This window comes from Streptomyces sp. NPDC014727, assembly GCF_043083485.1.
Taxonomy (GTDB): domain Bacteria; phylum Actinomycetota; class Actinomycetes; order Streptomycetales; family Streptomycetaceae; genus Streptomyces.
This window is the reverse complement of the sequence record NZ_JBIBYR010000001.1, coordinates 336,805-566,573: the sequence shown is the minus strand read 5'-3', so window position 1 is coordinate 566,573 and position 229,769 is coordinate 336,805. Positions and strand designations below refer to the sequence as shown.

Sequence of the window (229,769 nt, the reverse complement as noted above, 5' to 3'; positions counted from 1 at the left end):
TCAAGGGCGAAGCGATCGACATCTTCGGCGCCCACATCCAACGCGGTGACCTCTTCGTCCTCATCACCGCACCCCTCTGCATGATCGCCCTCGGCCTCTTCGTCTCCAAGACCCGCACCGGCCGCGGCATGCAGGCCACCAGCCAGGACCCCGACACCGCCAAGCTCATGGGCATCAACACCGACCGCATCATCGTCATGGCCTTCGCTATCGGTGCCGCGTTCGCCGCCGTCGCCGCCGTCGCCTACGGGCTCAAGAACGGCCAGATCGGCTTCAAAATGGGCTTCCTCATGGGCCTCAAAGCCTTCACCGCAGCCGTCCTCGGCGGCATCGGCAACATCTACGGCGCCATGCTCGGCGGAGTCGTCCTCGGCGTCGCCGAATCCCTCGCCATCGGCTACATGAGCGACGTCCCCGGCATGGAACTCTTCGGCGGCGGCGCCTGGAAGGACGTATGGGCCTTCGTCCTCCTCATCGTCGTCCTGCTGATCCGGCCCCAGGGCCTGCTCGGCGAACGCGTCGCGGATCGGGCGTGATACGGATGACCACCAACCAGACCACCGCGCCCGGACCCGCCGCCTTCCTCCCGGTCCCCGCAGCCGCGGCCCGCATCGGCACCCTCGCAGGCGCCGCACTCGCGCTCGCCGGCACCTTCCTCGCCTGGACCTGGACCAGCGAATTCCCCGGCGACCTCACCGTCACCGGCTACCCCGGCGGCCTCCAAGTCCTCACCCTCATCAGCGCCGCACTCACCCTGCTCCTCGCGCTCTCCGGGTACGGCATCCGAGGCCTGCGCTGGCTCACCCCCGGCGGCACCAACAGCCCCGTCCGCCTCCTCGCACTCGGCACCCTCGGCACCACCGGCTACACCATCGGCGCCATCGCCTACGACCTCGGTGGCGTCGTCAACCTCGAACCCGGCGCCTGGATCAGCGGCACCGGCGCACTCATCGCCGCCGTCGCCGCACTCGGACTCCCCGACGACCAACCCCACCCCACCACCCCAACGAGCTCCACCGCCTGGCAACGCTTCCGCAACAGCCTCGGCGCCCCCGCGGCCGGCCGCGCCGAACCTCTCCCCGCCTGGGCCGAGATCCTCATCATCGCCCTCGCCTTCGGCGCACTGCTGTACGTCTTCAGCTACGGCGTCGACACCAGATACGCCGAACTCTTCATCGGCTTCCTCATCACCGTCGGCTTCGCGTTCACCGCACTCCACCGCGCCGGACTCGTCTCCCGCATCACCGCGCTGACCACGAAGCACCGCAACGTCACCCTCGCCGCCGCCCTCGTCGCAGCCGTCTGCTTCCCGTTCACCCAGCAGAAGGAGGAGTACGCGCTCATCGGCGCCAACATCCTCATCTTCGCGACCGTGGCACTCGGCCTCAACGTCGTCGTCGGCCTCGCCGGACTCCTCGACCTCGGATACGTCGCCTTCCTCGGCGTCGGCGCCTACGCCGCCGCCCTGGTCTCCGGCTCCACCATGTCCGCCATCGGCGTCGAATTCCCCTTCTGGGCCGCCGTACTCACCGGCGCCGCCGCCTCGCTCGTCTTCGGCGTCCTCATCGGCGCCCCCACACTCCGACTGCGCGGCGACTACCTGGCCATCGTCACCCTCGGCTTCGGTGAAATCTTCCGCCTCACCGTGAACAACCTCAACGGCAACAGCGGACCCGACCTCACCAACGGCTCCCAAGGCATCCCCAGCATCCCCGACCTCAAATTCTTCGGATTCGACTTCGGACTCAAACACGACATCCTCGGCTTCACCCTCGGCAGGTCCGCCAACTACTACCTGCTGATGCTCGTCTTCACCGCCGTCGTCGTCCTCGTCTTCCGCCGCTCCGGAGAATCCCGCATCGGCCGCGCCTGGGTCGCCATCCGCGAAGACGAGACCGCCGCCACCGCCATGGGCATCAACGCCTTCCGGCTCAAGCTGCTCGCCTTCGCCCTCGGCGCCACCCTCGCCGGACTCGCCGGAACCGTCCAGGCACACGTCAACTACACGGTGACACCCGAGCAGTACCAGTTCGCCGGCTCCGTACCGCCGAACTCCGCGTTCCTGCTCGCCGCGGTCATCCTCGGCGGCATGGGAACCCTCAGCGGCCCCCTCGTCGGCGCCGCACTCCTCTACCTCATCCCGGCCAAGCTGCAGTTCATGCAGGACTACCAGCTCTTCCTCTTCGGCGTCGCACTCATCCTCCTGATGCGCCTGCGCCCCGAAGGACTGGTCGCCGACCGCAGGAAGCAACTCGAATTCCACGAGTCCGACCAGCCCGACGTACCGGAACCACGGCAGTCCGAAGAGACCGGCGCCGGCATCGCCAAGGCGGGGGCGTGACCACCATGACCACCACCACGAAAACCGCCACCACCGTGCTCGATGCCGGCGGAGTCACCATGCGCTTCGGCGGTCTCACCGCCGTACGCAACGTCGACCTCACCGTCAACGCGGGCGAGATCGTCGGCCTGATCGGCCCCAACGGCGCCGGCAAGACCACCTTCTTCAACTGCCTCACCGGCCTGTACGTCCCCACCGAGGGCCAGGTCAGCTACAAGGGCACCGTCCTGCCGCCCAAGCCACACCTCGTCACCCAAGCAGGCATCGCCCGCACCTTCCAGAACATCCGGCTCTTCGCCAACATGACCGTCCTGGAGAACGTCCTCGTCGGACGCCACACCAGGACCAAGGAAGGCCTCTGGTCCGCCCTCCTGCGGCTGCCCGGATTCACCCGGGCCGAGCACGCCAGCCGCGAACGCGCCATGGAACTCCTGGAGTTCATCGGCCTTCAGGACAAGGCCGACCACCTCGCGCGCAACCTTCCCTACGGAGACCAGCGCAAGCTGGAAATCGCCCGCGCACTGGCCAGCGACCCCGGACTCCTCCTCCTGGACGAGCCCACCGCCGGCATGAACCCCCAGGAAACCCGCGTCACCGAAGAACTCATCTTCGCCATCCGCGACCAGGGCATCGCCGTCCTCGTCATCGAGCACGACATGCGCTTCATCTTCAACCTCTGCGACCGCGTCGCCGTCCTCGTCCAGGGCGAGAAGCTCGTCGAGGGCACCTCCGACGTCGTCCAGAGCGACGAACGCGTCGTCGCCGCCTACCTCGGCACCCCCTTCGAAGGCGCCCCCGGCGCCGAAGAAGTCGCCGAGGTCGAAGCCGCCGAAGCGGGCGCCACGAAGACGGCCGACAACACCGACACCGACAGCACCACCGGCACCACCGGCACCGAAGAGGAGGACGCCCGATGACCGCACTGCTTGAGGTCGAGGACCTCCGCGTCGCCTACGGCAAGATCGAAGCCGTCAAGGGCATCTCCTTCACCGTCGAAGCCGGCCAGGTCGTCACCCTCATCGGCACCAACGGAGCGGGCAAGACCACCACCCTGCGCACCCTCTCCGGCCTCCTCAAGCCCGTCGGCGGCCGCATCGTCTTCGACGGCAAACCCCTCAACAACATCCCCGCCCACAAGATCGTCTCCCTGGGCCTCGCCCACTCCCCCGAGGGACGCCACATCTTCCCCCGGCTGACGATCACCGAGAACCTCCAACTCGGCGCCTACCTCCGCGACGACAAGGCAGGCATCGAGAAGGACATCCAGCGCGCCTACGACCTCTTCCCCATCCTCGGGGAACGCCGGAAGCAGGCCGCCGGAACCCTCTCGGGCGGCGAACAGCAGATGCTCGCCATGGGCAGGGCCCTCATGTGCCAGCCCAAGCTCCTGATGCTCGACGAGCCCTCCATGGGCCTCTCCCCGATCATGATGCAGAAGATCATGGAGACCATCGTCGAACTCAAGGCCCAGGGCACCACCATCCTGCTCGTCGAGCAGAACGCCCAGGCCGCGCTCTCGCTCGCGGACCACGGCCACGTCATGGAGGTCGGCAAGATCGTCCTCTCCGGCACCGGCCCGGACCTCCTCCACGACGAGTCCGTCCGCAAGGCCTACCTCGGCGAGGACTGAACCCCACCCGGCCATCCGAGAGAGGCCCGTACCCCGATCAATCCGGGGTGCGGGCCTCTCTCAGATGCGCGCGCCTACTGGTCGCCGTCCTTCGCCGCCCTCTTCTTCTCCTCGGCATCCTCGATCAACGCCTGGGCAAGCTGCTGCATCGACAGCCGACGATCCATCGACGTCTTCTGGATCCACCGGAACGCGGCAGGCTCCGACAGCCCGTAATCCGTCTGCAGAATGCTCTTCGCCCGGTCCACCAGCTTCCGCGTCTCCAGCCGCTGCGCAAGGTCGGCGACTTCCGACTCCAGCGCCTTCAGCTCCGCGAACCGCGACACCGCCATCTCGATGGCCGGCACCACGTCGCTCTTGCTGAACGGCTTCACGAGGTACGCCATCGCCCCGGCGTCGCGCGCCCGCTCGACGAGATCGCGCTGCGAGAACGCGGTGAGCATCAGAACGGGCGCGATGGACTCCTCGGCGATCTTCTCCGCCGCGGAGATCCCGTCCAGGATCGGCATCTTCACGTCGAGGATGACCAGGTCCGGCCGGTGCTCCCGGGCGAGCTCAACGGCCCGCTGCCCGTCGCCCGCCTCGCCGACGACCGCGTAGCCCTCTTCCTCCAGCATCTCTTTGAGATCGAGACGGATCAGCGCCTCGTCCTCGGCGATGACGACGCGGGTCGTCAGCGGCGGAACGTGCGACTTGTCGTCGTCGGCGGCGGGCTGGGGCGGCTCGGGGGCGGTCACGGGGGGCTCCTTGTTCAAGACAGGGGTACTGCTGCCAAGAGCCTACCTAGTTACGGTATGTTTGAGGCACGGAGGTCCTTCGGGTTCCTTCGTTTCGAAGGGGCCCCGGTAGCCCAGCGGTAGAGGCCATGGATTCAAAACCCATACAGCGTCGGTTCGAATCCGACTCGGGGCACTTCTCCTTCGATTCCAAGGTTAAGGCGTCTGTTTGCGATCTTCACCCTTGCCGGTGAACGCGCCTTCGATTCTGGCGCACGCCAGCGAAGGTCGCACAAGACTCCACTGTATGGAACAGCACAATCCATCGATACGTGACGAAGCACTCGCCCTCTTGCGAAGTGGCTCCACCAATCGAGCGGTTGCAGAACTCCTCAACGTCCCTCGTGGAACAATCGGCTGGTGGCTGCACCAGGACCGCAAGCACCGCGGCGTGCAATATGAGCAGCCCACCGACTGCCCCGCGTGTACGGGTCGGGGCATCGATCGTGTTGCGTATGCGTATCTACTGGGGCTCTACCTCGGCGACGGCCACATCATCTCCAAGCCCAAACAGCATCACCTGTCCATCTTCTGCGGCGACACATGGCCCGGCCTGATCGAAGAAGCAGAGTCGGCAATGCGCAGGGTGATGCCCATGCCACGCACCGGACGGCGCAACAGAAACGGCTGCGTCGAGGTCAAGTCCTACACGAAGCACTGGACATGCGTCTTCCCGCAGCACGGACCCGGCAAGAAGCACGAACGCCCCATCATCCTCGAACCCTGGCAGCAGGAGATCGTCGACGCCCACCCCTGGGACTTCGTCCGCGGACTCATCCACTCCGACGGCTGCCGGAACATGAACTGGACGACTCGGATGGTCGGTGGCGTGCGAAAGCGGTACGAGTATCCGCGGTACTGGTTCACCAACGTCTCGGACGACATCCGGCAGCTCTACACCGACACCCTGGACAAGCTCGGCATCGAGTGGACGCACTGCACACGCGCGGGCAGGAAGTACAACATCTCCGTCGCCCGACGGGCGTCCGTCGCGCTCATGGACGCCCACGTCGGGCCGAAGTACTGAGGTACTGAGGGCCGGTCTACTTGTGGCTGTCGTCCTCGCCGATGCGGTGCACCCGGACCAGGTTCGTCGAGCCCGGGACCCCCGGCGGGGAGCCGGCCGTGATGATCACGACGTCGCCCTTCTCGCAGCGGCCGATCTTCAGCAGTTCCTCGTCGACCTGGGCCACCATCGCGTCCGTCGATTCCACGTGCGGGCCGAGGAAGGTCTCGACGCCCCAGGTGAGGTTCAACTGGGAACGGGTGGCCGGGGCCGGGGTGAAGGCCAGGAGCGGGATGGGTGAGCGGTAGCGGGAGAGGCGCCTGACCGTGTCGCCGCTCTGAGTGAAGGCGACCAGGAACTTGGCGCCCAGGAAGTCGCCCATCTCGGCCGCCGCGCGGGCCACCGCGCCGCCCTGGGTGCGGGGCTTGTTGCGGTCGTTCAGCGGCGGGAGGCCCTTGGCGAGGATGTCCTCCTCGGCGGCCTCGACGATGCGGGACATCGTGCGGACCGTCTCGACGGGGTACTTGCCCACGCTGGTCTCGCCGGAGAGCATCACCGCGTCCGTGCCGTCGATGACCGCGTTGGCGACGTCGGAGGCCTCGGCGCGGGTGGGGCGGGAGTTGTCGATCATCGAGTCGAGCATCTGGGTGGCGACGATGACCGGCTTGGCGTTGCGTTTGGCGAGTTTGATCGCGCGCTTCTGGACGATCGGCACTTGTTCCAGGGGCATTTCGACGCCGAGGTCGCCGCGGGCGACCATGATGCCGTCGAAGGCGGCGACGATGCCGTCGATGTTCTCGACTGCCTGGGGTTTCTCGACTTTGGCGATGACGGGGAGGCGGCGTCCCTCCTCGTCCATGATGCGGTGGACGTCCTCGATGTCGCGGCCGCTGCGTACGAAGGACAGGGCGATGACGTCGGCGCCGGTGCGCAGGGCCCAGCGGAGGTCTTCGATGTCCTTCTCGGAGAGGGCGGGGACGGAGACGGCGACGCCGGGGAGGTTGAGGCCCTTGTGGTCGGAGACCATGCCGCCTTCGATGACGGTGGTGTGGACCCGGGGGCCGTTCACTTCGGTGACTTCGAGGGTGACGCGGCCGTCGTCGACGAGGATGCGTTCGCCGGTGGTGACGTCGGTGGCGAGGCCGTCGTAGGTGGTGCCGCAGGTGTGGCGGTCGCCTTCCATGGGTTCGACGGTGATGGTGAAGGTGTCGCCGCGTTCAAGGAGTACGGGGCCTTCGCGGAAGCGTCCGAGGCGGATCTTCGGGCCTTGAAGGTCGGCGAGGATGCCGACGCTGCGTCCGGTTTCGTCGGAGGCTTTGCGTACGTGGCGGTACCGCTCTTCGTGTTCGGCGTAGGTGCCGTGGCTGAGGTTGAGGCGGGCGATGTCCATTCCCGCTTCGACCAGTGCCTTGATCTGCTCGTATGTGTCGGTGGCGGGTCCCAGGGTGCAAACGATTTTTGCTCGGCGCATGGTTCGACCCTAGACCTTACCTACGGGTAGTGATTTGGCCGCGTATGACTACCCAACGACCTTTGGGTGAAGGGTTATTGACAAGTGTTGAATTGTGCGCCGGGATGCTCGGATGAGCATTCGTCTCATAGTTGTGGGGGTGACATGGTGAAGCGGGCGTTCACCTGGGCGTGGACGGTTTGGCGTTGTGGTTCGAGGTCGAGGGCGGTCGGTTCGGTTGTCGCTCCTCCGTAGGCGGCGCGTCCGCGGATGCCGCCGGGTGCGGCGGGCATGGGGGCTGCCGGGGCGGTGTTCTCGGCGCCGAGGTCGGCGAGTTCGACCAGGGCGGTGAGCCGGGCGCCGAGGGCGTCGGCGTATTCGCGGGCGCGTTGGACGGCTTCGTGCACGGCTTGGCGGCGGGCGTTCGCGTGGGCGGGTGAGTCGGGGCGCAGGTTCCACCAGGGGCCGTTGACACGGGTCATGTCGAGGTCGGCGACACGGGTGGTGAATTCGCCCAGTGCGGTGAAGTCGTTGAGGACGGCGGTGACGTGGACGTGTCCGTGGTAGGCGCGGATTTTTTCGTCGCGGCCGTGTTTGGTGGGTTCGGGGGTGAGGGAGAGTGCGCCGGTTTCGAGTTTTTCGATGGCGGGTCCGTAGGACCGGGCGAGTTCGAGGACGTGGCTGTTGCGGCGGGTGAGGTCTTCGAGGGCGGCGCGGCGGTCCTTTCCGCGGGCGGTGACGGTGATGCTGATGTGGGCGGTCTCGGGGTCGACTTCGATTCGGGCTTCTCCGCGGACGGCGATGCGGGGGTGTTGGGGGGTGCCGTAGGGCGGCGGGGTGTCGGTCATGCGTCCACTGTCGCATCCGGGTAGGACAGCGGGTGGTCATCAGATCGCAACCCGCAGGGGGTGTTGCCGGGTGTGGCTCCTGGGTCATTATCTACGCGCGTTGTGTACCGCGAGAACTGAGATGTGGGAGTAGAAATGCCGCTGAATCGTAGGACGTTCCTGGGCACATCGGCGGTCGCCGGTGCCGGTGTGGCGATTGCCGGAGGCTCCGCCGTGCCTGCCGCGGCCCTCGATCGTGATTCGGGTCATGGGCATGGGCGTCCGTCGAAGCGGTATTCGTTCACGGTGATGGGCACGACCGATTTGCATGGAAATGTCTTCAACTGGGACTACTTCACCGACCAGGAGTTCGACGACAAGGCGCACAATGACGTCGGCCTGGCGAAGATCTCCACTCTGGTGGACCAGGTGCGCCGTGAGAAGGGCCGCCACAACACCCTGATGATCGATGCGGGTGACACGATCCAGGGCACCCAGTTGTCGTACTACTACGCCAAGATCGACCCGATCACGGCCAAGCGCGGTCCGGTGCATCCGATGGCGCAGGCGATGAACGCGATCGGTTATGACGCCGCGGCGCTCGGCAATCACGAGTTCAACTACGGCATCCCGGTGCTGCGGAAGTTCGAGGAGCAGTGCGACTTCCCGTTGCTGGGTGCGAACGCGCTGGACGCGAAGACGCTGCGGCCGGCGTTCGCCCCTTATGTGATCAAGAAGATGCGTACTCCGCACGGTCCGGATGTGAAGGTCGCGATTCTGGGTCTGACCAACCCGGGCATCGCCATCTGGGACAAGGCGAACGTCAGCGGGAAGATGGTGTTTCCCGGTCTGGAGGAGCAGGCGGCGAAGTTCGTGCCGCGGCTGCGTTCCATGGGTGCGGATGTCGTGATCGTCTCGGCGCACTCGGGCACCAGCGGTACGTCGTCGTACGGTGATCAGGTCCCGTACATCGAGAACGCGGCCGGTCTGGTGGCGGAGCAGGTGCCGGGTATCGACGCGATTCTGGTCGGGCACGCGCATCTGGAGATCCCCGAGTACTTCGTGGAGAACAAGCAGACCGGCAAGAAGGTGGTGCTCTCCGAGCCGTTGAAGTGGGGGCAGCGGCTGACGCTGTTCGACTTCGATCTGGTGTGGGAGAAGGGTCGTTGGGTGGTGGAGAAGGCAGGTTCGCAGGTGCTGAACTCCAACACCGTGGCAGAGGACCCGAAGATCACGAAGCTGCTCATGGACGAGCACAGGAAGGTCGTGGCGTACGTCAATCAGGTCATCGGTACGTCCACGGCGGCGATGACGACGGCGGAGGCGGCCTGGAAGGACGAGCCGATCATCGATCTGATCAACGTCGTCCAGGCGGAGACGGTGAAGGCTGCGCTGACCGGCGGTGCGTATGCGGCGCTTCCCGTTCTCTCGCAGGCGTCCTGTTTCTCGCGTACGGCGCAGATCCCGGCCGGGAATGTGACGATCAAGGACGCGGCGGGGCTGTATCCGTTCGAGAACACCCTTGAGGCGCGGCTGCTGACCGGGGCGCAGATCAGGGACTATCTGGAGTTCTCGGCCCGGTACTACGTGCAGACGGCGGCCGGTGCTCCGGTGGACACGTCGAAGCTGACGAATGCGGACAGCACTCCGGACTACAACTACGACGCGGTGTCGGGGCTGACGTATGACATCGACATCGCGAAGCCGAACGGTTCTCGGATCGTGAATCTGTCGTTCGAGGGGAAGCCGATCGATCCGGCGGCTCAGTTCGTGCTGGCGGTGAACAACTACCGGGCGAGTGGTGGTGGCAACTTCCCGCACGTGGCGGGTGCCAAGCAGCTGTGGGCGAATTCGGAGGAGATCCGTAACACGATCATCGCCTGGGTGCAGGCGAGGGGGTCGGTGGACGTGGCGCAGTTCGCTTCGGTGGACTGGCGGCTGACGCGGGAGGGTAAGCCGGTGTTCTAGGGACCGGGCCTCCGTGCCGTATCTCCAGCGCGGGCTGCGCGAGGCCGAAGAGCGGGATCAGCCGTAGGTGTAGCCGTTGGTGGCGGTGCTGGAGCCGCCCGCCGTGGTGACGGAGACATTGACCGCGCCGGGCACGCCCCCCGGGGGCGTATAGAGCGTGAGCGTCTGGGTGTCGCCGACGGCGAAGGGCACGGAGGTGCTGCCGAAGAGGACCTGCAACGTGGTCGTGGCGTCTCCGGTGGTCGTGATCGTCACGTGGGTGCCGCCGGTGAGCAGTCCGGTGTTCGGAGTGATCGTCAGCGTGCCGGGGCCGGCGACGTAGGTGTACGACAGGCCGTCGAAGGTGCCCGCGGCGGTCGTGACGCTGACGTCGACCGGTCCGGCCGCGCCCGCCGGGGCGGTGACCGTGAGCCGACCGTCGGTCTTGGAGAACACGGTCGCGGCGCTGCCGCCGAACGACACGGCGCTGGTGGTGTCCAGGCCTGAGCCGGTGATGGTGACTCCGGTGCCGCTGGCCAGCGGCCCGGCCGTGGGGCTCAGCGTCGATTCCACGGGCGCCGGGATGTAGTAGAAGGGCACACCGTTGCTGACCTGGCTGTTGGCGAGGACCACTGTCACCTCCACCACGCCTGCTCCGGCGGGTGAGTTGCAGGTGACGTGGTCGGCCCCCGCGTCGTAGGAGGCGTTGGTGGCCGGGACGTCGCCGAACAGCACTTGGCTGACGGTGCTCAGGGCGTTGGCCGTGGTGCTGGTTATCGTCACGGACGTGCCGCCCCCCGTGGAGCCCTGGTTCGGGAACAGTGGCATCGGACTCTCCAACGGACAGGCACCGCAGTGGTGCGTACTGGTTCGGATACAGTCAGTAGCCCAAAAGGATGCCTTTCGCCGCAACGATGCTGACGCCAGTTCAGCCAGATGGCCGAGCGCGTGTGCAACCGCTGTTCCGGGACGCGGGCGTGGATCAGCTGGGGAGTCTGCGTGGGTGTGGCCGGTTTCAGTTGCCGTGGACGAGGGGGATGAGGTCGGGGTTGTGGGGGGTGGGGATGTGTGAGGCCCGGGGTGTGAGCCCGAAGGTGGTGAAGGCGGTGCGTTCGGGGAGGGGGTAGGCGTTGGTGCCGGTGAGGTTGTTGAGGATGGTGGCGCTGCGCCAGGCGGCGAGTCCGAGGTCGGGGGCTCCGACGCCGTGGGTGTGGCGTTCGGCGTTCTGTACGTAGACGTTGCCGGTGACGGTGGGGTCGAGGACGAGGCGGAAGCTGTCGTCGATGCGGGGGCGTGCGGAGGCGTCGCGGCGCATGTAGGGGTCGAGGCCGCTGAGGATGCGGTCGAGTGGGCGTTCGCGGTAGCCGGTGGCGAGGACGACGGCGTCGGTGGTGAGGCGGGAGCGGGTGTTCTGCTGGGTGTGTTCGAGGTGGAGTTCGACGCGGGTGTTGGCGACGCGTCCTGCGGTGCGTACGGAGACTCCGGGGGTGAGGGTGGCGTCGGGCCAGCCGCCGTGGAGGGTGCGGCGGTAGAGCTCGTCGTGGATGGCGGCGATGGTGTCGGCGTCGATGCCTTTGTGGAGCTGCCATTGGTGGGGGACGAGTTCGTCGCGTACGGATTCGGGCAGCGCGTGGAAGTAGCGGCTGTAGTCGGGGGTGAAGTGTTCCAGGCCGAGTTTGGAGTACTCCATGGGGGCGAAGGCCTGGGTGCGGGCGAGCCAGTGGAGCTTTTCGTGCCCTGTGGGGCGGGCGCGCAGGAGGTCGAGGAAGATCTCGGCGCCGGACTGTCCTGATCCGATGACGGTGATGTGTTCGGCGTCGAGGAGTCTTTCCCGGTGCCGGAGGTAGTCGGCGGAGTGGATGACGGGGACGGATTCGGCTTCGGTGAGGGGTCTGAGGGGTTCGGGGACGTGGGGCTCGGTGCCGATTCCGAGCGCGATGTGGCGGGTGTGGGCGCGGCCGAGTGCTTCGGCTTCGCCGTCGTTGTCGAGTTGGGTGAAGTCGATTTCGAAGAGGCCGCGTTCGTTGTTCCAGCGGACGGCGTCGACCTGGTGGCTGAAGTGGAGGCCGGGGAGCTGGTCGGTGACCCAGCGGCAGTAGGCGTCGTATTCGGCGCGTTGGATGTGGAAGCGCTCGGCGAAGTAGAAGGGGAAGAGCCGGTCGCGGCTGCGCAGGTAGTTGAGGAAGGTCCAGGGGCTCGCGGGGTCGGCGAGGGTGACGAGGTCGGCGAGGAAGGGGACTTGGAGGCTGGCTCCGTCGATGAGGAGGCCGGGGTGCCAGTGGAAGGCGGGGCGTTGTTCGTAGAAGGCGGTGGTGAGGGGGTGGGGGGTGCCGGGGATGCCGTGGGCGAGGGCGGCGAGGGAGAGGTTGAAGGGGCCGATGCCGATGCCGACGAGGTCGTGGGGGCGGCCGTTCTCGGGGGTGGGCAGGTCGGTCATCGGGGGGTGTTGCCTTCCGCGAGGTCGTGGGTGAGTCGGTCGACGAGGTCGAGGAGTGTGCGGAGGTCGTCGGGGGTGGTGTGAGGGTTGAGGAGGGTGGCTTTGAGCCAGAGGCGGTCGTCGGTGCGGGCGCGGCCGAGGACGGCGTGGCCTCGGGTGAGGAGGGTGCGGCGGATGGTGGCGACGGTGTTGTCGTCGGCGTCGGTGGGGCGGAAGAGGACGGTGCTGATGGTGGGGGTGTCGTAGAGGTCGAGGGTGGGGGTTTGGACGATGAGGTCGGCGAGGTGGTGGGCGGCGGTGATGGTGCGGTCGATGAGGTCGGCGAGTCCGGTGCGGCCGAGGGCTTGGAGAGTGACGGCGATCTTCAGGGCGTCGGGGCGGCGGGTGGTGCGCAGGGAGCGGCCGAGGAGGTCGGGGAGGCCGGCTTCGGTGTCGTCGTCGGCGTTGAGGTAGGGGGCGTGGTGGTGGAGTGTGTCGAGGTGGGTGCGGTCGGGGACGGCGAGGATGCCTGCGGGTGCGGGTTGCCAGCCGAGTTTGTGCAGGTCGAGGGTGACGCTGTGGGCGCGGTCGAGGCCGTGGACCTTGCTGCGGTGTGTGGGGCTGAAGAGGAGGGGTCCGCCGTACGCGGCGTCGATGTGGAGTTCGGCGCCGTGAGTGGTGCAGAGGTCGGCGATGTCGGCGAGGGGGTCGATCCGGCCGGTGTCGGTGGTGCCCGCGGTGGCGGTGACGAGCAGGGGGTGGTGGTGTTCGGTGAGGGCTTCGTCGAGTGCGGCGAGGTCCATGACGCCGGCGGAGGCGGGGATGACGACGGGTTCGGGGAGTCCGAGGAGCCAGGCGGCGCGGGTGATGCTGTGGTGGGCGTTGGCGGCGCAGATGGTCTGTACGGGGCCGTTGCGTTCGCGGGCGAGGAGGAGGGCGAGTTGGTTGGCTTCGGTGCCGCCGGTGGTGATGAGTGCGTCGGGTGAGGGGTGGTGGGGGTAGATCTCGGTGGCGAGTGCGGCGGTGATGTCGGCTTCGAGGGCGGAGGCGGCGGGGGCCTGGTCCCAGGAGTCCATGGAGGGGTTGAGGGCGGAGGCTGCGAGGTCCGCGGCGGCGGCGAGGGCGAGCGGCGGGGTGTGGAGGTGGGCTGCGCAGAGGGGGTGTGCGGGGTCTGCGGCGCCTTCGGCGAGGGCGCCGACGAGGGTGCGCAGGGCTTCGTGGGCGCCGGTGCCGTGGCCGGGGATGGCGGGGTGGGTGGCGGTGCGCATCCTGGGGGTGACGGCGTCGGGTCCGCCTGCGGGGAGGGGGCCGTCGCGTCGGTGGGCGCCGTCGTGGAGTGCGGTGAGGACGGTGTCGATGAGGGGGCGCAGGGCGGCGGGTCCGGTGGTGGAGCCGGCGAGAGGTGGGGTGGGCATGGCGGCGGGGCCCTTCGGATGCGCATGGGTGGACGTGCCAGCTTGTCCGGGTTTTCGGGTGCGCGGCCGCGGAGCTCGGTGATCTGAACTCGAAAGGGGGATGTGGATGGAGCGGGGGGCTGTTGTCGGGGGTTGCGGTGGTATGGGTGTGGCGCCTGATACGAGTGTGCCCGGCGCCTCCTGTGTGGTGGAGGCGCCGGGCACGGGTGGTGTGGCCCTGGGGTCGGTGTGGTGCGGGCCCTGGGGTCGGGGGTGGTGCGGATCTGTGGGAGGGGGTCAGTGGGCGTCGCGTACGGCGAGGGCGCGGCGCAGGTCGTCGATCTGGTCGATGAGCTTGCGGCGCAGTGCCGGGATGAGGGTCTTGTCGTTCAGTGCCTGTTCGCCGAGGTGGAGGCTGTCGGCGTCGACGGCGTACGCGGGGAAGGCGTAGCGGCCCGCGGCATCGGCGATGGCGGGGCCGCGGCGGGCGGCGAGCCGGGTGGCCTCGGGGTAGTAGCGGGGCACGTAGTCCTGTACGAGGTCGGCCTGTTCGGGCTGCCAGAAGCCCTGGGCGGTGGCGGTGAAGAGGTAGTTGGAGAGGGTGTCGTCGTTGAACAGGGCGTCCCAGGCGGCGGCCTTGGCCTCGAGGGTGGGGAGGGCGGCCCGGCAGCGGGCGGCGCCTTCCTGTCCGGTGGCGCTGGGGTCCTGTTCGAGTTCCGCGGCGATGGCGGTTTCGTCGGTGGCGCCGAGGACGGCGAGGCGGGTGAGGATGCGCCAGCGCAGTTCGGGGTCGAGTTCGGGTCCGCCGGGTACGGTGCCGTTGCCGAGCCAGTCCTGGAGGGTGTCGGGCTGGGTGGCGGCGTCGATGAGGTGGCGTACGGCGATGAGGCGCAGCCCGGGGTTGTGGCCGTCCTCGGTGCGGCGGATGAGGTCGCGGCACAGGGCGGTGAGGGTGGCGAGGGCGGCGGGGCGCTTTTCGGGGCTGAGGTAGCGGTCGGCGATGTGGGCGCCGGCGAAGGCGAGTACGCCCTGGGCGAGGGCGAGGTCGGTCTCGTGCGGGAGGTGTGCACGGGCGGCGTCGAGATAGGCGGTGGGGGCGAGTTCGCCGTCGCGGACCATGTCGCGTGCGGCGTTCCAGACGACGGCGCGGGTCAGCGCGTCGGGGATGCCGGACAGGTCGCGTACGGCGGTGTCCCAGGACGCGGCGTCGAGGCGGACCTTGGCGTAGCTGAGGTCGCCGTCGTTGAGGACGACGAGGGCGGGGCGGCGGCCGGGCAGTTCCTTGGCCGTGCCGTTCTGTGGGACGTCGGTCTCGAACCGGTCGCGCAGGACGAGGCGGTCGGGGCCGGAGTGGGCGTCGGGGGCGTGGTCGTACGCGCCGACGGCGATGCGGTGGGGGCGGCTGCCGGCGTGGTCGATGGTGAGGGACCAGGTGCCGGCGGACTCCTCGACCTGGGGGGTGAGGGTGTCGACTCCGGTGGTGCGCAGCCAGGCGTCGGCCCAGGCGTGGACGTCGCGGTCGGTCGCCGATGCGAGGTTGTCGATGAAGTCGGCGAGGGTGGCGTTGGCGAACTTGTGGCGGGCGAAGTGGGTGTTGATGCCGGCCAGGAAGTCCTTCTCCCCGAGCCAGGCCACGAGTTGGCGCAGTGCGGAGGCGCCCTTGGCGTAGGAGATGCCGTCGAAGTTGAGCATCGCGGACGCGGTGTCGGGGACGGCGGCCGGGTCGGGGGCGACGGGGTGGGTGGAGGGGCGCTGGTCGGCGTCGTAGCCCCAGCCCTTGCGGGCGACGCCGAAGTCGACCCAGGTGTCGGTGTAGCGGGTGGCTTCGGCGAGGGTCTGGTAGCCCATGTACTCGGCGAAGGACTCGTTGAGCCAGATGTCGTCCCACCAGGCGAGGGTGACGAGGTCGCCGAACCACATGTGGGCCATTTCGTGGGCGATGACCATGCCGCGGGTCTGGCGCTCGGTGTCGGTGACGGCGGAGCGGTAGACGAACTCGTCGCGGAAGGTGACGAGTCCGGGGTTCTCCATGGCGCCCGCGTTGAATTCGGGGACGAAGGCCTGGTCGTAGGAGTCGAAGGGGTAGGGCTCGTCGAACTTCTCGTGGAACCGGTCGAAGCAGGCGCGGGTGATGTCGAGGATCTCGTCGGCGTCCGCGTCGAGGTACGGGGCGAGTGAGCGGCGGCAGTGGATGCCGAAGGGCAGTCCGGCGTGTTCGGTGGTCACGGAGTGCCAGGGGCCCGCGGCGACGGCGACGAGATAGGTGGAGATCGGTGGGGTGGCGGCCAGGGTCCAGCGGCCGTCGCCCCGGTGCTCGGAGATGCCGTTGCCGAGGACGGTCCAGCCTTCGGGTGCGGTGACGGTGAGTGCGAAGACGGACTTGAGGTCGGGCTGGTCGAACGCGGCGAAGACGCGCTGGACGTCCTCCATGAACAGCTGGGTGTAGACGTACGTTTCGCTGTCGGTGGGGTCGGTGAAGCGGTGCATGCCTTCGCCGGTGCGGGAGTAGCGCATGGCGGCGTCGATGCGCAGCTCGTGCGCACCGGCGGTGAGTGCGGTGAGCGGGAAGCGGTTCTCGACCAGGCCTGCGGGGTCGAGGGGCTGTCCGTCGAGGCTGATCGAGCGCAGGGTGGCCGGCTTGAGTTCTACGAACGTGTCCCCGGCCGCGGTCGCGGTGAACTGGATCACGGTGCGGGAGTCGAAGGTCTCCTCCCCACAGGTCAGATCGAGGTCGATCGTGTACCGGTGTACGTCGAGGAACTGGGCTCGGGTCTGCGCTTCGTCGCGCGTCAGTACGGACATGCGTCCATGCTGCCGTACGGGGTGGGCCGGGCGCAGGCGGGTTCTCGCAAGTCGGATCGGAGACGGCCGGGGCCCTGCGGAGTCCGCTCGGGGCTCCGGGCGGTACCGCGGAGCCGGTTGACACTGACGGCTAATGTCATTAGCTTGAGGGCTACATCGATTAGCCCGGAGAGTGGACATGACCGACTTCTTGACGATCGACGGCGGACAGCTGGCGTACGACGTGACCGGCGAGGGCCCGCTGCTCGTGCTCGCCCACGGCATGGGCGACAACAGAGCGGCCTACCGGGACACGGCCGCCCGGTTCGTGGCGGCCGGCTGGCGGGTCGCCTGTGTGGACCAGCGCGGTCACGGTGAGTCCAGCGTCGGCTGGGCGTCCTACACCCGCACCGACGCGGCGGCCGACCTCCTCGCGGTGATCCGGCACCTGGGCGGCCCCGCCGTGATCGTGGGCCACTCCTTCGCCGGCGGCGCCGCCACCATCGCGGCGGCCCAGGAGCCCGAACTGGTCAGCGCCGTCGTGGAGATCAGCCCGTTCACCCGCGCGCAGAAGATCAGCCCGCGCGCCCTGCTCTCCCACGCCCGCTACCGCAAAGGCATGAGCCTGCTGATGGGCACCGGCCTGCTGCGCAGCGTCGGGCTGTGGAAGCGCTACCTCGACCACGCCTACCCCGGCGTCAAGCCCACCGGCTACGCCGACCATGTCGCCGCTCTGGAGACCGACCTGCGCAGGCCGGGCCGGATGGCCGTCGTCAGCAGGATGGGCATGTCCGCGCCCACGGACGCCGGTGCGTGTCTCGGCGCCGTCCGGTGCCCCGTTCTGGTCATCGAGGGCACGCTCGACCCCGACTGGGCCGACCCCGCGGCCGAGGGTGAGGGCATCGTGGCCGAGATGCCCCCGGGGCTCGGCCGGCTCGTGATGATCGAGGGAGCCGGTCACTACGCGCACGTCCAGTTCCCGGACGAGGTCGTCGCGGCCGTCCTGGCCTTCCTCGAGGTGGGCGCGCGTGGCTAGGGCAGCGCTCACCACGGATGCCGTCGTCGATGTCGCGCTGCTGGCCATCGACGAGAAGGGCCCCGCCGCGCTGACCCTGTCGGCGGTGGCCGACCGGGCGGGCGTCGCCACCCCGTCCCTCTACAAGCACGTGCGCAACCTGGCCGAGCTGCGTGACCTCATGTCGGCGCGCATCATGAACGAGATCGCGGACCAGGTCGGCGAGGCCGTGCTGGGGCGCTCAGCCGACGAGGCGATCCGCGCGCTCATGGTGGCCTGGCGGCACTACGCGCTGCACCACCCGCACCGCTACTCGGCACTCGTCCAGACACCCGAGCCGCACACGGCCGAGGCCGGGGCGCGACTGATCAACATCATGCTCGCCACCTTCCGTGCCTATGGAATGGCCGACTCCGCGGCGATCCACGCGGCCCGCTGTCTGCGAGCGGCCGTCCACGGCTTCGCGGTTCTGGAGACCGAGGGCGCCTTCGGACTGCCGGAGAAACTGGACGAGAGCTACGACCTGTTGATCCACATGATGATCACGGGCCTTCGCTCACCTCGCTGATCGGCCGGTGATGAGGGACCGCCGGCCGAGCACCTCGCGGCGCCGCGCCGTCCGCGGCGACCGAGGCCGGCGGGGGATTCTCCGGAGCCGCACCACGGCGCTCACGACGTCTCCCCGTTCGTCGCCGACTCCTCCGCGATCCGCTCGTGATGGCGGATGACCTCCGCCACGATGAAGTTCAGCAGCTTCTCCGCGAAGGCCGGATCCAGATGCGCGCTCTCCGCCAGCTGCCTCAGCCGGGCGATCTGCCGGCTCTCGCGGGCCGGATCGGCCGGGGGCAGCTGATGGGCGGCCTTGAGGTGGCCGACCTGCTGGGTGCACTTGAAGCGCTCGGCGAGCATGTGGACGACAGCGGCGTCAATGTTGTCGATGCTCTCGCGCAGCCGGTTCAGTTCCGCGCGCACGGACTCGTCGATGTCCCTCGTGGTCATGGTCAGCGAGCTTACGGCCTCCCCCACGACGAGGAGCGGGCTCCCGGTCGCGCGGGGGCCGTGAGCCCGGCCGGACTCAGGCGGCCGGGCCCCCCGCGGGGGCGATCGTCGGTGGGTGCTCCGGGTCCGGGACCTGGTCGCTCCAGCCGCCCGGGACACTGCGGCCCTGCTGTTCGCGGAAACGGACCGGGGCGGCGCCGACCCGGCGGGCGAACAGGCGGGAGAAGTACGCCGGATCGTCGTACCCCACGCGTCGGGCGACCGCGGCGACCGGCAGGTCCGTGGCGGCGAGGAGTTCCTTGGCGCGGCCGAGCCGGATGCCCAGGAGGTAGTCCTTGGGGCTGCAGCCCGCGCTCCTGCGCACCGCCGTGCGCAGCTCGGCGGGGGTCATGCCGTGCCGGGCCGCGTGCTCGGCGACCGACAGCGGCTGGAACGCGTCGCGGGCGAGGGCCTGCAGGACCGGGTCGCCGTCGTGGCTGACATCGGCGCGGGCCCGGCGCAGGGCGACGAGGAGTTCATGGACGGCGGCGCCGGTCTCGACCTCCAGCAGCGGATTGCCGCGCCGCGCCGCCCGCACCATCCGCCCCACCGCGGCACGCGGGCCCGCCGTGTCGGCGAGCGGGACGAGCGGCCGGTCGGGCTCGATGTAGCCGAGTTCGGTGTACGTGGCGGTGGCGGGGCCGGTGAAGTCCACGAAACTCTCGTCCCAGCCGGTGCCGGGGTCGGCTCCGTAGTGGTGCGGGGTGCCGGGGGTCAGCCAGATCAGGCTGGGCGCGACGACGGGCACCCGGCGGCCGTCGGAGCCGCTGAACCAGCCGCTGCCGGAGTTGATGACGACGGCCACATGGTGGTCCAGGGTGCGCGGGCCGACCGTCGGCAGGGCGCCGTGCTGCAGTCCCACGCCCAGACAGACGAGGCCCAGCCGGTGGTGGAGCGGGCTGGGAGTGAAGAAGCGCATCCAGGTGTGGTACATCGGCCTTCCTTCCTCCCCCTTTTTTTCTCTGTCGTTGGTCCGAACAGTTCGCGTCCGAACAATTGTGTCCAAACAGCAGTGATCTTTGTCCATGGACCGGCCGCACGCCAGGGGGCAAAGGTTGGTAGCAACATTCCTCCCGGGTTCGCCCGCTCCGTGGTGCGTGCCGTCGTGCGACCCCTGGGCGGCGCGGCCCCGGGGGACCGCACGCACAGGAGAGTACGAGCACGATGGCTGACTTCACCGTGGGGGACGACCACTTCCGGCTCGACGGGAAGCCCGTACGGCTGCTGTCGGGGGCCCTGCACTATTTCCGGGTCCACGAGGCGCACTGGGACCACCGGCTGTCGATGCTGCGCGCCATGGGACTCAACTGTGTCGAGACATATGTGCCGTGGAATCTCCATGAGCCGCAGCCCGGCCGCTTCCAGGACGTGGCGGCGCTGGGCCGGTTCCTGGACGCGGCGCAGCGGGCCGGGCTGTGGGCGATCGTGCGCCCGGGACCGTACATCTGTGCCGAGTGGGAGAACGGCGGTCTGCCGGCCTGGGTGACGGGGCGCTTCGGCCGACGGGTGCGGACCCGTGACGAGGCGTATCTGGGTGCCGTGGAGCGGTGGTTCACCGCGCTGCTGCCGCAGGTGGTGCAGCGGCAGATCGGGCGCGGCGGCCCGGTGATCATGGTCCAGGCGGAGAACGAGTACGGGAGTTACGGCACCGACCGGGTCTACCTGCAGCGGGTGGCCGGGATGCTGCGGGAGCGCGGGGTGACCGTGCCGCTGTTCACCTCCGACGGTCCGGAGGACCACATGCTCACCGGCGGCTCCGTGCCGGGGCTGCTCGCCACGGTGAACTTCGGGTCGGGTGCGCGGGAGGCCTTCGAGGTGCTGCGCCGCCATCAGCCGAAGGGGCCGCTGATGTGCATGGAGTTCTGGTGCGGCTGGTTCGAGCACTGGGGTGCTGCACCGGCGGTACGGGATCCGGCAGAGGCCGCGGAAGCCCTGCGGGAGATTCTGGAGTGCGGGGCGTCGGTGAATGTCTACATGGCGCACGGGGGGACGAATTTTGCGGGCTGGGCGGGGGCGAACCGCTCGGGTCCGCTGCAGGACCAGGACCTTCAGCCGACGGTGACGTCGTACGACTACGATGCGCCGATCGACGAGTACGGGCGGCCGACGGAGAAGTTCTGGCTGTTCCGCAAGGTCCTGGCGGAGTTTGCGGACGGTCCGCTTCCGGAGCTGCCGCCGGAGCCGGTCGGGCCCCCGGCGCCGGTGAGGGCGGAGCTGACCGAGTGGGCGCCCCTGTCGGTGGCCCTAGAGGTGCTGGGCGACCCGGAACGGGCGGAGTCCGGTGTTCCGCCGACGTTCGAGGAGTTGGGCGTGGACCGGGGTCTGGTGCGGTACGAGGTCACCGTTCCGGGTTTGCGACGTCCGTACACGCTGAGTGTGACCGGGCTCCGGGACCGTGCCGTGGTGTATGTGAACGGCGTCCGGCAAGGAGTGCTGAGTGGCGAGAGCGCCACCCTCGACGAGCCGGTGGCCGAGCCCGCGGAGGTCGAGCTGTGGGTGGAGTCGCTGGGCCGGGTCAATTACGGGCCACGGCTGGGGGAGCCGAAGGGCATCACGGGCGGTGTCCGGCACGAGCGGCAGTATCTGCACGGGGTACGGGCGCGGGGGCTGCGGCTGGCCGCTTTCGAGGAGCCGGGTGCGGTGGACGCGGTGCCTTTCGGAGGGATCGCCGAGAGGGGCCGTGCCGGGCTGTACCGGGGTTCGTTCGAGTCGGCGGAGTCGGGACTCGTGGGTCTTCCGGATCACGTGGGGCTCGAACTGCCGGGCTGGACGCGCGGGTTCGTGTGGGTGAACGGCTTCTGTCTGGGCCGGTACTGGTCGACGGGCCCGCAACGGACGCTGTATGTGCCGGGTCCGGTGCTGCGGGAGGGCGTCAACGAGGTGTGGGTGCTGGAGGTGGAGGGCGCCGGGGAACCGTGGGTGGAGCTGGGTCCGGGTGCGCCCGTCCGGACGGGCACACCCGGGGGTGCTCAGAGCTGATGCGGTGGGGCCGACCGGGGCGTCAGAGCGTGGCCGCCGCGGAGGCGATGTTGGCGGCGAACGTCGAGACCTCGCTGTACACGCCCGGGTAGCCGGGCTCCGCGCAGCCCTGGCCCCAGCTGACGATGCCCACCTGGATCCAGGCTCCGGCGTTGTCCTTGCGGAACATGGGGCCGCCGGAGTCGCCCTGGCAGGTGTCCACGCCGCCCGTGTCGATCAGGCCGGCGCAGATCTCCTCACCGGGGATGAGATCACTGCCGTACGCGGCCTGGCACTGGGCGTCGGAGACGAACGGCACGGTGGCCTTGAGGAGATAGCGCTGCTGGGCGCCGCCCTCGGAGGCCGCGCCCCAGCCCGCGATGGTGAAGGTGCCGTTGTTGTACGTGGTGTTGGTGGCGATCTTCAGGGTGGGCAGGTCGATGGGCTTGGCGAGCTTGATCAGCGCCCAGTCCTTGCCCGCACCGTTGTAGCCGGGGGCCTGGAGGACCTTGGTGGACTTGACCTTGATGGCGCTGGACGACTGCAGGTCGACGACCCCGGCGGTGGCGGTGATGGACGTGTTGTTGCCCGAGCCGTCCACGCAGTGCGCGGCGGTGAGGACGATGTCCTTGGCGTAGAGAGCGCCGCCGCAGCCCATCGAGAGCCGGACCATGAACGGGAACTCACCCTGGGCGGCACGGGTTCCGCCGACGACCGGGGCGGGGGCCGCGGAGGCTCCGGCGGGCTGGAGACTGACGGCTGCGAGGACCACGGCGGCGATGACGGAGCATCTCTTCACGGCACGCAGAAGCTGCTTCAACGGACTGCCTTCTTTCGTGGGGGGTTCTTGTGGGGGGTGCATATGTCCTCGCACGGCGCCCGGCCACGGACGGAACATCCGCTGGTCATGCTCCCGACAAAGACACGATTCGGATTATCGGGAAATGATCACGGCTCCCACAAGGTTCACTTTTCAGCCAAGATCAGCTATTCCACAGCACTAGAGTGGGGACCGGCCGAGCGTCACGGACGGGGGTGGGAGCGTGACGGACAACAGCCGGGACCGCGGCCGGGGCGGCGCGAGTCCGGTGGTCCACGGATTCCCGCATCTCGACACCGTCCGGTCGGCGATCACGGCCCTGTACCGGAGGTTGTCGTACGACGGCGTACGCGGTTACGCCACGAGCCTCGCCCCTGCCGATGTCGCCTTCTCCGACCAGGACGATCTGTACCTCGGCGCCCAGCGGGTGGCGCGGTCCGTGGTCCGGCATCTGCATCTGCCGGACGCCCGGATGATCGTCAGCTTCCGCACGATGGAGCACGCCGCCGGCATCGAACTCGCCGCGGGGCCCGAGTACTTCATCGAGCTCAACGACCGCTTCCGCACCCATCGCAGGGACATCGGCGCCGCACTCTCGCACGAGGTCACGCACGTGCTGCTGCACCGCCTCGGCCTGGAGTTCCCCACAACGCCCGCCAACGAGATCCTCACCGACACCGTGACGACCTACCTGGGCGCGGGCTGGCTGCTGCTGGACGCCTTCCGCGAGGACGCGGTCTCCAGCCAGAAGCTCGGCTATCTCACCCCGGAGGAGTTCGGATACGTCCTCGCCAAGCGGGCGTTCGCCTTCGACGAGGACCCCTCCCCGTGGTTCACGAGCCCGCAGGCGTACACCGCCTACACGGAGGGCCGCGCCCAGGCCCTCCGTGACATCCGGCGGCCGCCCCTCACCGCCGCCGGCTGGGCGGGCCGTCACCGTTACGCCAAGGACCGGCGGTACGCCCGGGACCATCCGGGCGCGGAGCCGGCCCGGGGCTCCGGCACCCCGTACGCCTTCGAGCACGGCCCGCAGGGACTGCGGGTCTCGTTCGGCTGCCCGACCTGCCACCAGCGCATCCGCGTTCCGGTACGCGGCCGGGTGCGGGCCCGGTGCGGGTTGTGCCGAACGGTCCTGGACTGCGACACCTGAACCACCACCGCGCGGGCGGCGGAGCCGGTGCGGCACGAGGCGGACGCGGCGCTCAGGAGGCGTCGGGAAGAGACCGTCCGCCGTCCCCCGTCAGGGGTGGCACGGACGGTCCGGCAAGGGGCCCGACGGGTCCGGTCACCACGTCACCACACGTCGCCCCTGCCGCTACGCGGCCCTGCGGCCACGCCCCGCCGCTCCACCGCGCCCGGCACCGCTGCCACGGCCGCCACCGGCGGCCGCACCTCGCGCCGAACCACCCGAAGCGCCCGCACCGGCGCCTCGCACGGAACCGCCCCTGCCCGCACCGGCACCCGCGCCCCGCGCGGAACCACCCGCCGCGCGGCCCTCGCCACCGCCCTGTCCGGCACCGCCGCGGCGACCACGGCCGCGGCTGCCCGAGCGGAGGCCGGGGCCACCCGCCGCGGACCCGCCCGGCCTCGTGCGCTGCTTCGGCGGAGTCGGCTGCGGGACCTCGATGACGACCGCGACGCCGGAGGGCTCACGGGCCCCCGTGATCCGGGTGAGTTCCTCGTCGCTGGACGTGATCCGGGTGGTCCGCGGGGCGATGCCGGCGTCGGCCATCAGCCGGGTCATCTCCCGCTTCTCCTCGGGCAGCACCAGAGTGACGACGCTGCCGGACTCCCCGGCACGCGCCGTGCGCCCGCCGCGGTGCAGGTAGTCCTTGTGGTCGGTCGGCGGGTCCACGTTCACGACCAGGTCGAGGTCGTCCACATGGATGCCGCGCGCCGCCACGTTCGTCGCGACGAGCGCGGTGACCTGGCCGGTCTTGAACTGGTCCAGCGTCCGGTTGCGCTGCGGCTGCGAGCGCCCGCCGTGCAGGGCCGCGGCCCGTACACCGCTGGCCAGCAGCCGCTTGGCGAAGCGGTCGGCGGCACGCTTGGTGTCCACGAACATGATGACCCGGCCGTCACGGGCGGCGATCCGGGTGGCGACGGCCTTCTTGTCGGTCTCGTCGGCCACGTGCAGCACATGGTGCTCCATGGTGGTGACGGCGCCCGCGGACGGGTCGACCGAATGCACGACGGGGTCGGTCAGGAACATCTTGACCAGCCGGTCGATGTTCTTGTCGAGCGTCGCGGAGAACAGCATCCGCTGGCCGTCCGGCTCGACCTGCTTGAGCAGGGCGACGACCTGCGGCATGAAGCCCATGTCCGCCATCTGGTCGGCCTCGTCGAGGACGGTGACGGCGACCTGGTCGAGTCGGCAGTCACCGCGCTCGATGAGGTCCTTCAGCCGGCCCGGCGTGGCGACGAGCACCTCGGCGCCCCGGCGCAGCGTGCCGGACTGCTTGCTGATCGACATGCCGCCGACGACGGTGGCCAGGCGCAGGTTCACCGCCGTCGCGTACGGCGTCAGCGCGTCGGTGACCTGCTGGGCGAGCTCGCGGGTCGGGACGAGGACCAGCGCGAGCGGGGCGCGCGGCTCGGCGCGCCGTCCGCCGGTTCGGGCCAGCAGCGCGAGGCCGAAGGCGAGGGTCTTGCCGGAGCCGGTACGGCCGCGGCCGAGGATGTCCCGGCCGGCGAGCGAGTTCGGCAGGGTGGCGCCCTGGATCGGGAACGGGTCGGTGACGCCCTGCGCGGCAAGGGTCTTCAGCAGGGCTGCGGGCATGTCCAGCTCGGCGAACGCCTCGACGGCGGGCAGTGCGGGGGTCATGGTTTCCGGCAGGGCGAATTCGCCCTGCGGCGGCGTGGCCCTGCGACGGGGCGACGCCTTGCCGGATCCCTTGCCGGAACCCTTGGCGTTTGCCTTTGCCGGGGCCGTGCCGCGCCCCCTCGACGGGCGGTTGCGGGCGGGTCGGTCCTGGCGTTCGGAGCGGGTCATACGGAATTGCCCTCCTGGGGGATTCCTGAGGAGTCCTGGGGATTCCTGGGAACTGCTTGGGACTGCTTGGGACTGCTTGGGGACCTCTGCGGGACGGCGCTCTTCTCCGCCATGTCCCGGGGACAGACAGCACAAGCCGGGACCCGCACCTTCACGGTGCGGGCCCCGGCTGCGAGGTACGCGTCCTGGCGATTAGGCCGGGACGATGTTCTCCGCCTGCGGGCCCTTCTGGCCCTGCGTGACGTCGAAGGAGACCTTCTGGCCCTCCTGGAGCTCACGGAAGCCCGAGGTGGCAATGTTGGAGTAGTGGGCGAAGACGTCGGCGCCGCCGCCGTCCTGCTCGATGAAGCCGAAGCCCTTTTCCGAGTTGAACCACTTCACGGTTCCAGTAGCCATGTCATTCTCCTAAAAGAGGTGCAGTGCCGGAAATCCGCACTTTACGAATTTCAAGTCGCCGCATTGAGCCCCATCCGGAGAAAGCCGGAAAACAATAATGCGCCTGAGGAAGCATTCCCGTCAGGCGCACATAAAGTTCATGGGTACCAAAACTGCAACACGGCAACCGTAGCACGTCCTGCTGGCCCTCGGTGGGAACACGCCGCGCGCCGGTCGGCGGATTCCCGGCCGGGCCCTTGGGGTAACTGGCCCGGGGCGCCCTCAAAACGCCGTCGAAGTCGTTCTGCGAGCCGTGTCGTGGCCGCTCGTCGCCCGTACCGGGCGCGTCGCGGCCGAGCAGGAGTTCAGAGCCGTTCGATGATCGTCACGTTCGCCTGACCGCCGCCCTCGCACATGGTCTGCAGGCCGTAGCGGCCTCCGGTGCGCTCAAGTTCGTGCAGCAATGTCGTCATCAATTTCGTACCGGTTGCGCCGAGCGGGTGACCCAGGGCGATGGCGCCGCCGTTGACATTGACCTTGTCCGGGTCGGCTCCGGTTTCTTTCAACCAGGCCAGGACGACCGGCGCGAATGCCTCGTTGATTTCGACCAGATCGATGTCGTCGATGGTCATTCCGGTCTTTTTGAGCGCGTACGCGGTGGCCGGGATCGGCGCCGACAGCATGCGGATCGGGTCCTCGGCGCGCACCGAGAGGTGATGGATCCGGGCGCGCGGGGTGAGGCCGTGCTCGGCCACGGCGCGCTCGGAGGCGATGAGCATGGCGGCGGCCCCGTCGGAGACCTGCGAGGAACAGGCGGCGGTGATCGTGCCGCCCTCCAGGACCGGCTTCAGCCCCGCCATCTTCTCCAGGGTGGTGTCGCGGCGCGGCCCCTCGTCGGTGGTGACGTCACCGTAGGCGACGGTCTCGCGCGCGAAGCGGCCCTCGTCGATGGCGCGGATGGCGCGCCGATGGGAGCGCAGGGCGAACTCCTCCATGTCCCGACGGCTGATGCCCCATTTCTCGGCGATCAGCTGGGCGCCGTGGAACTGGTTGACCGGCGCGTCGCCGTACCGGGCGCGCCAGCCCTCGCTGCCGGCGTACGGTCCGTCCGTCAGACCGAGGGGTTCGGCGGCCTGACGGGAGGCGAAGGCGATCGGGATCTGCGTCATGTTCTGGGTCCCGCCGGCGACGACCAGGTCCTGGGTGCCGGAGAGGACGCCCTGGGCGGCGAAGTGCACGGCCTGCTGGGAGGAGCCGCACTGGCGGTCGACGGTGACGCCGGGGACCTCCTCGGGCAGTCCGGCCGCCAGCCAGCAGGTGCGGGCGATGTCACCGGCCTGCGGTCCGACGGTGTCGAGGCAGCCGAAGACCACGTCCTCGACGGCCGCCGGGTCGATCCCCGTCCGTTCTACGAGGGTCTTGATGACGTGGGCGCCGAGGTCGGCGGGGTGGACCGCGCCGAGTCCCCCTCTGCGCCGGCCGACCGGGGTGCGTACCGCTTCGACTATGTATGCCTCGGCCATGACTGCTGCTCCTTGAGTGGGTTCAGGTGTCCAGGGCGATGCCGTCCAGGACCATCGAGAGGTACTGGCGGGCGATCTCCTCGGGGCTGTGCTGTCCGCCGGGCCGGTACCAGGACGCCGCGACCCAGACGGTGTCGCGGACGAAGCGGTAGGTGAGGCGGATGTCGAGGTCGGCGCGGAAGGTCTTGTCGGTGACGCCGCGTTCCAGCGTGCCGAGCCAGGCCTCCTCGAACTTCTGCTGGGAGTCGACGAGGTACTGGAAGCGCGGCTGGGTGGCCAGGTGCTTGGACTCCTTCTGGTAGATGGCGACGGCGGCGCGGTGCCGGTCGATCTCCCGGAAGGACTCGGTGACGAGGGCCTCGATGGTCTCCCGGGGTCCGAGTCCGGCGGCGAGCACCGCGTCGTACCCCTCCCAGAGTTCGGTGAGGAAGGTCGAGAGGATCTCGTCGACCATCGACTCCTTGGAATCGAAGTGGTAGTAGAGACTGCCCGCGAGCATCCCTGCCGCGTCCGCGATCCTGCGGACGGTGGTGGCGTTGTATCCCTGCGCGGCGAACACTTCGGCGGCGGTGTCGAGCAGTTCGCGGCGGCGCTCGGGCGAGGGGGTCACCTGGGGCTTCTTCTTGGTAGGCACCCGACCATTCTCCGCCCGCCGGACGGCCCCGCGGACGCCGCGGGAGGCGTCCGTTCAGGCATGCCGGCTGCTGACGGAGACGACTTCGCCCGTCATGTACGAGGAGTAGCCGCTGGCGAGGAAGACGATGACGTTGGCGATCTCCCACGGCTCGGCGTAGCGGCCGAAGGCCTCCTTCGCGGTCAGTTCGTCGAGGAGTTCCGCGGAGGTGACCTTCACCAGGTGCGGGTGCATGGCGAGGCTGGGGGCGACGGCGTTGACGCGCACCCCGTACTCGGCGGCCTCGACGGCGGCGCACCGGGTGAGGGCCATGACGCCCGCCTTGGCGGCGGCGTAATGGGCCTGGCCGCTCTGGGCGCGCCAGCCGACGACGGAGGCGTTGTTGACGACGATGCCGCCGCGGCCGGCCGCCTTGAGCGAGCGCAGGGCCGCCCGGGTGCAGCGGAAGGTGCCGTTCAGGGTGACGTCGAGGACCTTGGTCCACTGCTCGTCGGTCATCTCGGTCAGCTCGGCGGTGCCACCCAGGCCCGCGTTGTTGACGACGATGTCGAGGCCGCCGTGGGTTTCTTCGGCGAGCGCGAAGAGCGCCTGGACCTGGGTCTCGTCGGTGACGTCACAGGGCAGCGCGGCGACGCGGTCGGCGCCGAACTCCTCGGCGAACGCCTGCTCGGTCTCCTTCAGCCGCCGGGCGTGCGCGTCGCCGATGACGACGCGGGCGCCCTCCTCGAGGAACTTGCGGGCGGTGGCGCCGCCGATCCCGGCGCCCGCGGCCGCGGTGACGACGGCGCCTCGGCCGGCCAGCAGCCCGTGCCCCGGTACGTACTGCGGTGCGCTCATCCCTGTGCCTCCTCGGTCCCGGCCCATGGATCCTCGACGGTGGTCGTGCCGGTACGTTAATCTACCAAACACTTGTTAGGGAAGGATGGAGCCGATGCCCACTGCCCACGACACATCCGCCGACCGGTCCCAGGAAGATCCTGTGCTGTACGAGCGCCGGGGTCCGGTCGCGTACCTCACGCTGAACCGCCCGCGCTACCGCAACGCGCAGAACTCGGCGATGACCTACGCCCTGGACTCCGCGTTCTACCGGGCCGCCGAGGACTCCGAGGTCAAGGTGGTCGTGCTGGCCGGCGCCGGGGAGCACTTCTCGGCGGGCCACGACATCGGCACGCCCGGCCGCGACGCGCATCTGCCCTTCGAACGCAGGGCCGGTCTGTGGTGGGACCACTCCGACAAGACCGGAGCGGAGAGCCGTTTCGCCCGTGAGTCGGAGGTCTATCTCGGTATGTGCAGGCGCTGGCGCGAGCTGCCGAAGCCGGTCGTCGCCTCGGTGCAGGGGGCGTGTGTGGCCGGCGGGCTGATGCTCGCCTGGATCTGCGACCTGATCGTGGCGAGCGAGGACGCCTTCTTCGCCGATCCGGTGGTCCGGATGGGCATCCCCGGTGTCGAGTACTTCGCACACCCCTGGGTGATGCCGCCCCGGATAGCGAAGGAGTTCCTGTACACCGGCGATCGGATGAGCGCCCGCAGGGCGTACGAGGTCGGCATGGTGAACAAGGTGGTGGAGCGCGGCGAACTCGCCGACCGCACCCATGAACTGGCGCTGCGGATGGCGCAGATGCCACGGCTGGGACTGGCCCTGACCAAGCGCGCGGTCAACCAGGCCGAGGACCTTCAGGGGCTGCACGCCGGCCTGGACTCGGTCTTCGGACTGCACCACCTCGCCCACGCGCACAACGCGGAGACGGCGGCGGACCCGCTGGGCGGCATGGACATCGCCTCGATGAAGAAGGCGGACACGTGATGGACCTGTCGTACACGGCCGAGGAGGAGGAGTTCCGGGCCGAGGCGCGTCAGTGGCTGCGGGCCAACGTCCCCGTGGAGCCGCTGCCGTCCCTGGAGACCGCCGAGGGCTTCGCCGCGCACCGGGAGTGGGAGGCACGGCTCCACGCGGACCGCTGGTCGGTCGTCTCCTGGCCGCCCGAGTACGGCGGGCGGGGTGCCGACATCTTCCGGTGGCTGATCTTCGAGGAGGAGTACTACGCGGCGGGCGGCCCGGGCCGGGTCTCGCAGAACGGCATCAACCTCCTCGCTCCGACGCTCTTCGACCATGCCACGGACGAGCAGCGGGCCCGGGTCCTGCCGTCGATGGCGAGCGGGGAGGTGATCTGGGCCCAGGCCTGGTCCGAGCCCGAGTCGGGCTCGGACCTGGCGTCGCTGCGCTCACGGGCGGTGCGCACGGAGGGCGGCTGGCTCCTCTCGGGGCAGAAGACCTGGTCCTCGCGGGCCGCGTTCGCGGACCGGGCGTTCGGCATCTTCCGTACGGATCCACAGGCCGCGAAGCCGCATCACGGGCTGACCTATCTGATGTTCGACCTGTCGGCGCCGGGGGTGTCCGTCCGGCCGATCGGGCGGCTCGACGGCAAGCCCGCCTTCGCCGAGCTGTTCCTGGACGAGGTGTTCGTACCGGACGGGGACGTCATCGGGGAACCCGGGCAGGGCTGGCGCATCGCCATGTCGACAACGGGCAACGAGCGCGGGCTGACGCTCCGCTCCCCCGGCCGCTTCCTGGCCTCGGCCGACCGGCTGGCCGAGTTGTGGCGCAGCCACGGCGACCCGTCGGACACGGCGCTGCGGAACCGGGTGGCGGACGCGGTGATCGGGGCACGCGCGTATCAGCTCTTCACCGGCGCGAACGCGTCACGCTTCGCGGCCGGTGCGACCATCGGCGCGGAGTCCAGCCTGAACAAGGTGTTCTGGTCCGAGTACGACGTCGCGCTGCACGAGACCGCGCTCGACCTGCTGGGCGCGGACGGCGAACTCGCCGACGGGGAGTGGGCCGAGGGGTACGTCTTCTCCCTCGCCGGCCCCCTCTACGCCGGTACGAACGAGATCCAGCGCGACATCATCGCCGAGCGGCTGCTCGGCCTGCCGAAGGGACGGCGCTGATGCGTTTCCTCCTCGACGACGAGCAGCGGGAGTTCGCCCGTTCGCTGGACACGATGCTGACCGCCTCGGACACCCCCGCGGCGGTACGTGCCTGGGCCACCGGGGAGCACGGGCCGGGCCGGGCCCTGTGGGAGCGGCTGGCGCAGGCGGGGGTGTTCGCCCTGGCGGTTCCGGAGGCGCACGAGGGGGTCGGGCCGTTGCCGGTCGAACTCGCCGTCGCCTTCACCGAGTTGGGACGGCATGCGGTACCGGGGCCGGTCGTGGAGACCGTCGCGGCCGGGGTGCTGCTGGAAGGAGTGGGCGGCGCGGTGGCCAAGGAGTGGCTGCCGCGGCTGGCGTCCGGTGCCGCATCGGCGACGCTACGGATGGACGGCTACGGGCCGTACGCGCTGGACGCGGATGCCGTGGACGCCGTGTTCACGGTGACCGGCGACGAACTGCGGCTCGCGCCCGGGTCCGGGGCGCTCGGCGTGTCGTTCGACCCGGCCCGTCGGCTGTGGCGTCCCGAGCCGGGTGGGGAGTTGCTGGCATCCGGCCCCCGGGTGGCGAAGGCGGCGGCGAGGGCCGCCCGATGGGCGGCGTTCGCGACGGCCGCCCAGGCGCTCGGCACCGGCGAGGCGCTGTTGCGGGCCACCGTCGGATACGTGAAGCAGCGCACCCAGTTCGGCACGGCCATCGGATCCTTCCAGGCGGTCAAGCACCGGCTCGCCGACACACTGATCGGGCTGGAGTTCGCCCGTCCGCTGCTGTACGGGGCGGCGCTCGCGCTCGCCGAGGGGGCGCCGAACGCCGGTGCGGAGGTGGCGGCGGCCAAGGTGACGGCGGGCGAGGCGGGATACGCGGCGGCGCGGACGGCGCTGCAGTTGCACGGCGCGGTGGGGTACACCCAGGAGCTGGATCTGTCGCTGTGGCTGCGCAAGGCACGACCGCTGCGGGACGCGTGGGGGACGCCGGGGGCCTGCCGGGCGCGGGTGCTCGCCGACGAGCCGGCCGCACCCGCCGCCCGGCGCCCCGGGTCAGGTGGTTTCGCTCAGTGAGGCGTCGTCGTTGCCCCTGCGGAAGGCGCGCAGCGGGTGACCGGGGCGCCACACCTGGATGAGCAGGGTGTCGCCGCCTTCGAGCCCGGTGCGTACCACCTCGGTCGGCTCGACCCGGAAGAGGTGGAAGGGTTCCGGCGGCTTCACCTCCTCGATGAAGCGGGCCAGCACGGCGGGGTCGGTCACCTCCACGGCGCGGCCGGAGATCCGGACGTCGCCGTCGGTCATCTCGGCGTCCGGGCCGGGGTTGGCCTGCACCGCGAACCGTGGATCGCGGAGCAGGTCCAGCGCCTTGCGCGAGTTCGGCATCATGCCGAGGAACGGCTCGCCCAGCCGGAAATCCACTTCGAGGCCGGTCACGCGCGGCGATCCGTCCTTGCGCAGGGTCGCCAGGACGTGGTGCTTGTACTGCCCGAAACGGGCCCGGACGGTGTCGGCGAAGGCCGGTTCCGCCGCTTGGAACGCTTGCCAGGAACTCGATGTCATGCGGCCATGAAACCGTGGAAACCCGACATCCTCTGTCCTGATTTCCCGGCCCGCACCGGCGCATCCCCCCGTCGGCTCATCCGCTCGACAGGGTGACCACCACCGCCCACCCCTGCGTCCGCAGCACGCCCGGCGATTCGCCCTGCACCAACAACGCGTCGTAGCGGTCGAGTTCGATGTCCTGGCCGTCGACCACCGCACCGTCCTCCAGCGCGACGGCCAGAACCGCCCCGCCCTCGGGCACCGACAGCCGGACGGTGCCGCGTACCACCGCGACCTCCGCGCTCGTACGCTCCCTGCGGTACATCACATTGAAGTTCACCACCGGGCCGCCGAGCAGCCGACCCTCCGTCTCCAGGTCACCGGGGAAGTCGTGCGGCCAGTACGGCTCGTCGACGATGTGGTGCTCGCCGCCCACCATGAGGTCCATCCCCGCGCCCTCGACCACGGTCAGCGTGCGGTCGACGCCGGGGAAGGCGGAGAACGGTCCGTCCCTGGACACGTCGGCGAGACTGACCCGCCAGTCGAAGGCGTCCAGCGGCGCGCCCTCGGGGGACGCCGCGATCTCCCGGGTGACTCCCCCGCCGTTCTTCCAGGGCGTGGCCGTACGGTCGGCCGCCCGCAGTACCCGGACCGTCATCCGACGATCCCCTGGGCACGGGCCGCGGCCAGCCACTGCGGGAATTCGGCGACCAGCCGGTCGTACAGCTCGGCGTCCGGGACCCGGCGCGGGTCGGAGCCGGCGTGGAAGAAGCCGGCGTTGTCGACGGGGCGCTTGGCGGGCACGGCCAGATCGTCGAGCTTGCGCAGGAAGTCGAACTGCGTACTCCGCTTGTTGCCGAAGCCGATGAACTGCCAGAACAGCGGCAGCTCGGCCGCCTTGCAGAGGTAACGCTCCGCCGCGTGCTTGCTGATCGGGCCGCCGTCGGTCTGGAAGACGACGAGCGCGGGGGCGGTCGAGCCGCTGTCGAGGTAGTGGTCGATGACGGCGTCCATGGCCAGGTGGTAGCTGGTCCTTCCCATGTGTCCGAGACCCGCCACGATCGCGTCGATCCGGCCGTGGTGGTTGTCCAGGGCCACGTCGGTGACGGCGTCGATGTCCGTGGAGAAGACGACGACGGGTACGCGGCCGTCGTCGTCCAGATGGGCCGAGAGGCCCAGCACCCGGTCCGCCAGGGCCTGGACGCTGCCGTCCTTGTAGTACTCCCTCATGGAGCCGGAGTGGTCGAGCACCAGGTAGACCGCGGCCCGCTCGCCGCTCATGCCGTTCTTCGTCAGCGACACCGACGCGCTCTTGTAGAGGTCGACCAGCGCGGGAGCGGTCTCCTCGATCTTGCGGAGGCTGATGGCCGGACCTGTTGCGGCGGACGAGCCGGCCATGCGGATGCTCCGTTCCTCGACGTCTCGGGACCCCGAGCGTAAGGCACCCGGATATGCCCGGGACCCAGGTGTTCGCTATCTTGATCGCCGCCGTCCCCACCGGCCGCTCGTGTCCGCCCACCGTGAAGGAGCCTGTCGTGGAGGCCGCGGTCACCACCTGTTATCGCCATCCGTCGTACGAGACGTATGTGAGCTGCACCCGCTGCGAACGCTTCATCTGCCCCGACTGCATGCGGGAGGCTGCCGTCGGCCACCACTGCGTGGAGTGCGTGAAGGAGGGGCGGCGTTCGGTCCGGCAGGCACGCACGGTGTTCGGCGGCACGGTGCCGGGGACCGCGGTACCGCTCGTCACATACGTGTTGATGGGTCTCAACATCCTGGCGTATCTGGGCGAGCTGGTCCGGCCCGGCATCGTCGACCGGTTCGCGATGCTCGGCGCGGGACTGAACGGCCCGGACGGAGGCCGGTACGTCTACGAGGCCGGGGACTTCCCCGTCTTCGACGTGACGGGTGTGGTGGACGGCGAGTGGTACCGGCTGCTGACGGGGGCCTTCCTGCATCTTCCGCCGGACGGATCGTCCTTCGGCTCGCTGCCGTTCGGGGTGCTGCACATCCTCTTCAACATGTACGCGCTGTGGAATCTGGGCCGCGTCGTCGAGGAGCAACTGGGCCGGGCCCGATACCTCACGCTGTATCTGTTGTCCGCGCTGGGCGGTTCGGTCCTGGTGTATCTGATCGCCCCGTTCGACGTCACCGTGGGCGCCTCGGGTGCGATCTTCGGTCTCGGTGCGGCGTTCTACGTCATCAACCGGCGCCTGGGCCGCGACATGCAGGCGGTGAACCGGTTCATGGCCGGCTTCCTGATCTGGATGCTGATCTCGGCCGGATTCACGTCGTGGCAGGGCCACTTGGGCGGACTCCTGACGGGTGGCATCGTCACGCTCGCGTACGCGTACGCCCCGGCGAAGCGACGGACGACGATTCAGGTGGCCGCGGGTGTGGTGCTCCTCGCCGTGCTGGTGCTGCTGGTGGTGCTGAAGACGTCCGCGCTGACGGGCTGAGCGTCCGCCCGTCCCGGCACGCACCACGGCGCCTGCCGAGATCGTCCGGTCGGGGACGGGCAGGCGCCGCGTTCAGTTCCGTACGCCTTTGTACGGGACGTCTTTGTGTGCCGTGATTCAGACCGTCAGGGCACGGTCCGTCGGGCGGATCGGGGCCGGCAGGGTGCTGGCTCCGGTCAGGAAGCGGTCCACGCCGCGTGCCGCGGAGCGGCCCTCGGCGATGGCCCACACGATGAGGGACTGGCCGCGGCCGGCGTCACCGGCGACGAACACGCCGCCGACATTGGTGGCGTAGTCCGCGTCGCGCGCGACATTGCCGCGCTCGTCGAGCTCCAGGCCGAACTGCTGGACCAGGCCGTTGGACTGGTCGGTGCCGGTGAAGCCCATGGCCAGGGTGACCAGCTGGGCGGGGATCTGCCGCTCGGTGCCGGGCTTCTGTTCCAGCCTGCCGTCCTTGAACTCCACCTCGACCAGGTGCAGCGCCTGGACGTTGCCGTCCTCGTCGCCCTCGAAGTGGGTGGTGGAGACGGAGTACACGCGCTCGCCGCCCTCCTCGTGCGCGGAGGTGACCTTGTAGAGCATCGGGAAGGTCGGCCAGGGCTGGTTGGCGTTACGGTCCTCGCCCGGCCGGGGCATGATCTCCAGCTGGGTGACGGAGAGCGCGCCCTGGCGGTGGGCGGTGCCGACGCAGTCGGCGCCGGTGTCGCCGCCGCCGATGACGACGACGTGCTTGCCCTCGGCGGTGATCGGGGAGACCGTCAGGTCGCCCTCCTGCACCTTGTTGGCGAGCGGCAGGTACTCCATGGCGAAGTGCACGCCGTTCAGCTCACGGCCCGGGACGGGCAGGTCGCGGGAGACGGTGGCACCGGCGGCGATGACGACCGCGTCGTACCGGCGGCGGAGCTTGGCGGCGTCGATGTCCCTGCCGATCTCCGTCTCCGTGCGGAACTTGGTGCCTTCCGCGCGCATCTGCTCGATACGGCGGTTGATGTGCGACTTCTCCATCTTGAACTCGGGGATGCCGTACCGGAGAAGGCCTCCGATGCGGTCCGCGCGCTCGTAGACGGCGACCGTGTGGCCGGCCCGGGTGAGCTGCTGGGCGGCGGCGAGGCCCGCCGGGCCCGAGCCGATGACGGCGACGGTCTTGCCGGAGAGCCGCTCGGGCGGCTGCGGGGTGACGTCGCCGCTGTCCCACGCCTTGTCGATGATGGAGACTTCGACGTTCTTGATGGTGACGGCCGGCTGGTTGATGCCGAGCACACACGCCGACTCGCACGGGGCCGGACAGAGCCGCCCGGTGAACTCCGGGAAGTTGTTCGTGGCGTGCAGGCGCTCGGACGCGGCCGTCCAGTCCTCGCGGTAGGCGTAGTCGTTCCACTCGGGGATGAGGTTTCCGAGCGGACAGCCGTTGTGGCAGAACGGGATGCCGCAGTCCATGCAGCGGCCGGCCTGCTTGCTGATGATCGGGAGCAGCGAGCCCGGAACGTAGACCTCGTTCCAGTCCTTGACCCGCGCGCCCACGGGGCGGGTCTCGGCGACCGCGCGCCCGGTGGTCAAAAAGCCCTTGGGGTCAGCCATTGGTCGCCGCCTCCATCATCTTCTCGGTGGTCTCCTGTTCGGAGAGACCGGCGAGCTCAGCGGCGTCCTTGGCGGCGAGCACTGCCTTGTACGTGGACGGGATGATCTTGCTGAAGCGGGAGGCGCCGCCGTCGGCGCTGTCCCACTCGGCGAGCAGCTTCTCCGCGACCGTGGACCCGGTCTCCTCCTGGTGGCGGCGCACCACGTCGTGCAGCCACTGCTCGTCGGTGTCGGAGAGGGCCTCGATCGCGCCGAGGTTGCCGGAGTTGACGTTGTCGCGGTCCAGGTCGATGACGTACGCGACGCCGCCCGACATGCCCGCGGCGAAGTTGCGTCCGGTCTCCCCGAGCACGACGGCGTGGCCGCCGGTCATGTACTCGCAGCCGTGGTCGCCCACGCCTTCCGAGACGACCGTCGCGCCGGAGTTGCGGACGCAGAAGCGCTCACCGGTCCGGCCGCGCAGGAACAGCTCGCCGCCGGTGGCGCCGTAGGCGATCGTGTTGCCCGCGATGGTGGAGTACTCGGCGAGGTGGTCGGCGCCGCGGTCCGGGCGGACGACGACGCGGCCACCGGAGAGGCCCTTGCCGACGTAGTCGTTGGCGTCGCCCTCCAGGCGCAGGGTCACTCCGCTCGGCACGAACGCGCCGAAGGACTGGCCGGCGGAGCCCGTGAACGTGAGGTCGATGGTGTTCTGCGGCAGACCGGCGCCGCCGAACTTCTTCGTCACCTCGTGGCCGAGCATGGTGCCGACGGTCCGGTTGATGTTCCGGATCGCGATCTGGGCCCGGACCGGCTGGGCGGCCTCGGCGTTCTCCGCGTTCAGGGCGTCGGCGGCGAGCCTGATCAGCTCGTTGTCGAGTGCCTTGGCGAGACCGTGGTCCTGCTCGATCCGCTGGTGACGGACCGCGCCCTCGGGCAGCTCCGGGACGTGGAACAGGGGCTCCAGGTCCAGGCCCTGCGCCTTCCAGTGGGTGATCGCACGGTCGGTGTCGATCAGCTCGGCGTGGCCGACGGCCTCTTCGATGGTGCGGAAGCCCAGCTCGGCGAGGAGCTCACGGACCTCCTGGGCGATGAACTCGAAGAAGTTGACGACGTGCTCGGCCTTGCCGGAGAACCGCTCGCGCAGGACCGGGTTCTGGGTGGCGATGCCGACCGGGCAGGTGTCCAGGTGACAGACGCGCATCATGACGCAGCCGGAGACGACGAGCGGCGCGGTCGCGAAACCGAACTCCTCGGCGCCCAGCAGCGCGGCGATCACGACGTCGCGGCCGGTCTTGAGCTGGCCGTCGGTCTGCACGACGATGCGGTCGCGCAGGCCGTTGAGCAGCAAAGTCTGCTGGGTCTCGGCGAGGCCCAGCTCCCAGGGACCGCCCGCGTGCTTCAGCGAGGTGAGCGGGGAGGCCCCCGTTCCGCCGTCGTGACCGGAGATCAGGACGACATCCGCGTGCGCCTTGGAGACACCCGCGGCGACCGTGCCGACGCCGACCTCGGAGACCAGCTTCACGTGGATGCGGGCCGCCGGGTTCGCGTTCTTGAGGTCGTGGATCAGCTGGGCAAGGTCCTCGATGGAGTAGATGTCGTGGTGCGGCGGCGGCGAGATCAGGCCGACGCCCGGGGTGGAGTGCCGGGTCCTGGCGACCCAGGGGTAGACCTTGTGGCCGGGCAGCTGGCCGCCCTCGCCGGGCTTGGCGCCCTGCGCCATCTTGATCTGGATGTCGTCGGCGTTGACCAGGTACTCGCTGGTCACACCGAAGCGGCCGGAAGCGACCTGCTTGATGGACGAGCGGCGTGCCGGGTCGTGGAGCCGGTCCGCGTCCTCGCCGCCCTCACCGGTGTTGGACTTGCCACCCAGCTGGTTCATGGCGATGGCGAGGGTCTCGTGCGCCTCGCGGGAGATCGAGCCGTACGACATGGCGCCGGTGGAGAAGCGCTTGACGATGTCGGAGACGGACTCGACCTCGTCGATGGAGATCGGCTCGCGGTCGCTCCTGCCGTTCTCATGTGTCTTCAGGGCGAACAGGCCGCGGAGCGTCATCAGACGCTCGGACTGCTCGTTCACCCGGTCCGTGTACTTCTTGAAGATGTCGTAGCGCTTGGTGCGCGTGGCGTGCTGGAGGCGGAAGACCGTCTCCGGGTCGAACAGGTGCGGCTCGCCCTCGCGGCGCCACTGGTACTCGCCGCCGATCTCCAGCGCGCGGTGCGAGGCGGAGATGCCGGAGGCCGGGTACGCCTTGGCGTGGCGGGCGGCGACCTCCCGGGCGACGACGTCGAGACCGGCGCCGCCGATCTTGCTGGCGGTGCCGTTGAAGTACTTCGCGACGAAGTCCTCGTTCAGGCCGACGGCCTCGAAGACCTGGGCGCCGCGGTAGGAGGCGACCGTCGAGATGCCCATCTTGGACATGACCTTCAGGACGCCCTTGCCGAGCGCGTGGATCAGGTTCCGGATGGCCTTCTCGGGCTCGATGCCCTCGATGAACGTACCGGCGCGGACCAGGTCCTCGACGGACTCCATCGCCAGGTACGGGTTGACCGCGGCGGCACCGTAACCGATGAGCAGCGCGACGTGGTGGACCTCGCGGACGTCCCCGGCCTCGACGAGCAGACCGACCTGGGTGCGCTGCTTGGTGCGGATGAGGTGGTGGTGGACGGCGGAGGTGAGCAGCAGCGAGGGGATCGGCGCGTGCTCGGCGTCGGAGTGCCGGTCGGACAGGACGATCAGGCGGGCGCCGTCCTCTATGGCGGCGTCGACCTCGGCGCAGATCTGCTCGATCCGCGCGGCGAGGGCCTCGCCACCGCCGCCGACCCGGTAGAGACCGGAGAGCGTGGCGGCCTTCATCCCCGGCATGTCGCCGTCGGCGTTGATGTGTATCAGCTTGGCCAGCTCGTCGTTGTCGATCACCGGGAACGGCAGCGTGACGCTGCGGCAGGACGCGGCGATCGGCTCCAGCAGGTTGCCCTGCGGGCCGAGCGTGGAGCGCAGCGAGGTGACGAGCTCCTCGCGGATGGCGTCCAGCGGGGGGTTGGTGACCTGGGCGAACAGCTGGGTGAAGTAGTCGAAGAGCAGCCTGGGGCGCTCGGACAGGGCGGCGATCGGCGAGTCCGTACCCATGGAGCCGAGCGGTTCGCCGGCGGTGCGGGCCATCGGCGCGAGGATGACGCGCAGCTCTTCCTCGGTGTAGCCGAAGGTCTGCTGGCGGCGAGTGACGGAGGCGTGCGTGTGCACGATGTGCTCCCGCTCGGGGAGGTCCTCCAGCTCGATCTCGCCGGCCTCCAGCCAGTCCTGGTACGGCTGCTCGGCGGCGAGGGCCGCCTTGATCTCGTCGTCCTCGATGATGCGGCCCTCGGCCGTGTCCACGAGGAACATCCTGCCGGGCTGGAGGCGTCCCTTGCGGACCACCTTCGCGGGGTCGATGTCCAGGACGCCGACCTCGGAGGAGAGCACGACGAGGCCGTCGTCGGTGACCCAGTAGCGGCCGGGGCGCAGCCCGTTGCGGTCCAGCACCGCACCGACCTGGGTACCGTCCGTGAAGGTGACGCAGGCCGGGCCGTCCCAGGGCTCCATCATCGTGGAGTGGTACTGGTAGAAGGCGCGGCGGGCCGGATCCATGGCCTTCTGGGATTCGGGGCTCTCCCACGCCTCGGGGACCATCATCAGCACCGAGTGCGGCAGCGACCGGCCGCCGAGGTGGAGCAGCTCCAGGACCTCGTCGAAGGAGGCGGAGTCGGAGGCGTCCGGGGTGCAGACGGGGAAGATCCGGTCCAGCTGCGCAGCCCCGAAGAGGCTGGTGGCGAGCTGGGACTCGCGGGCCTTCATCCAGTTGCGGTTGCCCTTGACCGTGTTGATCTCGCCGTTGTGCGCGACGAAGCGGTACGGGTGGGCGAGCGGCCAGCTCGGGAAGGTGTTCGTGGAGAACCGCGAGTGCACCAGCGCCACGGCGGTGGCGAAGCGGCGGTCGGAGAGGTCCGGGAAGAACGGTTCCAGCTGCCCCGTGGTGAGCATGCCCTTGTAGACGATCGTGCGGGCGGAGAGCGAGGGGAAGTACACCCCGGCCTCCCGCTCGGCGCGCTTGCGCAGCACGAAGGCCTTGCGGTCGAGCGCGATGCCGGTGCTCTCGCCGTCCGTGACGAAGAGCTGACGGAATTCCGGCATGGTGGCGCGGGCGCCCTTGCCGAGGATGTCCGGGGTGACCGGGACCTGACGCCACCCGAGGACCCTGAGGCCCTCCTCGGCGGAGATCTTCTCCAGCTTCCGGACGGCCTCGGTGGAGTCGTCCGCGGGCAGGAAGGCGATTCCGACGCCGTAGGCACCGGCCTCGGGGAGGTCGAAGGCGACCTCGTCGCGGAGGAAGGTGTCCGGCACCTGGAGGAGGATTCCGGCTCCGTCGCCGGAGTCGGGCTCGGATCCGGTGGCACCGCGGTGTTCGAGGTTGCGCAGTACGGTCAGCGCCTGCTCGACCAGCTCATGGCTGGCCACACCGGTCAGGGTGGCCACGAACCCGACACCACAGGCGTCGTGCTCGTTACGGGGGTCGTACAGCCCCTGCTGGGCGGGGCGACCGTCCATGGGCGACCAGGCGTCGGTACGCATGGGCTCTCCCGTCGTCGTCGTGGCATGTGCAGTGCCGAGGGACGACGTTGGCCCTCTGCGAAATTTCGTGCAGGTTCACATGATGGGGCGCTTCTCAAGAAGCGGATAGTCCGTTCCAACATCCGGACACCGCCTGAGGCGGTGGGGGTGGGTCGCAGTCGGAGGATCGGCGCCCGGGGGGACCGCAGAGAGCAGGCGTCGTTGCCCGCGGTGTCTACGGCTCATGCCCGGCGGCAAAGGAAATGAAACCGCCGGGTAACGGCTGCTTATGTGCAGCGCTGCATAGAGACTCATTTTACGTCGGGCGGAACCGGTCCGCCCAGAGGCGGACCCCAAGACGTACGTCACACCGATGGCGGACACGTCACGGAACGAAGCCCGCCCGGCACGCGAGGACGACGCCTCCGGCCGGACGGGCTCCATGTCATGCCCGCGTCTATGCGGTCAGCCTCCGACGGCCACACCGAACAGCGTGCCCAGACCGTAGGTGATCGCCGCGGCGGCCCCGCCGAGCGCAAGCTGCCGCAGCCCGCTGTACAGCCAGCTGCGCGCCGTCACCCTGGCCACCACCGCACCGCAGGCGAACAGTCCGACCAGGGCCAGCAGCACGGCCGGCCACAACGCGCTCGCGCCGAGCAGGTACGGCAGCACGGGCAACAGGGCCCCCAGCGCGAACGCGCCGAACGACGACACCGCGGCGACGAGCGGCGAGGGCAGATCGCCCGGATCGATGCCGAGCTCCTCGCGGGCGTGGATCTCCAGGGCCTGCTCCGGATCGCGCGACAGCTGGCGCGCGACCTCGCGGGCGAGACGGGGCTCGACGCCGCGGGACTCGTAGAGCGCGGCGAGCTCCCGCTCCTCGTCCTTGGGATGCTTGCGCAACTCGCGCCGCTCGACGTCGAGTTCGGCCTCGACGAGCTCACGTTGCGAGGCGACGGAGGTGTATTCGCCGGCCGCCATGGAGAAGGCGCCGGCGGCCAGGCCCGCCAGACCGGTGATCACGATCGTCTGCTGGGAGACGGCGCCACCCGCGACGCCGGTCATCAGCGCGAGGTTGGAGACGAGCCCGTCCATGGCACCGAACACCGCCGGGCGCAGCCAGCCGCCGTTGACATCACGGTGGGTGTGGTTGTCGCGGTGCGCCTCGTGCAGTACGGCGTCGGTCTCGATGATGGACACAGCTCTCCCCTTCTCCGGCAGCGGGTTTCACGCGCTCCGCCCCCGCTCAGCACCATCGAAAGTACGCACGAAAATGAGCCTCCGCCAGCAAGGCAGGCCGTACTTACCTGCCCTCTGACCAGGTAAGTACGGCCTGCCTTGCCACTTCCGGGCCATCATCCGACTGGCCCTTTTGTCGCGATTTCGGCCTCTGCCGAGGCTCCGCGTGGCACATATCGAGGAGGCACGAGAACGGGCCCGGTGCGAGCGAAGGGTCGACGCGATGGAGTCGTTTGCAGGAAATCCGGCGGAACCTCGGACGCATGGCGCCCGGGCGGCGGTACGGGGCGGCGCGCCCCGTGAGGACCTGGGCGACCGGGCCCGGGGCGCATTGCTCGGTCTCGCGGTCGGTGATGCGCTGGGCGCACCGGCGGAGAACCTGCGACCGTCCGAGATCCGCCGTCGCTGGGGCCGGATCGAGGGCTTCGTGAGCGACGACCCCGCGGGCACGGACGACACGGAGTACGCGATCTTCTCCGGGCTGCTCCTCGCGCGGCACGGTTCGGCGCTGACGGTCACCCATGTGGAGCGGGCGTGGCACCTGTGGATCGCCGACCTGGACGAAGGGCCCTTCCGCGGTGCCGGGTTCAGCGAGCGGGGCACGCTGGAGAATCTGCGCCGGGGCCTGGCCGCCCCGATCTCCGCCCAGCACCGGCACGCCTGGAGCGACGGCCTGGCGATGCGGGCGGCGCCGTTCGGTGTCTTCGCGGCGGGCCGGCCGGACGAGGCGGCGCGCCTGGTCGCGGTCGACGGGCGGGTCAGCCATGACGGGGAGGGCATCTACGGCGGCCAGGCGGTGGCGGCCGGGGTGGCCGCCGCGATGGCGGGCGCCGGGGTCGCGTCGGTGATCGCCGCCGCGCTGTCCGTCGTCCCCATGGACTCCTGGACGGCGCGTTCGCTGCGGCGCGCCGTGGCCGCCGCGCAGCGCACGTACCCCGACCGGCTCACCGGGGAGCGCGCGGTGCGCTCCGCGGTGGTCGTCGGCGGCTATCCGTGGACGGACCTGGCCCCCGAGGCGGTCGGCCTGGCCTTCGGAGCGTTCGCGGCGGCGCGCGGTGACTTCCGCACGGCGGTGCTGACCGCGGTCAACATGGGCCGCGACGCGGACACGACGGCCGCGGTGGCGGGGGCCCTGGCCGGCGCCCTGCACGGGGCGTCGGCGATTCCGCGGCACTGGGGGGAGGCGATCGGCCCGGTCCGGGGCAGCTGCCTGCCGTCGATGCGGGGCCATCACGTCCTGGACATCGCGGAGTTGCTCACCCCGGACGACACGGACGAGGCGTACGGGGACGGGCGGGGTGAAGCCCGTACGCCTGAGGGCGGACGGGCGCACGCCGCCGGGCACACCGCGTCCGCCATCGGCCAGGAGGGTCCGGCACGGGACCACCCGCGTGCGGACGCGGGCGGCACACCTCACGCGTCCGCGGCCGGACCGGCGCACAACGCCCCCGTCGCACCCGCCACCGCGGACGATGCGGACCCGGACGCCCCGCACGACATCCACCGCGACGCCCCCCGCACCCCTGCTTCCGCGCCCACCCGGTTCCGCACCCACCCCTCCCCCGGCCATCGGGCCCGGGTCGAGGGGCTGTTGCTCGGGCTCGCCGCCGGGGACGCCGCCGGGTGGCCCGCCGCGCGGCACCGGGCCGCCCGGATGCCCGAATGGACCCGGCGCCTCACCCGGGAGCTCGACACCTTCGCCGAGCAGAACGCCACGACCACGCTGCCCGTCCCCATCGCCCTCAACCAGCCGCCCGAACCCCTGCGGCTCGGGCCGTCCGACGACGCCGAATGGGCGGCGTTCGCCGCCGGGACCGTGCTCGCCTCGACAGCCGGTCCGCTGCACGGCCTGTCCCCCGAACACCGGATGCGGGCCGCCGTCGACGTCGCCTGGAACGCGCTGGCGGCCGAGGTCGCCGCGGCTGCCGCCCGCGCCCCCGAGGTCGAGTCGGCGGTGCTCCCGCTGCGCGCCCGGATCTCGGTACGGGCCGGACTCGGCAATCTCGCCGCCGGGTTGCGCCCGCCCGCCACCGGTCACGACAACCCGCACTACTTCGACGACGCGGCCTGCGTGCGGGCCGCGGTGCTCGCCGTCGTCCACCCCGCCGACCCGGCGGCCGCCGCCGACCTCGCCGAGTTCGACGCCCGCTACACCCAGGACGGCGACGGGGTGCACGGCGCCCGCGCGATGGCAGCGGCGATCGCCGAGGCACTGGGCGGCGCGGATGTGGACACGGCGGTGAACGCCGCGCTCGCGCAGCTCCCCGACGGCACGGAGATCGCCCGCAACGCCGCCCATGCCGTCCGGATCGCCCGTGACTTCGTCGGCGAGGCGGCGGGCGCGTTCGCCCTGGTACCGGTGCTGGAGCATCAGATCGTCGACCACGTCTACAGCTACGGGATCGCCGCCGCCGAGACCGTCCCGGTCGCGCTCGCCCTGGCCACCGCGGCCCGCGGCCGGATCGCCCAGGCCGTGCCCGCGGCGGCGTGCCTGTCGCGGGTGGCCGACTCCGCGCCCGCGCTGGCCGGCGCGCTGACCGGCGCGCTCTGCGGCATCGACGCCGTCCCGGACGGCTGGCGCGACGCCTGCCGCACCTTGGCGGGGTGTGCGCTACCGCGTCTCGCGGGGACCGATCTGATCGAACTCGCCGGGCTGCTGGCAGCCACGGAACCGAAGCCCATGGGTGGACAATTCGGGCATGACATCCATGACGCCCGTTCGGTCCGGGGCGAGAACCACGGTACTCACACTCGATGAACGGATCACGGGAGCGCTCGTCGGCGCCGCGGTCGGCGACGCGCTCGGCGGTCCGGTCGAGGGCCGGCCCCCCGAGCAGATCGTGGCCCGCCACGGCGGGCGGATCAGCGGCATCGTCGGCCCGTGGGACGGCGACGACTGGCGTACGGCCCGCCCCATCGCCCCGTATCACAAGGGCGACGGACACGTCACCGACGACACCTTGATGACCCATGCGCTGGTACGGGTGTACGACGCCGTGCGCGACCACCTCGACGCGTACGCGGTCGCCGACCACCTCGTGCCGGAGCTGATCTCCACCCCCCGCTGGATTCCGGAGCTGGAGGCCGATGTACTGCCGCTCCAGCGGATCTTCCTCGCCGAGAAGTGGATCGTCGCGCGGCTGCACTACGGCCATGTCGATCCGCGCGAGGCGGGTTCCGGAAACATCGTCAACTGCGGTGCGGCGATGTACATGGCACCGGTCGGCCTGGTCAACGCCGCCCACCCGGAGGCCGCGTACGCCGAGGCGCTGGATGTCGCCGGCGCCCATCAGTCCTCCTACGGCAGGGAAGCGGCCGGAGTCTTCGCCGCGGCCGTCGCGGCCGCGTGCGCCCCGGACGCGACGCCCGCCGGCGTCGTCGAGACCTGTCTGTCGCTCGCCAAGGACGGCACCCGGTCCGCCATCGAGGCGGTGTGCGAAGTGGCCGTCCGTCACCGCGACTTCGAGACCGCGCTCGCTCCGCTGCGCGCCGCCGTCGCGCCCTTCGACACCGTGGGCCCCGACTACCGCGCCCCCTCCCTCGGCGCCCGTCGGCCGTCCCGGCTGCACGCCGTCGAGGAACTCCCCATCGCGCTCGGCATGCTGCTCGTCGCGGACGGCGACTACCGGCACGCGGTCCTCGGCTCGGTGAACTACGGCCGGGACTGCGACTCGATCGCCACCATGAGCGGTGCCGTCGCGGGCGCGCTCCACGGCGAACCGGCGATCCCCGCCGACTGGGTGAGAACGGTCGCCGAGGCCAGCCGGCTCGATCTGCACGCCCCCGCGCGGGCCCTGGCGGGTGTCGCCCGCGAGGTGTTCGTACGGGACACGGCCCGGCGCCGCGCCCACGAGTCGGCGTTCGCCGCGCTGGCGGGTACGCCATGATCCTCCGGGTGACGTGGGTGCAGCCCGAGGACCTGGTCGGGCACGAGCTGCGCCAGGCCGCCGAGGACGGGCGGGACGCAAGGGCCGTCGCCCGCCGGTGGTACGAGGCGGGCGGCGCCCCCGCGCCGGAACGGGCCGGCGCGTCGACCCCTCCGGCACCGGAGCTGCGCGCGCTCGCCGAGCGGCTGCTCGACGAACTCGCCCTGCTGGAATCGCCGTTGGAGGCGGACGAACCGACAGACCTGGCCGCGATCCGGGCCGCCTGTCCGGACTGGCCGGCCCCCCGCACGGACCCTGCGCCGGTGAGCCACGAGCGGCTGCACGCCGCCTGGCTGGGCCGGGCCGCCGGCTGTCTGCTCGGCAAACCCGTCGAGAAACTGCCGCTCGCCGGTATCCGCGCACTGGCCCGCGCCACCGGCAACTGGCCGCTGACCACGTGGTTCACCGCCAAGGGTCTGCCCGCCGAGCTGGCCGCCACCTACCCCTGGAACCGTCGCTCCGCGTCCACCTCCCTGGCCGAGAACATCGACGGCATGCCGGAGGACGACGACCTCGACCACCCTCTGCTCACCCTGCTGCTGCTCCAGCGGTACGGTCCGTCCTTCACCACCTGCGATCTCGCCCGGCTCTGGCTCGACGAACTCCCGGCCGGCCGCACGTTCACCGCCGAGCGGGTCGCGTACCGCAATCTGCTGGACGGGATCGAGCCCCCGCGCACCGCCCGGTACCGCAATCCGTTCCGGGAGTGGATCGGTGCGCAGATCCGTGCCGATGTGCACGGCTGGACGCATCCGGGCGACCCGTCGGCCGCGGCGGTGCAGGCCCACCGGGACGCGGTCCTCACCCACACCGCCAACGGGGTGTACGGGGCGATGTTCGCCGCCGCCGCACTCTCCGAAGCGGCCGGCGGCGCGCACGATGTGCACGGCTGTCTGGCCGCCGGGCTGCGCGTCGTGCCGCCGCGTTCGCGGTTCGCGCACGCGGTGCGTTTCGGCATCGCGGCGGCCCGCGGCGAGAGCGGCTTCGACGCGGTGGCCGACCGGCTGCACGCCGAGTACGGCGCGTACCACTGGGTCCATGTGCTGCCCAACGCCGCTCTGCTGGCCGCGGCCCTCACCCACGCCGACGGCGACTACTCCGACTCCATCTGCCGTGCGGTGTCGGGCGGCTGGGACACCGACTCCAACGGCGCGACCGCCGGTTCACTCGCCGGACTGCTGGCCGGGAGCCCCGGCGCGCTGCCCGAACGCTGGACCGCCCCGCTGAAGAACCGTCTCGCCACGTCGGTCGCCGGATTCGACTCCATCGGCTTCGACGCCCTCGCCGAACAGACCCACCGGCTCACCCTCAAGGAGGCACTCCGCCCATGACCGGCATCGCGGTGCTCGGCAGCACCAATATGGATCTCGTCGCGTACGTCGCACGGGCTCCGGAGCGAGGAGAGACCGTCACCGGACGGGAGTTCCGTACCGTTCCCGGCGGCAAGGGCGCCAACCAGGCCGTCGCCGCCGCCCGCGCGGGCGGCGACGTGACGATGATCGGCGCGGTCGGCGACGACGAGTACGGCGCCGCGCTGCGCTCCAACCTGGAGCACGCGGGCGTCGGCACCGATCTGCTGCACACCGCCGAGGGCCCCAGCGGCACCGCGCACATCGTCGTCGACGACCTGGGTTCCAACTCCATCGTGGTGATCCCCGGCGCCAACGGCACCGTCACCGCTCTCGGCCCCGGCGAGATGGCCGCCGTCGCCGGGGCCGATCTGCTGCTGCTCCAGCTGGAGCTGCCGCTGTCCGCCGTGCTGGAGGGTGCGCGCGTGGCCCACGCGCAGGGCGTACGGATCATCCTCACCCCGTCCCCCGTACAGCCCCTGCCCGCCGAACTCCTCGACTGTGTCGACCTGCTGATCCCCAACGAGCACGAGGCGGCCGCGCTCACCGGCGCCACGGACCCCCATGCGGCGGCGCAGCTGCTGCTCGGCCAGGTCCCCGCGGTCGTGGTCACACTCGGCTCGAAGGGCTGCCTGTACGCGGCCCGGGGCGGCGAGCCCGTCCTCTTCCCCGCCCCCGAGGTCACCGCGGTCGACTCCACCGGGGCCGGGGACACCTTCGTCGGGACGCTCGCCGTGGCGCTCGGCGAGCGACGGCCCGTACCCGAGTCGCTGGCCTGGGCGTCGTCCGCCGCCGCGCTGTGCGTACAGCGGCCGGGCGCCTCGACCTCCATGCCGTACCGCAGTGAGATCGACGCCGCATGAACACGACCGCGCAGGCGCCGCTGACCGGGCTGCGGGTCATCGACCTCGCCACGCTCTTCGCGGGCCCTCTCTCCGCCACCATGCTCGGTGACTTCGGCGCCGAGGTGATCAAGGTCGAGCATCCGCGCAAGCCCGATCCGTCGCGCGGGCACGGGCCCGCGAAGGACGGCGTCGGCCTGTGGTGGAAACTCCTCGGCCGCAACAAGCGCAATCTGACCCTCGACCTGTCCAGCCCCGGTGGGCGCGACATCCTGCTCCGGCTGGCCGCCGGGACCGATGTGATCATCGAGAACTTCCGGCCCGGCACCCTGGAGCGCTGGGGTCTCGGCTGGGCGGAGCTGCACGCCGTCAATCCGCGGCTGGTGCTGGCCAGGGTCACCGGCTTCGGCCAGTTCGGTCCGTACGCGCACCGTCCCGGCTTCGGCACCCTGGCCGAGGCGATGAGCGGGTTCGCCGCGATCACCGGGGAACCGGACGGACCGCCCACGCTGCCGCCGTTCGGGCTCGCCGACTCGATCGCGGCGCTGGCCACCGCGTACGCCGTGATGGCCGCGCTCGCCGGACGCGACAGGACCGGGGAGGGCCAGGTCGTCGACATGGCGATCATCGAGCCGATCCTGACCGTGCTCGGCCCGCAGCCGGTCTGGTACGACCAGCTCGGTTACGTACAGCCGCGCACCGGCAACCGCTCCCGGAACAATGCCCCGCGCAACACCTACCGCACCTCGGACGGGCACTGGGTCGCCGTCTCCACCTCCGCGCAGTCGATCGCCGAACGGGTCATGCGTCTGGTCGGCCGGTCCGAACTGATCGACGAGCCCTGGTTCGGCTCCGGCACCACGCGCGCCGAGCACTCCGACGAGCTCGACGAGGCGGTCGGCGACTGGGTCGCCCGGCACACCCGCGAGGAGGCCGTCTGCGCGTTCGAGAAGGCGGAGGCTGCCATCGCACCCGTCCACGGCATCCAGGACGTGATGGAGGACCCGCAGTACCGGGCCCTGGACTCCGTCACCGAGGTGGACGACCCGGAGCTGGGGCCGCTACGGATGCAGAACGTCCTGTTCCGCCTCTCGGCGACACCGGGCGCGATCCGCTGGGCGGGCCGGCCGCACGGTGCGGACACCGACGAGATCCTCACCGGTCTGGGTCTGTCGGGCCAGGAGATCGCGGCGCTGCGGGCGGAGCGCGTCCTGTGACGGCGATGGTCCCCCTCACCTTCCTGTACGTTCCCGGCGACCGGCCGGAGGTGGTGCGCAAGGCACGCGACGCGGGCGCGGACGTGGTGATCATCGATCTGGAGGACGCGGTCGCGCCGGACCGCAAGGAGTACGCGCGGTCGGCCACCGCCGAGCTCCTGTCCGAGCCCGCCGAGGACACGGCCGTGCCGGTCCACGTCCGGGTCCACACCGAGGCGGACATCCGCGCCCTGGCCGGACTGCCGGGTCTCGCCGAATTCCGGCTGCCGAAGATCACGCACGCGGCCACCGTCCACCACATCGCGGCCGTGGCGCCGGGGGTCGCGCTCTGTCCGCTGCTGGAATCGGCGCTCGGCATCGAGCACGCCTACACGGTCGCCGCCGCCCATCCCCGGGTGCGCTCCATCGCCCTGGGCGAGGCGGACCTCCGGGCCGATCTGGGGGTACGGGACGATGCCGGGCTCGACTGGTCGCGCAGCCGGGTCGTGGTCGCCGCCCGCGCGGCCGGACTCGTGCCACCCGCCCAGTCGGTGTTCCCGGACGTGCGGGACCTGGACGGCCTGTGGGCGTCCTGCGCGCGCGGCCGGGCGCTGGGCTTTCTGGGCCGGGCGGCGATCCATCCCCGCCAGCTCCCGGTCATCGAGCAGGCGTTCCGCCCGACGGCGCGGGAGGTCGAGGCGGCGGCCGAGATCGTGGAGGCGGCCGTGGCGGACGAGGGCGCGCTGGCCCTGCCGGACGGCCGGTTCGTCGACGCGGCGGTGGTGGCCTCGGCCCGCCGCACGCTGGCGCTGGCCGTGCGGCCGGGGTGACGGCCGGAGATCCGCTGCGGCCCGCCCGTCCGGCGACGACGACACGTGTGGGGCCCCGAACCAGGCGGTTCGGGGCCCCACACGTGACGAACGTACGGCTCAGCCGTTCTTCGCCGCCTCCGCGGCGCCGTTCTTCTCCGGCGTCTTCGCGGCGCTGTCAGCACGCTCGGCAGTGTTTGTCCCAGAACCTGTGTCCGCCTTGGACGCGACGGTTCCGTCCACGTCACCCGGGGCGTCGCCGTCCTTCGTGGCTTCGCCGTCCTCGGCGTCCACCGCGCCCGGCTCCACGACCTCCTCGCGCCCCGGACGCATCTTCGCCGAGATCACCATGTACACCACCGCCAGCAGGAACACGATCCCCGCGGTCCAGACATTGAGGCGTACGCCCAGGATGTGGTGGGCCTCGTCGACCCGCATGTACTCGATCCAGCCGCGTCCCGCGCAGTACGCGGCGACGTACAGCGCGAATGCCCGGCCGTGACCGAGCTTGAAGCGGCGGTCCGCCCAGACCACCAGCAGGGCGACCCCGATGCACCACAGCGACTCGTACAGGAACGTCGGGTGGTACGTACCCGCGACCCTGTTGGGGCCCTCGCTGATCTTCAGCGCCCACGGCACATCGGTCGGCTTGCCGTACAGCTCCTGGTTGAACCAGTTGCCCCAGCGACCGCAGGCCTGGGCCAGGGCGATACCGGGGGCGAGCGCGTCGGCCCAGGCCGGCAGCGGGATCCCGCGGCGGCGGCAGCCGATCCAGGCACCGACGGCGCCGAGCGCGATCGCGCCCCAGATACCGAGGCCGCCCTGCCAGATCTTGAAGGCGTCGACCCAGTTCGCACCGTCGCTGAAGTACAGCTGGTAGTCGGTGATGACGTGGTACAGCCGCCCGCCGACGAGGCCGAAGGGCACCGCCCAGACGGCGATGTCGGCGACGGTGCCGGCTCTGCCGCCCCGGGCGATCCAGCGCTTGTTGCCGAACCAGACGGCGACGAAGACGCCGATGATGATGCAGAACGCGTAGCCGCGGAGCGGGATCGGGCCGAGATCGATCACGCCGGTCGACGGACTGGGAATGTAGGCAAGGTCCATGGCAGGGTCGACGCTACCTTGCCGGGTGGGGCCCACGGCAACCCACCCGACAACGTATGGGTAACAGGCCGGTCATGGATTCCCCCTGCCGGACCAACGCTCAGGAGTGCGACGGCGCCGGTGTGACCGCGCCCGGCTTCTTGCCCTTGTTGGCCTCGGCGACCCACTTCTTCAGGTTCGCCGCGGTGAGCGGTTCGTTCCCCTTCTTCGGGAAGATCGATTCACCGTTGAGCAGCGCGGTCGGCGTGCCCTGGAATCCGCCGTTCTGGAACGCCGTGTTGGATTTCCGGACCCAGCCGTCGTGCTTGCCGTCGTCCACGCAGCTGCGGAAGGCGGGGGTGTCGAGTCCCGGCACCTTCCCGGAGAGCTCGATCAGCTTGGCGTTGTCGCCGAAGGCGTCGTCGGTCTCCTGCGGCTGGTTGCGGTAGAGGACGTCGTGGTAGGCGGAGAACTTGCCTGCGCCCTGCGCGCAGGCTGCCGCGTTGGCCGCCCGCAGCGAGCCGCTGCCGCCGAGATTGCCGTCGATGAGCGTGGCGAGGTGGTACTCGACCTTGATCTGTCCGGTGCTCTCCAGCTGATGGATGGTGTCCCGGAACACGTTCTCGAACTGGGCGCAGACCGGGCAGCGGAAGTCCTCCCAGATGGTGAGCGTGGACGGGGCGCTGTCCGAGCCGACCTGGATGGCCAGGCCGTCCTTGCCGGTCGCACCGGACGGTGCGACGACGGGGCCCGCCGTGCTCTTTTTGCCGCCCGTGTTCGCGGCGATCACGCCGACGACGGCGGCCAGCGCCAGCACACCCACCACGGCGCCGCCGACGATCAGCGTGCGCCTGCGGCGCTCATGCGCCTTCTCGCGCTCACGCTGCTGGACGAGCCGGTCTCGCGCGGCCCTTTTTCCCTGTTCGTTCTTCTCGCTCACACCCGCAGCAACGAACCGGGGAGGCACGCGCGTGCCTCCCCGGTCCAGGTCCACCCGTTTGGATTACACCCGATTCAGCGCTTTCGAACGCCTTCGGCGAGTTCGCCCGCCAGGGAGCGGACCGCGGCCAGGCCGCTCTCCTCGTCGGGAGCGTCCAGCATGCTCTTGACGAAGGCGGAGCCGACGATCACTCCGTCGGCGAAACCGGCGACCTCGGCGGCCTGCCGGGCGTTGGAGACGCCGAGGCCGACGCAGACCGGGAGGGACGTGGTGGCCCGGGTGCGCCCGACCAGCTCCTGGGCCTGCTCGCCGACCGACTCACGGGTGCCGGTGACCCCCATCAGCGAGGCCGCGTAGACGAAGCCGGAGCCGGCTGCGGTGATGGTGGCGAGGCGCTCGTCCCTGCTGCTCGGCGCGACGACGAAGACGGTCGCGAGACCGTGCTTGTCGGCGTGCTCGCGCCACAGCTCGGACTCCTGGACCGGCAGGTCGGGCAGGATGCACCCGGCGCCACCCGCCTCGGCGAGTTCGGCGGTGAAGCGCTCGACGCCGTACCGGTCGATCGGGTTCCAGTACGTCATGACGAGGATCGGGACGCCCGTCGCCTCGTACGCCTCGCGGACCGTGCGCATCACGTCGGCGATCTTCACGCCGCCCCGCAGGGCGATGTCGTCGGCGGTCTGGATGACCGGTCCGTCGAGCACCGGGTCGCTGTGCGGCAGCCCCACCTCGACGACGTCCGCGCCGCCCGCCACGACCGCCTTCACGGCGGCGATCGCGCCGTCGACGGTCGGGAAGCCGGCCGGCAGGTACGCGATGAGCGCGGCCCTGTTCTCCGCCTTGGCCCGCGCGAGGGAGGAACTCAACAGCTCCACATTGCCGCTCACTTGGTGACCTCCTCTTCCCCGTCGGCCACATCGGCCTCGACGACCCCGTCGACCTCGTCGTACAGCCCGAAGTAGCGGGCCGCCGTGTCCATGTCCTTGTCGCCGCGGCCGGACAGGTTGACCACGAGCAGTCCGTCCTTGCCGAGCTCCTTCCCGACCTCCAGGGCCCCGGCCAGCGCGTGGGCGCTCTCGATGGCCGGGATGATCCCCTCGGTACGGGAGAGGAGGCGCAGCGACTGCATGGCGGCGTCGTCGGTGACGGCACGGTACTCGCCGCGGCCGATGTCCTTGAGGTACGCGTGCTCCGGGCCGATGCCCGGGTAGTCGAGACCGGCCGAGATGGAGTACGGCTCGGTGATCTGGCCCTCGTCGTCCTGCAGGACGTAGCTGCGCGAGCCGTGCAGGATGCCGGGCTCGCCCGCCGTCAGGGTGGCCGCGTGCTCGCCGGTCTCCACCCCGTGCCCGGCGGGCTCGCAGCCGATCAGCCGGACATGGGCGTCCGGGATGAAGGCGTGGAAGAGTCCGATGGCGTTGGAGCCCCCGCCGACACAGGCGATGGCGGCGTCCGGCAGCCGGCCGGTCCGCTCCAGGATCTGGCGGCGGGCCTCGACGCCGATGACGCGGTGGAAGTCGCGGACCATGGCGGGGAAGGGGTGCGGTCCCGCGACCGTGCCGAAGAGGTAGTGCGTGTGGTCCACATTGGCGACCCAGTCGCGGAACGCCTCGTTGATGGCGTCCTTCAGCGTCCTGGAGCCGGACTTCACGGCGATGACCTCGGCACCCAGCATCCGCATGCGCGCCACGTTCAGCGCCTGCCGCTCGGTGTCGATCTCACCCATGTAGATGGTGCATTCGAGGCCGAAGAGCGCACAGGCGGTCGCGGTGGCGACACCGTGCTGTCCGGCACCGGTCTCGGCGATGACCCGGGTCTTGCCCATGCGCCTGGTGAGCAGCGCCTGGCCCAGCACGTTGTTGATCTTGTGCGAGCCGGTGTGGTTCAGGTCCTCGCGCTTGAGGAAGATCCGGGCACCGCCCGCGTGCTCGGCGAAGCGCGGGACCTCGGTCAGCGCGCTGGGGCGGCCGGTGTAGTTGATCATGAGCTCGTTGAGCTCGGCGGCGAAGGCCGGATCGTGCTTCGCCTTGTCGTACTCGACGGCGACCTCGTCCACGGCGGCGACGAGCGCCTCCGGGATGAACTTGCCGCCGAACGCACCGAAGTAGCCTTCGGCGCTGGGGATCAGACCCTCCGGGTCCGGGATGAAGAAGTCAGATGACATCCGACGTGCTCCTCGACATCGCAATGGGTGGGTTCACCGTATGCGCCGTGAGCGGAGCGCCACCGCGACCGGAAACGGTCGGGCGGTGCGGTCGTACGTACGACGGAAGTGGTGCGGGTACGTCGGCCGGGGCTCGCTACAGCGCGGACCCCGTGCGCCATCGCATGCCGTTGACCTGGCCGGGCTCGTCGCCGATCACGTACCGCACGCGCCGGCCGTGCACCCGGCGCGCGGGGGCGCGACAGCCGCGGGGGCGGCAGCCGCGCGCCAGCGGCGCGTGCGGGTCCCGGGCAGCCGTCACCACGGCCAGGCGCGGGCGCGGCCGGGTGCGGAGCACGGGACGATCGGCGGACATGGTGCGGGTCAGCCCCGTCCGTGGCGGAGCGCCGGGTGGGCGCCCGCGGCGACCAGGTCGGCGACGGCGGCCCTCGGGTCGCGGCCGGTGACCAGGGACTCGCCCACGAGCACCGCGTCGGCGCCCGCGTTGGCGTACGCGATCAGGTCGTGCGGACCGCGGACGCCGGACTCGGCGACCTTGACGATGTGGTCGGGGATCTCGGGGGCGACGCGCTCGAAGGTGGAGCGGTCGACCTTGAGGTCCTTCAGATTGCGGGCGTTGACACCGATGACCTTCGCCCGGGCGTCCACGGCGCGCTCCGCCTCCTCCTCGTCGTGCACCTCGACCAGCGGCGTCAGACCGATGGACTCGGCGCGCTCGATCAGGGAGACCAGGGCCTCCTGGTCGAGGGCGGCGACGATCAGCAGGGCGAGGTCGGCACCGTGGGCGCGGGCCTCCCAGAGCTGGTAGGAGGTGACGATGAAGTCCTTGCGCAGGACCGGGATGTCGACCTTGGCGCGGACGGCCTCCAGGTCGGCGAGCGAACCGCCGAAGCGGCGCTCCTCCGTGAGGACCGAGATGACGGACGCGCCGCCCGCCTCGTAGTCCGCGGCGAGCGCGGCCGGGTCGGCGATGGCGGCCAGAGCCCCCTTGGAGGGGCTGGAGCGCTTGACCTCGCAGATGACGGTCACGCCCTCGCCACGCAGGGCAGCGGCTCCGTCCTTGGCCGCGGGAGCGCGGGCCGCGCGCTCCTTCAGCTCGTCGAGGCTGACACGCGCCTGCCGCTCTGCGAGGTCGGCGCGTACGCCGTCGATGATCTCGTCGAGCACACTCACGCGAGCGGCCCCCTTCCGGGACGGTGATGAGGGAACAGGATCAGCCATGTCAATGCTATCCGCAGGAGGGCGAAGGGCCCGAATCCAGTCGGCGAATGTCCCACTACCTGGGCATTCAAGGCGCCAGTGCCGATCCGAACGGAAGATTCCGGACGACCGAGAAGATCAGCAGCACGGCCCCGATCCCCCACCAGACGACGGGTTTCGCGGCGATGCTCATGGGCCTTCCCCGGGCGGCGCGGGCCGTCCAGACCACCCAGAGGACGGCGAAGACCCCGTAGCCGGCGACGGCGAGCGCGTTGGAGCCGAGGGCGGCGGCGATGTCGCCGTGAGCGATGGCGTGGGCACTGCGCAGCCCACCGCACCCCGGGCAGTACAGGCCGGTGAACCGCAGCAGCGGGCAGACCGGGTAGTGGCCCGGCTGATTGGGGTCGACGGCGCCGACGTACCCGAAGGCGCCGACGACAGCGGCCATGACACCCGCCGGGACGGCGAGCCGCCGGATCCGTGAGGCGGGCACCGGGGCCGGAGGGAAGACGGGCGGGGACGGCCGGCCGGACCCCGGCGGCTGTCCGGACATCGGCGGGGGGCCGGAGGCGGGCCCGGGGCCCGGCGTCGGCGGCGCTGCGGCTGGGGTAGGCGATGCGTCCACTCGGTGATTGTCCCCGCTGACGCGGAAAGGCGCAGCCCGGCCGGGCTGCGCCTCGCACACGCAGGGGGTGTCGCGTTGCCGCGTGCGTCAGGAGATCTGGGCCTGCGCGGCACGCGCCCTGGCACGGGCCATCTCCTCGGACTCCTTCGGCATACCGAGGCCCGCGGCCTTCATCGCGAGGCCGACGACCCCGCCGAGGAGGATGACGGCCATGCTTGCCCAGAAGCCGATCGGGTTGGCCGCGACCACGAAGACGCCCGCGGCGCAGAAGCCGAAGAAGGAGATGATGACACCGGTCCAGGCGGCCGGGGTGTGTCCGTGGCTGCTGCCCGCCATGAGTTGCTCCTTGTTGGTGATGCGCTGTTGGTATCGCTGTACGCAAAGCTGGTGCCGCTGTTGGTGCCGCTGTGCAGAAAGCTCGGCTTCATTGTCCCGTACGCGCCGGTACGACGTGAGCTGGGGGGTCATGCCTCACGCGTCGGGTCCTCACCGCGGTCCAGGGCCTTCCACAGGTCCTCGGGCCGGTCCGGGTCCGGGGCGGTGCGGGCGGCCTTGCGGGGGCGGGGAGTGCCGTCCCGCTCGTACCGTCCCGACATGGTGGGCCAGAGCTTCCCGTACCGCAGGGCGAGCAGTCCGGCGAGGAGGATCAGCAGACCGCCGGCCGCGGTGACGTAGGGCCACGCGGTGTAGCTGAGGGCACCGATGGTCGCCGCGGTGTCGCCGGTGGTCTGCGCGGCCTTCTCGTCGAGCGCCGAGCTGTCGGAGGCGCCGAGACAGGCGCTCAGTGCGGCACCGAGGCCGCTGAGGGCGAGGAGCCCGGCGACGATCAGCCGCCCGCTGCTGCGGACGGCGAAGACGGCGACGAGGGCGGCCAGGCCGACGATGGCCAGGGCCGCCGGGAGACCGGTGACGTCCTGACCGTCGGCGGCCAGCGGCAGGGAGCCGCCGCCGACGGCCGCCCGGCCCTCGGCCCAGGTCTGGCCGGAGGCGAGCAGGACGACGGTGGCACCGGCCGCGCCGAGGAGCAGCCCGGCGGCCAGGCTGCGGCGGCTTCCCGTGGCGTCGGCGGCGGCCGCTCGGGCACGGGGCTGGGGTACGGGAACAGCACTCACATACCCCACTATCCCCTACCGCCTCGTCAGCCGTGGAGCCGGTTGGCCGTATGCACCGCGCGGAGCACCGCGGCGGCCTTGTTGCGGCACTCGGTGTCCTCGGCGACCGGGTCGGAGTCGGCGACGACCCCCGCTCCGGCCTGGACGTACGCCGTGCCGTCACGGAGCAGGGCGGTCCGGATCGCGATGGCGGTGTCGGAGTCCCCGGCGAAGTCGAGGTAGCCGACGCAGCCTCCGTACAGTCCGCGGCGGGTCGGTTCGAGCTCCTCGATGATCTGCATCGCACGGGGCTTGGGGGCGCCGGAGAGGGTGCCCGCGGGGAAACAGGCGGTGAGGACGTCGAAGGCGGTGCGGCCCTCGGCGACCCGGCCGGTGACGGTGGAGACGATGTGCATCACGTGCGAGTACCGCTCGATCGACATGAAGTCGACCACCTCGACGGTGCCGGGTTCGCAGACCCGCCCGAGGTCGTTGCGGCCGAGGTCGACGAGCATCAGGTGCTCGGCGCGCTCCTTCGGGTCGGCGAGGAGTTCGTCGGCGAGGGCCTGGTCCTCCTGCGGGGTGGCGCCGCGGTGCCTGGTTCCGGCGATCGGGTGGACCATCGCACGTCCGTCCTCGACCTTGACGAGGGCTTCCGGGCTGGAACCCGCGACGTCGAAGCCGTCGAAGCGGAAGAGGTACATGTACGGCGACGGGTTGGTGGCGCGCAGCACCCGGTAGACGTCCAACGCACTTGCCGTGCAGGGGGTTTCGAAGCGCTGGGAGGGAACGACCTGGAAGGCCTCGCCGGCCCTGATGCGCTCCTTCACGTCCTCGACGGCGTCCTGGTACGCCGTGCCGCCCCACAGCGCGGTGTACGGGGGGAGCTCGGACGGCGGCAGGGCGGCGGGGCTGTTCTCGACCGGGCGCGAGAGGTCCCGCTCCATGGCGTCGAGACGGGCGACGGCGTCCGCGTACGCCTCGTCGACGCCGGTCGCGAGGTCGTTGTGGTTGATCGCGTTGGCGATCAGGAGGACGCTGCCGTCCCAGTGGTCGAGCACGGCCAGGTCCGAGGTGAGGAGCATCGTCAGCTCGGGAAGGTGCAGGTCGTCCTCCGCGCTGTCGCCGATCTTCTCCAGGCGGCGCACGATGTCGTAGCCCAGATAGCCGACCATGCCGCCGGTGAACGGGGGCAACCCGTCGGGGTCCCCGTCGACGACCAGGTCGTGCGGGGTGTGCAGGGTCTCGATGGTGGCGCGCAGGGCCTGCAGCGGGTCACCGTCGACGGGGACCCCGACGGGCGGGGTGCCCAGCCAGTGGGCCTGCCCGTCGCGCGCGGTGAGGGTCGCGGCGCTGCGTACCCCGATGAAGGAGTAGCGCGACCAGCTGCGGCCGTTCTCCGCGGATTCCAGGAGGAAGGTGCCGGTGCGCTCGCCCGCGAGTTTGCGGTAGAGGCCGACGGGGGTGTCGCCGTCCGCGAGGAGCCGGCGGCTGACAGGGATGACGCGCCGTTCGACGGCCAGCTTGCGGAAGGTATCGAGATCCATGGCGGGCGACCCTACTGGGCGAGCGGGAGGACGTCGGCGTCGAAGCAGGTGCGGTCGCCGGTGTGGCAGGCGGCACCCGTCTGGTCGACCCTGACGAGGACGGTGTCGGCGTCGCAGTCGAGGGCGACGGACTTGACCTGCTGGACGTGGCCCGAGGTGTCGCCCTTGACCCAGTACTCCTGACGGCTGCGGGACCAGTAGGTGCAGCGGCCGGTGGTGAGGGTGCGGTGCAGCGCCTCGTCATCCATCCAGCCGAGCATCAGCACCTCGCCGGTGTCGTACTGCTGGGCGATGGCCGGAACGAGCCCGTCGGCGCCGCGCTTGAGGCGGGCGGCGATGGCCGGGTCGAGGTTGCCGGACGGCGGCGGGGTGCTGGGCGTGGGCGCGCTGGTCATGCGCCCATTGTGCCGTGGTCGCGGGAGCGGTTCCGTGCGGCGTCCACTGGGCGGACCGCGTGCGACGGTCGTACGCTGGCGAGCATGTCGACCCATGCGAAGCGCGAACGACTTCTGCTCGCCGACCTGTTGGAGGCGGCGGGACCGGAAGCCCCGACTCTGTGCCGGGGCTGGACGACCAGGGACCTCGCCGCCCATGTGGTGGTCCGTGAACGCCGGCCGGACGCGGCGGGAGGCACGCTGCTGGGCGTGCTGAAGAACCGCCTCGAACGAGTGCAGGCGGAGTACACGGCGAAGCCGTACGAGGAGCTGATCCAGCTGATCCGTACCGGTCCGCCGCGGATGTCCCCGTTCGGTCTGAAGCCGATCGACGAGGCCGCCAACACCGTCGAGTTCTACGTCCACGCGGAGGATGTGCGCCGGGCACAGCCGGACTGGTCGCGGCGGGAGCTGGACCCGGTCTTCGCCGATGTGCTGTGGTCCCGCGCGGAGCGGACGGCCCGGCTGCTGGGCCGCAAGTCCCCGGTGGGGCTGGTGCTGCGCCGCCCGGACGGCCAGACGGCGGTCGCGCACAAGGGCACCCCGGTCGTGACGGTCACCGGCGAGCCGGGCGAGCTGCTGCTCTTCGTGTTCGGCCGGCAGGACGCGGCGACGGTGGGGCTGGAGGGCGACGCGGAGGCGCTGGCCCGGCTGCACACGGCCGAGCTGGGCATGTAGCGCGTACGGGGGCGGGTCAGCCCGGGAGTTCCGCTCGGCGCAACCGGGTGAAGGTCAGAGCGGCCACCGCCCCCGCCGCGCACACCGCGGCACTGGCGACGAAAACCGGGCCCGTCCCCCAGGCCGCGACGGTGGCTCCCGTGACCGGGTAGCTGAGCGGTGCGATCGCGTGGGTGAAGAGCGTCGACACCGAGGTGACCCGGCCCAGATAGGCGGGTTCGGTGACCGTCTGGATCAGGGCGCCGCACAGGGAGCCCCCGAGGCCCGCGAAGAGCCCGATGCAGATGGCGACGGCGACGGCGGGGCCCAGCGAGGGCGTGTAGGCCAGGGCCGCTATGGCGACCGCGCCGATCAGCACCATCAGGCACATCACGAGCCCGGCCCGCGGTACCCGGCCGCGCACGGCGAGCACCAGGGCCGATACACCGGCGCCGATCCCGAACGCGGCGACGATCCAGCCCATGCCGGAGGCGCCCCAGCCGCGCTCGCGGGCGAGCAGGATCAGCCCGAGGTTGAGCGGTCCCGCGAAGCCCAGTTCGCTGAGGGCGACGGCGAGCATCAGCGGTCCGAGCACCGGGTGACGGCGGATGTGACGCAGCCCGTCCACCAGTTCGTGCCAGGCGGTGCCGGACGGCTCGGCGGTCTCCCGGGCGGGCAGTGGACCGACCCGCAGGGACAGGAGCAGCGGCAGGGACAGCGCGAAGAGCACCCCGGCCGCGGCGAACGCGAGGGTCGGGCCGCCGCCGGCCACCGCGACGCCGCCGAGCGGGGCCCCGACGACGTTGGCGGCACGGGAGGCGAGTCCGCGCAGCCCCTGGACGCGGGCGAGCTGTCCGGCGGCGGTGATCCGGGGTGGCAGGGCGCCGACGGCGGGCAGGAAGAGGGCGTCGACCACACCGAAGACGAGCGCGACGGCGATCAGCATCCACACGGCGGGCGACGTGACCAGCAGCGCACCCGCCAGGCCCAGCACGACCAGGCAGCGGGCGGCGTCGCTGCCGATGACGACGCGGCGCGGTCCGATCCGGTCGGCGAGCACTCCCCCGCCGAGCATCAGCAGGGCCCTGGGTATGGAGCCGACGGCGAGGACGAGCCCGGCCTGGGTGGCGCTGCCGCTGCGGGCGGCGGCCCAGGCGAGTGCCATGTAGTAGACGCTGTCGCCGATCATGGAAGCGGTGTATGCGCCGAGCCAGCGCAGGACGTTGCCGTCGCGGTGGGCGGGGCGTTCGGGGCGTTCGGGAGCTTGCGTGGTCGTGCCGGTGACGGTCATGAGGGTCGTCCTCCCGGGACGGCGAGTCAGGTGCGGAACGGGAATGCGTACACGTGCACGGCGACGTTCTCGCGGCCTTCGGAGTCTCCGGCCTCCTCGCGGGCACGGCCGAGCTCTTCGTACCGGTCGATCAGTTCGTGCACCTCGCGGCTGAGCGCGGTGAGCTCCTCGGCGGTGAGCCGGGCCAGGTACTCGGAGCCGGAGGCGGCGCCGCGCCACTCCTGCGGCCAGCTCTGGGCCGAGTCGAGGTAGCGGCGGTACAGCTCGCTGCGCTGGTCGAAGGAGAGCCGGCCGACCGCGGCGTGCGTGGCGGCCTTCTCGGGTGCGTCGCTGAAGTCCTCCTCGTGGAAGGACAGTCCTTTGGAAGCGGGCTGCCACCAGCGCTCCCGGCCGTCCCTGCCCTGCTGCTCGGCCTCCTCGATCAGGCCGTGGTCGGCGAGTTTGCGCAGGTGGTAGCTGACCAGCGAGACGGCCTCGTCGACCTGCTCGGCGAGCTGGGAGGCGGTGGCCGTGCGGGAGATGTAGAGCAGCCGGTACAGCTTCATCCGCAGGGGGTGCCCGAACGCCTTCAGGGTCTCCAGATCCGAGATCCGGCGCGATTCATTGCTTGCCATGCCCCTCACGGTAGATACGAAAGAAAACTTGCGCAATCTTTATTGCGCAATGAAAGTTGCGGAATCCCGGATACCGGTCTGCTGCCGTGAGGGACGGCCCGTAAAACGCCGATCGCCGGACGGGCCACAACGGCTCGTCCGGCGATCGATGGAGTACTGCGGTCAGCGGACCGGGTGTCCGGCCTCCCTGAGAGCGCCCTTGACCTCGGAGATCCGCAGATCGCCGAAGTGGAAGACGGACGCGGCGAGTACCGCGTCGGCCCCCGCCGCGATGGCCGGCGCGAAGTCCGCCAGCCGGCCCGCGCCGCCGGAGGCGATGACGGGGACGGTCACGTGCTCCCGGACCGCCGCGATCATCTCGGTGTCGTAGCCGTCCTTGGTGCCGTCGGCGTCCATCGAGTTGAGCAGGATCTCGCCCGCGCCCAGCTCGGCGGCCCGGTGCGCCCACTCGACGGCGTCGATGCCGGTGCCCCTGCGGCCGCCGTGCGTGGTGACCTCGAAGGTGCCCGTCGGCGTGCGCCGGGCGTCCACGGAGAGCACCAGGACCTGGCGGCCGAAGCGCTCGGCGATCTCCCGGATCAGGTCCGGGCGGGCGATGGCCGCGGTGTTGACGCCGACCTTGTCCGCACCGGCCCGCAGCAACTTGTCGACGTCGTCGGCGGTCCGGACGCCGCCGCCGACCGTGAGCGGGATGAAGACCTGCTCGGCGGTGCGGCGCACCACGTCGTAGGTGGTCTCCCGGTCGCCGCTGGACGCGGTGATGTCGAGGAAGGTCAGCTCGTCGGCGCCCTCGGCGTCGTACAGCTTCGCCATCTCGACGGGATCGCCCGCGTCGCGCAGGTTCTGGAAGTTGACGCCCTTGACGACCCGGCCGTTGTCGACGTCCAGGCACGGAATGACGCGCACCGCGAGGCTCACCGCGCACCTCCCCGGTACGCCTCGACCTCGACCTCGACGACCAGGCTCGGGTCCACCAGGCCGGACACGATGATCATCGACGCGGCGGGGCGGACGTCGTCGAAGAGCTCCTTGTGGGCACGGCCGACCTCGTCCACGTCCCGGGCGTGCGTGACGTACATCCGGGTGCGGACGACGTCCTCACGGCCCAGACCGAGCTGCTTCAGCGCGTCGAAGGCGACCTTGAAGGAGGTGACGGTCTGCTCGTACGGGCCGCCCGCGGAGATCTGCCCGTTCTCCACCGACGTGCAGCCGGCGACCAGGACGAGGCCGTTCGGCAGCTCGACCGCGCGGGAGTAGCCGAACCTCTCCTCCCAGGGGGCGCCGGAGGAGATGCGGTTGACGGAGTCGCTCATCCGGAGACCACCTGCAGCGCTTCGTCGAGGGTGAACGCCTTGGCGTACAGCGCCTTGCCGACGATCGCGCCCTCGACGCCGTCCGGGACGAGCGAGGAGATGGCCCGCAGGTCGTCCAGCGAGGAGACGCCGCCGGAGGCGACGACGGGCTTGTCGGTGGCGGCGCAGACGTTCTTCAGGAGTTCCAGGTTGGGCCCCTGGAGCGTGCCGTCCTTGGCGATGTCGGTGACGACGTAGCGTGCGCAGCCCTCGGAGTCGAGGCGGGCGAGCGTCTCGTAGAGGTCGCCGCCATCGCGGGTCCAGCCGCGGCCGCGCAGCGTCGTGCCGCGGACGTCGAGGCCGACGGCGATCTTGTCACCGTGCTCGGCGATGACCTTGGCGACCCACTGAGGGGCCTCCAGGGCGGCGGTGCCGAGGTTGACCCGGCGGCAGCCGGTGGCGAGGGCGGCGGCGAGCGAGGCGTCGTCGCGGATGCCGCCGGAGAGCTCGACCTTGATGTCCATGGCCCCGGCCACCTCGGCGATCAGCGCACGGTTGTCCCCGGTGCCGAACGCGGCGTCCAGGTCGACGAGGTGCAGCCACTCGGCCCCGGCACGCTGCCAGGCGAGGGCGGCCTCCAGCGGGGAACCGTAGGAGGTCTCGGAGCCGGACTCGCCGTGGACGAGGCGGACGGCCTGGCCGTCGCGGACGTCGACGGCGGGGAGCAGTTCAAGCTTCGGCATTACAGCGTCTCGATCCAGTTGGTCAGCAGCTGGGCGCCGGCATCGCCGGACTTCTCGGGGTGGAACTGGGTGGCCCACAGGGCGCCGTTCTCCACGGCGGCGACGAACGGCTCGCCGTGGGTGGCCCAGGTGACCCGGGGCGCGCGGATCTTCGCGTTGGTGACCTCCAGGCTCCAGTCGTGCACGGCGTAGGAGTGCACGAAGTAGAACCGGGCCTCGGGGTCGAGACCCGCGAAGAGCTGGGAGTCCTCGGGGGACCGCACGGTGTTCCAGCCCATGTGCGGGACGATCGGGGCCTTCAGCGGGGCGACGGTGCCGGGCCATTCGTCCAGCCCCGCCGTCTCGACGCCGTGCTCGATGCCGCGCTCGAAGAGGATCTGCATACCGACACAGATGCCCATGACGGGGCGGCCGCCGGAGAGCCTGCGGCCGATGATCCATTCGCCGCGCGCCTTCTTCAGCCCGTCCATGCAGGCGGAGAACGCGCCGACGCCGGGTACCAGCAGCCCGTCGGCGTTCATCGCCTTCTCGTAGTCGCGGGTGATCTCGACATCCGCGCCGACGCGGGCGAGAGCCCGCTCGGCGGAGCGGACGTTGCCGAAGCCGTAGTCGAAGACGACGACCTTCTTGTTGTCGCTCACAGCTCGTTCCTCAGTCCCAGAGTCCCTGGATCCGCAGAATGCCTGCCACCAGGCACATCACGGAGGCGATGGAGAGCAGGACGACGACGCCCTTGGGCATGCCCTGCTTCGCGAAGGAGTAGACGCCGCCGGCCAGGAAGAGGCCGAAGACGATCAGGATGGTGTTGAGGCCGGTCACAGCGCGCCCTTCGTGGAGGGGAGTATCCCGGCGGCGCGCGGATCGTGCTCGCTGGCGTAGCGCAGGGCGCGGGCGAGCGCCTTGAACTGGCACTCCACGATGTGGTGGGCGTTGCGCCCGTACGGCACGTGGACGTGCAGGGCGATCTGGGCCTGGGCGACGAAGGACTCCAGGATGTGCCGGGTCATCGTCGTGTCGTACGCGCCGATCATGGGCGCCATGTTCTCGGGCTCGGTGTGCACCAGGTACGGGCGGCCGGAGAGGTCGACGGTGACCTGGGCGAGCGACTCGTCCAGGGGGACGGTGCAGTTGCCGAAGCGGTAGATGCCGACCTTGTCGCCGAGGGCCTGCTTGAACGCGGCTCCGAGCGCGAGGGCGGTGTCCTCGATGGTGTGGTGCGAGTCGATGTGCAGGTCGCCGTCGGTCTTGACCGTGAGGTCGAAGAGCCCGTGCCGGCCGAGCTGGTCGAGCATGTGGTCGTAGAAACCGACCCCGGTCGACACATCCACCTTGCCGGTGCCGTCGAGGTTCATCTCGACGAGCACCGAGGTTTCCTTGGTGGTGCGTTCGACTCTTCCTACGCGGGCCGCGCGAGTCATGCGTCGTGCTCCTTCTTGGCGATCTCATTTACAAGCGTGCGTGCCGCATCGAGGAACGCGTCGTTCTCTGCCGGGGTGCCGGCGGAGACCCGCAGCCATCCCGGTACGCCGTTGTCCCGGACCAGGACGCCCTGGTCGAGGATCCGCTGCCAGGCGGCGTGGCTGTCGGCGAAGCGGCCGAACTGGACGAAGTTGGCGTCCGAATCGGTGACGTCGTAGCCGAGCGCGCGCAGCTCCGTGACGATCCGGTCGCGCTCGCTCTTCAGCTGGGCGACGTATCCGAGCAGCGTATCGGTGTGCTCCAGGGCGGCGAGCGCGGTGGCCTGGGTGACCGAGGACAGGTGGTACGGCAGCCGCACCAGCTGGACCGCGTCGACGACGGCCGGGTCGGCGGCGAGGTAGCCGAGGCGCAGTCCGGCGGCGCCGAACGCCTTCGACATGGTCCGCGAGAGCACCAGGGTCGGCCGGCCCTCGATCAGCGGGAGCAGCGAGGCGTGGTGGCTGAACTCGCCGTACGCCTCGTCGACGACGACCATCGACGGCCCGGCCGCCTGGGCCGCGTCGTACAGCGCGAGAACGGTCTCGGCGTCGACGGCGGTGCCGGTGGGGTTGTTGGGTGAGGTGATGAAGACGACATCGGGCCGGTGCTCGGCGATGACCTTGCGGGCCGCGTCGACGTCGATGGTGAAGTCCTCGTTGCGCGGTCCGGAGATCCAGCCGGTGCCGGTGCCCCGGGCGATGAGGGCGTGCATGGAGTACGAGGGCTCGAAGCCGATCGCGGTGCGGCCGGGGCCGCCGAAGGTCTGCAGCAACTGCTGGAGTACCTCGTTGGAGCCGTTGGCCGCCCAGACGTTGGCGAGAGCGACCTCGTACCCGGCGGTGCGGCTGAGGTAGCGGGCCAGTTCCGTGCGGAGCTCGACGGCGTCCCGGTCGGGGTAGCGGTTGAGGTCGCGGGCGGCCTCGCGGACGCGCTCGGCGATCCGCTCGACGAGCGCATCGGGCAGCGGGTACGGGTTCTCGTTGGTGTTCAGTCGCACGGGTACGTCGAGCTGCGGCGCCCCGTACGGGGACTTGCCGCGCAGCTCGTCGCGGATCGGGAGATCGTCGATGCGCGTGGTCGTGCGAGGGATGTGGCTGTGCGTCACTGCTGCGGAACCTCTCCGCCGAACCTGGCCTTGAGCGCGGCGCCGTGGGCGGGGAGGTCCTCCGCCTCGGCGAGGGTCACGACATGGTGGGTGACCTCGGCGAGCGCGTCACGCGTGTAGTCGACGATGTGGATGCCGCGCAGGAAGGACTGCACCGACAGGCCCGAGGAGTGGCAGGCGCAGCCGCCGGTGGGCAGGACGTGGTTGGAGCCGGCGCAGTAGTCGCCGAGCGAGACGGGGGCCCACGGACCGACGAAGACCGCCCCGGCGTTGCGCACCCGGTCGGCGAGCGCGGCGGCGTCGGCGGTCTGGATCTCCAGGTGCTCGGCGGCGTACGCGTCGACGACCTTGAGGCCGTCCTCCAGGTCGTGGACCAGGACGATCGCGGACTGGCGGCCGGCCAGTGCGGGCTCGACCCGGTCGGTGACGTGCTTGGTCGCGGCGACCTGGGGCTTCAGCTCGGCCTCGGTGGCGGCGGCCAGTTCCTCGGAGTCGGTGACCAGGACGGCGGCGGCCATCGGGTCGTGCTCGGCCTGGCTGATCAGGTCGGCGGCGACGTGCACCGGGTCGGCGGTGGAGTCGGCGAGGATCGCGATCTCGGTGGGGCCCGCCTCGGCGTCGATGCCGATCCGGCCCTTGAGGAGGCGCTTGGCGGCGGCGACGTAGATGTTGCCGGGGCCGGTGACGAGGTTCACCGCAAGACATTCGGCCGTTCCGTACGCGAACATCGCGACGGCCTGGGCGCCGCCGGCCGCGTACACCTCGTCGACGCCGAGCAGGGCGCAGGCGGCGAGGATGGTGGGGTGCGGCAGACCGCCGAAGTCCTTCTGCGGCGGCGAGGCCACGGCGATGCCCTCGACGCCCGCCTCCTGCGCCGGAACGACGTTCATGACGACGGACGACGGGTAGACGGAGCGCCCGCCCGGCACGTACAGCCCGACGCGCTCGACCGGCACCCACTTCTCGGTGACGGTGCCGCCGGGGACGACCTGGGTGGTGTGCGTGGTGCGGCGCTGCTCGCCGTGGACGAGGCGGGCTCGGCGGATCGACTCCTCCAGCGCGGCCCGTACGGCGGGATCGAGCCGCTCCAGCGCCTCGGTGAGCGCGTCGGCCGGAACGCGGACCGATCCGATCCGTACGCCGTCGAGCTTCTCCCCCCACTCGATCACTGCCGCCGAGCCACGATGGCGTACGTCCTCGCAGATGGGCCGCACCGTCTCCAGGGCGGCTTCCACGTCGAACTCGGCACGGGGCAGCAGGTCGCGCAGGGCTCCACCCTCGGGGAGGGCGTTGCCGCGCAGATCGATTCGAGAGATCACACCGCAATTCTCGCAGACCGGCTACGGCGTCCGGTCGCCCGTATCACTGGCTGATACATGCCCCGGGCTTCACTCCTGACCAATAGCGTTCACTTCGTCACCCAGAGGGAACACCAGAGGGAAGAACGGCTCCGAGCGGAAGGGGCACCTGTGACCGAACCGTACGACGGCGATTTTCCGGACGGTCTCAGCGCGGCCGAGCTGGGCATGTGGCAGGCCTTCAGGAACGGCAGCACCTACGATCTGCGCGCACGTGACCCGGCGCAGGACGATCCGTTCGCCCCGCGTGTCTGGGGACCGGAACGCAGTGTGGACGGGCGCGTCGTCGCCCGGCTGCTGCTGTCCGGTCCCCCGCCGCGGCCCGGCCGGGTCGCGGCGCTGAAGCTCCGGGGCGTGCGGATCACGGGAACACTGGATCTGGCGGGCGGGCGCGTCGCGCCGTACGTCGAGCTGACCGGCTGCCGCTTCGAGAGCGAGGTGGTGCTGCCCGAATGCCACTTCACGACGTTGCGGATCGTCGGCTGCGCGATGCCGCGGCTGGAGGCGGCGCGGCTGCGCACCGAGGGCGATCTCCATCTGCCGCGCTGCCGCGTCGCACACGGCATCCGGCTCACCGACGCCCAGATCGGCACCGATCTGCTGATCAACCAGATCGAGATCGGCCCCGACCGGGGCGGGCGCGCCCTGGCCGCCGACGGGCTGGCGGTCGCCCAGGACCTGCAGGCGGAGCTGGTCGAGGCGCGCGGCGAGCTGAGTCTGCGCGGGGCGAAGGTCGGCGGTTCGCTGAGTCTGCGCGGCAGCCGGCTGCGCGGCAGGGAGGGGCGGCGCGCGCTGAACGCCCCGCAGCTGACGGTGGAGCGCACGCTGTACATGAGCGAGGCGTGGGTGAGCATCGACACCGGGAACCAGGGCACCACTCCCCCGTACGGGATCGTCATGGCCCCGACCCCGGCGCGCGGTACGCGTTCGCAGTTCTTCGAGTGCCGCGGCGGGGTGCGTCTGGACGACGGCCGGTTCGGCGATGCGGTCGACCTGCACAAGGCGCGGTTCGTACTGGCCCGGCACGAGGAGCTGTCGCTGCGCCGGATCGTCACCCCGGAGCTGCGCTTCAACGCGGAGCGGCCGGAGGAGGGCCGGGTCGTCCTGAACGGCGCGAGGATCGTCACGCTCATCGACGTGTCGACGAGCTGGCCGGGGCCCGGCGGGCTGGCGATGGGCGGTTTCGTGTACGAGAGCCTCGTCCCGTACGGGCACTTCCCGCTCTCCCGGCGCCTGGAGTGGGTGGCGGCGGCGACCCCGGAGTACGTACCGGAGCCGTACGAACGCCTCGCGACGGTGCTGCGCAACTGCGGGGAGGACGCGGACGCCCGCGAGGTGCTGCTGGCCAAGCAGCGGCGGCGGCGCGAGACGCTGCCGCCCGCCGCGAAGCTCTGGGGCTTCCTGCAGGACTGGACGGTGGCGTACGGCTACCGGCCGGGGCGGGCCGCGGTGTGGATGGCGGTGCTGTGGGCGGCGGGCACGCTGGCCTTCTCCCACCACGTCCCGGCGGCGATCAAACAGGATGAGCATCCGGAGTGGAACCCGGCGCTGTACGCCCTCGATCTGCTGGTGCCGGTGATCAACCTCGGCCAGGACGGTTACTGGCGGATGGAGGGCGGCTGGCAGTGGGTGGCGGCGGTGCTCGTCGTGCTGGGCTGGATACTGGCCACGACGGTCGCGGCCGGCGCTTCACGGCTGCTGCGCCGCGGCTGAGAGCCTGTCCGGTGGCCTTCGGCCGCCCGATCAGAGGCCACCCGACAGGCTCTGGGCGGAATCCGGCCACGACGGCGCGGACCGACGTGCACAGGGCGACCGTCCGAGCGGCCGTCGCCCTTGTGCGGGCCCGTCACGACGGCCGGGTGCCCAGGGCCTCTCCTTCGGATCAGGCCGGGCCCGTGTGCGGGCAGCCCACGCCGGGGCGTCAAGAACAAGCCAGATTCCACACTTTCCTTTACTTTTTATTGACCAAGCCCGGTACAACCCATTCACTCGGCACCAACCCTTCACAGTGCCCCCCTGGCGCCGTCCCGACGGGCGCTTTTCAATGGTCTGCACCATGCCTTTCCTTCGCGTTCTGCTCCGTACCGCGCGCACGATCCGGCGCTCCCCCCAGGGGTTCGCCGGGCTGCCACCGGACGACGCGGTGCTGCTCGACGCCCCCGACGAGCGGCTCTCCCCTGCGCTCGTCGCCGCCGCCCTCGGCGAGTACGAACCGGCCGCGAAACTCCTCGCCACCACCCGGGACGGCGCCGAGTGGGAGAACCGGGACCGCTACCTCGGCCGGCTCGTCACCTTCGCCCGCAACCGCGACGGCTGGCTGACCGACTGGCTCGCCGCCGCGCCGCACGACCCGGACGCGCTGCTCGTCAAGGCCGAACTGGCGGTCCGCCGGGCCTGGGAGTCACCGGTGCGGGCCGAGCAGCTGCGCGAGCTGGGACCGCGGATCACCGCGGCGGCCGACGCCGATCCGCGCGACCCGGTGCCCTGGCGGCTCGCGCTCGACCACGCGCGCGGCACCCACGCCACGCACACCACCTTCGAGGCGCTGTGGGAACAGGCGATCCAGCGCTCCTCGCACCACTACGGCTGCCATGTCGCGGCCCTGCGCTACCTCTCCGCCGCCTGGTACGGCTCGCACCGCGAGTGCTTCGACTTCGCCGAGCGGGCCGCCGAGGACTCGCTGCCCGGCTCGCTGGTCCAGGCGCTGCCGCTGCGGGCCGCATTCGCCGTGCTGGTCGAGGGACCGGCCGTACGGACCAGCTCGGTGCAGGAGGAACGGATCGACGCCGCGGCGGACCTGGCGATCACCCTGTCCGCCTCGTTCGCACCGGGCGATCCCTGGCCGGCCGAGACCCGCAATCTGCTGGCGTTCGTGCTGGTCGCCCGGGGCCGCTGGGAAGAGGCGCTGGAACAGTTCCGGCAGATCGGCCCGCATGCGGCCTCGTTCCCGTGGTCGTCGGTCTCCGACGACCCGCTCGGCCGGTTCCTCGACACGAGGGACGACGCGCGGCGCCGGGCGGCCTGTGTGACGCCCTCGCCGGGCCGGGCCGACCACAGCGGGCCACACGGCCATTACGCTTGACCGTTGTGACCACCGCTCGCCTGCCTCTGTTCCCGCTGAACGCGGTGCTGTTCCCTGGCCTCGTGCTGCCGCTGAACGTCTTCGAGGAGCGTTATCGCGCCATGATGCGCGAGCTGCTGAAGACCGCCGACGACGAGCCCCGCCGCTTCGCCGTGGTCGCGATCCGCGACGGCCGTGAGATCGCCCCGACGGACACCGGAATGCCGGCCGCGACGCACACCCGCGCCGAGCGCGGTCCCGCCGACGGCTTCGGCCCGGATCCGGTGCAGACCTTCCACCGGGTCGGCTGCATCGCCGACGCGGCGAAGATCCGGGAACGACCGGACGGCAGCTTCGAGGTCCTCGCGACCGGCACCACCCGGGTCAAGCTGCTCTCCGTCGAGGCGAGCGGCCCGTATCTGACGGCCGAGCTCGAAGAGCTGGACGAGGAGCCCGGCGAGGAGGCCGGAGCGCTCGCGGAGGGTGTCCTGCGGGCCTTCCGCGCCTACCAGAAGCGGCTGGCCGGGGCGAGCGAACGGTCGCTGACGACGGGAGCGGACCTTCCCGACGACCCCTCCGTCGTCTCCTACCTGGTCGCGGCGGCGGCCGTGCTCGACATTCCGTCGAAGCAGCGGCTGCTCCAGGCACCCGACACCGCGACCCGGCTGCGCGAGGAGCTGACGCTGCTGCGCTCCGAGACCGCCGTCATCCGGCATCTGCCGTCCCTGCCGGCGGTGGACCTGACCCGTGCCCCGACCCACCCCAACTGAGTGACGACCGACCCGAGGACCCTTCCCCGTGGCGAAGAAGCCGAAGAAGCAGCAACAGTCCGGCGGCACCCCGGCGACAGTCGCACTGACCGCGGCCGGCACGGCGTTCACCGTCCACGCCTACGAGCACGATCCGGCCTCGGTCTCCTACGGCGAGGAGGCCGCCGAGGCACTGGGCGTCTCCCCCGACCGGGTCTTCAAGACCCTGGTCGCGGATGTCGACGGCACCCTCACCGTCGCGGTCGTCCCCGTGGCCGGTTCCCTGGATCTCAAGGCACTGGCCTCGGCGGTCGGCGGCAAGCGGGCCGCGATGGCCGACCCGGCAGCGGCGGAACGCACCACCGGCTACGTACGGGGCGGCATCTCCCCCCTGGGTCAGCGCAAGCGGCTGCGTACGGTGCTGGACGCCTCGGCGCGGTCCCACCCGACCATCTGCGTCTCGGCGGGCCGCCGCGGCCTGGAGGTCGAGCTGGCCCCCAGGGATCTGGCCGCGCTCACGGGAGCGTTGTTCGCGGAGATCGGACGGGAGTAGGGGGCGGGTGGGGACGGCCCCTGCGGCAGCCCACCCCCGTACCGGCTAGGACCCGTCCGGCGGCACGCCCGCACCCGGAGCGGCGGGCCCCGCAGTGGGCCCCGCGCCCGGCACGGGCCCACCCGCGGACCACCCCGCGGACGCGCCCCACTCCGGTTCCGGATCCCGCGGCCCGAACAGCGCCGTCAACCCGAGATGAACCGCCATCGCCCCCAGCGACCACACGAGCAACGCGGCCCCCTTCGCCCGCAGCCGAAGCGGTGCGTCGAAGACCACGCCCTTGCCGACCGCCCGCGCGTGCGCGACCACGTCCTGGTTCGGCCCGAGCCATACGCCCAGCCGCCAGGCGACCAGCGAACCGAGCAGCCCGCCCAGCGCCAGCCCCACCACCAGGGCGATCCCGCCACGCCGTTGGAACCAGAAGACCAGCGCCGCGGAGACCGCACCGCATGCCAGCGCGAGGAGCACGAACGTGCCGTCGGCACCGATCGCCTCCTCGCCCTCGCTGTCACTCAGGAAGACGGCCGTGCCGTCGGAGATCAGCGGGACCCGCGGAGCCAGCCACGCCCACAGGAGTCCGAGCACGACACCCGAGACGGTCACGAGCAGGGTGACGACAGCGGCCCGCCGCAGATCCGACCGGCGGTCGTTCTCCCCCTCGGACTCCGCCAGGACGCCGGGGCCGGGGCCACCGGGACCACCGGACCCGCCCCGTTTCGGCGGGGTCTGCCAGGGGTCGTTGGACGAGGGCTGGTGGGGCGGTGTCAGAGGTGCGGTCACCGTGCCATCGTGCCAGGCGTATCTGTGCCGCGCCTCACCGGACCGCTGCCCTGCGGTACGCCCAGGTGGCCGCGGCCAGCGACAGGACACCGACGGCGGCGCAGACCGCGAGGTCCAGTGCGACGACCGCCCAGTCCGGGTGGACGTCGAAGGACCGGGAGAGCGCCTCCACACCGTAGGTCGAGGGCAGCAGATCACGCGCCCAGCCGATCGGCGCGGGCAGCCGGTCGGCCGGCAGGACACCGAGCAGCAGCGCCGCCGACATGCCCAGCTGCCCGAGCAGCGTGGCCAGCTCCTGCCGGGGCGCGAGCAGCCCCAACGCCGCGCCGAGCCCGGAGAGCGCCGCCCCGGAGAGCGGGATGACGGCGACGAGCACCCACAGATGCGTCAGCGGCAGTCCGAACAGCACGCTCCCCGCCACGGCTGTGACGATCGTGCCGGGCACGGTGAAGGAGGCGTACGCCCCGGCCGCACCGAGCACCACCGCGGCGGGCGGCACGGGCAGCGTGGCGTAGTGGTCGAGCCCACCGCCCGCCCGGAGCTGCCCGAAGTACTGGGCGAGCAGGTTGAGCGCGACGAAGGCCACCACGAGGACGCTGGATCCGGCGACGACGGCCCGAGCCTCGGAGCCGCCGTCGACGACCCCGCGCATCAGCACCATGATCCCCACGGACTGGAAGGTCGCGACGAAGAGCAGCGGGATACGGGCGACCCTGGCCCTGGACAGCTGGGCGCGGTAGACGGCCGCGAGCGACGGGAACAGCCGGGCCCGCGGCGCGAGCGGCGCGGGGGCCGCCCCGTCGTGTCCGGGACCGTCGCCGACGCCACGGCCGTCCTCGGCGGTCCGGACGGGTCCGGTCACCGCCTGCGCGGGAACGATGCTCGTCACCTGGCGCTGCTCCTCTTCGCTCCCTGCCCGGCCACGCACCCGCACCCGGCCGCCCCTCCCGTCCCGGCCACGCATCCGCATCCCGCCGCCCCGCGCCTCCCAGGCGTCCAGGTCACCCCGCGCGTCCCGCTCATGACTTCACCAGCCCCATGGTCGCGTCCCCGCCGAGCGCGAGATAGACGTCCTCCAGACTGGGTGTCGCCAGCGTGAAGTCGTCGAGTGCGGCGAAGGCCGCGCCGCCGGTCACCGCGGCGACCGCCGCCCGTGCCTCGTCGGGGCCGAGCCGCAACACCCAGCGCCGCCCGGACTCCTGGGCCGAGCCACGCAGCGCGGCCACCTCGGGCACCTCCAGGGGCGCGCGTTCGCGCCACACCAGCTCGACCCGGACGTCGCCGGCGACCCGTTCCTTGAGTCCAGTCGGCGTGTCGCAGGCGACGACCCTGCCGCGCTCGATCACGGCGACCCGGTCGAGGACCGTCTCGGCCTCGATGACGTTGTGGGTGACGAGCAGCACCGTGGTGCCGCGCTCGGCCCGGCGGCGGTCCACGGCGGCCCAGACCGCGCGCCGCGCGACGGGGTCCATCCCGGTCGTCGGCTCGTCCAGCACCAGCACCGACCGCTCGCCGACCAGCACGGCGGCGAAGCAGGCCAGCCGCCGCTGCCCGCCGGAGAGCTTCTTCAGGGGACGCCCCGCGATCTCGGCGAGGCCGAGTTCGTCGAGTACGGCGTCGCGTTCGGCGCGGGCCTCCCGTACCGCGAGGCCGCGCAGGCGTCCGGTGGTCTCGGCGGCGAGCGACACGGTCAGTTCATCGAGGGCGGTGGACTCCTGCCCGAGGTACCCGATCAGCCGGGAGGCCCGTTCGGGGTGGCGGACGAGATCGTGGCCCAGCACGTCGACGCTGCCGGAGTCGGGCCGCATCAGCCCGGTGAGCTGTCGTACCAGGGTGGACTTCCCCGCGCCGTTGGGTCCGAGAAGTCCGAAGATCTCGCCGCGCCGCACTTCCAGGCTGATCCCGTCGGTGGCGCGCACCTCGGGTGTGGCGGGTGCCCCGCGGCGGCTGCGGGCGGCGGGATAGGTCTTGACCAGATCCCGCACCACGCACACGGTCCCCGTCGCCGTCTGCGCCTGTGCTGTGCCCGTACTCACGAGGTACGAGAGTACGGGGTCGGATGCCCCGGATCGCGCTCGGGGCCGTGCCGGTCGGGCATCGACGCCGCATTCGCCGGACGGGGACGCCCGCGACCGGCGGGCCCGCTGCCCCGTCAGTCGCCGGACAGACTCGTCCGCTCCGCCGGCGGGGCGTGTACCGCCGCGGCCCGTACATCGATCTCCCGCCAGAACCCCGCGCGGATCGCATAGCGGTCGTGCTCGTCGATCTGGTCGTCCTTGTGGGCGAGCAGGCCGAACCGTGCCGCGTACCGCAGCAGTTCGCCGTCGATGCGGTGCGGGATGCGCGGATACATGGTCGACAGCTTCTGCAGATGGGTGTGGTCCGGCAGCCGCTCCATCCAGCGGCGGGCGAAGACCTGACCCACCTCGAAGGGGTCGCCGCCCACGGTGGTGATGTCCTCCTCACGGTCCGCCCAGCGCTGCTCGGCGCTGGTGAGCTGAGCCAGCGTCGGGAGGGACGCGGTTTCGGCGGGTTCGCCCAGCGGTCCGCCGCGCTCCACCCAGCCCTTGTCGGAGGACCAGCGCAGGGTCGCGTTGGCGGGCGAGGGCTGTGGGGACTGCTGGGCCGGCTGGATCCCGGGGCCGCGCAGGGTGCCTGCCAGGTCCTTGGGGGTGGGGACACCCCTTCCGCCGGGGCCCGGCCGGTCGGCGGCGGGGCTCTCCTCGGGCGGTGGGGCGGCGCTGTCGGTGGCGTCCGTCGCCCGGGCCTCCGAGGCCCGCTCGGCGGAGGCGGCGAGGGCCGCCTCGGGCAAGGGTGCGGAGAGGATCGCGGCGATCTCCGGGCGGGGCGCGGGCGGCGGGGCGCAGACGCCGCCGTTGTCCTTGGCCTGTACGGCCTGGGTGATCCAGGCCCGGTCGAGCACCCTGCGTTCATCGGCCTCGGCGACCAGGTCCTCGGACTGGTTGTAGTCGCCGTCGGCGGCCTGGACGGCCCACAGATGGACCGCGACGCCGTGTTCCTTGGCGGACATCAGGCCGGGCAGCAGATCACCGTCGCCGGTCACCAGCACCACGTCGGAGCAGGCCCGGTTCCTGGCCAGTTCGGTGAGTTCGGCGTGCATCGCGGCGTCGACGCCCTTCTGCGCCCAGCGCCCGTCGCTGCGGGTGAGAGCGCCGAGCCGGACGGTCACCCGGGGCATCACACGCAGCCTGCGATGCTCGGGCTGCGGTACCCGGTCGGGGGCGCCGTCGAACCAGTAGATCCGCAGCAGCGGCTGCTGCGTGTCGGCCTCGGCCAGCTCGCGCAGGCCCCGGATGAGGGCTGCGTGGTCGACGGTGATGCGGGAACGGGCGGGCTCTCCGGCCAGCAGGCTCGCGGCCGCGCCCAGCAAGTAGCCGGCGTCCACCAGGACGACGCAACGGTCCACGCGTTCCACCCTCTTCCAGAAGTTCGGGTGTGGTCTTTGCCAGGGGTTTCCTTCGAGTCTGCCCGACCACGCAGAGGTTGACGGCCGGAACTCGATCATCGGCGTGGCGGATCCGGAAAACGGCGCATCATACCCGATCACTACGCACGGTAATGATCCAACATGCATGCTTTACACCCTTATGTGAATCTGAACGCGGTCCTGGCCCCGAGAGTCCCCACAGGAGGAACACCATGGCCAAGAACAAGAACCGCAAGCAGGGCAGCCGGCAGAACCGTGCGACCAATCCGGAGCGCGGTGCGGAAGAGAACAAGTCGAACGCGTACGAGTCGCAGATACAACCTCAGTCGCAGGCCCAGGGCAGCCCTGCTGATGTTGCCCGTAAGCACCAGCGGCGCTTCGGCCACAACTGACCGGGCCAGTCGCCGGCCCCGTCCGGACAGCGGCCGGGTGACCGAGAGGGGCGCTCCCGCTTTCGCGGGGCGCCCCTCTTGTACGTCGGCGGTGAACCGGCTCAGCCGGCCAGGCAGGACGGACCGAGCAGCACCTTCAGGTCACCGAAGAGCGCCGGATCGGGCTTCACCCGGTGCCGGTCGAGCCGGAGCACCGTGGTCTTGCGAGGGCCCTGGAGCCTGATCCGCACCTCGGTGTCTCCCCGGTGGTTGCTGAGCACCTCGCCGAGGCGGCTGACCATGGGTGGGGTGATCTTGACCGTGGGGATGGTCAGGACCACGGGGGCGTTGGTGCCGGCCGACGAGATGTCGGGGACCTGCATCTCCATGGCGACGAGGCGGGGCACGTCCTCGCGCTTGTCGAGGCGTCCCTTGACGAAGACGACGGTGTCCTCGACGAGCTGGGTGGAGACCAGTTGGTACGTGGCGGGGAAGAACATGCACTCGATGGAACCGGCCAGGTCCTCGACCGTGGCGATGGCCCAGGCATTGCCCTGCTTGGTCATCTTCCGCTGGAGACCCGAGATGATGCCGCCCACGGTGACGATCGCACCGTCGGCGTGCTCCCCGCCGGTCAGCTGGGAGATCGAGGAGTCGGCCTTGTCGGACAGCACGTGCTCCAGGCCGAAGAGCGGATGGTCGGAGACATACAGGCCGAGCATCTCGCGCTCCTGCGCCAGCAGGTAGGACTTCTCCCACTCGATGTCGGAGAACTCCACGTCGAGCCCGAAGCCCGGCTCGTCGCTCTCTTCCTCGCCCATCCCACCGAAGAGGTCGAACTGCCCCTCGGCCTCCTTGCGCTTGACCTGCACCACGTTGTCGATCATCGGCTCGTGGTGGGCGACCAGCCCCTTGCGGGTGTGACCCATCTCGTCGAAGGCACCGGCCTTGATCAGCGATTCGACGGTGCGCTTGTTGCAGACGACCGCCTCGACCTTGTCCAGGAAGTCGGGGAAGCTGCTGTACTTCCCCTTCGCCTTGCGGCACCGGATGATCGAGTCGACGACGTTCTGGCCCACGTTGCGGACGGCCGTGAGGCCGAAGAGGATCACGTCGTCGCCCTGTGCGGCGAAGTTCGACAGGGACTCGTTGACATTGGGCGGCAGCACCTTGATGCCCATGCGACGGCACTCGTTGAGATAGACCGCCGACTTGTCCTTGTCGTCCTTGACCGAGGTCAGCAGAGCCGCCATGTACTCGGCCGGGTAGTTCGCCTTCAGGTACGCGGTCCAGTACGTGACCAGGCCGTACGCGGAGGAGTGGGCCTTGTTGAACGCGTATCCGGCGAACGGCACCAGGACGTCCCAGAGCGCCTGGATCGCCGCGTCCGAGTAGCCGTTCTTCTTGGCGCCCTCCTGGAAGAGGACGAAGTTCTTCGCCAGTTCCTCGGGCTTCTTCTTGCCCATCACACGGCGCAGGATGTCGGCCTCGCCGAGCGAGTAGCCCGCGATGATCTGGGCGGCCTTCTGCACCTGCTCCTGGTAGACGATCAGGCCGTAGGTCAGGCCGAGCGTCTCCTTGAGCGGCTCCTCCAGCTCCGGGTGGATCGGCGTGATCTCCTGCCGGGCGTTCTTGCGCTCGGCGTAGTTCGTGTGCGAGTTCATGCCCATCGGGCCCGGCCGGTACAGGGCCGAGACGGCGGAGATGTCCTCGAAGTTGTCGGGCTGCATCTGGCGCAGCAGCGAGCGCATCGGGCCGCCGTCGAACTGGAACACGCCGAGCGTGTCGCCGCGGCAGAGCAGTTCGTACGTCTTCGGGTCGTCCAGCGGGAGGCTGAGCAGGTCCAGCTTGACACCCTTGTTGGACTCCACCATCTTGACGGCGTCGTCCATGATGGTGAGGTTGCGCAGGCCGAGGAAGTCCATCTTCAGCAGGCCGAGCGACTCGCACTGCGGGTAGTCCCACTGCGTGATGGTGACGCCGTCGGTGTGCCGAACCCAGACCGGGGCATGGTCGACGATCGGCTCGCTGGACATGATCACGCCCGCGGCGTGCACACCCATCTGCCTCACCAGGCCCTCGACACCCTTCGCCGTGTCGATGACCTTCTTCACGTCCGGCTCGTTCTCGTACATCCCCCGGATCTCGCCCGCCTCGCTGTAGCGCGGGTGCTTGGGGTCGGTGATGCCGTTGAGGTCGATGCCCTTGCCGAGGACGTCGGCGGGCATGGCCTTGGTGAGCCGGTCCCCCATCGCATACGGGTAACCGAGGACGCGGGCGGAGTCCTTGATGGCGTTCTTCGCCTTGATCTTGCCGTACGTGCCGATCATGGCGACCTTGTCGGCGCCGTACTTCTCCGTCACGTACCGGATCACTTCGACGCGCCGACGCTCGTCGAAGTCGATGTCGACATCGGGCATGGAGACGCGCTCGGGGTTGAGGAACCGCTCGAAGATCAGCCCGTGCTCGATGGGGTCGAGGTCGGTGATCCCCATCGCGTACGCGACGATCGAACCGGCCGCCGAGCCTCGGCCGGGGCCGACCGCGATGCCGTTGTTCTTCGCCCACATGATGAAGTCCGCGACCACCAGGAAGTAGCCCGGGAACCCCATCTGGATGATGACGTCCATCTCGTACTCGGCCTGCTTCTGCCGGTCCTCGGGGACTCCGCCCGGGAAGCGCCGGTTCATGCCGACCCGGACCTCCTCCTGGAACCAGGTGATCTCCGTGTAGCCGTCCGGGATGTCGAACTTCGGCATCAGGTCGCGCTTCTCGAACATCCCGGCGGTGTCGATCTGCTGCGCGACCAGCAGCGTGTTGGCGCAGCCCTCCTGCCAGGCGTCGGAGGAGTCGACGGCGTACATCTCGTCGGTGGTCTTGAGGTAGTAGCCGGTGCCGTCGAAGCGGAAGCGGTCCGGGTCGGAGAGGTTCTTGCCGGTCTGGATGCAGAGCAGCGCGTCGTGCGCGGCCGCCTCGTGGGCGTAGGTGTAGTGCGAGTCGTTGGTCACCAGCGGCGGAATGTTCAGCTTCTTGCCGATTTCGAGGAGCCCGTCACGGACCCGTCGCTCGATCTCGATGCCGTGGTCCATCAGCTCCAGGAAGTACTTGCCCTCACCGAAGATGTCCTTGTAGTCCGAGGCCGCCTGGACCGCCTCGTCGAACTGACCGAGCCGCAACCGTGTCTGCACCTCGCCCGAGGGACAGCCGGTCGAGGCGATCAGCCCCTCGGACCACTGGGCGATGGTCTCCTTGTCCATACGCGGCCACTTCTGCAGCCAGCCCTCCGCGTACGCGTCCGACGACAGCCGGAAGAGGTTGTGCAGCCCCGTCGAGTTCGCCGCCCAGATCGTCTTGTGGGTGTAACCGCCCGAACCCGAGACGTCGTCGCGCTTCTGGTGCGGCTGCCCCCACTGGATCTTCCGCTTGTGCTTGCGCGACTCCGGCGCGACATACGCCTCGATCCCGATGATCGGCGTCACCCCCGCCTTCTGCGCCGAGTGGAAGAAGTCGTACGCACCGTGCAGGTTGCCGTGGTCCGTCATCGCGATATGCGACATGCCCATTTCATTGCACGCGTTGAACATGTCCTTGAGCCGCGCGGCACCGTCCAGCAGCGAGTACTGGGTGTGGACGTGAAGGTGCGTGAAGGGCGGCTTGGTCACGGCGTCGGGCCTCCGATGGGCAAGTGCGGCGCGAAGCGCCTCGTCGAGGGGTGGCGGTCGGGCGACGGATGGGGCGATGACCGACTGGGGGGGACAGCGTGGAAGTCTACGTCTCCGAGCCGGACGGATGCCGGGGCTCGCCGACTACGGTCGCGTGCCGCCGTCGTGACGGACGTCACCACGACAAAACGCCACACCCCACTTAATTCACCTCCGGGATATGGAGATTTTTCTGAATGTCGATTTCCGCGCGCGTCCATTAACCCATCGCCTCGCCTTCCGGCAGGGATCAGCATCCCCCGTTCCGAAAAAGTGAAGGAAATCGGTGGGGGATATGAACTTCAAGAAAGCTCTGGTTTCGATTGCCGCCAGGACCGCGGTACTGGGGGGCTTCACCGGGAACGGCCCGCCTGAATTCCGGCGGGCCTTTTCCGCTGTTCCGCTCGCGATACGCGTCGACGTCGATTCGCGCATCCCGCACAGCGACGCCACCCCATGGGGACCAGCAGGCACAGCCCATCTTCACGCTCACCAAACATGGGTAATTTCAGCGATTTTGACCATGATCCGGACAGCTGAATCCGGGCCGACGGGCCACCTCTCACCCGGGAACCGGCATGGCAGAATTACCACGATGAACACGCAGGCGATCGGCCTCCGAGCGACACGGGCAGCGCTCTTCACCGCGCTGTGCCTGACGCTGTCCTCGGGCGCCCACGCACTGCTCTCCTCACTACCGCTCCCGCTGCCGCTGCTCGCGCTGATCGGTACGGTCGTCTTTCTGCTCGCCTTCGCCCTGGCGGGCGCGCGCGAGCGGGGGTTCTGGCCCATCGCCGCGCTGCTCGTACCGCTCGAACTCGCGGCGGACACCGTGTTCACCAGCGGACAGCACGCCTGCTACGGCCCGGCGGGCGGCCCCGTGGCGGGGTCGTTGCGGTCCATGGGCTGGGACCTGATCTGCCGCGGCGATTCCTTCGGCGCCCCCCTGGCGCACGTCGCACCGCCCGGCGCCGACTCCGCGTCGATGACCCCCTGGCTGCTGCTCGCCGCACATGTCTCGGTGGGGCTCGTCGCGGCGGCATGGCTGTGGCGCGGCGAGGTCGCGCTGGCCCGGCTGCTGCGTGCGGTGGCCGCCTTCACGCCCCGGCCGCTGCTCGTCGCCTGCGCCGTGGACATGGTCCGCGGGGAGCCGACGCGCCCCCGCCCGCGCCCCGCGCTGCGCACGCCGGTCATGCGCACCCGTCTTCTGACGCACTCCGTAGGACTGCGCGGACCACCGTGCGGGGCCCACTGACCCCGGTACGGCAGTCCCCATCCCTTACCCAGATCTACGGAGAGTCGATCCATCATGAGCAAGCGCAACAGCCAGCAGGCGAAGACCGCGGCCCGCGAGCGGCTGCGCATCGAGCGCGAACGCCAGGCCAAGCGGGACAAGGTACGGCGACAGATCAAGGTCGCCGGTTCGGTCGTCGCCGCCCTGGCGATAGCCGGCGGCATCGGCTACTTCGTGATGCAGGGCAACAAGCCCTCCCAGTGGGAGGCCGCGAAGGACAAGCCACTGGTCGCGCCCAAGAACACCACCGGCAAGAACAACACGACGGTCACCCTCGGCCAGGACTCCGCCAAGAAGACGATCATCGCCTTCGAGGACCCTCGCTGCCCCATCTGTGCCACGTTCGAGCAGACGGTCGGCCCGACGGTCGAGAAGGACCTGAAGGACGGCAAGTACAAGCTCCAGTACGTGGGCGCCACCTTCCTCGACACCAATCTCCCCGGTGAGGGCTCCAAGAACGCGCTCAGCGCGCTCGGCGCCGCCCTCAACGTGTCCAAGGACGCCTTCGCCTCCTACAAGGAAGCGCTCTACTCGGCGAAGTACCACCCGGAAGAGACGGACGACAAGTTCAAGGACGACGCGTACCTCATCGAGATCGCGGACACCGTCTCCGAGCTGAAGAACAACAAGACCTTCCAGAAGGACGTCAAGGACGGCACCTTCGATCGCTGGGCGATCGAGATGTCAAAGAACTTCGACAACAACAAGTACGACGTCGAAGGCTCCCCGTCCTTCGTCACCGACGGCAAGAAGATCACCGGCCCGGACGGCAAGAACGCGCCGATGACCGTCGACGACTGGAACACTGCCGTCGACAAGGCCCTCAAGGGCTGAGGCAGCACACCCTCACAGGCTGTCGCCGCACGGAGGAGGGAGTGGGCTCTTCACAGAAGAGCGGGTGAACTCTTCGGATTCACCCGCTCTTTGACCGTACCGACCGGTAGTTTGATCGTCTGTGACCAGTCGCATACCTTCAGATGCCCGGCCGGACCGCCCCGGCCCTCACGCCCCGCGCCGCCGCACGGTCGTCAAGGCCGCCGCCGTCGGTGCCGTGCTCGCCGCCCCGCTCGTCTCGGCGGCCCCCGCCCATGCCGCCGACGAGCCCGTCTTCCTGCACGGCGTCGCGTCCGGCGACCCGCTGCCCGACGGCATCCTGCTGTGGACCCGGGTGACGCCGAACGCCGGGGCGACCCCCGGCTCGGACAAGGGCCCCGTCGTGCGGGTGAGTTGGGAGATCGCGCAGGACAAGGAGTTCCGTACGGTGGTGGGCCGCGGGACGGCCACCGCGAGCGCGGCCACCGACCACACCGTGAAGGCGGACGTGCGAGGCCTCGCCCCGGCGAGCACGTACTACTACCGCTTCGCCGTGGGCGACACCCACTCCCCCGTCGGCCGCACCCGCACGGCCCCCGCGGCCGGCGCCGCCACGCCCGGGGTGCGGTTCGGCGTGGTGTCCTGCGCCAACTGGGAGGCCGGGTTCTTCTCCCCGTACCGGCATCTCGCCGCCCGCGCCGATCTCGACGCGGTGCTGCACCTCGGCGACTACATCTACGAGTACGCCTCGGGCAGTTACCCGGCCGCGAAGTACGTCGTACGTCCGCACGAGCCGAGGCACGAGATCCTCACCCTCGCCGACTACCGCACCCGGCACGGCAACTACAAGACGGACAGCGACCTCCAGGCGCTGCACGCCGCCCACCCGGTGATCGCGATCTGGGACGACCACGAGTTCGCCAACGACGCCTGGTCGGGCGGGGCCGAGAACCACACGCCGGGCACGGAGGGCGCCTGGGCCGACCGGGTCGCGGGCGCCAAGCAGGCGTACTTCGAGTGGATGCCGGTCCGCGCCTCCACCGAGGGCACCGTCTACCGGCGGCTGCGCTTCGGCAACCTGGCCGATCTCCACCTCCTCGATCTGCGTAGCTTCCGCTCCCAGCAGTCGACGATCGGCAACGGCTCGGTCGACGATCCGGATCGCACGATCACCGGCCGGGACCAACTGGACTGGCTGAAGTCGGGCCTGGCCGGCTCGGACGCCACCTGGAAGCTGGTCGGCACATCGGTGATGATCTCGCCGGTCACGTTCGGTTCCGTACCCGCGCATCTGCTGGGGCCGCTGGCCGGGTTGCTGGGGCTGCCCAAGGAGGGGCTCGCCGTCAACGTCGACCAGTGGGACGGCTACACGGACGACCGCAAGGAACTGATCACGCATCTGCGGGACCGGTCGATCACCAACACGGTCTTCCTGACCGGCGACATCCACATGGCGTGGGCCAATGACGTACCGGTGAAGGCGGCGACGTATCCGCTCTCGGCCTCGGCCGCCACCGAGTTCGTGGTGACATCGGTGACCTCGGACAACCTGGACGACATCCTGCATGTCGCACCGGGGACCGTCTCGGTGGTCGCGAGCGCGGCGGTCAAGGCGGCCAACCGCCATGTGAAGTGGGTGGACATGGACTCGCACGGCTACGGCGTCCTCGACGTCACCCCCGAGCGCTCGCAGATGGACTACTACGTGGTCTCCGACAGGACGAAGCGGGACGCGACCGCCGCCTGGACACGTTCCTACCGGACGCTCAGCGGAACCCAGAAGGTCGAGCGGGTGAACCAGCCGGTGCGCTGAGGATTCATTTTCAGCCACTCCACGCCATGTTGACGGCGTATTACGTCACTACGGCGGGTGGCGTGTCTCCCGACCTCAATGGGGACACACCGCCCGCCGGGGTGACGCGGGACGTTACGGCGGCGTCTCAAACTCTGGAACGCCCAGAATTATTTCTCCCTGTTTTCCCGCTTTGCCCCATGGCTGATTGGGCTTGATCGATTCTCTTCAAGATCTGACATGCGCACGTAATCTCCCGGCGGCGGGTGAGGAAATCCCTCCCCCCACACGTCCGCGAGGAGTCCCCGTGCGCACTCTTGCCCGTATATCGCCGCGTATGCGTAACCGTGCGATCGGCACCGCCGTCCTGGCCGGAACCCTGGCCATAGCACCGCTCTCCGCCACCGTCGGCACCGCCGCCGCAAAGACGTCGACCTCCGCCGCGTCCGCCACGTCCGCCGAGAAGTGCGCGAGCGGGACGAGTGCCGGCGCCACCGCACGCGCGGCCCGTCCCTCGGGCACCAAGCACGTCGCGGACCCCAATGAACTGACCGCGGCCCAGGCCAAGGCCATCGACACGCAGCTCAAGGAGAGACTCGCGGACCGCCGGGTGAGCGGCCCCGCGCTCGCCACCGGAGCGACCGTCCCGGTCTACTTCCACGTCATCCACTCCGGCACCACCGGCAAGCTCACCGCGAGCGAGATCAGCGGCCAGATGAACGTGCTGAACGCGGCCTACAGCGGCCAGGGCACCGGCAACACCAACTCCGGCTTCCAGTTCTCGCTGGCCGGCACCGACTACACGGACAACGCCTCCTGGTACAACCTCTCGTCGGGCTCCGCCGCCGAGAAGTCGATGAAGTCGACGCTGCGCAAGGGCGGCAAGAACGCGCTCAACATCTACACCGCCAACCTCGGCGGCGGACTGCTGGGCTGGGCCACCTTCCCCAGCTCGTACACGTCCAGCCCGAGCATGGACGGCGTCGTCATCCTGGACGCCTCGCTGCCCGGCGGGTCGGCCACCAACTACAACGAGGGCGACACCGCCACCCACGAGGTCGGCCACTGGATGGGGCTGTACCACACCTTCCAGGGCGGCTGTAACGGCAACGGCGACTACGTCGCCGACACCCCGGCCGAGGCGAGCGCGGCGTACGCCTGCCCGACCGGACGCGACACCTGCACCAGCAAGGCCGGTGTCGACCCGATCCACAACTTCATGGACTACACGTACGACTCGTGCATGTACCAGTTCACACCGGGCCAGGTGCAGCGGATGAGCGACAGCTGGACCGCCTACCGGGGCTGATCCACCGTCCGCACGAAGGGCCTCGCGGCGTGCGGGGCCCTTCGCGCGGTCACAACGTGGCGAGGAAACCGAGCGCGACCTTCCAGGCCAGCTCGGCCGACGGCCGGTCGAAGTCGGGCAGTTCGGGATCCGTGAAGAGATGCCCGGCCCCCGGGTAGCGGTAGATCTCGACATCGGCACCGGTCCGCTGCATCTGCAGATACCAGGAGTTCAGCCAGTCGTGCGTCTCGAACGGGTCGGGGTCCGCGACATGCAGTTGTACGGGCAGCTCGTCCACCGAGGCGTTCTCGGCGATGTCCGAGGTGCCGTGGAACAGCAGCAGACCGCGCGCCTTCTCGTCGCCGAGCGCCAGGGTCTGCGCGGTGGACGCGCCGAAGGAGAACCCGGCGTATACCAGGCCCCGGTCGGAGTAGGGCGCGGCGGCCAGCACGGCCCGCCTGAGCAATTCGTCCTTGCCCACCTCTTCCTTGAAGGCCAGGCCCTCCTCGACGGTTTCGAAGGTGTGCCCCTCGAAGAGATCGGGCACCTGCACCTCGTGCCCGGCGGCGCGCAGCCGGTCGGCGGCAGCGTGCACCGCGGGGCGCAGACCGTACGTCGAGTGGAAAAGCATGATGTTCATGAGGCCCATGGTGCCAGCTACGGTCGAGAGCATGGAGAACGACGGGATGGAGAGCGTGCTGCGTCCGCTGATCGTGGTCGGTGGCGCGGTCGTGATCACGCTGCTGGTCGGCTGGCTGGTCGATCTGCTGCTCAGACGGGCCGACGACCGCCACCGGGAGACACCGCTGTGGGGTCTGCTGCGGCGCTGCCGGATACCGCTCCAGCTGACCCTGTGCACGGCGCTGCTGAGAGGCACGTACACCCAGACCCGGCTCGAACCGGTCGACGACCACCGGGCGGGGATCGGCCAGGTGCTGACGCTGGTGCTGATCGGTGCTTCGGCCTGGCTGGTGGTGCGGATCGCGGTGGCCGTGGTCGATTCCGTCTACGCCCGGTACGCGGCGAGCACCCGCGACCCGGCGCGGGTGCGGCGGGTCCGTACACAGGTGACGCTGATCCAGCGGGTGGTCACGGCGATCGTGGCGACCGTCGCGGTCGGCGCGATGCTGCTGACGTTCCCGGCGATGCGGACGTTCGGCACCTCGATGCTGGCCTCTGCCGGTCTCCTCGGCATCGTCGCGGGCATTGCGGCCCAGTCGACGCTCGGCAACCTCTTCGCGGGGCTGCAGATCGCGTTCGGCGACATGGTGCGCATCGGTGACACGGTGGTGGTGGACGGCGAGTGGGGCACGATCGAGGAGATCACGCTGACCTTTCTCGCGGTACGGACCTGGGACGAGCGACGGATCACGATGCCGGTCTCGTACTTCACCAGCAAACCGTTCGAGAACTGGTCGCGCGGCGGTGCCCAGATGACCGGCTCGGTCTTCTTCCACCTCGATCACTCGGCCCCGGTCGCCGCGATGCGCGAGCAGCTGCGGGACATCCTGGGCGAGTGCGCCGCCTGGGACGGACGCAGCTGGTCCCTGGCGGTCACGGACACCACACCGTCGACGATCCAGGTCCGCGCGGTGGTCACGGCAAAGGACGCGGACGACATCTGGACGGTGCGCTGCGCCGTCCGGGAGCAGCTCATCGGCTGGCTGCGCGACCACCATCCGTACGCGCTGCCACGGATCGCGACGGCTCCCGCCACCCTTCCGCCCGGTGACGCGTGGCCGCACCCGTCCCACACGATGGACGAGAAACCGGCCGACCGCGACAAGTCGCCCCGCACGGGACGCGGCTGATCCGGCCCGGGTTCCCGCGGGCACCCGGCCCGCCGCCTCACCGCAGGCTGCGTACGTCCAGCTGTCGCAGCACCCGGTCGACGACCTCCGGATCCGTACCCGCCTCGTTGCGGGCCGACAGCACCGCGTGGCGGGCGGCCGACATCATTTCGCGCTGGACGCGGTTGACCGCCTTGAAGCGCTCGGCGCGCTTCGCGTACGCCTCGCGGCGCTCCTCGTCGACCATGTCGGGGCTGATCCGCGCCCCCACGTCGTACGCCAACCGCGCCAGCCGCTCCGCGACTTCTTCCGGGAAATCCTCGACCTCCTGGATCTCCTTGAGCCGTTGCTTCGCGGCCTTCGCGGCGCGGATCGCGAGGTCCTTCTCCAGCGTCTCCTCGGCGTCCGTGTCGGCCCGGACCCGGAGCTTGCGCACCAGCCACGGCAGGCTGAGTCCCTGGACGACGAGCGTGGCCATGATCACGGCGAAGGCGATGAAGACGATCTCGTCGCGTCCCGGGAACGGCTTCCCGTCGTCCGTCTGCAGCGGGATCGCGAGCGCCAGCGCGACCGAGGCGACGCCGCGCATCCCGGACCACCACATGACGACGGTCTCCCGCCAACTGGTGGGGATCTCCTCGCTGACGTCGCGCCGGGTGTGCAGCCGCTTGGCGAGCCAGGTCGCCGGCAACAGATACAGCAGCCGTACGCCGACGACGACCGCGACGACGGCCAGACCCCAGCCGAGCATCTGGAGCTCGCGGCCGTCGGCCGTCCCGAAGACGTTGTGCAGTTCGAGGCCGATCAGTCCGAAGGCGACTCCGGTGACGAGGGTGTCGACGATCTCCCAGAAGCTGCGGCCGGTGAGCCGCCCGAGAACGTCGTCGGCGTCAGCGGTGTGCTCGGCGAGGAAGAGCGCGGTGGTGAGGACGGCGAGGACACCCGATCCCCTCAGCTCCTCCGCGAGCACGTAGCTCACGAACGGCACCAGCAGGGTGAGGCCGACCTGGAGCGTGGCGTCGCCGAGCAGGCCCATGAGCTTGATGGTGATCCAGCCGAGCGCGAGGCCCACGACCACGGCGACGACCGCGGAGAGTATGAGCAGCCCGAAGGCCTCCGGCAGCGAGAACGTGCCGCTCACCGCGGCGGCGATCGCCACGTGGTAGAGCACGATCGCGGTCACGTCGTTGAACAGCCCCTCGCCCTCCAGGATGGAGACGAGCCTGCGCGGCAGCCCGACCGAGCCCGCGACGGCCGTCGCCGCGACGGGGTCGGGCGGGGCGACGAGCGCTCCGAGCGCCACTGCGGCGGCGATGGGCAGCCCCGGGACGATCGCGTTGGCCACCGCGGCGACGGCGGCCGTCGTGATGAAGACCAGCGCCACGGCCAGCAGAAAGATCGGTCGTTTATTGGCGGCGAACTGCCGCCAGGACGTGCGCTGCACGGAGGCGTAGAGCAGCGGCGGCAGCAGCGCGGGAAGAATGATCTCGGGCGGGATGTCCACATTGGGTACGAAGCTGAGGAACGCCATGCCGACTCCGGCGAGCGTCATCAGCACCGGCGCGGGCAGCCCCAGACGCTCCCCCAGCGGCACCGTGACCACAGCTCCGAGCAACAGCATGAGGAGCAGTGCCATTTGGTCCACGAGGTGCCTTCCGGAGCGCGGTGAGCCGACCACCGTGATCGGCCGACATGGACCTCAAGCCTGCCACGCAAGGCCAGCAATCCGGACAACACCCCCTTCACGGCCCCCATCGACCAACCATTCCTCCGATGTTTATACAGTCACCCCCTTCCGCTCCCTCTTCAGGGCGGGCAGTATGCGGCATGCGTGATTCAGGGACAAGAACCCTCACCACATACATGACTGGCAGGAGAAACCACGTGACCGCGTTCTCCCGAAGGCATTTCGTCGGCGCCGCCGCTGCCGGAACATCCGCGCTCTGGCTCGCCGGCTCACCTACCGCATGGGCCGCGTCCGCTCCCGCCCCGGCGGGCCGCCCGGGGGCGGACGTCCACGAACGGACCGTCCGCGACGCCGCCATGACCTGGCGCACCCTCCCCACCGGCTGGCAGCAGGCCCCCTTCCTCGCCAACGGCTACCTCGGCGCCCAGCTGTACGCGGGAAAGACCGCCGACACGCTGAAGCTGATGCTCAGTCACAGCCAGGTGCAGGACCAGCGCGGCCAGTGGCGCGGCGGCATAGGCTTCTCCCGCCTCCCCATCGGGTACTTCACCCTGACCCTCGCCGGGGAGATCACCGGCGTCGACTGGACCCTGGATCCGTACGACGCCGAGCTGCGCGGCACGGTCACCACCAGCCGCGGCTCGCTGGCCTTCTCCGCCCTCGTCCAGAACGACACCGGCGCCCTGCTGATCTCCACCCGGCCCTCCCCCGGCGAGGAGTCCGCCGCCTGGTCCTTCCACTGGCTGCAGGCCGCCACCACCCGCAACAGCGGCAAGCCGGAGGACTACACGCCCAACCCCGACCCGCGCGTCGGCGACGGCTTCGTCGAGCAACCGCTGCTCGCGGGCGGCGGCTGGACCACCGCCTGGCGCGAACGCCGCGAGGGCACCGGCCGGCTGCTCGCCGCACACCTCGTGTACCGCTTTCCCGGCCACGTGTCGGAGGCGACGACCGCCGCGCTCCGGGCCGTGGACCGCACCCTCGCCACCGACCTCGACCGGCTGGTGGAGCGACACCGCGGCTGGTGGCACGCGTACTACCGGCGCAGCTTCCTCTCCGTGCCGGACAAGCGGCTGCAGAGCTTCTACCTCATCCAGCTCTACAAGCTCGCCGCGTCGACCAGGGCCGAGGGCCCGACGATCTCCGAATGGGGCCCGTGGTTCCCCGAAGTCGGCAACAACTGGACCGCGGTCTGGTGGAACCTCAACGTCCAGATCGGCATGGCACCCGTCCACGGCTCCAACCACCCCGAACTCGACTCCGTGACGGGCGCCTTCCGCCGCTTCGAGCACAACCTCCCGGCCTCCGTCCCCGTCGACTACCGCGACGGCGAGAGCTATGCGCTGGGCCACCCCTCCGACTGGCAGCTGCGCGCGGGGGAGACGTACGACGTCGGCGCCCCGGGCTCGGACCACGTCTCCGACAACTTCGGCAACCTCACCTGGGCCCTGCACAACGTCTGGCAGTCCTACCGGCACTCGATGGACCTGTCCGTCCTGCGCGACGTGGTGTACCCGATCCTGACGAAGGCCATCAACTTCTACGCGCACTTCCTGCACGAGGGCCCCGACGGCAGGCTGCATCTGCTGGAGACCCGCTCCCCCGAGTACGCCAACGCCACGGACTGCACCTATGACCTCTCGCTCGTCCGCTGGGGCGTGCGCACCCTCATCGCCTCCGCGAAGCTGCTGCGCAACGACGACCCCCGGATGAAGCGCTGGCAGGACATCGACCGCAGGCTCACCCCGTACGCCGAGGACCCGGTGGCCGGTGTCATGATCGGCAAGGACGTCCCGCTCGCCGACTCGCACCGCCACCACTCGCATCTGCTCTGGCTCCACCCGCTGCGCGAGCGGAACTGGGACCGGGCCGGGGACCGCGATGTGATGCGGCGCTCCATGGACCACTGGGTCTCTATGCAGCAGCTGTGGCACGGTTACAGCTACGCCACCGCCTCGTCCATGTACTCGGTGATGGACGAGCCGGAGAAGGCTCTCGACTTCCTGACCTTCTTCACCGATCTGAAGGTGGTCGCGGACTGTCAGATGACGGTCAACACCATGTACAGGGAAGGCAAGAACCTCGCCCTGGAGAGTCCGCTGTCCGCAGCCCAGTCGATGCTCGACATGGTGGTGCAGGGCCACGAGGGAGTCGTGAAGGTCTTCCCCTCCGTCTCGGACCGCTGGGCGGACGCGTCGATCGCCTCACTGCGCACCCAGGGCGCGTTCCTCGTGGACGCGGACCGCTCCAAAGGTGCCACGCGCTGGGTACGGGTGCACAGCGAAGCGGGCGCCCCGCTGACCCTGGACCACTCGATCACGGGCCGGATAGACGTACGCGACGCACACGGGCGACCGCTGCGCTGGCGGGAGACCGGACCGGGACGGATCGCCCTGAGCCTGCCGCGCGGAGGCACGGCGGTGGTGACTCCGCACGGCGCGCGTCCGTCCCGGACGGAACCGCGCGACGTGCCGTCGAGCGGGACGTGGACGCGCTGGGGCCTGCCGGAGCGCCCCTGACGACCGCCGGGGTGCCGCCGCGTCCGTAGCGGCACCCCGCGCCGGGGTCCGGCGCTGAGGTCTTTCCTTCGGATCGAGCCCGGCGTGCTCGGGACAGCCCTTACGCCGTGCACCAGGCCGTCAGTCCTGCAGAGAGCGTCGCATCGCCCGGTGCGGGATCCCCGCGTCCGGGAATTCGGGACCGTACGCCGCGTACCCGAGCCGCTCGTAGAAGCCGAGCGCATGGGTCTGGGCGTGCAGGTCGACGGCGGCCAGACCCAGCTCACGGGCCGCGTCCTCGATGGCCCTCACCAGCGCCACGCCGACGCCGAGGCCGCGCGCCCGCTTGATCACCGCCAGTCGGCCGAGCGAGCCGACGGCGAGGTCCGTGCCGGCCCTGGCCGCCGCGGCCGGGCCGTGCAGAAGCCGCGCGGTACCGAGCGCCGAACCGTCCGCCGCGACGGCGATCACATGCACCGCGTCCGCGTCGTAGGCGTCGTACTCGATCTCCTCGGGCACGTTCTGCTCGCCGACGAAGACGTCCTTGCGGACCTGGAAACAGGCGGCGCGGTCCCGCTCGTCGATGACCGTACGGGTGACGTACGGGGCAGGCGTGCCGCTCACTCGCTCTCCGCGGTGATCTTGTCCAGGGCATGCTGGAGGTCGTCGGGGTAGTTACTGGAGAACTCCACCCAGCTGCCGTCGGCGGGGTGCTCGAAGCCCAGCCGGACGGCGTGCAGCCACTGCCTCGTCAGGCCGAGGCGCTTGGCCATCGTCGGGTCGGCGCCGTAGGTCAGGTCGCCGACGCAGGGGTGGCGGTGGGCGGACATGTGCACCCGGATCTGATGGGTGCGGCCCGTCTCCAGCTTGATGTCCAGAAGGCTGGCGGCGCGGTAGGCCTCGATGAGGTCGTAGTGCGTCACGGAGGGCTTGCCGTCGGCGGTGACGGCCCACTTGTAGTCGAGGTTCGGGTGGCGCCCGATGGGGGCGTCGATGGTGCCGCTCATCGGGTCCGGGTGACCCTGCACCAGCGCGTGGTACTTCTTCTCGACGACCCGGTCGCGGAACTGCGCCTTCAGCAGGGTGTAGGCGCGCTCGGACTTGGCCACGACCATCAGGCCGGAGGTGCCCACGTCGAGACGGTGGACGATGCCCTGGCGCTCGGCCGCTCCGGACGTGGAGATCCGGTACCCGGCCGCGGCGAGACCACCGATGACGGTCGTGCCGGTCCAGCCGGGGCTCGGGTGGGCGGCGACCCCGACCGGCTTCACGATCACGACGATGTCGTCGTCGTCGTGCACGATCTCCATGCCCTCGACGGGCTCGGCGACGATCTGCACCGGAGCGGGTGCCTGCGGCATCTCCACTTCCAGCCAGGCACCGCCCCGCACCCGCTCGGACTTCCCGACCACCGAACCGTCCACCTGCACCTTCCCGGCAGCGGCCAGCTCGGCGGCCTTGGTGCGGGAGAAACCGAACATCCGGGAAATGGCGGCGTCGATGCGCTCGCCCTCCAGACCGTCGGGTACGGGCAGGGTGCGGACCTCGGGATACGTACTCACCTGATCGAGTATGCCTTGCGCCCGCTAGTCCTTGTGCACGGTCCCGTCGGGGTCCAGGCCCTTGAAGGAGAGGAGCACGATCAGGATGCCGCCGCAGACGATCGCGGAGTCCGCGAGGTTGAAGACGGCGAAGTGTTCGACGGAGATGAAGTCCACCACCGCGCCCTCGAAGATGCCCGGAGCGCGGAAGAGGCGGTCGGTGAGGTTGCCGAGCGCTCCGCCGAGCAGCAGACCGAGCGCTATGGCCCACGGCAGGCTGTAGAGCTTGCGGGCGATCCTGGCGATCACGACGATCACGGTGGCAGCGATGACGGTGAAGATGACCGTGAACGCCTCGCCGAAACTGAACGCGGCGCCCGAGTTGCGGATCACCTCGAACCTCAGCCAGTTGCCGAGGACCTCGACCGGAGGGTGATGCTCCAGCTTCGCGACCACGACCATCTTGCTGATCAGGTCGAGCAGGAAGGCGAAGGCGGCCATGACGAAGAGCACCGCGATCTTCCGCTTGCCCCTGCTCGGGGCAATCTCCTCGACCCGGCCCCCGGCCTCGTCCCCTTCAGTCCCCTCGGCATCGGGGATGTCCGGCGTACCGATGATGCGCTCCGCCTCTGCCACGTGAGTCCCTCAACCCTAGGTTCCTGACTGAGCACGAGGGTACGACACACCACCACGGATCAACCGCGTCGCTCCTGTTTCTGTTTGTCCTCGACACAGAGCGTGGCGCGGGGGAACGCCTGCATCCGTGCCTTGCCGATCGGATTGCCGCAGACCTCGCACAGCCCGTACGTCCCGGCGTCGAGCCGGGCCAGCGCCCGCTCGGTCTGGTCCAGCATCTCCTGGGCGTTGGCGGCGAGCGACATCTCGTGCTCGCGGGTGATGTTCTTGGTGCCGGTGTCCGCCTCGTCGTCACCCGCCCCGTCGCCGGAGTCGCGCATCAGCCCGGCGAGCGCCGCGCTCGCCGCCTCCAGCTCACTGCGCAGGCGATCGATCTCGCTGCTCAGCACGGACCGCGCCTCTTCGACCTCTTCCGGCGTCCAGGGGTCCTCACCCGGCCGGACCGCCAGCTCGCCGGGGTCTGCCGTGGCGATTCCACGGGCCGGGGGCAGGGGCGCGGAGCCCTTGCCGGGCGCGCGGGTCCGGGCCGCACTCTTCTTCGCTACCACCGTGTGGGCTCCCGTCTGCTCGGCGGCCTCGGCCGCCACCGTGGCCGCCGCAGCGGCCTTCTTCGAAGCCTTCTTGGCCCCGCTCTTCTTCGCAGGCGCCTTCTCGGCCGAGGCCGCGTGCCGGGCATCGGCGTGCCGGGCGGGCGCCGTCCTCTTCCGGGCCGCGGTCTTCTTCGCGGCGGTCTTCTTGTCCGCGGCCTTCTTCACCGCGGTCTTCTCGGCAGCCTCTCCGCTCGTCCTCCCGGCCGTCGCACCTGTGGATCTCGCTGACGCCGGCTTCTTCGCGGCGCTCTTCTTCGCCACCATGGCCGCGGCCCCTTCACATATTGTGATCTTGCACGCGAATCGTGCTGGGACGATAAATCGACCCCAGCCCTGCGGCAACGGGGCACGCCGCCGAATCGCCCCTCCCCGTGCCCGGATACCGACGCGTCTGAATCCGTTGTGCCCAGCTCCCCGCCGGGTAATCCGCCTCCCGGGCCCCCGCCGGGACTCCATGAGCCGGTGTCTGCCCATTCGGGTCACGCCCCGACCCACGGGTTGAACCGGTCGGCCGTCGCCCGGACGGGCCCGTACACTGGCCTCAGCGAGAGGCGTGGATGGGACGAGTAGCGTCGTACGCAGCCAGGAGCGACCCGGGGACGGTGGGAGCCCGGGGGCGAGCGCGTCGTGAAGATCACCCGGAGCCGTCGGAAGAACGCCGCAAGGCAAGTAGAACCGACATCGCGACCCCAATGAGGGGGCCACGGGCGCACGCCCGGGGCCAAGGAGGGTGGTACCGCGGGAGCCGATGAGGCCCTCGTCCCTCCGACGGAAGTGGAAAACGTCCGCCGGAGGAAGTCCGCCCATGACATCGCCGCAGTACCGCCAGGTGCCCGCCCAGGTCGACCTGCCCGCGCTGGAGCACGCCGTGCTCGATTTCTGGCGCGAGAGCAAGGTCTTCGCCAAGAGCCTCGAACAGTCCGAGGGCCGCCCCGAGTGGGTCTTCTACGAGGGCCCGCCGACCGCCAACGGCATGCCCGGCGCCCATCACATCGAGGCCCGCGTCTTCAAGGACGTCTTCCCCCGCTTCCGCACCATGCAGGGCTACCACGTCGGCCGCAAGGCCGGCTGGGACTGCCACGGACTGCCGGTCGAGCTCGCGGTCGAGAAGGAGCTGGGCTTCAACGGCAAGAAGGACATCGAGGCGTACGGCATCGCCGAGTTCAACGCCAAGTGCCGCGAGTCCGTGACCCGCCACACCGACGCGTTCACCGAGCTCACGACCCGGATGGGCTACTGGGTCGACCTCGACGACGCCTACCGCACGATGGACCCCGAGTACGTCGAGTCGGTGTGGTGGTCGCTGAAGGAGATCTTCAACAAGGGCCTGCTGGTCCAGGACCACCGCGTCGCCCCCTGGTGCCCCCGCTGCGGCACGGGCCTCTCGGACCACGAGCTGGCCCAGGGGTACGAGACGGTCGTCGACCCTTCGGTCTTCGTACGCTTCCCCCTCACCTCCGGCCCCCTGGCCGGCGACGCCTCCCTCCTCGTCTGGACGACCACTCCCTGGACCCTGGTCTCCAACACCGCCGTCGCCGCGCACCCCGATGTCACCTATGTCGTCGCGACCGACGGCGAGGAGAAGCTCGTCGTCGCGCAGCCGCTCGTCGAGAAGGCGCTGGGCGAGGGCTGGGAGACCACCGGCCAGACCTTCACCGGCCGCGAGATGGAGCGCTGGACGTACGAGCGCCCGTTCACCCTGGTCGACTTCCCCGCCGAGGCCCACTACATCGTCAACGCCGAGTACGTGACGACCGAGGACGGCACGGGTCTGGTCCACCAGTCCCCCGCGTTCGGCGCCGACGACCTCGTCGTCTGCAAGGCGTACGGCCTCCCGGTCGTGAACCCGGTCCGTCCCGACGGCACCTTCGAAGAGGAGCTGCCGCTGGTCGGCGGCATCTTCTTCAAGAAGGCCGACGAGGCGCTCACCGAGGACCTGGAGGCCCGCGGCAAGCTCTTCCGGCACGTCCCTTACGAGCACAGCTACCCGCACTGCTGGCGCTGCCACACCGCGCTGCTCTACTACGCGCAGCCGTCCTGGTACATCCGTACGACCGCCATCAAGGACCGGCTGCTCGAAGAGAACGAGAAGACCAACTGGTTCCCGGACTCGGTCAAGCACGGCCGCTTCGGCGACTGGCTGAACAACAACGTCGACTGGGCGCTGTCCCGCAACCGCTACTGGGGCACCCCGCTGCCGATCTGGCGCTGCGAGGACAGCCACCTCACCTGCGTCGGCTCACGCGCCGAGCTGAGCAAGCTGGCCGGCACCGACCTCTCCGGCCTCGACCCGCACCGCCCGTTCATCGACGAGATCACATTCACCTGCTCGCACGAGAACTGCCAGCTGGAGGCGTACCGCGTCCCCGAGGTCATCGACGCCTGGTACGACTCGGGCTCGATGCCCTTCGCGCAGTGGGGCTACCCGTACAAGAACAAGGAGATCTTCGAGAGCCGCTACCCGGCACAGTTCATCTCGGAGGCCATCGACCAGACCCGCGGCTGGTTCTACACGCTGATGGCGGTCGGCACGCTGGTCTTCGACAAGTCGTCCTACGAGAACGTGGTCTGTCTGGGCCACATCCTCGCCGAGGACGGCCGCAAGATGTCCAAGCACCTCGGGAACATCCTTCAGCCGATCCCCCTCATGGATCAGCACGGCGCGGACGCGGTGCGCTGGTTCATGGCGGCGGGCGGCTCCCCGTGGGCGGCGCGCCGCGTCGGCCACAACACGATCCAGGAAGTCGTCCGCAAGACCCTCCTGACGTACTGGAACACGGTCGCCTTCCAGGCCCTGTACGCCCGTACGTCGGGCTGGGCGCCCTCCGCCGCCGACCCGGCCCCGGCGGACCGCACGGTCCTGGACCGCTGGCTGCTGAGCGAGCTGAACGCACTGGTGGACCAGGTCACGCAGGCTCTGGACGGTTACGACACCCAGCGCGCCGGCAAGCTCCTGTCCGCGTTCGTCGACGACCTGTCCAACTGGTACGTACGCCGCTCGCGCCGCCGCTTCTGGCAGGGCGACAAGGCGGCGCTGCGCACGCTGCACGAGGTCGTCGAGACGGTGACCCGGCTGATGGCCCCGCTCACCCCGTTCATCACCGAGCGGGTCTGGCAGGACCTGGTCGTTCCGGTCACCCCGGATGCCCCCGAGTCGGTCCATCTCTCCGCCTGGCCCAAGGCGGACTTCGCGGCCATCGACCCGGCCCTCTCCACCCAGATGGCGCTGGTGCGCCGCCTGGTCGAGCTGGGCCGGGCCACCCGTGCCGAGTCGGGCGTCAAGACCCGTCAGCCACTGTCCCGGGCCCTGGTCGCGGCCTCGGGCTTCGAGTCCCTCTCCCCCGAACTGCACACGCAGATCACGGAGGAGCTGAACGTCTCCTCGCTGGCCTCGCTCTCCGAGGTCGGAGGCTCGCTGGTCGACACGACCGCGAAGGCCAACTTCCGCGCGCTCGGAAAGCGGTTCGGCAAGGGCGTCCAGGCGGTGGCCAAGGCGGTCGCGAACGCCGACGCGGCGGACCTGTCGCTGGCCCTGCGCGAGGGCACGGCATCGGTCGAGGTGGACGGCGAGACGGTGAGCCTCGCTCCCGACGAGGTGATCATCACCGAGACCCCGCGCGAGGGCTGGTCGGTGGCGTCCGACTCGGGCGCGACGGTCGCCCTGGACCTGGAGATCACCCCGGAGCTGCGCCGCGCGGGCCTGGCCCGTGACGCGATCCGCCTCATCCAGGAGGCCCGCAAGAACAGCGGTCTGGATGTCGCGGACCGCATCGCCGTCCGCTGGACGTCGACCTCCCCCGCCACCGTGGAGGCCCTGACCGAGCACGCGGCCCTGATCGCGGACGAGGTCCTGGCCCTGGACTACGCACAGGGTGAGGCGGACCCGGAGTACGGCCGGCCGTTCGAGGACGAGGGCCTGTCCCTGACGTTCCGTCTCCGCAAGACGGAGCAGTAGCCCGGACGCATCGAGGGCCCGCCCGGAACAGGTGTTCCGGGCGGGCCCTTCCGCGTGCTCCTTCCCGCAGCCCGGGGCCGGGTTGCGGGAAGGAGCACTGAGGGAACGGGGCTCACCGCGCACCGCCCACGCCCCCGTCCACGGGAAAAGGGCCGGGCCCCGGGGAAACCCCGGGGCCCGGCCCTCAGCCTGCCGACGGCTACGCGCTCATCGCGCGCACCGGGCTCAGTTGTCGTCCTCGTCGATCAGGAACCCACGCATCGGCGACGGGGCCTGCTGCATCGGCTGCGGCGCCTGCGGCCGCACCGGCGCCATCGGCTGGGTCATCGCCGGCGACATCTGCTGCTGGCCGCCGTACGAGGGTCCACCACCCATGGACGGGTTGCCGCCCATCGGCGGGTTGCCGTGACCGCCGTGGTTGCCGCCCATGGTGTGGCCCATGGCACCCGCACCGGCCGGAGCCAGCGAGGGCGACGGCGGCAGCGAAGCGGTCGCCGGGGTCCGCGGCGGGGCCAGCGAGTCGTCGGCCTGGGTCTCCAGCTGACGCAGCTGGCTCTCCAGGTAGGACTTCAGCCGGGTCCGGTACTCGCGCTCGAAGCCACGCAGGTCCTCGACCTTGCGCTCCAGCGTCGCGCGGGCCGACTCCAGCGAGCCCATCGCCACGCGGTGCTTCTCCTGCGCGTCCCGCTCCAGCGCGTCCGCCTTGGCGCGCGCGTCCCGCTCCAGTCCCTCGGCGCGGCTGCGCGCCTCGCCGACGATCTTGTTGGCCTCGGAACGGGCCTCCGCGATCGCCTGGTCGGCGGTCTGCTGCGCGAGCGACAGGACACGGGCGGCGCTGTCGCCGCCGGGGCCCTGACCGGGCTGCTGCATCTGCGGCGGCTGCTGCATCTGCTGCATCTGCTGCTGGGGGGCGTGACCGCCCATGGGGCCACCCATCGGGCCACCCATGGGACCGCCCTGCATCGGACCGGGGCCGTGCGGGCCCTGCGGGCCGGGGCCGTGCGGGCCCTGGGGACCAGGACCGTGACCGCTGGGACCGGCGGGCAGCTGCGGAGCACCACCGGGCAGTTGGGGGGGACCCATCTGCGGGGGCTGCTGCTGGACCGGCGGACCCGATATGGCGGCGGGCACAGGTGCCCCGGGCCGGTCCTGCGGCTCCGGCTTGCGCATTCCCTGCTGCTGGTTCTGCGCGGCGGCACGCGTGGCGGCGGCCAGCTTCGCGCGCAGGTCCTCGTTCTCACGGAGCAGGCGCGTCAGCTCGGACTCGACCTCGTCGAGGAAGGCATCGACCTCGTCCTCGTCATAGCCTTCTCGGAGGCGGACGGTCGTGAACTGCTTGTTCCGCACGTCCTCGGGGGTCAGCGGCATCTCTTCTTCACCTCTACGTAGTCGTCGGCAGTCGGCAAGACCGTATCGCTCACAGCCTGATCACGATGTTGATCAGGATGTAGACGATGATCATCAGAACGAAGAAGGACAGGTCGAGTGCCACGCCCCCGAGACGCAGCGGCGGGATGAACCGCCGCAGAAGCTTGAGCGGTGGATCCGTGACAGTGTAGGTGGCCTCAAGTATGACCACCATCGGCTTGCCGGGCTGCCATGAACGTGCGAACTGGAAGACGTAGTCCATGACCAGCCGGAAGATCAGCACGATGAGGAAACACATCAACGCGATATAGACAACCTGCACTGCGACGCCCATTTCGCGCTTCCCTCTCCCCTGGCTCTCGTAGCTCCGGCCTCACGGCCGGGTCGTTCCTGGTGTCGTGTTCTCAGCTCTGGTTGAAGAATCCGCCCTCAGCAATGCGGGCCTTGTCCTCCGCCGTGACATCGACGTTAGCAGGCGACAACAGGAACACCTTCTGCGTCACGCGCTCAATGCTGCCATGGAGACCGAAGACGAGTCCTGCGGCAAAGTCGACAAGTCGCTTCGCGTCCGTATCGTCCATCTCCGTGAGATTCATGATCACCGGAGTGCCCTCACGGAAGTGTTCCCCGATGGTACGGGCCTCGTTGTAGGTCCGGGGGTGCAGCGTGGTGATGCGGTAGGGCTCCCGCTCGGACACAACCTTGGGCATGATCACCGGTGCGTTCTTCTCCATGTTCGGGCGTTCAGGTGTGATGGATGCCACGGGTGCGATTCGGGCGGGTCGCTCCCTTTCCGCCGGGATCTGAACCGGCTCCCGTTGCGCGGGAGGCTGCACCACTCGTACCGGTTCGTCCCGTTCCCGGTCCCGCTCCACCTGATGCGCGGGCTGGTGCCGCCGCCGATCCCGCTCAGGCTCCGGCTCGGGTTCGAATTCGTCGTCGGGGTCGAACCCCGGACCGTCGTACCCATCGTCCTCCACGAGGCCGAGGTAGACCGCCATCTTGCGCATCGCGCCGGCCATGCTCCGAGTCCTCCGCTCTGTGGTGGATCGGCATCTGTCACCAAGTGCCCCGCGATCCACTGAGGCCTGCCCGCCATAGGCGGGAATGACCATATTTTCTGCTGTGGTCCGACCTGCTTGGCGACGTTACCCGAGCCTCGGTCGGACTCCGAGTACCGCCGTACCGACGCGCACATGTGTCGCCCCGGCCGCGACCGCGTCCTCGAGGTCCGCGCTCATCCCCGCAGAGACCATGTTCGCAGCCGGATGGTTCCCGCGCAGGCGGGATGAGAATTCCATCAGCCGGTCGAAGGCGGCGCGTTGCCGTCCCGCGTACGGGCCGGCGAGCGGCGCGACGGTCATCAGACCGTCGAGCCGCAGCCCGGGGGCGGAGTCGACCGCAGCGGCCAACTCCTCGATCCCGTCCGGCGCGACACCGCCGCGGTCACCCCGTTCACCGCTCTCCGCGTCGAGCGCGACCTGGATGAGGCAGCCGAGTTCGCGTTCCTCGCGCACGGCCGCCGCGGACAGCGCCGTGACCAACTTGGCCCGATCCACTGACTGCACGACATCGGCATAACTGGCCACAGAACGAACCTTATTCGTCTGCAATTGACCAACAAAGTGCCAGATGAGCGACAGATCCGCACATTCGGCTGCCTTGGGCGCCGCGTCCTGGTCACGATTCTCCGCGACATGGCGCACACCGAGTTCATGCAGAATCCGCACATCGCTCGCGGGGTAGGTCTTGGTGACCACGATGAGGGTCACTTCTTCCCGCTTGCGGCCCGCGGCGATACAGGCGGAAGCAATGCGTTCCTCCACCCGCGCCAGATTTTCGGCGAGTTGAGTCCTACGGTCCGTCATGACCTATCAGTCCAACCAGACATATCCGGCGAGCCGCCCGGTGGTGCGGTCGCGGCGGTACGAGAAGTGATCGCCCGATTCGAGGGTGCAGACCGGCGACGCCTGCCGGTCCTCGACCCCGAGGGCTTCGAGCTGGGCCAGGACCCCGGCGGTGACATCCACGGCGGGGGTGCCCCAACTGGTCTCGGACCAGGCGGCCGGGACGCTCTCGGCGACCTCGGCACGCATCCCCGACGGGACCTCGTAGCACCGTCCGCAGACTGCCGGTCCGGTGCGGGCGATGATCCGGTGGGTCTCGGCACCGAGTCCGACCATGGCCTCGACCACGGCGGGGACCACGCCCGCGACCAGACCGGGGCGGCCCGCGTGCGCCGCCGCCGCGATCCCGGCGACCGGATCGGCCAGCAGTACGGGGGTGCAGTCGGCGGTGAGCACGGCGAGCGGCAGCCCGCGCCGCGCGGTCACCACCGCGTCCACCCCGGGGATCTCCGCGGCGTCTCCCCACGGACCGTCGACCACCGCGACATCCCGACCGTGCACCTGGTTCATCCAGACGACCTGCGCCGGGTCCAGGCCGAGGGCCCGCGCGGCGCGTTGCCGATTGGCCAGAACGGCGGCGGGGTCGTCTCCGACCGCGCCGCCGAGGTTGAGCTCCTCGTACGGAGCGGCGCTCACCCCGCCCCACCTGTCGGTGAAGGCGAAGTGCGCGCGATCCGCTGAGGACACTGAAGGTGCTGCGGGACCTGCGTGATGCGGACCTATCACTTCAAGAAGTCCGGAACATCCAGCTCTTCGGCCTGGGAGTCCTGGTAGGGACGGGCCGGCGGGATGTGCGGCGAAGTGACCGGCGGCAAGTGGCTCTCGCCGACCACCGGTACGGGCTCGGCCTGGACCGGAGGCTCTTCGCGCGGCTGCACGGAACCCAGTCCGCCGGTCTGGCGCACGGGCTCGGCGGTCCGGACCGGCGCGGCCGGCTCTTCGCGCTTGGCGGTGTTCGCGCCCAGGACGTTCTCGCGCCGGGCCGGCGGCTGCCCGCCGTCGAAGCCCGCCGCGATCACGGTGACGCGGACCTCGTCGCCCAGCGCGTCGTCGATGACCGCACCGAAGATGATGTTCGCCTCGGGGTGCGCCGCCTCGCTCACCAGCTGGGCGGCCTCGTTGATCTCGAAGAGACCGAGATCGCTGCCGCCGGAGATGGAGAGCAGGACACCGCGGGCGCCATCGATGGACGCCTCCAGGAGCGGCGAGGAGATCGCCATCTCCGCAGCGGCCACCGCGCGGTCGTCGCCGCGGGCCGAGCCGATGCCCATGAGTGCCGAACCGGCCTCGGACATGACCGACTTGACGTCGGCGAAGTCGAGGTTGATCAGGCCCGGCGTCGTGATCAGGTCGGTGATGCCCTGGACACCCGAGAGCAGCACCTGGTCGGCCGACTTGAACGCGTCGAGCACGCTGACCTGGCGGTCCGAGATGGACAGCAGCCGGTCGTTGGGAATGACGATGAGAGTGTCGACCTCTTCGCGGAGCTCGGCGATGCCGTCCTCCGCCTGGTTCGCGCGTCGTCGGCCCTCGAAGGTGAACGGGCGGGTGACCACGCCGATCGTCAGGGCGCCGAGCGAGCGCGCGATGTTGGCGACGACGGGTGCGCCGCCGGTGCCGGTGCCGCCGCCCTCTCCGGCGGTGACGAAGACCATGTCGGCCCCCTTCAGGACCTCCTCGATCTCCTCACGGTGGTCCTCTGCCGCCTTGCGACCGACGGCCGGGTTGGCCCCGGCGCCGAGGCCGCGGGTGAGTTCGCGGCCGACGTCGAGCTTGACGTCGGCGTCGCTCATCAACAGGGCTTGCGCATCAGTGTTGATCGCGATGAACTCGACGCCCTTGAGACCGACCTCGATCATTCGGTTGATGGCATTGACACCACCGCCGCCGACACCGATGACCTTGATGACTGCGAGGTAGTTCTGCGGTGCTGCCACGTCGAAGGCCTCTCGCCTCGAGTTACGTGTCGTCGCTTCGCGGTAGTCCCGCCGCGACGACGGATGCCGATTGGGGCGGTCCGAAACGCCGACCCAAACCCTAACGTTGAAGTTTAGGGTTACCAGTGTGTCTGTTTCATGGACTCTTCCGAACAGGACACTAAGTCGACAAGTGGCGCGCGTTCAACGAACACGCCGAACCTCCCGTTTTTCTTTTCACCCTATGTGATCACCCGTAGCGCTGACCAACCAGGGTGCTGGCCAGGCCGAATGTGCGTCAACTACCCGACACTGCCGGGGCGGTGGGTGCACTCACGTCGAAGTGTCCCGCTTTGGGGGCGGCTTTCATCAGAGCGGTGAGGACTCTCGCCTTCACCGACCCGTCCTCACCGCTGCCCCAGAACACCGTCCGACCCCGGGTGAGCTCCAGGGAGATCGAATCGTACGAGGTGACCCGTACGACCTCGGTATCCCTGGCGACGCCGCCCGGAAGAGCGCCCGCGACCCTGACCGCCTCCCGCACCAACCGGGCGCTGCCGAAGCGACGCAGGCTCGCGGACCGGTCAGGCGTCAATTCCAGCAGCGGTACATGGCCGGGCGATTTGTCCACTGTTGCGAAACGAACACCTTTCGCATCCACTTCAATGAACTTTGCGCCCTTTTTCATCAAAAGGACCGGCTGCCGTTCGGTCACCTTAAGCCGGATTCCGTGCGGCCATGACCGCACGACATCCACCGAGTCGATACGAGGCAACTTCTGGCGCAACCGGTCGGCGACGGCATCGGTGTCCACGGAGATCAGCGGAGCGCCGATCGGCACCGCCGCGGCAGCCTCCACCTCGGCCGGAGTCAACACGTCGACCCCGCTGATCGCGACCTGTTCGGCACGGAGCCAGGAGGAGCCGTAGAGCGCCCAGACGGCGCCGGAGCCGAGCAGCAGCAGCACCAGCACGCCGATCACGATCAACTGTCTGCGGCCGGGCCCTCTGCGCCCCTTCGGGCGCGGGCGCGACGGGCGGGCCGGGGGGTCCTCCTGCTGCGCTGCACCGCGCTGGGCGGTTGTCGGTCCGGCCACGCTCGCTCCTTGTGCCGGGTCCGGGGGCGCCGCCCCCGGACCCGTCCGCCGCCTCACGCGCCTCGGCGTGCGGCAATCGCCTCGTACACCATGCCGACGAGCAGGTCGTCGGCGTCCCGGCGGCCGAACTCGGCGGCCGCTCGGGACATCTCGTACAGCCGGTGCGGATCCGCAAGCACGGGAAGGACGTTCCCCTGCACCCACTCGGGGGTGAGCGCCGCGTCGTCCACCAGCAGACCGCCGCCGGCGTTGACCACCGGCTGGGCGTTGAGCCGCTGTTCACCGTTGCCGATGGGCAGCGGGACGTAGGCGGCGGGGAGCCCGACGGCGGAGAGTTCGGCGACGGTCATCGCGCCCGCACGGCAGAGCATCATGTCGGCCGCCGCGTACGCGAGATCCATCCGGTCCACGTACGGTACCGGGATGTAGGGCGGCATCCCGGGCATGTTGTCGACACGCGGCAATTCGTTCTTCGGACCGACCACGTGCAGGATCTGGATCCCGGAGCGCTGCAGCAGCGGGGCGACCCGCTGGACCACCTCATTGAGATGGCGGGCGCCCTGCGAGCCGCCGGAGACCAGCAGCGTCGGCAGATTGGGGTCGAGCCCGAAGGCGGCACGCGCCTCGGGGCGGACCCGGGCCCGGTCCAGGGTGGCGATGGTCCGGCGCAGCGGGATGCCGATGTAGCGGGCACCGCGCAGCTTGCTGTCGGGGGTGGAAACGGCGACCCCGTGGGCGTACCGGGAGCCGATCTTGTTGGCCAGGCCGGGCCGGGCATTGGCCTCGTGGACGACGATCGGCACACCGACCCGCTTGGCGGCGAGGTAGCCGGGCAGGGCGACATAGCCGCCGAAGCCCACGACGCAGTCCGCCTTGGTGCGTTCCAGGACCTGCTCGGCCGCCTTGATGGTGCCGCGCAGCCGTCCCGGGACGGTGATCAGTTCCGGGGTGGGCTTGCGCGGCAGCGGTACGGCCGGGATCAGGGCGAGTTCGTACCCCCGCTCGGGTACGAGCCTGGTCTCGAGTCCGCGCTCCGTGCCGAGGGCAGTGATTCCCACGGTCGGGTCCTGCCTGCGCAGGGCGTCCGCGAGGGCAAGCGCGGGCTCGATGTGGCCGGCGGTCCCCCCACCGGCGAGTACGACATGCACCGAAATTCACCGCTCTCCGGACGGACGCTTCTTGACGCGCCGTCTCATCGTCTTCCATCTCACCCCGGGCCTCCGCATGGCCAGGGCCGCCTTCGCGGCGGGATCCTCTCGCGCGAACGCGATCAGCAGCCCGACAGCGAACATGGTCGGCAGCAGGGCCGACCCTCCGTAGGAGAACAGCGGGAGCGGGACACCGGCGATCGGCAGCAGGCCGAGCACCGCACCGATGTTGATCACGGCCTGCGCCGTGATCCAGGTGGTCACACCTCCCGCGGCATACCTCACGAAGGGGTCCTCCGTGCGTCCGGCCACGCGGATACCCGCATAGCCTAGAGCCGCGAAGAGTGCGAGCACCGACAGCGTCCCCGCCAACCCCAGTTCCTCGCCGGTGATGGCGAAGATGAAGTCTGTGTGCGGTTCAGGTAGTTGACCCCATTTTTCCACACTCGCACCGAGCCCGGAACCGAACAGTCCGCCGGACGCCAGAGCATAGATCCCGTGCACGGCCTGCCAGCAGGAATCCCCCGGACCGGGTTCGCTGGCGCCGATGCAGGCGAGCCTGGACATTCGGTTGGGACTGGTCTTGATCAGCACGAATGCGATCATTCCGGCGAACGCCAGCACTCCGGCGAAGAGCCTGGTGGGTGCCCCGGCCAGCCAGAGCAGCCCGAACAGGATCGCAGTGAGAATGATCGCAGTGCCCATGTCACCGCCGAGCATGATCAGCCCGAGGAGCATGAAGGCGACGGGAACGAGCGGAACGAGCATGTGCTTCCACTGCGTCAGCAGCCGTTTGTCCTGTTTACGGGCGAGCAGGTCCGCGCCCCACAGGACCAGGGCGAGCTTGCCGAACTCACTGGGCTGGAGCTGGAACGGCCCGCCCAGATAGAGCCAGTTCCGGTTGCCGTTGATCGACATCCCTATCCCCGGCACCTGGACCAGCGCCATCAGGAAGACGGATCCCATGAGCAGCGGATAGGCGAAGGCCCGGTGCAGTTTGGCCGGCATCCGGGCAGCGAGCGCCATCAGTCCGGCCCCGATGACGGCGGCGAGGAACTGCTTGCGGAAGAAGTAGGTGCCCGGCTTGTGCAGCTCCAGGGCCTTGATCATCGAGGCGGAGTAGACCATCACCAGGCCGAGCACGGTGATCAGCAGGCCGGCGCCCAGGATCAGGTAGTACGCGGTCAGAGGGCGGTCCCAGGCCCGGCGTGCCTGCTCGTAGATCCGCCGCACCCCACTGCCGCGCGGGGCACGGGGGGTGCCGGTGGAGCGCCCCTTGGGACGGGCCACCGAGGGGCGCCGGGAGCCGGCGACCGATCTGACCCGCAGGGCGTGAGCGAGCGGTGCGCCGGGGCCCGCGCCCGCGAGGAGGGGCGGGATGAGCGCCCGGCTGGTCGCCGCGCCCCGTGAGCAGGCCCTACGGGGCGCGGCGGAGCTCTCTTCGGCCGGCATTGTCGCTGTCCCCTCCACTGCTCGTGCCCGGGGGCCGCCGCCGAGGGCCGGGGCCCGTGGCGCGGCCGCCCGCGCCCGGTCGTCCGGGTCAGTACGGCGCTCCGGCCGGGCCCGTCAGGCGCTCTCGGCGGCGAGTGCGCGGACCGCGTCCGCGAACGCCTCGCCCCGCTTGTTGTAATTGACGAACATGTCCATCGAGGCGCAGGCCGGGGCCATCAGTACGGTGTCCCCCGGCCGGGCGAGCCGTGCCGCCTCGCGGACCGCCTCGGACATCGCCCCAGTGTCGGTCCGGTCGAGGTCGACCACCGGGACCTCGGGGGCGTGTCGCGCGAGGGCTTCGCGGATCAGTCCGCGGTCGCGGCCGATCAGTACGACGCCCCGAAGTCGCCCGGCCGCCCCCGTCACCAGTTCGTCGAAGACGGCACCCTTGGCGAGGCCGCCGGCGATCCAGACGATCGGGTCGTAGGCGGCGAGGGAGGCCACGGCGGCGTGGGTGTTGGTGGCCTTGGAGTCGTCGATGTACGCGACCTCGTCGACATCCGCGACGTGCTCGATGCGGTGCGGGTCGGGGCGAAAGGCCCGCAGTCCGTCCCGTACGGCCGCGGGCTCGACGCCGAAGGCGCGGGCCAGGGCCGCGGCCGCCAGGGCGTTGGCGATGTTGTGCGGGGCCGGCGGGTGGACGTCGGAGACCTCGGCGAGCTCCTGGGCCTGCTTCTGTCGGTTCACCACGAAGGCGCGGTCGACGAGGATGCCGTCGACAACGCCCAGTTGCGACGGGCCGGGTGTGGCCAGAGTGAAACCGATGGCACGGCAACCCTCCTCGACATCGGCCTCGCGCACCAGGTCCTCGGTCGCCTTCTCGGCCGCGTTGTAGACGCAGGCGATGCGGTTGCCCTCGTAGATCCGGCCCTTGTCCGCGACGTACGCCTCCATGGAGCCGTGCCAGTCGAGATGGTCGGGTGCCAGGTTGAGGACCACCGCCGAGTGGGCGCGCAGCGAGGGCGCCCAGTGCAGCTGGAAGCTGGACAGCTCGACGGCGAGTACGTCGTACTTCTCGTCGCCGAGGACGGCGTCGAGGAGAGAGACGCCGATGTTGCCGACGGCGGCGGTGCGCAGCCCTGCCGCCTCCAGGATCGAGGCGAGCATCCGTACGGTCGTGGTCTTGCCGTTGGTGCCGGTGACCGCGAGCCAGGGTGCCGGTTCCCTGCCGTCCACACCGCGCAGCCGCCAGGCGAGTTCGACGTCGCCCCAGACCGGGACGCCCGCCTCGGCGGCTGCTGCGAAGAGCGGCTTGTCGGGCTTCCAGCCGGGGGTGGTGACGATGAGCTCGGTGGACTCGGGCAGGGTCGCTCCGTCGCCGAGGCGCACGGTGATGCCCTGCGCCTCCAGCTCCGCGGCCTGCGTACGGGACCGTTCGTCGTCCCCGTCGTCGACCACTGTGACGACGGCCCCGAGGCCGTGCAGCACCTTGGCCGCCGGGATTCCGGACACCCCGAGTCCCGCGACGGTGACGTGCTTGCCCTGCCAGTCCTGGTTGCTCACTTCTCGGCTGCCCATCCCGCGTAGAAGAGACCGAGTCCGACGATCACGCACATGCCCTGGATGATCCAGAAGCGGACCACGACAAGGACTTCGGACCACCCCTTGAGTTCGAAGTGATGTTGGAGCGGCGCCATTCGGAAGACCCGCTTACCGGTCATCTTGAAGGAACCGACCTGGATGACCACGGACATGGTGATCATCACGAAGAGGCCGCCGAGGATGGCCATCAGGAACTCGGTACGGGAGCAGATCGCCAGACCGGCGAGGGCGCCGCCGAGGGCGAGCGAACCGGTGTCACCCATGAAGATCTTGGCGGGTGAGGTGTTCCACCACAGGAAGCCGAAGCAGGCGCCCATCAGCGCCGAGGCGACGACCGCGAGGTCGAGTGGGTCGCGTACCTGGAAACAGGCGTTGGGATTGGTCAGGGTGTCCGCGTTGGCGCAGGACTCCTGGAACTGCCACAGCCCGATGAAGGTGTACGCGCCGAAGACCATCACCGACGCACCGGTGGCCAGGCCGTCCAGACCGTCCGTCAGGTTCACACCGTTGGACATCGCGAGAATCATGAACAGCGCCCAGACGACGAACAGCACGGGGCCGATCGACCAACCGAAGTCCGCGACGAACGACAGCCTGTCGGAGGCCGGAGTGTTGCCGCGGGAGTCGGCGAACTGCAGCGAGAGCACCGCGAAGGCGATACCGACGATCAGCTGGCCCGCCATCTTCGCCTTGGCCCGCAGACCCAGCGAACGCTGCTTGACGATCTTGATGTAGTCGTCGAGGAAGCCGACGAGACCCATGCCGGTCATCAGGAAGAGCACCAGCACACCGGAGAAGCGCATCTCCTCCCCGGTGATCAGCTTCGCCGCGAGGTACGCGATGAGCGTCGCCAGGATGAAGGCGATGCCGCCCATGGTGGGCGTGCCCTTCTTGGACCCGTGGGTCCGCGGGCCGTCGTCCCGGATGAACTGTCCGTATCCCTTGCGGGCCAGCAGCTTGATCAGCAGCGGAGTTCCGACCAGGGTCAGGAAGAGCCCGATGGCCCCCGCGAAGAGGATCTGCCTCATCGGCCGGCGACCTCGCCCTCGGACGTGTTCTCCAGCAGCGTCATGACGACCTGCTCCAGGCCGACCGACCGGGACGCCTTCACCAGCACGACGTCTCCCGGGCGCAGTTCACTGCGCAGCAGGTCGACGGCAGCCTGTGCGTCGGACACGTGCACCGACTCCTCACCCCACGAACCCTCGTTGTATGCGCCCAGTTGCAGCCAGGAGGCCTCTCTGCCCCCGACCGCGACGAGCTTGCTGACGTTGAGCCGGACGGCGAGCCGTCCGACCGCGTCGTGCTCGGCGAGCGAGGCGTCGCCGAGCTCGGCCATGGGGCCGAGCACCGCCCACGTACGCCGGCCCTTCCCCATGGCGACCAGCGCGCGCAGCGCTGCTCTCATGGATTCGGGGTTCGCGTTGTAGGCGTCATTGACGAACGTCACGCCGTCCGGACGCTCGGTGACCTCCATGCGCCAGCGGGAGAGGGTGCCCGCCTCGGAGAGCCCTTCGGCGATCTCGTCTGCGGACAGGCCCAACTCATGGGCGACGGCGGCCGCGGCGAGCGCGTTCGACACGTGGTGCTCACCGTACAGGCGCATGGTCACGTCGCTGCACCCGGTGGGTGTGTGGAGCTTGAAAGCGGGGCGGCCGTCGTCGGTGAGACGGACGTTCTCGCCCCGTACGTCCGCATCCGCGGCTTCACCGAAGAACAGCACCGGGGCTTTCGTACGGGAGGACATGGCACGCACGAGCGGATCGTCGGCGTTGAGCACGGCGCGGCCGTCCTCGGGCAGCGACTCGACCATCTCGCCCTTGGCCTGGGCGATCTGTTCCCGGCCGCCGAACTCGCCGATGTGGGCGGTGCCGACGTTGAGGACGAGACCGACACGGGGTGGGACGAGACCGGTGAGATAGCGGATGTCGCCGATGTAGCGTGCGCCCATTTCGAGGACGAGGTGGCGGGTGTCCTCCGTGGCACGCAGCGCGGTGAGCGGCAGGCCGATCTCGTTGTTGAGGTTGCCCGCCGGGTAGACGGTGGGCCCCTTGCGTTCGAGGAGTTGGGCGATGAGGTCCTTGGTGGAGGTCTTGCCGGCGGAACCGGTGAGGGCGACGACGGTGGTACCGAGGCGGCCCACGACGGCGCGGGCGAGCGCGCCGAGTGCGGTCACGACGTCGTCGACGACGATCGCCGGAACACCGACGGGGCGGGCGGCCAGCACAGCTGCCGCGCCCGCCTCGACGGCGCGCTGCGCGTAGTCGTGGCCGTCGACCCGCTCGCCGACGAAGGCGACGAACAGGCTGCCTTGCTTCACCTCTCGGGAGTCGATGACGACGGGCCCGCTGACGGTTGCTGCCGGATCGGGTATGTCGTGCGACTGCCCGCCGACGATTTCGGCGATCTCGGCGAGGGAAAGGGCGATCACTTGGTCATCCCTGACTGTTGTTCTCGTGGGTGTGGGCGCGGTGGGCGGCGCTCTCGGTGCCGCCGTGCCCCAGGGAACGCTCGATGGCCGCGCGCAGGACCACGCGGTCGTCGAAGGGGCGGACCACGCCGTGGACGTCCTGGCCCTGCTCGTGGCCCTTGCCGGCGATCAGCACCGTGTCACCGGGCTCGGCACGGGCGACCACGGCGGCGATGGCGGCGGCCCGGTCGGCGTCGACCAGGACGTCGCCCCGCTCGTGCACGGGCACCTCGGCGGCGCCCGCGAGCATTGCGGCGAGGATTGCGAGGGGGTCCTCGGAACGGGGGTTGTCGGAGGTCAGTACGGCGGTGTCGGCGAGGCGGGCCGCGGCGGCGCCCATCGGGCCGCGTTTGGTGACGTCGCGGTCGCCGCCGCAGCCGAGGACGATGTGCAGCCTGCCCTCGGTGACCTTGCGCAAGGAGCGCAGGACGGACTGGACGGCGTCGGTCTTGTGCGCGTAGTCGACGACCGCGAGGTACGGCTGTCCGGCGTCGACGCGTTCCAGCCGGCCGGGGACGCCCGGCACGGCGGCGACACCGTCGGCAGCGGTCTGCGGGTCCAGGCCCGCGACGGCGAGCGTGACGATCGCGGCGAGGGTGTTGGCGACGTTGAACGGGCCGGGCAGCGGCGCCCTGGCCGCGATCCGGTCGCCCTCGGGGCCGACGACGGTGAAGGTGGAGCCCAGCGGCCCCACTTCGACGTCCTCGGCGCGCCAGTCGGCGTCCGGGTGGCCCTCGGCGGAGAAGGTGACGACCGGGACGGACGCCTCGGTGATCAGCCTGCGGCCGTACTCGTCGTCGAAGTTGACGACGCCCTGCCGGCTGCGCCGCGGGGTGAAGAGCTGCGCCTTGGCCTGGAAGTAGTCCTCCATCCCGGAGTGGAACTCCATGTGCTCCGGGCTGAGGTTGTTGAAGACCGCGACGTCGAAGACGCAGCCGTCGACCCGGCCGAGCACCAGGGCGTGGCTGGAGACCTCCATCGTCACCGAGTCGACCCCCCGTTCGCGCATGACGGCGAACAGGGCCTGCAGATCGGTGGCTTCGGGGGTGGTGCGCTCGGACTTGATGCGCTCGTCGCCGATCCGCGTCTCCACGGTGCCGATCAGACCCGTGGCACGCCCGGCGCCACGGAAGCCGCCCTCGACGAGGTACGCGGTGGTGGTCTTTCCGGAGGTTCCGGTGATGCCGATCTGGAGGAGGTCGCCGCCGGGTCGTCCGTAGATCTCGGCGGCGAGTTCGCCCATCCGGCCGCGCGGGTCCTCGGTGACCAGCACCGGCAGTCCGGTGGCGGCGGCGCGCTCGGCGCCGGCCGGGTCGGTGAGGACCGCCGCCGCTCCGAGGCCGGCCGCCTGGGCGGCGAAGTCGGCGCCGTGGAACCGGGCGCCCGGCAGGGCCGCGTACACATCACCTGGGCGGACCGCCCGCGAGTCGTGGGTGATGCCGGTGACCTCGCCGGTTCCCGGCGGTTCGACTCCCAGCCGGGCCGCCAGCTCGCCGAGGGGTGTCGGCCTGAGCCGATCCGGGCGGGGCGCTCCCGGGTAGGTCACAGGGGCGTCCTTCTGGGTGGTTTGGAACTGATCAGCGTGGGGCACGGCGGTGAGCGTACCGGGCGCACCCGGCCTCTCGCGAAGTGAGGGGGCGAGGTTCCGGTGGTTCCCGTTCCGGTTCCCGGGATCTGGGGTGATGGTTGTCACTGGTCGGTTTCCCCGTGTTCACTCGCCGGGCTTGAAGGACACCGGCAGTCGTGCTGACTCGCTGCCGGACGGTGGGGTCTGGAGGGTCTTCAGAGCGAACTCCATGACCTGTTTGTAGATCGGTCCACAGATCTGACCGCCGAAGTAGCTTCCCTTGGTCGGGTTCTGGATCGCGCAGTAGACCGTGATCTGGGGGTTGTCCGCGGGTGCGAAGCCCGCGAAGGACGCGGTGTACCCGTGGTAGCCGCCGCGGACCGGGTCGACCCGGTTGGCCGTACCGGTCTTGCCCGCCACGCGGTAGCCGGGGATCTTGGCCTTCGTTCCGGTGCCCTCCTCGTCACCGACCACCGATTCCAGCATGGCGGCGAGCGACTTGGCGGTCTTCTCACTGACCACCCGGGTTTTTTCGGGAGCCGGGGCGGCCTTGAAGTGGCCGTCGGGGCCCTTGGTGCCGCGTACCAGCGTGGGCGCGATACGGACCCCGCCGTTGGCGATCGTCGAATAGATGGAGGCCGCCTGCATGGCGTTGAGGGAGAGTCCCTGGCCGAACGGGATCGTGTACTGCTGCGAGGTCGACCAGTCCTCGGGCTTGGCGAGGATGCCGGGGGTCTCGCCCGGGTAGTCGAGGCCGGTCGGCGAGCCGATGCCGAATTTGCGCAGGTAGGAGTAGAGGACCCGGTTGGCCTCGGCCTGGCTCCTGCCGAGTTCTCCGGTGGCCAGGATGGTGCCGATGTTGCTGGACTTGGCGAGCACGCCGTTGAGCGTCAGGTACCAGACGGGGTGGTCGATGTCGTCCTTGAAGAGGCGGTCACCGCGGTGCAGCCGGTTGGGGACGGTGACATGGGTGCCGGGGGTCGCGGCCCCCTCCTCCAGCACGGCGGCCATGGACATGACCTTGCTGGTGGAGCCGGGCTCGTACACGTCCTGGAGCGCCGCGTTGCCCAGCGAGGCCGCGTCGGCCTGTGAGAGGTCGTTGGGGTCGAAGCCCGGCGCGTTGGCCATGGCGAGGACCTCGCCGGTCCTGGTGTTCTGCACGACCACGTAGCCGCGGTCCGCCTTGGACTTCTTCACCTGGTCGGTGATGGCCTGCTGGGCGGCCCACTGGATGTCGCGGTCGATGGTCAGCTCGATGTCGGACCCGGCGACGGCCGGGACCTCCTGGGTACCCGCGGTGGGCACCCGCCGACCGCCGGACTGGGCGTACTTGATCTTGCCGTCCTCGCCCGCGAGCTCCTTGTCCAGCTGCGATTCGAGGCCACCCGCACCCTTGCCGTCCGCGTTGACGTAACCCAGTATCCCGGCGGCGAGCCCGCCGTTGGGGTAGACCCGCTTGGTGGTCGCCTCCTGGAAGATCCCGGCCAGCACATTGGCTCCGGGGCCGCCGGCCGCCTTGTCCTTCGCAGCCTTCTCGGCGAAGACGGACTTGAGGTCCTTGATCTGATTCCAGACCTGCGGGGTCCGGCGGCGGGCCAGCACGGTGTAGCGGCCCTTCTTGGACAGCTTGGCGGTCAGTTCCGCGGCATCGGCGCCGAGAATCGGGGCGAGGAGGGCCGCCGCCTGCTGGGGTGCGTCGGGGGCCTTGCTGAACTCGGGCGTGAACATCGACGGGTCGGCGGTGATGTCGTACGCGTCGACGCTGGTGGCCAGCGCGATACCGCTGCGGTCGGTGATCTGACCGCGCTCGGCGGAGATCGTGTAGCTGAGGTAGCGGTTCACCTTGGCCTTGGCCGCGTACGCGTTGGCGTCGACGGCCTGGACCTGGAGGAGCCGGACGACGAACGTCAGCATGACGAGCGTCAGGGCGAGGCTGACCAGACGGAGCCGGGGGCGCGGGCTGCCGAGACGGAGCGGGGACGCGGGGCGGTTGCGGGACGTCCGGGCGCGGGGGGCCGGGGACGACGGGCGGCGGCCGGCCTGCCGGGGGCGTCCCTGGCCGCCGGCGGCGCCGCGGGGACGCGCGGGACCGGGGACCCGGCGGCGCGGTGGTTCCTTGGGAGGCACTGCGTCACCTGCCTGGGCTCGTCGAGGGCTGGTCTGCCGGGGTGCGCGACCCGGCGGGCGGGGCCGCGGAGGGGCCGGGCGTCACGGCAGTACCGGAAGGGGTGGCCGATGCCGAGGGGGAGGGCGAGCCGGGGGACTGCGTGGCCGCGGGGGGCGCCTGGGGCGTACGGGACCCCCGCGGCGGTGCCGCGGGGGTCGGCTCGGCACTGGTCTCGGCGGGTACGCCTCGGACCTTGCCGTCCGGGTCGAGGAAGGCGGGGCTGCCGCCGGGCACCATGCCCAGTCGGCGGGCGCGGCGCTCCAGGGCGTCCGGCTCGGAGTAGTTGTCGACGTCGTTCTGGAGGGCCTGCTGCTCGTCGGTGAGCTGAGTGGTCTTCCTCTTCAGCTCACTCAGCCTGAACGATCCTTCGTTGAGGGCCGAGTTGAGCACCAGGAGCGTGATGAGCCCGCCGCCGAGAAGCAGGACGACCAGCAGGACGAAGGGGGTACGGGCCGCGGTACTGGGCCCGGACGGCATCAGCCGGGCGAGCCGCGCCGCCCGCCCTCTCAACTGCCCGGCCGGTTTGCTCACCGCGCCGCCCCGGGCGTCACCGGTGTCCGGGTCCCCGGTCGCCGGGCACTCATCGTTCCTCCTCGCGGATCCGCTGGGCGCCTCGCAGCCGGGCGGGGGCGGCACGCCGGTTCTCGGCGACCTCCTCCTCCGTGGGCAGCTCCGCGCCACGGGTCAGCAGCTTCAGCCGGGGCTGGTAGCGCTCGGGCACGACCGGCAGTCCGGGCGGCGCCGTGGTGGCGGCACCCGCCGCGAAGACCTGCTTGACCAGCCGGTCCTCCAGCGAGTGGTAGGAGAGAACGGCGATGCGCCCGCCGACCGCGAGACTCTGCACGGCGGCCGGAATGGCCCGCTCCAGCACGGTGAGCTCGCCGTTGACCTCGATGCGCAGCGCCTGGAAGGTGCGCTTGGCGGGGTTGCCTCCCGTGCGCTTGGCTGCCTGGGGCAACGCGTCACGGATCAGCTCGACGAGCCGGGCGCTGTTGCTGAACGGCTCCTTCTCGCGCTCGCGCACGATCGCGGAGACGATCCGCTTGGCCTGCTTCTCCTCGCCGTACGCCCGCAGGATCCGTACCAGTTCACCGGCCGGATAGGTGTTGAGCACCTCGGCGGCGCCGATGCCCGTCGTCTGGTCCATGCGCATGTCCAGCGGGGCGTCCTGGGCGTACGCGAATCCGCGGTCGGCCTCGTCCAGCTGCATGGAGGAGACGCCGAGGTCGAACAGGACGCCCTGGACCTTCGGGATGCCGAGCCTGGCGAGCACCTCCGGCAGCTCGTCGTAGACCGCATGCACCAGGGTGGCCCGGTCACCGTACGGGGCGAGCCGCTCGCCGGAGAGCCGCAGCGCCTCCTTGTCCCGGTCCAGCGCGATCAGCCGCGCGGAGGGGAAGGCCGAGAGCAGTGCCTCGCTGTGTCCGCCGAGCCCGAGGGTGCAGTCGACGACCACGGGCTGCTGCGGGCCCGGCACCTCCAGAGCAGGGGCCAACAGGTCCAGGCACCGCTGGAGCATCACCGGGACGTGTCGGGTCTGGCTCATGTGCCCTCTCAGGCTCAGGTCCCGTGTGGCTCCACGTACGGCCTGGTCCCCGCCCGCTCAGAAGGGGAGGTCGGCCGGCGCCGGGGAAGGGGCGTCGGTCGACCGGCGAGCGGGAGAGGGCCGGACCGTACGTACGCCGCGCACACGGGGGAAATCTTCGGAATGTGCAGGGTGTCGGTAACTTCCCGTCACTTTAGTCCACCCTGCCATTCGATCGATTCCCGATCAATCAGCCCGGCAGCGCGTCGCCCCGGCCCCCGTTCACCCGGTCGAACCACGACGGCGAGACTTGTGGGTTACCTCACAACAAGCTGCGTTGACGTTCTTTGTCCCTTCCCACAGCACGACGGGGCCACTGGTGAGGGCTAACGTCATAGCCATGCCGACTTCCGCACAGTCCCCCGCCGAGCCTTCCGCACCCGCTGCCGACCGGGCCCGTTCCGGAGTAACGGTCACCGACCGCCTCGTCGAGGCGAACACCCGGTACGCCGCCGCGTTCGAGGACCCGGGCATGGACGCCAAGCCGGTGCTGCGCGTCGCCGTGGTCGCCTGCATGGACGCCCGGCTCGACCTGCACGGCGCCCTCGGTCTGTCGCTCGGCGACTGCCACACCATCCGCAACGCGGGCGGCGTGGTCACCGATGACGTCATCCGTTCGCTGACCATCAGCCAGCGGGCCCTGGGCACCCGCAGCGTCATACTGATCCACCACACGAACTGCGGCCTGGAATCGATCACCGAGGAATTCCGCCAGGATCTGGAGAAGGAGGTCGGCCAGCGTCCGGTCTGGGCGGTCGAGGCGTACAAGGACGCCGACCAGGACGTACGGCAGTCGATGCAGCGCGTGCGCACCTCGCCGTTCCTGCTGCACACCGACGACGTCCGCGGCTTCGTCTTCGATGTGACCAGCGGCCTGCTGCGCGAGATCCTTCCCACCCCCTGACCGCCCGGACGGTGCTCGTCCGATCTCCCGGGACGGCACCGCCGGAACCGATAACCCCACCGAACCCGACATACCGCCCCCACTTGTCCACAGGCGAGTGACACGAAGCGGTAACGGCAACAAGAATGCGCATGTGACATCTCGCCGGACGTTTCCGGAGGGGTGTCCGTGTTTCGGGGTGGGCCGGGTCGCCGCACGCGCGCCGGTCCGTGAATGGGGTATCCCCTGCTCCTGGTGAGCGTGGGGCAGGGCCGAGGAGGGCCGGGTGACGACCTATGACGATCGAGCGAGCCTCACAGATCTGACCACGACCGCGGAGCGGGTGCGCAGGTCGATGGAGAGTGTGATCGAGGGCAAGCCCGAGGTCGTACGGCTTTCGCTGACCGTGCTGCTGGCGGAGGGACATCTCCTCATCGAGGACGTCCCCGGCGTCGGCAAGACGATGCTGGCCAAGGCGCTGGCGCGGTCCATCGACTGCTCGGTGCGACGCATTCAGTTCACGCCGGACCTGCTGCCCTCGGACATCACCGGTGTGTCCATCTTCGACCAGCAGAGGCGCGACTTCGAGTTCAAGCCGGGCGCGATCTTCGCCCAGATCGTGATCGGCGACGAGATCAACCGGGCCTCGCCGAAGACCCAGTCGGCGCTGCTGGAGTCGATGGAGGAGCGCCAGGTCACCATCGACGGGCACACGTACGAGCTGCCCGATCCGTTCATGGTGGTCGCCACCCAGAACCCGGTCGAGATGGAGGGCACGTATCCGCTGCCCGAGGCCCAGCGCGACCGGTTCATGGCACGGGTGTCGATCGGCTATCCGAGTGCGGAGGCCGAGCTGCAGATGCTCGATGTGCACGGCGGGCTCTCGCCGCTCGACGATCTGCAGCCGGTGGCCCACGCCCATGACGTGGTGAAGCTGATCGACGCGGTGCGGACGGTCCATGTGGCCGACGCCGTGCGGCGGTACGCGGTGGAGCTCGTCGGGGCCACCCGCGGCCATCCCGACCTCAGGCTCGGTGCCTCGCCGCGAGCCACCCTGCATCTGCTGCGCGCGGCGAAGGCCTCCGCGGCGCTGAGCGGCCGGGACTACTGCCTGCCGGACGATGTGCAGGCCCTTGCGGTCGCGGTGCTCGCGCACCGGCTGCTGCCGACGGCGCAGGCCCAGCTGAACCGCCGCACCGCCGAGCAGGTCGTGCTGGAGATCCTCCAGCAGACACCGGTACCGACCGCCAGTGGCGGCGTCGCGCAGGTCCGGCCGCAGCACCGGCCGGACCGTCCGGCCTACGGCCGGCAGCAGCCCGGCGCACGGCGGGCGTGATGACGGCCGGGGGGCCGGCCGCCATGGACGACGGCGATGACAGGGGCGGTCTGCGGGCCGCGCTGAGCGGGCTGACCACGCGTGGGCGGTCCTTCCTCGCGGCCGGTGTCGCCGCGGCGGTGTGCGCCTATGTACTGGGCCAGGCGGATCTGCTGCGGGTCGGGCTGCTGCTCGCCGCGCTGCCGCTGGTCTGTGTGGTGGTGCTCGTCCGCACTCGCTACCGGGTGGCGGGCACCCGGCGGCTCTCGCCGTCGCGGGTGCCCGCGGGCACCGAGGCTCGGGTCCATCTGCGGATGGAGAACGTGTCGCGGCTGCCGACCGGGCTGCTGATGCTGCAGGACCGGGTGCCCTATGTGCTCGGGCCGCGTCCCCGGTTCGTGCTGGACCGGGTCGAGGCGGGCGGCCGTCGCGAGGTGTCCTACCGGGTGCGGTCGGATCTGCGCGGGCGCTACCCGCTGGGCCCGTTGCAGCTGCGGCTGAGCGATCCGTTCGGGATGTGCGAGCTGACCCGCTCGTTCAGTGCGTACGACACCCTCGTCGTCATTCCGCGGACCGAGCCGCTGCCGCCGGTACGGCTGGCGGGCGAGGCCGCGGGATATGGCGAGGGACGGCAGCGTTCGCTGGCGCTGGCCGGTGACGACGACGTGATTCCGCGCGGCTACCGGCACGGCGACGATCTGCGCCGGGTCCACTGGCGCTCCACCGCGCGCTACGGCGAGCTGATGGTGCGCCGCGAGGAGCAGCCGCAGCGGGCCAGGTGCACGGTGCTGCTGGACACCCGGCGGATCGCCTACCGGGGAACGGGGCCCGACTCCGCCTTCGAGTGGGCGGTCTCCGGGGCGGCGTCCGCGCTGGTGCACATGCTGGAGCGCGGCTTCGCGGTCCGGCTGCTGACCGACGACGGGAACGCGGTTCCGGGCGAGGGCATGGAGGGCTTCGCCGGATCGACGCAGGAATCCGGCGACTCCGCGGGGCTGATGATGGACACCCTGGCGGTGGTCGATCATTCCGACGGGGGCGGTCTGTCGCGCGCGTACGACGTGCTGCGCGGCGGCAACGAAGGGCTACTGATCGCTTTCTTCGGTGATCTGGACGAGGAGCAGGCGGCCGTGGCGGCCCGGATGCGGCAGCGCAGTGGTGGCGCCGTCGCGTTCGTACTGGACAGCGCGGCCTGGACACAGGGCGCCGCCCCGGCCACGGAGTTCGACACGGAGTTCGAGCGGCGGCTGCGGCTGCTGCGCGAATCCGGCTGGACAGCGGTGGCGGTGGCGCCCGGGACCGGTCTCGCCCGGTACTGGCAGCAGGCAGCGGGGCAGCCGGGCGTGACCGCGCAGTCAACCGCCGTCGGCGGCGGCACAGGTGGCACGACAGGTTTCTCCGGGGGACGGTCATGAGCGGTCGTGGTCGGCTGACGCTGTGCGCCTTCGCGGCGACGCTGATGACGGCGGGTTCGATGCTGCCGCTGGTCGAGCCTGCCGGGTGGATTCTTCAGGCCGCGCTCCTGCTGGCGGTCCAGAGCGGGGCGGGGGTGCTCGCCCGCCGGGTGCCCATGCCCCGGATGCTGATCGTCGCGGCGCAGACACTGATCACCCTGGTTCTGCTGACGGTGGTGTTCGCCAGGGGGCAGGCGCTCGTCGGTGTCCTGCCGGGTCCGGAGGCCGTCCAGCGGCTCGCGGACCTGCTGACGTCGGGCGCCGAGGACGTCGGACGGTACGCCGCTCCGGCGCCCGTGACGGACGGCATCCGACTGATACTGATCGGCGGTGTGCTGCTGGTCGGCCTGGTCGTGGACGCCCTCGCGGTGACGTTCCGCAGCGCCGCCCCGGCGGGTCTGCCGCTCCTCGCGCTGTACTCGGTCGCGGCGGGACTGTCCGAGGGAGGAGCGGACTGGCTCTGGTTCCTGCTCGCGGCCGGTGGCTATCTGCTGCTTCTGCTGGCCGAGGGCCGGGACCGGCTCTCCCAGTGGGGACGGGTCTTCAGCGGCGCGTCCGGATCCCCGCGAGGTTCGGCGGTCCGTGCGGCGATCTCGGACGGCCGCCCGACGGCCCCGGTCCGCACCGGCCGCCGCATCGGTGCGTTGGCGCTGGGGGTCTCGCTGGTCGTGCCGGCGGCGCTGCCCGCGCTGGACGGCGGGCTGCTGACCGGTACGGGGGGCGGGAACGGCAAGGGCGGAGGCGGCGGCACCATCTCCGCGGTGAACCCGTTGGTCTCGCTGCAGAACAATCTGAACCAGCCGGAGAACCGGCAGGTGATGTCCTACCGCACCGACTCCGGTGACCCGCAGGGCTTCTATCTGCGGATCCTGGCCCTGGACCAGTTCAACGGGAACGAGTGGCGGCCCTCCACGCGCCGTCTGGAGGACGTGCCCAAGCGGCTGCCGACCCCGGAGGGCCTGGGCCCGGACGTCCTGGTCACGGAGATCAACTCGACCATCTCCGCGTCCCGCTCCTACCAGCAGACCTATCTGCCGCTCCCCTACCCCGCGTCCGAGGTCCGAGTCGGCGGACGCTGGCGGTACGAGCCGAGGGGGCGGACGCTTGTCGGTGACGGCGGGGAGACGACCCGCGGCGCGCAGTACCGGGTCTCCAGTCTGGTGGTCCGGCCGACCGCCGATCAGCTCGCCGCGGCGGACGCCCCGCCGGTCGCTCTGCGACGCGACTACACCCGTGTTCCCGACACCCTGCCGAAGGTGGTCAGGGAAACCGCGGACAAGGTGACGAAGGGTGCCGCCAACGACTACGAGCGGGCGGTGAAGCTGCAGGACTACTTCGCTTCGGAGGGCGGTTTCAGCTACGACACCTCGGTGACCTCGGGCACCGGGAGCGCGGCGATAGGACGGTTCCTGAAGGAGAAGCGGGGCTTTTGCGTCCATTTCTCGTTCACGATGGCCGCGATGGCGCGGACGCTGGGCATTCCGGCCCGGGTCGCGGTGGGCTTCACTCCCGGCACCGCGCAGCCGGACGGCTCGGTCTCGGTCGGACTGCGCGATGCGCATGCCTGGCCGGAGCTGTATTTCGAGGGCGTCGGGTGGACCCGTTTCGAGCCGACCCCGACGCGGGGCACCGTCCCGGCCTACACCCAGGCGGATGCCCCGGCCGGTGGCGCCGCGGACCCGGTTCGGCCCGAGAGGGGCGCCTCGGCCGCTCCGACGGCCGCCCCGTCCGTCTCGGACAGCTGCCCGGCCCAGCTGCGCAAGCAGGGCGAGTGCGGCGGCCCGGCGGCGCCGGGGGTGGTGACGCCGGCTGATTCCGGAACGCCCCTGGGCACCGTTCTCGGTCTGTCCCTGGTCGCCCTGGTGATCGTGGTGCTGCCGTTGCTGCCGCTGCTCTGGCGGCTTCGGGTGCGCAGGCGTCGGCTGGGCTTCTCTGCCGGGCGTACGCGGGCGGATGCGACGGCCAAAACGCTGGCGGCCTGGCGGGAGATCATCGACACGGCGTGGGACCACGGCATCGAGCCGGACGACTCCCGGACGCCCCGTAGAACGGCGGCCCGGGTGGTGCGCCTGGGCCGGCTCGAACCGGATGAGGCCGCCGCGGTGCACCGGGTGGCGGGGGCGGTGGAGCAGGTGCTCTACGCCCGGGAGCCCCGGTCGGGCACGGGGCTCGCCGCGGATGTGGAGGCGGTACGGGCCGGTCTGCGTACGTCGGCCGGCCGGCTCGCCCGAATCCGCGCCGTCGCGGCACCGCGCTCGGCCATTCGAGTGATCTGGGCGGCGTCGGAACGCTGGGCGGCGTTCACCGGCAAGGGGGCGGCGCGGTTGCGCCGTGGCCCGTGGACGGACCGGCTGCGGCGACCGTCCCGCCAACAGGGATGACGGGGGGCGTGGACTGCGGTCCGCGCCCCCCGGCCTCGGTCGGCGTACGGCCGGGTGAGCAGGTGTCCCCGGGCTCGTCCGGTTCCTTTCGTCACGTTCCTCTCGTCGCCCCGCTCGGTGATCCGGGCCGGTCCCGACGAGAGGCCCGGTCCCGTGTCCCTGAGCGGTCGGCCGGCTCGAAGCCTTCTCGGCCCGGTCCGGACGAGGGCGCGCCGACGATCGCCGGGCCGGGCCGGCTCCGGCAGGGGCCGAAGACTGGCCGGAGGCTGCGGTCGACACATGTGAGGGGCGGCCGCGCAGACGCGGCCGCCCCTCATCCAAGAGTGTCCGAGGCTCTACTGCCCCTGTTCGTCACGGCGACGCTGCCACCGCTGCTCGATCCGATTCATGACGGTCCGGCGTTGCCTGGGCTGGCGGCGTCCGCCGCTGCCTCCGGCTGCCTGCTGCTCGCCCGGCTTCGGGGCTTTGCGCCAACCGGTGACCGCAAGGACCGCACAGCCGAGCATGACGAGGAACCCCACCACGCTGATCCAGATCTGCTGGGCGACCATTCCGGCCATGAGGAGCGCGATACCCACCAGAAAGCCTGCGACCGCCTGGTAGACCCGTCGCCGGGTGTACGTACGCAGCCCGCTTCCCTCGAGCGCTGTCGCGAACTTGGGATCTTCGGCGTACAGCGCTCGCTCCATTTGCTCGAGCATTCGCTGCTCGTGCTCCGAGAGCGGCACGGAGTCCTCCTCGTCGTCGGCCGCGGGGGGCGGCCGGTATGCGGCCCTTCCAGGATAGGCAGGGATTCGCCCCCGTGAAACCCGCCCTCTTTGCCAATCAGCCAGTCCGGGCCGCCACGACGGCTCAGCTGCTGAGGCGTTGATTCCCCAACCTCCGATCCGTCATGCCGGATGGTGTTCCCCGATCATACGTGGCGAAGCCCCCGATCGGGGGCCCCGAGACGTACTCCATCTGCGGTTGCGTCCCTGATCAGCCACGCTGAGGTGAGCCACCACCGGTCGGCGGGCTCGCGCTCAGGCGCGCTTCGTGCCCAGAACGTGCAGCTGCGTCGCGACCGAGTGGAAGGCGGGCAGTTCGGCGGCGGCCGCCTCCAGCTTGAGCAGGGCCTCCATGGCACCGGGCTCGGTGTCCACCAGGACGCCCGGGACGAGGTCGGCGAAGACCCGTACGCCGTGGACCGCGCCGACCTCGACATCCGCGGCGGAGACCAGCTCGGTCAGCTGCTCCGCGGTGTAGCGCCGGGGCACCGGGTCCCCGTCGCCCCAGCGGCCCGCCGGGTCGCTGAGCGCACGCCTGGCCTCGGTGAAGTGCCCCGCGAGCGCCCGTGCCAGGACGGCGCCGCCGAGCCCGGCGGCGAGCAGGCTGAGCGCACCGGACGGACGGAGCGCCTCGACGGCGTTGCGTACGCCCTCGGCGGGGTCGTCCACGTACTCCAGGACTCCGTGGCACAGCACCGCGTCGTAGCCACCGCGCTCCACCACGTCGAACAGGCCGTGGATGTCGCCCTGGACACCGCGGACCCGGTCGGCGACCCCGGCCTCGGCGGCGCGGCGCTCCAGGGCGAAGAGCGCGTTGGGGCTGGGGTCGACGACGGTGACCCGGTGGCCGAGACGAGCGACCGGCACCGCGAAGTTGCCGGTGCCGCCGCCGGTGTCCAGAACATCCAGGGCGTCCCTGCCGGTCGCCTTGACCTGGTGGTCGAGGGCGTCCTTCAGGACCTCCCAGACCACGGCGGTACGGAGGGAGGCGCGGGGGCGCAGCTGGTCCGACACGGCAGATGACTCCTCGGCACGGTGCCGCCGCTGACGGCGGAGCGTGAACAGTGCAGGTGGTACAGGTACTGTCCACCCTATTGCCTCGCACCGCCGTCACCGTCATCGCGCGTCGGGCCGCTCCTTCCGGGCCTGCGGGAGCACCGGCTGAAGGACCAGCAACCGCTCGACCAGGCGCAGGAACATCGCCACGTCCCGCAGCAGGTCGTCGGCGTCCCGCCGACTGGCCGCGCCCGGTATCCCGGCTTCCGCTCGGGCCCTGCGGCGGGCCCCGGAGGCGAACAGTGCGCTCCATTCGGTCAGTTCCGGGGCTATTTCCGGGAGGACTTCCCAGGCGCTGCGGATCCGCTCCCGGCGCCGCCGGGAGGTTTCGGGACGGCCCCGCGCGGCGAGCACGGCCGCGGCGATGCGCAGCGCGGCGAGGTGGGCGGTGGCATACCGCTCGTTCGGCACATCGAGAACGGCGGCCTCGTCGAGACCGGTGCGGGCCTGGGCGAGCAGATCGAGGGCGGCCGGCGGCGCCGCGGTGCGGCGCGGAACGGGATGGACGTCGTGTGCCGGACCGGTCAGTGAGGGGGCAGGGCCGGCCGCGCGGCGCCGGGGTGCCGCTGCTGCGGAGGAATGGGCCATGACGAAACCTCCTGTCTCGTGTAACGGCTTCGTGGCCGTATGTATCCATCGTGAGGGGCACCACTGACAATCGACCTCGACCGACCCCTGACCTGCCCTTTTGCTTCGACAGCGAGTTCGGGCTATCTTTTTGTACTGACCGGTCAGTGCAAAACGAGGGGGAGTCTGTGGACAGCCCGCACGGGGCAGCCGTCACCGCAGAGGATTTCGGGCTCAAGGGGCCGCGCGGCTGGGCCTTCCGGGGCGTGGACATCGAGGCCGGCCCCGGCTCACTGGTGGCGATCGAAGGCCCGTCCGGCTCCGGCCGCACCTGCCTGCTGCTCGCTCTCACCGGCCGGATGCGCCCCACCGAGGGCCACGCGGAGATCGGCGGGCTGCGCCTGCCCCGCAACATGGCGGCCGTACGCCGTCTCGGCGCGCTGGGCCAGGTGCCCGGGGTCAACGAGCTCGACCCGGCCTTCACCGTCGCCGAGCACCTGCGCGAGCGGGCCCTGCTGCAACACCGCTTCGACGGTTCGCTGCGCGCTCTGCTGCGCCCGCGCGCCGAGCGCGTCGCCGCCGCGCGGGGACGGATCGACGCGGCCCTGGCCGCTGCCGGACTCGACACCGCCACCCTGCCCAAGGCCGAACGGACCTCCGTCCGGGATCTGGAACGGCTGGAGGCACTGCGGTTGTCCATCGCCCTCGCACTGATCGGCGGACCCAGGCTGGTCGCGGTCGACGACACCGACCTCAAGCTGTCCGACGCCGAACGCGCGGAGGCCTGGGAGCTGTTGCGGTCCATCGCCGACAGCGGGACCACCGTGCTCGCGGTGTGCAGCCAGGCGCCCGAGGGCGCCGTCACCGTACGTACCGACACCACGGCCGCACCGGCGGACACCCAGGACGCCCCGGCCGAGGACACCACGACCGAGAAGGGACCGGCCGATGCGTTCGCCGAGACTGGCCGCGCTTGAGCTGAAGCGTTTCGGCAGGGGGAAGCTGCCGGTCGCCGCGCTGATCGCGCTCCTGCTGCTGCCGCTGCTCTACGGCGCCCTGTACCTGTGCTCCTTCTGGGACCCGTACGGCCGCCTCGACAGGATCCCGGTCGCGCTGGTCAACAACGACAAGGGCGTCACCACGGACGGGAAGCACGTCGCGGCCGGCGACGAGATCACCGGAAAGCTCCTCGATTCCAAGACCTTCGAGTGGCACGAGGTGAGTTCCGCCGAGGCGCACAAGGGCGTCGAGAACGGCACGTACTACCTCTCGCTCACCATGCCGTCGGACTTCAGCAAGCGGATCGCGTCGAGTTCGGGCGACTCCCCCGAGACCGGCGCACTCCAGGTGCGGACCAACGACGCCAACAACTACATCGTCGGGCAGATCTCCCGGTCGGTGTTCTCCGAGGTGCGCACCGCCGCTTCGACCAACGCCTCGCGCGGCTTCCTCGACCGGATCTTCATCAACTTCTCCGACCTCCACGACGCGACGGCGAAGGCCGCCAAGGGGGCCGAGGACCTCAAGGGCGGTATCGGCAAGGCGAAGAAGGGCTCGGAAGATCTCGCCGACGGGCTGAAGAACGCCAAGGACGGCAGCAGCAACCTGGCCGGTGGCATCGTCAGGCTGAACAAGGGCGCGGGCGACCTGGAGACCGGCTCCCGGCAGGTCGCCGACGGCACCCAGCTGCTGGCCGACAAGGTCAACGGGGTGGCGGGCGACGTACGCCCGTTCCTGAAGGACAACGGCAAGTCGATCGGCGACACCGCCCGGCTGGTCGCCGATTCCGCGCAGACCGTCCGGGACAACCTCGACGTGCTGGTGGAGGCGGCACCCACCGCGGCCACCACCGCCCGCACGGCCTCCGACGACCTGGCCGAGGTCTACCGCACCAGTTGCACGGAACAGTCGCCCGCCGACCCCACCGTCTGCCCGCCGCTGAAGCGCGCGAAGGCCGCGGCGGCCGATGTGTCGAAGGTCGCCGACGACGTGAACGCGCTGGTCACCAACCAGAACGGTGATCTGAAGAAGCTGCGCACCCAGCTGGCCACGCTGCAGCAGCAGGCCGGCGGCCTGGCCAAGGCGGCGCCGCATCTCGACAAGGACCTGAAGTCCGCCGTGGAGAAGGTCAACGCGCTCAACACCGGCGCCCACAAGGTCGCCAAGGGGGCGAACGAACTGCACACCGGTCTGGCCACGGCCAGGACAGGCTCCGCCGACCTGGACACCGGCGTGAGCAACCTCAAGAAGGGTGCGAACGACCTGGACAGCGGGCTGATCCGGCTCGGCGACGGTTCGACCAGCCTCGCCCAGGGGCTCAACGACGGCGTCGGCAAGATCCCCGACTACGACAAGAAGGACCGCGACGCGCGTACCGAAGTCATGGCCGACCCGGTGCAGCTGGCCTCCAAGTCGCTGCACGCGGCGCCCAACTACGGCACGGGCTTCGCCCCCTACTTCATTCCGCTCTCCCTCTGGGTCGGCGCGATGGTGGCGTACATGCTCATCCAGCCGCTCAACCGGCGGGCACTGGCCGCCGGGGCCTCCGCCTGGCGGATCGCCTTCGCGGGCTGGCTGCCGGTGGCCGCGCTCGGTCTGCTCCAGGTGGCCGCTCTGATGTCCGTGCTGCACTGGGGACTCGGGCTGCAGATGACCAGGGCCGCCGGGACGATCGGCTTCCTGGCACTGGTCACCTGCTGCTTCGCCGCGATCGTGCAGTGGCTCAACGCCCGCTTCGGGGCCGCGGGACGCATCCTCGTGCTCGCGGTACTGATGCTCCAGCTGACCTCGGCCGGGGGTACGTATCCCGTCCAGACCAGCCCCGGATTCTTCAACGCGATCCACCCCTATCTGCCGATGAGTTACATCGTCGACGGGCTGCGGCGGCTGATCACGGGCGGCGGTCTCGGACCGGTCTGGCAGGGCTGTGCGGTGCTGCTGGCCTTCACGGCGGGGGCGCTGGCCCTCACCGCGCTCTCCGCGCGCCGCAAGCAGGTGTGGACCCTGGACCGGCTTCACCCGGAGCTGAGCCTGTGAGCGCGCCCGGACCTGTGAGAATCGGGGGTATGGAAAGCAGTAGCACCACACGCCGTCAGGCCACCCGGCAGAGGCTCTACGAGGCGGCCGTCACGCTCATCGCCGAAAAGGGCTTCTCGGCGACCACGGTGGACGAGATCGCCGAGCGCGCCGGGGTCGCCAAGGGCACGGTCTACTACAACTTCAAGAGCAAGACCGAGCTCTTCGAGGAGCTGCTGCGCCATGGCGTCGGGCTGCTCACGGCATCGCTGCGCTCCGCGGCCGAGGGGACCGGGGCGCGCGGCGGCACCCGGGTCGAGGCCCTGGACGCGATGATCAGGGCCGGTCTGGCCTTCATCGACCGCTATCCGTCCTTCACCCAGCTCTACGTCGCGGAGCTGTGGCGCACCAACCGGGCCTGGCAGTCGACCCTCCTGGTGGTGCGTCAGGAGGCCGTCGCCGTGGTCGAGGGGGTGCTGCGCGAAGGCGTGGACAACGGTGAGCTCAGCGAGGAGATCGACATTCCGCTGACGGCCGCGGCCCTGGTCGGGATGGTGCTCGTGGCGGCCCTGGACTGGCAGGCGTTCCAGCCGGAGCGGTCGATCGACGATGTGCACTCGGCGCTGTCGCTGCTGCTGCACGGGAGGGTCAGCGGGCGCTGACCCACGGTGTGGGGCCGCCCGGCCCCCCACCCCGGCCGTCCCCGCGGCGATCTGGCGCACCGATGCACGAAGGCGCCGGCCCGGCGAGGCTCGATCCCCCCGAGCCTGCGCCGGACCGGCGCCTTCCGTGCCGTCGGAGAACCTTCCCCCGTGACCCCCGTTCTCCCCCGTGGTCCCCGGGCCCTCCGTCATGCTCCCCCGTTCCGGAGGGGGTACCGCGCCCGTTCCGCCGCCCCGTGCCGGCGGTGCCGGGCCGTGCCCTCTCCGTGTGCTCCACTCTCCCGTCAACGCAGGTCGGAGCCCATCCGCGTACCTACTCATCTCACCGCCTAGGTACGGATACTCAGGGCTGCGCGCCGAACCCCATCCCCGCCCGCGCGCCTTCTGGTTACGATCGCCCCCGTGTCCGTACTCCCCCTGGTGTTCACAAGCGGCTGGGCGAGCGGGATCAACGCCTATGCGGTGGTCCTGCTGCTCGGTGTCTTCGGCGCGACCGGCCTCTCCGACGAGGTGCCCGCGTCGCTGCAGCGCACCGATGTCCTCGTGGTGGCCGCTGTCCTCTTCCTCTGCGAGGTGGTGGCGGACAAGATCCCGTACGTGGACTCGGTCTGGGACTCGGTGCACACCGTTGTCAGGCCGGTCGCCGGTGCCGTCGTGGCTGCCCTGCTGGCCGGGGAGAGCGGTTCGCTGCCGGAGCTCGCGGCTGGTGCCATCGGCGGTTCCACCGCGCTGATGAGTCATCTGGTGAAGGCGGGCACCAGGATGGCGGTCAACAGCTCTCCCGAGCCGTTCAGCAACATCGCGGTGAGCACGGCCGAGGACCTGGGCGTCGCGGGGATCGTCACCTTCGCGATATTCCATCCGCTGGTGGCCGCCGTCATCGCCGGGACGCTGCTGCTGCTCGGCATCGTGACACTGCTCTTCCTGGCCTCCCGGATCCGCCGGTTCCTGCGCCGCAGGAGCCGGCGCCGCGAGGAGAAACGCCTGGCCGGGGCGGGTTCGCACTGGCCGCTGGAGTAACGACCTGATCCACTCCCTGTCGTGCACCAGGTCGTCAGTGTCACAGGCGGCCGTTAAGGTCACTGACATGGCACGTATTGCGGTGATCGGCGCCGGGATGGGCGCAATGGCGGCGGCGGCCCGGCTCGCCGTGGCAGGCCACCGGGTGACGGTGTACGAGCGGTCGGAGACCTTCGGCGGCTCCGTCGGCCGGTATGCCCATGAGGGCTTCGCCTTCGACACCGGCCCCATGCTGCTGCATCTGCCCGCGGTCTACCGCGACTTGTTCGTGAAGACGGGCAAGGAGCCGCTGGAGCGGTGCGTCGGCATGACCCAGGTCGATCCGGCGAGCCGTCACGTCTTCGCGGACGGCACGGCGGTGTCCCTGCCGAATGCCTCACGGGCCGGAGTGGTCGCCGCCCTGGACGCCGCGCTCGGGAGCGGTGCGGGCACGGCCTGGGGCGAGTTCCTCGACCGGGCGCGGGATGCCTGGGACCGGTCGAGGCGCCCGCTGCTCGAAGAGCCGTTGCGCGCCGACTGGCAGGTGCTCGGACGTGATCCCTATCCGGCGCTCCGGCAGCGCAGGCTGCTGCGTCCGGCCCGGCAGGCGGACACGATGACGGAGATCGGGGCGTGGGAGCTCCCGGACCCCCGGCTCGCGGCCCTCCTCGACGGATACGCCCTGTCGTACGGGCTGGACCCGCTGCGCGCACCGGCGGCGGCCGCCCTGCTGCCGTACATGGAGGAGACCTTCGGCAGTTGGTACGTATCCGGCGGGATCCGGGCCCTGGCACAGGCGGTGTACGAGCGGTGTCTGGCCCGGAAGGTGGAGTTCGTCTTCGGCGGCGAGGTGGCCCGGGTCGTCGAGAAGGACGGCCGGGCGGCGGGTGTCGAGCTGGCGGACGGGACGGTCGCCGAGGCCGCCCATGTGGTGCTGGGGGCCCGCCCGCATCCGGGGCTGGTGCCCGGTCAGGAGCCGTGGCAGGACGGCGACGTGACGGTGCAGCCGCGGCCGGGCCAGGGGGTACTGCCGGGCCGGTTCCTGGTCCTGCTGTCGCTGCGTGGCGCCCGGCCCGCGGATGCCGTGCACCGGACGCTGGTGCACCCGGCCGACGGCGGGGCGGAGCGCGAGGCGGTGTTCGGCGGCAGGCTCGCCGGCCGTCCCACGGTGACGGTGCTGCGCCCCGACGACCCGACGACCCGCCCCGACGACGCGCACGAGGCGGTGACACTGATGGCGACGGTCGCTCCGCACGGGGCGGTGGACTGGACGGACGCGGCATTGCGCGAGCGGTGTGCCGACGCGCTGATCGAGGCGGCCGGCGCGGTCGTGCCCGGCATACGGGAGCGGCTGCTCCACGCCGAGGTACGGACCCCGGCGGAGACCGCGGCCGAGACCGGTGCCGAGGGCGGTTCGGTGCCCGCGCCCGCGCTGGCGGGGGCGGAGGGCGCGTATCTGCATCCAGGTAATCGCACCCGACTGCCCGGGCTCTACGCCGCGGGCGGCTGGTCGCATCCGGGCGGCGGGCTCGCCCACGCCGGGATGTCGGGGGCGCTGGTCGCCGGGCTGATCGTGGAGGGGGACGGCTTCCGGGGCTCCCAGTGAGGCAGAAAGACCCTGCCCTCGGCGCTCCGGGGGTTCGGGGTGTCTCCGGGCGCTGTCCCGCCCCCGGTCTCCCCCGCAGCCCCTGGCCGGGCCGTCGTCAGTGTCAGTAGCGGTACTGCTGTTCGTCGTAGCCGTTGCCGTTGGCGTAGCCGTTGGGGTACGGGGCGGGCTGCTGCGCGGGCGCGGCCGGGTACTGCTCGCCCTCGCGCTGCTGCGGCACCCAGACACCGCCGGGCGGGGTCTCGGTGGAGTAGTCCTGGGCGTACGGGTCGGCGGCATGCTGCTGCTGGGCCCCGTAGCCGTCGAAGCCATTGCCGTGGCTGTCGTACGAGACGTACTGCGTGGAGCCGCCGGTGGTGCCGGTCCCGATGTACGGATCGGAATACGCCGCGTACTGCTGCCGGTCGGTGCCGTAGTCGTACTGGCCGGCCAGGGAGTCCTGCCCGCCGAAGGAATCGTGACCGGCGTGCGGGTCCTGGCCGTGCGCCGCGTACGTGGAGTGGTCGGCGTAGGGCTCATAGGCGGCGTACTGGGGCTGCTGCTCGGGCTGCGGACCCGGGGGCGACTGCTGCGACTGCCGGTGATCGCCGTAGACGCCGTACTGCCCGGTGTCGTCCGGCAGCGGTTCCGGCTCGTAGACCGCGGCCGCCGGTGCCGTGGCATCCGCCCCGGGGACCTGACCGTCGTACTCCATCTCCAGGTCCGACACCTCAAGGGTGGGCTCGCGGCGCGCCCGCTCGCCGCCACCCCGGCGGCGGCGGCTCGCGCCGGGGCTGCCCCCTATCGCCCAGCCGGTGGAGAAGCCCCGCCGGAAGGACAACGTGACGTACGTCTGGCCGGTCGCGAACGCGATCGTGCCGACGGCGATGACGAACACGGACGGCATCAGCACGCCGACGACGACACAGGCGAAGCCCGCGAAGGCGAGCAGACGCCAGCGCAGACGCGCCTTGTACTGCAGGAGCACCTCGCCGAGCAGCCACAGCGCGACTATTCCGAACGCGATGTAGAGGACCGTCCAGCCCATGCCCGCCCCCTCCTACGGCCACCGCCCCGGGTCGTGGCGGGTACGGCCGGTCACGACTGCTTGTGCAGTCCGAGATTCTCGTAGATTTCGAGCGTCGCCGTCGAGTTGTTGAGCGTGATGAAGTGCAGTCCGGGCACACCCTCGGAGCGCAGCCTCGCGCAGAACCGCGTTGCGAAGTCGATACCAATGGAGCGTACAGCGGCGGGATCGTCCTTGGCGGCGAGGATGCGTTCTTTCAGAGAGGAAGGGAAAGACGCGTTGCTGAGCTGCGCGAACCGGTCCAGTTGTTTGACGCTGGTCAGCGGCATGACCTCGGGGATGATCGGAGTTTCGCAACCCGCCGCGACCACGCGGTCACGCATCCGCAAATAGTCCTCCGGATTGAAGAACATCTGAGTGATGGCATAGTCGGCACCGGCGCGGCACTTGTCCACGAAATGCCGGATGTCGGTGTCCCAGTCGGTCGAGCGGGGATGCATCTCGGGAAATGCCGCGACGCCCACACAGAAATCGCCGGATTCCTTGATGAGCCGGACGAGATCGGCCGCGTACCGCACACCCTGCGGGTGCTCGACCCACTCACCCATCGGGTCGCCCGGCGGGTCCCCGCGCACGGCGAGGATGTTCCGGATTCCGGCATCGGCGTACTGCCCGATCATGTTGCGCAGCTCGGCGACGGAGTGGTTGACCGCAGTGAGGTGCGCGACCGGGGTGAGGGTGGAGTCGGCGGCGATCTGCTGGGTGGCCTTGACCGTTCCGGCCCGGGTGGAGCCGCCGGCGCCGTAGGTCACGGAGACGAAGCTCGGCCCCACCGCCTCCACACGGCGGAGCGCGTTCCAGAGATTCCGCTCGCCCTTCTCGGTCTTCGGCGCCCAGAACTCGAACGAATACGAGGTCTTGCCGGTCGCAAGGAGCTCACGCACCGTACGCGCGTGATCCGTCCTGGTGGAAGATGTGCCAAGGGCCATACGGGCAGGTTAACCAGAGTGCGACGACCACAGGACCAGACCAGCGTTAATTGTCCGAATTGACTGGTTGTTTGTCCACTCCTCGGACATCTGGCCGGATCAGTCCCCAGCGCGTGCCCGGATTCGCCCGGCGAGCTCCGCGGTGGCGGCGGTGGGGTCGGCGGCCTCGGTGATCGCCCGCACGACGACCACCCGGCGGGCTCCGGCGTTCAGCACCTCGTCGAGATTTCCCGCGTCGATCCCGCCGATGGCGAACCACGGGCGCCGCGTGCCGAGCGAGGCGGCGTAGCGCACCAGGTCCAGACCGGGGGCGGGCCGGCCGGGCTTGGTCGGCGTGGGCCAGCAGGGGCCGGTGCAGAAGTAGTCCACACCGGGCTCGGCGACGGCCGCGTCGACCTCGGACTCCGCGTGGGTGGAGCGGCCGATGACCACCTCCTCGCCGATGACGGCGCGGGCGGCGGGCACCGGCAGGTCGCCCTGGCCGAGATGCAGCACGTCGGAGCCGATGGCGTGGGCGACATCGGCCCGGTCGTTCACCGCGAGGAGCTTGTCGTGGCGTCGGCAGGCCTCGGCGAGGACGGCCAGGTGTTCGAGCTCCTCGGCCGCTTCCATGCCCTTGTCGCGCAGCTGGACGATGTCCACCCCACTGGAGAGGACGGCGTCCAGGAAGGCGGGGAGGTCGCCCTGCCGCTTGCGGGCGTCCGTGCACAGATACAGCCGGGCGTCGGACAGCAGCGCGCGAGGCGTGGACATGGTGCGGTTCCCCCTGGAGAGCGTCGTGGAGCGGTTGATCGGAACGGTGCGGGGTGCGGGCCGCGCCATACCACGGGGCCCGCACCTCACCTACGGCCGGCGGTCAGACGGCGAGCGCCTGGGCGCGACGCTTCACCTCCGTGCCGCGATTCTCGCTCAGCGCCTGGGCGGGGGTGCCGGGCAGGGTCGGGTCGGGGGTGAAGAGCCACTCCAGCATCTCTTCGTCGGTGAAGCCGTCGTCCCGCAGCAGCGTCAGGGTGCCGGAGAGGCCCTTGACGACCTTGTCGCCCGCGATGAAGGCGGCAGGCACCTGCAGCGCCCGGTTCTCACCACGTCGTACGGCGATGAGCTGGCCCTCCTTGACCAGCTGCCGCACGCGCGTCACCTCGACATCGAGCATTTCCGCGATGTCGGGGAGGTGGAGCCAGGCAGGGACGAGAGCATCGATCTTTGCGTCAATCTCGGTCACGGGGACAAGCGTGCCATCCCGGACCGACAGTCGGTAGCCGGGCCGACCGTACGGGGGTGCGGGTACGCCGTCAGAGGGTCGCCGACTTCAGCGGTACGGAGGGGTCCGCGACCCGTGCCGGATCGAGCCGCGCCCCCGCCTCGATGAGCCTGCGCCCCTGCGCCAGATCACGGGGGCGCCCGACGGCGAGGACCGCGACCAGGATGCCGTCGCGCAGCCAGCACACCGACCAGGAGGGCTCCGCCGGATCGCCGCGCCACAGCAGGGTGTCGGCCGCCCCGCAGTGGCCCGCGTACTGCACGAACCGGCCGAACTGCTCGGACCAGAAGTACGGCACGGGGTCGTAGGTCTGCGGCGCCGGACCGTCCTCGGCCCCTGCCGCGATGATGTTGGCGGCGGCGGTGCGGGGGCCCTGGAGGGCGTTGTCCCAGTGGTGGACGAGAAGGCGTTCGCCGTATCGGGCGGAGGGGAACGAGGCGCAGTCGCCCACCGCGTACACATCGGGCAGCGAGGTGCGCAGCGCATCGTCGGCGGTCACCGATCCGTCGGGGCCGAGGGCGATGCCGGAACCGGCCAGCCAGGCGGTGGAGGGCCGTGCGCCGATGCCGACGACGACCGCTCCGGCCGGGATCGCGCGGCCGTCCGCGAGGATCACGCGGCCGGGTTCGATGCGCTCGACCCGGGCCCCGGTGAGGAGTTCGGCGCCGCTCTCGGCGTACCAGGCGGCCATCGGGGCAGCCACCTCGGCGGGCATCGCGCCGGCGAGCGGCCGGTCGGCGGCCTCGACGACGGTGACCTCGCAGCCCGCGGCGCGGGCCGCGGTGGCGAACTCCGCGCCGATCCAGCCCGCTCCGACGACCACGACGCCGTGCCGCTCGTCGAGGACGGGCCGCAGTCGTGCCGCGTCGTCGAGGGTACGCAGCAGATGGACACCGGGAACGCCTTCGGTACCGGGCAGGATGATCGGTTCGGCGCCGGTCGCGACCACCAGGACGTCGTAAGGAACAGGCCCTGACGGAGTGTCGAGCTCGTGCGCCCCGGGCCGCACACCGGTGACTTCGCGCCCCAGCCGCAGATCGATGTCCAATGCCTCGAAGTCGACATCGAACGCGGAGCCCTCGGCCTCGCCCAGCAGTACCGCCTTGGACAGCGGGGGCCGGTCGTAGGGCTGGTGCGGTTCGGCACCGATCAGGGTGACGGGGCCGGTGAAGCCCTGCTCCCGCAGGGCCACCGCCGTCTGTACTCCGGCCATGCCGGCGCCGACGATGACGACACGTCGCCCCGCCCGCCGGTCCGGCCGCTCCGACTGCTGCTGCTCGCTCACCCGTACACCTTAAACACCTGACGCACCGTCAGGAAAGGGGAGTTCCTCCACCGTGCTCCTACCGCTGCCGTCCTGGGACTCCCATTCCCACCGCTCGTCCAGCCGGACCCTGCCGTCCGCCAGGTCGACGACAGTGGAGACACAGTGGCCGGAGGATGTCGTTCCGTCCTGCTTCAGCTGGACATAGCGGAAGTCGAGGGTGTCGTCGACGCGCGTGCCGACAAGGTGGCCGCGGACCACGTCGCCGCCCGCGTACTCGGCCCAGATCCGGCCGTTCTCCTCGTGGTACGTGAAGCGGGTACGGGTACCGACCTGACCCGGGGCCTGGTCGGCGACCGGCGAGAGGACGAGTCCGTCGAGCGAACGGGCCACGGTGGCTGCTCCCTTACTGGGTCCGGCGGGCGGGGTTTAGGGTGGCCAACGTAAAACACTCGCGGGAGCCCGGACGCACCGGGCTGAGAGGGAGGCTGCGGCGGCCTCCGACCGTACGAACCTGATCCGGGTCATGCCGGCGAAGGGAGGGGCTGGACGCCCATGCGTTCTACACGGAACGGAGACGGATCCGATGTCCTCGTCATCGGGGGCGGGATCATCGGTCTGGTGACCGCCTGGCGGGCCGCGCAACGCGGACTGCGCACCGCGGTCGTCGACCCCGAACCGGGCGGCGGGGCCGCCCGGGTGGCGGCCGGCATGCTGGCCGCCGTCACCGAACTCCACTACGGCGAACAGATGCTGCTGGGCCTCAATGTCGCCTCGGCCGCCCGCTATCCCGACTTCGCGGCCGAACTGGAGGCGGCGAGCGGGCGGGAGACCGGCTTCCGCGCCTGCGGCACGCTGGCCGTCGCGCTGGACTCCGACGACCGTGCCCATCTGCGGGAACTGCACGCCCTGCAGCAGCGTTCCGGCCTGGAGTCGGAGTGGCTCACCGGCCGCGAATGCCGCCGCCTGGAGCCGATGCTCGCGCCGGGCGTCCGCGGCGGTCTGCGGGTCGACGGCGACCACCAGATCGACCCCCGTCGACTGGCCGCCGCTCTGCTGACCGCCTGCGAGCGGGCCGGGGTGGTCTTCCACCGCGGATGGGTGGAGCGCCTGACGGTGGTCCGCGACCGGGCCGCCGGAGCCGTCCTCGCCGGGGGCACGGAACTCACCGCCGACCAGGTCGTGCTCGCCGCGGGCAGCCTGAGCGGCAGGCTCCCGGGACTGCCGGACGAGGTCGTGCCGCCGATCCGTCCGGTGAAGGGGCAGGTGCTGCGGCTGACGGTGCCCGCCGCGTACGCGCCCCTCCTCACCCGGACGGTCCGGGCCGTGGTCCGGGGCAGCCATGTCTATCTCGTACCGCGCGAGAACGGCGAACTGGTCGTCGGCGCCACCAGCGAGGAGATGGGCTGGGACACCACCGTCACCGCGGGCGGCGTCTACGAACTGCTGCGGGACGCCCACGAACTGGTGCCGGGCATCACCGAACTGCCGCTCACCGAGACCCGTGCCGGTCTGCGCCCCGCCTCCCCCGACAACGCGCCGCTGCTCGGCCCCACCGCCCTGCCCGGCCTCCACCTCGCCACCGGCCACCACCGCAACGGGGTGCTGCTCACCCCCATCACCGGTGACGTCATGGCGGCGCTCCTGGCCGACGGCGAGCTGCCCGAGCCGGCCCGCCCCTTCACCCCGTTCCGTTTCTCGCCCGCCGCCCCCGTACGTCAGGAGCAGCCCGCATGACCGAGCCCACGCCCCTCTCCGTGGCCGCTTCCACGCCCGAGCCCGGCCTCGCCCCCCTGTCCGTGTCCGTGAACGGCGAGGTCCGCCTGCTCGCCGCGGGCACCACCCTGGACGCCCTCGTCGCCGCCCTGACCGCCGCGCACTCCGGCGTCGCGGCCGCCGTCAACGAGACCGTCGTCCCGCGCGGCCAGTGGTCCGCCGCCGTACTCGGTGACGGGGACCGCGTCGAGGTCCTGACCGCGGTCCAGGGAGGCTGACGGTGTCCGACGACCTCTTCACCCTCGGCGACACCGCCTTCGGCTCCCGGCTGATCATGGGTACCGGCGGGGCACCCAGCCTCGACGTGCTGGAACGGTCGCTGACCGCCTCCGGTACCGAACTGACCACCGTCGCGATGCGCCGCCTCGATCCGACCGTGCAGGGTTCGGTGCTCTCCGTGCTCCGGCGGCTCTCCATCCGCGTGCTGCCGAACACGGCGGGCTGCTTCACCGCGGGCGAGGCCGTGCTGACCGCCCGGCTGGCCCGCGAGGCGCTCGGCACCGACTGGATCAAGCTGGAGGTGGTGGCCGACGAGCGGACCCTGCTGCCCGATCCGATCGAGCTGCTGGACGCAGCGGAGACCCTGGTGGACGACGGCTTCACCGTGCTGCCCTACACCAATGACGACCCGGTGCTGGCCCGCAGGCTCCAGGACGTGGGGTGCGCGGCGGTCATGCCGCTCGGCTCCCCCATCGGCTCCGGCCTCGGCATCCGCAACCCGCACAACTTCCAGCTGATCGTCGAGCAGGCCCGGGTGCCGGTGATTCTCGACGCGGGCGCCGGAACGGCGTCGGACGCGGCGCTCGCGATGGAGCTGGGGTGCGCGGCGGTGATGCTGGCGTCCGCGGTGACCCGGGCCCAGGAACCCGAGCTGATGGCCGCGGCGATGCGGCACGCGGTGGAGGGCGGGAGGCTGGCGTACCGCGCGGGCCGGATCCCGCGCCGGCACTTCGCCGAGGCTTCGTCACCGGTGGAGGGGCGCGCGGTGCTGGACCCGGAACGTCCGGCGTTCTGATCCGCCGGGAGCCACCGGGACCCCTTGCGGCCCTGCGGGGCGCGACCGTGGCTGGCCAGGACGCCTCGGGGTGCATGTCCCTGTCACGACTCGGCTGCAGTACTGCCCCGGCTGTGCCCCGGCCCGTGGGTCGTGTCCGTGGCTGCTCGTAGACTCGCATGCGTGGATACGACCCTCCAGGACCCTCTTGTCGGGCAATTGCTCGACGGCCGTTACCGCGTCGATGCCCGCATCGCCGTGGGCGGCATGGCCACGGTCTACCGGGCCGTGGACACCCGGCTCGACCGGGTGCTCGCCCTCAAGGTGATGCATCCGGCGCTCGCCACCGACGCCTCGTTCGTGGAGCGCTTCATCCGTGAGGCCAAGTCCGTGGCCCGGCTGGCGCACCCCAATGTGGTCGCGGTCTTCGACCAGGGCGCCCAGGGGCAGTACGTCTACCTCGCGATGGAGTACGTCGCGGGCTGCACCCTGCGCGACGTACTGCGCGATCGCGGCGCCCTTCAGCCGAGGGCCGCACTGGACATCCTGGAACCGGTTCTCGCCGCCCTCGGCGCCGCGCACCGGGCGGGCTTCGTGCACCGCGACATGAAGCCGGAGAACGTCCTCATAGGGGACGACGGCCGGGTCAAGGTCGCCGACTTCGGGCTCGTCCGGGCCGTGGGCGCCGTCACCAACACCACCGGGTCCGTCCTGGGCACGGTTTCCTACCTCGCCCCCGAGCAGATAGAGCACGGCACGGCGGACACCCGCACCGATGTGTACGCCTGTGGTGTCGTCCTGTACGAAATGCTGACCGGATCCAAGCCGCACGCCGGTGACACCCCCGCCCAGGTCATCTACCAGCACCTCAACGCGGACGTCCCGGCCCCGTCGGCCGCCGTCGCGGGCCTGGCCGTCGAGCTCGACGACCTGGTGGCGAGCGCCACCGCCCGCAACCCCGAGGTCCGCCCGTTCGACGCGGTGGCATTGCTCGCCGAGACCCGTGAGGCCCGCTCCGGCCTCACCGACGCGCAGCTCGACGCCGTTCCGCCGCAGGCCCTCGCCGAGACGCACGACGCCGCCGAGGACCGCACGAGCGTGATCCCCCGGCTACTCCCGGCCGACCAGGGCGTCGCCCACCACACCAGCCGGCTGGAAATGCCGCCGCCGATATCGACGCAGCCCGCACCGGGGGGCCGGCGCCGACTCGATCCGCGACGCTCTGTCATAGCCGCGGTCGTCGCCGTGCTGCTGGTGCTGGGGGTCGGCACCGGTGTCTGGTACATCAACTCCGGGCAGTTCACGCGGGTCCCCTCGCTGCTCGGGCAGACCGAGAAGGCCGCCCAGAAGCGGCTCTCGGACGCGGGCCTGGAGCTCAAGGGCGTCAAGCGGGACTACAGCGACACCGTGCCGCGCGGCGAGGTCATCAGCAGCGACCCCGGTTCCGGCGCCCGCATCCGGGGGAACGACGCGGTGACGCTGGTCGTCTCGCGCGGCCCCGAGATCGTGAAGGTGCCCGATGTCCAGGGCCTCTCAGCAGCCGATGCCAAACGTGCGCTGGAGAAGGCCGGCCTGGTGCCCGGCATGGTCACCAAGGAGTTCAGCGAGGAGACGGACCGGGGCGATGTGATCCGTACGGACCCCGAGGCGGGCACCGAGCGCCACCCGGACTCCGCGGTCGCCCTGGTGGTCAGCAAGGGCGCTCCGGTCGATGTCCCCGATGTCACCGGGTTGTCCGTCGAGGACGCCACCGCCGCGCTGGACGAGGAGGGACTGAAGGCCGAGGTACTGCCCGACCGGGTCAATTCCCCCGAGGTCGCGGGCGACATCGCGCATCAGTCACCGGCCGAGGGCAGCCGGGCCGCCGAGGGCGACACCATCACGCTCACGGTCTCCAAGGGACCGCGGATGATCGACGTCCCGGACGTCACCGGTAAGAACCTCGACGACGCCAGGACCGAGCTGGAGGACGCGGGCTTCGAAGTCAAGGTCGACCGCCCGTTCCTCTCCTTCAGCGACACGATCGCGAGCCAGTCCGTCGACGGCGGCAAGCAGGCCCCCGAGGGCAGCACCATCACCATCAAGACCAAGGGACTCTAGATCCACATGCGCAACCCCGTCGGCGGCCATGTTCCCGTGGCCGGCGGCCTCGCCAAGGTGGGCCTCTCCTACGCCCGCGAGATGGGGGCGGAGGCCGTCCAGGTCTTCGTCGCCAACCCGCGCGGCTGGGCGACGCCCGTCGGCAACCCGGCCCAGGACGAGCAGTTCCGAGCCGAGTGCGCCGCCGGATCCATACCCGCCTACGTCCACGCCCCCTATCTGATCAACTTCGGTTCGCACACCGAGGCCACCGTCGAGAAGTCCGTGGAATCGCTGCGTCACTCGCTGCGCCGGGCCCGCGAGATCGGCGCCCTGGGGGTCGTGGTGCACACCGGATCGGCGACCGGCGGCCGGCCGCGCGCGCAGGCCCTCGACCAGGTACGCACGCACCTGAGGCCGCTCCTGGACGAGCTGACACACGACGACGACCCGTACCTCCTGCTGGAGTCGACCGCCGGGCAGGGGTTCTCGCTCTGCTCGCGGACCTGGGACTTCGGCCCGTACTTCGACGCACTCGACGCCCACCCCAGGCTCGGTGTCTGCCTCGACACCTGCCACATCTACGCGGCGGGCCACGACCTGGCGGGCCCCGCAGGCATGCGGCAGACCCTGGACCTGCTGGTGGAGACGGTCGGCGAGGGCCGGCTGAAACTGATCCACGCCAATGACTCCAAGGACGTGGTGGGCGCCCACAAGGACCGGCACGAGAACATCGGCGCCGGGCACATCGGCGAGGAACCGTTCCGGGAGCTGTTCTCGCATCCGGCGACCGCGGGCGTGCCGCTGATCATCGAGACGCCGGGCGGCAAGGAAGGCCACGCGGCGGACGTGGCCCGGCTGAAGGGCCTGCGCGACCGGGACTGAGCGCCTCGCCCACCCTCCTGTTTCCAGCATTGAGGAATACCCCGTGCGGGTATGTGGTTCCTCTTGTCACCAGGAACCGCTACTCGGCATTGGGGGATCGCCATGCAGCACGGGGCGCCACACACGGACCGGCGACCGCCAGGTCAGAGCTCGGGGCCGTCCCCGGGCTCCTCCTGATACGAGTAACGCTGCTCGCGCCACGGGTCGCCGATGTTGTGGTAGCCGCGCTCCTCCCAGAAGCCCCGGCGGTCGGCGGTCATGTACTCGACGCCGCGGACCCACTTGGGCCCCTTCCAGGCATAGAGGTGCGGCACCACGAGCCGGAGCGGAAAGCCGTGCTCGGCGGTGAGCAGCTCACCGCCCTTGTGGGTGGCGAAAAGTGTTCGGTCCGAGGCGAAGTCGGAGAGCCGCAGATTCGAGCTGAACCCGTACTCGGCCCAGACCATCACATGAGTGACGTTCGGTGCGGGGGGCGCGAGTTCCAGGATCGTACGGGCGAGAACCCCGCCCCATTCGGCGCCGAGCATGCTGAATTTGGTGACGCAGTGCAGGTCGGCGACCACCGAGGTGAACGGCAGCTCCGAGAACTCCTGATGGTTCCAGCAGTGCTTCTCGCCGTCCGCCGTGGCACCGAAGACCCGGAACTCCCAGCGATCGGGCTTGAACTTGGGAACCGGCCCGTAGTGGGTAACCGGCCAACCACGCTGGAGTCGCTGTCCCGGCGGAAGCTCGGACTGCTCTGACGCGCGGTTTTCCCGGCTTTCCGGCTGACCCATGCCTCCATGGTGACAGACAGGCAGGGGTGGTCCCGACCAAGGCAGGGACAATTCACGCAACTCGTACTAAGCATGTACTTACTGGACGATCACCGGGTGCGATGCGAGGATGCGGCCAACTTGCCCCGTTCACCGGTTGGAAGGAGCCTCTGCGATGCAGGGCGACCCCGAGGTCCTTGAGTTCCTGAACGAGCAGCTGACCGCCGAATTGACTGCCATCAACCAGTACTTCCTGCATGCAAAGATGCAGGACAACTTCGGTTGGACGAAGCTCGCGAAGTACACCCGCTCCGAGTCGTTCGACGAGATGAAGCACGCCGAGATCCTCACGGACCGCATCCTCTTCCTCGATGGGCTGCCCAACTACCAGCGGCTTTTCCATGTAAGGGTGGGGCAGACCGTCACCGAGATGTTCCAGGCCGACCGCCAGGTCGAGGTGGAGGCGATCGACCGCCTCAAGCGCGGGATCGAGCTGATGCGCGGCAAGGGCGACATCACGTCCGCAAACATCTTTGAGTCGATCCTGGAGGACGAGGAGGAACACATCGACTACCTCGACACCCAGCTGGAGCTGGTCGAGAAGCTCGGCGAACCGCTCTACATCGCGCAGCAGATCGAGCAGCCGGACAGCTAGGATCCCTCGTTCGGTTCATGCCGGGCTCGCATGCCCAGGACTCTCACGAGGGCCGGGCCCCGCGAAGTCAGGCCGCTTCGAAGAGCCGGATTCCCGGGGTCACGCCCGGGGCGATGCCGGGAGCGATCTCCGGATCGGACGCGGGGACGACATCCGCTGCGGAGTCGTCGGCCGTGCCGGGCGTCCGCTTCCGGTCCAGCAGTTCGCGACGCGGGCAGGCGCCGCGGCCCAGCATCGCCTGGATGGCGCGGACGCAGCCGCCGCAGTCCGTGCCCGCCTTGCAGGCGGAGGCTATCTGCCGGGGCGTGCACGCGCCGGCGTCCGCATGTTCCTTGACCTGCTTCTCCGTGATGCCGAAGCACGAGCAGACGTACACGCGGTTCACCTCCCGGCGGGATCGGTCGTTGCTGCCACCCCGTAATCGGTGAGGCTAACCTAACCTTACCCGGCGCCGAGAGTCGGTGAAAACCTCCGAACGCCCTGTGGGGCACGGATCACATCGATCCGTGCCCCACAGTCGTACGCACAGCACCTGCGGTGATGCCTACTGGTCCCGGTACATCTCAGCGACCAGGAACGCCAGGTCGAGGGACTGGCTGCGGTTGAGCCGCGGGTCGCAGGCCGTCTCGTAGCGCTGGTGCAGATCGTCCACGAAGATCTCGTGTCCGCCACCGACGCACTCGGTGACGTCGTCGCCGGTGAGTTCGACATGGATGCCGCCCGGGTGCGTACCGAGGCCCTTGTGCACCTCGAAGAAGCCCTTGACCTCGTCCAGGACGTCGTCGAAGCGACGCGTCTTGTGGCCGGAGGCGGCCTCGAAGGTGTTGCCGTGCATCGGGTCGGTCACCCAGGCCACAGTGGCACCTGAGGCGGTGACCTTCTCGACGAGGTCGGGAAGCTTGTCGCGGACCTTGTCGGCGCCCATGCGGACGATGAAGGTCAGCCGGCCGGGCTCGCGCTCGGGGTCGAGGCGTTCGATGTAGCCGAGCGCCTCGTCGACGGTGGTCGTCGGGCCGAGCTTGATCCCGATGGGATTGCGGATCTTCGAGGCGAACTCGATGTGCGCGCCGTCCATCTGACGGGTGCGCTCGCCGATCCAGACCATGTGGCCCGAGGTGTCGTACAGCCGGCCGGTGCGCGAGTCGATGCGGGTCAGCGCCGACTCGTAGTCCAGCAGCAGGCCTTCGTGCGAGGCGTAGAACTCGACCGCCTTGAACTCGGCCGGGTCCGTACCGCACGCCTTCATGAAGTTCAGCGCGTTGTCGATCTCGCGGGCGAGCGCCTCGTAGCGCTGGCCGGACGGCGACGACTTCACGAAGTCCTGGTTCCAGGCGTGCACCTGGCGCAGGTCGGCGTAACCGCCGGTGGTGAAGGCGCGGACCAGGTTCAGCGTGGAAGCGGACGCGTGGTACATCTGCTTCAGCCGCTCCGGGTCCGGAACGCGGGCTTCCTCGGTGAAGGCGAAGCCGTTGACGGAGTCACCGCGGTAGGTCGGCAGGGTGACGCCGTCGCGGGTCTCGGTCGACTTGGAGCGCGGCTTGGAGTACTGGCCGGCGATCCGGCCCACCTTGACCACCGGCACGGAGGCCGCGTAGGTCAGAACAGCACTCATCTGGAGCAGCGTCTTCAGCTTGGCCCGGATGTGCTCGGCCGACACGGCGTCGAAGGCCTCGGCGCAGTCACCGCCCTGCAGCAGGAACGCCTCGCCCTTGGCGACGGCTCCCATGCGGGCACGCAGCTGGTCGCACTCGCCCGCGAAGACGAGCGGCGGATACGACGTGAGGTCCGCGAGTACATCGCGCAGAGCCTCGGCATCGGGGTACTCGGGCTGCTGCGCCGCGGGAAGGTCTCGCCAGGTGTTGCCACCGGCGACGGAGGTATTGGCGTTCACGGTCACATCGACAACATTACGGGGTCCGGCGATGCGTCCATCCGTACGCTCAATAGTTGAGACGCGCGCTCGGATGACCCGGGCATCCGTTAGGGTTCGGAGCATGTTCGCGCAGACGACCCAGAACTGGTGGTGGACCGCTCATCCGGCGGCCCACTGATCGATCGCGCGACAGACCACGCGAAGGCCGCCCGAGGGGCGGCCTTCTCTGCGTTTCGGGAGCCGTTCCTCCATCCGGAAGGAACACCACGATGTCTCAGCCCCACCGCACGGACCTCGTCATCGAGAGGCTTCTTCGTGCCGGCTCCCCACCGTTCGCGCTGCTGCGCAGGCGTACCCCCGGTCACGACCACGACACGGTCGAGGTGCTGATCGGCCGGGTGCGTGAGGTGGACCGGCTCGCCGACCTCCCGGTCGGTCCGCTGCCCTCGCTCGCCCTGGTGCCGTTCCGGCAGATCGCCGAGCGCGGTTTCGACGTGCGTGACGACGGGACACCGCTGTCCGTGCTGGTCGCGGAGGAGGCGTACGAGCTGCCGCTCGCCGAGGTGCTGGACCGTTTGCCGACCCATGACGTACGTGTCGAGGGCGGGGCCTTCGATGTCTCCGACGAGGAGTACGCGGGGATCGTCCGGCGGGTCGTCGAGGACGAGATCGGACAGGGCGAGGGCGCGAACTTCGTCATCCGGCGGACCTTCCGGGGCGAGATCCCCGGCTTCGGGCGGCCGGACGCGCTGGCCCTCTTCCGGCGGCTGCTGGCCGGTGAGCGGGGCGCGTACTGGACCTTCGTCGTACACACGGGCGACGAGGGGGCCGACGGGCCCGCCGCCTCGGGGCGGCGGGTGACGGGCGGGAGGACGCTCGTCGGTGCGAGTCCCGAGGTGCATGTGCGGATGTCCGGCGGGACGGTCGTGATGAACCCGATCAGCGGCACGTACCGCTATCCCGCCGAGGGCCCGACCGTCGGGGGTCTGCTGGCCTTCCTCTCCGACCGCAAGGAGCGGGACGAGCTCTCCATGGTGGTCGACGAGGAACTCAAGATGATGTGCACCGTCGGCGACATGGGCGGCGTGGTGGTCGGGCCCCGGCTCAAGGAGATGGCCCATCTCGCCCACACGGAGTACGAGCTGCGCGGGCGCTCCTCGCTGGATGTGCGGGAGGTGCTGAAGGAGACCATGTTCGCGGCGACGGTCACCGGCTCACCCGTGCAGAACGCCTGCCGGGTCATCGAACGGTACGAGCCCGGCGGGCGCGGCTACTACGCGGGTGCCCTGGCGCTGCTGCGGGAGGGGCCCGGCGGGGCCCAGACCCTGGACTCGCCGATCCTGATCCGTACCGCCGACATTGCGGCCGACGGGCGGTTGCGGGTGCCGGTCGGGGCGACGCTCGTGCGTCACTCCGATCCGGACAGCGAGGTCGCCGAGACCCACGCGAAGGCGGCCGGGGTGCTGGCCGCGCTGGGGGTGCTGCCGGGCCGTCCGCGGGACGGGGCCGCGCGTGCGCAGCTGGCCGGCGACCCGCAGGTGCAGGCGGCGCTGGAAGCCCGGCGGGACGGCCTCGCGCCGTTCTGGCTGCGGATGCAGGAGCGGACGCACGAGCTGTCCGGCCACGCTCTGGTGATCGACGGGGAGGACACGTTCACCGCGATGCTGGCCCATCTGCTGCGTTCCTCGGGTCTGGAGGTGTCGGTGCACCGCTACGACGAGCCCGGGCTGCGCGAACGCGTACGGGCGCACGAGGGCCCGGTCGTGCTGGGCCCCGGCCCCGGGGATCCGGGCGACACGGCCGATCCGAAGATGCGGCTGCTGCGCGGATTCGCCGCGGAGCTGGTCCGTGACCACCGGCACGGTCTGCTGGGGGTCTGTCTGGGCCATGAGCTGATCGCGGCGGAGCTGGGGCTGGACATCGTCCGCAAGGCCGTGCCGTACCAGGGTGCGCAGACCCGGATCGATCTGTTCGGGCGGCCGGAGACGGTCGGCTTCTACAACAGCTTCACCGCGCGCTGCGACGACGGGGCGGTCACCGAACTGGCGGCGCACGGCATCGAAGTGAGCCTGGACGCGGCGACCGGGGAGCTGCACGCGCTGCGCGGGCCGGGCTTCGCCTCGGTGCAGTTCCATCCGGAGTCGGTGCTGACGCTGCGCGGGGTCACGATCGTGGCCGGGCTGCTGGCGGGGCTGCCGGTGGCCGGCTGAAGGGCCGGCCGGGGTCCCGGCGGAGCTCCGGGGTCCCGGCTCACCGGGAGAGCACGGGGACGAGGACGTTGTCGCTGCGGCGGCCGGCCAGATAGTCGGCGACGTTCTGGACGGTGGCGTCGATGATCTGGGCCACCGCCTCCTGGGTGTAGTACGCCTGGTGCGAGGTCACGATGACGTTCGGGAAGGTGACGAGCCGGGCGAGGGTGTCGTCGTCGATGCCCTCCAGGGACTTGTCGAGGAAGAAGAGCCCGGCCTCCGCCTCGTACACGTCGAGTCCTACGCCCAGCAGACGGCCCGCGCGGAGCTCGGTGACCAGTGCCGCCGTGTCGATGAGTCCGCCACGACTGGAGTTGATCAGGATCGCGTCGTTCCTGATGTGCGCCAGGGCGTCCTCGTCGATGATGTGGTGGGTCGTGGGCAGCAGCGGGACGTGCAGGCTGATGAGGTCGGACTCGGCCAGGAGCCGCTCCTTCTCGACATATTCCATACCGAGGCCGACACAGGCCGGGTTCTGGACGGCGTCCCAGCCGAGCAGCTTCATGCCGAAGCCGTGGGCGATCCGGGTGAAGGCCTCACCGATCTTGCCCGTACCGATCACTCCGGCCGTGCGGCCGTGCATGTCCCGGCCGAGGAGTCCGTCGAGCCGGAAGTCGAAGTCACGGGTGCGGCTCGCGGCGCGGATGATCCGGCGGTTGACCGCCATCGCGAGGGTCCAGGCGAATTCCGCGACCGAGTACGGCGAGTAGTACGAGACCCGGGCGACCCGCAGCGCGAGCCGTTCGGCCACATCGAGGTCGATGTTGTTGAAGCCGGTGGAGCGCTGGGCGATCATCTGCGTGCCACCCGCCGCGAGGGTCTGCAGGACGGCGCTGCCCAGATCCGCGTTGACGCTGGTGGAAATGATCTCGTAGCCCGCCGCGATCGGTGCGGTGTCCCCGGTGAGGAAGACGTCCAGGCAACGGACCTCGTGCTGTCCGGCGAAGGCCTTCTCGATCAGCGGCTTCTCGTCGGACTGCACACCGAATGCCAGGATTTCCACGACTTCTCCCGTACATCGCATGGATCAAGGGACATGGGCCGGTCATCGCGAATATACGGCCCATGTCCCCGGCGCGCCGTCCGGCCCGCTCCGGGGACACCTCTGTTGTCGCCCCCTTCCTCCGGCGCGCCGCCCGGCCCGCGCCGCTCAGCCGAAGAAGACACCGGCCTCCGCGTAGAGGGCCGGGTCGACCGTCTTCAGCCGGGCCGTCGCCTCCGCGATCGGCACCCGCACGATGTCGGTGCCCTTCAGGGCCACCATCGTGCCGAAGTCGCCGTCCCGCACGGCATCGATGGCGTGCAGGCCGAAGCGGGTGGCCAGCCAGCGGTCGAAGGCACTCGGCGTGCCGCCGCGCTGGACGTGGCCGAGGACGGTCGTTCTGGCCTCCTTGCCGGTGCGGCTCTCGATCTGCTTGGCCAGCCATTCGCCGACGCCGGAGAGGCGGACATGACCGAAGGAGTCGTGCGATCCGTCCTTGAGGATCATCTCGCCCTGCTGGGGCACGGCCCCTTCGGCGACCACCACTATCGGTGCGTAGCTCGCTCCGAAGCGGGAGACCACCCAGGCACAGACCTGCTCGATGTCGAAGCGCTGTTCCGGGATGAGGATGACGTTCGCACCGCCCGCCAGACCCGAGTGCAGAGCGATCCAGCCCGCGTGACGGCCCATCACCTCCACGACGAGGACCCGCATATGGGACTCGGCCGTGGTGTGCAGCCGGTCGATCGCCTCGGTGGCGATGCCGACCGCCGTGTCGAAGCCGAAGGTGTAGTCGGTGGCGGAGAGATCGTTGTCGATGGTCTTGGGAACGCCGACGCATTTGATGCCGTGCTCGTCGGACAGGGTCGCCGCCACACCGAGTGTGTCCTCGCCGCCGATCGCGACGAGCGCATCGACCTCGTATGTGGCGAGGTTGTCCCTGATCCGGCGTACGCCGTGCTCCGCGCCGAGCGGATTGGTGCGCGAGGAACCGAGGACGGTACCGCCGCGCGGCAGGATGCCCCGCACCGCGGGGATGGAGAGCGGCACCGTCGCGCCCTCCAGCGGGCCGCGCCAGCCGTCCCGGAATCCGATGAAGTCGTAGCCGTACTCCTGCACGCCCTTGCGGACTATGGCGCGGATGACCGCGTTGAGCCCGGGGCAGTCCCCGCCCCCGGTCAGTACTCCGACCCGCATGGCAGCATCCCTTCGCCGAAGTGAGCCCCCCGGGCCATCACGCTAATCGTGATCCAGGTCACTCGGGGATGGGGTGGAAGGTCAAATCCGTTGCGTTACGGGGCGGTTGGTCTCACAGGTGCGGGGCTGCACGCTCCGGCGCGTTCAGGCGTCGTCCAGGCCGCGCTCGATCGCATATCGCACCAGCTCCACCCGGTTGTGCAACTGGAGCTTGCCCAGGGTGTTCTGGACGTGGTTCTGGACGGTGCGGTGCGAGATGACCAGGCGCTCGGCGATCTGCTTGTACGAGAGCCCCTTGGCCACCAGCCGCAGCACCTCGGTCTCGCGCTCGGTGAGCTGCGGGGCCTTGGGCTCGTCCGAAGCGACGGGTGCGGGGTCGGAGGCGAGCCTGCGGTATTCGCCGAGGACCAGTCCGGCCAGGCCCGGCGTGAAGACGGGATCGCCGACGGCCGTGGACCGCACGGCCTCGGTCAGCTCCTGCGTACTGGCGGACTTGAGCAGATAACCGGTGGCGCCCGACTTGACCGCTTCCAGTACGTCGGCGTGCTCACCGCTCGCCGAGAGCACCAGCACCCGCAGGCCCGGGTGGGAGCCGACGAGCTCCTTGCAGACCTGCACGCCGGGCATGCCGGGCAGATTGAGGTCGAGCACGAGGACATCGGGCATGGCCGCCTTCGCCCTGCGTACGGCCTGCGGTCCGTCACCGGCGGTCGCCACCACCTCGAAACCCGACTCGGAAAGATCGCGGGCGACCGCGTCGCGCCACATCGGATGGTCGTCGACCACCATCACCCTGATGGTCCGCCCCTCGGCGCCCTGGGTGTTCTTTGTGCTCATCCGGCTGATCCCGCCTTCCCCCGTGAAACCTTCGGTACCTTCAACTCGACCTCGGTGCCCTGGCCGGGCACCGAAATCAACTCCGCCGTGCCGCCCAGGTCACGCAGCCTTCCCCGGATCGACAGGGCGACCCCCATCCGTCCCTCCCCCTCGGCCTGGGCGAGCCGGCCCTCCGGAATGCCGGGCCCGTCGTCCCGGACCGTCACGATCACCTCGTCCGGCCAGTCCTCCACCAGGATCCATGCCTGGGCGTTCTCTCCCGCGTGGACCCTGACATTGTCCAGGGCGGCACCGACAGCGGCCGCCAACTCCCGCGCGGCGGCGGGGGCGAGCAGCACCGGAGCTCCCGGCTCCGCGAAGCTCGTCCGGGAGCCGGCGTGCGGGGCGAGCAGGGAACGCAGATCGCAGTCGGCCTGCCCGGACGGTTCGTCGTCGACCTCGACGCTGCGGACGACGGCGCCCTCGGCGGCGTCCTCGGAGACCCTGGTCGCGGGCAGGAGACCGCTGGAGACCAGGGTGCGCAGGGCGACTTCCTGCTCACCGGCCATCCGGCCCAGTTCGGCGGCCTCGCCGCCCAGCGCGGTGCCACGGCGCTGCACCATCGCGAGGACCTGGAGCACGCTGTCGTGGATGTCGCGGGCCAGCCGTTCCCGCTCGCGGGTGGCGGCCTCGATCTCCAGGGCGCGGGCCAGGGTGCGCTCACTGGCCCTGGCCACCTCGACGACGTAGCCGATCGCGATGGAGGCGACCCAGACCAGCAGGACGTTGTGGAAGGTGTCCCGGCTGGGCTCGCCGCGCTCGATGATGTTGGCGACGGCGACGAAGGAGGAGGCGACGGCCGCCCAGCGCCAGCCGCCCTTGATCGCGAAGGCCAGCACGGAACCCGCGGTCCAGATGGACGGCAGCGTCGGCCCGTCGACGTGCTGGGCCTCGAAGTCGGCGAGCGGGGTGACGAGGATGCCGACGAGCGCGAGTGTCAGGTCGGCGCCGAGGAAGCGCTTGGTGCAGGCGGCGGCGCCCGCGACCTTCGGGAGGGTGCCGAGCGTCCACGCCGCCATCACCACCAGGAAGGCGATGGCGACCCACGGCCGGTCATACCTGTCCCGCCCGAAGACGGCGAGCAGGATCGCGTAGAGCATCGTCAGAATGCGGTACGCCGTCAGCGCACTCCACAGCGGCTGCTCGACCGACATCCGTACGACCCGCTCGCGCCTGGCCACGTCCCCCACCCCCCGGACGGAATCGACGCGGTGGCGCGCCGAACCGTTCCTTCACGCTTGCGTTCCGGACTCTTTCCCCGCGCGCTTCGTCTCCTCCGCGCGGCGCTTCGCCTCGTCCGCGATCTGCCGCTTGGCGGCGGTCGCGTAGATGTCGACGTACTCCTGGCCGGAGAGCTTCATGATCTCGTACATCACCTCGTCGGTGACCGAGCGCAGGATGAAGCGGTCCCCCTCCATGCCGTGGTAACGGCTGAAGTCGAGCGGTTTGCCGATCCTGATCCCCGGGCGCATCAGCTTGGGCATCACCTGGCCGGGCGGCTGGATCTTCTCCGTGTCGATCATCGCGACGGGGATGACCGGCGCTCCGGTGGCCAGCGCCACCCGGGCGAGCCCGCCGGGCTTGCCGCGGTAGAGACGGCCGTCGGGCGAGCGGGTGCCCTCAGGGTAGATACCGAAGAGCCCGCCGCTCTCGATGACCTCGATGCCCGCCTTGATGGCCGCCTCGCCGGCACCGCGGGCGCCGGAGCGGTCCACCGGGAGCTGGCCGACGCCCTTGAAGAAGGCGGCGGTCAGTTTGCCCTTCACGCCGGGCGCGGTGAAGTACTCGGACTTGGCGATGAAGGTGACCTTGCGGTCCAGGACCGCCGGCAGGAAGAACGAGTCGGAGAACGACAGATGGTTGCTCGCGAGGATCGCCGGTCCCTGCGCGGGGATGTTCTCCAGGCCCTCCACCCATGGCCTGAAGGCGAGCTTCAACGACCCGCCGATGGAGAACTTCATTGCGCCGTAGATCAACTCGGGTGCCTCCTGTGTGCTGTGCGACTGACCTTAACCCGTGCGGCCGTCCGTGCTCCCGCCCGGCACGGAGCCGGGGCGGCCGCCCGGACCGCGACGACCCTGGTCGGTGTCAGTCCGGTCGCGTACGGTGAAGTAATCCTTCTGCACTCCCCCTTTCGCTCCCATTCGAGCCTCATGAACAGGAGACCCCGGTGCCGGTCCTGCCTGGAGCCGAGCCGTTCCGCCACGAGGGCGGAGAGGTCGGCGTCCTCCTCTGTCACGGATTTACCGGTTCCCCGCAGTCGATGCGCCCCTGGGCCGACCATCTGGCGGAGCGCGGGCTGACCGTCTCGCTGCCGCTGCTGCCCGGACACGGCACCCGCTGGGAGGACATGCAGCTCACCGGCTGGCAGGACTGGTACGCGGAGGTGGACCGGGAACTGCGCGCCCTGCTGGAGCGGTGCAGCCAGGTCTTCGTCTTCGGCCTGTCCATGGGCGGCGCGCTGACCCTGCGGCTGGCGGCGAAGCACGGGGACGCGATCAGTGGCCTGGTGCTCGTCAATCCGGCCAACAAGGTGCACGGTCTGTCGGCGTACGCGCTGCCGGTCGCCCGCCACCTGGTGCGGACGACGAAGGGACTGGCGAGCGACATCGCCCTGAAGAGCTCCGACGAGGTGGGGTACGACCGGGTGCCCCTGCACGCGGCGCATTCGCTGCGGAATTTCTTGCGTCTGGTCGACGCCGAGCTGCCCCAGGTCACCCAGCCGATCGTCCTGCTGCACAGCCCCCAGGACCACGTGGTGCCGCCCGCCGACTCGGCCCGGATCCTAGGCCGGGTGTCGTCGACGGATGTCGAGGAGATCCTGCTGGAACAGAGCTACCACGTGGCGACGTTGGACCACGATGCGGAGCGGATCTTCGACGAGAGCTTTTCGTTCATCGGCCGCCTCGCTCCGAGCGTCGGAATGAAGGGGAGCACGTCAGGTGGCTGAGCACGACGCGGAGCGCGCGGGCGGCGGGGAGGAGCGCGAGCCCCTTCCCGCGGAGGGCGCTGCCCTGCCCGCGGAGGGAACGACCGTTCCCGACGACGGTACGGGGCCGCAGGACGCCCCTGCCCAGCCGGCGCCGCCGGACGCCGACGGGGACCGGCCCGCCGATCCGTCGATCGACGAGGACGCCGCGTGGCAGGCGATCGTCGCGGGGTACGGCGAGGAGCCGCCGGACCCGCCGGGCGCCAAGCCGTTCAGGTCGATCGAGGACCTCGCGCTGCTGGAGGACGACCAGTCGGGTGTCCTGGATCCGGACAAGGGGATCGGCAAGAAGACGCCGAAGCCGCCGGAGAAGCCGCTCGGCAGCTCGATCGTGTTCGCGCCCGGCGTCGCCGGTCCGCGCGACTACGAGGTCGCGGAGCCGAAGGACAGTGATCTCGACGACAGCGACGAGGGGCACTTCGTCCCCCCGGAGCCGCCGCCGCTGCCGGAGGCCGATGTCACGGCGAAGTTCGCCTGGCTCGCGGTCGTCGGCGGTCCGGTGCTGATGCTGGTCGCGGTGCTGCTGCGGTGGGAAATGACCTGGTGGCTCACGACGGTCTGCGTCGGCGGCTTCCTGGGCGGCTTCGTCACCCTGGTGGCACGGATGGACGACGGCGACGAGGACGACGACGACCCGGGGCGCGGAGCGGTGGTCTGAGGACGGACGGCCCCCCGGGGGGCGCCGCGCGGCGGCCGGCTGTGCGGCTCAGGGCCTGGTCGCGGGCACTCGTAGTGCCGCCAGTACCGGCAGATGGTCCGTGGCCGCCCGCAGATCCGCCTCGGTGACACCAGGCAGCCCTGTGGGGACGCCGCAGCCGAGCACATCGATCCCGTGCGTCGCGAAGACCGCGTCGATGCGCCGCTGCGGCCGGTCCGGCGGGAAGGTGTTCTCGGCGCCCCACGGCCGGACCGCCCAGCAGTCCTGGAGCCGCCCGGCCAGCCGCCGGAACGCGGCCCCGGTGGGTACGTCATTGAGGTCACCGGCCGCGATGGCGTGCTCGACGCCCATCGCGTCCAGCCGTTCCAGCACCATCCCCGCCTGGGCCAGGCGTTCCTCGCGCTGCAGGCTCAGATGGAAGCTCAGCAGTCCGATCCGGGTGCCCGCGATCCGTACCACCGAGGTGGCGAAGCCCCTGCGGTGCAGTCCGGGCGTGAGCGGCAGCAGGACATCCTCCGTCCGCTCCACGGCGGCCCGCAGCGAGCAGAGCAGCAGCGGCCCGGCCGCCGTGCCGCCGCCGCTGAGCACGACCAGGTCGGTGCGGGCCGCGAGCCAGGCGGCGCGCTTGCGCCAGCGGAAGAAGCGCGGGGCTTCCTGGATGAGGACGAGGTCGGGGGCACAGGCGCTGATGACGCGGGCCAGCGCCTCGCAGTCGTCGCGCATCGACCGGACGTTGTAGCTGAGCACCCGGATGACTGCCGAACCGTCCTGCTCGGTACGGGAGTCGGGCAGCGGCGTCGGGACCATGCGTCTCACGATACGACGGACGCCCGTCGCTCCCCATGGGGCGCGACGGGCGTCCGGCTCCGTCCGTCTGTCGGTGGCTCAGCCCTGGCGGGCCAGGTCCGCCGCACCCACCAGACCTGCCTTGCCGCCCAGTTGGGCCGCGAGCACCTGGGCGTGCGGGCGCCACTCGCCGCCGATCAGCCAGCGCCGGAACGACTTGCGGATCGGGTCGAGGACGAGGTCGCCCTCGTCCGACACCCCGCCGCCGACGATGAACGCGGACGGGTCGAAGAGCGAGGCGAGGTCGGCGAGTCCGGCCCCGGCCCAGCGGGCCAGCTCGCGGAACGAGTCGATCGCCACCGGGTCGCCCTGCCGGGCGGCCGTGCTGATGTGCTTGCCCTCGATGCCGTCCACCGTGCCGTCGCCGAGCGACAACAGGATCGTGGCGTTCTCGGGGGTGGCGTTGGCACGCTGCTTCGCGTACCGGACCAGGGCGCGCCCCGACGCGTACTGCTCCCAGCAGCCCTGGCTGCCGCAGCCGCAGAGCAGACCGTCCGGGACGACCCGGATGTGGCCGAACTCGGCGGCCACACCGAAGCGTCCGCGGCGCAGCTTGTTGCCGATGATGATGCCGCCGCCGAGACCGGTGCCGAGCGTGATGCAGATGACGTCGTCGTGGCCCTGTCCGGCGCCGAAGCGGTACTCGCCCCAGGCGGCGGCGTTGGCGTCGTTCTCGACGACGACCGGCAGGCCGACGCGCTGTTCGACCTTGTCCTTCAGCGGCTCGTGCCGCCAGTTGATGTTCGGAGCGAACAGCACGGTGGCGCGCTTGTCGTCGACGTATCCGGCGGCGCCGATGCCGACCGCGTCGATCTGGTGGCCCTCGCCCGCGCCGGACACGGCCGCCGCGATCGCGTCCACGATGCCTTCAGCCGTCGGCGGGGTCGGCACCTTGAACATCGAGAGGATCCGGCCCTCTTCGTCGACCACTCCAGCTGCGATCTTCGTGCCGCCGATATCGACGCCGATGGTGAGTCCCATGAATCCCTCAGTTTCGGTCGAGCCCCGCTGTGGCCAACGGTACCCGAGCCGAGGACCCGGCCCATCCGTGCCGGTCAGTCCAGGTCGATGTGTTCGCCCGCGGCGGGGCCCTCGTCACGGGGGTCGGTGGGGTCGCCGGCCTTCTTGCCGGTGGGTGCGGAATCCTCGGCACCCCGGGTCCAGCGGCGTTCCTGGCCTTCCACGGCGGAACGGTAGGCGGCGAGGAGTTCGCTGCCGGCCGCGGCGATGTGGTCGAAGACGTCCGGATTGCGTTCGATGACGGGCTCGACTGCGGACTTCGCCTGCTTGATGATCTGCTGCACGGTGCCCTGGGCCGTCGCACCGAAGAGCGGCGTACCGAGGGACGAGACCTTGTCGGTCACGGCGTCGACCAGCTTGCGCAGTTCCTCGGCGGCGGAGCCGGGCGGCGGGCCGTGCTGGGCGCGGCGGCGGGCCTTCTCCGCTTCGAGGTCCTCGGCGCAGGCCTTCGCCCACGCGTCGTCGTCGACGGGACGATCGGTGGCTTCGCTCATGGCGGACTCCTGCGACGTGGTTCGGCGGCGGCCCGGCATACGGGACACGTACTACCGACGTTACCCGAACCGTGACGCGCCGTTCAGCTCGTCCGGGGCCACAGTCCGGGGTCCGGCGTGAACCTGACTCTGAGCACCCCGTCGGTGAGGGCGGCGCCGGAGACGGTGCAGCGGCGCAGCCCGGACTCCAGGGGGACGATCCGGTGGAACGGGCCCACGGTGAGGAGCAGTTCGTTGCCGCGGCGCACCAGCTGGAGGTCCGTCTTCACGGCACCGGGCAGGGGCAGGCACCAGACCAGGACGGATCCGTCGTCGGACGGGGGGACGGCCACGATCCGGTCGCCGGGCAGCAGGGTACGCAGCTCGTCGATGCCGTCCGGGGCGTTCGGGTCCTCGATCCACCAGGGGTCGTCGGCCCGGCCGGGGCTCCGGTCCTCCAGCTCCGCGGCGAGTCCGTCGCCCTCGAAGAGTCCGCCTCCGGTGCCCGCTTCCTCGAAGACGGTGCAGCCGGCCCCGGTGTCGAGGAGGGTGAGGTCGTCCGGGCCCCGCGGATCGCGGCCGAGGTGGGGCACTTCGCACAGGGCCGCCGCGGGCACCCATTCCTCGTACCAGTGGTCGATGGTCTTCTCCTGCTGTGCGGCCAGTGCCGCGAACCAGGGGTCGCCGGAGTGCCTGGGCAGGACCCGGTTCACCACGAGGGTGTCGACGCGCAGTCCGTGCAGGGCGAGTCCGGTGCGGGCGGTGCGCAGGGCGTCCTCGGCGGCGGGGCCGGGCTCGGCGACCAGCCGGAGCGTGGTGCCCCGGTCCTCGATCAGTGCCTGGACGGCGGCCAGCTCGGCGTCCCTGCGGGCGGCGGCCTCGTACAGCCACTGTGCCGGCATGGGGACGCCGGCGAGCTGGGCGAGCATCGGGCGCAGGGCGCGTGCGGCCTGGCGTTCCTGGGGCAGCAGCCGGCGCAGATAGCGGCGCAGCTGTTCGGGAAGGGCGAGCACGGCGAGCGCCTCGCGCAGCGGCGGCAGATCGACGACGAGGAGTTGGTAGCCCTCGTGCGACCAGTCGCCCTCGGCGGCGCGGTGCAGGGTGTGCAGGAGGGCGAGCTGGGCGCTGCCGGGGAGTTCGGTGAGTTCCTCGCCGTCCAGCCGGTTCCCGCCGAGCAGGTCGAGCACCCCGGACGCCTGGTCCTGGAGGGCGAGGAGCTCGCGGCGGAAGTGCTCGCCGGAGTCGATGCGGGCGGACCACAGGCCGTCGGTGACCTCGGTGGGTTCCGTGCCGTCGGGGAAGCCGGGTATGGCGTCGGTGGAGAGCAGCAGGGTGCGGCGGCCTCGGCGGGCCGCGGCCAGTGCGGTCGCCGCCGCGACGGTGGTACGGCCGGCGCCGCCGGGGCCGGTGACGAGAACCGTACGCACCGGGTCAGGCCTTCGGTACGGACTCGACGCGCTTCTTCAGGCCGGCCAGGGCCCGGTCGATGATGACCTTCTCCGCCTTGCGCTTGATCATGCCGAGCATCGGGATCTTGACGTCGACGGTCAGCCGGTAGGTGACTTCGGTTCGGTCGCCGTCGCCCAGCGGGGCGAGTGCGTAGGAGCCGTCGATGGCGCGCAGCATCTGGGACTTGACGAGGGTCCAGCTGACCTCGTAGTCGCCGATCCAGGTGTACGCGAGGGTGTGGTCGTCCTTGATGGCTCCGGCGTCCAGGACGAGACGGACCTGCTCGGCGCGGCCCCGGTCGTCGGTGGCGAGGACCTCGGCCTCCTTGACCTCACCGGTCCACTCCGGATAGCGGGCGAAGTCGGCGATCACTCCCATGACGTCGGCCGGTGCCGCCTCGATCGTGATCGTCGAGCTGGTGTGTTCAGCCATCGCCGTGGCTCCTCCAGTGCGGTGTACCGGTGCGTCGGCAGAGGTCTGCCGCCTGAAGGCTATCGCGTGTGCGCGCCGCCTCGGCCCAGGGTCCGGTGCCGGTGCGGTCACCACTCCAGGGCCCACGGCCTGCCGGTGGACGCGAAGTGGCCGACGTTCACGCATTCGGTGGCACCGATGCGCATCCGACGGACCAGGGGCTGGTGGACATGGCCGAACAGTGCGTACCGGGGACGGGTCCTGCGGATGGCGTCGAGCAGCGCCCGGCTGCCGCGTTCGAAGCGGCGCGCCACCGTGTCGTACGTCAGCTCCGGCACGTCCGGCGGGATGTGGGTGCACAGCACGTCGACCGGGCCGACCGCCTCGATCTTGGCCGCGTACTCCTCGTCACCGATCTCGTACGGGGTGTTCATCGGGGTCTTCAGGCCGCCGCCGACGAACCCGAGCACCCGGCCGCCGATCTCGATCCGGTCGCCGTCGAGGACCGTGGTGCCCGGCCGTGCGTACTCGGGCCACAGGCCGGGGATGTCGACGTTGCCGTAGGTGGCGTACGTCGGGGTGGGGAAGGCCGCGAAGAGCTCGGCGTACTGCTTGCGCACCGCCGAGACGATCGCGGCGTTGCGGTCCTTGCCCGCCCACAGGCCGCGGCCGAACGCGCGGGCCTCCTCGAAGCGGCGGGCGGTGCGCAGCTCGACGATCCGGTCGGCGTTCTCCACGCCGAAGAGATCGGGGAAGATGCCGCGCGAGTGGTCGGCGTAGTCGAGGTAGAGCACCAGGTCACCCAGGCAGATCAGGGCGTCGGCGCCGTCCCCGGCTCGGGCCAGGGCCTCGGTGTTGCCGTGCACGTCACTGACCACATGGAGGCGGGTGCGCCGCGCGGTCGAGGTTCCTTCGCTGTTCGGTCCGGCAGGCATGGCGATCACCCTAGGACTCCACCCTCCGCCTGGATAGAGGCCGCCGGACCTGCGACGACCGCGGGCTCGTCACGGCGGTGGACTACTGTGCGCCCAAGGATCACGGTTGTATGTGACGCATAAGACATCTGGCCGGAACCCCCTATCGGGAACCGAGTACTGGTGGGTAACGTCCGGGCAGTCCAGTCGTGCTCACCCCACTGAGCACTTGCCATTCTTGGACCGCAGCCGGTGCGTCACACAGAGCCGTGGCACCGGAGCCCGATGAGGAGCAGCAGTCTTGCGCGAGTTCAGCCTTCCGGCCCTGTACGAGGTCCCTTCGGACGGCAACCTGACGGATCTCATCCGCCGCAATGCCGCTCAGCATCCCGATGTCGCGGTGATGAGCCGCAAGGTGGCGGGCGGGTGGGCCGATGTCGACGCCGCACAGTTCCTGGCCGAGGTCAGAGACGTCGCCAAGGGGCTGATCGCTGCGGGGATCGAACCGGGCGACCGGGTGGCCCTGCTCTCCCGTACGCGCTACGAGTGGGTACTGCTCGACTTCGCGATCTGGAGTGCCGGCGCGGTCACCGTGCCGGTGTACGAGACGAGTTCGCCCGAGCAGATCCAGTGGATCCTCGGTGACTCCGGTGCCGCCCTGTGCATCGTGGAGTCCGAGGCGCACCAGGCCTCCGTGGTCTCGGTCCAGGCGGATCTGCCGGCCCTGAAGGGCATCTGGCGGATCGACGACGACGCGGTCCGCGGCCTGTCGGCGATCGGCGAGGACGTCTCGGACGCGGACCTGGACCTGCGGATGGCGAGCGCCAAGGCGGACGACCCGGCCACCATCGTCTACACCTCGGGCACCACCGGCCGCCCGAAGGGCTGTGTGCTCACGCACCGCAGCTTCTTCGCGGAGTGCGGCAATGTGGTGGAGCGGCTGAAGCCCCTCTTCCGTACCGGCGAGTGCTCGGTACTGCTCTTCCTGCCTGCCGCGCATGTCTTCGGACGGCTGGTCGAGGTGGCCTCGGTGATGGCCCCGATCAAGCTCGGCTGCGTACCGGACATCAAGAACCTCACCGATGAACTGGCCTCCTTCCGCCCGACGCTGATCCTCGGTGTGCCGCGTGTCTTCGAGAAGGTCTACAACGCGGCACGCGCCAAGGCGCAGGCCGACGGAAAGGGCAGGATCTTCGACCGGGCAGCGAGCACGGCGATCGCCTACAGCCGCGCGCTGAGCACCCCCCAAGGCCCTTCCATGGGACTGAAGTTCAAGCACAAGCTCTTCGACCGGCTGGTCTACGGCAAGCTGCGGGCCGTGCTCGGCGGACGCGGCGAGTACGCGATCTCCGGCGGCGCTCCGCTGGGCGAGCGGCTCGGCCACTTCTACCGCGGCATCGGTTTCACCGTCCTGGAGGGCTACGGCCTCACCGAGACCTGCGCGGCCACCGCCTTCAACCCGTGGGACCGGCAGAAGATCGGTACGGTCGGTCAGCCGCTGCCGGGCTCGGTCGTCCGGATCGCCGACGACGGCGAGGTGCTGCTGCACGGCGAGCACCTGTTCACCGGCTACTGGAACAACGAGACGGCGACGGCCGAGGCACTGGCCGACGGGTGGTTCCACACGGGCGACATCGGCACGCTCGACGAGGACGGCTATCTCGCGATCACCGGCCGCAAGAAGGAGATCATCGTCACGGCGGGCGGCAAGAACGTGGCTCCGGCGGTGATCGAGGACCGCATCCGCGGGCACGCCCTGGTCGCCGAGTGCATGGTGGTCGGCGACGGCCGGCCGTTCGTGGGCGCGCTGGTCACCCTGGACGAGGAGTTCCTGACCCGCTGGGCCGACGAGCACGGCAAGCCGACCGGTTCGACAGCGGCGGCGCTGCGCGAGGACCCGGAGCTGCTGGCCGAGGTGCAGCGGGCGGTGGACGACGGGAACGCGGCGGTGTCGAAGGCGGAGTCGGTGCGCAAGTTCCGTGTCCTGGGCTCTCAGTTCACCGAGGAGGCGGGCCACATCACGCCGTCGCTGAAGCTGAAGCGGAATGTGGTGGCGAAGGATTTCGCGGACGAGATCGAGGCGATCTACCGGGGCTGACGGCCGACCGCCAAAACCGCGAGCCGACCGCAGAGGCCGATATCCATTGGCTGAAACGCGACCTTGTGTCGCTAATCGGCCAGTGCAAGGGTCTGGATCACTCCACTGATCCACCGTCCAGGGGGGACTTTCATGCGCGTTGCCTTCAAGCGGACCGGCCTCGTCATGGCCATGGCCGCCTCGGCCTTCGTGGCGGTGCCCGCCACGGCCCAGGCCGCGGCCACCGCGGCCAGCCCGACCGCGGTCTGCGGTGCCGACGGCCACAGCTACTCCGTCGTCGCCTCCGCTCCCGTGAAGTTCAGCAGCGGCACGGTCGCCGGCACCGTCTATCTGATGTACAGCAGCGGGAACGGCAAGAACTGCGTCGTGACCGTCAAGACCTCGTACACCGGTTCGGCCACCTTCACGACGGCCCAGCTCATGATCCAGAACGGCAACTCGTACGTGGATCAGGGCAACTACACCAGCTACGCGGGCCCGGTCCGGGGCAGCGCCGCGGGCAAGTGCGTGAAGTACTGGGGCTCGATCAACACCGGTCCGGACGGACAGGCCGGCGCCAACGCCAGCGGCGGACGCATGAGCTGGGGCAACTGCGGCTGAAACACCGCCGCCTCCACCGGCCGGACAGCGGCACCGCTGTCCGGCCGCGGTACGAGCACACCGTCGCTCGCAGGACGGGTCCGGTTCGGGCGGCCCTGAACGGAACCGGCCCGGGCTGTCTCAGAGCAGCGCCTTGAGCCTCTCGGCCAGCAGATCCCAGCGCCACTTCTCCTCGACCCAGGCCCGCCCCCGCTCCCCCATCCGCCGCCGCAGTTCCGGGTCGCGGAGCAGGGTGACGATCCGGTCGGCCGACTCCTCCACGGAGCCGCCGCGCACCACCCACCCGGTCTCGCCGTCGAGCACGGCGTCCGGCGCGCCGCCCGAATCGCCCGCCACCACCGGCAGACCGGTCGCGGAAGCCTCCAGGAAGACGATACCGAGGCCCTCCACGTCGAGGCCGCCGCGACGGGTGCGGCACGGCATGGCGAAGACATCGCCCGCGCCGCAGTGGGCGGGCAGTTCCTCCCACGGAACCGGCCCGGTGAAGCGCACCGAGTCGGCGACCCCCGTTCGGACGGCCAGCCGCTCGAGCTCCTTGGCGTACGGTCCGCCGCCGACGATCAGGAGCACCGCGTCCGGTACCTGCGCCAGGATCGCGGGCATCGCGAGAATCAGCGTGTCCTGACCCTTGCGCGGCACGAGCCGTGACACGCAGACGACGACGGGCCGGTCCGAGAGTCCGAGCCGGGCCCTGATCAGGTCCCCGCCGGAATCCGGGTGGAAGGTCTTCTCGTCGACGCCGGGCGGCACCTGGACCATGCGGTCTGCCGCCTCCGGGGTGAGCGCGGTGGCGATCCGGGAGCGGGTGTACTCACCCAGATAGGTGATCGTGTCCGTGGTCTCGCCGATCCGGCCCAGCAGCTGCCGGGCCGCGGGCAGCTGGGCCCAGCCCGCCTCGTGGCCGTGCGTGGTGGCGACCAGCCGACGGGCACCGGCCCTGCGCAGCGCCGGTGCCATCAGCCCGAGCGGGGCCGCGGCACCGAACCAGACGGACCTGCAGCCGTGCATGCGCAGCAGCTGCACCGCACGCCGGGTGACTCGTGGGGTCGGCAGCAGCATCGTCGCGCGGTCGCGGACGACGGTGAAGGGCTGCTCCGCGTCGAAGGCGGCGGTGGCGGCGACGCCTTCGGGGCCACGCTTCCAGGTGGAGGCATATACGACGATCTGTCCGGGGTCCAGGCGCAGTGCCATATTGTACAGAAATGCCTGGATGCCACCGGGGCGGGGCGGGAAATCGTTGGTCACGATCAGGGTCTTGTCCATCCGGTCCGACAGTACCGGGCGGCCGCGTCGGAACGGCTCGCGCACCGACGTGGCGGGCATCATGACCCCTCGTACGAGCACCCATCGACGAACGGACGAGGCGACCATGACGGGATCCGTCGGCGCGCGGCCCGCTCTCGCGGTGTGGGTCCTCACCAGGGTCGCGCTGCTGCTCTGCGTCACCAAGGTGATCGCGCTGCCGGGCCCGGACGTGACCAGTGATGTCTCGGTGATCTACCACGGCTGGTCCGAGATCCTGAAGAGCGGTACGTATCCCCGGTCCGACGTCACCTGGCAGTATCCGCCGCTCGCCGCGCTCGCCGTCCTCTCCCCCGCCCTGCTGCCCTTCCTGGGGTACGCCTCGGCCTTCTTCGTCCTCGCATTCCTGTGCGACGGGCTGGTGCTGGCGCTGCTGCTGTACGCGGGCCGCCGGACCGGACGGCGAACGGTGGGCGCCTGGGTGTGGGTGGCGGGGGTCCCACTGCTCGGTACGACCGCGTACGCCCGTTACGACGTGATGGTGACGGCGGTGGCGGTGGCGGCGCTGCTGGCGGCGGCACGGCAGCCGAGGGTGCTGGGGGCGCTGGTCGCCGTCGGTGCGCTGCTCAAGGTGTGGCCGGTGCTGATCCTGGCCGGTACCCCGCGTGGGCCCCGGACGCGCCGGGCGTGGACGGCCGCGACGGTGACGGCGGCCGGGCTGCTCCTGGTCTGCACCCTGACGGTGCCCGGCGCGCTGGCCTTCCTCGGCTTCCAGCGCGACCGGGGCACCGAGGTCGAGTCGCTCGGGGCACTGGTCTTCCATGTGTGGCGGCACTTCGGCTGGCAGGGCCGGGTGGAGCTGCACTACGGCTCGCTGGAGTTCCTGGGGCCGTATGTGCCGCTGGTGAGCGCGCTCGCCCTCGGTCTGTCAGTCGTCGCGTTCGGCTGGCTGCTGGTATGGCGGCTGCGGGCCCGCGCATTCCGGGCGAGCACCCCGGCCGACGCGGCGTTCACGGCGGTGCTGCTGTTCACCACCACCAGCCGGGTGATCAGTCCTCAGTACATGCTGTGGCTGGTCGGCCTGGCGGCGGTCTGCCTGGTCTTCCGTGACAGCCGGATAGTGCTGCCGACCGGTCTGGTGCTGCTCGCCACGGGCCTCACGCAGTGGGAGTTCCCGTTCGGTTTCGCCCATGTGGTGGGCGGTGACACCACGGGCCTGACGCTGATGTTCCTGCGCAACGGCCTGCTGGTCGCGGCGACGCTGGTCGCCTGCCGGCGGCTGTGGCGGCAGACGGTGGTGTCCGGGGCTGCGCGTAAGGGCCGCGAGGCACCGTCCGCCCGGCCGGACACCGGCCGGGCGGCGGAGCCCGTCGGCTCCTGAATCCTGCGCCGCGCTCAGCCGAGCAGGGAGCGCAGGGACTCCCGCCACCGTGCCGTGAAGTCCTGCGGGGTCGTGGCGAGCACCTCCTGCATGGCCTGCTCCACCGCCCCGTCCCGCCCCGAGTGCCCTCCGACGGCGCGGTAGAACGCGAGCAGCTCCTTCTCGCCCCAGTGGTCGGCGATCAGCTCGCAGGCCAGCCAGCCGCCCTCGTACGCCTTCGCCAGGCGCGCGGAGTCGCCCGCGAAGCCGAAGTCCTCGTCCGTGGGGAGCTCGGCGGGAAGATCGCCGCGCCGGACGGCGGCGGCCAGCTCGGGCGCGGCCTGTACGGCCGTACGGCGCTCGGTGCGGTAGGCCACCCAGTCGGCGAAGCCCTCGGAGAGCCAGGTCGGGGTGGCGGCGGAGGTGCTGGTGCGGGTGGCGACATGGGTGATCTCGTGGGTGAGGACGATCCGCTGCCCGAGAGTGCCGAGCATGTCGTACGCCTGCGGATTGACGATCACCCGGTCCGCGGGGGCCCGGCCCGGACCGCCGGTCCGCCCGGTGGTGACGGCCGCGATGCCCCGGTAGTTCGCCGCCGGTGTCCCCAGCAGACCCGCCATGTCCTCCACGGTGTGCGGTACGAGCACCAGCACGCGCCCGGCCCACTGCCGCGGCCACGCGGTGGAGACGGCGGGCACCGCGCGGTCCGCGGTCCGGGCGATACGGCGCAGCTCCTCCTGCGCGCGGCCGACCCCGAGGACGAGGCTGTGCCTTCCGTGTACCACCTGGACATCGCCCTGCTGCCAGAGCAGCCCGCCGCCGTCCGCCGCCGCCCGGTCGCCGGCGATGTACCAGCGGCCGTCGGCCCGGTCCCGTCGCAGGTCGAGCACCCGGTCCGCGGAGACCGGGGCGGCGTCGTACCCCGCGATCCGGTAGCGCAGCCGGACATCCGCCGTGACTCGGTCGGCGCCCTGCTCTCTCACGTCGGTCAGCCGGTACGTCCATGAGGTCAGCGGTACGTCCGCGAGGTTGTCCAGCTCCCGCCGCTGGGCCGTGCGCAGTCCGGTGGCCCTCGGGTCCACTGCGGACAGATAGGCGTCCGGGTCGTGGTGCAGGACGGCGGCGGCCCGGCGGTCCAGGACTGCGCGGACGCCTCGGGCGGTGGAATCCGGGGCGGACCCGTCGTCGGGGGCCGCGCAGGCGGAGGCGAGCAGCAGCCCGGCGAGCAGCGCTCCCGCCGTGCGCCGTCCTGCGATGCGTCCCCGCCTGTCCGTCACCCGGTCGAGGGTACGGGGGTCAGACGCGGGTGACCGAGGAGACGGGCATCATTGCCACGGGGTCGTAGCGCACCGGGGCACCCGGGTACGGGGCGTGGATCACCTGACCGTTCCCGACGTACATGCCGATGTGGCCGGCGTCCGCGCGGTAGGCCACCAGATCGCCGGGGCGGGCCTCGGAGAGCGGCACCATGCGTCCCGCGTACCGCTGGGCCTGCGAGGTGCGCGGCAGGCTCACCCCGGCCTGGGCGTACGCCCACTGCATCAGCCCGGAACAGTCGAATCCGGCGGGTCCGTCGGCACCCCAGACGTACGGGCGGCCCAGTGCCCGGCGGACCGCCATGACGGCGACGGCCGCCCGCGCCGAGCCGGCCGGCAGACCGGCTGTCACCGGGAACAGGTCGTCGCGGCCGGAGCGAGAGGCGCGTTCGAAGGCCGCCCGGTCGGCACGGGGCAGCGCGTCCAGCACTTGTTTGGCCTGGGCGAGTTTGCGTTCGACGGTGCGTTTGTGGCGGGTGGCGGCAGCCCGGTTGCGCTCCAGTTCGGCCAGGGCCCGGTCGGCCTCCGCGCGGGTCTGTACGAGCCCGCGCCGGGTCTGCTGGAGTTCCCGCAGCTCGGTCGCCTGACGCTGGGTCAGGCGTTCCAGCGTGGCGGCCCGGTCGAGGTAGCTGTCCGGGTCGGAGGAGAGCAGCAGGGCGAGCGAGGGGTCCAGGCCGCCCGAGCGGTACTGCGCACCCACCACCGAACCGAGCGCCGTCCGCATCCGGTTGAGGCGTTCCTGGCCGCGGGCCGCCCGATCCCGGGCCCGGTTCACCTCGCCGCGCAGCCGGTCGGCGTTCTCATCGGCCGCGTTGTACTGCTCGGTGGCTCGCTCGGCCTCGCCGTACAGCCGGTCGACCCTGGCCCTGGCGGCCCCGGGACCGTCCTGCGGGTCGGCGTTCGCGGTGGCCGCCCCGAGCGTGGCGGCCGCGGTGGCCGCCGCGGCCGACAGAACGGTGATCCGGGCGCCCCGGCTGAGGCCCGGCTGTGTGGAACGGCGATGGGACACCACGGACGCCGTACTCCCTTCCGCTGTACGCAGATGTGCGCAGCCCCTGCCGCCCGGGACGGGCGGACCGACGACCGGGAGCTGCACAGCAGGCAGACAGTAGTCGGGCGATCACGGAGCGACCAAGGACCGCGCCGGACGGACGGGCGTCGAAAACAGCCGCGCCCCGGCGGTGACCTGTGGTCTCCGCCGGGGCGCGCTGTCTGTGCGGGGCGCGGGAATTCGCCCGTTCGGGCGTCGTCAGCCGACGCGCACGCCGAACTGGAAGCTGCCGATGGTGTTCATCGACTCGTAGCGGACGAACGTGCCCGGGTACGGGGCATGCAGGACGGTGTTGTTGCCCGCGTAGAGGCCCACGTGCTCGGTGTTGTTGAAGAAGACCAGGTCACCCGGCTTCAGTGCGCTGCGCCCGATGTGGACGCCGTCGTTGACCTGGGTGTACGTGACCCGGGAGATGCTGACGTTGGCCTGGGCGTAGGCCCACTGGGTCAGCCCGGAGCAGTCGAAGGATCCGGGGCCGGTACCGCCACGCTGGTACGGCTTGCCCTCCTGGGTGGCGGCGGCGTTCAGGGCGGCGGCACCCCAGGCGGAGGCGGGGACTTCCTTGCCCAGCTCGACCCGGTCGCTGGCGGTGCGGCTGGCACGCTGCTCGTCCTCGCGCATCTTCGTGCGCTCAGCCTGGGTCATCGTGTTGAGCAGGCGCTGCGCCTCGGCCAGCTTGTCCTGGAGCTTCTTCTTCTTCGCGCCGAGCGTCTTGCGCACGTCCGCGAGGTCACCGAGCTTGTCCTGGGCCTCCTTGCGCTCCTGCGCGAGGACCCGCTGCTTCTCCTGGATCTTTCCCAGGGTCTCGGTCTGCTTGGCCGTCAACTGGTCGAGGGCCGAGGCCTCGTCGAGGAAGGTGTCCGGGTTGGACGAGAGGAAGAGCTGCACCGACGGGTCGATGCCACCGGAGCGGTACTGGGCGGCGGCGAGCGAACCGAGGCCGTTGCGCAGGCTGTTGATCTCCTGCTGGCCGCGGGCCACCTTGTCCTGCAGCGCGCCGACTTCCTTCTCCAGCTTCTGTTGCTTCTCCTTGGCGCCGTAGTACTGCTCATTGGCCGCGCCGGCCTCATGATTGAGCTTCTCGACCTTCGCCTTGACCTCGCCCTTGGAGGGCTTGGGGTCGGCGTGGGCTGCCTGGGAGGTCAGGGCAACAGCCGCGGCGGCGGTCGCGGTGAGCACGGTCACACGGGCGCGGCTCGGCTGCTTGGGACGGCGGTGGGACCCCACGAAGGCGAGCTCCTTCTTCCTCGAGCCGCCTACCGGGCTGTGGGGGGACTCGATCCCCGGCTCCGTGCATGTCACGGACTCGGCGGCGCCTTCGCTGCCACCCCGGATGGGTGATCAACCGTGCGAAGGTTCGAGGCCCGACCCTAGTGACCAACTTGTGATCAGTTCAAATCCTCACAAGAAAAATCTCATCACAGGAGGTACTTCTTTACTCACATCACACAGGGCGTAGCGGCGACCTGACGATCCGTTCCCTGATTTCCACCGAGTTCCGACAAGCGCCACTAGACACGCGAAAGGCGCTTCAGGAGCAAGACGGACGCAACGGGCCTGGCCCCCGCCTTCGCCACTCCGTCCGCCACTTCGCGGTCGGTGGAGACCACCACGACGGGCCGGCCCGGCGGTTCGGCGCGGGCCAGTTGACGGATGAGTTCGTCGGCGGTGACACCGGGCTTGCTGAACAGCACCCGGACCCCCCGCGGCGGCGCGAGCAGGACCGGGGCTGCCAGTTCGGCCCCGTCGAAGACACAGGTCATCTCAGCGCCGGTCTGTGCCGCGAGCACCGCGAGACCGCCCAGCAGCCTCAGCCGCTGCTTCTCCAGCGGCAGCTGCGGATAGCCGGTCTTGGTGACGTTGTAGCCGTCCACGATCAGATGCGCCTGCGGCAGCGCGAGCAGTTGGTCGAGCAGGGCCGGATCGGTCTCCGAAAGGGCCCTGGCGGCAATGTCCTTGGGCGACATCCTGCCCGGCTCGACCGCGTCGACACTGTCCGCGGGGCGGATCGAGGAGGGCGGCAGCGCGAGTTCGCGACGGAGCCCGCCTGCCGCGTCCAGCACGGTGTCCAGCAGCAGCCGCAGCCGCATGTCCTCGACCGAGCGGCCCTCCCTGGCGGCCCTGCGGCCCGCCTCGACGGACGCCTCGGCCTCACCGAGCCGAGCCCTGAGCCGGCGGGTCTCGCTCTCCGCCGCGGAGACCTGGGCGGCCGCCTCGGACCGTACGGTCTCGGTCTCGGCCCGGCTGCGGCGCAACGCGGCCTCGCCGCGCTTGACGTCGTTGACGGCGCTGCGCAGCTTGCGCTGGAGGGATTCGGCTTCCTTGCGGGCCGCGTCCAGTTCGACGCGCAGTCGCTCGGTCTCGCTCCTCGTCTGGGCGCGGGCGTGGACGAGTTCCTCACGCAGTCGTTCCAGTTCGCGGCGGCTCTCCTCGTCGGCACGCTCGGCGTCGGCACGCTGGGCCTCCTCGCCGGCGGCGGCGACCAGCTTCACCCAGCCGGCCGGGCGCAGCACATACGCGGCGGCGGCCACATCGACGGGGTCGGCGGCGGCGGGCGGCGCACCGGCCTCCAGCGCGGCGGTCAGCTCCGGCTGCTCCTCCCTGAGCCGATCGCCGATGCGCTGCCGGAACAGCGTGTCGCCCTCCAGGGCGGCCGCCATCGCGTTGCCGGCGAACTTGGCGCGCCGGGTCGGAGTGAAGCGGGCGTACTGCCTCAGCTGAGCCGGGAGTTCGGTGATCGTCAGTCCGCCGAACGCGTCCGAGACCAGCGCGACGACCCGTCGTCGTACGCCTTCGGGCAGCGGGCGGTCGAGCGCCTCGACGGCGTCGCCGGCCGCCTCGGCCGACTCTGCGCCGCTAGCGGGCTGCTCCACCATCCGTCACCCCAAATTGTCTGTCCGCACGGCTCCGTCAGGAGTCGGCACCCGGCCTGTCCACCAGTTCGATCTGGTCCACCGCGTTGCACCAACGGCAGCGCACCGACTCGATGGTCTCACTGACCACCTCGCGTTCCTCGACGGTGGACTCCCCGGCCAGGTCGAGATGGACGTATTCGACGACCTTGGAGGAGCGGGTCACGTCGAAGCGCGTGAGATTTCCGCAGAGCGTGCAGCGCCAGCGGGTCCCATCGGTCATCTGCGGAACCGTCGTCATCGTTGCGTCCTCTTTTGTCGAGTCTTGTCGTGCTGCCTGCTTCAAGGATCTCGCGGTGCGCCGTCGAACTGCGGATGTCCTGCCGTAACCCTACGGCCTCACCGCGTCCCCCCGGCACGGCGAGGCGCTCTGTCCCGTTCCCTCCGCTTGCGTCATGCTCTGTTCATGATCGATCGGCGGACTGCGGGCTCCGGTTCGACCAGCGGACTCCTACGGACGGTCACCTCGCGCGGACCGACGGTGACCTATGCCCTGATCGCCCTGTGCTGTCTGATCTTCCTGATCAGCCCGCTCTCCGGCTTCGACTCCTCCTACGCCACCGCCGACGCCCTGCTCGCCGCCCAGGCCGGGTACTTCGAACGGTGGGGCGTGATCCCGAGCGAGCTGTGGGACGGCTCCGCGCACGCTCTGCTCACCCCGCTCACCGCCCTCTTCGTGCACGGCAGCTGGCTGCATCTGCTGGGCAACATGCTCTTCCTGTACGTGTTCGGGGCGATGGCCGAGGAGCGCATGGGCCGTACCGAGTTCACCTTCTTCTACCTCGCGTGCGGCTATCTCGCCCTGGTCGCCTACGCCGCCGCGCACGCCACGTCCGACCAGACGCTCGTCGGCGCGTCGGGGGCGATCTCGGCGGTGCTCGGGGCCTTCCTGTACCTGTTTCCCAAGGCCCGGGTCACCAGTCTGTTCCCGTTCCTCTTCTTCCTGCCGCTGCGTTTCCCCGCCTGGATCGTGCTGATCTTCTGGTTCGTCCTGCAGTGGCTGGCGGTCCGGAGCGCGGGCAGCGGAGGGCCCGGTGTGGCCTATCTGGCCCATGTGGTCGGCTTCGCCCTCGGCTTCCTCTACGCCTGGGGACGTTATCGGCGTACGGATAGAGTGAAGACTCCAGCCACGGCCACCGAGGGAGAAAGCCAGCCGTGATCACCGCGATCGTGCTCATCAAAACCAGCGTGGACCGGATTCCCGAGATCGCCGAGGCCATCGCCGCGCTGGACAGCGTCAGCGAGGTCTTCTCCGTCACCGGTACGTACGACCTGATCGCCATGGTCCGGGTGGCCAAGCACGACGACCTGGCGGACGTCATCCCCGGCCGGATCAGCAAGATCCCCGGCGTCGAGGCCACCGACACGCACGTGGCCTTCCGTACGTACTCGCAGCATGACCTGGAGGCCGCCTTCGCCATCGGCCTCGACGCGTAGACACGCCCTCTTTTACGGCGTGGCGCTTCTCATTTACGGCGTGGCGCTTCGGCGGGGGACGGGCGGTTCGACCGCCCGTCCCGCCGAAGCATGACGCACGCGTCAGAGCTGCGCCGCTCCCCGGTCCGGGACGCAGCGGCCGCCCTCGGTGCGGTACTTCCACTGAGCGCCCTTGCTCACCAGCTCCCCGACCGCGCGGACGAAACGCTCGACGTGCTCGTCCGGCGTACCGGCGCCGAAGCTCACCCGGATCGCGTTGAGCGAGCCCTCGCCCGGCTCGGCCTCCGGCGCTCCGCACTCGCCGACCTCCTGCGGGTCACTGCCGAGCAGGGTACGGACCAGCGGATGGGCGCAGAACAGGCCGTCGCGGACCCCGATGCCGTACTCGGCGGAGAGCGCGGCGGCGAAGTGCGAGCTGTTCCATCCCTCCACCACGAAGGAGATCACGCCGACCCGTGGGGCGTCGTCACCGAACAGCGAGAGCACCTTGACCTCGGGAACATCGGCGAGACCGGCCCGGACCGCGGCGACGAGGTGCTGCTCCCGGGCGACGAGGTCGTCGAAGCCCGCCTCGGTGAGCGCCTTGCAGGCGGAGGCGATGGAGTACACGCCGATGACATTGGGGGAACCGGCCTCGTGGCGGGCCGCGGTGGAGTGCCACTCGACCTCCACCCCGCCGTCGGTACGGCGGGCGACCTTGCGGGAGGCACCGCCGCCGGCCAGGTACGGCTCGGCGTCCTGCAGCCAGTCGGCCCGGCCCGCGAGCACACCCGAGCCGAACGGCGCGTACAGCTTGTGTCCGGAGAAGGCCACCCAGTCGACGTCCAGCTCGGCGATGTCGACGGGGTGGTGCGGGGCGAGCTGCGCGGCGTCCAGCACGATCCGGGCACCGTGCGCGTGCGCGGCGGCCGCCAGCTCCTTGACCGGCCACAGCTCACCGGTGACGTTGGAAGCACCGGTCACGCAGACCAGTGCGGGGCCGTAGGGGTCACGGTCGGCGAGCGCACGCTCCAGCGTCTCGACGGCCTGCGCCGGGGTGCGGGGAGCGTTCAGATAGGTCACCCGGGCGTCGCGCCACGGCAGCAGGGAGGCGTGGTGCTCGGTCTCGTAGACGAAGACCTGGCAGTCGGCAGGGACGACGGCGGCCAGCAGGTTGAGGGAGTCGGTGGTCGACCGGGTGAAGATCACCTGGTCGTCGGCGCGGCAGCCGAGGAACTCGGCGACGGTCGCGCGGCTGTTCTCGAAGAGGTCCGTGGAGAGCTGCGAGAGGTACCCGGCGCCACGGTGGACGCTGCCGTAGTACGGGGCGTACGCGGCGACGTCGTCCCAGACGCGCTGGAGAGCCGGGGCACTGGCGGCGTAGTCGAGAGCCGCATAGGTGACTTCACCGCCCGTGACCAGCGGAACCGTTACATCCCTACCCAGGACCGGCAGAGGGGCACAAAGCGACTGGTCGGTGGCAGCGGTGAAGACAGACATGGCGAACTCCCGTAAGAGGCAGGCGAATTGCACGCGCCGACGGATACGCGGCAGCGCAGCGGAAAGCGAAAAAGGGGGCGCGGAGGAGGGCTGAGAAGCCCTATCGCATTCGCGTGCTCACAAGAGACTCCCTAGGGACCAGGACCCCGGGGGTTGGCATTCACAGATGCCGAGGGGCCCGCGCTTGCCGCAGACCTCGCTGCCTACGGCCTGGTCTTCACCCGGGGCACCCCGCCACGGACGGAGGGTTGCCGGACAGCGGGCCGGGGCCGTAGTCGCTGTCACTCATGACCTGCGCAGCATCTTGCCATACGTACGGGAACGCGCAAGGCGCGGTCCAGGATCCGGACCGCGCCCCACGTCACCTACCGTCCGCTCAGGCGTTGCTGACCGCCACCCAGCGCTCCAGCGCCTGTCGCGCCGCGCCGGAGTCGATGGACTCGGCGGCCTGCGCGATCCCGGCGGCGATCTGCTCGTTCAGCGTGCCGTCCGTCGGGTCCAGGGCGACCAGTGCGGCCGCCGAGTTGAGCAGCACGGCCTCCCGTACGGGCCCGTGCTCGCCGGCCAGCACCCGGCGGGCCACATCCGCGTTGTACGAGGCGTCGGCGCCGCGCAGCGCCTGTGCCGGCACGAGCTGAAGGCCGACGTCGCGGGGGTCGAACGCCTCCTCGCGCACCGATCCGTCCCGGACCACCCAGACGCGCGAGGTAGCGGTCGTCGTCAGCTCGTCCAGGCCGTCGTCACCGCGGAAGACCAACGCGGAGTTGCCGCGCTCCGCGAGGACGCCCGCGACGATCGGCGCCATCCGCAGGTCGGCCACGCCGATGGCCTGGGACCGCACCCTGGCCGGGTTGGTGAGCGGTCCGAGGATGTTGAAGGTGGTCTGGGCACCGAGCTCCTTGCGGGCCTTGGCCGCGTACCGCAGGGCAGGGTGGAACTTCACCGCGAAGCAGAAGGTGATGCCCGCCTCCTCGGCCACCTCGACGACCCGCTGCGCGCTGAGCTCCAGATTGACACCGAGCTTCTCCAGCACGTCGGAGGAACCGCTCGCCGAGGAGGAGGCGCGGTTGCCGTGCTTGACGACCTTGGCGCCGGTGCCCGCGATGACGATCGCCGACATCGTCGAGATGTTGACCGTCTTGGCGAGGTCGCCGCCGGTGCCGACGATGTCGACCGTGCGGCCGGGTACGTGGATGGTGTTGGCGTGCTCGTACATCGCACGCACCAGGCCCGACACCTCGTCGACCGTCTCGCCCTTGGCACGCAGGGCCACCGCGAAACCGGCGATCTGCACATCGCTCGCCTCGCCGCTCATGATGCGATCCATCGCCCACGCGGTGTCCTGCGCGGTCAGGTTCTCGCCGCGCAGCAGGGGGTTCAGCAGGCCGGGCCAGGAACGGTCCGCCACGCTGTCGCCGCCGACCGGGGTCACAACGTTCATGGTCCGCTCCTGGGGTCCACAGCCGAAAAAGGGGGTAAGGCCCACCCTATCGAGCGCCGCGGACAGCGAAGAGCCCCGTCCATCGGATGGACGGGGCTCCTGCTGTGGCGATCAGTTCAGGCGATCAGTGGTGACCGTGGCCGCTGGTGATCTCCTTGTACTCCTCGACGGTGGGCTTGGCGATCTGGTTGTTCTCGCCGTAGTAGCCCTTGCTGAGCCTGGCCCGCAGCTTCTGCAGAGCGGGCACCTTGCGCTCGACACCGTTCTCGTCGACCGTCGGGCCGATCTCGGCCGGCTGGTACTGCTCGTGCGCGGTGAGCGTGTGCAGCTGCTCGGGACCGAGCGGCTCGTGGATCTCGACGAACTCACCGTGCGGCAGGCGCTTGATGATGCCGGACTCGCGTCCGTGCAGCACCTTCTCCTTGTCGCGGCGCTGGAGGCCGAGGCAGATCCGCCGGGTGGCGATGAACGCGATGACCGGGCCCACGAAGATGAAGATCCGGACGAACCAGGAGATGGCGTTCAGCGACAGGTGGAAGTGCGTGGCCCACAGGTCGTTGCCACCGCCGATGAAGACGATGACGTACTCGGTGATCCAGGCGACGCCGAAGGCCGTCCGGGTCGGAGCGTTGCGCGGGCGGTCCAGGATGTGGTGCTCGCGCTTGTCCCCGGTGACCCAGGACTCGACGAACGGGTAGACCGCGATGATCGCGAGCACCAGTCCGAAGGCCATCAGCGGGATGAACACACCCAGGACGAGCGTGTGACCCCAGAGGTTGATCTCCCAGCCGGGCATCACTCGGATCAGACCCTCGGCGAAGCCCATGTACCAGTCGGGCTGGGCGCCGGTGGACACCTGGTCCGGGCGGTACGGGCCGATGGCCCAGATCGGGTTGATCGACGCGATGGCGGCGATGACGGCGATGATGCCGAAGACCAGGAAGAAGAAGCCACCGGCCTTCGCCATGTACACCGGCAGCAGCGGCATACCGACGACGTTCTTGTTGGTGCGGCCCGGACCCGCGAACTGCGTGTGCTTGTGGTAGAAGACCAGGATCAGGTGCGCCACCAGCAGGCCGAGCATGATGCCCGGCAGCAGCAGGATGTGGATCGAGTAGAACCGGGCGACGAAGTCGTGACCGGGGAACTCTCCGCCGAACAGGAACATCGAGATGTACGTGCCGACGATCGGCATCGACAGGATCGCGCCCTGGGTGAAGCGGACACCCGTACCGGACAGCAGGTCGTCCGGGAGCGAGTAGCCGGTGAAGCCGGTGAACATACCCAGCACGAACAGCAGGAAGCCGAACAGCCAGTTGATCTCGCGCGGCTTGCGGAACGCACCCGTGAAGAAGACGCGCATCATGTGCACGAACATGCCGGCCAGGAAGATCAGCGCGGCCCAGTGGTGGATCTGCCGGACCAGCAGACCACCGCGGACGTCGAAGCTGATGTCCAGCGTCGAGGCGTAGGCCTCGGACATCCGGATGCCCTGCATCGGCTCGTACGAGCCGTGGTACACGACCTCGTTCATGCTCGGGTGGAAGAACAGCGTCAGATACACACCCGTGAGGATGATGATGATGAAGCTGTAGAGGGCGATCTCACCGAGCATGAAGGACCAGTGGTCCGGGAAGATCTTGCGCATGTTGGCCTTGGCCAGGGAGTAGATCCCGAGCCGGCCGTCCGCCCAGTCGGCCACCCGCTCACCGGCGGGCGCCTTGCGATTCCCCGGTGCCGCGGCACCGGGTGTGTTCGTGGTCGCAGTACTCATCCGCGCTCCCAGAATGCAGGACCGACGGGCTCTTCGAAGTCACCGAGCGCCTCGAGGTTGCCCTCACTGTTCACACCGATCCGCAGCTGCGGAAGGGCGTGACCGGCCGGACCGAAGATGACGCGGGCGCCGTCGGAGAGGTCGAAGGTGGACTGGTGGCACGGGCAGAGCACGTGGTGCGTCTGCTGCTCGTACAGGCTGATCGGGCAGCCGACGTGCGTGCAGATCTTGGAGAAGGCCACGATTCCCTCGTGGGCCCACTCGCGCTCGCGCTTGTCCTTGATGTTCTTCGGCTCGATGCGGATGATCATCAGCGCGGCCTTGGCGATCTGATTCTGGAAGTCCTCCGCGTCCTCCGACAGGCCCTCGGGCATGGCGAAGGTCAGCGAACCGACGGCGACGTCCTCGGGACGCAGCGGCTCCATCGTGTTCATGTTGATGAGCCGCTTGCCCTTGGCCCACAGGGTGTTGCGGAGCTTCTTCTCCGGCAGCGGACCGAGGTCGCGCAGCAGCATCACTCCGGAGAGCGGCACCAGGGCCAGCGCGCCGAACATGGTGTTGCGGATCAGCTTGCGCCGGCCGAACGCGGACTCCTCGGCACCTGCCGCGAAGTCGGCGAGAACCTTCGCCTTGACCTCGGGCTCGGCCTCGATGGCGTGCCGGTCGTCGGCGACCTCCACGTCGGACATCAGGGTGCGCGCCCAGTGGACGGCACCCGCGCCGATCGTGAAGAGGGCCACGCCCAGGGTCAGACCCAGGGAGAAGTTGAGCGCGCTCACATGGCCGAAGGGCCAGATGTACACGATCTTGTCGACCGGGAAGACGACGTACGAGGCGATGAAGTCGACCGTCGCCAGCATGGACAGCGTGAACATGAACGCCACGGCGCGCTCGGAGCGCTTCGCGGCCCGTTCGTCGATGTCCTGGATGCGCGGCTTGTGGGCCGGCAGCCCCGGGTCGGCGAACGGGTCGTCCGCGACCTCTACCGCGCCGTGCGCAGTGCCCTGCTCAGCGGGCAGGTTCTCGTCTGGAATCTCTTGGCTACTCATGACTTCTTGGCCTTAGCGGTGTGGGCCGCGACCCAAATGGCAACTGCGATCAGTGCGCCGAGTCCGAAGATCCAGGCGAACAGGCCCTCGCTGACCGGCCCCAGGCCGCCCAGCGTGAGACCGCCCGGGTTCTCGGTCTGGGCGCCGTTCACGGTCTGGACGTACGCGATGATGTCCCGCTTCTGCTGCTCGGGCATCGTCGTGTCCGGGAAGGACGGCATGCTCTGCGGACCGGTCTGCATGGCCTCGTAGAGGTGCTTCGGGTCCACGCCTTCGAGGCTGGGCGCGTACTTGCCGTTCGTCAGCGCACCGCCCTGGCCGGTGAAGTTGTGGCACTGAGCGCAGTTGGTGCGGAACAGTTCGCCACCCTTGGCGATGTCCGCGCCTTCAGGGCTGACCTGGCTCTTGGTCGGAACGACCGGACCGGCGCCGAGCGACGCGACGTACGCCGCGAGCTGGTCGATCTCGGCCTGGCTGTAGATGACCTTCTTCTTCGGTACCTGGGCACCCGGCTGCTGCGCCGGCATGCGTCCCGTACCGACCTGGAAGTCCACGGCGGCGGAGCCCACGCCGACCAGGCTCGGCCCGTCGGTGGTGCCCTGACCGCCGGTTCCGTGGCAGCTGGCGCAACCGACGGAGTACAGCTTCTTGCCCTCGTCGATGGCAAGGGACTGGGCGGTGTCGTCGGCCTGCGCCTTACTCGCGGGCGCAAACGCGGCGTACAGCCCCCCAGTGGCCGCCAGCGCGAGGAGTAGTACGACGACCGCCGCCAACGGATGGCGTCGTCGTGCGGAGAGCTTTTTCACGGATTACCCCGGTGTCAGGATCTTCTGCGTCGATGCTGGATGTGGTTCGGGTTCGAGCCCGGTTACTTGATCATGTAGATCGTGGCGAAGAGGCCGATCCACACGACATCGACGAAGTGCCAGTAATAGGACACGACGATGGCGGCGGTCGCCTGTTCGTGGGTGAACCTCTTGGCTGCGTACGTCCTGCCCAGAACGAGCAGGAAGGCGATGAGCCCGCCTGTCACGTGCAGCCCGTGGAAGCCGGTCGTCAGGTAGAACACCGAGCCGTACGGGTCCGAGGACAGCGAGAGGCCGTCCTTCTTCACCAGCTCGGTGTACTCGAAGACCTGGCCTCCGATGAAGATCGCACCCATCACGAAAGTGATCACGAACCAGGTACGGAGCTTCTTCACGTCGCCCCGCTCCGCGGCGAAGACGCCGAGCTGGCAGGTGAGTGAGGAGAGCACCAGGATCGTGGTGTTCGTCGCGGAGAACGGGAAGTTCAGGGCCGAGGCCATTTCCTTCCAGTGGTCCGGTCCCGTCACCGATCGCAGGGTGAAGTACATCGCGAAGAGGGCCGCGAAGAACATCAGCTCGGAACTCAACCAGATGATGGTTCCGACGCTGGTGAGGTTCGGTCGATTGACCGACGGGTGCGCGTGCCCGGTTTCTACTGTCGTTGCTGTCGCCACGACCGACATTATGTCGGTCCCTTATCCCGCCCTCACTCCGGGGGGTGCCGTTCGGTGTGTCAACACGGTGTGCCCTCCCCGAACAGCCCATGAATCCGCCGTCCCGAGCGGTACTGACAGGCCATCGGGCGGAGTACGATCCGCGCATCGGTTCATGCCCGGAAAGCCCCGAAGACACAGATGTCACGGAGGAACAATGCAGCCGACCGCCACGGTCCTGGTCTACAGCGACGACGCCAACACCCGTGAGCAGGTGAGGCTGGCAGCCGGGCGCAGGCCGGCCGACGACGTGCCACCGGTGGAGTTCCTCGAGTGCGCCACCCTGCCCGCCGTCCTGGAGGCGCTGGACAACGGCGGCATCGATGTCTGCGTGCTGGACGGCGAGGCGGCGCCCGCGGGCGGTATGGGCGTCTGCCGGCAGATCAAGGACGAGATCTTCCACTGCCCGCCCGTCCTGCTGCTGATGGGGCGCCCGCAGGATGCCTGGCTGGCCACGTGGAGCCGTGCGGACGCCGCGGTGACCCTGCCGGTCGAGCCGGTCGAGTTCGCGGAAGCCCTGGCCGCTCTGCTGCGCAACAGGCTCTGCGCGGCCTGAGGCCCGCCGCGGATCCGTCCGCGGCCCCGCTGAGGGGCGGCGCGCCCCCCGGGCCGGTCAGACCTCGGGGCGCAGTCGCGCCGCCTGGATCGTGTCCGTGCGGTCCGGGGTGGCGTTCTTCTGCAGCGCGCTGCCCTTCAGCCATTTGGCCCAGGAGAGGTTCCAGTCGCCGTAGCCGTTGTCGAACGGAGTCATCGTCTCGCCCTGGCTGCCGACGACCTGGACGATGTCGCCCGTGCGCACGGTGTTGTAGAACCACTCGGCCAGGCCGGTGGTCATCCCCGTACAGCCGTGGCTGACGTTCGCGTACCCCTGCGAACCGGTGGACCAGGGGGCCGCGTGCACGTACTCGCCGCTCCAGGTCACGCGCGTCGCGTAGTAGACCATCAAGTCGTACGAGTCGGACGAGCTCTCCGAGATGCCGATCGTCTCACCGCGCATGCGTACGGCGTATTCCTTGGCCAGCACGACCTTGACACCGTTTCGGGTGGCGAAGCCCGGTTTGCCGGTGGTCACCGGAATGGTGTTGATCACTTTCCCGTCGCGCTTGACGGTCATCGTGTGCGCGGCAGCGTCGGTGATGGCCTCGATGCGGTCGCCGGTGGTGAGCCTCAGCGGCTTCGTGGGGGCCCCGTACAGGCCGCCGGTGACCTTGACTCCGGCCAGGCCGCTGGTGATGTCGATGGTGGCTCTGGCGGGCCAGTACTCCTTGGGACGGTAGTGCAGGGTCTTGTCGTCGACCCAGTACCAGGAGCCGGTCACGGCGGGCGTGGAGCGGACCCGCAGGGCGCGCTCCACGATGGCCCTGGACGCCTTGTCCTTGATCGGAGCGCTGAGTTCCGCCGTGATGGGCTGTCCGACGCCGTAGGTGCCCGCCTGAGGGCCGAAGGCGACCTTCAGGAACTTCTTGGCGGAGGTGGTCCCGAAGGAGAGCGTACGGCTGCCCGGATCGCCGTCGCCGTCCTCCATGCTGACCCGGACCGTGTAGCGGGTGCCCGCGGCGAGCGGGGAGGTGGCGTGCCAGCGCCTCCCGTCGGCGTCGAGCTCGCCCGCCAGATGGCGTCCTGCCGCGTCCACGGCCGTGACGTCCGTGATCCGGCCGTCGTCACCGTCGACGGTGAGTTCGAGCGGCTTGTCGGAGTCGACCTTCTCGTCGCCGTCGGAGACGTTGGCGGAGATCTCGTCCACGGCGTCGTACGGTTTCGCCGCGAGCGGGTGGCCGTCGGACCCCCCGCACGCGGTCACACCTGCGACCAGGGTCACGACCAGCAGAGTGCAGCTCACTACGGGGCGGAAGCGCGGCGTGTGGTTCATGAACACACGTTATGAAGATTCATCCCTATAAGCGCGCTATGTGACTGCAAACGGGGGGCCTGTACTTCTTTTGGTGGAGAAGTACAGGCCCCCCGTCAGGTGGAGCGGTGACGCGAGGTCACTGGGTGCGGTTCTCACCGCGGTAGTACTCGAAGACCCAGCCGAACAGACCGATCAGGATGACCGGGGTCGAGAAGTAGAGCAGCCACCAGCCGAACACGATGCCCAGGAAGGCCATGGCGCCGCCGATCGCCAGCGCGAGCGGCTGCCAGCTGTGCGGGGAGAAGAACCCCACCTCGCCGGCCTCGTCCGCGACATCGGCTTCCTTGTTGTCCTGGGCCATGGCGTCGACCCGCCTGGCCGTGAAGGCCAGGTAGAAGCCGATCATGACGCTCAGGCCGAAGGCCAGGAAGAGCGCGGTGGTACCGGCCGGCTCCTTCGACCACACGCCGTACGTGATGGCCATGGCGAGCATGAAGACGCTCAGCCAGATGAACATCTTGCCCTGGATCTTCACTTGCCGGCCTCCTTGCCACCAGCGAGGGCCCTGTCGCCCTCGGAGTGGTGCTCCAGCTGTTCCAGCGCCGCGATCTCCGGGTGATGCAGGTCGAACGCCGGGGATTCGGAACGGATCCGCGGCAGGGTGAGGAAGTTGTGCCGCGGCGGCGGGCAGGAGGTCGCCCACTCCAGCGAACGGCCGTAGCCCCACGGGTCGTCGACCTCGATCTTCTTGCCGTACTTGGCGGTCTTCCACACGTTGTAGAAGAACGGCAGCATCGACAGACCGAGCAGGAACGAGGAGATCGTCGAGATCGTGTTCAGCGCGGTGAAGCCGTCCGCGGCGAGGTAGTCCGCGTAACGACGCGGCATGCCCTCGGCACCCAGCCAGTGCTGCACCAGGAACGTGCCGTGGAAGCCCACGAACAGCGTCCAGAACGTGATCTTGCCGAGCCGCTCGTCCAGCATCTTGCCGGTGAACTTCGGCCACCAGAAGTGGAATCCGGAGAACATCGCGAAGACCACGGTGCCGAAGATGACGTAGTGGAAGTGCGCGACGACGAAGTACGAGTCCGAGACATGGAAGTCCATCGGGGGCGACGCCAGGATCACACCGGTCAGACCACCGAAGGTGAAGGTGATCAGGAAGCCGACGGCCCAGAGCATCGGTGTCTCGAAGGACAACGATCCCTTCCACATCGTGCCGATCCAGTTGAAGAACTTCACACCGGTCGGTACCGCGATGAGGAAGGTCATGAACGAGAAGAACGGCAACAGCACACCGCCGGTGACGTACATGTGGTGCGCCCACACGGTCACGGAGAGGCCCGCGATGGCGATCGTCGCGCTGATCAGACCGATGTAGCCGAACATCGGCTTTCGACTGAACACCGGAATCACTTCGGAAATGATTCCGAAGAATGGCAGAGCGATGATGTACACCTCTGGATGGCCGAAGAACCAGAAGAGGTGTTGCCAGAGCAATGCGCCGCCATTGGACGCATCGAACACATGCGCACCGAACTTGCGGTCGGCCTCCAGCGCGAAGAGCGCGGCGGCGAGAACCGGGAAGGCCAGCAGGACCAGCACACCGGTCAGCAGGACGTTCCAGACGAAGATCGGCATGCGGAACATCGTCATGCCGGGAGCACGCATGCAGATGATCGTGGTGATGAAGTTGACCGAACCGAGGATCGTGCCGAAGCCGGAGAAGGCCAGACCCATGATCCACATGTCGGCGCCGACACCCGGCGAACGGACCGCGTCCGAGAGCGGGGAGTAGGCGAACCAGCCGAAGTCGGCCGCACCCTGCGGGGTGAGGAAGCCGGCCACCGCGATGAGCGAGCCGAAGAGGTACAGCCAGTACGCGAACATGTTCAGCCGCGGGAACGCCACGTCGGGCGCGCCGATCTGCAGCGGCATGATCCAGTTCGCGAATCCGGCGAACAGCGGCGTCGCGAACATCAGCAGCATGATCGTGCCGTGCATCGTGAACGCCTGGTTGAACTGCTCGTTCGACATGATCTGCGTGCCGGGACGGGCCAGCTCGGCGCGCATGATGAGCGCCATCAGACCGCCGATGCAGAAGAACACGAACGACGTGACCAGGTACATCGTGCCGATCGTCTTGTGGTCAGTGGTGGTCAGCCACTTGATGACGACGTTTCCCGGCTGCTTGCGCCGGACCGGCAGCTCGTCCTCGTACGAGTCGTCTGCTGCCGCGGCACCCTGAGGTTCGTTGAGGATGCTCACAGTTTGTTCGTCTCCGCATTCCTGGCCGGGTCAGTCTGCGCGATGCCGGCCGGCACGTAGCCCGTCTGGCCCTTCTTCGCCAGCTCCTTGAGGTGCGCCTGGTAGCGCTCCGGGGAGACGACCTTGACGTTGAAGAGCATCCGGGAGTGGTCGACGCCACAGAGCTCGGCGCACTTGCCCATGAAGGTGCCCTCCTGGTTGGGAGTCACCTCGAAGGCATTGGTGTGGCCCGGAATGACGTCCTGCTTCATGAGGAACGGCACCACCCAGAAGGAGTGGATGACGTCACGCGAAGTCAGGACGAAGCGGACCTTCTCACCCTTGGGCAGCCACAGGGTCGGACCCGGGTTGCCGTTCTGCGGGTTCCGCGTTCCCGGGATGCCGTAGTCGTAGACGCCTTCCGCACCCTTGGGGAAGTCCTTCCGGAACCTGTCCGGGATGGCGTCGAGTTCCTTGGGGATCTGGCTGCCCGTGGCGAGCGAGCCGTCCACGTTCTCGATGTAGTTGAATCCCCAGCTCCACTGGTAGCCGACCACGTTGATGGTGTGGGCGGGCTTGGGGGAGAGCGTGAGGAGCTTCGATTCATCGCGCGCGGTGAAGTAGAACAACACCGAGACGATGATCAGGGGGACCACGGTGTACAACGCCTCGATGGGCATGTTGTACCTGGTCTGCGTAGGAACCTCGACCTTGGTGCGGCTGCGCCGGTGGAAGATGACGCTCCACAGGATCAGACCCCAAACCAGCACGCCCGTGGCGAGCGCTGCCGCCCACGAGCCCTGCCAGAGGGAAAGGATCCGTGGCGCCTCTTCCGTTACCGGCGTAGGCATACCAAGACGAGGGAAGTCCTTGTATGTGCAACCGGTGGCGGTCGCCAGGACCAGGCCCGCAGTCAGCACCTGCGGCAGCTTCCGCCGCATCGGGCGCCGCGACGAGCGGTCGGAGCCGTTGGGACTCACGTAGCGCCTTCCCGAGAGTCTCGCCCGCGCGGTCGGCGCGGCCGTCTTTCTGGTCGGTCGCCGCCCTGACGCGGGCAGGGGTTTGGATGTTTATGCGGACCAAACCCTACTGGACGCCATTTGGGGTCGCGCGGGGAGGGTGCCCAACGCGCCGTCCGACACCCCGAAGGGGTGGAGTACGGGCCTGAGGCAGCCATCTGACGCCCCCTCTCCTGGGCGCGCGGGCGGCCCGTCACCGGGCGGCGGCCCGTCGCGGGCTAGCGTGGTCGTGTGCCCTACTTCGACGCCGCTTCCTCCGCTCCGCTGCACCCCGTCGCCCGCCAGGCTCTGCTTGCCGCGCTGGACGAGGGGTGGGCCGACCCGGCCAGGCTCTACCGCGAGGGACGCCGGGCCCGGCTTTTGCTGGACGCGGCCCGGGAGGCCGCCGCGGACGCCGTGGGGTGCCGCCCGGACGAGCTCACGTTCACTCCTTCGGGGACGCGTGCGGTGCACTCAGGAATTTCCGGGGCCCTCGCGGGGCGTCGGCGTGTCGGCCGCCATCTGGTCTTCTCCGCGGTCGAACACTCCTCCGTACTCCATTCGGCCGCCGCCCATGAGGCCCAGGGCGGATCGGTCTTTGAGGTCGCCGTGGACCGGTCGGGTGCGGTGAGCGCGGCGGCGTACGCGCAGGCGCTGCGCGAGGACACCGCGCTGGCCTGTCTGCAGTCCGCCAATCACGAGGTCGGCACCGAGCAGCCGGTGGCCGAGGTCGCGGAGGTCTGCCGGGCGGCGGGGGTGCCGCTGCTGGTGGACGCCGCCCAGTCGCTGGGCTGGGGGCCGGTACCGGACGGCTGGTCGCTGCTGGCGGCGAGCGCGCACAAGTGGGGCGGGCCCTCGGGGGTCGGGTTGCTGGCGGTGCGCAAGGGGGTGCGGTTCGCGGCTCAGGGCCCGGCCGACGAGCGCGAGTCGGGGCGGGCCGCGGGGTTCGAGAACATCCCGGCGATCGTGGCCGCCGCGGCTTCGCTGCGGGCGGTGCGGACGGAGGCGGCGGCCGAGTCCGTACGGCTGCGGGCCCTGGTGGACCGCATCAGGGCCCGGGTGCCGCAACTGGTGCCCGATGTGGAGGTGGTCGGCGACCCGGTGCGGCGGCTGCCGCATCTGGTGACGTTCTCCTGTCTCTATGTCGACGGAGAGACCCTGCTCCATGAACTGGACCGGTGCGAATTCTCCGTGTCGTCCGGTTCCTCCTGCACCAGCAGCACGCTGACCCCGAGCCATGTGCTCAGGGCCATGGGGGTGCTGTCGGAGGGGAACGTACGGGTGTCGCTGCCGGCCGGCACCACGGACGAGGATGTCGACCGCTTCCTGGACGTACTGCCCCGGGTGGTGGCAGAGGTACGGGAGCGGCTGGGGGCGCCCGTCACGGCTCCTCCCTCCCCCGCCGCGTCCGCGTCCCTGGTGGTCGACGCCCTCGGGAAGCGCTGCCCGATCCCCGTGATCGAGCTCGCGAAGGTGATCGGGGACGTGCCGCTGGGCGGGACGGTGACCGTGCTCTCCGACGACGAGGCGGCGCGGCTGGACATCCCGGCCTGGTGCGCGATGCGCGGGCAGGAGTACGTGGGCGAGGAGCCGGCGGACCGCGGCTCGGCCTATGTGGTCCGCCGGCTGACCTGAGACTCCCCTTCGGGATCAGCCCAGGTGTGCGCGGACCTCGGCGGCGGCGTCGTGGCCGTACGCCTTGGTGAAGCGGTCCATGAAGTGGGCGCGGCGCAGGGTGTACTCCTGGGTGCCGACCGTCTCGATGACCAGGGTGGCGAGCATGCAGCCGACCTGGGCGGCGCGCTCCAGGCCGACGCCCCAGGCGAGACCGGAGAGGAATCCGGCCCGGAAGGCGTCGCCGACACCGGTCGGGTCGGCCTTGATCTCCTCCTCGGGGCAGCCGACCTCGATCGGCTCGTGGCCGGCCCGCTCGATCCGCACGCCGCGGGCGCCGAGCGTGGTGACCCGGTGACCGACCTTGGCCAGGATCTCCGCGTCGCTCCAGCCGGTCTTGGACTCGATGAGCCCCTTCTCGTACTCGTTGGAGAAGAGGTACGTGGCGCCGTCCATGAGGATCCGGATCTCGTCGCCGTCCATCCGTGCGATCTGCTGCGAGAAGTCCGCGGCGAACGGGATGCCGCGGGTGCGGCACTCCTCGGTGTGGCGGAGCATCCCCTCGGGGTCGTCCGCGCCGATCGAGACGAGGTCGAGGCCGCCGACACGGTCGGCGACGGACTTGAGCTCGATGAGCCGCGCCTCGCTCATCGCGCCCGTGTAGAAGGAACCGATCTGGTTGTGGTCCGCGTCCGTCGTGCAGACGAAACGGGCGGTGTGCAGGACCTCGGAGATCCGGACCGACCCGGTGTCGACGCCGTGACGGTCGAGCCACGCGCGGTACTCGTCGAAGTCGGAGCCCGCGGCACCGACCAGGATCGGGCGGGTGCCCAGCAGGCCCATGCCGAAGCAGATGTTGGCGGCGACACCGCCCCGGCGCACATCGAGGTTGTCGACCAGGAAGGACAGCGAGACCGTGTGCAGCTGATCCGCGACCAATTGGTCGGCGAAACGGCCGGGGAAGGTCATGAGGTGATCGGTGGCGATGGAGCCGGTGACTGCGATTCGCACGGGGAGACTGCTCCTGTGGAGATCGGGGGGAACGGGTGACGGTGTTCCCGGGGCGGCGTGACAGTTCACGCTACCCGTTTCTCGCACTCGCCCTGAAGGGGGGAAAACTACCCGATAGTAGGGCTTTCTTCCCGAGGCGTGTGATGCCTACGGTGCGCGTATGTCGAACCACAACGCTCCACGCGAGTCCGAGATCAGCCTGGCCGAGCTGCGCGGTGACTGCGCGCGCATGGCTCCGCACTGGGTGGCTCCCGCGAAGTCCGCCCCCGTTCCGGTCGCACCGTCCCGCATTCACGGGGTGACCGTGCCTCCGGCCTCCGCGCGGCTGATCGACGCCATGTCCGACTACGGTGACTGAGCCCGGCGCTCCGGTCGCGGCCCCGCCCACGCCCCCGCCCACGAGGGAACCGTGCGCCCGCGTGCCCCGTCCCACCGTTGTCCCCACCCGCGGGACGGAGGGCAGGCCGGTGACGGTCTGTGACGGCAACGCAGGCGAAGGAGCGATCCGGTGAGCACCGAGCGACCCGACAACGACGTGACCGGCCCCCGGCGACGCTCGCCACTCGCCGTGGCCTCGGTGGCGGCAGCCGTACTGCTGGCCGGCGGCGGTGGCGCGTACTGGGCCGCGACCGCTGCGGACGGCGACGGCCGAAGCGGTGGCAGCGCGGCGGCCGACGGGGGGCGCACCCCTCCTCTGCCGGCCCTGGACGAGCACGCGGGCGGCCCGGCGGCACCCGACGGGTCCTCGCCGGGCACCGCACCCGGCATCGCGCCGGGCGAGCCCGACCCGCACGGCGGCCGGGTGGTCTATCGCGCCGCCGGCAGGCTTCCCGAGGGGCCGGGTACGGCGGCGGTGCAGCGCACCGAGGGCACCGTCTCCGCTGCGGAGGTGTCCCGGCTGGCGAAGGCGCTGGGCCTTGAGGGCACACCGCGGGCGGAGGGCACGTCCTGGAAGGTGGGGTCCGACAAGGACGGCTCCGGCCCGGCCCTCCGGGTGAACAAGCAGGCGCCGGGCACCTGGAGCTTCACCCGGTACGGCTCCGGCACTACGGACAACTGCGAGGGCGTCTCGGCCTGTTCGAGCACGAAGGCGGTCCCGGGCGACAGCGGTTCCCCGGTGGGCGAGGGCGCCGCGCGGGCCGCCGCGGCGCCGGTCCTGAAGGCGGTGGGGCAGGACGACGCCGCGCTCGACGCCCGGCAACTCATGGGCTCGGTACGGGTGGTGAACGCCGACCCGGTGGTGGACGGACTTCCCACCTATGGCTGGTCCACCGGGATCCAGGTGGGTTCGAGCGGTGAAGTGGTCGGTGGCAGCGGCCAGTTGAAGGCCCTGGAGAAGGGCGACAGCTATCCGGTGATCAGCGCGGGCGAGGCGCTGAAGCAGCTGAACGGGGCGGCGTCCAGGACGGACGGGCGCGCGGACATCGGCGGGTGCGCCACCCCTGTACCGCTGCAGGACGGCGTACCGCTGCAGGACGGCCTGAAATCGCCGCAGGTCCATTGCGGAACGCGGACCGGGGCGGAGCGGCCGACGACGACCGTGACGGTCGACAAGGCCGTGTTCGGCCTCACGGCGCGGTACGTGGCGGGCAAGCAGACGCTCGTACCGTCCTGGTTGTTCTCGCTGCGGCCGGCCACGGGCGGCACGGGCGGGACCGTGTCGCAGATCGCCGTGGACCCCGCGTACCTGACGAAGGAAGCACCGTCGGCGACGACCCCGGCCCCCGGGGACACGGAGAAGACCTCGCGGCAGATCCTGTCGTACAGCGCCGACGGGCGGACGCTGTCGGTGACGTTCTGGGGCGGGGCGTGCAGCACGTACACGGCGCGTGCGAGCGAGGACGGGAAGACGGTACGGGTGACGGTGGCGGAGGCGAAGCCGGCCGGGAAGAAGGTCTGCATCATGATCGCCAAGGAGCTGACCCGGACGGTGACGCTGGACGCGCCGCTCGGCGACCGGACGGTGGTCGACGTCGCGTCGGGCGGCGACGTGCCCCGCGACTGACGTCCGGACCCGTACACACGACACAGAGGCGAGGGGGCCCGGGTTAGGGGGCGGGGCCAGCGTGTTGGTGAGGCGGGCGCCAGACGGCTGCCGAGGTGGGGTGGGCGGCGGGGCCGGCGGCCGGTGGGGGGCCGCCGCCCCCCGCCAGTCTCCCCGCCACCCTCACACCCCCACGTGGGGCGCGGCCCCGGATTCCGGGGCCCCTCGCCTCTGTGTCGTTCCGCGAGCGCCTTCAGGGCTCAGCTGAAGGAGTCGCCGCAGGCGCAGGAGCCCGTGGCGTTGGGGTTGTCGATCGTGAAGCCCTGCTTCTCGATGGTGTCGACGAAGTCGATGGAGGCGCCGCCCAGGTACGGAGCGCTCATCCGGTCGGTGACGACCTTGACGCCGTCGAAGTCCTTCACGACATCACCGTCGAGCGAACGCTCGTCGAAGAAGAGCTGGTAGCGCAGGCCCGAGCAGCCGCCGGGCTGAACGGCGACGCGCAGCGCCAGGTCGTCACGGCCTTCCTGCTCCAGCAGGCCCTTGACCTTGGCTGCGGCGGCGTCGGACAGGAGGATGCCGTCGCTCACGGTGGTGGTCTCGTCCGATACGGACATCTGCTTCTCTCCCGGGTTGTACGGAGACTGCTTGCCGACGTTGCAACCGTCGGGACCGCGGATTCATTCCGGGCCGAGCGCTTGCCTGTTCCATTCATGCTCGCACACCGGACGCTCCCGGGGATGCGTCACATCGACACTATGGCCATCGTCAAAGTGACGTGAACCGGATATGATAGATAACGTCAATTAGACGAAAAGGCTCAAAGAAAGGGTACGTGACGTGACCACGGCCCACCCCGTCCAGGATCTCGACGTCCAGCCGACGCCCCTCGCCCTGCTCCTGCTCGGCCGGGAGGCCGACCCGAAGAGCGAGCGCGGCGTCGAGTGCCCCGGCGACCTGCCCTCCCCGTCCGACCCGGACCTCGTGGAGCGCGCCCGCGCGGCGAAGGAGAAGCTCGGGGACAAGGTGTTCGTCCTCGGCCACCACTACCAGCGCGACGAGGTCATCCAGTTCGCGGACGTCACCGGCGACTCGTTCAAGCTCGCCCGGGACGCGGCGGCGCGCCCGGAGGCCGAGTACATCGTCTTCTGCGGCGTGCACTTCATGGCCGAGTCCGCGGACATCCTGACCACCGACGACCAGAAGGTCGTGCTGCCGGACCTGGCGGCGGGCTGCTCGATGGCCGACATGGCCACCGCCGAGCAGGTCGCCGAGTGCTGGGACGTCCTGACCGACGCCGGGGTCGCCGAGCAGGTCGTCCCCGTCTCGTACATGAACTCCTCCGCCGACATCAAGGCCTTCACCGGCCGGCACGGCGGCACGATCTGCACCTCGTCCAACGCGAAGCGGGCGCTGGAGTGGGCGTTCGAGCAGCGGGAGCCCTCGGCGGGCAAGGTGCTCTTCCTGCCCGACCAGCACCTCGGCCGGAACACCGCGGTCCGGGACATGGGGATGACGCCGGCGGACTGCGTCCTCTACAACCCGCACAAGCCGAACGGCGGCCTGACCGCCGAGGAGCTGCGCAACGCCAAGATGATCCTGTGGCGCGGGCACTGCTCGGTGCACGGGCGCTTCTCGGTCGACTCCGTCAATGACGTGCGCGAGCGCATTCCGGGCGTCAATGTGCTGGTGCACCCGGAGTGCAAGCACGAGGTCGTGGCGGCGGCGGACTACGTCGGCTCGACGGAGTACATCATCAAGGCCCTGGAAGCGGCCCCGGCCGGCTCCAAGTGGGCGATCGGCACCGAGCTGAACCTGGTGCGGCGCCTGGCGAACCGCTTCGCGGCCGAGGACAAGGAGATCGTCTTCCTCGACAAGACGGTGTGCTTCTGCTCGACGATGAACCGCATCGACCTGCCGCACCTGGTGTGGGCGCTGGAGTCGCTGGCCGAGGGGAACCTGGTCAACCGGATCGAGGTCGACCCGGAGACGGAGAAGTACGCGAAGCTGGCGCTGGAGCGGATGCTGGCGCTGCCGTAGGGGTGTCGAGGTGAGGCCGCCCGGCGCGGCCGCGCCCGTGGCGAGGCGGCACGGGACGCCCGTGGCGGGCTTCGCCGCCCGCCCACCCCTGGCCGGGACCGGGTTCCTCCCGCAACCGGTTCCTCGGACGCGGCTGGAGACGCGGGAAGGCCCCGACACCGTTCCCTCGGTGCCGGGGCCTTCGCGTGCCTCGCGCGCTACGCCTTCGCGGGCTCGGGCTCCTCGGAAGTGGTCTCCTCCGGCTGCGCCGGAGCGGACAGACCCGCCTTCTTCGCCCGCTTGATCGCCTTCTTCTTCGCGCGGCGCTCCTTGCGGAGCTCGACCATCGCGTAGAGCGTCGGCACGAGCAGCAGGGTCAGCAGCGTCGACGTGACCAGGCCGCCGATCACCACGACCGCGAGCGGCTGCGAGATGAAGCCGCCCTCGCCGGTGACGCCGAGCGCCATCGGGAGCAGGGCGAAGATCGTCGCGAGTGCCGTCATCAGGATCGGGCGGAGCCGGTGCCGGCCGCCCTCGATGACTGCCTCGACGACGCCCATGCCCTGCGTCCGGTACTGGTTGATCAGGTCGATCAGCACGATCGCGTTGGTGACCACGATGCCGATCAGCATCAGCATGCCGATCATCGCCGGCACACCCATCGGGGTGCCGGTGACCACGAGCAGGCCGATCGCTCCGGTCGCCGCGAACGGGATGGAGACCAGCAGGATCAGCGGCTGGACCAGCGAACGGAAGGTCGCCACGAGCAGCATGAAGACGATCGCGATCGCGGCCAGCATGGCCAGGCCGAGCTTCAGGAACGCGTCGCTCTGGTCCTCGGAGACACCACCGATGGTGGCGGTGGCGCCGTCCGGGAGCTTCAGCGCGTTGATCTTCGTCTGGAGCGAGGCGCTGACCGCGCCGGTGTTGTCACCGACGGGCCTGGCAGTGATGGTCGCGGCGCGCTGGCCGTCGATCCGGGTCATCGAGACCGGTCCGGGGACCAGTTCGACGTCGGCGATCCGGCCGAGCTTCACCGGGCCGAGCGGGAGGTTCTTCAGCTCGGCCATCGTGGTCGCCGGGTGGGCGGACCTGATGACGACGTCACGCTCGGTGTCGTCCATGATCGCCTTGCCGGCCGGGGTCCCCCGCACCGCCCCGGCGACCGCCGCGCCGAGCGTGGCCTGGTCGAAACCGGCCTCCGCGGCCTTGGCGTTGGCCTTGACCGAGATCCGCGGGACGCTCTGCGCCAGGTCGCTCTGGACGTCGGTGACGTCCTTGATCTCGGCCACCTCGGCCCGTACCTCTTCGGAGGCCTTCTTCAGGACGTCCGCGTCGGCGGCCTTGACCACGACGCTGAGGTCCTGGCTGCCGAAGCTGCCGCCCGCGGAGACGGTGGTGTCACCGATGCCGTCGAGCTTGCCGAGCTCCGTGTCCAGGCGCTTCTGCACGGCCTCGGAGTCACCCGCGTCCTTCAGGGTGATCTGGTACGAGGCCTGGTTGGATCCCGTACCGCCGCCGAAGGCGGCCATGAAGCCGGAGGATCCGACGGTGACCTGGTAGTCCTTGACGCCCTTGTCGTCGGTGAGGACCTTCTCGACCTTCTTGGCCGCAGCGTCGGCCGCCGCCAGGCTGGTGCCGGGGGTCAGCTCCTGCTTGATGGAGAGGACCTCCTGCTCGCCCTGGTCGAAGAAGTTGGTCTTCAGCAGCGGGGCCATGCCGAAGGTGCCGAGCAGCACCACGATGGCGATGACGATGCTGGTGACACGGCGCCGGGTCGCGAAGCGCAGTACCGGGACGTACAGCCGCTGGAGCCGGCTGCGGGCTTCCTTCTCCTCGGCCTTGCGACGGGCCTCGTCCGGGTTCTCCGTGCTGCCCTTGGGGGCGCGCAGGAACCAGTACGACAGGACGGGGACGACGGTCAGCGAGACCAGCAGGGAGGCCAGCAGGGCCGCGGTGACGGTCAGCGAGAACGAGCCGAACAGTTCGCCGACCATGCCGCCGACGAGGCCGATCGGCAGGAAGACGGCGACCGTGGTGAGGGTCGAGGAGGTGACCGCACCGGCCACTTCCTTCACCGCGGTGATGATCGCCGACTGGCGCTCCTCGCCGTAGCCGAGGTGGCGCTTGATGTTCTCCAGGACCACGATCGAGTCGTCGACGACACGGCCGATCGCGATGGTCAGCGCGCCGAGCGTGAGCATGTTGAGCGACAGGTCACGGGTCCAGAGCACGATCAGCGCGAGGACCACGGAGAGCGGGATGGAGACCGCGGTGACCAGGGTCGAGCGCAGCGAGGCGAGGAAGACCAGGATCACGATGACCGCGAAGAGCAGACCCAGCGCGCCCTCGGTGGTGAGACCGGAGATCGCCTTGGAGACCGCCGGGCCCTGGTCGGTGACGACGGTCAGTTCGGCGCCGGCACCGAGGTCCTTGCGGAGGTCGGGGAGCTTGTCCTTGACCGCGTCCGAGATGGCGACGGCGCTGCCGTCCTTGTCCATCGTGGCCATCACGGCGAGGCTCGGCTTGCCGTTGGTGCGGGTGATGGAGACCGCGCTGGACGGCTCCTGCTTGACCGTGGCCACGTCGCCGACGCGGACCGGCTTGCCGGGCTTGCCGGTTGCCGGGTCCGTGCCGGTGACCCGCAGGTCCTCGATCTGCTTCAGGGAGGTGAACGCGCCGCCGACCTGGACGGTACGGCTCTTGCCCGACTCGGAGAAGGAACCGGCGGGGACGGTCGCCCCGCCCGCCTGGAGCGCCTGGGAGAGCGTCATGGCGTTCAGACCGGCGTCGGCGAGCTTCTTGTCGTCGGGGGTGATGGAGACCTGGAGGTCCTGCACACCGTCGACGGAGACCTGGCCGACGCCGCTGATGTCTTCCAGGGCGGGAACGACCGTGCGGTCCAGCTGGTCGGCGAGCGCCTGCTGATCCTTGTCGGAGGTGACGGCGAGGACGACGGTCGGGATGTCGTCCGTGGAGCCGGCGACGACCTGCGGGTCCACGGAGTCGGGAAGCTGGGCGCGGGCGCGGTTCACCGCCTGCTGGATGTCGGCGACGAGCTGCTTGGTGCCCTCGCTGCCGAAGTCGAAGGTCGCCATGATGACGGCGTTGCCCTCGCTGGCGGTCGAGGTGGTGCCGGTGACACCGTCGACGGCCTTGATGGAATTCTCAAGCGGTTCGACGACCTGCTTCTCGACCACATCGGGGGACGCACCCTGGTAGGGGGCGAGCACCGACACCATCGGGAGCTCGATGGTGGGCAGCAGCTGCTGCTTGAGCTGCGGGATCGCGATCGCTCCGAATACGAGCGCGACGATCGAGATCAGTCCGATCAGGGCCCGTTGCGCGAGGCTGAATCTGGACAGCCAGGACATGGGTGGGTCTCTCTTCTGTGGCTTACGCGGCAGATGGGCGGGCGGCTGGGGGACAGACCCGACCCACCTATACGATCGCCGACCCGCAAGGGCTCGGGCGTCGGCCCAGGGTCGCTTTCTTATGTCGCGCATACCGCAGGTGGAGTACGCCGTATCTCCACCCGTTACTCCACCCGGGGGCGCACCAGGCCCGATTCGTAGGCAATTACCACCAATTGGGCGCGGTCCCGGGCACCCAGCTTCGCCATCGCCCTGTTCACATGTGTCTTCACGGTGAGGGGGCTGACCACGAGCCGCTCGGCGATCTCGTCGTTGGAGTGCCCGCCCGCGACCAGGACCAGCACTTCGCGTTCGCGGCCGGTGAGCGCGGCGAGCCGGTCGGAGTACTCCGCGGCGCTCGGTCCGCCGCCGTCCGAACTGCCGCCCTGCGCAAGGAAGCTGGCGATCAGCCCCTTGGTCGCGGCCGGTGAGAGCAGCGCCTCGCCGCCCGCGGCGACACGGATGGCGTTGAGCAGTTCCTCCGGCTCCGCTCCCTTGCCGAGGAAGCCGGAGGCCCCGGCCCGCAGCGACTGCACCACGTACTCGTCCACCTCGAACGTGGTGAGCATGACGACCCGCACGTCCGCCAGTTCCGGATCGGCGCTGATCATGCGGGTCGCGGCGAGTCCGTCCGTGCCGGGCATCCTGATGTCCATCAGCACCACGTCGGCACGGGTCGAGCGGGCGAGCGCAACGGCCTGCGCGCCGTCCGCCGCCTCGCCGACCACCTCCATGTCGGCCTCCGAGTCGACCAGCACTCGGAACGCGCTGCGCAGCAGCGCCTGGTCGTCGACGAGCAGCACCTTGATGGGCGGCGTCATGTGTTCTCCCCCGTCCGGCCCGCCGGGCCCGGCTCATCCGGCTCTGCCGTGCGGGCCTTGACGGGCAGGATCGCATGGACCCGGAATCCACCGCCGTAGCGGGGCCCGGCGGTGAGGGAGCCACCGAGCGCGGTGACGCGTTCGCGCATGCCGAGGAGGCCGTGCCCGCCGCCGTCCCCGTTGTGTCCTCCCCCGCCCGAGCCGTTGTCGATCACCGTCACCTCGGCCGTGGCCCCGACCCGTACGACACTGACCTCGGCCCTCGCCCCGGGGCCCGCGTGCTTGCGCACATTGGTCAGCGCCTCCTGGATCACCCGGTACGCGGCCAGGTCGACGGCCGCGGGCAGCGGGGGCCGCCGGTCGGTGCAGGCCACCTCGACCGGGAGCCCGGCCCGCCGGACGGTGTCCACCAGCTCGTCGAGGACCGCGAGGCCCGGGGCCGGTTCGGTCGGCGCCTCCGGGTCGCCGGACTGACGCAACAGCCCGACGGTGGCCCGCAGTTCGTTCAGCGCGGAGCGGCTCGCCTCCCGGACGTGGGCCAGCGCCTCCTTGGCCTGGTCGGGTCGCTTGTCCATGACATGGGCGGCGACCCCGGCCTGGACGTTGACCAGGGCGATGTGGTGGGCGACGACATCGTGCAGATCGCGGGCGATCCGCAGCCGCTCCTCGGCGACCCGGCGCCGGGCCTCCTCGTCGCGGGTGCGCTCCGCCCGTTCCGCGCGCTCCCGGATCGCGTCGACGAAGGCCCGCCTGGAGCGGACGGCGTCCCCCGCGGCCCCGGCCATACCGGTCCAGGCGAAGACGCCGAAGTTCGCCTGGCTGTACCAGGGCGGCGTGCCGAAGAGCATCGCGGCGGCCGTCAGCGCGGCCATCGTGAGCAGGCCCACCCGCCAGGTGGTGGGCCGGTCGGTGCGGGAGGCGACGGTGTAGAGCGCGATCACGGTGCTCATCACCACCGGGGCCGGCGGGTCGAACCGCACCAGCTCGACGACGGTCAGCGCGGCGGTGGCCGCGAGCACCGGCATGGGGTTCCGCCGCCGCCAGATGAGCGCGACGGCGCCGAGCACCATCAGGAGCACACTGGCCGCTTCGGGCGTACGGGTACCGAAGGTGGGTCCGTCGGGTCCGTTCGGCTCGATGAACGATCCGATGATCATGGCCACGAGCACGGCCAGGGCGAGCGCCGCGTCCAACGCGAGGGGATGGTCGCGCAGCCAGTGCCGGACGCGCTGAACCCCGGTTCCGAGGGTGGTCACGTCAAGCTACGTTACGGCGTGTCGCGCGGGAATCGTCCCGGTCGTACGGAGGCATCGGCACGAACGCGCGGATCGGCGGAGCACCCGCAATGCACGGCACCCAAAATGCGTCGAACGTCCGGAGCGCGGTCCGGACGGCGCGGCCGGCCGGGTCCATCGGACCGGACAAGGCCGTGCCCCTGTCCGGCGGACCGGACACGGGGCACGGACTCGTGCGGGAGCTGGAGAACGCCCGGCGTCAGCCGGGGATCAGACCGTCGTCCCGGAGCATGGCGCGCACCTCTTCGAGGGTCGCGTCGGACGACGGCAGGATCAGCCCGGACGGCTCCAGGGAGTCGTCCGGCAGGGGTGTGCCGAGCTCGCGCACCCTGGCGAGGAGCGCGTGGAGGGTGGAGCGAAAGCCGGGGCCGTCGCCGCGCTCCATCTCGGCGAGCAGTTCGTCGTCGAGCTCATCGAGCTCGGCGAAGTGACTGTCGGCCAGTGCGACCTGGCCCTCCCCCATGATCCGTACGATCATGACGCTGCCTCAACTCTTGTCGAACCTGTGCGGGGACTGCGACGACTGCTGCTGCGCGGCATCCTGCGGGCCGCCCTCGATCGCCTGCTGGGTGGAGCCGCCGGCCAGCTCGGCCTTCATGCGCTGCAGCTCCAGCTCCACATCCGTACCACCGGAGATCCGGTCCAGCTCGGCGGCGATGTCGTCCTTCGCCGTCCCGGTCGGGTCGTCCAGGGCTCCGGAGGCGAGCAGTTCGTCGATCGCGCCCGCCCGTGCCTGCAGCTGCTGGGTCTTGTCCTCGGCCCGCTGGATCGCCAGGCCGACATCGCCCATCTCCTCGGAGATCCCGGAGAAGGCCTCGCCGATCCGGGTCTGCGCCTGGGCAGCGGTGTAGGTGGCCTTGATGGTCTCCTTCTTGGTCCGGAAGGCATCGACCTTGGCCTGAAGCCGCTGGGCCGCGAGAGTGAGCTTCTCCTCCTCGCCCTGCAGCGTGGTGTGCTGCGTCTCCAGGTCGGTGACCTGCTGCTGGAGTGCGGCGCGCCGGGACAGCGCCTCGCGGGCCAGGTCCTCGCGGCCGAGCGCGAGCGCCTTGCGGCCCTGGTCCTCCAGCTTGGACGACTGGCCCTGCAGCTGATTCAGCTGCAGCTCCAGCCGCTTGCGCGAAGTCGCCACGTCGGCGACCCCGCGGCGCACCTTCTGAAGCAGCTCCAGCTGCTTCTGGTACGAGTAATCGAGGGTCTCGCGCGGATCCTCGGCCCGGTCAAGGGCCTTGTTTGCCTTCGCGCGGAAGATCATCCCCATACGCTTCATGACACCGCTCATGGGCTTCGCGCGCCCCCTTCTGACGGACTGAGCTCCAGCACTCCAACAGAACCCACAGTACGGGCCCTGTCTCTATTACCGCACTGTTCGAGCACAGATGTGCTCCTCCCCAAGGACGACTGCGCCCGGTCACCGCTCCGGCCCAGGGAGTAGGTGGTGGTCGGGGAAACCGCTGACGACGCCCGTGGGGACACCAGCGAGGACGCAGGCCGTTGCCGGATCGTTCCCGACCGGCCTGGGGTCCCGGCGATCGAACCCGTACCCTTGGGCCTTGTGTTCCGTAGCCGTTCGAAGGAAGAGAAGGCGCCCACCGGCAAGGTGACGGCGGACCTCTCCAAGCAGCCCCGCGACCCGCAGGCCCCCAAAGGTCGCCCCACCCCCAAGCGCAGCGATGCCCAGTCGCAGCGCCGTCGCGCCTCCAGTGGTGCGCCGCTCGACCGCAAGGAGGCCATGAAGCGGCAGCGCGAAGCGCGCCGTGTGGACCTGGCCAAGCAGCGTGAGGCGCTCGCCAGTGGCGACGAGCGCTATCTGCCGGTTCGTGACAAGGGCCCGGTGCGGCGCTTCGTCCGCGACTACGTGGACTCGCGTTTCTGTATCGCGGAGTTCTTCCTGCCGCTCGCCGTGATCATTCTGATCCTCAGCGTGATCCAGGTGCGGAACATCCAGAACATCTCCCTGCTGCTCTGGCTCATCGTGATCGTGCTGATCGTCATCGACTCGATCGGTCTCGCGTTCCGCCTGAAGAAGCAGCTGAACGCACGCTTCCCCAATACGCCCAAGCGCGGCGCGGTCTCCTACGGGCTGATGCGTACGCTTCAGATGCGTCGACTCCGGCTGCCGAAGCCGCAGGTCAAGCGCGGAGAGCGGCCCTGAGCACGGACATCTCCGGCTCGGTCGGCGGTCCTGCCGCCGACCTGCCGGACAGCCCTGCGCCCGCCCTGGTCACCGGATTCTCGGGAGCCACCCCGATGTGGCTGAAGGGGCTCGGCGGACTGCGCAACACCGTCCGCCAGGAGCTCGTCGCGCGACAGCTCGACGAGCAGATAGCCGCCCGTTTCCCGGTCGGGCAGCGGCTGCGCGTCCTCGACGTCGGCATGGGCCAGGGCACCCAGGCGCTGCGCCTGGCCAGGGCCGGTCACGCCGTCACGGGCCTGGAGTCCGACGCGGAGATGCTGCGGGTGGCCCGTGAGGCGCTCGGCAGCGAACCCGCGGGCATCCGTGAGCGGGTCCGGCTGATCGAGGGCGACGGCCTGGACACCGGGGTGCACTTCCTGCCCGGCAGCTTCGATGTGGTGCTCTGCCACGGCGTGCTGATGTACGTCCGGGAGCCGGACGCGATGCTGGCCGGACTGGCGCGGATGCTGGCCCCCGGCGGACTGCTCTCGCTGCTCGTGCGGAACGCCGACGCGCTGGCGATGCGCCCCGGGAGCGCCGGGGACTGGGACGCCACGCTGACCGCCTTCGACACGGATACGTACATCAACCGGCTGGGCCTCGCGGTTCGGGCCGACCGGCTGGACGCCCTGACGGCCACGCTGGCCGGGATCGCCGCGCCCCTGCACGCCTGGTACGGGGTGCGCGTCTTCACGGACAACGTCGGTAACGACGTGGAACTGCCGGCCGCCGCCGAACTGGAGCAGGTGCTGGCCGCGGAGGACCGGGCCGGGCGGACGGACCCGTACCGCCGGGTGGCCGCCCTGCTGCATCTGTGCGGGGTCCGGGGCTAGGACCTCCCGTTCGTCATGCCGGGCTCGCGGGTTCCGGCCTGATCCGGACGGAAGACCCCAGGGGCTTCGGGGACACCTCGGGACACGCACCCCGGAACCCGTCCGGCGGATCGGAGTCGGACAGGCGGCGGGGGCGTCCGACGAACCCCCTGGACCGGCCCGGAGGCGCGAGCCGATCGCGAAAGACGCCGGGAGGGGTGCCCGGTCAGCCTCTCCCGAGAGGCCCCCGAAGGGATCAAAAGCGACAATCCGGACATGGATGCATTCCACTCCCGCAGCCGTGTACGTCGTCTGCTGCTGCCGCTGACCGCAGGTTTCTGTGCGCTCGCCCTGGTGAGCGGCTGCTCGGACGCGAGCTCCGATTCACCGAGCCCCGATCCCACCACGTCGGCCTCCGCCAGCCGGGCCGCCAGTGATCTGCAGAGCGACTACCAGGCCGTGATCAAGAATGTGCTGCCGTCGGTCGTGCAGATCCAAGCCGGCAACAGCCTGGGCTCCGGCGTCGTCTACGACTCCAAGGGCCACATCGTCACCAACGCCCATGTGGTCGGCAACGAGAAGACGTTCAAGGTCACCGTCGCCACCGGCGAGAAGGTGGAGAACGCCACGCTGGTCTCCTCCTACCCGGAACAGGATCTGGCCGTCATCAAGCTGGACACCGTACCGAAGGGGCTGAAGCCCGCGCAGTTCGGTGACTCGGGCAAGGTCGAGGTGGGGCAGATCGTGCTGGCGATGGGATCGCCGCTCGGGCTGTCCTCCAGCGTCACCCAGGGCATCGTCTCGGCGCTCGGCCGGACCGTCAGCGAAAGCCGCGTGGGCGGGGGCACGGGCGCGACGATCGCGAACATGGTGCAGACCTCGGCGGCGATCAACCCGGGGAACAGCGGTGGCGCGCTGGTCAACCTCGACAGCCAGGTGATCGGCATCCCGACCCTGGGGGCGATCGACCCGCAGATGGGTAATTCCGCGGCACCGGGAATCGGTTTCGCGATCCCCGTGTCGATGGTGAAGACGGTCGCCGACCAGATCATCAAGAGCGGCAGGGTCACCGAATCGGGCCGGGCGGCGCTGAACATCGTCGGGCGCACGGTCGTCGACGCGAACTACCAGCCGGCCGGAGTGGCCCTGGTCAGCGTGACGAAGGACGGCGCGGCGGACAAGGCGGGGCTGCAAGTCGGCGACATCATCACCAAGATCGGTGATCTGCCGGTCACGACGATCACGTCCCTGTCGGAGGCGCTGGCCTCGGACAAGCCGGGCCAGAAGGTCACCGTGACGTATCTGCGCAACGGGACGGAGACGACGGCGAAGGTCACCCTGGGCGAGATCTGACCTCACGCCCGATCCGCGGCCGTACGGGCTCGGCGGCACGCCCGAGCCCGTACGGCCGGCACAAGGACCGGCACGTCGGGGCGGATCAGCCCTGGTCGGCCTGGAGGCTCATGGGGCCGTAGATCTTCGTCGTGTCCTCGAAGAGCGTCACCTGGTCCGCCCCACCGTCGAGGAGTTCCTTCCAGTACTCACCGATCCAGGACTCCGCGTCGCCCTGCGTCGTGAATTCCTCCGGCCGCAGGGCCGGCTCCGTCTCCGTACCGTCGGACTTCTCGAACCGCCACGTCCACGCCATGTCCGCCTCCTGGGTCGCTTTGCTGCCCGCAGCCTAGTGCCTCCGACCAGTGACGGAACGGGTCGTGCGCCGGTCCGGACACCCCCCAGGTCGCGCAGCCGGCGCGCGGACGCGGGAGGATCGGAGACGTGGAACTGACTCTGCTCGGCACCGGAGCCCCCGACGGGCTGCCGCGGCCCGATTGCCCATGCGCCGCCTGCGCCACCGCCCGCGGGGCACGCTCGCGGGCCGCGACCGCCCTGCTGATCGACGACGCGCTGCTGCTCGATCTCACGCCGGGGGCCGTGTTCGCCGCGGCCCGTGCGGGGCACTCGCTCACCGGCGTACGGCAGGTGCTGCTCACCCACCCGCACGACGGGCCCGCCGTGGAACTGCCCGCCGGGCTGCCTCCGGCGGGACGGGTACCGGACGGACGGGAGCTGACACTGATCAGCGGGCATCGGGTGCGGGCGGTGCCGATGGACGCGCCGGGTACGGGCTACGAGGTGACCGCGCCGGAGGGCGCCCGGCTGCTCTACCTGCCGCCGGGCGGCGCCCCCTCCGGTCTCGCGGACCGGGTGGCACAGCCGTACGACATGGTGGTGGGCGATGTCGTCGGGCGGCCGGACGCGGTGGCACGGCTGCGGGCCGTCGAGGCGATCGGGCCGGCCACCGAGATCGTCGCCGTCCACCTGGACCACGACGCGCCGCCCGGCGCCGAACTGGACCGGCGGCTCGCCGCGGCCGGCGCGCGGGCCGTGCCGGACGGGACGACGCTGATGGTGGGCGAGTACCACGCGGTGCCGGAGGTGCCGCGGCGCACGCTGGTGACCGGCGGCGCCAGGTCGGGGAAGTCGGTGGAGGCCGAGCGGCGACTGGAGACCTACCCCGAGGTGGTCTACGTGGCGACCGGTGGAGGCAGGGAGGGGGACGCGGAGTGGGCGGCCCGGATCGGACTGCACCGGGAGCGCAGGCCGGCCGCCTGGCGCACGGAGGAGACCTGCGAGCTGGTGGAGCTGCTGGAATCGGACGGGCCGCCGCTGCTGATCGACTGTCTGTCGTTGTGGCTGACGGACGCGATGGACCGGGTGAACGCCTGGGACGACGCGGCATGGGCGGGCGGCGGCGAGGACACGCTGCGGGAGCGGACCGCCGAGCTGGTCGCCGCGGTGCGCGGAACACGGCGCACGGTCGTCGCCGTGACCAACGAGACCGGCTCGGGCGTGGTGCCCGCGTCGGCTGCCGGACGACGGTTCCGGGACGAGCTGGGGCGGTTGAACGCCGCGTTCGCCGCCGAGTGCGAGCAGGTGCTGCTGGTGGTGGCCGGACAGGTGCTGACGCTGCGCGGTTGACCGGAACGCGGCGACGGGAACGGGACGGGGAACGGACTCGGACACGGAGCGCGGAATCGCCGACGGAACGCGAGAACCAGGAGGAGCGGACATGGCAGGCGTACGACCGATGCTGAACGGGGTTCCCGAGACCCTGTTGTGGACGCTGTACAACCGGGCGTACGAGGCGGGGCAGCGCTACCCGGTGCTGGACGATCCGGTGGCCCTGCGGCTGCTGAAGGATCTGGACTACCCCTTCGAGGAGCGGTTCGGGCGGCCGAACGCGTTCCACTCGCAGGCCCAGGGGCTGCGCTCCCGCTGTTTCGACCTGGCCGTGCAGAGCTATCTCGCCGACCGGCCGCAGGCCACGGTGGTCGCGCTCGGCGACGGGCTGGAGACCGGCTTCTGGCGGGTCGACAACAACCGGCTGAACTGGCTGAGCGTGGAGCTTCCCGAGGTCGCCGAGCTGCGCCGGGCGCTGCTGCCCGCCTCCGACCGGCTGCGCACCCTGGCCCGGTCGGCGACCGATCTGTCCTGGCTGGACGAGATCGAGGACCCGGTGGGCCGCGGGGTCGTCGTGACGACGCAGGGGCTGCTGATGTATCTGCCTCCCCCCGAGGTACGGAGGATCCTGGCGGGCTGCGCCGAACGTCTGCCCGGCGGCATCCTGGTCCTGGACACGATGGCGCGCTGGCTGGCCAGGGGCACGGTGGCCGGTACGTCGAAGGTCGGCCGGATGACCGTTCCGCCGATGCGCTGGGCGATGAACCCCGGCGAGCGGCACAAGCTGCGCTGCGCGCATCCGGCGATCACCGAGGTGCGGGCGCTGCGGCTGCCGCGGGGGCGGGGCGCGATGGGCGAACTGATCCGGCTCCAGTCGCTGTTGCCGGGGCTGCGGACCCTGACACCCGCGATGACACAGCTGCGGTTCGGAGGTGGTACTCCGCACTGACCGGACGTCAGAAATGTGACGGGTACTGTTCCGCAGTGAGCCCGCCGCCGGGCTCACCGGCCCATTGGACGCATCGACCCGCGAGGCAGACCCCCGTGAATCTGGACGACTTCTCCGACCTGATCGAACGCCCCGACGGCGGCGTACGGCGCGACGCCGAGGAACGCCGGGAGCGTCTGGCCGTTCCTCCGGGCGCCCTCGGCCGCCTGGACGAGCTGGGCGAATGGCTCTCCGCCGCCCAGCAGTCCGTACCGGTCAGGGCGATCGAGCAGCCACGCGTGGTGCTCTTCGCCGGCGACCACGGGGTCGCCGAGCTGGGTGTCTCCGGGCGCCCCGCCGGGACCGCGTACGAGCTGGTGCGGGCCACGCTGGAGGGTTCCACCCCGCTCGCCGTGCTGGCCCGGCAGTTCTCCGTACCGGTGCGGATCGTCGACGCCGGTCTGGACTGCGACCCTGAGCTGCTGCCCGAGTCGGTGGTCCGTCACCGGGTGCGGCGCGGCAGCGGCCGGATCGACATCGAGGACGCGCTGACGGCCGAGGAGGCCGAGCAGGCGGTGCGTCTGGGCATGACGATCGCCGACGAGGAGGCCGACTCGGGCACGGATCTGGTGGTGCTCGGCGATCTGAGCGTCGGCGGTACGACGGCCGCGGCCACGTTGATCGCGGCGCTGTGCGGCACGGACGCCTCGGTGGTCACCGGGCGCGGCGGTGCGGGCATCGACGATCTGGCGTGGATGCGCAAGTGTGCGGCGATCCGGGACGCGCTGCGGCGGGCCCGGCCGGTCCTCGGTGATCAGCTGGAGCTGCTTGCCACGGTGGGCGGTGCGGATCTGGCGGCCACGACCGGGTTCCTGCTGCAGTGCGCGGTGCGCAGGCTGCCGGTGATTCTGGACGGGGTGGTCTCCTCGGCCTGTGCGCTGGTGGGTCAGCGGGCGGCGTTCCGGGCACCGGACTGGTGGTTGGCGGGCCAGGCGAGCGGAGAGCCGGCGCAGTCCAAGGCCCTGGACCGGATGGCGCTCAACCCCTTGCTGGACCACGGCGTCATGGTGGGGGAAGGAAGCGGGGCATTGCTCGCACTTCCACTTGTTCGGGCCGCGGCCGCACTGGCGGCGGAGCTGCCCGAGCGCGCACCCGTCGCCGATGAGAAGGACGGTGCCGGCGAAGAGGCCGACGGAAGCGGCGCCGACCACGACGCGACCGACGGCTGACGGACCCGGCAGAGCTGCGGTCGCCGAACAAACGGCCGCAGCACAGTCCCCTCATGCTGCGCGATGCAACATATGATCGCTTTTCATGGGAGAGGTCCGATTGTCCACCGAGGATTCCGGGCGGGGCAGCCCCCGGGCACAGAGCACCGCCCGGTCACGCCGCAGTGCCGCGTTCACCATCTGGTACCTGCGCGTCGTGTCGTTCATCAATTTCCTGAGCGCGGTCTGGGTCACGCTCGGAAACGACCTGCGCCGCCACAACACCGCGAACTACTTCACCCCGTATCTGCTCACCGCGGGCTTCTCCTCCGGGGTGGTCGCCCTCTTCCTCGCGATCACCATGCGCCGCCGCAAGCGGGCCGCCTGGATCGTGAACATAGTGGTGAGCAGTCTTCTGCTGCTGCTCTTCGTCCTGGTGATCCCGTTCCCGGAAGTGCGGCAGTATCCGCAGAACTGGGTCTCGCTGGTGCTGACCGCCGTCTTCGTGCTGGCCCTGGTTCTCGGGCGGCGTGAGTTCTACGCGAAGGGCGACCGGTCCAACCCCCGGCTGGCCGCGATCGTCGCGGTCGGCGGGCTCCTGGTCACCTCGCTGATCGCCGCGGGCCTGGTGACCCTCACCAACACCGCGCACGACGAATACCGCTCGACCTTCCTGGACCGCTGGCGCTACGGCACCCTGCGGCTGGTCTCGATCACCGACAACGACACCAACTACCCCGGGATCACCACGCCCGGCTGGGTCAACGTCAGCATCAACATCCTCTCCACCCTGCTGCTGATCGCCGTCGTGTACGCGGCGTTCCGGGCCCGCCGGGCCGTCGACCCGATCACCTCCGAGGACGAGGCCCGGCTGCGCGTGCTGCTCGACAAGCACGGCGAGCGGGACTCGCTCGGGTACTTCGCGCTGCGCCGGGAGAAGAGCGTCATCTGGTCGCCCACCGGGAAGGCCGCCGTCGCCTACCGGGTGGTCGGCGGGGTCTCGCTGGCCTCCGGCGATCCCATCGGAGACCCGGAGGCGTGGCCCGGCGCGATCGAGCCGTGGCTGGCCGAGGCCCGCGAGCACGGCTGGATCCCGGCCGCGATGGGGGTGAGCGAGGAAGGCGGCACCATCTACGCGCGGCACGGCCTCGACGCCCTGGAACTGGGCGACGAGGCGATCGTGGAGACCGCCGAGTTCACCCTCGAAGGACGCGCGATGAGGACCGTGCGCCAGGCCTACAACCGGGTCAGGCGCGCCGGGTACGACGTGACCGTCCGCCGGCACGCCGACATCCCCGCCGACGAGATGGCCGAACTGGTGGGGCGTGCCGACGACTGGCGCGACGGGGCGACCGAGCGCGGCTTCTCGATGGCGCTGGGCAGGCTGGGCGATCCGGCCGACGGGCAGTGCGTCATGCTCGAATGCCGCGACGCGCCCACGGAGGAGGGTGGCGGTCCGGGCGAGTTGCGCGCGGTGCTGAGCTTTGTGCCGTGGGGGCCGAACGGCCTCTCGCTGGACCTGATGCGCCGTGACCGTGACGCCGAGAACGGCCTGATGGAGTTCATGGTCATCGAGCTCCTGCAGCGCGCCGAGGAGATCGGGATCACCCAGGTCTCGCTGAACTTCGCGATGTTCCGGTCCGTCTTCGAGCGGGGTTCACGGCTCGGCGCCGGACCGGTGCTGAGGCTGTGGCGCTCCATGCTCAGCTTCTTCTCGCGCTGGTGGCAGATCGAGTCGCTCTACCGCGCGAACGCCAAGTACCGACCGATCTGGGAGCCGCGCTTCATGCTCTTCGAGAAGAGTTCGGACCTGCTGCGCATCGGCCTCGCGGCGGGTCGGGCCGAAGGGTTCCTGGAGGCGCCCGGACTGCCCAAGTGGCTGCACCGCTCGCATCTCGGGACCCGTGGATGAGACCGGTGCGCGCCCTGCGCAGAGCGGCCTGTCACGAGTGGGGCCCGCTGTTCTCGACCGTACGCGACGCACTCGCCACCTCGCGGTTGCAGGCGATCCCGATGACGCTCGCGGCCGTCTGTCTGACGGCACTGGTCCAGGTGGTGCAGAACCAGTCCTGGGGGTACGGGCCGGTGCACGACCTCGGGGCGGTGCGGGCCGAGGACCCGCTGTGGGCGGCCCTGCTGCGCACCCCGTTGTCGCTGTTCGTCCCGGCGCTGGACCTGCCGGTGTGGGGGGCACTGGTGCAGATCCTGGTGGTGTTCGGGACCGCCGAGATCTGTCTGGGCCGCCGGCGCACCCTGCTGATCGCGTACGTCGCGACGCTAGCCGGGACGATGTATGCGCGGATCGGCGTCTCGATCGATCCCGAAGGGCTGTTCGGGCTGCCCGCGACGGATGCCGAGGTCGTCGACACCGGCCCGTCGGCGGCGGTGGTCGGGCTGGCCGTCTATGTGTGTTACGTCTACCGGGCCTGGTTCACCGGGGCCCTGGTGATCGCGGCGATGGTGGCCGAAATGATCTTCAAGAACAATCTGGCGGGCAAGGAGCACCTGGCCGCGATCGCCGCGGTGCTCGTGCTGTGCGCCGCCACGCTCCGCCGGGACCGGCGCCGGCTCCGGCGCCGCCGGGCTCAGGGCTTGGGGCCCGGGGCCGGAGACCGGTCCGGGGCGCCGCCGATCAGGTCCTGAAATCGGCGGCGCGGGCCCGCCCAGCGCACATCGTGGTGGTAGGCGCGCAGCATCGCTCGCGCACGGGCGCGGTGGCGCTTGCGGTAGAAACGCCTCGCCCACATCGAGGTCGGCCGGGCCAGCCGGATCGCCCCGATCAGCGCGACGAACGGAACGAGGGTGCCGAGGACCGCGAGCCGCGCCTTGCCCTTGAACAGGGAGATCAGCACGAAGCAGAAGTTGACGACCAGGGTCAGGACGACACCGAGCCTGCTCTGCTGCTCCTCGCTGCTCAGCTCGTTCACGCCGAGCGGTGAGAAACCGGCCAGGACCAGCAGCACCAGCGCCGCCGTGAGGACCACGATCTCCACGCTCTGGCGGCCCTCCTCGGTCCAGTACACGTCGTCGAGGTGGAGGATCAGGGCGAACTCGTCCAGCACCAGACCCGCACCCATGCCGAAGATCACCGCGCAGACCCCCGCGGTGACGCCGTGGCGTCCGCTGGCGACCGCCCCGAAACCGCCGACGACGCTGAGCACCACCCCGGGCACCACGTGATGGATATGCACCCCACCGGGCGTGATGTTGCGGAACGGCCCCTTCCCTGCCCTGATCATCCGGGTGATGAACCGGGTGATGGCGAAGGTGAGCACAAAGGCGGCCAGGGCGAGGAGCAGCGGCAGCTTCCCCGGCTCGACGATGTTGCGATCGAACCAGTGACCCATGCCACCCACTCCCGATAGGACGCTTCCGTCACGATCTGTCGCGTTCTGTCCAATCTATCGGCCTGGCGCAGCGATTAGCCTGCGCGCCGTGACCTCCCTGAACAGCCATGGCCTGCGTTTCGCCTTCGGCACCCTGACCGTGCTCCCCGTCCGCGTCACCCGCTGGGACCGCGGTACCGCCCGCGCCGGGATGCTGTGCGCGCCGCTGGCCGGCCTCGTCGTGGGGCTGCTCGCGACGGTGCCCGGCGGCCTGTTGCTGCTGCTCGGCTCCGGCCCGCTGCTCGCCGCGGTCGCGTCCGTCGCCGTACCGGCCGTGCTGACCCGGGGGCTGCACCTGGACGGCCTCGCGGACACCGCGGACGGCCTGGGCAGCGGCAGACCCGCCGACGACGCCCTGCGGATCATGAAGCGGTCGGACATCGGGCCGTTCGGTGTGATCACCCTGCTGTTCGTGCTGTCGGCCCAGGTCGCGGTCCTCGACCAGTTGTACGGGCAGGGCTGGGTGCGGGGAGCGGTGGCGGCGGTCGTCGCCGCGGTCACCGCCCGGCTGGCGCTCACGCTGGCTTCCCGTCAGGGCGTGCCGGCGGCCCGTCCGGAGGGGCTGGGCGCGGCGGTGGCGGGCACGGTCACGCTCCGGGCCGCGGTGGCGGTCGGGGCCGTCGTGGTCGTGGGCTGCGCGGGGGGCGGCGCGCTCCTCGGCGGGTACGGAGCACCGCGCCACGCCCTCGCCGCGCTGGTCGCCCTCGGCGTCGCGCAACTTCTGCTGCGCCACTGCGTGCGGCGCTTCGGCGGGGTGACCGGCGATGTCTTCGGCGCCCTGGAGGAGACGGCGGCGACGGCGGTCCTGGTGATGCTGGCCCTCGGTTAGGGCCTCTCGTCCGGATCACGCCGGGCGCGCCCCGGTGCCACGCCTCGCCGCGTCGCCGTCGGCCGGGGCCCGGCCCGGCCGACCGGCCGGGACCTGTCCGCCCCCGCTCCGGGACAGCCCTCAGGCACGGGCCCCCGGGCACTCCTGGCGCCATGCTCCGAGCTCGTACTTCTTGAGCAGTGAGCTGAGCCCCAGCCGCTTCGACCCGGCGCAGAACCGGGAGACCGGCAGTTCGTACTCCACGTGGAAGACGGCCTTGTCCGCCTTCACGAACGGGGTGAGCGCCTCGCACTCGTCGTACTGCGCGCACTGTTCATTGACCGCGAAGTCGAAGTCCGGCTCCAGCTCCGGGATCTGGCCAAGGTCGTTCTTCAGGCCGACGGCGAGTCCGTGGCGGTGTGCGATACGCGCGATGAGCCGGTTGTAGCGCAGCTGGTCGGCGGCGGTCAGCGGGAAACCCGTGCGGTTGCGGTAGCCGTCCATGTTGTCGGGCTCCACCGCGTCGAAGCCCTTCCTCGCGCACATCGCGATCCGTTCCTCCATCAGCGGCTCCAGGACGTCCGTGCGACGGATGTCGAGCCAGCGCTCCCCCGCCCACCCGTTGCCCTTGCCCCGCACCGAGGCGGGGAACTTCCCGGCGTCCGGGCGGAATTCCTCCCAGGCACCGGTGGAGAGGTAGCAGATCACCTTGCGGCCCCGGCGGTGCAGATCGGAGACGGCCGAGGCCTTGTGCTCGAAGCCGTCGATGTCGTACACCGGGACATCCACGGTGGGGTCCAGCCGGCCGGAGAGCTGCCACTGCCAGCCGATGCCGACCTTCGGCCGCCAGTGGTCCTTCGCGCCGCTCTCCGGCGCCGAGGTGCAGCCGGTCAGCAGGACCAGCACAGCCAGCAGAATCGGCACAGTGACCGGCAACGCCGGTCCCGGTCGCGTCACGCGTGCAGCCCCATGGGCGCGCATGGTTCTCCCCCCATGGGTCCGTCACCGACAACGACCCTACTTCCACGGCGCGTTCGTGCCGCACGGCCCCCGATCCCGCGGCGCTCGATCTCGGCAACGACGCCACGACGGGCCGCGGACGGCCCGCCGCCGTGATCCCGCAGCAAAGGCGCGCGTAGGCTCATTCCCGGCACATTGCGGCGGCGTCTACGATGCGCCGGGCACGGTCGGCCCACCCCTCGACCGACAACGAACTCAACGGAAGCGAGATTTCACCACCGTGACTGCTCTCACTCTCAGCACTGCCGGTGCGGCGACGCTGCGCGCCGACGCACTCGTCGTCGGCGTCGCCAAGGGCTCTGGATCCAAGACTGGGAGTCTGGTCCTCGCACCGGGCTCCGAGGCCGTGGACAAGGCGTTCGGCGGTAAGCTCGCCACCGTCCTGGAGGCCCTGGGCGCCGCGGGTGCCGAGGGCGAGGTGACCAAGCTCCCCGCGCCCGACGGCCTCAAGGTCCCGGTCGTCATCGCGGCCGGACTCGGCTCCGTCCCGGAGAAGGACGCGGCGTACGACGCCGAGGCACTGCGCCGGGCCGCGGGCTCGGCCGCCCGTGCCCTGACCGGCTCGAAGAAGGCCGGCTTCGCGCTGCCCGTCGCGTCCGCCGAGGACGCCGAGGCGATCGCCGAGGGCGCGCTCCTCGGTGCGTACGCCTTCACCGCGTACCAGGGCGGCGAGGACAAGCTGGCGCCCAAGGGCAAGAAGAACGGCAACGGCGCGAAGCTGCCGCTCGGCGAGGTCGCCCTGCTCGGCACCAAGCCGCGCGACAAGGCGTTCAAGGCGGCCGCCGAGCGTGCCGTCGCGGTCGTCGAGGAGATCAACCGCGCCCGCGACCTGATCAACACCCCGCCGAACGACCTGTACCCCGAGTCCTTCGCCGCCGTGGCCACCGCCGCGGGCAAGGAGCACGGCATCAAGGTGCAGGTCCTCGACGAGAAGGCGCTCGTCAAGGGCGGCTTCGGTGGTCTGCTGGGCGTCGGCCAGGGCTCGACCCACGGCCCGCGCCTGGTGAAGCTCGCCTACACGCACCCGAAGGCGGAGAAGACCCTGGCCCTGGTCGGCAAGGGCATCACCTACGACTCGGGCGGCATCTCGCTGAAGCCGGCCGGTCACAACGAGACGATGAAGTGCGACATGAGCGGCGCCGCCGCCGTGTTCGCGAGCGTCGTCGCGGCCGCCCGTCTGGGCCTCCAGGTCAATGTCACCGGCTGGCTGGCGCTGGCCGAGAACATGCCGTCGGGCAACGCCACCCGCCCCGGTGACGTGCTGCGCATGTACAGCGGCAAGACCGTCGAGGTCCTGAACACGGACGCCGAGGGCCGGCTCGTCCTCGCCGACGCGCTGACCCGCGCCTCGGAGGAGAACCCGGACGCGATCGTCGACGTGGCGACCCTGACCGGCGCCATGGTGCTGGCGCTGGGCAACCGCACCTTCGGCATCATGGCGAACGACGACGCCTTCCGTACCTCCATCCACGAGATCGCCGAGGAGGTCGGCGAGGCCTCCTGGCCGATGCCGCTCCCCGCCGACCTGCGCAAGGGCATGGACTCCCCGACCGCCGACATCGCCAACATGGGCGAGCGGATGGGCGGCGGCCTGGTCGCCGGTCTGTTCCTGAAGGAGTTCGTGGGCGAGGGCATCGCCTGGGCGCACCTGGACATCGCGGGCCCGGCCTTCCATGAGGGCGCGCCGTACGGCTACACGCCGAAGGGCGGCACCGGTTCCGCCGTCCGCACGCTGGTGAAGCTGGCCGAGCGCACCGCTGCCGGAGACCTCGGCTGACGCAGCAGCCGACCTACGGCCCCGGGCATACGTCCGGGGCCGTACGTGTTCTCCGGGTGGCATCGCGGCAGGGATCCGGCAGGTTTCGCTCTCAACGAAATCCGCATGTCTCTACGCAGCGGTAACCACCTGGGACGGTTGATCATCCGTCCCAGACCCGGGCCCCGCGTCCCGCTCACCGTCAACAAGTGCGAAGATGGGTTCTCGGCAGGACAGGGCCCCCACCACAGGGCCGAATAACAAAAGCGGCCGAACACCAGCCGACCGGCCGGTCATCCCCCAGCGGCGGGGCCCGGCGTACGGCGCACATGCATGGAGGACGTGACGTGGCGAACGACGCCAGCACCGTTTTCGACCTAGTGATCCTCGGCGGTGGTAGCGGCGGTTACGCCGCGGCCCTGCGCGGAGCGCAGCTGGGCCTGGACGTCGCTCTGATCGAGAAGGGCAAGGTCGGCGGCACCTGCCTGCACAACGGCTGCATCCCCACGAAGGCCCTGCTGCACGCCGGCGAGATCGCCGACCAGGCGCGCGAGGCCGACCAGTTCGGTGTCAAGGCCACCTTCGAGGGCATCGACATCGAGGCCGTGCACAAGTACAAGGACGACGTGATCTCGGGCCTGTACAAGGGTCTGCAAGGTCTCATCGCCTCGCGCAAGGTCACCTACATCGAGGGTGAGGGGCGGCTCTCCTCCCCCACCTCGGTGGATGTGAACGGCCGGCGCGTCCAGGGCCGCCACGTGCTTCTCGCGACCGGCTCCGTGCCGAAGTCGCTGCCGGGCCTGGAGATCGACGGCAACCGCATCATCTCCTCGGACCACGCGCTGAAGCTGGACCGCGTCCCGAAGTCCGCGATCGTGCTGGGCGGCGGCGTCATCGGCGTCGAGTTCGCCTCGGCGTGGACGTCCTTCGGCACCGACGTCACGATCATCGAGGGTCTGAAGCACCTCGTCCCGGTCGAGGACGAGAACAGCTCGAAGCTTCTTGAGCGCGCCTTCCGCAAGCGCGGCATCAAGTTCAACCTCGGTACGTTCTTCCAGAGCGCCGAGTACACGCAGGACGGCGTCCGCGTGACCCTCGCCGACGGCAAGACCTTCGACGCCGAGGTGCTGCTGGTCGCCATCGGCCGCGGCCCGGTCTCGCAGGGCCTGGGCTACGAGGAGGCCGGGGTCGCGATGGACCGCGGCTACGTCCTCGTCGACGAGTACATGCAGACCAACGTGCCCACCATCTCGGCCGTGGGCGACCTGGCCCCGACGCTCCAGCTCGCGCACGTCGGCTTCGCCGAGGGCATCCTGGTGGCGGAGCGGCTGGCCGGTCTGAAGACCGTTCCGATCGACTACGACGGTGTCCCGCGGGTGACGTACTGCCACCCCGAGGTCGCCTCCGTCGGCATTACCGAGGCCAAGGCCAAGGAGCTCTACGGCGCGGACAAGGTCGTCGCTCTGAAGTACAACCTTGCGGGCAACGGCAAGAGCAAGATCCTCAAGACCGCGGGCGAGATCAAGCTCGTCCAGGTCAAGGACGGTGCCGTGGTAGGCGTCCACATGGTCGGTGACCGTATGGGCGAGCAGGTCGGCGAAGCCCAGCTGATCTACAACTGGGAGGCGCTGCCGGCCGAGGTCGCGCAGCTCATCCACGCCCACCCGACGCAGAACGAGGCGATGGGCGAGGCCCACCTGGCCCTCGCCGGCAAGCCCCTGCACTCCCACGACTGATTCAGTCGACCGGGCGCGACGACCGACCTACTTCCGCACTTTCGTAAGGAGCAACTGAAACCATGTCGGTTTCCGTAACCCTTCCGGCGCTCGGCGAGAGCGTCACCGAGGGCACTGTCACCCGCTGGCTGAAGGCCGAGGGCGAGCGCGTCGAGGCCGACGAGCCGCTGCTCGAGGTTTCGACCGACAAGGTCGACACCGAGATCCCGGCCCCGGCGGCCGGCATCCTCTCCGCCATCAAGGTCGCCGAGGACGAGACCGTCGAGGTCGGCGCCGAGCTGGCCGTCATCGACGACGGCACGGGCGCGCCGGCCGCCGCCGCGGCTCCGGCCGCCGAGCCCGCCGCCGTCCCGGCACCGGCGCCCGCCGCCGAGGCTCCCGCCGCTCCGGCCCCGGCCCCCGTGGCCGAGGCACCGGCCGCCGCCGCACCGGCCGGTGGCGCCGCCGGTACCGACGTCACCCTGCCGGCGCTCGGCGAGAGCGTCACCGAGGGCACCGTCACCCGCTGGCTGAAGGAGGTCGGCGAGGAGGTCACGGAGGACGAGCCCCTCCTGGAGGTCTCCACGGACAAGGTCGACACCGAGATCCCGGCCCCGGTTTCCGGTGTGCTGCTGGAGATCGTCGTCGCCGAGGACGAGACCGCCGAGGTCGGCGCCAAGCTCGCCGTCATCGGTGCCCCGGGTGCCGCCCCGGCACCCGCCGCCGCCCCGGCACCGGCCGCCCCGGCACCGGCACCGGCCGCCCCGGCACCGGCACCGGCCGCCCCTGCTCCGGCTCCGGCCCCGGTGGCGCCCGCCGCCCCGGTGGCCCCGGCCGCCGCTCCGGCCCCGGTGGCCCCGGCCGCTCCGGCGCCCGTCGCCGCTCCGGCTCCGGTCGCCCCGGCCGCTCCGGTCGCCCCGACGGCCCCCGTCGACGAGGGCGCGTACGTCACGCCGCTGGTGCGCAAGCTCGCCTCCGAGAGCGGCGTCGACCTGGGCGCGGTCAAGGGCACCGGCGTCGGTGGCCGTATCCGCAAGCAGGACGTCGTCGCTGCCGCGGAGGCCGCCAAGGCCGCCGCCGCTGCCCCGGCTCCGGCCGCCGTGACTGCCGCAGCCCCTGCAGCCTCGAAGGCGCCGAAGCTGGAGGCGTCCCCGCTGCGCGGTCAGACGGTCAAGATGACCCGCATGCGCAAGGTCATCGGCGACAACATGATGAAGGCGCTGCACTCGCAGGCCCAGCTGACCTCGGTCGTCGAGGTCGACGTCACCAAGCTGATGAAGCTGCGCAACCAGGCGAAGGACGCCTTCGCGGCCCGTGAGGGCGTCAAGCTCTCGCCGATGCCGTTCTACGTCAAGGCCGCCGCCCAGGCACTGAAGGCCCACCCGGTCATCAACGCCCGGATCAACGAGGACGAAGGCACCATCACGTACTTCGACTCGGAGAACATCGGCATCGCCGTGGACGCCGAGAAGGGTCTGATGACGCCGGTCATCAAGGGTGCGGGCGACCTGAACATCGCCGGTATCTCGAAGAAGACCGCCGAGCTGGCCGGCAAGGCCCGCAGTGGCGGCCTGACGCCGGACGACATGTCCGGGGCCACCTTCACCATCAGCAACACCGGTTCGCGCGGTGCCCTGTTCGACACGGTCATCGTGCCGCCGAACCAGGCAGCCATCCTGGGCATCGGTGCCACCGTCAAGCGTCCGGCCGTCATCGAGACCGCCGAGGGCACCGTCATCGGTGTCCGCGACATGACGTACCTCTCGCTCTCCTACGACCACCGTCTGGTGGACGGCGCCGACGCCGCCCGCTACCTGACCGCGGTCAAGGCGATCCTGGAGGCCGGTGAGTTCGAGGTCGAGCTCGGCCTCTGAGCACCATGGCTGTAACCAGCCTCACCAGCGGCGCCCCCGTCCGGAACACTTCCGGACGGGGGCGCCGCCGTATTGTCTAGACACCACCGGTCGCCCCGGCAGCCGTGATGGTGCGGACAGCACCGGTTTGCCCCGAAGGAGCCCCTCATGACCCCGCCCGTCGTCCACTCGCTGCGCGAACAGATCCGCGAGCACATCGTGGACGGGATCGTCAGCGGGCGCTGGAAGCCCGGTGAGCGGATCGTGGAGCGCCGGATCGCCACCGAGCTGGAGGTCAGCCAGACGCCCGTGCGCGAGGCCCTGCGGGAGCTGGAGACGCTCCGGCTGATCGAGTCGGCGCCCAACAAGGGCGTACGGGTCCGCAATCTCACGGCGGCCGACCTGGAGGAGAGCTATCCGGTACGGGCCGGCCTGGAGCAGATCGCGGCGGAGCTGGCGGCTCCGGCCCTCGGCGAGGACTGCTCGCGCCTCGCGCCGCACGTGGCGGCACTCTACGAGGCGGACCGGCTGGCCGACGGCGAGGCGCAGGTCCGGCACACCGTGGGATTCCACCGCGAGATGGTGCGGGCCGCCGGGAACGCCGTGCTGCTGCACACCTGGGAAGGGCTGGGCATCGAGGTGTTCACCGCCCTGTCGATCCGGTGGCTGGGCACCGTGCAGAAGTCGTACGCGGAGGAGCACGAGGCGCTCATCGAGGCGTTCCTGCGCAAGGATCCGGACATCGGGGTGCTGGTCAAGGCGCATGTGCTCGGCTGTGCGCCGCGCGCCTGAGGGGCCCGCCCGAGGAGCCGGCGCATCTGTCGCGCGGGGTGCTCGCCCGTGCAGGTGAGCGCCCCTTTTGCCAGCAAAATCCCGTCACTCCGTGCCCTGTCCCGCGGCACCGAATGCCACTTTTCTTCATATCGAGAAGTTTTGCCGTTCATCCTTTGATCGATCATCGATCGACGGCTTACAGTTCAGTCCGCGGGCCCACCGGCCCCATAGCCCTGTCCTGCCAGTCAGGGCCTTTCTCCACCCCCCTCCACTCCGGAAGGCGGCGATCATGACCGACCCCGTAGGAAAGCTTCCGAGCGAGCTCGACCAGCTCCCGGACCGTGACCCCGAGGAGACCGCCGAATGGGCGGCCTCCCTGGATGCCGTCACCAAGGCCGCGGGCCCGCACCGCGCCGCGTACCTGATGCGTCGCTCGCTCCAGCACGCCGAGGGCGCCGGTCTCGCGCTGCCCAAGCTGCTGGAGACCGATTACGTCAACTCCATCCCGACCGCCGCCGAGCCCGCGTTCGACGGCGACCTGGAGATGGAGTCCCGGATCACCGCCTGGAACCGCTGGAACGCGGCCGCGATGGTCACCCGCGGCTCCCGGCTCGGCGTCGGCGGCCACATCGCCACCTTCGCCTCGGCGGCCTGGCTGTACGAGACCGGCTTCAACCACTTCTTCCGCGGCAAGGAGGGGGACGGCTCCGGCGACCAGCTCTACATCCAGGGCCACGCCTCCCCCGGCATCTACGCCCGCGCCTTCCTCGACGGCCGGCTCGGCGAGCAGCAGCTCGACAACTTCCGCCAGGAGGCGGGCGGCGACGGTCTGCCCTCCTACCCGCACCCGCGGCGGCTGCCCTGGCTGTGGGAGTTCCCCACCGTGTCGATGGGCCTCGGCCCGCTCTCGGCGATCTACCAGGCCCGCTTCAACCGCTACCTGGCCAACCGCAACATCAAGGACACGTCGAACTCGCACGTCTGGGCCTTCCTCGGCGACGGCGAGATGGACGAGCCCGAGTCGACGGCGGCCCTCGCCCTCGCGGCGCGTGAGCGGCTCGACAACCTGACCTTCGTCATCAACTGCAACCTGCAGCGACTCGACGGCCCGGTCCGCGCCAACTTCCGCGTGGTCCAGGAGCTGGAGGGCGCGTTCCGCGGTGCCGGCTGGAACGTCGTCAAGACGCTCTGGGGCAACGCCTGGGACGAGCTGTTCCAGCTGGACACCACCGGTGCGCTGGTCCGCCGGCTCCGGGAGGTCCCGGACGCGCAGTTCCAGACGTACGCCACCCGCGACGTCGCGTACATCCGCGAGCACTTCTTCGGCGCCGAGCCCGCGCTCGCCGAGCTGGCGAAGCTGCTCACCGACGCGAAGATCGCCGAGTGCTTCCACACCTCGCGCGGCGGCCACGAGGCCCGCAAGGTGTATGCGGCGTACAAGGCGGCCGTCGAGCACAAGGGCGCACCGACCGTGATCCTCGCCCAGACGGTGAAGGGCTACACGCTCGGCCCCGGCTTCGAGTCGCGCAACGCCAACCACCAGATGAAGAAGCTCTCCGGCAAGGAGTTCCGCGCCATGCGGGACCTGCTGGAGCTGCCGATCCCGGACTCGAAACTCGACGAGGGCCTGGTGCCGTACGGCCACCCCGGTGCCGACTCCCCCGAGGTCCGCTACCTCCAGGAGCGCCGTGCCGCCCTCGGCGGTCCCGCCCCGGCCCGCCGGGTTCACGCGGTGGCGCTGCCCGAGCCCGACGAGCGTGCGTTCGCCGCACTGAAGAAGGGCTCCGGCAAGCAGGAGCTGGCCACCACGATGGCGTTCGTACGCCTGGCCAAGGACCTGATGCGGGACAAGGAGACCGGCAGGCGCTGGGTTCCGATCGTCCCCGACGAGGCGCGCACCTTCGGCATGGAGGCACTCTTCCCGTCGGCCGGCATCTACTCGCCGCTGGGACAGACGTACGACCCGGTCGACCGTGACCAGCTGATGTACTACAAGGAAGCCAAGGACGGCCAGGTCCTCAACGAGGGCATCACCGAGGCCGGCGCGATGGCCGACTTCATCGCCGCGTCCACGTCGTACGCGACGCACGGCGAGCCGATGATCCCCTTCTACATCTTCTACTCGATGTTCGGCTGGCAGCGCACGGGCGACCAGTTCTGGCAGCTCGGCGACCAGCTCGGCCGCGGCTTCGTGGTCGGCGCCACGGCGGGCCGTACGACGCTGACGGGCGAGGGCCTGCAGCACGCGGACGGTCACTCCCACCTGATCGCCTCGACGAACCCGGCCGCGCTCAACTACGACCCGGCGTTCGCCTACGAGATCGCGGTGATCGTCAAGGACGGTCTGCGCCGGATGTACGGCCCCGAGGCCGAGAACGTCTTCTACTACCTGACGGTCTACAACGAGCCGAAGCCGCAGCCCGCGATGCCGGAAGGCGTCGAAGAGGGCATCGTCAAGGGCCTCTACCGCTTCAAGGAGGGCACGCCCGCGACGGCGGAGGCGCCGCGCGTCCAGCTGCTGGCCTCCGGTACGGCGATCCACTGGGCCCTGGAGGCGCAGGAGCTGCTGGCCGCGGACTGGGGTGTCACGGCCGACGTCTGGTCCGCCACCTCGTGGGGCGAGCTGCGCCGCGAGGCGCTGGAGTGCGACGAGGCGCTGCTCCGCGGTGAGCAGCGGGTGCCGTACGTGACCCGGGCGCTGGAGGGTGCACCGGGACCGGTCCTCGCGGTCAGCGACTGGATGCGACAGGTCCCGGACCAGATCAGCCAGTGGGTGGAGCAGGACTGGTCCTCGCTCGGCACGGACGGCTTCGGCCTCTCCGACACCCGCGACGCGGCCCGCCGCCACTTCGGCGTCGACGCCCGGTCGATCGCGGTCGCGGCCCTGGCCCAGTTGGCCCGCCGCGGCGAGGTGACCGCGTCCGCGGTCAAGGAGGCCCGGGAGCGCTACGGGCTCTGACGCGCGAAGGCGGCCGGGGACGCCCGGCCGCCGCTCCGTCCCCGACCGCCGGACGGGCTTGAAGGCCGAGCCCCGTCCGGCGTCGGGGACGTTCTCGCGCCCGGCCGACGACCGAGGCCGCCATGTGACGGGCACGCGGCTCGCAACCCGCTCACCACCGCCACAATGGCCCCATGCGTGCTGCCCGTCTCATCAAAATGGTGCTGCTCCTGCAGTCCCGCCCCGCCATGACCGCCGCCGAGCTCGCGCAGGAGCTGGAGGTGTCCGAGCGGACCGTCACCCGGGACGCGCAGGCACTCTCCGAAGCGGGCGTACCGGTGTACGCGGACCGGGGCCGGGCCGGGGGGTACCGGCTCGTCGGGGGGTACCGCACACGGCTGACCGGACTCGCCCGCGACGAGGCCGAGGCGCTCTTCCTGTCCGGACTGCCGTCCGCGCTGCGCGAGATGGGCCTGGAGGACGCCGCGTCCGCCGCCCGGCTCAAGGTGTCGGCGGCCCTGCTCCCTTCCCTGCGCGGCGCCTCGGACAGTGCCGCCCGGCGGTTCCACCTGGACGCTCCCGGCTGGTACCAGGAGCCGGTCACCCCCGAACTGCTGCCCGCCGTCGCGGAGGCGGTCTGGGACGACCGGATCGTCCACGCCCGCTACCGCCGCAGCGGCCGGGACCACGAGGTGGAGCGCGAGCTGGCCCCGTACGGGCTCGTGCTGAAGGCCGGGGTCTGGTATCTCTGCGCCCGCGTGGCCGACGACTTCCGGGTGTACCGGATCGACCGGTTCTCGGCCGTCGCGGTGTCCGACGAGCGGTTCGCCCGTGACGAGCAGTTCGATCTGCGGGGCTTCTGGGACGAGCGGGCCGCCCAGTTCGCCCGCTCGCTCCTGTGTACCGAGGTGACGGTACGGGTGTCGCAGGAGGGTGTACGCCGACTGCCGTACGCCCTGGACCGTTCGGCGGTCCGCGAAGCGCTGGACGCGGCCGGTCCGCCCGATGCGCGGGGGTGGCTCACGGCCGTCCTGCCGGTCGAGTCCCTCGATATCGCGTACAGCCAACTACTGGGCCTGGGGCCTGAGTTGGAGGTCGTCGAACCGGCCGCTCTGCGGGACCGCCTCCGCGAGGCCGCCGAACGCCTGTGCGACCTCTATCGCTGAGGGCTTCTTCCCGCCGCGTCCGCGTGCGTCGTCCGCCGCCAGGACCGATGCTTGACCCGTGATGGACGAGACGGAGTTCTGGGAGATCGTCGACAGCACCCGCGAGGCCGCCGAGGGCGACCCCGAGGACCAGGCCGACCTGCTCGTCGAACGGCTGATCCGGCTCGATCCCGAAGCCGTGCTGGACTTCGCCAGGCACTTCGAGGCCCGTTACCACCGCGCCTACCGCTGGGAGCTGTGGGGGGCCGCCGCCGTGCTGCTCGGCGGCGCGAGCGACGACGCCTTCGACTTCTTCCGCTGCTGGCTGATCGGACAGGGCCGGGAGGTCTTCGAGGGCGCCGTGCACGACCCGGACGGCCTCGCCGATCTCCTCGACGACTTCGACGAGGAGATCGACGGGGACGCCGAGGATCTCGGCTACGCCGCCGACGAGGCGTACGAACAGCTCACCGGCGTGGTCACCCCGGACCTCGGCCTGCCGCCCCGGACCGCCGAGCCGGAGGGCACGCCCTTCGACCTGGAGGACGAGGCGGTTCTGGCGGAACGCTTTCCCGCGCTCTGGGCGCGGTTCAGGGCCGGCTGACCGTGCCCGGGGCCCTGCCGCCCGGTCAGAAGTGGGTTCCGCCGTCGATCCGGATCTCCGTACCCGTGATGAACGCCCCGTCCTGCGATCCGAGCATCGCGACGACGCCCGCGACGGTGTCCGGGCTGGCGAAGCCCTCCCCGAGGGCCGGTGCCAGCTTCATGAAGAGCGACATGTCGGCATCGGCGGGCAGTCCCGGGCCGTTGCCGCTGGTCATGTCGGAGGAGATCGAGCCGGGCGCGACGGCGACGACTCGCAGCCCCTGCTTGCTGTACTCGCTCGCCAGCGCGTGCGTCATCGACTGGATGCCGCCCTTGCTCGCCGCGTACGCCGCCATGTAGGGGTGCGCGAAGCTCGCCGAGGTGGAGGAGAAGTTCACCACGACCGGCTGGTCGCCCGCGAGCAGGGCCGGTATCGCCTCACGGATCATCAGGAACGTACCCGTGAGGTTGACCGCGAGGATCTTGTTGAAGAACTCCAGCGACGTCTTGTGCGTGTGCTCGGAGCGCAGGATTCCGGCCGCGTTGACCAGTACGTCCAGGCCCCCGAGGCCGGCCACGGCGGAGGCGACACCCGCCTGGACCGACGCCTCGTCCGAGATGTCGAGGACGAGGGTGGTGAGGCGGTCGGCCACACCGTTCGCCACGGCCGTCTCATGGGTGGCCTTCAGCCCGGCCTCGTTGACGTCGGCCGCGACGACGCGGCCGCCCTCGGCGAGGACGCGGTGGACGGTGGCCTGTCCGATGCCGGAGCCACCACCGGTGATGAGTGCACGGCGACCTTCATAGCGGTTCATGTCTGTTCTCTCCCGATCCCGGTGACTGCTGTCCCGGGGCTGTCTCGATAGCGCCCCGATCGATGTCCACCGTACGCCCACGTGGCACGTTTTGCCACGACGGCATTTCACGCATGCTGCTTCCCTGCCGAGGTAATCTCCTGGGAATGAGCCCCAAGCCGAGTCAGCCGTCCCTCACCGAACGCCGCAAGGCCGCGACCCAGCTGGACATCGCGCGCGCAGCGGCCGCGCTCTTCGCCGAGCGCGGCCCCGACAGCACCACGGCGGAGGACATCGCGCACCGGGCGGGCGTCGCGCTGCGCACCTTCTACCGGTACTTCCGCTCCAAGCAGGACGCGGTGGGCCCGCTGCTCTCCGGCGGTGCCGAGCGCTGGCGGTCGCTGCTGGAGGCGGCCGAGCCGAGGGAGGCACTCGCCGAGGTCCTGGAGCAGGCGGTCACCGAGGCACTCCGGGTGCCCGACGCACACGCCGCCGAGCAGCTCGGCTGGACGCGCGGGCTGCTGCGGGCGGCGGTGGAGGACCCGGCGCTGCGTGCCGTCTGGTACCGGGTCAATCAGGATTCGGAGGAACGACTGCTGCCGGTGCTGACCCGGCTGGCGGGCGACGGAGCGGACCCGCTGGAGGTCCGGCTCGCCGCAGCCGCCGCCACGGACGCGGTGCGTGTCGCACTGGAGGCCTGGGCACGGACGGAGGCGCCGGCCGACGGGCCCGGCTCACCCGCCGATCTGGCGGTGCGCTGCCTCCATGAACTCATGGGCGGCATGCGGCTGTTCAAGGGCTGAGCGGGAAGCGCGGTCTCACGGGGCGAGCGAACGGCCCATCATGACGTCGTCGACGTAACGCCCGTTCAGGAAGAACTCACCGGGCAGCACGCCCTCGACGACGAACCCCTCCGACTCGTACAGGGCCCGCGCGGGTGCGTTGTGCCCGAGCACCCGCAGCGTCATCCGGTTCGCCCCGTCGCCGCGCGCTGCCGCGAACGCCGCCCGCAGCAGGGCCCTGGCGACACCGCGCCCGCGCGCCCAGTCGGCCACGGCGAGGCCCTGTATCTGCCGGACGTGCGTGTTGCAGGCCAGCGGGGTCGGCGGGACCAGCCTGGTGTACCCGGCGAGGCACACCTCTCCCGCCTCGTTCTCCGCCTCGGCCACGAGGAAGTCCTCGGGCTTGTGCCGGTCGTCGAAGAACGGTTCGTACGGCGGCCGGGGCCGCGGTGTCACGGCGTGCAGCGTCGACCAGGTGGAGCGGTCGAGCTCGCCGAGAGCAGCTTCGTCGGACAGAGCGGCGGGGCGGACGAGGCGGACCTGGTGCGCGTGGTTCTCAACCATGCGCGCCACTGTGCCACGCCGCCCTTCACCCGGTCAGCCCTGTTTCGGGCTCGACGCCGACCGCCGACATGGCAGGCGGTCGGCCCGGTGAGCGGGGCGCACGGGGGCCGCTGCGGCAGGATGGACCCATGCTGCACTCCCGTATCGCTGTCACCGGAGCATCCGGACTCATCGGAGCGGCGCTGGTGCGCTCGCTGCGGGCCGACGGACACGAGGTCGTACGCCTGGTGCGGCGTCCGGCGCGGGCCGGCGACGAGGTGGAATGGGATCCCGGGCGCGGGTACGTCGACGTGGCGGGGCTGGTGGGCTGCGACGCGGTCGTCCATCTCGCCGGGGCCGGGGTCGGCGACCACCGCTGGACACCGGCGTACAAGCGGGAGATCCGCGACAGCCGGGTCCTCGGGACGACGGCGATCGCCGAGGCCGTCGCCTCACTGGACGTACCGCCGAAGGTGCTGTTGTCCGGGTCGGCCATCGGCTACTACGGCGACACCGGGGACCGCGCGGTCGACGAGAGCGCGCCGGCCGGCGAGGGCTTCCTGCCGTCCGTGTGCGTGGAGTGGGAGGCGGCCACGGCCGCCGCTCACGAGGCGGGTGTCCGGATCGCGCACGCGCGCACCGGTCTGGTCGTCGGCCGTGAGGGCGGTGCCTGGGGCCGGCTCTTCCCGCTGTTCCGCGCGGGGCTCGGCGGGCGGCTGGGCAACGGACGACAGTACTGGAGCTTCATCGCGCTGCACGACGAGGTCGCGGCGCTGCGGCACATCCTGGACACGGAGTCGCTGTCGGGCCCGGTGAATCTCACCGGCCCCGACCCCGTCACCAACGCGGAGGTGACAGCCGCGATGGGGCGGGTGCTGCACCGCCCCACGCTGCTGACCGCCCCGGCACCCGCTCTGCGGATCGCCCTCGGGGACTTCGCCCAGGACGTGCTGGGGAGCCAGCGGGTACTGCCGGGCAAGCTGCTGGACTCGGGTTTCGTGTTCGCCTTCCCCGGAATCGACGCGGCGATCCGCGCAGCGCTGCGCTGAGCGCACCGGGACGACGCCGGCATCCATGGGACCGCACCCGTCGGAGGCGGAGCCCGCACGTCCACCCCGGAATCGGACCGACATGCGACCCCGTGTGCAACGGTGCCCCGGCCACGCGCGACTGCGCCCGCACCGGACACCCTTCTAGCGTCCTTGCGAACTCGGGCATTCCGGGGGCCTGTTGGGGGCAAGAGCTTCCCAGTAGTTGCGCCGACTCGGGGAGGGGCACGTGCTCAGCTCGGCACATCACGCGGACGTCGTCATCATCGGGGCCGGGATCGCCGGCCTGTCAGCCGCTCACCAACTGATCAGCGCAGGGGTAAGTGTCAGCGTCCTGGAGGCCGGCCCCCGGGTCGGCGGCCGGATGACCACGTCCGAGGTGGACGGGTTCCGGCTCGACCACATCGGCCCGCTGCTCAGCACCTCGTACCCGGAACTGCGCCGAATACCCTCCCTCGAAGGTCTCGCACTGCGCACCTTCGCGCCGGGCGTGCTCGTCCACAGCGAGGGCCGTCAGTACCGGACGGGCGATGCACGGGGCGCACGGGGCGCACGGGGCGCATTCAAGGCGGCGCGCGCCTTGGCAAGCGCCCCCCGTCCGCCGATGGGCGGGCCGATCGACCAGGCCAGGCTGGGCGCCGCCCTGACCCGGCTCGCCGCCACGCCGGTCACCCGCATCCTGGCCCGGCCCGAACAGACCGCGCTCGCCGCGCTGTCGCACCGCGGTCTGACCTCCCGTACCGTCAACGGCTTTCTGCGTCCACTGCTCTCCGCGCTTCTCAGCGATCCGGACCTCACCACGTCCAGCCGGTGCGCCGATCTCGCCCTGCGCGGCTACGCACGCGGCAGGCTGTGCGTGCCCGAGGGCGGCTCGGGCGAGCTGCCCGAGCTGCTCGCCGCCGCCCTGCCGCCCGGCACCGTGCGGACGGGTGTGCATGTCACCGCCGCCGACATCACCTCGGTCCGCACCAAGGAGCACGGCGAACTGGGCTGCCGTTCCCTGCTGTTGGCGACCGGCGCGGGTGCCGCCACCGAGCTGCTGCCCGGTCTGCGGATGCCGTCCTTCCACCCCGTGACGGTCCTTCACCACACCGCCCCCGCTCCCCCGCCGACCGGCGCCTCGCTGCTGCTGGACGCCGACCGGTCCGGCCCGGTCGCGCACACCGCGGTGATGAGTGCGGTCGACCCCTCGCGCGCCCCGCGCGGCCGGACCCTGATCAGCTCGACGGTGCTGGGCACCCCGCCGTCCGACCTCGACCGCACGGTCCGCTCCCATCTCGCCGCCCTGTACGGCACTCCTACGGACGACTGGGAACTGCTGGCCGCCCACCACGATCCCGAGGCCGTCCCCACGATGCCGGCCCCGCACGATCTGCGCCGCCCGGTCCGGCTGCTCGCCGGACTGTACGTGTGCGGCGACCACCGCGACACGAGCTCGGTCCAGGGCGCCCTGTTCTCCGGGCGCCGCGCGGCCGACGCGATCCTCACCGACCTGGGCGTACGGACGGGACACGGAAGCGGGGCGGTGCTGACCGAAGCGGCGTAGGGCCCGGCCCCGGGGCGCCGGACCCGTCCGGTGGCCGCCCCGGGCTCATCCCAGCGCGGCGACCCGCTCGCGGTACCCCCGCACCGCTGCCGCGTCCCTGAATGGCTCAAGGCGGCGCTCGAAGTCCCGTACGTACTCCGTCGCCCGCACCGAGCGCATCTCCGCCGCCTGCTGCGCGGCCTCGGCGCCGAGCGCACACGCCTGGTCGAGCTCGCCGAGCCCGAGCCGCGCGCAGGCCAGCACCACCCGGCAGAACAGCCGACTGCGGGCGTACGCCGGGGCGCGGAGCTCAAGGGAGCGCTCCGCGTGCTGCGCCGCGGCCCGGTACTGCTGCAGGTCCCGGTGGCAGTGTCCGAATTCGTCGGCGAGCTGGGCCTCGTCGAAATACCGTGCCCAGTGCGGCATCTCGTCCCCGGCGCGGGCGCTCTCCAGCGCGCGTTCCGCCCGCGCCAGCGAGGCGGTGCAGGGCCTGGCCTCGCCGAGCACCCCGTGTCCGCGCGCCTCGACGGCGTGCAGCAGCGCCTGGACGACGGGCGGCGCCGACGAACCGATGCCCTGCTGAGCGACGCGCGCCAGCTGTACGGCCTCCCTGCCGTGCCCGAGATAGACCGCCTGCCGGCTCATGGTGACCAGGACGTAGCTGCCGTACGCGCGGTCACCGGCGGCCTGGGCGAGCCGCAGGGCCTGGACGAAGTAACGCTGGGCCAGGCCGTGGGCCGCGATGTCGTACGAGGTCCAGCCCGCCAGCCGGGTCAGATCGGCGGCGGCGGAGAAGAGCCGGCGCCCGGTGGCCTCCCCGTACGTCCCGCGCAGCATCGGTTCCGTCTCGTGCTCCAGGTACCGGACGAGGGCCTGCCGGGCGTGGCCGCCGCCGTAGGCGTTGTCGAGGGTGCGGAAGAGCTCCCCGACCGAACGCAGTGCGGCGACGTCACCGCCGCTGACCCGCTGGCCGGGCCCTCGGTCGGACTGCCGCTGCCGGGGGACTCCGGGGGCACCCGGCAGCCCGGCTCCCGGGGAGAGGGGGCTTGCCGAGGAGGCGGGGGATCCGGGCGGGGCGGACGGTCCGGAGGGCCGGGACGGCACGGGCCCACGGGCCGCGGCGTTGCGGCCACCGGCGCCGGCCGCCGCGGTCCCCGTCCCGCCGTGCCCGCCGCCGGGCCAGTGCGAACCGTACGCCCCGTGTAACCCCGGCGCCCCGCGCGTCCCGCCGGGGCCGCCGGGCCTCGGAACGCCCACCTCAGCAGTCCCTGCGATCCCGGAGGCCCCGATGGTCCTGCCCGGCCCACCGGCCGCACGGGCGCCGTCCGTCCCGTCCGGCACCGGCGGCGAGGACGCGCTCCCCCTTCCCACCCACTCATCGGCCCGGCCGATCAGCCAGTCCCTGCTGGGGACGACGAGTCCGGCCGGGGTGAAGGCGATCTTGCGCAGCTCCGCATGGCTGCCCGAGTCCTTCCGCCACAGACCGCTGACGATGTCGACCGCCTCGGCGGGCGTGGCCGCGAACTCCAGCCCCGCGTAGACGGGAGCACACGCGTCGAGGCCCAGGTCCTGGGCGGAGAGGCGGCGTCCGAGGCGCCGGGTGAAGACCTCGGCGATCAGCGCGGGTGTGGTCCCGCGCGGCTGCTGACCGCGCAGCCAACGGGTCACGGAGGTCTTGTCGTACCGCAGGTCGAGACCGTGTTCCAGGCCGAGTTGGTCCACTCTTCGGGCGAGACCGGCATGGGAGAAACCGGCCTCGGTGATGAGCGAGGCGAGTCGGCGGTTCGGGGTGCGCTGCGGAGGTCGTTCCGACATCAGCTGTACGGTCTCCTGCCTTCGGGGCCGGGCGGGCAGCCCTAATGGAACGGCGCGAATTTAGCGGCCTCTGCGACGGTCACAGCCACCATCGCTTCACTTTCATCCGATCGTGTGAGGATTGTGTGGTGGCGCTGACGGGATCGACCTGCTGGGCCGCCGTTCGGTGACCGGTCGTACAGTGGCTTGGGGCCGATTGAGTGCAGGGTGGCGTGGCTCCGGGCACCCCGGCTCCAGTCACCGCGAGTAGGGAGGCAGCTGTCGTGAGCGAGCTTCGGTTCGTCCGGCTGGGATTCGGCGTGGAAGCCGTCGACTACCAGGAGGCCTGGCAGAAGCAGCGCGAGGTGCACGCGGCCAGATTCGAGGACGCCGTCCCCGACACCTGTCTGCTGCTGGAACACCCGCCCGTCTACACGGCGGGGCGGCGCACGACCGACAGTGAGCGCCCGCTGGACGGCACCCCCGTCATCGACGTGGACCGCGGCGGCAAGATCACCTGGCACGGTCCCGGGCAGCTGGTCGGCTACCCGATCCAGAAGCTGCCCCGACCGGTCGATGTCGTCGCGCACGTCCGCCGGCTGGAGGACGCCCTCATCCGTACCGCCGCCGAATTCGGTCTGGAGACCTCCCGGGTGGAGGGCCGCAGCGGGGTCTGGGTGCTCGGCGACCCGGTCGAGGAGCGTCCGGCGATCGGTGGCCTCTCCCTCGACTTCGATCCGCGGCTGCACGACGAGGAGTTCGACGCGCGGCTGAACGGCCCCGAGTACGCCCCGTCCAACGCCGGCCAGCGGCGCGAGGACCGCAAGCTGGCCGCGATCGGCATCCGGGTCGCGAAGGGCGTGACCATGCACGGCTTCTCGTTCAACGTGAACCCGGACAACACCTGGTTCGACCGCATCGTGCCGTGCGGGATCCGGGACGCGGGCGTCACGTCGCTCGCGTACGAGCTGGGCCGTGACATCGGAATCGAGGAGGTGCTCCCGGTCGTCGAGAAGCACCTCAAGGACGTCCTGGAGAACGCGCAACTCGCCCCGCGCACCATCGAACGCCCGACGGATGCCGTGGCCACGGCATGACAGCGCCAGGACGGCTCGTTCGGACCATGCGGGAATAGGCCCTGCCGGCCACAGGTTGGCCGGACGTAGGGCCGTTTGAACCACGGGCGTACCCTGGTGTTCGCCGAAGAATCCAATGCAGTGAAAGCAAAGGGGAGTGCCGGAGTGTCCGCTGTCGCACCCGACGGGCGCAAGATGCTGCGCCTTGAGGTCCGGAACAGCCAGACCCCCATCGAGCGCAAGCCCGAGTGGATCAAAACCCGGGCGAAGATGGGCCCCGAGTACAACCAGCTGCAGAAGCTCGTGAAGAGCGAGGGTCTGCACACGGTGTGCCAGGAGGCCGGCTGCCCCAACATCTTCGAGTGCTGGGAGGACCGCGAGGCCACGTTCCTCATCGGCGGCGACCAGTGCACCCGGCGTTGTGACTTCTGCCAGATCGACACGGGCAAGCCGCAGGCGCTGGACCGGGACGAGCCCCGCAGGGTCGGCGAGTCCGTGGTCACGATGGACCTGAACTACGCCACCATCACCGGCGTCGCACGCGACGACCTGGAGGACGGCGGCGCCTGGCTCTACGCGGAGACGGTGCGCCAGATCCACGCGCTGACCGCGGAGCGAGAGGCCGGACGCACCAAGGTCGAGCTGCTGATCCCCGACTTCAACGCGGTTCCCGAGCAGCTCGCCGAGGTCTTCTCCGCCCGCCCCGAGGTGCTCGCGCACAACGTCGAGACGGTGCCGCGGATCTTCAAGCGGATCCGCCCCGGCTTCCGTTACGAGCGCTCCCTGGAGGTCATCACGCGGGCCCGCGAGGCCGGTCTGGTGACCAAGTCCAACCTGATCCTCGGCATGGGCGAGACCCGTGAGGAAGTCAGCGAGGCGCTCCAGGATCTGTACGACGCGGGTTGCGAGCTGATCACGATCACGCAGTATCTGCGGCCGTCCGTGCGTCACCACCCGGTGGAGCGCTGGGTGAAACCGCAGGAGTTCGTGGAGCTGAAGGAGGAGGCCGACGAGATCGGCTACTCCGGCGTGATGTCCGGCCCGCTGGTCCGTTCCTCCTACCGCGCGGGCCGTCTTTTCCAGCAGGCGATCGAGCGTCGCGGCGCCGTCGCGGCGGCGCCCGCCGTGTGAATCCGAGCACAAGAGGCTACCGCCCAGTAGCAACCGATTCGACGCGGCCCGTACGCTCCCCGCAGGTAGGGAGCGCGTATGGGCCGCGTCGACGTGCGCCGAGCCCGGATCAAGGTTTCATTGGTGTTTGACCGACCGGTCATGCGCTGGTAACACCGAGCAGTGACGCTGGGTGCTCAGGTGCAGTGGTCCCACGGGCCATTGCCACCGCAGCTTCCCGCACCCGACGCACGCCACCCACTTCGCGCAACGCAGTCCCGGGTAGCTCAACCCGGGCAGCTGAGTCCACGCCACTCAGTCCGCACACCGCTCCGAGGAGATTTCCACGATGCAGGCCGTGCCGGTACGCGCCACCGCCATCCCTTCCGTCACCGATGCTCTCCGTGCCGTCGAGTCGCTGCTGCTGAGCAGCGGCCAGCGCACCGCTCGCCGTAATGCCTGGACCGCCGTCCTGGAGGACCGGCGCCGGGCCAAGGACCGGGTCGAGACCGAGTACGTACTGGAGGCCGCGGCCGACCACCGTTCTTGAGCCACGTAAACTTCTGTACATGGCGAGGAAGGCAAACACTGAAGGCGCGGACAGCGCCGAGAACGCGGGGCGGCTCAAGCAGATCGCCCTGACCTACAAGATGACCCGGCGGACCGACTCCAAGATCGGTCTTGTCGTCGCGGGTGTGGGAATCGTCACCTTCGGTGTCCTTCTCGCGGTCGGCTTCCTGATCGACCACCCGGTCTACCTGGGCATCCTGGGCTTCGTGCTGGCCCTCCTCGCGATGGCGATCGTCTTCGGACGGCGTGCCGAGCGCGCGGCCTTCGGGCAGATGGAAGGACAGCCGGGCGCGGCGGCGGCGGTGCTGGACCGGGTCGGCCGTGGCTGGACCACGACACCCGCGGTCGCGATGAACCGCAGCCAGGACGTCGTCCACCGCGCCGTGGGCAAGGCGGGCATCGTGCTGGTCGGCGAGGGCAACCCGAACCGGGTGAAGCCTCTGCTCGCGGCCGAGAAGAAGAAGATGGCGCGCATCCTGGTCGACGTACCGGTGCACGACATCATCGTCGGCAACGACGAGGGCCAGGTGCCGCTCAAAAAGGTGCGCACCAAGATGCTGAAGCTGCCGCGCGTACTGACCGGCCCGCAGGTGACGGTCGCCAACGACCGGCTGCGCGCGATGGGCGACCTGATGAGCAACATGCCGCTGCCCAAGGGCCCGATGCCGAAGGGCACGCGGATGCCGCGCGGCGGGAAGATGCGCTGACGCCTCCGTCGTACCTGCTGTTCCTGCTGTACCCGCACATGGCCACTGCACGGCGGAAGGGGGCGGGGGGGGGGGCCCCCACCCAAGCCCCCCCCCCCCCCCCCCCCGCCGCGCCCGGCGCCGCCCCCGAGGAACCCCAACCACCACCGCCCACGCGGACCAACTACC

The 229,769-nt window shown here is 70.6% G+C and carries 206 protein-coding genes, 1 tRNA gene, 1 pseudogene and 2 riboswitches (1 of these 210 running past the window's edge); of the genes and pseudogenes, 87 read left to right on the top strand and 121 right to left on the bottom strand.

The genetic code is table 11. The features are described 5' to 3' along the window. The 4 genes in view from ACF1B9_RS02580 to ACF1B9_RS02565 are tightly spaced (at most 5 nt apart) and all read left to right on the top strand, a layout consistent with a single transcriptional unit that may run on beyond the window. Window positions 1-536: the 3' portion of a branched-chain amino acid ABC transporter permease gene (locus ACF1B9_RS02580; protein WP_391739931.1), read on the top strand. It extends 394 nt beyond the left edge of the window; only the last 536 of its 930 coding nucleotides appear in the window; its start codon lies off the left edge, out of view; its stop codon occupies window positions 534-536. Between the two features lie 5 nt (window positions 537-541). Next, the gene (locus tag ACF1B9_RS02575) at window positions 542-2,341 is read left to right on the top strand and encodes a branched-chain amino acid ABC transporter permease (protein ID WP_391739932.1); all 1,800 of its coding nucleotides are present in this window, start codon (window positions 542-544) and stop codon (window positions 2,339-2,341) included. A gap of 5 nt (window positions 2,342-2,346) precedes the next feature. After that, a complete protein-coding gene (locus ACF1B9_RS02570; RefSeq protein WP_391740100.1) occupies window positions 2,347-3,258 on the top strand; it encodes an ABC transporter ATP-binding protein in 912 nt (303 codons plus the stop codon). Then, on the top strand, window positions 3,255-3,971 hold the full coding sequence (locus ACF1B9_RS02565) for an ABC transporter ATP-binding protein (protein WP_391739933.1): 717 nt from the start codon (window positions 3,255-3,257) through the stop codon (window positions 3,969-3,971). The genes ACF1B9_RS02570 and ACF1B9_RS02565 overlap by 4 nt, the downstream gene beginning before the upstream one ends. A 74-nt stretch (window positions 3,972-4,045) precedes the next feature. On the opposite strand, the gene ACF1B9_RS02560 is transcribed toward ACF1B9_RS02565, so the two are convergent. Further along, entirely contained in the window at window positions 4,046-4,708 is a 663-nt protein-coding gene (locus tag ACF1B9_RS02560) for an ANTAR domain-containing response regulator (protein ID WP_391739934.1), read from the bottom strand. Between the two features lie 102 nt (window positions 4,709-4,810). Here ACF1B9_RS02560 and ACF1B9_RS02555 point away from each other — a divergent pair. After that, window positions 4,811-4,883: transfer RNA gene (locus ACF1B9_RS02555), tRNA-Leu, on the top strand. Window positions 4,884-4,994: 111 nt separating this feature from the next. Next, a complete protein-coding gene (locus tag ACF1B9_RS02550) occupies window positions 4,995-5,774 on the top strand; it encodes a helix-turn-helix domain-containing protein (RefSeq protein ID WP_391739935.1) in 780 nt (259 codons plus the stop codon). A 16-nt stretch (window positions 5,775-5,790) separates the two neighbouring features. On the opposite strand, the gene pyk is transcribed toward ACF1B9_RS02550, so the two are convergent. Next, window positions 5,791-7,224: a pyruvate kinase gene (gene pyk / locus ACF1B9_RS02545; RefSeq protein ID WP_391739936.1), complete on the bottom strand. Its 1,434-nt coding sequence runs from the start codon at window positions 7,222-7,224 to the stop codon at window positions 5,791-5,793. 125 nt (window positions 7,225-7,349) lie between these two features. Then, complete coding sequence (locus ACF1B9_RS02540) at window positions 7,350-8,051, bottom strand: SIMPL domain-containing protein (RefSeq protein ID WP_391739937.1); 702 nt, start codon at window positions 8,049-8,051, stop codon at window positions 7,350-7,352. 135 nt (window positions 8,052-8,186) lie between these two features. Here ACF1B9_RS02540 and ACF1B9_RS02535 point away from each other — a divergent pair, with 135 nt between their 5' ends. Continuing rightward, entirely contained in the window at window positions 8,187-9,998 is a 1,812-nt protein-coding gene (locus ACF1B9_RS02535; RefSeq protein WP_391739938.1) for a bifunctional metallophosphatase/5'-nucleotidase, read from the top strand. Between the two features lie 57 nt (window positions 9,999-10,055). Here ACF1B9_RS02535 and ACF1B9_RS02530 read toward each other — a convergent pair whose 3' ends face one another. The 4 genes from ACF1B9_RS02530 to pepN form a co-directional block, all read right to left on the bottom strand. Next, a complete protein-coding gene (locus ACF1B9_RS02530; protein WP_391739939.1) occupies window positions 10,056-10,805 on the bottom strand; it encodes an IPT/TIG domain-containing protein in 750 nt (249 codons plus the stop codon). Between the two features lie 187 nt (window positions 10,806-10,992). Continuing rightward, window positions 10,993-12,414: a lysine N(6)-hydroxylase/L-ornithine N(5)-oxygenase family protein gene (locus tag ACF1B9_RS02525; RefSeq protein WP_391739940.1), complete on the bottom strand. Its 1,422-nt coding sequence runs from the start codon at window positions 12,412-12,414 to the stop codon at window positions 10,993-10,995. Then, window positions 12,411-13,808 (bottom strand): pyridoxal phosphate-dependent decarboxylase family protein, encoded by a 1,398-nt coding sequence (locus ACF1B9_RS02520; protein ID WP_391739941.1) that lies wholly within the window; start codon window positions 13,806-13,808, stop codon window positions 12,411-12,413. Before ACF1B9_RS02520 ends, ACF1B9_RS02525 begins: the two co-directional genes overlap by 4 nt. Window positions 13,809-14,084: 276 nt before the next feature. Beyond that, a complete protein-coding gene (gene pepN, locus ACF1B9_RS02515) occupies window positions 14,085-16,589 on the bottom strand; it encodes an aminopeptidase N (protein ID WP_391739942.1) in 2,505 nt (834 codons plus the stop codon). Between the two features lie 178 nt (window positions 16,590-16,767). Between pepN and ACF1B9_RS02510 the strand changes: the two genes are divergently transcribed. Further along, entirely contained in the window at window positions 16,768-17,604 is an 837-nt protein-coding gene (locus ACF1B9_RS02510) for an alpha/beta fold hydrolase (protein ID WP_391739943.1), read from the top strand. Beyond that, entirely contained in the window at window positions 17,597-18,151 is a 555-nt protein-coding gene (locus ACF1B9_RS02505; RefSeq protein ID WP_391739944.1) for a TetR/AcrR family transcriptional regulator, read from the top strand. Before ACF1B9_RS02510 ends, ACF1B9_RS02505 begins: the two co-directional genes overlap by 8 nt. Before the next feature lie 101 nt (window positions 18,152-18,252). Here ACF1B9_RS02505 and ACF1B9_RS02500 read toward each other — a convergent pair whose 3' ends face one another. Beyond that, the gene (locus tag ACF1B9_RS02500; RefSeq protein WP_351084909.1) at window positions 18,253-18,582 is read right to left on the bottom strand and encodes a chorismate mutase; all 330 of its coding nucleotides are present in this window, start codon (window positions 18,580-18,582) and stop codon (window positions 18,253-18,255) included. Between the two features lie 76 nt (window positions 18,583-18,658). Then, window positions 18,659-19,555 (bottom strand): helix-turn-helix domain-containing protein, encoded by an 897-nt coding sequence (locus ACF1B9_RS02495; protein WP_391739945.1) that lies wholly within the window; start codon window positions 19,553-19,555, stop codon window positions 18,659-18,661. A gap of 230 nt (window positions 19,556-19,785) precedes the next feature. Here ACF1B9_RS02495 and ACF1B9_RS02490 point away from each other — a divergent pair, with 230 nt between their 5' ends. Further along, window positions 19,786-21,600: a beta-galactosidase family protein gene (locus tag ACF1B9_RS02490; RefSeq protein ID WP_391739946.1), complete on the top strand. Its 1,815-nt coding sequence runs from the start codon at window positions 19,786-19,788 to the stop codon at window positions 21,598-21,600. A gap of 22 nt (window positions 21,601-21,622) precedes the next feature. Here ACF1B9_RS02490 and ACF1B9_RS02485 read toward each other — a convergent pair whose 3' ends face one another. Continuing rightward, entirely contained in the window at window positions 21,623-22,399 is a 777-nt protein-coding gene (locus ACF1B9_RS02485) for a trypsin-like serine protease (RefSeq protein WP_376272839.1), read from the bottom strand. Between the two features lie 223 nt (window positions 22,400-22,622). On the opposite strand from ACF1B9_RS02485, the gene ACF1B9_RS02480 reads away from it, so the two are divergent. Further along, complete coding sequence (locus tag ACF1B9_RS02480) at window positions 22,623-23,549, top strand: hypothetical protein (protein WP_391739947.1); 927 nt, start codon at window positions 22,623-22,625, stop codon at window positions 23,547-23,549. Window positions 23,550-23,714: 165 nt separating this feature from the next. Here ACF1B9_RS02480 and ACF1B9_RS02475 read toward each other — a convergent pair whose 3' ends face one another. The 5 genes from ACF1B9_RS02475 to ACF1B9_RS02455 form a co-directional block, all read right to left on the bottom strand. Continuing rightward, the gene (locus ACF1B9_RS02475; protein WP_391739948.1) at window positions 23,715-25,391 is read right to left on the bottom strand and encodes a DEAD/DEAH box helicase; all 1,677 of its coding nucleotides are present in this window, start codon (window positions 25,389-25,391) and stop codon (window positions 23,715-23,717) included. A gap of 192 nt (window positions 25,392-25,583) precedes the next feature. After that, window positions 25,584-25,787: a cold-shock protein gene (locus ACF1B9_RS02470; RefSeq protein WP_003969786.1), complete on the bottom strand. Its 204-nt coding sequence runs from the start codon at window positions 25,785-25,787 to the stop codon at window positions 25,584-25,586. Window positions 25,788-26,131: 344 nt separating this feature from the next. Continuing rightward, window positions 26,132-27,289 carry an acetyl-CoA C-acetyltransferase gene (locus tag ACF1B9_RS02465; RefSeq protein ID WP_391739949.1) on the bottom strand — a complete coding sequence of 386 codons (1,158 nt, stop codon included), beginning with the start codon at window positions 27,287-27,289 and terminating at the stop codon, window positions 26,132-26,134. A gap of 22 nt (window positions 27,290-27,311) precedes the next feature. Beyond that, window positions 27,312-27,923: a TetR/AcrR family transcriptional regulator gene (locus tag ACF1B9_RS02460; RefSeq protein WP_391739950.1), complete on the bottom strand. Its 612-nt coding sequence runs from the start codon at window positions 27,921-27,923 to the stop codon at window positions 27,312-27,314. Between the two features lie 54 nt (window positions 27,924-27,977). Continuing rightward, window positions 27,978-28,760, bottom strand: a complete 783-nt coding sequence (locus ACF1B9_RS02455; RefSeq protein WP_376221966.1) for an SDR family oxidoreductase — start codon at window positions 28,758-28,760, stop codon at window positions 27,978-27,980. Between the two features lie 94 nt (window positions 28,761-28,854). Here ACF1B9_RS02455 and ACF1B9_RS02450 point away from each other — a divergent pair, with 94 nt between their 5' ends. Genes ACF1B9_RS02450 through ACF1B9_RS02440 form a run of 3 tightly spaced genes read left to right on the top strand, consistent with a single transcriptional unit; the run spans window position 28,855 to window position 31,909 of the window. Further along, window positions 28,855-29,727 (top strand): enoyl-CoA hydratase, encoded by an 873-nt coding sequence (locus ACF1B9_RS02450; protein WP_391739951.1) that lies wholly within the window; start codon window positions 28,855-28,857, stop codon window positions 29,725-29,727. Next, window positions 29,727-30,872: an acyl-CoA dehydrogenase family protein gene (locus ACF1B9_RS02445; protein ID WP_391739952.1), complete on the top strand. Its 1,146-nt coding sequence runs from the start codon at window positions 29,727-29,729 to the stop codon at window positions 30,870-30,872. The genes ACF1B9_RS02450 and ACF1B9_RS02445 overlap by 1 nt, the downstream gene beginning before the upstream one ends. After that, window positions 30,872-31,909 carry an acyl-CoA dehydrogenase family protein gene (locus tag ACF1B9_RS02440; protein ID WP_391739953.1) on the top strand — a complete coding sequence of 346 codons (1,038 nt, stop codon included), beginning with the start codon at window positions 30,872-30,874 and terminating at the stop codon, window positions 31,907-31,909. Before ACF1B9_RS02445 ends, ACF1B9_RS02440 begins: the two co-directional genes overlap by 1 nt. On the opposite strand, the gene ACF1B9_RS02435 is transcribed toward ACF1B9_RS02440, so the two are convergent. From ACF1B9_RS02435 to ACF1B9_RS02425, 3 genes are all read right to left on the bottom strand, one after another. Continuing rightward, on the bottom strand, window positions 31,889-32,395 hold the full coding sequence (locus tag ACF1B9_RS02435; protein ID WP_391739954.1) for a pyridoxamine 5'-phosphate oxidase family protein: 507 nt from the start codon (window positions 32,393-32,395) through the stop codon (window positions 31,889-31,891). The genes ACF1B9_RS02440 and ACF1B9_RS02435 overlap by 21 nt on opposite strands. 76 nt (window positions 32,396-32,471) lie before the next feature. Continuing rightward, window positions 32,472-33,035: a HutD family protein gene (locus tag ACF1B9_RS02430; protein ID WP_391739955.1), complete on the bottom strand. Its 564-nt coding sequence runs from the start codon at window positions 33,033-33,035 to the stop codon at window positions 32,472-32,474. Continuing rightward, window positions 33,032-33,775, bottom strand: a complete 744-nt coding sequence (locus ACF1B9_RS02425; RefSeq protein ID WP_391739956.1) for a vWA domain-containing protein — start codon at window positions 33,773-33,775, stop codon at window positions 33,032-33,034. The genes ACF1B9_RS02430 and ACF1B9_RS02425 overlap by 4 nt, the downstream gene beginning before the upstream one ends. Before the next feature lie 137 nt (window positions 33,776-33,912). Between ACF1B9_RS02425 and ACF1B9_RS02420 the strand changes: the two genes are divergently transcribed. Then, window positions 33,913-34,836, top strand: coding sequence for a rhomboid family intramembrane serine protease (locus ACF1B9_RS02420; protein ID WP_391739957.1), 924 nt, complete (start codon window positions 33,913-33,915; stop codon window positions 34,834-34,836). A 117-nt stretch (window positions 34,837-34,953) separates the two neighbouring features. On the opposite strand, the gene ACF1B9_RS02415 is transcribed toward ACF1B9_RS02420, so the two are convergent. The 3 genes from ACF1B9_RS02415 to ACF1B9_RS02405 all read right to left on the bottom strand — a co-directional run bounded on the left by ACF1B9_RS02415 (window position 34,954) and on the right by ACF1B9_RS02405 (window position 42,181). Next, window positions 34,954-36,414, bottom strand: a complete 1,461-nt coding sequence (locus ACF1B9_RS02415) for a glutamate synthase subunit beta (RefSeq protein ID WP_391739958.1) — start codon at window positions 36,412-36,414, stop codon at window positions 34,954-34,956. Further along, window positions 36,407-41,002: a glutamate synthase large subunit gene (gene gltB / locus ACF1B9_RS02410; RefSeq protein ID WP_391739959.1), complete on the bottom strand. Its 4,596-nt coding sequence runs from the start codon at window positions 41,000-41,002 to the stop codon at window positions 36,407-36,409. Before gltB ends, ACF1B9_RS02415 begins: the two co-directional genes overlap by 8 nt. Before the next feature lie 444 nt (window positions 41,003-41,446). Beyond that, window positions 41,447-42,181 (bottom strand): VIT1/CCC1 transporter family protein, encoded by a 735-nt coding sequence (locus ACF1B9_RS02405; RefSeq protein WP_351086422.1) that lies wholly within the window; start codon window positions 42,179-42,181, stop codon window positions 41,447-41,449. Window positions 42,182-42,443: 262 nt separating this feature from the next. Between ACF1B9_RS02405 and ACF1B9_RS02400 the strand changes: the two are divergent. The 7 genes and pseudogenes from ACF1B9_RS02400 to ACF1B9_RS02370 form a co-directional block, all read left to right on the top strand. Then, window positions 42,444-43,334, top strand: a pseudogene (locus ACF1B9_RS02400) (ADP-ribosylglycohydrolase family protein); the annotation flags it as partial. Between the two features lie 474 nt (window positions 43,335-43,808). Continuing rightward, window positions 43,809-44,978, top strand: coding sequence for an ADP-ribosylglycohydrolase family protein (locus tag ACF1B9_RS02395; protein WP_391740101.1), 1,170 nt, complete (start codon window positions 43,809-43,811; stop codon window positions 44,976-44,978). After that, entirely contained in the window at window positions 44,929-46,107 is a 1,179-nt protein-coding gene (locus ACF1B9_RS02390; RefSeq protein WP_391740102.1) for an ADP-ribosylglycohydrolase family protein, read from the top strand. Before ACF1B9_RS02395 ends, ACF1B9_RS02390 begins: the two co-directional genes overlap by 50 nt. Beyond that, entirely contained in the window at window positions 46,104-47,477 is a 1,374-nt protein-coding gene (locus ACF1B9_RS02385) for an ADP-ribosylglycohydrolase family protein (protein ID WP_391739960.1), read from the top strand. Before ACF1B9_RS02390 ends, ACF1B9_RS02385 begins: the two co-directional genes overlap by 4 nt. Beyond that, entirely contained in the window at window positions 47,474-48,358 is an 885-nt protein-coding gene (gene rbsK / locus ACF1B9_RS02380) for a ribokinase (protein WP_391739961.1), read from the top strand. Before ACF1B9_RS02385 ends, rbsK begins: the two co-directional genes overlap by 4 nt. Then, entirely contained in the window at window positions 48,355-49,554 is a 1,200-nt protein-coding gene (locus tag ACF1B9_RS02375) for a CaiB/BaiF CoA transferase family protein (RefSeq protein WP_391739962.1), read from the top strand. The genes rbsK and ACF1B9_RS02375 overlap by 4 nt, the downstream gene beginning before the upstream one ends. A 5-nt stretch (window positions 49,555-49,559) precedes the next feature. Then, a complete protein-coding gene (locus ACF1B9_RS02370; protein ID WP_391740103.1) occupies window positions 49,560-50,363 on the top strand; it encodes an HpcH/HpaI aldolase/citrate lyase family protein in 804 nt (267 codons plus the stop codon). A gap of 99 nt (window positions 50,364-50,462) precedes the next feature. On the opposite strand, the gene lgt is transcribed toward ACF1B9_RS02370, so the two are convergent. The 11 genes from lgt to hisI all read right to left on the bottom strand — a co-directional run bounded on the left by lgt (window position 50,463) and on the right by hisI (window position 59,390). After that, entirely contained in the window at window positions 50,463-51,449 is a 987-nt protein-coding gene (gene lgt / locus ACF1B9_RS02365; RefSeq protein WP_391739963.1) for a prolipoprotein diacylglyceryl transferase, read from the bottom strand. Between the two features lie 100 nt (window positions 51,450-51,549). Then, complete coding sequence (locus tag ACF1B9_RS02360; RefSeq protein ID WP_391739964.1) at window positions 51,550-52,368, bottom strand: DsbA family protein; 819 nt, start codon at window positions 52,366-52,368, stop codon at window positions 51,550-51,552. Window positions 52,369-52,442: 74 nt separating this feature from the next. Next, window positions 52,443-53,255, bottom strand: a complete 813-nt coding sequence (trpA, locus tag ACF1B9_RS02355; RefSeq protein ID WP_351086873.1) for a tryptophan synthase subunit alpha — start codon at window positions 53,253-53,255, stop codon at window positions 52,443-52,445. Continuing rightward, window positions 53,252-54,532: a tryptophan synthase subunit beta gene (trpB, locus tag ACF1B9_RS02350; RefSeq protein WP_391739965.1), complete on the bottom strand. Its 1,281-nt coding sequence runs from the start codon at window positions 54,530-54,532 to the stop codon at window positions 53,252-53,254. The genes trpA and trpB overlap by 4 nt, the downstream gene beginning before the upstream one ends. 136 nt (window positions 54,533-54,668) lie before the next feature. Then, window positions 54,669-54,887, bottom strand: coding sequence for a tryptophan biosynthesis modulator TrpM (gene trpM, locus ACF1B9_RS02345; RefSeq protein WP_391739966.1), 219 nt, complete (start codon window positions 54,885-54,887; stop codon window positions 54,669-54,671). A gap of 8 nt (window positions 54,888-54,895) precedes the next feature. Continuing rightward, entirely contained in the window at window positions 54,896-55,705 is an 810-nt protein-coding gene (gene trpC / locus ACF1B9_RS02340) for an indole-3-glycerol phosphate synthase TrpC (RefSeq protein ID WP_391739967.1), read from the bottom strand. A gap of 115 nt (window positions 55,706-55,820) precedes the next feature. Next, window positions 55,821-56,285, bottom strand: a complete 465-nt coding sequence (locus tag ACF1B9_RS02335; protein ID WP_391740104.1) for a DUF2752 domain-containing protein — start codon at window positions 56,283-56,285, stop codon at window positions 55,821-55,823. 159 nt (window positions 56,286-56,444) lie between these two features. Continuing rightward, a complete protein-coding gene (locus tag ACF1B9_RS02330; RefSeq protein ID WP_391739968.1) occupies window positions 56,445-56,693 on the bottom strand; it encodes an HGxxPAAW family protein in 249 nt (82 codons plus the stop codon). A gap of 128 nt (window positions 56,694-56,821) precedes the next feature. Then, window positions 56,822-57,478 carry a TIGR02234 family membrane protein gene (locus ACF1B9_RS02325; RefSeq protein ID WP_391739969.1) on the bottom strand — a complete coding sequence of 219 codons (657 nt, stop codon included), beginning with the start codon at window positions 57,476-57,478 and terminating at the stop codon, window positions 56,822-56,824. Window positions 57,479-57,495: 17 nt separating this feature from the next. Then, window positions 57,496-58,995 carry an anthranilate synthase component I gene (locus ACF1B9_RS02320; RefSeq protein WP_391739970.1) on the bottom strand — a complete coding sequence of 500 codons (1,500 nt, stop codon included), beginning with the start codon at window positions 58,993-58,995 and terminating at the stop codon, window positions 57,496-57,498. A gap of 11 nt (window positions 58,996-59,006) precedes the next feature. Next, window positions 59,007-59,390 carry a phosphoribosyl-AMP cyclohydrolase gene (gene hisI, locus ACF1B9_RS02315; protein WP_342286399.1) on the bottom strand — a complete coding sequence of 128 codons (384 nt, stop codon included), beginning with the start codon at window positions 59,388-59,390 and terminating at the stop codon, window positions 59,007-59,009. 84 nt (window positions 59,391-59,474) lie between these two features. On the opposite strand from hisI, the gene ACF1B9_RS02310 reads away from it, so the two are divergent. Beyond that, the gene (locus ACF1B9_RS02310) at window positions 59,475-60,107 is read left to right on the top strand and encodes a TIGR03085 family metal-binding protein (protein ID WP_391739971.1); all 633 of its coding nucleotides are present in this window, start codon (window positions 59,475-59,477) and stop codon (window positions 60,105-60,107) included. Window positions 60,108-60,123: 16 nt separating this feature from the next. On the opposite strand, the gene ACF1B9_RS02305 is transcribed toward ACF1B9_RS02310, so the two are convergent. The 10 genes from ACF1B9_RS02305 to hisD form a co-directional block, all read right to left on the bottom strand. Continuing rightward, window positions 60,124-61,377, bottom strand: a complete 1,254-nt coding sequence (locus tag ACF1B9_RS02305) for an MFS transporter (protein WP_391739972.1) — start codon at window positions 61,375-61,377, stop codon at window positions 60,124-60,126. A 26-nt stretch (window positions 61,378-61,403) separates the two neighbouring features. Further along, a complete protein-coding gene (locus ACF1B9_RS02300) occupies window positions 61,404-61,991 on the bottom strand; it encodes an ArsR/SmtB family transcription factor (RefSeq protein ID WP_391739973.1) in 588 nt (195 codons plus the stop codon). A 162-nt stretch (window positions 61,992-62,153) separates the two neighbouring features. Beyond that, window positions 62,154-62,909, bottom strand: a complete 756-nt coding sequence (gene hisF / locus ACF1B9_RS02295; RefSeq protein ID WP_376280839.1) for an imidazole glycerol phosphate synthase subunit HisF — start codon at window positions 62,907-62,909, stop codon at window positions 62,154-62,156. Next, window positions 62,906-63,304: a RidA family protein gene (locus ACF1B9_RS02290; protein WP_376218532.1), complete on the bottom strand. Its 399-nt coding sequence runs from the start codon at window positions 63,302-63,304 to the stop codon at window positions 62,906-62,908. Before ACF1B9_RS02290 ends, hisF begins: the two co-directional genes overlap by 4 nt. Then, window positions 63,301-64,026 carry a bifunctional 1-(5-phosphoribosyl)-5-((5-phosphoribosylamino)methylideneamino)imidazole-4-carboxamide isomerase/phosphoribosylanthranilate isomerase PriA gene (gene priA, locus ACF1B9_RS02285; RefSeq protein ID WP_391739974.1) on the bottom strand — a complete coding sequence of 242 codons (726 nt, stop codon included), beginning with the start codon at window positions 64,024-64,026 and terminating at the stop codon, window positions 63,301-63,303. The genes ACF1B9_RS02290 and priA overlap by 4 nt, the downstream gene beginning before the upstream one ends. Then, complete coding sequence (gene hisH, locus ACF1B9_RS02280) at window positions 64,026-64,667, bottom strand: imidazole glycerol phosphate synthase subunit HisH (RefSeq protein WP_391739975.1); 642 nt, start codon at window positions 64,665-64,667, stop codon at window positions 64,026-64,028. Before hisH ends, priA begins: the two co-directional genes overlap by 1 nt. A 10-nt stretch (window positions 64,668-64,677) precedes the next feature. After that, on the bottom strand, window positions 64,678-64,845 hold the full coding sequence (locus tag ACF1B9_RS02275; RefSeq protein WP_391739976.1) for a hypothetical protein: 168 nt from the start codon (window positions 64,843-64,845) through the stop codon (window positions 64,678-64,680). Further along, window positions 64,842-65,444, bottom strand: coding sequence for an imidazoleglycerol-phosphate dehydratase HisB (hisB, locus tag ACF1B9_RS02270; RefSeq protein ID WP_351086611.1), 603 nt, complete (start codon window positions 65,442-65,444; stop codon window positions 64,842-64,844). Before hisB ends, ACF1B9_RS02275 begins: the two co-directional genes overlap by 4 nt. Then, window positions 65,441-66,589: a histidinol-phosphate transaminase gene (locus tag ACF1B9_RS02265; RefSeq protein WP_391739977.1), complete on the bottom strand. Its 1,149-nt coding sequence runs from the start codon at window positions 66,587-66,589 to the stop codon at window positions 65,441-65,443. Before ACF1B9_RS02265 ends, hisB begins: the two co-directional genes overlap by 4 nt. Further along, entirely contained in the window at window positions 66,586-67,908 is a 1,323-nt protein-coding gene (gene hisD, locus ACF1B9_RS02260; protein WP_391739978.1) for a histidinol dehydrogenase, read from the bottom strand. The genes ACF1B9_RS02265 and hisD overlap by 4 nt, the downstream gene beginning before the upstream one ends. Window positions 67,909-68,058: 150 nt before the next feature. On the opposite strand from hisD, the gene ACF1B9_RS02255 reads away from it, so the two are divergent. The 4 genes from ACF1B9_RS02255 to ybaK all read left to right on the top strand — a co-directional run bounded on the left by ACF1B9_RS02255 (window position 68,059) and on the right by ybaK (window position 72,310). Beyond that, window positions 68,059-69,660: an oxidoreductase gene (locus ACF1B9_RS02255; RefSeq protein WP_391739979.1), complete on the top strand. Its 1,602-nt coding sequence runs from the start codon at window positions 68,059-68,061 to the stop codon at window positions 69,658-69,660. A 331-nt stretch (window positions 69,661-69,991) separates the two neighbouring features. Continuing rightward, window positions 69,992-71,029, top strand: a complete 1,038-nt coding sequence (locus ACF1B9_RS02250; RefSeq protein WP_391739980.1) for a hypothetical protein — start codon at window positions 69,992-69,994, stop codon at window positions 71,027-71,029. Between the two features lie 5 nt (window positions 71,030-71,034). Beyond that, window positions 71,035-71,778, top strand: a complete 744-nt coding sequence (locus tag ACF1B9_RS02245) for an LON peptidase substrate-binding domain-containing protein (RefSeq protein WP_391739981.1) — start codon at window positions 71,035-71,037, stop codon at window positions 71,776-71,778. 28 nt (window positions 71,779-71,806) lie between these two features. Then, window positions 71,807-72,310, top strand: a complete 504-nt coding sequence (ybaK, locus tag ACF1B9_RS02240; protein WP_391739982.1) for a Cys-tRNA(Pro) deacylase — start codon at window positions 71,807-71,809, stop codon at window positions 72,308-72,310. A gap of 45 nt (window positions 72,311-72,355) precedes the next feature. Here the strand turns inward: ybaK and ACF1B9_RS02235 are convergent, their stop codons facing one another. From ACF1B9_RS02235 to ACF1B9_RS02220, 4 genes are all read right to left on the bottom strand, one after another. Beyond that, on the bottom strand, window positions 72,356-73,090 hold the full coding sequence (locus ACF1B9_RS02235) for an ABC transporter permease (protein WP_391739983.1): 735 nt from the start codon (window positions 73,088-73,090) through the stop codon (window positions 72,356-72,358). 34 nt (window positions 73,091-73,124) lie between these two features. Continuing rightward, window positions 73,125-73,853 (bottom strand): ABC transporter permease, encoded by a 729-nt coding sequence (locus ACF1B9_RS02230; protein ID WP_391740105.1) that lies wholly within the window; start codon window positions 73,851-73,853, stop codon window positions 73,125-73,127. A gap of 256 nt (window positions 73,854-74,109) precedes the next feature. Beyond that, complete coding sequence (locus tag ACF1B9_RS02225; protein ID WP_391740106.1) at window positions 74,110-75,084, bottom strand: ABC transporter ATP-binding protein; 975 nt, start codon at window positions 75,082-75,084, stop codon at window positions 74,110-74,112. Window positions 75,085-75,242: 158 nt separating this feature from the next. Then, window positions 75,243-76,526 (bottom strand): NYN domain-containing protein, encoded by a 1,284-nt coding sequence (locus ACF1B9_RS02220; protein ID WP_391739984.1) that lies wholly within the window; start codon window positions 76,524-76,526, stop codon window positions 75,243-75,245. A gap of 224 nt (window positions 76,527-76,750) precedes the next feature. Between ACF1B9_RS02220 and ACF1B9_RS02215 the strand changes: the two genes are divergently transcribed. After that, window positions 76,751-76,930 (top strand): hypothetical protein, encoded by a 180-nt coding sequence (locus ACF1B9_RS02215; protein ID WP_391739985.1) that lies wholly within the window; start codon window positions 76,751-76,753, stop codon window positions 76,928-76,930. Between the two features lie 101 nt (window positions 76,931-77,031). On the opposite strand, the gene dnaE is transcribed toward ACF1B9_RS02215, so the two are convergent. Beyond that, complete coding sequence (gene dnaE, locus ACF1B9_RS02210) at window positions 77,032-80,571, bottom strand: DNA polymerase III subunit alpha (protein ID WP_391739986.1); 3,540 nt, start codon at window positions 80,569-80,571, stop codon at window positions 77,032-77,034. A gap of 634 nt (window positions 80,572-81,205) precedes the next feature. Between dnaE and ACF1B9_RS02205 the strand changes: the two genes are divergently transcribed. The 4 genes from ACF1B9_RS02205 (at window position 81,206) to ACF1B9_RS02190 (ending at window position 85,818) form a co-directional block, all read left to right on the top strand. Further along, on the top strand, window positions 81,206-81,865 hold the full coding sequence (locus ACF1B9_RS02205) for a hypothetical protein (protein WP_391739987.1): 660 nt from the start codon (window positions 81,206-81,208) through the stop codon (window positions 81,863-81,865). Between the two features lie 54 nt (window positions 81,866-81,919). Next, window positions 81,920-82,738, top strand: coding sequence for a thioredoxin domain-containing protein (locus ACF1B9_RS02200; RefSeq protein ID WP_391739988.1), 819 nt, complete (start codon window positions 81,920-81,922; stop codon window positions 82,736-82,738). A 121-nt stretch (window positions 82,739-82,859) separates the two neighbouring features. After that, complete coding sequence (locus ACF1B9_RS02195) at window positions 82,860-84,530, top strand: alkaline phosphatase D family protein (protein ID WP_391739989.1); 1,671 nt, start codon at window positions 82,860-82,862, stop codon at window positions 84,528-84,530. Window positions 84,531-84,846: 316 nt separating this feature from the next. After that, window positions 84,847-85,818, top strand: a complete 972-nt coding sequence (locus ACF1B9_RS02190; protein ID WP_391739990.1) for a zinc metalloprotease — start codon at window positions 84,847-84,849, stop codon at window positions 85,816-85,818. A gap of 49 nt (window positions 85,819-85,867) precedes the next feature. On the opposite strand, the gene ACF1B9_RS02185 is transcribed toward ACF1B9_RS02190, so the two are convergent. Then, complete coding sequence (locus tag ACF1B9_RS02185; RefSeq protein ID WP_391740107.1) at window positions 85,868-86,446, bottom strand: dienelactone hydrolase family protein; 579 nt, start codon at window positions 86,444-86,446, stop codon at window positions 85,868-85,870. Between the two features lie 37 nt (window positions 86,447-86,483). On the opposite strand from ACF1B9_RS02185, the gene ACF1B9_RS02180 reads away from it, so the two are divergent. After that, a complete protein-coding gene (locus tag ACF1B9_RS02180; protein ID WP_391740108.1) occupies window positions 86,484-87,608 on the top strand; it encodes a mechanosensitive ion channel family protein in 1,125 nt (374 codons plus the stop codon). Window positions 87,609-87,645: 37 nt separating this feature from the next. On the opposite strand, the gene ACF1B9_RS02175 is transcribed toward ACF1B9_RS02180, so the two are convergent. Then, the gene (locus tag ACF1B9_RS02175) at window positions 87,646-89,232 is read right to left on the bottom strand and encodes a Na+/H+ antiporter (RefSeq protein ID WP_391739991.1); all 1,587 of its coding nucleotides are present in this window, start codon (window positions 89,230-89,232) and stop codon (window positions 87,646-87,648) included. Between the two features lie 239 nt (window positions 89,233-89,471). On the opposite strand from ACF1B9_RS02175, the gene ACF1B9_RS02170 reads away from it, so the two are divergent. Beyond that, a complete protein-coding gene (locus ACF1B9_RS02170) occupies window positions 89,472-91,793 on the top strand; it encodes a hypothetical protein (RefSeq protein ID WP_391739992.1) in 2,322 nt (773 codons plus the stop codon). A 120-nt stretch (window positions 91,794-91,913) separates the two neighbouring features. On the opposite strand, the gene ACF1B9_RS02165 is transcribed toward ACF1B9_RS02170, so the two are convergent. Genes ACF1B9_RS02165 through ACF1B9_RS02150 form a run of 4 tightly spaced genes read right to left on the bottom strand, consistent with a single transcriptional unit; the run spans window position 91,914 to window position 94,803 of the window. Further along, the gene (locus ACF1B9_RS02165) at window positions 91,914-92,396 is read right to left on the bottom strand and encodes a GNAT family N-acetyltransferase (protein ID WP_391739993.1); all 483 of its coding nucleotides are present in this window, start codon (window positions 92,394-92,396) and stop codon (window positions 91,914-91,916) included. Next, window positions 92,393-93,334 (bottom strand): RluA family pseudouridine synthase, encoded by a 942-nt coding sequence (locus ACF1B9_RS02160; protein ID WP_376218488.1) that lies wholly within the window; start codon window positions 93,332-93,334, stop codon window positions 92,393-92,395. Before ACF1B9_RS02160 ends, ACF1B9_RS02165 begins: the two co-directional genes overlap by 4 nt. 24 nt (window positions 93,335-93,358) lie before the next feature. Next, complete coding sequence (lspA, locus tag ACF1B9_RS02155; protein WP_391739994.1) at window positions 93,359-93,949, bottom strand: signal peptidase II; 591 nt, start codon at window positions 93,947-93,949, stop codon at window positions 93,359-93,361. 59 nt (window positions 93,950-94,008) lie between these two features. Continuing rightward, window positions 94,009-94,803, bottom strand: coding sequence for a TraR/DksA family transcriptional regulator (locus tag ACF1B9_RS02150; protein WP_391739995.1), 795 nt, complete (start codon window positions 94,801-94,803; stop codon window positions 94,009-94,011). A 541-nt stretch (window positions 94,804-95,344) separates the two neighbouring features. On the opposite strand from ACF1B9_RS02150, the gene ileS reads away from it, so the two are divergent. Next, window positions 95,345-98,494, top strand: coding sequence for an isoleucine--tRNA ligase (ileS, locus tag ACF1B9_RS02145; RefSeq protein ID WP_391739996.1), 3,150 nt, complete (start codon window positions 95,345-95,347; stop codon window positions 98,492-98,494). A 225-nt stretch (window positions 98,495-98,719) separates the two neighbouring features. On the opposite strand, the gene ACF1B9_RS02140 is transcribed toward ileS, so the two are convergent. From ACF1B9_RS02140 to rsmH, 16 genes are all read right to left on the bottom strand, one after another. After that, window positions 98,720-99,862, bottom strand: coding sequence for a DivIVA domain-containing protein (locus ACF1B9_RS02140; RefSeq protein ID WP_376209854.1), 1,143 nt, complete (start codon window positions 99,860-99,862; stop codon window positions 98,720-98,722). Window positions 99,863-99,911: 49 nt separating this feature from the next. Further along, window positions 99,912-100,196 (bottom strand): YggT family protein, encoded by a 285-nt coding sequence (locus tag ACF1B9_RS02135; protein ID WP_391739997.1) that lies wholly within the window; start codon window positions 100,194-100,196, stop codon window positions 99,912-99,914. Between the two features lie 70 nt (window positions 100,197-100,266). Further along, on the bottom strand, window positions 100,267-100,884 hold the full coding sequence (locus tag ACF1B9_RS02130; protein ID WP_114244064.1) for a cell division protein SepF: 618 nt from the start codon (window positions 100,882-100,884) through the stop codon (window positions 100,267-100,269). Between the two features lie 126 nt (window positions 100,885-101,010). Next, on the bottom strand, window positions 101,011-101,730 hold the full coding sequence (locus tag ACF1B9_RS02125) for a YggS family pyridoxal phosphate-dependent enzyme (RefSeq protein ID WP_351078096.1): 720 nt from the start codon (window positions 101,728-101,730) through the stop codon (window positions 101,011-101,013). Between the two features lie 6 nt (window positions 101,731-101,736). Further along, the gene (gene pgeF, locus ACF1B9_RS02120) at window positions 101,737-102,495 is read right to left on the bottom strand and encodes a peptidoglycan editing factor PgeF (RefSeq protein WP_391739998.1); all 759 of its coding nucleotides are present in this window, start codon (window positions 102,493-102,495) and stop codon (window positions 101,737-101,739) included. Then, complete coding sequence (ftsZ, locus tag ACF1B9_RS02115) at window positions 102,492-103,706, bottom strand: cell division protein FtsZ (protein ID WP_391739999.1); 1,215 nt, start codon at window positions 103,704-103,706, stop codon at window positions 102,492-102,494. Before ftsZ ends, pgeF begins: the two co-directional genes overlap by 4 nt. A 277-nt stretch (window positions 103,707-103,983) precedes the next feature. Continuing rightward, entirely contained in the window at window positions 103,984-104,781 is a 798-nt protein-coding gene (locus ACF1B9_RS02110; protein WP_391740000.1) for a cell division protein FtsQ/DivIB, read from the bottom strand. Window positions 104,782-104,834: 53 nt separating this feature from the next. Beyond that, window positions 104,835-105,929, bottom strand: coding sequence for an undecaprenyldiphospho-muramoylpentapeptide beta-N-acetylglucosaminyltransferase (gene murG / locus ACF1B9_RS02105; RefSeq protein WP_376209846.1), 1,095 nt, complete (start codon window positions 105,927-105,929; stop codon window positions 104,835-104,837). Between the two features lie 6 nt (window positions 105,930-105,935). Beyond that, entirely contained in the window at window positions 105,936-107,381 is a 1,446-nt protein-coding gene (gene ftsW / locus ACF1B9_RS02100) for a putative lipid II flippase FtsW (protein WP_391740001.1), read from the bottom strand. 114 nt (window positions 107,382-107,495) lie between these two features. Continuing rightward, a complete protein-coding gene (gene murD, locus ACF1B9_RS02095) occupies window positions 107,496-108,923 on the bottom strand; it encodes a UDP-N-acetylmuramoyl-L-alanine--D-glutamate ligase (RefSeq protein ID WP_391740109.1) in 1,428 nt (475 codons plus the stop codon). Further along, entirely contained in the window at window positions 108,920-109,990 is a 1,071-nt protein-coding gene (mraY, locus tag ACF1B9_RS02090) for a phospho-N-acetylmuramoyl-pentapeptide-transferase (RefSeq protein WP_376209844.1), read from the bottom strand. The genes murD and mraY overlap by 4 nt, the downstream gene beginning before the upstream one ends. After that, window positions 109,987-111,393 carry a UDP-N-acetylmuramoyl-tripeptide--D-alanyl-D-alanine ligase gene (gene murF, locus ACF1B9_RS02085; protein ID WP_391740002.1) on the bottom strand — a complete coding sequence of 469 codons (1,407 nt, stop codon included), beginning with the start codon at window positions 111,391-111,393 and terminating at the stop codon, window positions 109,987-109,989. Before murF ends, mraY begins: the two co-directional genes overlap by 4 nt. Before the next feature lie 4 nt (window positions 111,394-111,397). Then, window positions 111,398-113,125, bottom strand: coding sequence for a UDP-N-acetylmuramoyl-L-alanyl-D-glutamate--2,6-diaminopimelate ligase (locus ACF1B9_RS02080; RefSeq protein WP_391740003.1), 1,728 nt, complete (start codon window positions 113,123-113,125; stop codon window positions 111,398-111,400). Between the two features lie 18 nt (window positions 113,126-113,143). After that, window positions 113,144-115,126, bottom strand: coding sequence for a peptidoglycan D,D-transpeptidase FtsI family protein (locus ACF1B9_RS02075; protein ID WP_391740004.1), 1,983 nt, complete (start codon window positions 115,124-115,126; stop codon window positions 113,144-113,146). A gap of 4 nt (window positions 115,127-115,130) precedes the next feature. Continuing rightward, a complete protein-coding gene (locus ACF1B9_RS02070; RefSeq protein ID WP_391740005.1) occupies window positions 115,131-115,697 on the bottom strand; it encodes a septum formation initiator family protein in 567 nt (188 codons plus the stop codon). A gap of 49 nt (window positions 115,698-115,746) precedes the next feature. After that, entirely contained in the window at window positions 115,747-116,712 is a 966-nt protein-coding gene (gene rsmH / locus ACF1B9_RS02065; protein ID WP_351078121.1) for a 16S rRNA (cytosine(1402)-N(4))-methyltransferase RsmH, read from the bottom strand. Between the two features lie 379 nt (window positions 116,713-117,091). Here rsmH and ACF1B9_RS02060 point away from each other — a divergent pair, with 379 nt between their 5' ends. From ACF1B9_RS02060 to ACF1B9_RS02045, 4 genes are all read left to right on the top strand, one after another. Continuing rightward, window positions 117,092-117,655 carry a beta-class carbonic anhydrase gene (locus ACF1B9_RS02060; protein WP_391740006.1) on the top strand — a complete coding sequence of 188 codons (564 nt, stop codon included), beginning with the start codon at window positions 117,092-117,094 and terminating at the stop codon, window positions 117,653-117,655. A 265-nt stretch (window positions 117,656-117,920) separates the two neighbouring features. After that, a complete protein-coding gene (locus tag ACF1B9_RS02055) occupies window positions 117,921-118,970 on the top strand; it encodes an AAA family ATPase (RefSeq protein WP_391740007.1) in 1,050 nt (349 codons plus the stop codon). Continuing rightward, window positions 118,970-120,364, top strand: coding sequence for a DUF58 domain-containing protein (locus ACF1B9_RS02050; protein ID WP_391740008.1), 1,395 nt, complete (start codon window positions 118,970-118,972; stop codon window positions 120,362-120,364). The genes ACF1B9_RS02055 and ACF1B9_RS02050 overlap by 1 nt, the downstream gene beginning before the upstream one ends. Then, a complete protein-coding gene (locus ACF1B9_RS02045; RefSeq protein ID WP_391740009.1) occupies window positions 120,361-122,784 on the top strand; it encodes a DUF3488 and DUF4129 domain-containing transglutaminase family protein in 2,424 nt (807 codons plus the stop codon). Before ACF1B9_RS02050 ends, ACF1B9_RS02045 begins: the two co-directional genes overlap by 4 nt. Window positions 122,785-123,119: 335 nt before the next feature. Here ACF1B9_RS02045 and ACF1B9_RS02040 read toward each other — a convergent pair whose 3' ends face one another. The 3 genes from ACF1B9_RS02040 to ACF1B9_RS02030 all read right to left on the bottom strand — a co-directional run bounded on the left by ACF1B9_RS02040 (window position 123,120) and on the right by ACF1B9_RS02030 (window position 125,195). Continuing rightward, window positions 123,120-123,512: a DUF3040 domain-containing protein gene (locus tag ACF1B9_RS02040; RefSeq protein ID WP_351078137.1), complete on the bottom strand. Its 393-nt coding sequence runs from the start codon at window positions 123,510-123,512 to the stop codon at window positions 123,120-123,122. 294 nt (window positions 123,513-123,806) lie between these two features. Next, a complete protein-coding gene (locus ACF1B9_RS02035; protein WP_351078139.1) occupies window positions 123,807-124,565 on the bottom strand; it encodes a methyltransferase in 759 nt (252 codons plus the stop codon). Window positions 124,566-124,667: 102 nt separating this feature from the next. Continuing rightward, on the bottom strand, window positions 124,668-125,195 hold the full coding sequence (locus ACF1B9_RS02030) for an SAV_6107 family HEPN domain-containing protein (RefSeq protein ID WP_351078140.1): 528 nt from the start codon (window positions 125,193-125,195) through the stop codon (window positions 124,668-124,670). A 167-nt stretch (window positions 125,196-125,362) separates the two neighbouring features. Here ACF1B9_RS02030 and ACF1B9_RS02025 point away from each other — a divergent pair, with 167 nt between their 5' ends. The 5 genes from ACF1B9_RS02025 (at window position 125,363) to ACF1B9_RS02005 (ending at window position 131,456) form a co-directional block, all read left to right on the top strand. Further along, window positions 125,363-126,151, top strand: a complete 789-nt coding sequence (locus ACF1B9_RS02025; protein WP_391740010.1) for an ATP-binding cassette domain-containing protein — start codon at window positions 125,363-125,365, stop codon at window positions 126,149-126,151. Further along, on the top strand, window positions 126,123-128,210 hold the full coding sequence (locus ACF1B9_RS02020; RefSeq protein ID WP_391740011.1) for a YhgE/Pip family protein: 2,088 nt from the start codon (window positions 126,123-126,125) through the stop codon (window positions 128,208-128,210). The genes ACF1B9_RS02025 and ACF1B9_RS02020 overlap by 29 nt, the downstream gene beginning before the upstream one ends. A 29-nt stretch (window positions 128,211-128,239) precedes the next feature. Then, entirely contained in the window at window positions 128,240-128,851 is a 612-nt protein-coding gene (locus tag ACF1B9_RS02015; RefSeq protein WP_376280292.1) for a TetR/AcrR family transcriptional regulator, read from the top strand. A 402-nt stretch (window positions 128,852-129,253) separates the two neighbouring features. Then, window positions 129,254-129,871 (top strand): DUF4126 domain-containing protein, encoded by a 618-nt coding sequence (locus tag ACF1B9_RS02010; protein WP_351078150.1) that lies wholly within the window; start codon window positions 129,254-129,256, stop codon window positions 129,869-129,871. Window positions 129,872-129,938: 67 nt separating this feature from the next. Then, on the top strand, window positions 129,939-131,456 hold the full coding sequence (locus tag ACF1B9_RS02005; protein ID WP_391740012.1) for a phytoene desaturase family protein: 1,518 nt from the start codon (window positions 129,939-129,941) through the stop codon (window positions 131,454-131,456). A gap of 103 nt (window positions 131,457-131,559) precedes the next feature. On the opposite strand, the gene ACF1B9_RS02000 is transcribed toward ACF1B9_RS02005, so the two are convergent. From ACF1B9_RS02000 to ACF1B9_RS01975, 6 genes are all read right to left on the bottom strand, one after another. Continuing rightward, complete coding sequence (locus ACF1B9_RS02000) at window positions 131,560-132,483, bottom strand: hypothetical protein (protein ID WP_391740013.1); 924 nt, start codon at window positions 132,481-132,483, stop codon at window positions 131,560-131,562. A gap of 50 nt (window positions 132,484-132,533) precedes the next feature. Continuing rightward, complete coding sequence (gene metF / locus ACF1B9_RS01995; RefSeq protein WP_376280304.1) at window positions 132,534-133,451, bottom strand: methylenetetrahydrofolate reductase [NAD(P)H]; 918 nt, start codon at window positions 133,449-133,451, stop codon at window positions 132,534-132,536. Window positions 133,452-133,550: 99 nt separating this feature from the next. Beyond that, window positions 133,551-134,204, bottom strand: a complete 654-nt coding sequence (thiE, locus tag ACF1B9_RS01990) for a thiamine phosphate synthase (protein WP_391740014.1) — start codon at window positions 134,202-134,204, stop codon at window positions 133,551-133,553. 103 nt (window positions 134,205-134,307) lie between these two features. Beyond that, the gene (locus ACF1B9_RS01985; RefSeq protein ID WP_361442324.1) at window positions 134,308-134,673 is read right to left on the bottom strand and encodes an Rv2175c family DNA-binding protein; all 366 of its coding nucleotides are present in this window, start codon (window positions 134,671-134,673) and stop codon (window positions 134,308-134,310) included. Window positions 134,674-134,743: 70 nt separating this feature from the next. Continuing rightward, window positions 134,744-135,997 (bottom strand): NAD(P)/FAD-dependent oxidoreductase, encoded by a 1,254-nt coding sequence (locus ACF1B9_RS01980; protein WP_391740015.1) that lies wholly within the window; start codon window positions 135,995-135,997, stop codon window positions 134,744-134,746. Window positions 135,998-136,006: 9 nt separating this feature from the next. After that, entirely contained in the window at window positions 136,007-136,369 is a 363-nt protein-coding gene (locus ACF1B9_RS01975; protein ID WP_391740016.1) for a hypothetical protein, read from the bottom strand. A 51-nt stretch (window positions 136,370-136,420) separates the two neighbouring features. Continuing rightward, window positions 136,421-136,534, top strand: a riboswitch (TPP riboswitch). On the opposite strand from ACF1B9_RS01975, the gene thiO reads away from it, so the two are divergent. The 5 genes from thiO to ACF1B9_RS01950 all read left to right on the top strand — a co-directional run bounded on the left by thiO (window position 136,532) and on the right by ACF1B9_RS01950 (window position 141,710). After that, on the top strand, window positions 136,532-137,713 hold the full coding sequence (thiO, locus tag ACF1B9_RS01970; RefSeq protein WP_391740017.1) for a glycine oxidase ThiO: 1,182 nt from the start codon (window positions 136,532-136,534) through the stop codon (window positions 137,711-137,713). It overlaps the preceding riboswitch by 3 nt. Next, the gene (gene thiS / locus ACF1B9_RS01965; protein ID WP_391740018.1) at window positions 137,710-137,970 is read left to right on the top strand and encodes a sulfur carrier protein ThiS; all 261 of its coding nucleotides are present in this window, start codon (window positions 137,710-137,712) and stop codon (window positions 137,968-137,970) included. The genes thiO and thiS overlap by 4 nt, the downstream gene beginning before the upstream one ends. A 2-nt stretch (window positions 137,971-137,972) precedes the next feature. Next, complete coding sequence (locus tag ACF1B9_RS01960) at window positions 137,973-138,767, top strand: thiazole synthase (protein ID WP_391740019.1); 795 nt, start codon at window positions 137,973-137,975, stop codon at window positions 138,765-138,767. Window positions 138,768-138,929: 162 nt separating this feature from the next. Further along, the gene (gene pknB / locus ACF1B9_RS01955) at window positions 138,930-140,846 is read left to right on the top strand and encodes a Stk1 family PASTA domain-containing Ser/Thr kinase (RefSeq protein WP_391740020.1); all 1,917 of its coding nucleotides are present in this window, start codon (window positions 138,930-138,932) and stop codon (window positions 140,844-140,846) included. Between the two features lie 6 nt (window positions 140,847-140,852). Next, entirely contained in the window at window positions 140,853-141,710 is an 858-nt protein-coding gene (locus ACF1B9_RS01950; RefSeq protein ID WP_351078181.1) for a deoxyribonuclease IV, read from the top strand. A 143-nt stretch (window positions 141,711-141,853) separates the two neighbouring features. Here ACF1B9_RS01950 and ACF1B9_RS01945 read toward each other — a convergent pair whose 3' ends face one another. Then, window positions 141,854-142,486: a sulfite oxidase-like oxidoreductase gene (locus ACF1B9_RS01945; RefSeq protein WP_361442345.1), complete on the bottom strand. Its 633-nt coding sequence runs from the start codon at window positions 142,484-142,486 to the stop codon at window positions 141,854-141,856. A gap of 154 nt (window positions 142,487-142,640) precedes the next feature. Between ACF1B9_RS01945 and bfr the strand changes: the two genes are divergently transcribed. Further along, window positions 142,641-143,120, top strand: coding sequence for a bacterioferritin (bfr, locus tag ACF1B9_RS01940; protein ID WP_391740021.1), 480 nt, complete (start codon window positions 142,641-142,643; stop codon window positions 143,118-143,120). Between the two features lie 67 nt (window positions 143,121-143,187). Here the strand turns inward: bfr and ACF1B9_RS01935 are convergent, their stop codons facing one another. Further along, window positions 143,188-143,496, bottom strand: a complete 309-nt coding sequence (locus ACF1B9_RS01935; protein WP_391740022.1) for a bacterioferritin-associated ferredoxin — start codon at window positions 143,494-143,496, stop codon at window positions 143,188-143,190. 168 nt (window positions 143,497-143,664) lie between these two features. Beyond that, window positions 143,665-145,011 carry a class II 3-deoxy-7-phosphoheptulonate synthase gene (locus ACF1B9_RS01930; RefSeq protein ID WP_391740110.1) on the bottom strand — a complete coding sequence of 449 codons (1,347 nt, stop codon included), beginning with the start codon at window positions 145,009-145,011 and terminating at the stop codon, window positions 143,665-143,667. 31 nt (window positions 145,012-145,042) lie between these two features. Between ACF1B9_RS01930 and ACF1B9_RS01925 the strand changes: the two genes are divergently transcribed. Both ACF1B9_RS01925 and ACF1B9_RS01920 read left to right on the top strand, forming a co-directional pair. Then, a complete protein-coding gene (locus ACF1B9_RS01925; RefSeq protein ID WP_391795890.1) occupies window positions 145,043-145,171 on the top strand; it encodes a trp operon leader peptide in 129 nt (42 codons plus the stop codon). A gap of 91 nt (window positions 145,172-145,262) precedes the next feature. Beyond that, window positions 145,263-147,203 carry an anthranilate synthase family protein gene (locus tag ACF1B9_RS01920; RefSeq protein WP_391740023.1) on the top strand — a complete coding sequence of 647 codons (1,941 nt, stop codon included), beginning with the start codon at window positions 145,263-145,265 and terminating at the stop codon, window positions 147,201-147,203. A gap of 40 nt (window positions 147,204-147,243) precedes the next feature. Here ACF1B9_RS01920 and ACF1B9_RS01915 read toward each other — a convergent pair whose 3' ends face one another. The 5 genes from ACF1B9_RS01915 to ACF1B9_RS01895 all read right to left on the bottom strand — a co-directional run bounded on the left by ACF1B9_RS01915 (window position 147,244) and on the right by ACF1B9_RS01895 (window position 152,273). Further along, a complete protein-coding gene (locus tag ACF1B9_RS01915) occupies window positions 147,244-148,245 on the bottom strand; it encodes a 2-hydroxyacid dehydrogenase (protein WP_391740024.1) in 1,002 nt (333 codons plus the stop codon). A 147-nt stretch (window positions 148,246-148,392) separates the two neighbouring features. Beyond that, entirely contained in the window at window positions 148,393-149,421 is a 1,029-nt protein-coding gene (locus ACF1B9_RS01910; protein ID WP_391740025.1) for a 6-phosphofructokinase, read from the bottom strand. A 144-nt stretch (window positions 149,422-149,565) separates the two neighbouring features. Further along, on the bottom strand, window positions 149,566-150,258 hold the full coding sequence (locus ACF1B9_RS01905; RefSeq protein ID WP_391740026.1) for a response regulator: 693 nt from the start codon (window positions 150,256-150,258) through the stop codon (window positions 149,566-149,568). Then, window positions 150,255-151,478: a MacS family sensor histidine kinase gene (gene macS, locus ACF1B9_RS01900; RefSeq protein WP_391740027.1), complete on the bottom strand. Its 1,224-nt coding sequence runs from the start codon at window positions 151,476-151,478 to the stop codon at window positions 150,255-150,257. The genes ACF1B9_RS01905 and macS overlap by 4 nt, the downstream gene beginning before the upstream one ends. Window positions 151,479-151,529: 51 nt before the next feature. Then, complete coding sequence (locus tag ACF1B9_RS01895) at window positions 151,530-152,273, bottom strand: lysophospholipid acyltransferase family protein (RefSeq protein ID WP_391740028.1); 744 nt, start codon at window positions 152,271-152,273, stop codon at window positions 151,530-151,532. 194 nt (window positions 152,274-152,467) lie between these two features. Between ACF1B9_RS01895 and ACF1B9_RS01890 the strand changes: the two genes are divergently transcribed. Continuing rightward, complete coding sequence (locus tag ACF1B9_RS01890; RefSeq protein ID WP_391740029.1) at window positions 152,468-153,247, top strand: alpha/beta hydrolase; 780 nt, start codon at window positions 152,468-152,470, stop codon at window positions 153,245-153,247. Further along, the gene (locus tag ACF1B9_RS01885) at window positions 153,240-153,944 is read left to right on the top strand and encodes a hypothetical protein (protein ID WP_391740030.1); all 705 of its coding nucleotides are present in this window, start codon (window positions 153,240-153,242) and stop codon (window positions 153,942-153,944) included. Before ACF1B9_RS01890 ends, ACF1B9_RS01885 begins: the two co-directional genes overlap by 8 nt. A gap of 48 nt (window positions 153,945-153,992) precedes the next feature. Here the strand turns inward: ACF1B9_RS01885 and ACF1B9_RS01880 are convergent, their stop codons facing one another. The 6 genes from ACF1B9_RS01880 to ACF1B9_RS01855 all read right to left on the bottom strand — a co-directional run bounded on the left by ACF1B9_RS01880 (window position 153,993) and on the right by ACF1B9_RS01855 (window position 159,078). Then, the gene (locus tag ACF1B9_RS01880; protein ID WP_391740031.1) at window positions 153,993-154,751 is read right to left on the bottom strand and encodes an endonuclease/exonuclease/phosphatase family protein; all 759 of its coding nucleotides are present in this window, start codon (window positions 154,749-154,751) and stop codon (window positions 153,993-153,995) included. A gap of 78 nt (window positions 154,752-154,829) precedes the next feature. After that, a complete protein-coding gene (locus tag ACF1B9_RS01875) occupies window positions 154,830-155,771 on the bottom strand; it encodes an ROK family glucokinase (protein WP_376209780.1) in 942 nt (313 codons plus the stop codon). Window positions 155,772-155,845: 74 nt separating this feature from the next. After that, complete coding sequence (locus tag ACF1B9_RS01870; RefSeq protein WP_391740032.1) at window positions 155,846-156,304, bottom strand: DUF5304 domain-containing protein; 459 nt, start codon at window positions 156,302-156,304, stop codon at window positions 155,846-155,848. A gap of 83 nt (window positions 156,305-156,387) precedes the next feature. Continuing rightward, window positions 156,388-157,710: an ArsA family ATPase gene (locus ACF1B9_RS01865; protein WP_391740033.1), complete on the bottom strand. Its 1,323-nt coding sequence runs from the start codon at window positions 157,708-157,710 to the stop codon at window positions 156,388-156,390. Between the two features lie 4 nt (window positions 157,711-157,714). Continuing rightward, entirely contained in the window at window positions 157,715-158,164 is a 450-nt protein-coding gene (locus ACF1B9_RS01860; protein WP_376209775.1) for an SRPBCC family protein, read from the bottom strand. Window positions 158,165-158,271: 107 nt separating this feature from the next. Next, entirely contained in the window at window positions 158,272-159,078 is an 807-nt protein-coding gene (locus tag ACF1B9_RS01855) for a metallophosphoesterase (RefSeq protein WP_391740034.1), read from the bottom strand. Between the two features lie 280 nt (window positions 159,079-159,358). Here ACF1B9_RS01855 and ACF1B9_RS01850 point away from each other — a divergent pair, with 280 nt between their 5' ends. Then, window positions 159,359-161,155: an AMP-dependent synthetase/ligase gene (locus ACF1B9_RS01850; RefSeq protein WP_391740035.1), complete on the top strand. Its 1,797-nt coding sequence runs from the start codon at window positions 159,359-159,361 to the stop codon at window positions 161,153-161,155. A gap of 132 nt (window positions 161,156-161,287) precedes the next feature. Beyond that, window positions 161,288-161,755, top strand: a complete 468-nt coding sequence (locus ACF1B9_RS01845; RefSeq protein WP_391740036.1) for a spore-associated protein A — start codon at window positions 161,288-161,290, stop codon at window positions 161,753-161,755. Window positions 161,756-161,875: 120 nt separating this feature from the next. Here the strand turns inward: ACF1B9_RS01845 and ACF1B9_RS01840 are convergent, their stop codons facing one another. After that, window positions 161,876-163,018, bottom strand: coding sequence for a glycosyltransferase family 4 protein (locus ACF1B9_RS01840; protein ID WP_391740037.1), 1,143 nt, complete (start codon window positions 163,016-163,018; stop codon window positions 161,876-161,878). 106 nt (window positions 163,019-163,124) lie between these two features. Between ACF1B9_RS01840 and ACF1B9_RS01835 the strand changes: the two genes are divergently transcribed. Next, window positions 163,125-164,378 (top strand): glycosyltransferase 87 family protein, encoded by a 1,254-nt coding sequence (locus tag ACF1B9_RS01835; RefSeq protein ID WP_391740038.1) that lies wholly within the window; start codon window positions 163,125-163,127, stop codon window positions 164,376-164,378. Between the two features lie 14 nt (window positions 164,379-164,392). Here ACF1B9_RS01835 and ACF1B9_RS01830 read toward each other — a convergent pair whose 3' ends face one another. From ACF1B9_RS01830 to ACF1B9_RS01810, 5 genes are all read right to left on the bottom strand, one after another. Then, a complete protein-coding gene (locus ACF1B9_RS01830) occupies window positions 164,393-165,634 on the bottom strand; it encodes a hypothetical protein (protein ID WP_391740039.1) in 1,242 nt (413 codons plus the stop codon). A gap of 19 nt (window positions 165,635-165,653) precedes the next feature. Then, entirely contained in the window at window positions 165,654-166,685 is a 1,032-nt protein-coding gene (locus ACF1B9_RS01825) for an NlpC/P60 family protein (RefSeq protein ID WP_391740040.1), read from the bottom strand. Between the two features lie 237 nt (window positions 166,686-166,922). Further along, window positions 166,923-167,951, bottom strand: a complete 1,029-nt coding sequence (locus ACF1B9_RS01820; RefSeq protein ID WP_391740041.1) for an NlpC/P60 family protein — start codon at window positions 167,949-167,951, stop codon at window positions 166,923-166,925. 284 nt (window positions 167,952-168,235) lie between these two features. Continuing rightward, on the bottom strand, window positions 168,236-169,597 hold the full coding sequence (locus ACF1B9_RS01815; RefSeq protein WP_391740042.1) for an NYN domain-containing protein: 1,362 nt from the start codon (window positions 169,595-169,597) through the stop codon (window positions 168,236-168,238). A 37-nt stretch (window positions 169,598-169,634) separates the two neighbouring features. Beyond that, entirely contained in the window at window positions 169,635-169,877 is a 243-nt protein-coding gene (locus ACF1B9_RS01810; protein ID WP_351078249.1) for a hypothetical protein, read from the bottom strand. Between the two features lie 165 nt (window positions 169,878-170,042). Between ACF1B9_RS01810 and ACF1B9_RS01805 the strand changes: the two genes are divergently transcribed. Together ACF1B9_RS01805 and ACF1B9_RS01800 are read left to right on the top strand one after the other, a co-directional pair. Beyond that, complete coding sequence (locus ACF1B9_RS01805) at window positions 170,043-170,795, top strand: rhomboid family intramembrane serine protease (RefSeq protein WP_391740043.1); 753 nt, start codon at window positions 170,043-170,045, stop codon at window positions 170,793-170,795. Beyond that, on the top strand, window positions 170,792-171,073 hold the full coding sequence (locus ACF1B9_RS01800) for an Lrp/AsnC family transcriptional regulator (protein ID WP_093543818.1): 282 nt from the start codon (window positions 170,792-170,794) through the stop codon (window positions 171,071-171,073). The genes ACF1B9_RS01805 and ACF1B9_RS01800 overlap by 4 nt, the downstream gene beginning before the upstream one ends. Before the next feature lie 102 nt (window positions 171,074-171,175). Here the strand turns inward: ACF1B9_RS01800 and ACF1B9_RS01795 are convergent, their stop codons facing one another. From ACF1B9_RS01795 to ACF1B9_RS01770, 6 genes are all read right to left on the bottom strand, one after another. Beyond that, window positions 171,176-172,552, bottom strand: a complete 1,377-nt coding sequence (locus ACF1B9_RS01795; protein ID WP_391740044.1) for an aminotransferase class V-fold PLP-dependent enzyme — start codon at window positions 172,550-172,552, stop codon at window positions 171,176-171,178. A 175-nt stretch (window positions 172,553-172,727) separates the two neighbouring features. Next, a riboswitch (SAM riboswitch) is annotated at window positions 172,728-172,845 on the bottom strand. Between the two features lie 83 nt (window positions 172,846-172,928). Continuing rightward, window positions 172,929-173,993, bottom strand: a complete 1,065-nt coding sequence (gene trpD, locus ACF1B9_RS01790) for an anthranilate phosphoribosyltransferase (RefSeq protein ID WP_391740045.1) — start codon at window positions 173,991-173,993, stop codon at window positions 172,929-172,931. A 124-nt stretch (window positions 173,994-174,117) separates the two neighbouring features. Next, complete coding sequence (locus ACF1B9_RS01785) at window positions 174,118-175,767, bottom strand: cytochrome bc complex cytochrome b subunit (RefSeq protein ID WP_391740046.1); 1,650 nt, start codon at window positions 175,765-175,767, stop codon at window positions 174,118-174,120. After that, on the bottom strand, window positions 175,764-176,816 hold the full coding sequence (locus ACF1B9_RS01780; RefSeq protein WP_391740047.1) for a Rieske 2Fe-2S domain-containing protein: 1,053 nt from the start codon (window positions 176,814-176,816) through the stop codon (window positions 175,764-175,766). The genes ACF1B9_RS01785 and ACF1B9_RS01780 overlap by 4 nt, the downstream gene beginning before the upstream one ends. Continuing rightward, window positions 176,813-177,622: a c-type cytochrome gene (locus ACF1B9_RS01775; protein ID WP_376285009.1), complete on the bottom strand. Its 810-nt coding sequence runs from the start codon at window positions 177,620-177,622 to the stop codon at window positions 176,813-176,815. The genes ACF1B9_RS01780 and ACF1B9_RS01775 overlap by 4 nt, the downstream gene beginning before the upstream one ends. A gap of 62 nt (window positions 177,623-177,684) precedes the next feature. After that, window positions 177,685-178,305, bottom strand: a complete 621-nt coding sequence (locus tag ACF1B9_RS01770; protein WP_114244128.1) for a heme-copper oxidase subunit III — start codon at window positions 178,303-178,305, stop codon at window positions 177,685-177,687. Window positions 178,306-178,492: 187 nt separating this feature from the next. On the opposite strand from ACF1B9_RS01770, the gene ACF1B9_RS01765 reads away from it, so the two are divergent. Beyond that, on the top strand, window positions 178,493-178,891 hold the full coding sequence (locus tag ACF1B9_RS01765) for a hypothetical protein (protein ID WP_391740048.1): 399 nt from the start codon (window positions 178,493-178,495) through the stop codon (window positions 178,889-178,891). A 57-nt stretch (window positions 178,892-178,948) separates the two neighbouring features. Here ACF1B9_RS01765 and ACF1B9_RS01760 read toward each other — a convergent pair whose 3' ends face one another. The 4 genes from ACF1B9_RS01760 to coxB all read right to left on the bottom strand — a co-directional run bounded on the left by ACF1B9_RS01760 (window position 178,949) and on the right by coxB (window position 183,414). Then, on the bottom strand, window positions 178,949-180,205 hold the full coding sequence (locus ACF1B9_RS01760; protein WP_391740049.1) for an Ig-like domain-containing protein: 1,257 nt from the start codon (window positions 180,203-180,205) through the stop codon (window positions 178,949-178,951). A gap of 118 nt (window positions 180,206-180,323) precedes the next feature. Further along, window positions 180,324-180,722 (bottom strand): cytochrome c oxidase subunit 4, encoded by a 399-nt coding sequence (locus tag ACF1B9_RS01755; protein ID WP_391740050.1) that lies wholly within the window; start codon window positions 180,720-180,722, stop codon window positions 180,324-180,326. Next, on the bottom strand, window positions 180,719-182,455 hold the full coding sequence (ctaD, locus tag ACF1B9_RS01750) for a cytochrome c oxidase subunit I (protein ID WP_391740052.1): 1,737 nt from the start codon (window positions 182,453-182,455) through the stop codon (window positions 180,719-180,721). The genes ACF1B9_RS01755 and ctaD overlap by 4 nt, the downstream gene beginning before the upstream one ends. Then, the gene (coxB, locus tag ACF1B9_RS01745; protein ID WP_391740053.1) at window positions 182,452-183,414 is read right to left on the bottom strand and encodes a cytochrome c oxidase subunit II; all 963 of its coding nucleotides are present in this window, start codon (window positions 183,412-183,414) and stop codon (window positions 182,452-182,454) included. The genes ctaD and coxB overlap by 4 nt, the downstream gene beginning before the upstream one ends. 270 nt (window positions 183,415-183,684) lie before the next feature. Here coxB and ACF1B9_RS01740 point away from each other — a divergent pair, with 270 nt between their 5' ends. Continuing rightward, window positions 183,685-185,067 carry a cysteine desulfurase/sulfurtransferase TusA family protein gene (locus tag ACF1B9_RS01740; RefSeq protein WP_391740054.1) on the top strand — a complete coding sequence of 461 codons (1,383 nt, stop codon included), beginning with the start codon at window positions 183,685-183,687 and terminating at the stop codon, window positions 185,065-185,067. Between the two features lie 15 nt (window positions 185,068-185,082). Here ACF1B9_RS01740 and ACF1B9_RS01735 read toward each other — a convergent pair whose 3' ends face one another. Continuing rightward, the gene (locus ACF1B9_RS01735; RefSeq protein ID WP_391740056.1) at window positions 185,083-186,057 is read right to left on the bottom strand and encodes a carbohydrate kinase family protein; all 975 of its coding nucleotides are present in this window, start codon (window positions 186,055-186,057) and stop codon (window positions 185,083-185,085) included. A 160-nt stretch (window positions 186,058-186,217) separates the two neighbouring features. Here ACF1B9_RS01735 and ACF1B9_RS01730 point away from each other — a divergent pair, with 160 nt between their 5' ends. Both ACF1B9_RS01730 and ACF1B9_RS01725 read left to right on the top strand, forming a co-directional pair. Beyond that, a complete protein-coding gene (locus ACF1B9_RS01730; protein WP_376284994.1) occupies window positions 186,218-186,415 on the top strand; it encodes a hypothetical protein in 198 nt (65 codons plus the stop codon). A 150-nt stretch (window positions 186,416-186,565) separates the two neighbouring features. Further along, a complete protein-coding gene (locus ACF1B9_RS01725; protein ID WP_391740057.1) occupies window positions 186,566-188,062 on the top strand; it encodes a hypothetical protein in 1,497 nt (498 codons plus the stop codon). A gap of 239 nt (window positions 188,063-188,301) precedes the next feature. On the opposite strand, the gene ACF1B9_RS01720 is transcribed toward ACF1B9_RS01725, so the two are convergent. Then, entirely contained in the window at window positions 188,302-188,658 is a 357-nt protein-coding gene (locus tag ACF1B9_RS01720; protein ID WP_030933606.1) for an iron-sulfur cluster assembly accessory protein, read from the bottom strand. Window positions 188,659-188,881: 223 nt separating this feature from the next. Here ACF1B9_RS01720 and nadA point away from each other — a divergent pair, with 223 nt between their 5' ends. Further along, window positions 188,882-190,081, top strand: coding sequence for a quinolinate synthase NadA (nadA, locus tag ACF1B9_RS01715; RefSeq protein ID WP_391740058.1), 1,200 nt, complete (start codon window positions 188,882-188,884; stop codon window positions 190,079-190,081). A gap of 197 nt (window positions 190,082-190,278) precedes the next feature. On the opposite strand, the gene ACF1B9_RS01710 is transcribed toward nadA, so the two are convergent. The 5 genes from ACF1B9_RS01710 to ACF1B9_RS01690 form a co-directional block, all read right to left on the bottom strand. After that, on the bottom strand, window positions 190,279-193,434 hold the full coding sequence (locus tag ACF1B9_RS01710; protein ID WP_391740059.1) for an efflux RND transporter permease subunit: 3,156 nt from the start codon (window positions 193,432-193,434) through the stop codon (window positions 190,279-190,281). Between the two features lie 164 nt (window positions 193,435-193,598). After that, window positions 193,599-194,294, bottom strand: a complete 696-nt coding sequence (locus tag ACF1B9_RS01705; RefSeq protein WP_376219972.1) for a response regulator — start codon at window positions 194,292-194,294, stop codon at window positions 193,599-193,601. Further along, window positions 194,291-195,550 carry a sensor histidine kinase gene (locus tag ACF1B9_RS01700; protein ID WP_391740060.1) on the bottom strand — a complete coding sequence of 420 codons (1,260 nt, stop codon included), beginning with the start codon at window positions 195,548-195,550 and terminating at the stop codon, window positions 194,291-194,293. Before ACF1B9_RS01700 ends, ACF1B9_RS01705 begins: the two co-directional genes overlap by 4 nt. Before the next feature lie 238 nt (window positions 195,551-195,788). Further along, window positions 195,789-196,067, bottom strand: a complete 279-nt coding sequence (locus ACF1B9_RS01695) for a hypothetical protein (protein WP_391740062.1) — start codon at window positions 196,065-196,067, stop codon at window positions 195,789-195,791. A 9-nt stretch (window positions 196,068-196,076) separates the two neighbouring features. Next, a complete protein-coding gene (locus tag ACF1B9_RS01690; protein ID WP_342285684.1) occupies window positions 196,077-196,856 on the bottom strand; it encodes a PspA/IM30 family protein in 780 nt (259 codons plus the stop codon). Between the two features lie 285 nt (window positions 196,857-197,141). Between ACF1B9_RS01690 and ACF1B9_RS01685 the strand changes: the two genes are divergently transcribed. The 3 genes from ACF1B9_RS01685 to ACF1B9_RS01675 all read left to right on the top strand — a co-directional run bounded on the left by ACF1B9_RS01685 (window position 197,142) and on the right by ACF1B9_RS01675 (window position 199,927). Next, the gene (locus ACF1B9_RS01685; protein ID WP_391740063.1) at window positions 197,142-197,741 is read left to right on the top strand and encodes a DUF3043 domain-containing protein; all 600 of its coding nucleotides are present in this window, start codon (window positions 197,142-197,144) and stop codon (window positions 197,739-197,741) included. A gap of 95 nt (window positions 197,742-197,836) precedes the next feature. After that, window positions 197,837-198,595 (top strand): class I SAM-dependent methyltransferase, encoded by a 759-nt coding sequence (locus ACF1B9_RS01680; protein ID WP_391740064.1) that lies wholly within the window; start codon window positions 197,837-197,839, stop codon window positions 198,593-198,595. A gap of 255 nt (window positions 198,596-198,850) precedes the next feature. Beyond that, window positions 198,851-199,927: a S1C family serine protease gene (locus tag ACF1B9_RS01675; RefSeq protein ID WP_391740065.1), complete on the top strand. Its 1,077-nt coding sequence runs from the start codon at window positions 198,851-198,853 to the stop codon at window positions 199,925-199,927. 85 nt (window positions 199,928-200,012) lie between these two features. On the opposite strand, the gene ACF1B9_RS01670 is transcribed toward ACF1B9_RS01675, so the two are convergent. Continuing rightward, on the bottom strand, window positions 200,013-200,222 hold the full coding sequence (locus ACF1B9_RS01670) for a hypothetical protein (protein ID WP_351083283.1): 210 nt from the start codon (window positions 200,220-200,222) through the stop codon (window positions 200,013-200,015). Between the two features lie 128 nt (window positions 200,223-200,350). On the opposite strand from ACF1B9_RS01670, the gene ACF1B9_RS01665 reads away from it, so the two are divergent. From ACF1B9_RS01665 to ACF1B9_RS01645, 5 genes are all read left to right on the top strand, one after another. Further along, window positions 200,351-201,553, top strand: a complete 1,203-nt coding sequence (locus ACF1B9_RS01665; RefSeq protein WP_391740066.1) for a bifunctional adenosylcobinamide kinase/adenosylcobinamide-phosphate guanylyltransferase — start codon at window positions 200,351-200,353, stop codon at window positions 201,551-201,553. Window positions 201,554-201,644: 91 nt separating this feature from the next. Further along, a complete protein-coding gene (locus ACF1B9_RS01660) occupies window positions 201,645-202,484 on the top strand; it encodes a class I SAM-dependent methyltransferase (RefSeq protein WP_391740067.1) in 840 nt (279 codons plus the stop codon). 95 nt (window positions 202,485-202,579) lie between these two features. Next, window positions 202,580-203,692 carry a nicotinate-nucleotide--dimethylbenzimidazole phosphoribosyltransferase gene (gene cobT / locus ACF1B9_RS01655; protein WP_391740068.1) on the top strand — a complete coding sequence of 371 codons (1,113 nt, stop codon included), beginning with the start codon at window positions 202,580-202,582 and terminating at the stop codon, window positions 203,690-203,692. Between the two features lie 85 nt (window positions 203,693-203,777). Then, on the top strand, window positions 203,778-205,583 hold the full coding sequence (locus ACF1B9_RS01650) for a phosphatidylglycerol lysyltransferase domain-containing protein (RefSeq protein ID WP_391740069.1): 1,806 nt from the start codon (window positions 203,778-203,780) through the stop codon (window positions 205,581-205,583). Beyond that, entirely contained in the window at window positions 205,580-206,314 is a 735-nt protein-coding gene (locus tag ACF1B9_RS01645) for a hypothetical protein (protein ID WP_391740070.1), read from the top strand. The genes ACF1B9_RS01650 and ACF1B9_RS01645 overlap by 4 nt, the downstream gene beginning before the upstream one ends. Here ACF1B9_RS01645 and ACF1B9_RS01640 read toward each other — a convergent pair. Next, window positions 206,257-207,018, bottom strand: coding sequence for a hypothetical protein (locus ACF1B9_RS01640; RefSeq protein ID WP_391740071.1), 762 nt, complete (start codon window positions 207,016-207,018; stop codon window positions 206,257-206,259). The two genes, ACF1B9_RS01645 and ACF1B9_RS01640, sit on opposite strands and share 58 nt — an antisense overlap. An 88-nt stretch (window positions 207,019-207,106) precedes the next feature. On the opposite strand from ACF1B9_RS01640, the gene ACF1B9_RS01635 reads away from it, so the two are divergent. After that, window positions 207,107-207,886, top strand: a complete 780-nt coding sequence (locus ACF1B9_RS01635; RefSeq protein ID WP_391740072.1) for an adenosylcobinamide-GDP ribazoletransferase — start codon at window positions 207,107-207,109, stop codon at window positions 207,884-207,886. Window positions 207,887-208,006: 120 nt separating this feature from the next. Here ACF1B9_RS01635 and ACF1B9_RS01630 read toward each other — a convergent pair whose 3' ends face one another. Next, window positions 208,007-208,846, bottom strand: coding sequence for an endo alpha-1,4 polygalactosaminidase (locus tag ACF1B9_RS01630; protein ID WP_391740074.1), 840 nt, complete (start codon window positions 208,844-208,846; stop codon window positions 208,007-208,009). 259 nt (window positions 208,847-209,105) lie between these two features. Between ACF1B9_RS01630 and ACF1B9_RS01625 the strand changes: the two genes are divergently transcribed. From ACF1B9_RS01625 to ACF1B9_RS01595, 7 genes are all read left to right on the top strand, one after another. Beyond that, window positions 209,106-210,662: a leucyl aminopeptidase gene (locus ACF1B9_RS01625; RefSeq protein ID WP_391740075.1), complete on the top strand. Its 1,557-nt coding sequence runs from the start codon at window positions 209,106-209,108 to the stop codon at window positions 210,660-210,662. A gap of 326 nt (window positions 210,663-210,988) precedes the next feature. After that, entirely contained in the window at window positions 210,989-212,377 is a 1,389-nt protein-coding gene (lpdA, locus tag ACF1B9_RS01620) for a dihydrolipoyl dehydrogenase (protein ID WP_361447697.1), read from the top strand. A gap of 62 nt (window positions 212,378-212,439) precedes the next feature. Continuing rightward, window positions 212,440-214,230 (top strand): 2-oxoglutarate dehydrogenase, E2 component, dihydrolipoamide succinyltransferase, encoded by a 1,791-nt coding sequence (sucB, locus tag ACF1B9_RS01615; RefSeq protein ID WP_391740076.1) that lies wholly within the window; start codon window positions 212,440-212,442, stop codon window positions 214,228-214,230. A gap of 147 nt (window positions 214,231-214,377) precedes the next feature. After that, window positions 214,378-215,001, top strand: a complete 624-nt coding sequence (locus tag ACF1B9_RS01610; RefSeq protein ID WP_351083259.1) for a GntR family transcriptional regulator — start codon at window positions 214,378-214,380, stop codon at window positions 214,999-215,001. 271 nt (window positions 215,002-215,272) lie between these two features. Beyond that, a complete protein-coding gene (gene aceE, locus ACF1B9_RS01605; protein WP_391740077.1) occupies window positions 215,273-217,942 on the top strand; it encodes a pyruvate dehydrogenase (acetyl-transferring), homodimeric type in 2,670 nt (889 codons plus the stop codon). Window positions 217,943-218,115: 173 nt separating this feature from the next. Then, window positions 218,116-219,087, top strand: a complete 972-nt coding sequence (locus ACF1B9_RS01600; RefSeq protein ID WP_391740078.1) for a helix-turn-helix transcriptional regulator — start codon at window positions 218,116-218,118, stop codon at window positions 219,085-219,087. A gap of 61 nt (window positions 219,088-219,148) precedes the next feature. Further along, a complete protein-coding gene (locus ACF1B9_RS01595) occupies window positions 219,149-219,670 on the top strand; it encodes a DUF4240 domain-containing protein (protein WP_391740111.1) in 522 nt (173 codons plus the stop codon). A 25-nt stretch (window positions 219,671-219,695) separates the two neighbouring features. Here ACF1B9_RS01595 and ACF1B9_RS01590 read toward each other — a convergent pair whose 3' ends face one another. Next, a complete protein-coding gene (locus ACF1B9_RS01590) occupies window positions 219,696-220,466 on the bottom strand; it encodes an SDR family NAD(P)-dependent oxidoreductase (protein ID WP_391740079.1) in 771 nt (256 codons plus the stop codon). Between the two features lie 146 nt (window positions 220,467-220,612). Between ACF1B9_RS01590 and ACF1B9_RS01585 the strand changes: the two genes are divergently transcribed. Further along, a complete protein-coding gene (locus ACF1B9_RS01585) occupies window positions 220,613-221,248 on the top strand; it encodes a TetR/AcrR family transcriptional regulator (protein ID WP_391740080.1) in 636 nt (211 codons plus the stop codon). A gap of 15 nt (window positions 221,249-221,263) precedes the next feature. On the opposite strand, the gene ACF1B9_RS01580 is transcribed toward ACF1B9_RS01585, so the two are convergent. Next, window positions 221,264-221,791: a GNAT family N-acetyltransferase gene (locus tag ACF1B9_RS01580; protein ID WP_391740081.1), complete on the bottom strand. Its 528-nt coding sequence runs from the start codon at window positions 221,789-221,791 to the stop codon at window positions 221,264-221,266. 128 nt (window positions 221,792-221,919) lie between these two features. Between ACF1B9_RS01580 and ACF1B9_RS01575 the strand changes: the two genes are divergently transcribed. Then, a complete protein-coding gene (locus ACF1B9_RS01575) occupies window positions 221,920-222,819 on the top strand; it encodes a TIGR01777 family oxidoreductase (protein ID WP_351083246.1) in 900 nt (299 codons plus the stop codon). Window positions 222,820-223,048: 229 nt separating this feature from the next. Next, complete coding sequence (locus ACF1B9_RS01570; protein ID WP_391740082.1) at window positions 223,049-224,365, top strand: FAD-dependent oxidoreductase; 1,317 nt, start codon at window positions 223,049-223,051, stop codon at window positions 224,363-224,365. A 45-nt stretch (window positions 224,366-224,410) separates the two neighbouring features. On the opposite strand, the gene ACF1B9_RS01565 is transcribed toward ACF1B9_RS01570, so the two are convergent. After that, window positions 224,411-226,159: a regulator gene (locus ACF1B9_RS01565; protein ID WP_391740083.1), complete on the bottom strand. Its 1,749-nt coding sequence runs from the start codon at window positions 226,157-226,159 to the stop codon at window positions 224,411-224,413. A gap of 263 nt (window positions 226,160-226,422) precedes the next feature. On the opposite strand from ACF1B9_RS01565, the gene lipB reads away from it, so the two are divergent. The 4 genes from lipB (at window position 226,423) to ACF1B9_RS01545 (ending at window position 229,601) form a co-directional block, all read left to right on the top strand. After that, window positions 226,423-227,235 carry a lipoyl(octanoyl) transferase LipB gene (gene lipB, locus ACF1B9_RS01560; protein ID WP_391740084.1) on the top strand — a complete coding sequence of 271 codons (813 nt, stop codon included), beginning with the start codon at window positions 226,423-226,425 and terminating at the stop codon, window positions 227,233-227,235. 144 nt (window positions 227,236-227,379) lie between these two features. Next, entirely contained in the window at window positions 227,380-228,345 is a 966-nt protein-coding gene (gene lipA, locus ACF1B9_RS01555) for a lipoyl synthase (protein WP_351083238.1), read from the top strand. A gap of 328 nt (window positions 228,346-228,673) precedes the next feature. Further along, window positions 228,674-228,874, top strand: coding sequence for a hypothetical protein (locus ACF1B9_RS01550; protein WP_114244165.1), 201 nt, complete (start codon window positions 228,674-228,676; stop codon window positions 228,872-228,874). 19 nt (window positions 228,875-228,893) lie between these two features. After that, window positions 228,894-229,601 (top strand): DUF4191 domain-containing protein, encoded by a 708-nt coding sequence (locus tag ACF1B9_RS01545; protein ID WP_391740085.1) that lies wholly within the window; start codon window positions 228,894-228,896, stop codon window positions 229,599-229,601. Window positions 229,602-229,769: the final 168 nt, after the last annotated feature.

Bases quoted from the DNA above. Each gene is read 5' to 3' on its own strand.
- ACF1B9_RS02430 (WP_391739955.1), bottom strand. From the start codon at position 33,035: ATGACGGTCCGGGTACTGCGGGCGGCCGACCGTACGGCCACGCCCTGG.
- ACF1B9_RS01650 (WP_391740069.1), top strand. From the start codon at position 203,778: ATGGGAGAGGTCCGATTGTCCACCGAGGATTCCGGGCGGGGCAGCCCC.
- rsmH (WP_351078121.1), bottom strand. From the start codon at position 116,712: ATGAGCCAGACCCGACACGTCCCGGTGATGCTCCAGCGGTGCCTGGAC.
- ACF1B9_RS02300 (WP_391739973.1), bottom strand. From the start codon at position 61,991: ATGGCAAGCAATGAATCGCGCCGGATCTCGGATCTGGAGACCCTGAAG.
- ACF1B9_RS02490 (WP_391739946.1), top strand. From the start codon at position 19,786: ATGGCTGACTTCACCGTGGGGGACGACCACTTCCGGCTCGACGGGAAG.
- ACF1B9_RS01855 (WP_391740034.1), bottom strand. From the start codon at position 159,078: ATGCCTGCCGGACCGAACAGCGAAGGAACCTCGACCGCGCGGCGCACC.
- ACF1B9_RS01695 (WP_391740062.1), bottom strand. From the start codon at position 196,067: ATGATCGTACGGATCATGGGGGAGGGCCAGGTCGCACTGGCCGACAGT.
- ACF1B9_RS02050 (WP_391740008.1), top strand. From the start codon at position 118,970: ATGACGGCCGGGGGGCCGGCCGCCATGGACGACGGCGATGACAGGGGC.
- ACF1B9_RS02570 (WP_391740100.1), top strand. From the start codon at position 2,347: ATGACCACCACCACGAAAACCGCCACCACCGTGCTCGATGCCGGCGGA.
- ACF1B9_RS02290 (WP_376218532.1), bottom strand. From the start codon at position 63,304: ATGAGCGACTCCGTCAACCGCATCTCCTCCGGCGCCCCCTGGGAGGAG.
- ACF1B9_RS02135 (WP_391739997.1), bottom strand. From the start codon at position 100,196: ATGGGCGTCGCAGTGCAGGTTGTCTATATCGCGTTGATGTGTTTCCTC.
- ACF1B9_RS02530 (WP_391739939.1), bottom strand. From the start codon at position 10,805: ATGCCACTGTTCCCGAACCAGGGCTCCACGGGGGGCGGCACGTCCGTG.
- ACF1B9_RS02475 (WP_391739948.1), bottom strand. From the start codon at position 25,391: ATGACCCGCTCCGAACGCCAGGACCGACCCGCCCGCAACCGCCCGTCG.
- ACF1B9_RS01565 (WP_391740083.1), bottom strand. From the start codon at position 226,159: ATGTCGGAACGACCTCCGCAGCGCACCCCGAACCGCCGACTCGCCTCG.
- ACF1B9_RS02465 (WP_391739949.1), bottom strand. From the start codon at position 27,289: ATGGCCGAGGCATACATAGTCGAAGCGGTACGCACCCCGGTCGGCCGG.
- ACF1B9_RS02435 (WP_391739954.1), bottom strand. From the start codon at position 32,395: ATGACATCGAGTTCCTGGCAAGCGTTCCAAGCGGCGGAACCGGCCTTC.
- ACF1B9_RS02180 (WP_391740108.1), top strand. From the start codon at position 86,484: ATGGAGAGCGTGCTGCGTCCGCTGATCGTGGTCGGTGGCGCGGTCGTG.
- ACF1B9_RS01810 (WP_351078249.1), bottom strand. From the start codon at position 169,877: ATGACGACGGTTCCGCAGATGACCGATGGGACCCGCTGGCGCTGCACG.
- bfr (WP_391740021.1), top strand. From the start codon at position 142,641: ATGCAGGGCGACCCCGAGGTCCTTGAGTTCCTGAACGAGCAGCTGACC.
- ACF1B9_RS01840 (WP_391740037.1), bottom strand. From the start codon at position 163,018: ATGGACAAGACCCTGATCGTGACCAACGATTTCCCGCCCCGCCCCGGT.
- ACF1B9_RS01780 (WP_391740047.1), bottom strand. From the start codon at position 176,816: ATGAGTAGCCAAGAGATTCCAGACGAGAACCTGCCCGCTGAGCAGGGC.
- ACF1B9_RS02140 (WP_376209854.1), bottom strand. From the start codon at position 99,862: ATGCCGCTGACCCCCGAGGACGTGCGGAACAAGCAGTTCACGACCGTC.
- metF (WP_376280304.1), bottom strand. From the start codon at position 133,451: ATGGCCCTTGGCACATCTTCCACCAGGACGGATCACGCGCGTACGGTG.
- ACF1B9_RS02045 (WP_391740009.1), top strand. From the start codon at position 120,361: ATGAGCGGTCGTGGTCGGCTGACGCTGTGCGCCTTCGCGGCGACGCTG.
- ACF1B9_RS02510 (WP_391739943.1), top strand. From the start codon at position 16,768: ATGACCGACTTCTTGACGATCGACGGCGGACAGCTGGCGTACGACGTG.
- ACF1B9_RS02390 (WP_391740102.1), top strand. From the start codon at position 44,929: ATGACGCCCGTTCGGTCCGGGGCGAGAACCACGGTACTCACACTCGAT.
- trpD (WP_391740045.1), bottom strand. From the start codon at position 173,993: ATGAACGTTGTGACCCCGGTCGGCGGCGACAGCGTGGCGGACCGTTCC.
- aceE (WP_391740077.1), top strand. From the start codon at position 215,273: ATGACCGACCCCGTAGGAAAGCTTCCGAGCGAGCTCGACCAGCTCCCG.
- trpM (WP_391739966.1), bottom strand. From the start codon at position 54,887: ATGTCCGCCGATCGTCCCGTGCTCCGCACCCGGCCGCGCCCGCGCCTG.
- ACF1B9_RS02370 (WP_391740103.1), top strand. From the start codon at position 49,560: ATGGTCCCCCTCACCTTCCTGTACGTTCCCGGCGACCGGCCGGAGGTG.
- ACF1B9_RS01950 (WP_351078181.1), top strand. From the start codon at position 140,853: ATGCGCAACCCCGTCGGCGGCCATGTTCCCGTGGCCGGCGGCCTCGCC.
- ACF1B9_RS01870 (WP_391740032.1), bottom strand. From the start codon at position 156,304: ATGAGCGAAGCCACCGATCGTCCCGTCGACGACGACGCGTGGGCGAAG.
- trpB (WP_391739965.1), bottom strand. From the start codon at position 54,532: ATGTCATCTGACTTCTTCATCCCGGACCCGGAGGGTCTGATCCCCAGC.
- ACF1B9_RS02565 (WP_391739933.1), top strand. From the start codon at position 3,255: ATGACCGCACTGCTTGAGGTCGAGGACCTCCGCGTCGCCTACGGCAAG.
- ACF1B9_RS01765 (WP_391740048.1), top strand. From the start codon at position 178,493: ATGCAGCCGACCGCCACGGTCCTGGTCTACAGCGACGACGCCAACACC.
- ACF1B9_RS02415 (WP_391739958.1), bottom strand. From the start codon at position 36,414: ATGGCTGACCCCAAGGGCTTTTTGACCACCGGGCGCGCGGTCGCCGAG.
- ACF1B9_RS01925 (WP_391795890.1), top strand. From the start codon at position 145,043: ATGCGTCCATCCGTACGCTCAATAGTTGAGACGCGCGCTCGGATGACC.
- mraY (WP_376209844.1), bottom strand. From the start codon at position 109,990: ATGAGGCAGATCCTCTTCGCGGGGGCCATCGGGCTCTTCCTGACCCTG.
- ACF1B9_RS01675 (WP_391740065.1), top strand. From the start codon at position 198,851: ATGGATGCATTCCACTCCCGCAGCCGTGTACGTCGTCTGCTGCTGCCG.
- ACF1B9_RS01785 (WP_391740046.1), bottom strand. From the start codon at position 175,767: ATGAGTACTGCGACCACGAACACACCCGGTGCCGCGGCACCGGGGAAT.
- ACF1B9_RS01645 (WP_391740070.1), top strand. From the start codon at position 205,580: ATGAGACCGGTGCGCGCCCTGCGCAGAGCGGCCTGTCACGAGTGGGGC.
- ftsW (WP_391740001.1), bottom strand. From the start codon at position 107,381: ATGCCGGCCGAAGAGAGCTCCGCCGCGCCCCGTAGGGCCTGCTCACGG.
- ACF1B9_RS02185 (WP_391740107.1), bottom strand. From the start codon at position 86,446: ATGGGCCTCATGAACATCATGCTTTTCCACTCGACGTACGGTCTGCGC.
- ACF1B9_RS02500 (WP_351084909.1), bottom strand. From the start codon at position 18,582: ATGACCACGAGGGACATCGACGAGTCCGTGCGCGCGGAACTGAACCGG.
- hisI (WP_342286399.1), bottom strand. From the start codon at position 59,390: ATGACCAGCGCGCCCACGCCCAGCACCCCGCCGCCGTCCGGCAACCTC.
- ACF1B9_RS02520 (WP_391739941.1), bottom strand. From the start codon at position 13,808: ATGCCCACCCCACCTCTCGCCGGCTCCACCACCGGACCCGCCGCCCTG.
- ACF1B9_RS01575 (WP_351083246.1), top strand. From the start codon at position 221,920: ATGCTGCACTCCCGTATCGCTGTCACCGGAGCATCCGGACTCATCGGA.
- ACF1B9_RS01795 (WP_391740044.1), bottom strand. From the start codon at position 172,552: ATGTCTGTCTTCACCGCTGCCACCGACCAGTCGCTTTGTGCCCCTCTG.
- ACF1B9_RS02540 (WP_391739937.1), bottom strand. From the start codon at position 8,051: ATGACCGACACCCCGCCGCCCTACGGCACCCCCCAACACCCCCGCATC.
- ACF1B9_RS02215 (WP_391739985.1), top strand. From the start codon at position 76,751: ATGGCCAAGAACAAGAACCGCAAGCAGGGCAGCCGGCAGAACCGTGCG.
- ACF1B9_RS02445 (WP_391739952.1), top strand. From the start codon at position 29,727: ATGGACCTGTCGTACACGGCCGAGGAGGAGGAGTTCCGGGCCGAGGCG.
- pyk (WP_391739936.1), bottom strand. From the start codon at position 7,224: ATGCGCCGAGCAAAAATCGTTTGCACCCTGGGACCCGCCACCGACACA.
- ACF1B9_RS01640 (WP_391740071.1), bottom strand. From the start codon at position 207,018: ATGGGTCACTGGTTCGATCGCAACATCGTCGAGCCGGGGAAGCTGCCG.
- ACF1B9_RS02205 (WP_391739987.1), top strand. From the start codon at position 81,206: ATGAACACGCAGGCGATCGGCCTCCGAGCGACACGGGCAGCGCTCTTC.
- ACF1B9_RS02190 (WP_391739990.1), top strand. From the start codon at position 84,847: ATGCGTAACCGTGCGATCGGCACCGCCGTCCTGGCCGGAACCCTGGCC.
- ACF1B9_RS02005 (WP_391740012.1), top strand. From the start codon at position 129,939: ATGGCACGTATTGCGGTGATCGGCGCCGGGATGGGCGCAATGGCGGCG.
- ACF1B9_RS02330 (WP_391739968.1), bottom strand. From the start codon at position 56,693: ATGGCGGGCAGCAGCCACGGACACACCCCGGCCGCCTGGACCGGTGTC.
- ACF1B9_RS02375 (WP_391739962.1), top strand. From the start codon at position 48,355: ATGAACACGACCGCGCAGGCGCCGCTGACCGGGCTGCGGGTCATCGAC.
- ACF1B9_RS01730 (WP_376284994.1), top strand. From the start codon at position 186,218: ATGTCGAACCACAACGCTCCACGCGAGTCCGAGATCAGCCTGGCCGAG.
- ACF1B9_RS02335 (WP_391740104.1), bottom strand. From the start codon at position 56,285: ATGTCCGGACAGCCGCCGGGGTCCGGCCGGCCGTCCCCGCCCGTCTTC.
- ACF1B9_RS02440 (WP_391739953.1), top strand. From the start codon at position 30,872: ATGCGTTTCCTCCTCGACGACGAGCAGCGGGAGTTCGCCCGTTCGCTG.
- pepN (WP_391739942.1), bottom strand. From the start codon at position 16,589: ATGTCCGTACTGACGCGCGACGAAGCGCAGACCCGAGCCCAGTTCCTC.
- ACF1B9_RS02015 (WP_376280292.1), top strand. From the start codon at position 128,240: ATGGAAAGCAGTAGCACCACACGCCGTCAGGCCACCCGGCAGAGGCTC.
- ACF1B9_RS01910 (WP_391740025.1), bottom strand. From the start codon at position 149,421: ATGCGGGTCGGAGTACTGACCGGGGGCGGGGACTGCCCCGGGCTCAAC.
- ACF1B9_RS02535 (WP_391739938.1), top strand. From the start codon at position 8,187: ATGCCGCTGAATCGTAGGACGTTCCTGGGCACATCGGCGGTCGCCGGT.
- ACF1B9_RS01805 (WP_391740043.1), top strand. From the start codon at position 170,043: ATGATCGATCGGCGGACTGCGGGCTCCGGTTCGACCAGCGGACTCCTA.
- ACF1B9_RS01710 (WP_391740059.1), bottom strand. From the start codon at position 193,434: ATGTCCTGGCTGTCCAGATTCAGCCTCGCGCAACGGGCCCTGATCGGA.
- ACF1B9_RS01595 (WP_391740111.1), top strand. From the start codon at position 219,149: ATGGACGAGACGGAGTTCTGGGAGATCGTCGACAGCACCCGCGAGGCC.
- ACF1B9_RS01760 (WP_391740049.1), bottom strand. From the start codon at position 180,205: ATGAACCACACGCCGCGCTTCCGCCCCGTAGTGAGCTGCACTCTGCTG.
- ACF1B9_RS02150 (WP_391739995.1), bottom strand. From the start codon at position 94,803: ATGGTGGCGAAGAAGAGCGCCGCGAAGAAGCCGGCGTCAGCGAGATCC.
- ACF1B9_RS02250 (WP_391739980.1), top strand. From the start codon at position 69,992: ATGGTCTGCACCATGCCTTTCCTTCGCGTTCTGCTCCGTACCGCGCGC.
- ACF1B9_RS02060 (WP_391740006.1), top strand. From the start codon at position 117,092: ATGCCGACTTCCGCACAGTCCCCCGCCGAGCCTTCCGCACCCGCTGCC.
- ACF1B9_RS01835 (WP_391740038.1), top strand. From the start codon at position 163,125: ATGACGGGATCCGTCGGCGCGCGGCCCGCTCTCGCGGTGTGGGTCCTC.
- rbsK (WP_391739961.1), top strand. From the start codon at position 47,474: ATGACCGGCATCGCGGTGCTCGGCAGCACCAATATGGATCTCGTCGCG.
- ACF1B9_RS01630 (WP_391740074.1), bottom strand. From the start codon at position 208,846: ATGCGCGCCCATGGGGCTGCACGCGTGACGCGACCGGGACCGGCGTTG.
- ACF1B9_RS01600 (WP_391740078.1), top strand. From the start codon at position 218,116: ATGCGTGCTGCCCGTCTCATCAAAATGGTGCTGCTCCTGCAGTCCCGC.
- ACF1B9_RS01610 (WP_351083259.1), top strand. From the start codon at position 214,378: ATGACCCCGCCCGTCGTCCACTCGCTGCGCGAACAGATCCGCGAGCAC.
- lgt (WP_391739963.1), bottom strand. From the start codon at position 51,449: ATGGACCTTGCCTACATTCCCAGTCCGTCGACCGGCGTGATCGATCTC.
- ACF1B9_RS01590 (WP_391740079.1), bottom strand. From the start codon at position 220,466: ATGAACCGCTATGAAGGTCGCCGTGCACTCATCACCGGTGGTGGCTCC.
- ACF1B9_RS01545 (WP_391740085.1), top strand. From the start codon at position 228,894: ATGGCGAGGAAGGCAAACACTGAAGGCGCGGACAGCGCCGAGAACGCG.
- ACF1B9_RS01770 (WP_114244128.1), bottom strand. From the start codon at position 178,305: ATGTCGGTCGTGGCGACAGCAACGACAGTAGAAACCGGGCACGCGCAC.
- ACF1B9_RS02320 (WP_391739970.1), bottom strand. From the start codon at position 58,995: ATGGATCTCGATACCTTCCGCAAGCTGGCCGTCGAACGGCGCGTCATC.
- ACF1B9_RS01660 (WP_391740067.1), top strand. From the start codon at position 201,645: ATGGCAGGCGTACGACCGATGCTGAACGGGGTTCCCGAGACCCTGTTG.
- ACF1B9_RS02130 (WP_114244064.1), bottom strand. From the start codon at position 100,884: ATGGCCGGCGCGATGCGCAAGATGGCGGTCTACCTCGGCCTCGTGGAG.
- ACF1B9_RS01670 (WP_351083283.1), bottom strand. From the start codon at position 200,222: ATGGCGTGGACGTGGCGGTTCGAGAAGTCCGACGGTACGGAGACGGAG.
- ACF1B9_RS01845 (WP_391740036.1), top strand. From the start codon at position 161,288: ATGCGCGTTGCCTTCAAGCGGACCGGCCTCGTCATGGCCATGGCCGCC.
- ACF1B9_RS02455 (WP_376221966.1), bottom strand. From the start codon at position 28,760: ATGAGCGCACCGCAGTACGTACCGGGGCACGGGCTGCTGGCCGGCCGA.
- ACF1B9_RS01945 (WP_361442345.1), bottom strand. From the start codon at position 142,486: ATGGGTCAGCCGGAAAGCCGGGAAAACCGCGCGTCAGAGCAGTCCGAG.
- ACF1B9_RS01860 (WP_376209775.1), bottom strand. From the start codon at position 158,164: ATGGCTGAACACACCAGCTCGACGATCACGATCGAGGCGGCACCGGCC.
- sucB (WP_391740076.1), top strand. From the start codon at position 212,440: ATGTCGGTTTCCGTAACCCTTCCGGCGCTCGGCGAGAGCGTCACCGAG.
- ACF1B9_RS02425 (WP_391739956.1), bottom strand. From the start codon at position 33,775: ATGGCCGGCTCGTCCGCCGCAACAGGTCCGGCCATCAGCCTCCGCAAG.
- gltB (WP_391739959.1), bottom strand. From the start codon at position 41,002: ATGCGTACCGACGCCTGGTCGCCCATGGACGGTCGCCCCGCCCAGCAG.
- ileS (WP_391739996.1), top strand. From the start codon at position 95,345: ATGACATCGCCGCAGTACCGCCAGGTGCCCGCCCAGGTCGACCTGCCC.
- ACF1B9_RS01875 (WP_376209780.1), bottom strand. From the start codon at position 155,771: ATGGGACTCACCATCGGCGTCGATATCGGCGGCACGAAGATCGCAGCT.
- ACF1B9_RS02550 (WP_391739935.1), top strand. From the start codon at position 4,995: ATGGAACAGCACAATCCATCGATACGTGACGAAGCACTCGCCCTCTTG.
- ACF1B9_RS01550 (WP_114244165.1), top strand. From the start codon at position 228,674: ATGCAGGCCGTGCCGGTACGCGCCACCGCCATCCCTTCCGTCACCGAT.
- ACF1B9_RS02470 (WP_003969786.1), bottom strand. From the start codon at position 25,787: ATGGCTACTGGAACCGTGAAGTGGTTCAACTCGGAAAAGGGCTTCGGC.
- ACF1B9_RS01705 (WP_376219972.1), bottom strand. From the start codon at position 194,294: ATGACGCCGCCCATCAAGGTGCTGCTCGTCGACGACCAGGCGCTGCTG.
- ACF1B9_RS02000 (WP_391740013.1), bottom strand. From the start codon at position 132,483: ATGGGCTGGACGGTCCTCTACATCGCGTTCGGAATAGTCGCGCTGTGG.
- ACF1B9_RS02200 (WP_391739988.1), top strand. From the start codon at position 81,920: ATGAGCAAGCGCAACAGCCAGCAGGCGAAGACCGCGGCCCGCGAGCGG.
- thiO (WP_391740017.1), top strand. From the start codon at position 136,532: ATGCGTTCTACACGGAACGGAGACGGATCCGATGTCCTCGTCATCGGG.
- ACF1B9_RS01680 (WP_391740064.1), top strand. From the start codon at position 197,837: ATGTGGCTGAAGGGGCTCGGCGGACTGCGCAACACCGTCCGCCAGGAG.
- ACF1B9_RS02525 (WP_391739940.1), bottom strand. From the start codon at position 12,414: ATGACCGACCTGCCCACCCCCGAGAACGGCCGCCCCCACGACCTCGTC.
- ACF1B9_RS01920 (WP_391740023.1), top strand. From the start codon at position 145,263: ATGTCTCAGCCCCACCGCACGGACCTCGTCATCGAGAGGCTTCTTCGT.
- priA (WP_391739974.1), bottom strand. From the start codon at position 64,026: ATGCCGAAGCTTGAACTGCTCCCCGCCGTCGACGTCCGCGACGGCCAG.
- ACF1B9_RS02385 (WP_391739960.1), top strand. From the start codon at position 46,104: ATGATCCTCCGGGTGACGTGGGTGCAGCCCGAGGACCTGGTCGGGCAC.
- ACF1B9_RS02450 (WP_391739951.1), top strand. From the start codon at position 28,855: ATGCCCACTGCCCACGACACATCCGCCGACCGGTCCCAGGAAGATCCT.
- ACF1B9_RS02495 (WP_391739945.1), bottom strand. From the start codon at position 19,555: ATGTACCACACCTGGATGCGCTTCTTCACTCCCAGCCCGCTCCACCAC.
- ACF1B9_RS01690 (WP_342285684.1), bottom strand. From the start codon at position 196,856: ATGAAGCGTATGGGGATGATCTTCCGCGCGAAGGCAAACAAGGCCCTT.
- ACF1B9_RS02030 (WP_351078140.1), bottom strand. From the start codon at position 125,195: ATGGCCCATTCCTCCGCAGCAGCGGCACCCCGGCGCCGCGCGGCCGGC.
- ACF1B9_RS01905 (WP_391740026.1), bottom strand. From the start codon at position 150,258: ATGAGCACAAAGAACACCCAGGGCGCCGAGGGGCGGACCATCAGGGTG.
- ACF1B9_RS01580 (WP_391740081.1), bottom strand. From the start codon at position 221,791: ATGGTTGAGAACCACGCGCACCAGGTCCGCCTCGTCCGCCCCGCCGCT.
- ACF1B9_RS01585 (WP_391740080.1), top strand. From the start codon at position 220,613: ATGAGCCCCAAGCCGAGTCAGCCGTCCCTCACCGAACGCCGCAAGGCC.
- ACF1B9_RS01720 (WP_030933606.1), bottom strand. From the start codon at position 188,658: ATGTCCGTATCGGACGAGACCACCACCGTGAGCGACGGCATCCTCCTG.
- ACF1B9_RS02310 (WP_391739971.1), top strand. From the start codon at position 59,475: ATGTCGACCCATGCGAAGCGCGAACGACTTCTGCTCGCCGACCTGTTG.
- ACF1B9_RS02125 (WP_351078096.1), bottom strand. From the start codon at position 101,730: ATGACGGACCGTAGGACTCAACTCGCCGAAAATCTGGCGCGGGTGGAG.
- ACF1B9_RS02305 (WP_391739972.1), bottom strand. From the start codon at position 61,377: ATGACCGTCACCGGCACGACCACGCAAGCTCCCGAACGCCCCGAACGC.
- ACF1B9_RS02020 (WP_391740011.1), top strand. From the start codon at position 126,123: ATGCGTTCGCCGAGACTGGCCGCGCTTGAGCTGAAGCGTTTCGGCAGG.
- hisB (WP_351086611.1), bottom strand. From the start codon at position 65,444: ATGACTCGCGCGGCCCGCGTAGGAAGAGTCGAACGCACCACCAAGGAA.
- thiE (WP_391740014.1), bottom strand. From the start codon at position 134,204: ATGTCCACGCCTCGCGCGCTGCTGTCCGACGCCCGGCTGTATCTGTGC.
- ACF1B9_RS02575 (WP_391739932.1), top strand. From the start codon at position 542: ATGACCACCAACCAGACCACCGCGCCCGGACCCGCCGCCTTCCTCCCG.
- thiS (WP_391740018.1), top strand. From the start codon at position 137,710: ATGACCGAGCCCACGCCCCTCTCCGTGGCCGCTTCCACGCCCGAGCCC.
- ACF1B9_RS01880 (WP_391740031.1), bottom strand. From the start codon at position 154,751: ATGGTCCCGACGCCGCTGCCCGACTCCCGTACCGAGCAGGACGGTTCG.